This is a genomic window from Mesosutterella faecium, from assembly GCF_022809315.2.
Taxonomy (GTDB): Bacteria; Pseudomonadota; Gammaproteobacteria; order Burkholderiales; family Burkholderiaceae_F; genus Mesosutterella; species Mesosutterella faecium.
The window spans coordinates 1,581,298-1,805,377 of sequence record NZ_JAKZJU020000001.1; the positions used below are offsets into that span (position 1 = coordinate 1,581,298).

Genomic DNA, 224,080 nt, shown 5'->3' on the forward strand with positions numbered 1-224,080 from the left:
CAGACGCTGTCGGCGCACATCGCAGGAGTGGAAAAGGAGCTGGGCTGCGCGCTGCTGATCAGGCACGTGCCGCTGGAGCTGACCTATGCGGGCGAGGTGTTCCTGCGGTACGCCTCCGACTTTGAGAAAAACTACAAGCGGATGATGGTCGAGCTGGGCGACATCAGCGACAATCACAGGGGCGTGCTCAAGATCGGCGTCGCCTTTACCCGCGGGCGGGCCATCATGCCGCTGCTGATCGAGGAATTCCAGAAGGACTGGCCCCGCTACGAGATACAGCTGGTCGAGGACACGAACGACAGGCTCCGCAAGTTTCTGGCTGACGGAGACATTGATCTGGCGATAGCCTCGTTCCCGAACAATGCGCCCGACATTGAGCTCAAGCCCTTTTACCGCGAGAACATTGTGCTGGCTGTCTCGCGCACTCTGCTTAAGCGGCTTTTCCCGGACAGCCTCGAGGCGTCGCTTGAAAAAATCCGCGGCGGCGATCTTTCTCCGCTGGCGCTCTGCCCTTTCGTCATGGGAAAGCCCGAGGACATCTCCGGGCGGGTCGCGCAGGAGTTCATCCGGCGCTTTGACCTGCATCCGTTCGTGAGCGCGCGCTCGGACAACATCGGCACGCTCCTGTCGCTGTGCCTGAGGGGCGTCGGGGCCTGCTTCTGCCAGGAAAACTTCGTGCGCATGACGCTGCCCGACGAGGCCCTGAAGCAGCTGGAGATTTTCCGCCTCCCCAAGGGCTCGAGCTACGAGATCCTTTTCGGCACGCCGCGCCAGGCTTATCAGAGAAAGGCGGTGTCGGCCTTCATGCAGACCGCTCTTCGGGTGATCCCCGCCTCCGAGGAGAAGGCCGAGGAGGAGCTCAAGCGGGTCGTGAAACTTAAATAAAGAGGGGCCGTGCGATGTGGAAGGCGCTGCTTTACCAGACCGTTTGCGTGGTAACCTGCTTCCTGCTGGGATATGTGGCCGTGCGCGTGCTTGACGCCCTTGGCGCGGCGGCCTGGATCGAAAGGCTGCTCCGATAGGCGCGCCCGGGGGCTTGTCCCGTTTTTCCCTAATGAAGACCGCTCCGGGCACCCCGGCGGCCGCAGCAGGAGTCACCAGGCTTTGAACAGTGAGAAAAAATCAGCGGGGCCCCGCGTTGTCGCTCTTGGCCGCGGCAGCACGCGCCTGCCGCTTGCGAGGCGCTACTTCGATTCGATCGAGGTGCTTGACGGCTTTGACAGCGTCCCGCTCTCCGATATTCTTCTGAGGCGCATCCGGCTGGTCGCCGTCCCGTCGCGCCGGGAGACCCGCGGGCGCACCGCCCGGGCGAAGCGCAGCCTCGCGAAGGCCCTGGGGCTCTCGCTCAGCTCCGAGATCGCCCGCAGGAACCTGGCGGAGTGCTTTTTCGACGACCACGGCTCGAAAGTGCTCTTCGCTCCTTCAGAAACCGCGGCAGCCGTCTACCGGACGCATCTGAGTCCGCTCGGTTTCCAGGTGCTCGAGCTCAAGGATGAAACGAGCCCGGTCCGGCTCGGGGCCTTTTTCCGGCGCGCGGCAAAGCGGCTCGCCTCCTGCGGCCCCGATCCCGCCGAAGGGCTCACGGTCTTCACCGACATGCACGAGGCGCCGCTGCTGCGCCTCTACCGGAAGCTGCACCCGGCGCGGCGGATCGTGCTGCGCTTCCACGACCGGATCGAGGGAGGGCTGGGCGGCCGGGCTCCCAGCGCGCAGAGGGTGATCCTCAGCGCGAGGGCGCTGCGCGCCGAGGGGGTGGTCGACGCTCTGGAGTCCTACAGCCGCTCCGATGCCGCCGCGCTGGGCGGACTTTACCGCCCCAACGGCGTGAACCCGGATGTGATGGCCGGCTACGACCGGCCGAGCAGGGACTGCCTGTGGTTTTTCATGGGCAGCCGGGGGCAGGGCCTGGAAAGGACGAAGGTCCTCGGGGCTCTGCGCGGGGCGCTGCTGGCCGCCCGCCCGGGGCTTGGCCGCTGGCTGGTCGAGAAAACACCCGGTGAGTCCTCGCAGTGGCTGGCTTACCCGGACTACCTGCGGCTCTGCGCGGGAGCCGAAGCGGTGGTCGACCTGGTTCGGATCGGTCAGGATGAAGGCTATTCCTTCCGAATGGCGGAGGCGCTTTTCCTGAACCGAAAGATCATCACCAACCGCAGCTCGGCCGCCGGCGAGCCCTTCGACAGGCCCGGCCGGCTCTTTCTGATCGGCCGCGACAGACCCGAAACGCTCTTGTCATTTCTTCAGACAGAGCCGCAGCCCCTTGAGCCTGAGGCCCTCAGGCTCTTCGACGCCCGGCTCTGGTGGACGCCGGAAGACCCGGCAGAGGCAGGCAGGCAATGAAAGGCATTCTTCTCGCCGGCGGCAGCGGCAGCCGGCTCTATCCCATGACCCGGACCACCTCCAAGCAGCTGCTCCCGGTCTATGACAAGCCGCTGATCTACTATCCGCTCTCCACATTAATGGATCTGGGCATCACCGAGATTGTCGTCATTTCAACGCCGCGGGACCTTCCGGGCATCAGGTCGCTGCTGGGCGACGGCGCGGAATTCGGGCTGCGGCTTTCCTACCGGGTGCAGAACAGGCCCGAAGGCATCGCGCAGAGCCTGCTGATCGCCTCGGACTTCATCGACGAGGACATCTGCCTCATCCTGGGGGACAATCTTTTCATGCTGAACGGGGAGCTTGCCCGGCTGCGCTCACTTGCCTCCGGGCCGGCTCTGAAATCGGCCGCGGTGGTGCTCTGCCCCGTGAAGGACCCGGAGCGTTTCGGCGTGGCAGACTGCGATGCCGGGGGGCGGGTGCTCAGGCTGGTTGAAAAGCCGAAGCTGCCGACTTCAAATCTGGCGGTGACGGGGCTGTACTTCTACCCGTCCGACGCGGCGGGCCTTGCGGCAACGCTTCGGCCTTCGGCGCGGGGGGAGCTTGAAATCACGGACCTCAACAACCTTTATCTGGCGCAGGGACGGCTGCGCGCGCTGCGGCTCGAAAGGGAGTCGAGGTGGCTTGACGCCGGCACTCCCGACGCTCTGCTCGAGGCTTCGGAGCTTGCGGCCAGGGCCTGGCGCGACGAAAGGAACCCTGCGGGCTATCCGGAGGAAATGGCGAGGCGCCGCGGGCTGATCAGCCAGGACGACTACGAGGCGCTGCTGCGCTCGATCAAGCCCGGCACGCCGTACCTTGAGCATCTCAGGGCGCTTTCGGCCTGCCTCTGGCGCCGTTAGCCCGCGGTTAGGCAGGAGGAGAGAAGGAAATGGAGAAGCTTGAAACCGCACTGCCGGGGGTGTTTGTTCTGCAGCCCCGGATTTTCGGCGACGGGCGCGGGTATTTCTGCGAGACCTGGAATGAAAGGACCATGGCTGAGGCGGGGCTCGACGTGCGGTTCGTTCAGGACAACGAGTCCCTGTCGCACTACGGCGTCATCCGCGGCCTTCATTACCAGAAGGGCGCGGCGTCGCAGGCCAAGCTGGTGAGGGTGATCGAGGGCGAAGTGCTCGATGTGGCGCTTGATCTGCGCGCGGGCTCGCCCACCTTCGGGCGCTTCGCGGCGGTGAGGCTCTCGGGCGAAAACCACCGCCAGCTGTTCATCCCGAAGGGGTTCGCGCACGGCTTTGCGGTCCTTTCGAAAAGGGCGGTCTTCGCCTACAAGTGCGACGCCTTTTACGAGCCCGCGGCCGAAGGCTCGGTGAGCGCCCTCGACCCGGAGCTCGGGATCGACTGGGGGGTGCCCGCCGCGCAGGCCTCTTTTTCGGAAAAAGACCGGGCCGCGCCGAGCTTCGCGCGCTATCGCTCGAACCCGGATTTCTTTTTCGGGAGGCAGCCGTGATCGCGGTGACGGGGGCCGGGGGCCAGCTCGGCCAGGCGCTGGTCCGGAGGGCCTCGGGGCTTGGGATCGGCGTGCTCGCGCTCGGGCGCGCCCAGCTCGATGTGACGGACCCCGCCCGCATTTCGCAGGTGCTCGGCGCAGGCCGCTTCGAGGCCGTCGTCAACTGCGCGGCCTACAACGCGGTGGACAGGGCCGAGGACTGCCCGGGAGAGGCTTTCGCGGTGAACGCCTATGCGCCCTGGCTGCTCGCGCAGCAGGGCATTCCCCTGGTGCACGTCTCCACCGACTATGTCTTCGACGGCGCCTCGGAAAGGCCCTACGAGGCCACGGACGCGCCGAGGCCGCTTTCGGTCTACGGGCTGAGCAAGCGCTCGGGCGAGGAGGCGCTCCTTGAAAGCGGGGCGCGGGGCGTGATCGTCCGCACGGCCTGGCTCTATTCCAAGCGGGAGGGAACGCGGAATTTTTTTCAAACGATCCGCAGGCTTGCCCGCGAGCGGCCGGAAATTTCCGTCGTGGACGACCAGGTGGGCTCGCCCACGCTGGCCGACGATCTGGCCGAGGCCATTCTCCTACTCCTGCGCGCCGGGGCGCACCGCCGCCCGATGAGCCTTTTCCATTTCGCGGGAAAGGGTAGCTGCTCGCGCTTTGAATTCGCCCGGGCGATCGTGCGCTCCGAGGGGCTCGCCTGCCGCGTCCGCCCGGTGCCCACCGGTGCTTTTCCCGCGCGGGCGCGAAGGCCCGCGCATGCTGTTTTGTCCTGCTCGCGCTTTGAGCGCGCCTGCGGCGCCGCCCCCAGGGGATGGCTTGAGGCGCTCGAGAGCCGCGAGGCCTGGGAGGTGCTGTGACCGCTTTTGAAAAAACAATCCTTGTGACCGGAGGCGCGGGCTTCATCGGCTCGAACTTCATCTTCGGGCTTGCCCGCAGAAGGCCTGAGATCCGGGTGATCGACCTTGATCTTCTCACCTACGCCGCGCACCCGCAGGTCTGGGAGGCGCAGAAGGCGATGCCCGGCGTCGTGCCTGTGCGCGGGGACATCTGCGACACGGCCCTGGTCGCCTCGCTGCTCGAGCGCTTTGACGCGACCGGCATCATCCATTTCGCGGCCGAGAGCCACGTCGACAACTCGATCGCAGACCCCCAGGGCTTCGTCCGCACGAACGTCCTGGGCACGGCCTCGCTGCTCACGGCGGCCGTCCGGGTCTGGAGGAAAAAAGGGGTTCTCGGCTCCGCCCGCTTTCACCATGTTTCGACGGACGAGGTCTACGGCGCGCTCGGGCCCGAGGGCTTCTTCACCGAGTCTTCGCCCTACGCCCCGAGCAGCCCCTATTCAGCGAGCAAGGCCTCGTCGGACCTGCTCGTGCGGGCTTTCGGGCGCACCTACGGCCTCAACTACACCATTTCCAACTGCTCCAACAATTTCGGCCCCTGGCAGCACGCCGAAAAGCTCATTCCCACGGTGATCCGCAAGGCCCTTGCGGGCGAGCCCGTGCCGATCTACGGCAGCGGGGGCAACGTCCGCGACTGGCTGTGGGTCGGTGACCACTGCCGCGCGATCGAGCGGATTTTCTTCGACGCGGCCCCCGGCGAGACCTTCAACGTGGGCGGACACGGCGAGCGCGGGAACCTTGAGATGGCGCGCGGCATCTGCGCGCTGCTCGACCGCCTCAGCCCCCGCCGGGACGGCAGGCCCTACGCCGCACAGATCGCTTTCGTGGCAGACCGCCCCGGGCACGACTTCCGCTACGCCATTGATCCGTCGAAGATCGAGCGCGGGCTCGGCTGGCGGCCCGAGCTCTCCTTCGAGGAGGCGCTGGAGCGCACCGTGCGCTGGTACCTGGGGGAAGGCCGCGCGCTGCTCGCGCCTTAGGGGCTGCGCCCTCCGCAGAGCAGCCTCGCGCCGTCCGCCCGGCGGGCTATGATGTCCGGAGCCTTTTACAAGAGGAAGGATCTCATGGAGTCTTTCAGCTTTCAGAACAAGGGCCGGCTGCTCTTTGGCGAGGACAGGACGGGCGAGTTCGCGCGGCTTGCGGCCGGGCTTTCGAAGCGCGCTCTCGTCGTCTGCGGGGCGCACTTCTCCCGCAGCGGCGAGCTGGCCGGGCTCGAGCAGGCGCTTGAGGCCGCCGGCGTGCGCGTCTGGGTGGAGCCCGACCTCAGCAGCCCCAGCATCGAGCAGGCCCGCGCCATGATGGAGCTCTGCCGCCGGCAGTCCATCGGGCTTGTGATCGGCGTGGGCGGCGCCACCGTCATGGACTTTGCGAAGATCGTGGCCTACGGGGCGGCGCAGCAGCGCGACGTCTGGCCCGAGATCGAGCAGCGCGGCGAGCCCCGGGGCGGCAGCAGGCTCGCCCTGGCCACGGTTTCCACCTATCCCTCCTCGGGCTCTGACATGGACGGGGCGGCCGAGATGGTGGAAAAGGAAACCGGGCGCGCGGGCGGGCTCTACGGCGAGCTTCTGCAGGCCGACCTCTGCTGGCTCAATCCCGGCTACGCGACCGGCATTCCGGGGCCGATCCTCGCCTACGGCGCGATGACCGCCGTGATTCAGGCCGGCGTCGCGTTCCTGAGCGGCGGGCGCTGCAGCTTTGCGGAAAACGCGAGCCTTGCCGTCTCCCGCACGATCCTTTCCAGCCTGCCCGCGGCCCTCAGGGGCGAGCGGGAGGCGATCGGCGAGCTGCAGCTCGCGGCCTGCATGAACGGCTTCGGGCCGACCTCATTCGGGAAGAAAGAGGTCGACTTCAGCCTGTACTTCATCGAGGGCATCGTTGAAAACTACTGGGAAATCCCGTACGTGCCCGCGATCACGATCCTGTTCCCCCACTGGCTGAAGAGCGTCTGGAGCGACGGCGGAGCCTTCCGCGATTACTTCAGGCTCGCCTGGGGCGCGGACACCGCGGGGCTCACGGGGCCCGAGGCCCTTCAAAAGGGGCTCGACGCCATTCACCGGGCCTACGATGACTTCGGCATCGCCTGGACGCTCCAGGCCCTGAAGCCGATGAACCCAGGGCGCGGGAAGCTTCTTCAGTTCGTGCGGGAGCCCGGCCCCTGCGAAAGCTCGTTCAGGACGTTCACGGAAGACGACGTCGCCTCTCTGATCCTTGAAGCCCAGGGCGCGCGGCTCGATTAATCCCGCGGTTCATTGAAAGGCAGAACACCATGGCTGATCTTTTGAAGCTCTCGCGGCGCCGGCTGCTCGCCGGAAGCGCGGCCGCGGCGGCTCTTTCCGCCTCCGGTTGCGCCGCGCCCCGCGGCGGGCAGGAGGCCGATCCCACGCCGCCTCCCGTCTGGCCGCGGCTCACCGTGGGGGCAGACTGCGCCCGCTCGGTCACGGTCCAGTGGAAGCGGCAGGGACCGGGCGAACTCGTCCTGAGGAGAGCGGATCCTCAGGGCCCTGAGCGGCGGTTTTCCGCCCCGCAGCGCGACGCCGAGGCCGAAGGCGTGATCTTTCCCCTCCACACGGTGAGGATTGACGGCCTGGAGCCCGGCCAGGACTACGAGTACCGCGTGGAGCCGGACGGCTCCTGGTTCCGGTTCAGGACCGCGGAAAGCGGCCGCTGCCGGGCGCTCGTCTTCGCCGACAGCCAGTCGAGCGACCGCTTCAAAACCTGGGCGCGGGTCTACCGCGGGGCGCTCAGGCACTTTCCGAGGCCGGATTTCGCCGCAAACCTCGGCGACCTTGTGGACATGGGCAGCCGCCTGTCCTACTGGGCCGACTGGTTCGAGGCCGTGACGCCTGCCATCGCGAGCGTTCCCGAGGCTCCGGTGATGGGAAACCACGAGTGCTACCGAAAGAATCCCGGCGACCGGCAGTTCCGCCCGATCATGCCGAAGGCCTATCTCGAGGCCTTCCCGGTGCCGGAAAACGGCGAGGGCGACCTCGAGCGCTGGTACTACGCCTTTGACTGCGGCCCCGTGCACTTCATCGTGCTCAACACGCAGTGGCTCGAGGCCGCGGCCTTCAGGCCCCGCCTCTACGAGCGCATGAAGCTGTGGTTTCTTGAAAAGGGCTCCAAAACGAACCTGCCCTGGCGGGTCGTGATGATGCACAAGGACATCCTGCACTACCAGAGGCCGGGAAAGCCCTGGAAAACCCGCTTTTCACAGACCGGCAGGCGGCTGATGCCGCTGTTTGAGCAGACCGGCATCGATCTCGTCCTCACCGGGCACCTGCACACGTACCGCAGACGCGGCTTCGTGAGGAACTTCAGGCACGCGAAGGACGGCCCTTATTATTTTGTCTGCGGCGTGTCGGGCAACATCCGGCACAATGTCGAGGCGCTGCATGAGCTAGACCTTTATGCCGCGCCAAGGCCCGAGACCGACAACTTCATGACCCTTGAGGCCGACGCCGGGAAGCTTTCGGTGCGCTGCTTCCTGCCCGACGGCCGGGAGCTGGACCACGCCCTGCTCGAGCGCTCCTCCGGCCGGGCCTCCGGCTGACCGGATCGGGAGCCCCGGCGGGCGCGCAGAAGGTGAAAGGCCGGACAAGGGCCTGAAAAGGACAGAAATGGCGCTGCTCTGCCGCAGCCCTCTGCTTCTCAGCGGGGGGCTGCAGGGGGGCTGCCTTCGGGATCAGGACTGCTTCTGGGGCTCCGGCTTTCCGCCCTGGACCACGAGCAGCGGGATGGAGCTGTGCGCGGCGAGCGTCTGCGCGGTGGACCCCATCACGGCGGATTTGAGCCTCGTGTAGCCGTGCGTGCCGGTGACGAGAAGGTCGACGCCGTTCGCCTCCGCATAGGCGGTGATTTCCGAGGCGGGGTTGCCCACGAGGCAGACCCCGTGCGTTTCAAGCTTCGCCCGCTCGAAAAGCGGCTGCACCTTCGACATGGCGTCCTTGAAGTCGTTTTGCTCGAGTTCGGTGATTTCCTGCTCCGAGAGCGTCGGCATGGCGATGCCGGTGACGTTCGTGAGGGCCGCGCCGCGGTAGTCGTTCACGACGTTGATGAGGTCGAACCGGGCGTTGCGCCCGAACAGCTTCGGGTGCTTCAGGATGTACTGCGCGGCGGCAGCCCCGTAGGAGGATCCGTCGACGCAGACGCCCACGTGCAGGTCGTCGCCAAGCGGCCCCTGCTTTTCCTTCACAAGGAGCACCGGGCAGCAGGCCATCGAGATCACGCCCGTGGACACCGAGGTCATGAAAAGGCCGCGCAGCGCCCCGAGCCCCCGGGTGCCCATCACGATCAGGTCGGCCCCGTAGCGCTTCGCTTCCTCGGCGATTTTCTGGTCGGGCACGCCCACCTGCATCGACTCGCGCACGAAAAGCCCCTCGCTGTTCAGAACCTGGCGGCAGCGGGTGAAGACCCGTTCGGCATGCTCTTCGTAATAGCGGTCGATCGCCCCCTGGCCGAACAGGATCGAGGAGCGGCGCTTGAGGGGCGTCTGGACGTTGAGAAGCTCGATGCTCGCACTCGCCCCGAGCAGGGTTTTCCTCGAGGCGAGGAATTCGACGGCGTGGCGGCTGCCCGAGCTCAGGTCGACGGGAACCAGTATTTTCATTTTTCTCAAGCTCCTCACAGGAAAGTTGGTGCGCGCACCCCCTTGAAGAACCGGGGTTCTGCAGAGGCTGCGCTCTGATTATGCCGAGTATAGGCTGAGCGGGGGCGGGCGGTGGATGGAAATGAGACCTTTTCCGATTTTTTTTTCGAAGCCTGGCCGCCTGGCTCGCGAGGCGCCGGGGCTACCGGAAGGCATCCATGGGCGAGGTGCAGTTTTCCTCGATCCATTCCCAAAGCAGGGCGGGGAGGACTTCGCCCCGGCTTTTTTCGCCGCAGCGCACTTTCACGTGGAGATGGTCCTCCGCGGGCGAAATGGTGAGCCGCTCCCCCGAGGGCAGCGAAAGCTCCGCCCGGCGCCCGGCGGGAAAAAGGCTCACCGAGGAGACCTGCAGCCGGCCGAGGCCCGGCCCGGGGCAGGGCATTCCGCACAGGCTGAGCGTGCAGCGCAGCATTTCCCGCGGTTCGGAGGCGAACCCGGCGGCAGCGGCGGCCCTGGGGAAAAGTGAGGAGGCCGAAGCGGGCTGCGGGGGCTCGCCCTCCCGAAAGAGCTGAAAGCGGCTCGGCCCGCCGTCCTCACTGCCGCGCCCGATGGACAGACCGGGACGTCCGCTGCAGGCCACGGTGAAGGTCCGGCCGTCGTAGGCGATGCGCGCCGAGGCCTCGTCCCTGAATTCGAGGATGAGCGCCGAGGCCGTGGCCGCCGCGATCCCGAAACGGCGGACGGCCTCTGAAAAGCGCGCTTCGAACCCGGTCTGCCCGGGCCTCCAGGGCTCCTTCTCGAAGGCGGGGACCGCCCGGCCGATGAAGCCGAATTCAGGAGGCGGCGCTTTGATCCAGACTTCGATCGGGTCGTCGACCCCGGGATCGCGAAGCAGCCGCAGGAAGCGGCTGCCGGTGACGCGCCCGCCCTTGGGACTGCCGGGCATGGACCAGTCGGCCCAGCCGGAAGCCGTTCCGCCGCCCTCGGGCAGCCGCGAAACGCGGTCCTGCCCGCAGTGAAGCCGCAGCGCCGCGATCAGCAGCCGGAACTCCATCGGATCGAGCGCCTCGCGGGGCGGCATGAAGAGAAAGGCGGGTCCCGGGGCTTCGCGCCAGGGCACGCCCGCGCTCTCAAAAAGCGAGCGGTAGAGCGCGCGCTGCGCAGAGCCGGCGCTACCCGTCAGGTCGAGCTTCCAGATTCCGCCCTGGGGGGCGCGTGCGCAGGCGAGCCTTTCGCGCTGCCAGGCCCGGAGCGCCTCTTCAAGCCTCTCGCCCAGGGCGGCCGGCTCCGGCGCGATCGCCCGGGGCGCGCGAGCGACCTCGAACAGGTAGTCGTCGAGCTCCGCGTAGGCGCCGATGCCGAGCAGCGCCCGGGGAATTCCCCCGCGGTGCGTTCCTTCGGAGAGCACGGAGAGCGCTGCGAGGTGCTCGGCCAGCGTGACGGTCCAGACTTCGTCCGGAAACGGCCTGTGCGCCAGGGTTTCGAGTGCGCGGTGCGCCCGCTCTCGCCAGGGCTCCTTGGGGCTCGCCGGGACGATGAGCGCGTCGGGCACCAGCAGGGCCGTGTCAACGGCCCGGCCGCCCGCTTCCCGCGCAAGCCCCCGGGCGTCGATCCGGCGGCCCGCCTTGATCAGCGGCGAGAGAAGGGCCGCGGTGAAGGCCGAAGGGGGTGAATCGGTGTGCGAGACCAGGGCCGCGCTTCTCATTGCAATGTCGGAGAGCCGCCGCTCCGGGTGCCGGCGGTCAAACGAGAGCAGGCGCTGCAGCGCGAATTCGGCGGGTCCCGGTGCGGTGCTTTTCATGTGGGCGTCCCTGTGGGGCCGCAGGCCGGAGCGGATGTCTGGCGCCGCCTGCGGACGAGCGGAATTTTTCTGTAATATTCAGACATCATATCGTGCATTTCGGGACGAGGCTCCCCTATTTTTCTGTGGCGCGCATCCGCGACAATTTCCTGATCAGGCTTCTGCTGAAGCTGATCGTGCTTCTGCTCACGCTCAAGCCTGACGGCAGCCACTTGTAGGGGGAGAGGGCCGCCCGCACCGCAGCGGAAAACGGGCGGCTCCGGGGCGCGCCCGGGCCCTGCAGCCCCAGGCCTTTCATTCAGAGGTCGTAGTTTTCCATCAGCAGCAGGAGCAGCTTCACGCCCTGCATGAAGTCCTCGATTTTCATGTCTTCGTTCGGATTGTGCGATCCTTTCTGGTTCGCCACAAAGATCATGGCCGAGGGAACGCCCGCGTTGGCCATGACGGCGGCGTCATGGCCGGCCCCGGAAGGCATCACGAGGAAGGGGATGCCGTGGGCGGCCGCCGTGTTGGCGATTTTTGCAACGAGCCGGGGATTGAGCCGCGCGCATTCGGTCCTCAGCATTTTGTCGAACTCGAAGCGCACGCCGCGCTTTTTCGCGATCCGGTCGGTGTCCCGCACGAGCATCTCGTGGAAGCGCTCGAGCGTGCCCATGGACTGGCTTCTCATGTCGACGCAGAACGTGACGAGCCCCGGCACCTTGGTGATCGAGGCCGAGGGGTCGGTCCTGACGACCCCGGAGGTGAAAACCAGGTCCTCCTGCCGGTCGAGCCGGTGGATCCAGTGCTTTTCCATGCTCATCAGCAGTTCGGCCGTGGCAAGGACCGCGTCGTGGCGGAATTCGTAGTCCACGGCGCCCGAGTGAGCGGTCTCTCCGACGCAGCGGATCGACTTGTGCCGGAGGTTGCCCCTGATGCCGGTCACGACGCCGATGCGCTTCCGGGGTTTTGAATCAAGCCTCGGCCCCTGCTCGATGTGCAGCTCGACGAAGGCGGCGATGCGCCCGAGGTCTGCAAGCGGCCGGCCCGTCACCATTTCTTCGGGGCGGAAGCCCGCGCGCGTGATCGCCTCGGCCAGCGTTTCGTTTCTCGTGCGGTGCCGCAGCTGCAGGTCCTCGGGCCTCAGCTTTCCGGTGAGCGCCATCGTGCCGACGTAGGGCTTCCCGAAATAGGAGCTTTCCTCCATGCGCGTGACAAGCACCGTCACGTCGCGCAGGGGGCGGAAGCCCGTTTTTTCCATCCACCACAGGCAGGTGAGCGGCGCCACGACCCCGGCGAGTCCGTCGTAGTTCCCGCCCTGGGGCACCGAGTCGCCGTGAGAGCCGCTCATGAAGGCCGACAGCTCCCGGTGACGGCCCGGCAGCGTGAGGTAGAGGTTTCCGGCAGCGTCCGTCTTTTCTTCGAGCTTCAGGCTCCGGCCGAGCTTTTTGAAGTAGTCGTGGACTTCGTTCTCCTTCGCGCTGTAGCCCTCGCGGGTGTACCCTCCCGCCGGGTCCTTCGTGAGGGAGGCGATGTCCTCGAATATGTGCCGGGCGAAGGAAAGCCCTTCGACCGCGATGTCCTGTTCTGCCATGCCGGTTCTTCCTTGGTCTGCCGCAGGCTCCGGACGAAGCGCCCGGGAAAAAGATGACCTGCCACACAATCATAATCGGTGGCTCCCCCGGCGGTCGAGCGCGCCCGGGCCGCGCTTTGAGAAGGCCCGAGGCGGCCTGCGGGATTTTCATCTAAAAAATATAATGAAGTGCTTTAAGATATCATTAATAATAAATTGAAAATAATAAATATTTATTGTTCAGTAAAACAGAAGCGCGCTTCGGAGCCCCGGCCGGCGGGCCCGGCCTGCCCTCCCGGGCCCTGCGCCTCGCCCGGATACAGCAGGAAACAATTTTCCGGCGCATCCTGTTTTCCGCGGGGCGCGGCAGAGAGGAAAATGGCAGCGGAATCTTTTTGCCGGATCTCCGGCTTCGTCTTGCCATGAACAAATTACGACCGGCCGCCGCCGCGGCGCTGGCCACGGTTCTCCTTGGCGCCTGCTCGTCGCTCAATCCCGACATCCGGGCGGTCAAGGACACCGTGATCGAGGAAAACCACTCCTTTTTCACCGTGGGCCGGGTGCTCGACTTCTACCCGGACTGTCTCGACACCAGCTGGGACGCCTATAAGGATCCCAGGGGGCACCGCTGGGTCTTTTATTCCTGCCGCTCAAAGTCGATCAGGGAGTTCCGCGAGCAGGCCCTCTCGGACCTGAAAAAAGAGGGCGCGAAGAGCGCTCACAGCGACAGGGCCGAGAAGGCGCTCTCGTTTTCAGAAGCCCAGCTCGTGCTCTCCTTCAGGCTTCTGGGCGAAAGCGATAAATGGAAGGTCTCCGCGGCTCATGTGAACCTCGGCTGGCCGGACGGCCGGACGGCCTCGCTGCCCGTGCCCGTCTACGTGGTCATCGCGGCCATGAAAAAAGGCGAGCCGCTCAAGCCCGAGGAGATCAACGAGGAGCCCGGGTTTGCGAGCCGCCTCTTCGGGCGCGTGACGCGCCGCATTGAGCTTTATTTCCTCATGCGGGCCTACGAGAACGCCAGCCTGAAGCCGCAGGGTAAGCCTCTCTAGCGTCCGCGTCCGCTTTGAGCGGAAAATAAAGGCTGTCAGAGTTTTTTTCCCTTTTTTGGGGGGCGGCGCAATTGAAAACGAAGGGGCTCGCTGCGGGCTTGATTTTGGGCTGGGTCTGTGCGGCGGCGATGGCCGTGGAGCCGGTCTCGGGCCGCCAGGCCGTTCGCTTCGGGCTTTTCGACACTTTCAGCCCGCAGTTCTACGCCCAGACCGTGGAGCCGACGCTGAGCTACCTCGCTCAGAAGCTGCCCGGATACCGCTTCGAGATCAAGTACCTGGAGGCGGCTGACGCCGAAAGGTCGCTTTCTGACGGCTCCGTCGATTTCTTCATCGCGCCCTCGGGCATTTACGGAATTCTGATCCATTCGGTCGGCATCAGGCACATCGCGACCCGCCGCCGCTTCCCGGGCCAGGATCCCTCGCGAAGCGTCGCTTCGGCCTTCATCGTCCGCAGCGACCGCACGGACCTGCGCACAATCGCCGACCTCAGGGGGCGCACCGTGGCCGCGAGCCAGCCGCTCGATTTTGAGGGCTGGCAGATCGCGATGGGCGAGCTCGCGCAGTCCGGCTACAACTGGCGCCGCTTCTTCAAGTCCGTGAATTTCGTTCACTATCAGATGCCTGACGTGGTGGCCGAGGTTCTGGCCGGCGGCTCCGACGCCGGCGTCATCCGCGCCTGCGCTCTCGAGCAGCTCGAGCGCGAGGGCTGGGTGGAGAAAGGGGTGCTGCGGGTGGTGGGCGACAAGGCCGGCCCGGGCGCCTCCTGCCGCCGCAGCACCGGCCTGTATCCGGACGCCGTGATCGGCTCGCTCGAGCGCGCGAACCCTGACGTAGTGCGCGACGTGACCGTGGCGCTGCTCACGATGCCCGCAGGCGGCGCCGGCTGGGACTGGAGCGTCTCCTCGGACTTTCTCGCGCTCGACCGCCTCTACCGCAGCCTTGAGATCGGCCCCTACGCGTACCTGCGCGACCGCAGCTGGAAGGCGCTCTGGCAGCGCCACAGGGAGAAGATCCTGCCGCTTGCCGCGCTGCTGCTTCTGCTGCTCGCCTACGAGGCGCGGCTGCACTACCTCGTGCGCGTGCGCACCCGCGACCTCACCGAGGCGCTGCGAGCCAAGGATGCGGCCGAAGCCGACGCGAGGCACAGCCGGGAGCGGCTCACGAACCTGGAAAGGGCGGGCGTGATCTCGCAGCTCTCCTCAATGATTGCCCACGAGCTGAAGCAGCCCCTCGCCTCGATCTCGAACTACGCCTCGGGGCTCGAGGAGCGGTGGCGCAGGGCGGGAGGCCCTCCGGGCCGGCTCGAGCAGATGGCCGTCGATTCGATCCGCGAGGAGGCCGGCCGCGCCGCGCAGATTGTCGACCGGGTCCGCGCTTATGCGAAAAACCAGGTGGGGCCGATGGGACTGGTCGATTTTTCCGAGACCGTGAAGAAGGCGATCCGCACCTACGAGCGCAACGCCGCCGCCCCCGTCGAGCTCGGCTCGGAGATCGAGGCGGGCATCACGGTCCTGGGGCACGGGCTCGAGCTCGAGCTGCTCGCGCTCAACCTGATCCGCAACGCCGGCCAGGCTGCCGCGAAGCAGCCGCATCCGTCCGTCACCGTGATCCTTCGGCGCGACGGGCCGAAGGCAGAGCTTGAGGTGCTTGACAACGGGCCGCGCGTGAGCGACTCGGACTTCAGGCGCCTCACGGAAATTTCAGAAAGCGTGAAGCCGGGGGGACTGGGGCTCGGGCTCGCCATTGTGCGCGACATCGCCGACAGGCACGGCGCCTCGCTGCGGTTCGAGCGGATGGATCCCTGCGGCCTGAGGGTGACGGTGCAGCTGCGGCGCGAGCCCGATGAAGGAGAAAAGCGATGAAAAGAAGGCTGCTTCTGGCCGGGGCCGTGCTTTCTCTGGTGAGCCGGCCTGGCGCGGCGGGCCCGCGCGGCGGGGTCGACGTTCTCGTGATCGGGGCGGGCATCGCCGGGCTTGCGGCCGCGGTCTCTGCCCGGGAAGCCGGGGCGGGCCGGGTGCTCGTGCTCGAAAAAGGCCCCATGATCGGGGGTCACGCGGCCTACGCCGACGGCTCCATCTGCGCGGTCTACCCGAAGCTGCAGAAAAAGGCCGGGATCGAGGATTCGCCCGCTCTCATGGCGCGGCAGCTCTGGGAGTGGGGCGGCCGGCAGGGCGACCTCAGGCTCATTGAGACGCTCGCGCGAGGCTCGGGCTCCGCGATCGACTGGCTGCAGTCGATGGGGGTGCGCTTCATGCCCCGCGTTTATGTGTCCTATCCCGGCTCCTACCCCCGCGCGATCACTTCCCACCCGGACCGCGGGGGGTTCGAATACATCTGGGCGCTCAACCGCAGGGCCCGCGCCCTGGGGGTCGAAGTGCTGCTCAACGCGCGTGCTTCCGCCCTGACCTCCTCGGGCGGCAGGGTGACCGGCGTGCAGGTCGAGCGCTCGGGGCGCACCGAGACGGTCGCGGCCCGCTCCGTTGTGATCGCCACCGGCGGCTTTTCCGCGAACAAGGCCATGGTGAGGCGCTTCGCGCCGCAGGGCTTCGACCCGGACGCGGGCAGCTCGGCCAACCCCGGAGGGCGGCATTTCGACGGCGCCGACGGCGACGGGATCCGGATGGCGCAGGAGGCCGGGGCGGCGCTCTCGGGCATGTCGGAGGTCGAGCTCATCACGCGCCACGGCGGGCGGCTGCTCGACTATGCGGGCGGCGACATCTACGTGAACGCCGAGGGGCGGCGCTTCGTGAACGAGAACGCCCCGCACCGCGAGCAGGCCCGGGCGATCCTCGCGCAGCCCGGCCAGGTGATCTGGGTCATCACCGACTCGAAATCCCTTAAAGGCCCGGTGCTGCAGCACAAGCTGGCGATCGGCGAGGTGCGCCAGGCTGCGTCGGTGGAGGAGATGGCCCGGGCGATGAAAGTGCCGCGCAGGAGCCTTGAGGAGACGCTGAGCCGCTACAACGGCTTTGTCGAGCGGGGCCGGGATCTCGACTTCGGGAAGACGGTCTTCACGCAGAAAATCGACACCCCGCCTTTTTACTTCGGCCGCGAGACGCTTGAGGCCCACTACACGATCGGCGGGATAAGGATCAATCCCCAGGCCGCGGTGCTGCGCGCAAACGGCACGGCGATCCCGGGCCTATGGGCCGCGGGAGAGACCACGGGCGGCGTCCACGGCACGAGCCGCCAGGGCGGGGCGGCCTTCACCGACTGCCTGGTCTTCGGGAGGATCGCGGGGCGGGAGGCCGCACGGGCGGCCCGGCGGACGCCCTGAAACGGAAACTCCCGCGATCCTAGCTCCAGAAGGGGTTGACGCAGGACAAACTCAGGCCAAATTAATTTCAAATATCCCGGAAATTCAATGATTTGAATTTGCCGGGATATTTATTTTATGGTAACATAGTCTATAATTAATAAAAACATGCTATCGCCATGGATTCTTCTGAAAACGCCTCCGGCAAAATGAACTTTTCCACTTACACGGACAAACAGGGAAGGACCTATGTCTACACCTACCGCAACAAGTGGGATCCAAAGAAGCATCAGTCGCGCATTGCGGAGCGGCATCATGTCGGCAGGCTGGATCCGCAGACTCGTCAGGTCCGTGTGGGAAAAGCCTTTCTTGCCCTTCATCCGGAATACGCCGGCAGGGACTGGTACTGGGCTGGAAACTCACTGGTCAGCGCACAGGACGTCGGAGAAGCGGAGCCGCAGGAACCGGCTTCCGATGAAGGCTGGGAGCAGAACGAGACCGTTTCCATGGGCTGCACCTGGGCGGCCCGGGAATACTGCATTCTCCACGGCATCAGGGATGACCTGAAGTCCGTGTTTGGTGCGGATCTTGCTGAAAAGCTCATGGATCTGGCCATCTTCCAGTTTGACGCCGGCCAGGCCATGATGCTCTACAGCGACTGGCTCTCAGGGGTTTATCTGCCGGGGGCCCGGCCTTTGTCCAGCCAGAGAATTTCCGAAGTTCTGGAACAGGTGGACCGCGACAAGCTCAAGGCCTATTTCAAGCTCCGCTTCAAACGCTCTGCCGAGGAAGCCCGGCAGCGCAGCGCCCTGATCAAAGCCTCGCTCAAGCCCGGCAGCTATGTCCCGCCGCAAATGCTGGCGCTGGACAGCACGAGCATCTCCACCTACTCCGAGACGATCAGAGACGCCGCCTACGGTCATGCCAAACAGAACCCGGAACTCAGGCAGGTCAACCTCGCCTTCGTCTGCGACTACGTCACCGGAGAGGCAGTCTTCGCCCACATTTACGAGGGGTCCATCAATGACGCGGCCTCTTTCCGTGAAATCCTTTTCCAGATGCGGGACGAAGGCATTGAACTGGACAAGATGCTCCTTGTCACGGACCGCGGCTACAGCAGCATCATGAACACCCAGAAATCCCTGGAGCTGAACCTGCGGTTCGTCCAGGGCGTGCGGGTCGTCGAGGACTCGGTCAAACGAAAGTTCGACAAACACAGGAAGGATTTTGAAAAACCCGCCTGCCAGTCCGGCCTGCTGGAGGTTGCCGCCGTCACCGCGCCTGACGCCGAATGGCGCTCCAACCGCCAGGACGTCAAGGTTGCCCTCCATCTCTACAGAAACAACATCCGGGCAGCAAAGGAATCTTTTGACCTGCTCAAGGCCATCGAGAAAGCCTTGAAAAAGAAGAATGAAGGGCGTTCTGTCGACAGCCAGGCCTGGCAGGACGTTAAAAATTTTCTGACCTGCACAAAGGATGACTCAGGACGCCCGGTATGGAAGCCTGACTACGAAGCAATCGAAAAGGAAACGCGCTATTACGGCTGCTTTGTCATCCGCACCAATGAGATTGCGGATCCTTTCGCCGCTTTGGAAATCTATCGGGAAAGGAATGTGGTCGAGCAGTCCTTTGACCAGTTTAAAAACGAAATCCACGGCGACAGGATCCGCTCGACGGACAGCACCTACATCGGCCGGCTGTTCATTTACATCCTCGCGCAGACCCTCAGGACCAGGATGTCCTTCAGTGCGAGGGCTCAGACTCAAAGAAATTCTGATCTGAAGCTCCCGGGCAATTCCCTGACCCTCGCACTGGCCAAACTCAGGAACGTCCAGGCCACGAAGCTGAAGACTCACAACAAATGGGTCAGCCAGCAGTTAGCAAAAAAGCATCGTGATTTGTTCACGATGCTTGGTCTTCCCGTTCCTCCCAGGGTTCTTAAAGACTAGAAACCCCGGGAGTTCAGGCTGAAAAAAAATCCGGGCGCGTCCGCGCCCGGATGAAATGAGAAATCAAGACTGACTTCATTTCTCATCGCAACTGCCGGAGAAGATCCTGCGGGAGAACAGGATCTTCAGAGACGCGGCCGCCGGCGTAGCAGCGGAGAAGCAAGAGACAGCTGCGTTATTCCAAGAAGGAATAACGGTATTATGCGCCTTGTTTCTCAAAAAGGGAAGGGCGGGGCGCCGGCACAGTCAGTAAAAAATGCGGCCCCAGTCCACGATCCGCACCCGGCCGCCGGAGACCTCGAGGACGGACAGGGCGCAGTTTTTCATGGAGAGCTCCTGAAAGCGCGAGGCCGGCCGCCCCATGAGCAGGGTGAGCATGATGCGGGTGACGGAGCCGTGCGCGGCGACGAAGACCCGCCCGGCGCTGCCCTCCAGGGGGAGAATGGAGCGCTCGAGGACCCCCCTGATGCGGTCCGCGGCCTGCCCGAGCGACTCGCCCCCGGGCGCGGGGCGGAATGAGGCGGGCTGGTGGAACCAGAGATAGAGCGGGTCGGCGGGGTCGCTGCGCGAGCGGCGCATGTCCCGACCGTCGAATGAGCCGAAGTTCACCTCGCGCAGATCCTCGAGCACCTGCACTTCGGGGCCGCGTCCCTGCAGCACGATGCGGGCGGTTTCGCGGGCGCGGGAGAGCGGCGAGCTGAAGGCCCGGTCAAAGGTCACCCCCGAAAGGGCGGCCGCGGTCTCGCGGGCCTGCCTGCGGCCCTCGTCGTCAAGCGGAATGTCCGTGCAGCCCTGGATCTTTCCGAGTCGGTTCCAGGCCGTCTCCCCGTGCCTGAGCCAGTAAACGAGCATGGGCTCCTCTCTCCGCGCCTTTCAGATCAGCCAGTGGCTTACTTTTTCATCCATTTCGGCGATGGTGAGCTTTCCGCCCTCAAGCTTCAGGCGGGCGATCGAGCAGTTTCCGACCGGCAGCTTCCAGAAATCCTCGTACTGGAATCCTCCCGCGAGCGTGAGGATTTCCCGCACGATGATGCCGTGGGCCACGATGAGGACGGTGTGCACCGAGGGGTCGCTTTCCAGGGGCTCCAGCGTGGATTTTTTAAAGGAGTCGAAGCGCGCGGCCACAAAAGAGAGCTCTTCGCCTCCGAATGCGGGCTTGTAGAGATCCGGACGCACGAACATCCCGTGCAGGGGATTCTCGGGATTGGTCCGGGCGTCGCCGTAGGGTTCGCCTTCAAGCGGCCCGAAGCCCATTTCGCGCAGCCTCGGGTCGGGCTCGACCGCGGGGCCGCGGCCGCCCAGGACGATCTCGGCGGTTTCCGCCGCGCGGTCGAGGTCCGAGCAGAAGGCCCGGTCGAAGCGGACGTCCTTGAGCCTCGCGGCCAGCCTGCGGGCCTGCTCGCGGCCCCGTTCGTTCAGCGAGATGTCGGCCCAGCCCTGCAGCTTCATCTCCCGGTTCCAGTCGGTTTCGCCGTGGCGTGTGAGATAAATGTCCATTAAAAAGCCCTCTGCGGTTTGTGAACGCCCCCTGCGGGCACGGGCGCCTATTTTAAATCCGGGGCCGCGGCGCGGCCTGCGTTCAGCTGTGGACCGCCATGAGCCCGAGGCCGATCGCGATGAAAATGCTGCCGAATATGCGGTTCGCGATGAGGATGTTGCGGCTGCTGCGCAGCTTCTTCGACAGCAGTTCGGCCACCAGCGTCACCCCGGTCATCACGCACAGGTCGGTGAAGCCGCAGGTGAGCCCCATCTGCGCATACTGCAGCAGGATCGGGGCGTCGGTGTTGAGAAAGGGCGTGAGCAGCGACAGAAAGAAGACCAGGCCCTTCGGATTGGTGAGGTTGACGAGAAGCCCCCGGCGCCAGAGCTGGAACGCGGTCACGGCTCCGTCCGCGCCGCCCCTGATCACGACGGTCTGGGGCTTCGCCCTCCAGAGCGAAATGCCCAGCCAGACCAGATAGGCGCATCCGGCGAAGCGGATGATCTGGAAAAGCACGGGAGAGGCGGCGAGCACCGCTCCGATGCCCACCCCGACGATCATGATGAGGAGAAACACCCCGCAGGACAGTCCGAGAGTCTGCGCAATGCAGCGCCGCCAGCCGTAGCTCACCGCGGCTGAAAGGGAGGCGATCTGCGCGGGCCCGGGCGACAGGCTCATGCCCCAGCAGAGCGCGAAAAAAGACAGCCAGGTCTCAAAATGCATCGCAAATGCGGGAGAGAAAAAAAGACGAAGACTCGGAATTGAGCGACACTATAGCACCGGCGCGGATCCGGGCCCTGTCTCCGCGCCGCGGTTTGCGGACAGGGCCGCGTCTCAAGGAAAGAGGACAGGGCATGAAGCCGCAGAGGAAGGGAAAAAGCGCTTTTGAGGCGAAGGTCGACGCGCAGCGCCTCGCCTGCGCACCGTTTGAGTTCCAGGCGGCGGTTTCCATGAGGGATCTCGGGCTGCTCGAGGCGCTTGACGCGTGCGGCGACAAAGGAGCGGCCGAGGAGGACCTGAGGGCGGCCGCGGGGCTGTCGGAGTACGCCGCCCGGGTGCTTCTCGAGGCGGCCCGGGCCGCGGGGCTCATCGAGCAGGAGCAGGGCCGCTGGAGGCTCACCAAGACCGGCTGGTACCTTCAAAACGACGAGCTCACGCGCGCTAATTTTGATTTTGCGGCCGATGTCTGCTACGCGGGGCTTTCGCGCCTGCGCGATTCACTCAGGAGCGGCCGTCCCGAGGGGCTTCCTGCGCTCGGCCTGCACTCGAAGACGATTTACCCGGGGCTTGGCGCGCTGCCCGAGCCGGCCCGCTCGAGCTGGTTCCGCTATGACCATTTCTTCTCCGACGCAGCCTTTCAGGATGCGCTGCCTCACGTTCTGGAGCGGCATCCGCGGCTGCTCTACGACGTGGGCGGAAACACCGGCCGCTGGTCCATTCTCTGCTGCCGCAGCGACCCGCAGCTGCGCTGCGTTGTGATTGACCTGCCGCAGCAGTGCCGGATGGTGCGCGAGAACGCGGCCCGTGCGGGGCTTTCCGGACGCATCGGCACTTTCGAGGCGGATCTTCTGGCCGATCCCGCGCTGCCGGGCGAGGCCGACCTCTGGTGGATGAGCCAGTTTCTCGACTGCTTTTCCGCAGAGGATGCGTGCCGGATTCTGCGCGGCATCGCCCGCTCCATGAAAAAAGAGGCGAGGATTCTCGTGCTGGAGCCTTTGCTGGACCATCAGCCCTTCGAGGCCGGCCGGCGCTGCCTGGCCGCCTATTCGCTTTATTTCACGGCGATCGCAAACGGGACGAGCCGCTTTTACTCCCAGGAAGAGCTCCAGGCGATGGCCTCCGGTGCGGGGCTTGAGCTCGAGTCCGCTCTCCAGGGACTGGGCCTCGGGCACACCCTGCTCACGTTCAGGAAGACGGGAGGACGTTCGTGAAGCCTCTGACTTTTGCACTTCGCGGCTGGAGCGCCGCAGCTCCCGGCGCGTTGACGGCCCCGGGCGGCCCGGGTCCCTTCGCCTCCCGCTTCAGGCCGGCCTGCCGCCTGCGCCCCCTTGCGGCCCGAAGGCTCTCGGCCGGCGCGCGGCTTGCCGTCGAGTGCGCCCTTGCAGCCGCAGGCGGCTCAGCCCCGGGCTTTGCGGTTTTCGCCAGCCGCAGCGCGGAGCTGCCGCGCTGCGAAAAGATTCTCTCCTGCCTCGCGGGGGACGAGGATCCCTCGCCCACCGACTTCATGATGTCGGTGCACAATGCGGCGGCGGGTTTTTTCTCCATCGAGGCGCACTGCCGGGTTCCTCATTCTTCGGTCGCGGCCGGGCAGGAGACTTTCTCCGCGGCGCTCTTTGAGGCTGCCGCGGCGCTTGGCACGGGAGCGGGCAGCGTTCTCGCGGTTTTTTACGAGAACGATCCGCCGCCGGTTCTCGGCCGCTGCTTCTTGCCCCCGCCGCCGCCCGGCCCCTGGGCCGCGGCCCTGATGCTCGCCCCGGGCGGGGAGCTGCGCGCGCAGCCCTCGGCCGCTGCCGGGGCGGCGGCCGCGCAGGAGCCAGTCCTGCAGCTTCTTTCCGGGCTCGCCTCGGGCGCGCGGGACTTCGACGTCCGCGAGCCGCGGCGGCTCTGGCGCTGGAGCTGGTCATGACTTCGGCGCGGCTTCGGCTTCCCCGCAGGCCCCGGGACTCCTTTGCGGCGCTGCAGCTGCGGCGGCTCGCGACCGGCTTCGGGTGGGCGGTCTTCGGCCTGGGCGGGCTGGTGCTGTCTCTCACCTGGTTTCGGTGGCTGTGCTGGTCGGAGCCCGACGGGCAGAAGAGGATGCTGCGGGCGAGGCGCACGATCGGCGCCTCCTTCAGGCTCTACCTGCGGCTGCTGCGGCGGCTTCGCGTGCTCGATCTCGACACCTCGGCGCTTCGCGCCCGGCCGCCGAGCAGGGGCTCGGTGATCGTCTCCAATCACCCGACTCTGCTCGACTACGTCTTCATTACTTCCGAGATGCCCGAGACCGACTGCATCGTGAAGGAAGCGCTCGCGCACAATTTCTTCCTCAAGGGCGTCGTGCGCGCCGCGGGCTATCTCTACAACTCCGAGGACCCGGAGCGGCTGCTGCAGGAATGCGAGGAAAGGCTTCGCGCGGGCGGAACGATTCTTGTTTTCCCGGAGGGGACCCGCACCAGGCCCGGCGCTGTCATGAAGTTCCGGCGCGGAGCCGCTCAGATCGCGCTTCGAAGCGGCGGGCTGATCGAGGCGATTAATATACAATGCTCGGAAAGCTGGCTCGCCAAGGGAGAGCCCTGGTACCGCATTCCCTCCTCGAGGCCGGTGATCAGGCTTGTGCCCGCGGGCACAATCGACCCCCGGCGCTTCTGGGACGGCAGCCCCGGCTCGATCCCGGCTGCGGCCCGGGCGCTCACTCGGGAGATTGCGAGGCGGCTGTCCTGATATAGCTATATATCCCAAGGCAACGGCACATGACGGATAACGTTGAAAATCAGCTGAAATCGCTCATCGTCGAATCGCTTAATCTGGAAGGCGTCAAGCCCGAGGACATCGAAGACGAGGCCCCTCTTTTTTCCGAAGAGGGGCTGGGGCTTGATTCGATCGATGCGCTGGAGCTCGGCATGGCGGTCAAGAAAAAATTCGGGGTCGCCATCGGAGGCGAAACCGAGGAAAACCGGAGCCGCTTTCGTTCGGTCTCGACGCTGGCCGACTACATCCGCTCCCAGCAGAGCTTGAAGAGGTGAAAGACATATCATGGAAAAGTTGAGCCGGGACGAACTCTACCGCGAGCTGCTCGAGGTCCTCGAGAAGTTTTTCGAGGTGGATCCCTCGACGGTCAAGCCCGAAACGAAGCTCTTCGAAGACCTCGACCTCGATTCGATCGACGCAGTGGACATGGTCGTGCAGATGCAGAAGAAAACCGGGCGCCGCTTCCAGCCCGATGACTTCCGCCAGGTGAAGACGGTCTCGGACGTGCTCGACGTGCTGGAGCGGCTGCAGAAGGACGCGCCGGCTGAGGATGCCCGCTGAATCCCACGCCCGGGTTCTGCGGGCCGCCTCGGCGGCTTTGTCTGCGCTGTGGCCGCTTGCGGTGCTCGCGGGGCTCGCCCTCGGGGCACTGTCCTGGGTGCTGGTTCTGGGGCTCGTGCTTTTTGGCGTCCGGGCCGCGATGGAGCTTCGGTCCGGCCGCAGAGGAGTCTCTGCGGCCGCGGTCACGGGCGCGGGCGCCGCGGTCTGCGCGGCCGGACTTCTTTTCGCGAGGGACGCTGCGGCGCTCTGGTACCCGGTCATCGTGAACGCGGTTCTTTTCTTCGTCTTCAGCTCCTCGCTGATCCGAGGCGTGCCGGTGGCGGAGCGCTTTGCACGGCTTGCCTCCGGAAAGCCGCTGCCGGCCGCGGCGGTCCGCTACTGCCGCAGGGTGACGCTCGTCTGGTGCTTCTTTTTCGTCCTGAACGGAGCGGTGGCGCTCCTGACGGTCCTCTCGGGCAGCCTGCGCTGGTGGGGGCTTTGGAACGGCTGCCTCAGCTACCTCTTCATGGGCGCGCTCATGGCCTCGGAGTACCTGGTGCGAAGGAGGCTGCAGCATGCCGCTGCCGTTCAATGAGTGGCTGAGGGCGGGGGATCCAACGCGTCCGCTGTTTCTTGAAAAGGGCGGGGCGGTCCCGGCCCGGCTGGTCGCCGCGGAGGCCTCCCGCAGGCTCGCGCTTGTGGAGAGGACGGGCTGGAAGCGCATCGCCGTTCAAAGCCGGGGGGCTGCGGATTTCCTCGCCTCGTTTGCCGCGGTCCTCTGCGCGGGCCGTACGCCTGTCCTGCCCGGCAGCAGGCGGCCGGACGACGCGGCGCTTGGCGGCTCGGCCGACGGGATTCTGGGCGGCGGCCCCCGCGGGAGCCTTCCCCGGATCGATCCGGCAGACTCTCCCGCCGCGGGCCTGTCCGAGCTTCCGCCCGTGCCGCCGGAGGCCGGTTTCGTCCTCTACACTTCGGGCTCGAGCGGCACCCCCAAGGAGGTCCGGAAAAGCGTTGGGCAGATGGACCGCGAGGCGGAAATCACCACCGCGCTTTTCGCCTCGAGGCTTGAGGGGCTGGTCTTTGCCGGCACCGTGGATCCGCTCCACATGTACGGGCTTTCCTTTCTGATATGGCTGCCGATGGCGCTCGGGCTGCCCGTGCTGTCGCGCCGCCTCGAGGTGCCCGAAGACCTTGCGGGCCTCGACTTTCCGACAGCCCTCGTCACGACGCCTACTTTCCTTCACTATCTGGAGCCCGCCCCCGGGGGCCCCGCCATCCGCTTTCTGCTCACCGCCGGGGGGCCGCTGCCGGCCGAAGACGCGGGCAGGGCCCGCGCGAGCCTCGGCCTCTGGGCTGATGAAATCTACGGCAGCACGGAGCTCGGCGCCATTGCCTCAAGGCGCTCCTGCGATCCCCCGGGACTGGCGCGCCTCCTGCCGGGCATTGCCTTTGCCGACGCTAAGCGGGCGCTCATTTCGACCCCGCTGGCCCCCGGAGGCCTGGCGCAGCTCGACGACCGGATTGAGCCCCTCGGGGGCGCGGCCTTCAGGCTGCTCGGCCGGCGCGACCAGATCGTCAAGGTGGCCGAGCACAGGGTGAGCCTCGAAGAGGTTGAAAGGGCGGCGCAGCTTGAAGGCCGGGAAGTCCGTGCTCTGCTGGTCGTTCGAAACGGCAGAGCCGCCATCGGGCTTGTGGTCTCGGGCTTTCCCGCGGGGCCCCTGCCGCCCGCTTCGGCGGCCGCGCTGCGGCGCAGGCTTCTCGCCCGGCTGCCGCTTCCTGCCGTTCCCAGGTTCTTCCGGGGCTGCCCGAGCCTGCCCCGCAACGCGCAGGGCAAGGTGGAACGGGAGCGTTTACTGGAGCTTTTCAAATGAATGATGCAGAGCGCTGGCCCGAGGAGATCGAGCTGCCCCGCAGCGACGCCTCAGGCGAACTGACCGTTGTGCTGCGGCTGCAGCCCGGGCTTTTATGGTTCCAGGGGCATTTCCCGGTCCAGCCGATCGCGCCCGGCTTTGCCCAGATTGAATGGGCGCTTTTCTACGCCGGCGCCCGGGCCCGGGGGCTGCGGCTGTCCGAAGTGGGCATGATCAAGTTCACCCGCCCCCTTTATCCCGGCGAGCGGGTGCGCCTGAGGCTGCGCCTGGAGCCTTCGGGCGGGGGCGGGGTCGTGAGATTTTCCTTTGCTGCTCTGACGGCCCGGGGCGAAGTGCCCTGCAGCCGCGGCAGGCTCGTGCTGTGCGGGGCTTCATGATGAAGGAGGCTCCGGAGTTCAGGCCTGCCGTGGTGATCCCCTGCTACAACCATGGCGCGACCCTGGGACGGGTGCTCGACGCGGTCTCGCGGCTGGGGCTGCCGTGCCTTGTCGTCGACGACGGCAGCGACGGCGGGAACCGCCGCCTGATCGACGAGGCGGTCTCATCCCGGCCTTTCTGCTCGCTTGAGCGCCGGACGGAGAACGGCGGCAAGGGGGCGGCCGTCATGCAGGGGGTGGAGGCGCTTGCCGCGCGGGGCTTCACCCACGCGCTGCAGGTCGACGCCGACCTGCAGCACAACCTGGCCGACGCTCCGCTGCTGCTCGAGCGCGCGAGGCGCCGCCCCGAGGCGCTCATCTCGGGGCTGCCCGTCTACGACGAGAGCGCTCCGCTCGGGCGGCGCATCGGCCGGACGGTCACGCAGTTCTGGGTGAGGCTCGAGACGCTCTCCGCGGACATCCGCGACAGCATGTGCGGCTTCCGCGTTTACCCGGTCGGCCCCTTCATGCGGGTGATCCGGGCGGGCCGCCCGGGCGGCCGCATGGACTTCGACATTGAAATCCTCGTGCGGCTGCACTGGGCCGGCGTCCCGATGGAGTTCGTGCCGACGCGGGTCGTCTACCCTGAAGGCGGCGTCTCGCACTTCGATTACCTCAGGGACAACCTGCGCATTTCCGCCATGCACACTAAGCTCATGCTGGAGGCTCCGGCCCACTGGCTGTCGTCTCTAAGGAGAGGCCGCAGGGCCTCGGGCGGCTGGGAGGCCGCGCCCGAGCGGCACGGGGCGCCGGGCATCCGGATCCTGCTTTGGATCTACCGGCGCTTCGGCCGGGGCGTTTTCCGCGCCGTGCTGCGCCCCGTCGTTTTCTTTTACTGGGCCACCGGGACGGAGGGGAGGCGGGAAAGCGGCCGCTATCTGCGGCTTGTCCGCGGCTTTGCGGGTGCCCGGGGCGCCGTGCTCTCCACAGGCGAGCCGCTTACGAGCTACAGGCATTTCCTGCATTTCGGCGAGGCGCTTCTCGACCGGATCCTCGCCTGGAACGGCGAGTTCAGCCTGAGCCGCGACATCGTGCTCGATCAGGGCTCGGACCGCGCGCTTACCGTCCGGGCGGGCGCGAGGGGAAAGCTTCTCCTCACCTCCCACTACGGGGTTCCGGAAGTCTGCCGGGCGCTTGCGTGGCGCGACGCGGGCACGCCCGTTACCGTCGTGCTCTTTGAGGGCAACGCGCAGGCGTTTCGAAAGGAGCTTGAAAAGGAGGCCGGGCTCTCGAGGCTCACGGTGATTTCGGCCGCGGACTTCGGCCTCGGGACGGCCGCCGAGCTCGAAGGCCGGATCCGCCGCGGCGAGTGGGTGGCCATGGCGGCCGACCGGCTGCCGGCCGGGGCCGCCCGCGCGCGGAAGGAGCGCTTCATCCGGGTGCCGTTTCTCGGCCGGCCCGCCTGCTTCCCGGCCGGGCCCTACATCCTCGCCTCGCTCCTCGACTGCGAGGTGGACACGCTCTTTGCCTGCCGGGAGGGACATCGGTTCCGGGTTTCCTGTGCTAAATTGGCCGACAGGGTTTCGCTGCCCAGGCTGGAGCGCGAACAGGCCCTTAAGCGGCTTGCCGAAGCCTTTGCCTCGAGGCTTGAGGAGCAGGTGCTCAGGCAGCCGCTCGAGTGGTTCAACTTTTACGATTTCTGGGCGGAGCCTCGCCGGAAGTCCCCGGAGCCGATGGCAGATCTTGGACGACCACTTCAAAAATGATCACAAGAAGGCTGTTTTTATTATCTTTTCTGATGTGCAGCCCGCTCCTCTCGCGCGCAGAGGAGCTCACGCTGGAAAGTCTCTCCAGGCGGCTTTCGGGCGTGCGCACCCTCACGGCTGACTTCACCCAGAACCGGCGCCTGCGGGCGGCGGCGAGGCCCCTTGTTTCGCGCGGCCGGGTGGCCGTGGTTCAGGGCGCGGGCGTGCTCTGGGACCAGGCCTCGCCCTTTGTGACGCGCACCACGGTCACCAGGCAGAAAATCACGATCGAGCTCGAGGGCGGCCGCACCGAAGTGGTCACCTCGAAGTCCAACCCCCGGGCCTTTGCCTTTGCAAGCCTCATGCAGTCCGTCCTTTCCGGGGACGCTTCGGCCTTTAAAAGCCAGTTTGACGTGAAGAGCCTCAAAGAGCGCCCGGGCGGCCGCTGGGAGCTCGCGCTCGCGGCGCGGTCCGAGCCCCTGTCGAGAATGTTCTCCCTGGTGCGGATCTCGGGCCGCGAGGCCGTCGAGTCGCTGGAGCTCAGGTCGGCTGCGAAGGAAGTGACGCGCATTGACTTCAAGTCCCTGGTTCTTAACGAGGCCCCCGATGAAACGGTCCGCCGTCGTCTCGGTCTTTAAGGCGGCCGCGGCCAGGCTGCGGACGGACTCGGGCGCGGCCTGGGGCTGGGCGGGCGTTGTTTTCGTTCTCTTTGCCTTTCTTCTGATCGCGCTGCCCCGCGTCCCGGTCTCCTCCGACGTGATGGAGCTGATCCCGGAGCCCGCCGCGGGACAGGTCTCGCGCGCGGAAATCCGCTCTCTCGCCTCTAAAATGGGCCGGCAGGTCGTTTTCGCCGTGTCCGGTCCGGAGGCCGCGGCCGAGGATTTTTCCAGCCGGCTCTCAAAGCTGCCCGGCTTTTCATCCTTCAGCGGGCGGCTGGACGCGGTCCGCACCCGCGACTCCGCGCGCTTCCTTTTTGAGCACCGGGCCGCGTTCCTGTCGCAGCAGACCCGCTCGAGGCTCGAGGAGGGGGGCGGCGCGCAGGCCGCGTGGGTGCTTTCGCAGCTCTATGCGCCGCTTGCGGGCGTGTCCTCCTCGGAGCTCACCCGCGATCCGCTTCTTCTCATGCGCACTTCGAACCTGATCGACCGGGGCGAGGGCGGGCTGCGCAACAGCGGCGGGTGGCTCACCGGAACAGACTCCGAAGGGCGGACCTGGCGGATCCTGCACGCCGAGGTGGATCCTGCCTTCGCCGGGGCCTCGGAGCTGAGCGGCCTTGTCGGCTCGATCAAGGAGGCCGAGCGGGAGACCCGGGCGCTTTTCCCCGGGGCGCGCTTTGCCGCTTCGGGGGCCGTCTTTTATTCAGATTACGCGGGCAGCAGCGCGCGGCATGATGTTTCCAGGCTCGGGCTCATTTCGCTCGCGCTGCTTCTCGTGCTTCTCGTCGCGGCCTTCCGCTCGGTCCAGCCGCTCGTGCTGTGCCTCGTCTCCATTGCGGTCGGCGCTGCGGCCGGCGCCGCCGCGACCATCCTGGTCTTCGGGAAGATCCATCTTCTCACGCTCGTGATGAGCCTCTCGCTCATCGGCATTTCCGCGGACTACACGACGCACTACTTCACCGCCCGCATGAAGGCCGGGGCCGGCGTTTCGACTTACGAGACGGCCCGCAGCCTGAGGCCCCTGCTGCTGCAGGCCCTGGCGACCACCTGCGCGGCCTATGCGGCGTTTCTGTTCGCGCCTTTCCCCGGCCTGCGCCAGCTCGGCATTTTCAGCGTGGCGGGGCTGTGCGCCTCCTTTGTCACCGTCATGGTCTGGTACCCGGGGCTCACGAGGCGCTTCAGGAGCCGCAGCCTTCCATTTGCAGGGGCGCTCCAGCGCTACGTCGGGCTCTGGCGCGGCGGCCGGGCGTTTCCCTGGGCAGTTCTCGCGCTGCTCGCGATTTTCTCGGTTTCGGGGATTATTCTGGCCGGGACCGATGACGACATCGGCGCCCTGCAGAGCTCGCCTCCCGGCCTTCGGGCCCAGGAGCAGGTGATCGCCTCGATCACGGGCCGGGACACGAGCCAGCGCTGGTTCATCGTCCAGGGCAGCACGCCCGACGAGGCGCTCGACCGAAAGGATCTCCTGCAGGCCGGGCTTGTGCGGCTGCGCGCCGAGGGGCTGATCGAGGGAGCCACGGTGGTGCCGCTGCACTCGCTGCGCGCGCAGCGCGAGGATGCAGCGCTCATCGAACGGGCGATGCCCGAGGTGAAGCGCCGCCTCGCGCAGGCCGGGATTTCGGTTCGGACGGGCGAGCGGCTGCATCCGCTCGAACTCCGAACCTGGCTGCGCGACTACCTGAGCCGCAGCTGGTCGGGCCTCATCGAGGGAGGCGTGGGCCGCACCGCCATTCTGGTGCCTGTGCAGGCGGGCCGAAGCGCGAAAGCCGATGAGGCGCTCGCCGCTCTTGCCGGTTCGGTGCCGGGCTGCGCCTGGGTGGACCGCCGGAGCGATTTTTCTCAGCTTTTCGCCGAGGTCCGCAAGAGCGTGAGCGTGACGCTTGCGGCCGCGGGCGCCGCGATCATCCTCGCCTACGGCCTGGCCAGCGGGCCGCTGCGGGCCCTGGGGCTGCTGATTCCCTGCGCGCTGTCGATCGCATCGGGGATCGCAGCGCTTGGCTGGGCCGGCATGCCGGTGAACATTTTCTCGCTCTTCGCCCTCATCCTGATCCTGGGCATCGGGATCGACTACTCGCTTTTCTTCGGCTCGAAGCAGCGCGATTCGGAGGCGACGCTTTTTGCCGTCGTGACCGCGATGCTCACGACGGTGGCCTCGCTCGGGATTCTCGTCTTCAGCAGGACGGCGGCCGTCGCGAACTTCGGGCTCGCGCTCACGGCCGGGGTTTTTGCGGCGTTTCTCGCCTCGCCTGTGACGCTGGCCCTTGAGGCGGCCTTTGAAAGGCGCAGGCGGCAGGGGAGGCGGCCTTGATCTACGTGAACGCCGTGTCCGCCCTTTGCAGCCTCGGCTGCGGCCCGGACGAGATTCTGGGAAACCTCGCCCTCGGGCGGGCTCCCGGCCTGCGCCCGACGCAGGGGTTCCTCACCCGGGGGCGCACCGCCTGGCTCGGGCACTTCACGAAGCCGCTGCCGCCGATGCCCGCGGGATTTCCCCGCGAGGAGAGCCGCAACAACCGGGCTCTGCGGGCCGCCTGGGAGAGCTGCCCCGCGTTCGCCCGGCTGCTTCACTCAACGCCGCGCGACGGCATTGCGGTGGTGCTTGGCACGAGCACGTCGGGGTCGGACGAGGCCGACCGCTACGTGAGCTCGGTCCTTAAGGCGGGTCCCGGCCGGGAGCCCGGGGAGTTTGCCGCGGAAAGCCAGGAGCTTGGCGACCCCTCGAGGTTCCTCTCGGCGTGGCTCGGCACCGAGGGCCCGGCCTACACGGTTTCGACGGCCTGCACGAGCAGCATCCGCGCCGTGATCAGCGGCGCGAAGCTGATCGAGTCCGGGCTCGCGCAGGCCGCGCTCGTGGGCGGAGCCGACACCCTGGCGAGGCTGCCGGTGAACGGCTTTGCTTCGCTCGGGGCGCTCTCGCCCGGGCTTTGCGCCCCGTTTGCCGCCGGCCGGGACGGCATCACGATCGGCGAGGGCGCGGCGCTGCTGTGGCTCTCGCGCGAGCCTTCCCCGGTGGCGCTTCTGGGGTTCGGAGAGAGTTCCGACGCCCACCACATGACGGCGCCGGACCCGGCCGGCTCGGGCGCCTACGAGGCGATGCGCGGCGCGCTCGAGCGCGCGGGCCTTGCCGCGCAGAACCTCTCCTACGTGAATCTTCACGGCACCGGAACGCCGCTTAACGACGCCATGGAGGCCGCGGCGACCTTCAAGGCGGTGGGAGACGCGCCGCTTTGCAGCTCGACCAAGCCCCTGACGGGCCACACGCTGGGAGCCGCCGGAGCGCTCGAAGCGGTGCTCGCGGTCCTTTTGTCCTCCCGGGGCGGCATGATCCCAGGGCAGTTCGCACCGGGGCGGGTGCGGGATCCGGCGCTCGAGGGGATCAGGCTTCCGCTTCGTCCCCAGCGGGTGGAGCCCGGCCCGGTGCTCACTTCCAATTTCGCCTTCGGAGGCAGCAACGCCTCCCTTCTTTTCGGAGCGGCCGATGGCTGAAACAGAAAAAGGCCTTTCCTACGGCGCGCCGTCCCAGTACCTTCCGCAGCGCCCGCCGATGCTCGTTCTCGACCGTGTTGAAAGCATCACGGAAGACGCAGTCCTCTGCAGCGCGGAGGCCGGCGCCTCGGGCCCGCTTGAAGTTTTCGCAGACGAGGCGGGGCTGCTGCCCCTTACTCTTTTCATCGAGCTCATGGCCCAGACGGCCGGCGTCTGGGCGGGCTACTGGAGGCGGCAGGCAAACGAGCGCCTGCCCGAGCAGAAGCGCGACGCGCCCCTGGGGCTGCTGCTGAGCGTGCGCGGGCTTCAGGTGCTCGCGGCTGAAATCCCTCGATGCGGCCGCCTCGAGGTTAAAATGAGCAAACTTTTCTACGAGGGGCCGCTCGGTTCCTTCGAAGGTTCGGTTCTCTGCGGCGGCAGGCTCCTTGCCACCGGGCGCGTGAGCGTCTGCCAGCCCCGGAACTTCGAGCTTACTAAGCTACTGGACAAAGCAGCATGATGCATTCTTCCCGCACTTTTCTCGTGACCGGCGCAAGCGGCGGCATCGGGCGCGCCTGTGCGCTCGAGCTGGCCGCCCGGGGCTACCCCGTCGTGCTTCACTGCCGCAGCGGCAGGGACCGCGCCGAAGGAGCGGCCGATGAGATCCGCCGCGCCGGCGGCTCGGCCCGGGTTCTCTCGTTTGACGTCGCCGACGGCCCCGCATCCCGCCGCGCCCTCGAGGCCGACATCGCCTCGCACGGCGCCTACTGGGGCATTGCGGCCTGCGCGGGCATCGCCCGCGACGCGGCCTTCCCGGCTCTCACCGCCGAGGACTGGAAAAGCGTCATCGACACCGATCTCAACTCCTTCTACAACGTGATCCAGCCCTGCGTCATGCCGATGCTCGGGCTTCGCGACGGCGGCCGGATCATCGCCGTTTCCTCGGTCTCCGGTCTGATGGGCAACCGCGGCCAGGTGAACTACAGCGCGGCGAAGGCCGGACTCATCGGCGCGGTGAAGGCGCTCGCCGTGGAGCTCGGCAAGCGCCGGGTCACGGTGAACGCCGTTGCGCCCGGGCTCATCGACACCGGGATGGTCCGCATGGAGCCCGCGGCGCTCGAGGCGGCGAAGGCGGCGATTCCGCTTCGCCGCATGGGGCGGCCCGAGGAAGTGGCCTCCCTGGTCGCGTTCCTCGCGGGCGAGGGCGCGGCCTACATCACCCGGCAGGTGATTTCGGTGAACGGAGGCCTGCTGTGACGCCGCGCCGCGTAGTGGTGACGGGGGGCTCGGCGATCACCGCCTTCGGAAGCTCCTGGGAGGAGATCAAGCCGCGGCTTCAGGCCGGCAGGAACGCCGTCCGGGTGATGGAGGACTGGGGACAGTTCAAGGGCCTCAACTGCCGGCTGGGGGCTCCGGTCGAGAATTTCACTCTTCCCGAGCACTACACGAGGAAGAAAACCCGCTCGATGGGCCGGGTGGCGCAGCTGGCGACCCGCTCGGCCGAACTCGCGCTGGACGAGGCCGGGCTTTCCGGCGACCCCGTGCTCGGCAGCGGCCGCACGGGCGTCGCCTACGGCTCTTGCGTGGGATGCACCAAGAGCATCATGGAGTTCGGCACGATGCTCTCCGAGCACAGCACCGGCTCCATCACGGGCACGAGCTACGTGCGGCTCATGCCGCACACCACGGCGGTGAACATCAGCCTCTTTTTCGGACTGCGCGGAAGGGTCATCCCCACCTCGAGCGCGTGCACTTCAGGCAGCCAGGCGATCGGCTACGCCTGGGAGGCGGTCCGCTACGGACTGCAGGACGTCATGGTGGCCGGAGGCTCCGAGGAGCTCACGCCGGCGCACGCGGCGGCCTTCGACACGCTGTTTGCGGCCAGCGTTAAAAATGACACGCCGGAGCTCACCCCGGCGCCTTTTGACAAGCGCCGCGACGGGCTTGTGATCGGGGAGGGCGCGGGGACTCTGATTCTCGAGTCGCTCGAGCACGCGAAGGCGCGCGGCGCCAGGATCTGGGGCGAGATCACGGGTTTTGCGACCAACTGCGACGCGAGCCACGTGACCAACCCCAACTCGGAGACGATGCGGATCTGCATGCAGCAGGCGCTCGAGTCCGCAGAGATCGCTCCTTCAGCGGTGGGCTACATCAACGGCCACGGCACCGGCACGGTGCAGGGCGACCGCTCCGAGAGCATCGCCACGGCCGCCTTGTTCGGAAGCCGCGTGCCGTTTTCAACCCTGAAGGGGTATTTCGGACACACGCTGGGCGCCTGCGGCGGGATCGAGGCCTGGCTCACGCTGCGCATGATGAACGACCGGTGGTTCGCCCCCACCGTCAACCTGCGCGAGCCGGACCCGGAGTGCGGCGAGCTCGACTACATCATCGGGCGGGGGCGGGAGATCGACGCCGAATACGCCGTCTCGAACAACTTCGCCTTCGGCGGGGTGAACACCTCCCTCGTCTTCAGGCGCTGGGCCTGAAGCGGGCCGTCCGCTCAGCCGAAAAGCTTCGCGAAGAACCCTTTTTTCGGCTTTTCCTCTTCCTGGGCGAAAGAGGTCATTTCGTAGCCGGTTCCGGAGAGCGCCTCCCTGAAGTCGCTTTCCGGAAGCGGCTTTTCGGTGAGGACCTCGCAGCACTCTTTCCTGCGGTTCGCCCGAACCTTGCTGCAGTCCCCGCCCAGTTTTTCCCTGATCGCCCCGGCCACGTGCGCCTCGCACATCGGGCAGACCATGCCTTTCACTCCAAGGATTGTTTTGTACATGAGATTATTCTCCAGGAAGCATCGAAAAGATGTGAGGATGATAATCGTTTTTATTAGCAACGGAGTGAAAGGCCGCTCCGGGCGGCCGCTTCAGGAGACGGGGGTGAGGCGAAAGAGCCTGTAGGGCCTGCGGCGGGAGACGGGGATGTCGTTCTGCGATTCGGTGAACCAGATGCGGCCCCGGGCGTCGAGCGCGAAGTCGTCGGCCCAGTGGAAGCGCGTGGGGTACTCGAGCGTGCGGGCCCGGCGGGAAGCGACGCTGTAGGCGAGCAGCTTCGAGTTCTGGAGGTCTCCCATGTAGATCACGCCTTTTCGCACGACCATGCCGGCCGAAGGATGGATGTTGTCCGCGATCGTGCGGATCTCGCGGCGCCGCTGCTCGGAAGTGAGCCGATCGTCTGCGAGGCACTGGGTCGGGATGCTGAAGATCCGCGTTTCAATCAGCGGCGTGAAGTAGAGCGACCGGCCGTCTTCCGACAGAGTAACGCCATCGATGTGGGGCGAGGCCGGCACCACGTTGCCGGCGGGCATGGCCACAAAGCGCGCGTTGGCCCGGGTCTCGGGCGTCCTGCGGTCGAGCGCGAGCCAGCCGCGGTCCGTCTTCAGGTCGATCACGAGGAGCCCCCCGGCGCCAGCGTCGGATATGTAGGCGCAGTGCCGCGCGGTATCAATCCTGAAGTCCGAAAGGTCGCTGGCGTCCACCAGCAGCGAGGGCGGGATCGGATGAACGCTTTTCACCTGATTGCGCCTGAGGTCAATGCAGACAAGCCTCGCTCCGGCTTTTCGCGCGCTCATGCCTTCGAGCCTGCCCGAGTCGAGCGCCCAGAGCCGGTCCTCGGAGTCGACGACAATGCCCGTGACGCTTCTGAAGCTGCTGTTCGCCTCGCGGTCGAGGAAGCGCACCGGCACGCCGCCCTTTAATTCGGCCACGTGGTAGGACGGGAATTCGGAAATCGTCGGAAAGCTCACGAAAACGCGGTCCGCCTTCGAAACAGCCACCCCGGTCCACTGATAGTCGGAGGTCGTGATGAGCTCGAGCCTGGGCAGGGCAGGGGCTCTGGCCGCCCGAACCTCCCGCAGACAGGGGGCGAGGGCTGAAGCAATAAGGAACTGGCGGCGGTTCATGAGAAAGGACTTGGTCTATAAACAGTTTTACCTAATGGGTGTCACTTAGTTTCGTCATTATATAGAGTTCGCGGCGAGAAGCCTCGCCGCGCTCAGCCGTTCCTCTCCTTCAGCCGCTGCAGAGGGGGGAACTTCTGCCAGAGCTTCACAAAAATCCCGGTGGTGATCGCCGACAAGACGGTGCCCTCCCGGATTCCTTCCGGGTGTCCCAGAAAGATGAGGCCGATCGCTGCGGCGGTGAGCACGAGCGTCCAGTCGTAGGTGAACTTCACCCGGGGAAACGGCTTGTGGAAGGCCATGGACGCCGCAATGACGACGCCGTCGCCCGGCAGGCTTGTCGTGAAGGAGGCCACTTCGAGCACGATACCGAGGGCAAGCAGGGCGCTTCCGGCCGTATTCTGCACGAGGCGCGCTCCGTAGGCCTCTGGCGCCACAAAGGAAAGAACCCACATCGCCGCGTCGATGAAAAAGCCGAAGACCAGGACAAGCGGCACCTGCAGGAGATTGAGCCGCAGCCTGAAGCGGCTGCCAAGCAGCGCCCACTGGACGAAGAAAAAGAGGACGTTCATCGCAATCGTGAGCTCGCCGAAGCTGTAGGGCGTGACGAAGGTGAGCGAATAGGGCACGGAGGAAAGCGGCGTGGTCCCGATGCCGGCCCGGGTTGTGAGCGCAATTCCGGAGGCCACGCAGGCCATGCCGCAGAAAAGCGTCACCCATCTCGAAAGAGCTTTATTCCCCATCATATTTTTCAAATTCACCGGGAAGAGAGTTTTAATCCGCAAAGCGTCCATTTTACAAACATTTAGGTATTACTTACGGTCTTTTAGCCCTTTGACTGCAGTCAACAGGCCTATAAGTTACTTACTAATAAGTAGAGACTTTCTCTATAATCATTTCGAAGATTACGAATCTTTACACATCATTGCACCCGTTAACTCCTCTTCGGAGCTTGCTTGAGAATGGAAGAAACAGCGTCTGCACAAGGGGAGCCGCCTTTGCAAATCGACCAGACCGCTCAAATCCTGGGACAGCGGATCCGCAGCAACAGGCAGTCGATGAATCTCACGTTTGCAAGGATGTCCCTGAAAGCCGGAATTTCAAAGGCCGCGCTCGAAAAAGTGGAGCGCGGGGACACGGACGCGCCGCTCAGCTTTTACCTGAAGGTCGTCTGGAGAATCGACGGGTTTGCCACCTGCAGCGGATTTCTGAGCCCCGAGGGGCTCAAGGAACGCGGCCGCTCCCCGGTGGACCAGCTGATGCGGCTGTGCGGCAAAAGAGTCGCACAGAAGCGCGCGAGCCTGGGCCTCACGCTTCAGGAGCTTTCAAAAAAATGCGGCGTGCCGCCGGAGGAGCTCATGAAAATCGAGTGGGGCGGCAGCTGGGGCACTTTTGCCGATTACAGCCGATTGTTTGAGGCCCTGGGCGAGCCCGGGCTGCTGCCGGGGCTGCTGCGCTAGGCCGCGTTCTTTCCGTGATCCCCGCCATTTAAGCGTCTTAGCGCGGCCAGCGCCAGAGGCGAGGCAAAGCAGACCTCGCGCCTGTCATGGCGCCTTCTGTTCACAATCCTTATCGTGAGGGTTCCCGGCCCTTCCGGAATCTTCCGGTCGAGCTGCCCCGCCGCATCGGCCGCGAGTTCCGCGACGTTTCGAAACCGGCCCCAGAGTCCGCGCGGCAGCAGCGCCGACTCATCGATCCGCTCGTCTTCGCCCAGCCCGTACTGTGCGCTGATGAAGCGCGAGAACTCCGGACGGATCCGCTCAATCGAATCGAGTTCGGTCGCGAAAAGGCGATGCTCGCAGCCCTCCCGCTCCGATTTGCCGCAAAACGGGCAGTAGATCCGCAGCAGCTGGTAGGCGTCTTCGCCGAGCGTCACCGTCCCCGCGGGCGCGTCCGCCGGATTTTCTCTGTTGTCCATGAATTGAATTCCTGACTGAGGGGCCCCGGGCATTTTAGCCCCGGGGCCCAGAGTTCGTGAGCGCAGGCGCGGCCCGTGAGATGAAGAAAGAGCCCTGTTTCCCGCGCTCATTTCCGCCCTGGGCGCCCCCGGAGCCGGGCGGGCCGGTCCGGGGCCGCATGATTAGAATCCCAGTATTCTGCAAAAGGAGGAGGCGAAGCATGCCCATACTGGTTAAACCCTCGGAGCTTGAGGAAGACGCCCGCGTCTGCGCGGAAATCCGCCGTCAGATCCACCGCGAGCCGGAAGTAGGCCTGAACCTGCCGCATACGGCGGAGAAAATTGTGGAGGCGCTGAAGGCTTGCGGCGTGGACGAGATTGCCACACATGTCGGCGGCCCGGATGTGACGGGCATCGTGGCGCTTGTGCGCGGCAGCCGCCCGGGCCGCACGATCGGCCTCAGAGCCGACTACGACGGGCTGGGGCTCGAGGAGATGACCGGCAAGCCCTGGGCGAGCGGCCTCAGAAAGCGCATGCACGCCTGCGGTCACGACGGCCATGTGGCAACTCTTCTGGCCGCGGTGCGCTGGCTGTGCCGCCACCGGGATTTCAAGGGAACGCTGGCCGCCATTTTCCAGCCGGGCGAGGAAGGCTTTGCCGGCGGCCGCTTCATGCTCGAGGACGGGCTCGTTGACCGCTTCGGGATTTCCGAGTTCTATGCGCTTCACTCCGAGCCCCGTGTCGCGCTCGGGAAGGTCGCGCTGGTCGAGGGCTACGCCACCGCAAACGCCGATGTCTTTGAAATCACGTTTGAGGGAAAGGGCGGGCACGGCTCGCGTCCGCACCTTGCCCGCGACCCGATTGTCGCCGCCTCGGAGGCCGTCATGGCCTTCCAGACGATCGCCTCCCGGAACGTGAATCCGGACGACACCGCGGTGGTCTCGGTCTGCTGCATCCTTTCGGGCACGCCGGAGGCGACCAGCGTCATCCCGCAGAGCGCGGTGCTGCGCGGCACCTGCCGCTGCTACAAGCCCGACGTCCAGGACGTCATCGAGCACCGCATGAAGACGATCGCCCAGGGCATCGCCTCCGCCTACGAGATGACGGCCGACGTGAAATACACGAGGCTTTACCCGGCGATGTACAACAACCCGGAGCGCGTGAGGGACGCGAGGGCGCTGCTCGAGCAGTCCCTGGGAAAGGAAAACGTCGAGCAGTGGCACCGCAACGCCGGCGGCGAGGACTTCGCCTTCATGCTGGGGGCGAAGCCCGGCTGCCTTTTCCGCCTCGGCATGAAGGACGAGGATGCGGCGCACGCCTCGCCGCTGCACAGCCAGTGCTTCGACTTCAACGACAAGGCGATTCCCACCGGCGCGAGCGCGCTGCTCACGATCGCTCTGAACCGGATGGCGGCGTAAGGATCTGTCGTTTTTTCTTCATGAAGGCGGCTGCCCGCTCGTCCGGGCAGTCCCCTTTGTGTTCTCTTTTCGGGAGGGCGCGTCTATGACCTCCAGGACCGATACGGACCTGTCTGCCTGGGAAGCGTTTGTAGAAGTCGCCCACAGTGGCTCTTTTACCATCGCAGCGGACATTCTGGGCGTTGATGTGGGGTTTCTCTCCCGGAAAATCGACCGGCTGGAGAAACGCATTCACCTCGAACTCCTCAGCCGGGACAAAAGGCCCCTTGTTCCAACCGAGAGCGGGCGGGAGCTGCTGCCAGAGTGCGAAAAGATGCTGCTGGCCTACCGCGCCATCATGGATCGGGCGGCCGCCGAAAACCGGGACCTTTCCGGCCTGGTCCGGGTCATGCTCCCCACGACGCTCGCCGGGCATTTTCTTGCCGCTCTGAAGCCGGAATTCCTCGGCTTGTATCCGGACATCGCCTTTGAACTCGAGTCGCCGGTTGAGCTCGATTGTCTGGTCCAGAACCGGGTGGATGTCGCTGCAGTACAGGAAAGCATGCCTCTTCGGGATCTGATCACGCTTCCGCGCGGACGCATGGTGACCGTGCCCGTCGCCTCTTCGGAATTCCTCAGCCGGCACGGTCCAGTAGACTCTTTGCAGGATCTGGATCAGGTGCCGGTCTTCCTCACAAAGAGGGCGGGCTTTGACGAGGATGGAGCGATTCTCCTGCAGAAAAAGGGCAGGCGGGTTCGGCACACGATTGCAAAGCCCAGCATCTGCAACAACGCCATCATCATCCGTGATGCCGCCCTGCAGGGACTGGGGGTTGCGCTTAACGTCCCGCTTTTTGCGTGCATTGATGACATTGCAGAAAAGCGCCTTGTTCCGGTTTTGAGCGGGTGGCGGCGTCCAGAGTTCGATTTGTTCGTAGCCTGTTCGAGGCGTTCGTGGCTTGTAAGGCGAAACCGCATTTTCGCCCTCTGGCTTGCCAGGCGGCTTGACGACCATGTTTTGGAAGTACGCCGGAGGTTCGAGGCCCTGTATCCAGGGTGGCTCGGCCTCGCGGATGGAAAATAAAGGCCCGGCCTAAAAAATCAAGGCCGGGCCCTGAGCGCGCAAGCTGCTGCTGACTTACTTGTTCTGGGCCGCCATTGTTCCGGCATGGCGTCCGAACACCATGGCGTCGAGAATCCCGTTGCCGCCCACGCGGTTAGCGCCATGAACGCCGCCAGCCACCTCGCCCGCGGCGTAAAGTCCGGGGATCGGTCTGCCTTCGGGAGTGAGCACCTGGGAGTTCACGTTGATCCGCAGACCGCCCATGGTATGGTGGACTGCCGGCACGAGCCTTGTCGCGTACCACGGGCCGTCAAGAAGCGGCTTGTCGCTCGGGCCCTGCCCCTTGAAGCCAAACTGGTCGGCGGCCTTCTTGTGCGTCACGACCGCGTTGTACTCGTCCACCGAGGCCTGGAGCTTTGCGGGATCCGCCCCGATCTTTTTAGCGAGTTCCTCCAGCGTCTTTCCTTCATAGGCCTGGCCCAGTTTGATTTGGTCGCGCAGCGTGGTGTCGCCCGCTCGGGTTTCAAGTGTGGGGAAGCGCAGATGGTTGAGCACCACAAAATACGTGCTTCCAGGCTGCTTGAGAATGGCGCGGCAGAGAACATCGCGGGGAGCGTTTTCTCTCACAAAGCGTGAGCCCTGCTTGTTGACGAAAATGCGGTTGCTCCCTGAGGGCCAGCTCGACATAATCCCCGTGCCGGGGGCTCCGCCCGGGTGAAGCTGAATTTCATTCATGTCGACAAGGCCGGCCCCTGCGCCCGTGCCGAGCGCAAGGCCTTCGCCCAGACTCGCGTTGGAGCGGTTGGTAGTCCCGATGTTTCCATCGAGCTTCACGTCCTTCCAGTCGCCGGTGTTGTACTTCATGCGCATCTGGATATTGGCCGCGAAGCCGCCCGTCGTGATGATGACGCCGCGGTCAGCGCTGAAAGTGACGGGTTTGCCCTTATGGGTGCAGGAGACGCCGGTCACGCGTCCGTTTTTGTCCTTGACGAGGCTCACCGCCTTCGTGTTGGTGAAGACCTGCACGCGGTCCGGATAGGCGGCAATGAAGCGCTCAAAGGCTGAAATGTAGCCCGAGCCGCGGCCGATGACGCTGTGGCCGCGAGGGTAGAGCCCGCCCACGATCATGTGCACCTTAGGCTGGAACATCACGCCCTTGTCCTCAAGCCAGCGCAGTGTCGGCAGGGCGTTTTCAACGAGATAGCGGGCGAGAAGTGGGTTGTTCTTGTTGTGGCCGCCGCGCATTGTATCGTTGTAGTGACGCTCGACGCTGTCAGGAATGCCCTGTAACTTCTGCCGCGCCGGGTCTACGGCGTTCAGGGAGCCGCCGGAGACGGCGGAGCTTCCTCCCAGCATGCCCAGCTTTTCCACGATGATCACCCGCGCGCCAGCTTCGATGGCAGCGGCCGCGGCGGCGAGTCCGGCTCCGCCCCCGCCCACGATGACTACATCAGAGCGGTAACTGTCTTTAAGGGGAGCAGCCTTTTTCGGATGGTGATACTTGGCCGGGTCAACTCCCGCCATTTTGATGGTCTGCCCGACCGCATCCAGATAAGCGGCACAGGTGATGGTCGCGCCCGAGATCGCCTCGACCGGGATGTTTTGCTGGAAAACAATCTCATCATGCAGCTTGCTGATTGCGATCTTTCCGATGCCGGGCGACTCCAGGTCTCGAGTGATGATGTCTGTGATTTTCCCGTTTTCGACGTGAGTGTCCACGGTCATCGGACCGTTGTGCCCAGGTACGGTCACCGAATAGACAGAGTTCGGCGCGGCTGCGCTCGCCGTCCCGGCGGCTAGGACTGCAGCAGCGATAATGAGCAGTTTCTGATTCATAGTCTCTCTCCTAACAAAGCCCTAAAATCTTAGGGGAGAGGCATGAAGATGCTTTGTTGCTCCAGTTGAACCTTTTGACGATTTGATCAAACTAATGGAGCGTCCAAGCTAAAGCAGGGAAACTTCCTTTGAAGTTTACAGACAGAGTCCTTTCTTATGGGCAGCCGGCGCTTTGGGAGGCCAGGCCTGGGAAGTCTCTCCCTTAGGGGCCTGCATCAGGATCCGTGTGGCATTTACCGCCCAGTTGGCGTCTATCACGGCCTGTGCGTTTTCCTTGAATTTCGGGTAATGCGCGTGAAGGTCAGTCTGGCGGGCCCGAACAGCCCTGCAGGATCAGGCAAAAGGCCCAGCCTCTCCGGCAAACTCCGACCGTTCCTTTTTCCTATGATTTCTCCCGATTGCAGAGCACCGCCGCGGCCGGGGATGCTCTGCGGCAAGGAGAAAAAATGGCAAAAAGAACGGCTTTGCTTCGCCTGCTTTCCGCCGCGGCCGCGTCCGTCATGGCCGCCTCGGCCCTGGCCGCCGGGCCTATTGTCCTTCAGGGCCAGGGCAGCTTCACGGTGGGCGGCTCGACGCTGCGCCACGCCGGGACATTTTCCGAGAAAAACTTCCTCTCGCCCGAGGGGCAGACGGCCTACGGCGACCACGGCTATGTGTTCTATCAGATTCCTTCCGGCGCCCGCCGCCTTCCCATCGTGTTCCAGCACGGCGGAGCTCAGACCAAGCGGACCTGGGAGAGCACGCCTGACGGCCGCGAGGGCTTCCAGAACATCTTCCTCCGGAAGCGCTATTCGGTCTACCTCGTGGACCAGCCTCATATGGGCGAGGCCGGGCTCTCGACCCGAAAGGACGAAGGAGGCAACGCCTGGGCGGGAAACCCGCTGTTCGCCGACCAGACCTTTTTCAGGCTGTGCCGCCTAGGAGATGGGAACGGGTTCTTCAAGGGCTCGCAGTTTCCCGGGGGAGCCGCGGCGGTCGATGCGTTCCAGAGGTCCTGGAACCCTTATTCGGGCCCGCTGGACAATGAGCTCAACGCAAAGGTTCTGGGGCAGCTTTTCGAGCGCATCGGGCCCGCGGTCCTGATGGCGCACTCGATGGGCGGCACGATTGCCTGGCGCACGCCTTTTTACACGAATAAGGTGCGCGCCATCGTGGCCCTGGAGCCGGGCGGCACGCCTTTCGTCTTCCCGGACACTGAGATGCCGCGGCCTGTGAAGGCGGTTTTCGAGCCCCTTTCCGCCACGGCGCTCGGCGTTCCGATGGAGAAGTTCCTGAAGCTCACCCGCTTCCCGATCCTTTTGGTTTACGGCGACAACATCGCCGAGAAGCCCGTCGCGGCGGTGGGCCCGGACAAGTGGCGCACGGAGCTCGAAATGGCCAGGCAGTTCGCTGCCGCAGTGAACCGGCACGGCGGAGACGCCCGCGTGATTCACCTGCCTGAGATCGGCATCCGCGGGAACTCCCACTTCCTCATGACCGAGAAAAACAACGTGCAGATAGCGGGGCTGATTGAGGAGTGGCTTCGCAGCAAGGGGCTGGACCGCTGAAAGCCCGGGGCGCGGAGCACCGGAGTCGTGCGGCTGCGGTACTTCCGGCGCCTGCGCCCCCCGGCACTCTTTATTCAATTAATGCCGTAGCGCTTCGCTTCCTGCAGCTGCTGCTCTCGGGTGAACGCCCCCACGAGCTCGTGGGCCAGGTAGGGTTCCTCGAGGAACTTCACGTCTTCTTCCGACAGCGTCAGATCCACCGACTTCACCGCGTCCCTGAAGTGCACGGGGCTGGTCGCGCCGACAATCGGGGCGGCCACGCCCCGCGCGAACTGCCAGGCCAGCGCCGTCTGCGTCATGGAGACGCCGAGCCGGCGGGCGGTTTCCTCCACCCGGGCGATGATCTGCAGGTCGTTTTCCCTTGCGCGGTCGTACTTCGCCCTGAGGGTCCTGTCGGTCTTGCTTCGCTTTGAGCCGCTTTCCCATCCGGGATGCGTGAGGTGTCCGCCTGCGAGCGGCGAGTAGGGGATGCGGCTCACGCCGTACTGCTCTGCCACCGGGATCAGCTCCCTTTCGTCCTCGCGGTAGAGCAGGTTGTAGTGGTTCTGCAGGGTGGAAAACTTCGTCCAGCCGTGCAGCTCGGCGCAGGCCTGCATGTTGTGGAACTGATAGCCGTACATGGCCGAGGCGCCGATCGCCCGCACCTTGCCCTCCCTCACGAGGGAGTCGAGGGCCTCCATCGTCTCCTCAATCGGGTGCAGGTAGTCGAAGCGGTGAATCTGGTAGAGATCGAGATAGTCTGTGCCCAGGCGCCTGAGCGTGAGGTCTATTTCCCGGTGTATCGCCTCTTTCGAGAGGAAGCCGGGATTGAAGTAGACCTTGGAGGCGAGCACGACGTCGTGCCGGTTCACCCCGAGGTGCTTCAGGCTGCGCCCAAGGAATTCCTCGCTTGTGCCGAAGGAGTAGATGTTGGCGGTGTCGAAGAAGTTCACCCCGAGATCAAGCGCGCACTTGACCATGGCCTCGGTCTGGTCCTGATCGAGCGTCCAGAGATGGAATCCGGGGTTCGGAGCGCCGTAGCTCATGCAGCCCGCGCAGATGCGGCTCACGGTGATGCCGGTGGAGCCGAGTTCGGTGTATTTCAAGGGAAAGCCTCCTAAAGGGAGCCCCGGGTTGGAAAAAATCCGAGCGGTTTCCGGGGATGCTGAAAAAAGAGGGAAAAAGTCAGTCCAGGGATGAGTCTAGGCGCAGCCGGAGGCTTTCCGATTGCCTGAAAGGACGTATTTTTTGTTTTTTCCGCTGCCTGAAAGGACGGGCGCACGGCGGGCGGCGTGAAGCGGGAGGGGGCACAAGGCGCCCTCCCGCCGGCTGCGTGCCTCAGGAGTCTTTCGTCAGAACTTCCAGCGCACGCCCGCGTTCACCTGCCAGGCGCTGCCGTAGCCGCCGCCGAAAATCCCCTCCGCGTCAGCCCAGAGGAAGGTGCGCCTGCCGAGGTTCACGTTCGCGCCGAGGCCCGCGTCGTACCAGGTGGCGCTGCCGTCGCTCGAGCGCCGGATCGATTCCAGCCCGTCCGCGCTCGTCGCGCGCACGGCCCGGTCGCCTGCGAACTCATGCAGCGCGTCGGCCTTGAGGTAAAGGGAGCCCGACCGGTTCGCGCCGAGGCTGCGGCCTGCGCGGAAACCCACCCGGCCCGCGGCGCTCACCACGCTGTCCTCGTCGCCCTTCACGCCGCTGCGGGTCGTGTAGGAGGCGCCGTCGATCACGGAGACCTGGAACTGCGCCTGCGGCTCAAGGAAGAAGCCGCCCTGGAGCTCCAGCCTGCGGCCCGCCTCGAGGCTCGCGCTGCCGAAAGAGTTGTGGAAGCGCGTGGCGAGGGACTGGCCGTCTTCGGAGGCGCCCTTCATCTTGTTCGAGATCACGCCGACGCGCAGGACCGCGTCGGTGTACCAGCCGGAGGCCGTGCGCCAGGTGTCGTAGAAGGACACGCCGTAGCGGTAGGCGTGGCCGCTGCCGCGCCTGAAGGCGAGGCTGTCGTCCGTGTAGTCAAAGGCAAAGCCCAGCGTGGCCCGGCCGTTTTGGGTGGCGCGCTCCACGTCGGCTCCGATCTGCAGCAGGCCGTATTTGTTTCTCACCCCCGAGACGGTGGCCCGGCTGTAGCGGGTGCGGACCCAAAGCCCGGACTCTCCTTCGGGGCTTCTCGCCGCCTCGCCCTCGCGCTTGTTGAGGCGGTCCATTTCCGAACCGAGCAGGCAGCCCGCCACGCCGTAGCCCTCGAGGATCCCGGCGCTGCCGTTGTCCCTGCGGCCCGTCATCTGCAGGAACCAGTCGCGGCCCTGCCCGGAGCTCTCGCTGCCCAGGGCATAACTGTAGTCGTAGAGCGCGCCCTCGCGGGTGAGGTTCGTGAGGTTTCGCTCCGAGACGAAGCTCAGGCCGCTGTCGGCGGTCGAGGCGAAGTAAAGCTTGTCGCCCTCCCCGAGCGTCCTGAGGTTCGCCGTGTCGAAGTCGACCCTCTGGACTCCTTCCGTGCTGCCGTTGAAGTAGAGGTAGTCGCTTTGGGCCGAGGGCGCGCGGCGGTTGCGGTTGGAGGGATCGAGGTCCAGGGCGAAGAGCGCGCCCGAACCCCGCTGGGCCTGGTCGACCGTGAGAGTCGTGGCCGCGCCCCTGAGGCTGACCGCGGCGTTGTCGTCAACGGTGAGCGTGGTCACGTTGCTGTCCCCGGTCACGTTCCAGCGGGCCCCCGACGTGAAGGAGAGGTTCGAGGCGGTGCTGCTGTAGGTCGTGGCCGCGCGGCCCGTGAAGACCGCGCCCTCGGCAAAGGAGGCCTGAAGCGTCCCGTTTCGGTGCGCTTCGAGCGAGCCTTCGAGCAGGGCGCTGCTGCCCCTGAAGTCGAGGTTCACAGTGCCGGAGTCCAGGGCCTGGACGCTGCCCTCGAGCTTTCCGCCGTGGAATTCTGCGGTCACCTTGGAGCCTTCGCCCTGCGAGAGGATGGAGCCGGAAAGCAGCGACCCCTCGGTGTTGAAGTGCGCGTTGACCGAGCCGCCCGTTTCGGCCTCGAGGCTGCCTGTGACCTGCGCGCCGGAGGCTTCGCCGCCGATCTCAATGAGGCCTCCGGTCCGGGCGAGGGCCGTCCCTGCAATCGAAACTAGTCCGGCGCTTTCGACGCCTGCTCTCAGGGCGCTGCCGTTTTCAGCCAGCCCCGCGGGCTCGCTGCCCGAGGCGGTGAGCGATACGGCTGCGGCCTCAATCGTGATGTCGGAGCCCAGGGCGTGGGCCTGCCCCGTCACGGCGGCCGAGCCGGTCTTCTCCGAGCCGATTCGAAGGGCGCCGTTTTCAGCGCGGGCCTCGCCTTCGATCGTGATCTGCTTCGCCCCGTCGGTGCCGATGTCGATGGCCGAGCCGTTCGTGTAGGCGGCGTAGTCTTCGCCGCTGGCGGCCAGCGCGATGGTTCCGCCCTGCACCGAGATGGCGCCGCCCCGGGCCTCAAGCTCTCCCGAGACTGTGGTGAGGGCGCGCTGCGCCGAGCCGAGCCTGATGGGGGCGCCCAGGGCGAGCACATGGCCTGTGACGCTGAGGCTGGTGCCCGCGCCCTCGGTGCCCGCGTTGATCGCGCCGCCGCGCGCGAGCAGGGCCTGGTCCGCGCCGTCTGCGCTGAGGGTGATGGCCGCGCCCTGAACCTCAAGGCTGCCGCCGTAGGTCTGAAGGCTTCCCGAAACGGTGGCGCTTTCGGTGCTTTCATCGCCGATGGTGAGCGTGGAGCCGTTGCTCTGGCCGGCGGTGCCGCCCGACGACGCGGCCTTGATCTGGATCGAGCGGCCCAGGGCGCTCACCGTGCTGCCGTCGGCCAGAAGGCCGCTCTTGACCTGCAGCGAGCCGGTGGCATCCGACCCCAGCTGCACGGCCGCGCCGCCCGCGGCGGCCGCCCAGGGCTGCTTTTCGGTGGACAGCGAAATGTCCCCGCCCCTGATTTCGAGGGCTGCGCCCCGGGCGATCACCGCCTGGTCGATGGTGACGCTGCCCGTCTCATCGGTCCCGATCGAGGCGCTGCCCGAGAGGGTTTCAACGGCGTAGTCAGTGTCCGAGCTGATGCTGATCGTGCCCCCGGAGCGAAGCGTCACGGGGCGGCTTGCGGCGACCACTTCGCCTTCGATCTGGATCGAGCGGGTGGAATCCGTGTCGCCGACGGTGATGTCGCCCGAGAAGGAGCCGCTGCCGCCGCCCGCCATCAGGGCGGTTTCGCTCTTGTCGGCGAGAATCCGGATTGAGCCGCCGTAGACCTCGATCCTGCCGGCCGAGCCGATGACCGAGCCGTTGAGCGTGATGGAGGAGGTCCGGCTGTCGCCGGCCGTGATGTGTCCGGAAGGAGCAGCAAGGCTGAGGCGCGAGTACGCGCCCAGCGTCCTGTCGGCCGCGCCGTTCACCGTGATCTCGTCACCGTAGAGCGCGATCGAGCCGCCGTAGGCCTTGACCTCGCCTTCAATGCTGAGCGACTGGGTTTCGGCCTCTGAAGAGAGGTTCCCCAGCCGCACCGTGTCGGAGAGGGTGGAGGCGACGGTGGGATCCTGGAAAGAAGAATTCTCCGGGGTGGTCCGGCTCACGGTGATCCTCTGCCCGCTCACTTCCAGCGCGGAGGCCTTGCCCTCCCAGCTGCTGCCGGAGGTGAGCAGCTGACCCGAGAGACTCACTGTCTCGGTCGTGTCGTGTCCGATCGACACGTGTCCGCCCTGCATCACGCGCACGGCTTCAGGCGCCTGCCAGGTGCCTTCTGCGCCGTGCTCGGCGGTGATGGTCTTCCCGTCGATGAGGATCGTCCCCGAGTCGCCGTAAATGCGGCCGGCGAGGCTCACTTCGGTGTCTTTCCCGCCGATTTCAAGCTTGCTGCCCGACCCCTGGACCGCGATCATGAGCGCCTTGCTGCCGGCCCTGGCGTCGATGCCGATGGACGCGCCCTTAATTTGAGTGGTGGAAGTGACGCCGTCGGCCGAGTGGGTGGCGATGCTGCCGTTGATGATGACCGCAGCCGTGTCGCTGCCGATGCTGAGATCGGAGTCCAGTCCGTAGACCGCCTTGCTGTATCCGGCGGGCTCGTTAAGCGTCACGGAGTCGGAGGCGTCAATGGTGACGGTGGAGCCCACTCCGAAGACGGTCTGCGCGCTGAAGCTGCCGCCCTTGAAGGTGAAGGCCGTTTTTTTGTCGGGTTTGACCGGAGACCAGTAACTGCCCAGGGAGGCGTTCACCGTGACCGAGCCGTTTTCGAGGCTGAGCGAGCGGGCTTCGACCGTGACGGAGGAGCTCTGGACGGGGTTCCCGCCGACAATCGCGATGCTGCCGCTCGAGAGATCCACCTCCCCGCTGCGGGCGAAAAGCGTCACGGAGGCGCTGTTCGCGGCGAGAATGCCGCGGTTCGTGCGGATGCTCCCGTTTTCGGAAGTGGCTTCGATCGAGCCCGACTGGATGGCGGAAAAGCCATCGGATCCGGACGACTGCCCCAGAGTCTGGGTGATGTCGCCGTCGGCGCTGAGCGTGAGCTGCGCAGGGCTCTCCGCGCTGCCGTTCTGGGCGCTGAAGGACATGAAGGAGTCAAGAGCGCCGCCCGAAGTGAGGCTGATCGCGGAGCTGCTGCCGCCCGCGACGAGCTGCTGGCCGCTCGTGGCCGAGCTGCTGCCCAGCGTGATCCCGCTGCCGGCCTTCGCAGTGATCGAGGAGGCCCAGCTGCCCGTGACCTGAGCGATGGAAATGCTCGAGCCCGTGATGTCGGCGCTGCTCTCGGAAAGCCCCAGCTTATTGATGGAGACGGACCGGGTGTCTTCTGTGCCGATGTGGAAGACGCCTTTGTTCCAGGCGCTTGCCTCACCAATCTCGATCGCTTCGCCCGTGACCGTGACTTCGTGGATCTGGGAGGCCCAGTCAGCGGAGTCACCCGTTGAATAGATGTCCTGGCCTAGGGCTGGCGGGACGGCGGACAGGGACAGGGCGGCGCAGAGCACGGCCCGCGGCAGGGTGCGAAGCCGCAGCTTTGACAAGTTCTTTTTCATGATGAGGCGTTAAGCGACAGGCATAGAAGAGCGGGCCGGCGGTTCGGACGGCCTGATGCTGTCGAAGGGTCAGGGGGTCGGGAGGCGGGAAATCGCCGGATCTTTTTATTTACTTAAAAAACACGGTGACGAATTTAACATTTTTTAACCAGCCCGTGCTTTTTTGCTGCGGTCTGTTTCAGGCCGCGGCGTCTCCGGGCCGGGCGCCCCGCGGGTCGTCGAACAGACTCTCGCCTGCCTCTTTCATGATTTTTTTGACAAAGGCGGTCCCCGCCACGACCCGTGACATGGAGTCGAGGCCTTCCTTGGAGGCCCACCAGGTTGCGAAATTCTTAAGTTCCTGGGAGGCCTTTTCACGGTCCGCGCGCGTCACGACGCAAAGCTCCCAGTTCTGCCGGTGCCACTGCTTGAGCACGGGCACAAGCTGTCCGGCTTTGAGCTCCTCGATTACGTGCGAGGCCGCCAGATCAAGCGTGATGCCGCAGCCGGCGATGGCCCAGCTGCGCAGAGTGACCTGGTTGTCGGCGACGAAGGCCCGGTTCCAAGAGAGCATTTTGGAAGGCACCCCGTCCCTGTTGTAAAGGAACTGCGTGGGAGGCTCCCCGTTCCATCGCAGCAGCAGCCCGGTGTGCTGCTTCAGGTCGTCGAGCGTCTGCGGGGTGCCGTTTTTCTTCAGGTAGGCGGGCGAGGCGAGGGGGTAGCAGCTGCAGGTGATGCAGGGCCGCACCACCAGCCCCGCGCTGCTCACGGGGCGCTGCAGCAGGGCTGCGTCGACGCTGCCTTCGAGGACGTCCTCGAGCTTCGGGCTGATGCTCAGCTCCACGCTGAGGTTCTCGTGGCTGAGGCAGTAGCGCATGATCTGCATGGAAAGGAAGTCGACGACCAGGTCGGGCGGCGCGGCGATCCGCAGCATGATCTTGCGAGGGCCCTCCGTGCAGGTCTCAATGGCGCTTTTAAGCGAGGCCACGATGGGGCTCACGCTGGACTCGAGCTCCAGGGCCCGCGGCGTCGGCAGGAAGGGGCGCCTCGACCGGTCGAAGAGCTGGCAGCCCAGGCTTTTTTCCAAAGACTGGACCAGCTTTGACACCGCGGAGCAGGAGATGTTCATTTCGATTGCCGTCGCGGAAATGCTTCCGGTCCGAAGCAGCGAAAAAAACACTTCCCAGGCCTGCAGGTTGAGCAGTCTGTCCATTTCAGTGTGCGCCCTTGCGATGCTCTATGAGATCTATTTGTAGGAATCCATTACTTATTTATTATGTATGAACCTCCCGTTTTTTCAAATTTTGGCGCTCCTCGCTTTAAGTGTAAAAAAATAGCATTTAAAAACAGATCAATTAAACATTTTTCTTAAAGTTTTTCTTTAATCTTCAGAAAGGGGCGGCGCCTGACGCTGCAAAAATTTATTCTACAAATACAATAGATTGAATTTAATTTTCCAAAATCGAAAAGTACTTGTCGAAATCCGGGTGTCGATTCACGGAGTCTGAACCTACATTTAATCAGGAAGGATGACCTGGCTAATTCCTTCGGGCTATGCCCGCCGCGGTTCGTCTTCAGAGGGCCGCGCGCTTGAATAGGCCATTGCAAAACATGATGAGGAGAGTGAAATGCAGACTTCACGTCGTCAGCTTTTGATCGGTTCACTTGCCGGAGCGGCAGCCGTCCCGTTTGCGGCCTCCGCGGCCCCTCAGGCCGCAGGTGCGGTGAAATGGGATGAGACCACCGATGTCGTGATCATTGGCTCGGGCTTTGCGGGACTCGCGGCGGCCATTGAGGCGAAGTCGGCCGGCGCCGAAGCGGTTGTTCTGGAGAAAATGCGCACCCCTGGCGGCAACTCCATCATCAACGGCGGCATTCTTTCCGCCCCGGGCTGCCCGCAGCAGAAAAAGCACGGCATCAAGGACTCTCCGGAGCTGCTGATGCAGGATATGCTTCGGGCCGGCTCTTACCTGAACTACCCGGACAAGGTCCGCTACATCGCAGAGAGGGCCCTGGACAATTACTGGTGGTGCATCAACACCCTGCATGTGGAGTTCAACCCGGACGCGATCGGCCAGGAGGGCGGGCACTCCGTGCCGCGCTATGTCTGCACGAAGAACGGGTCCGGCTCCGGCATCGTGCAGCAGGAACTGAAGAAGTTGAAGGAACTCAACGTGCCGATCAGGCTGCGCAGCTACGTCGAGCACATTTTCAGAAACCCGGAGACGGGGGCCGTGGAAGGCGTGAGGGTGCGCAAAAACTACAGGTTCCCGGACGCGAAGAGCGGCACGGCCTACAACCTCCGCGCGAAGAAGGGGGTCATCCTCTGCTACGGCGGATTCGGCGCTGACGTGGAGTTCCGCTCCATGTACGACCCGAGGCTCACCGGGCAGTTCCAGACGACCAATCAGCCGGGAGCCACAAGCGAAATGTGGCGCGAGACCGCGGCGATCGGCTGCGCCCAGATTCAGCAGGACTGGATTCAGTGCGGCCCCTGGTGCAACCCGAGGGAAAAAGGCATGGGGCTCGGCGTGGTCTTCAACCAGACGGGCGGGGCGGAGTTCGGCCTCTGGGTGAATTCGAAGGGCGACCGGTTCGTGAACGAGCTGGCCAACCGCAAGGTCCGCGCCGACGCCATTTTCGCCCTTCACCAGCAGGGCATGAAGGCCTACGCCATCATTGACGCCAATGGTGCGGCCAAGGTCGACGCCATGCACAAGAACTGCATGCAGCGCCTGCTCGACCGCAAGGTGATCGACAAGTACAACACGCTCGACGAGCTGATCGCCGCCGTGAAGCTCCCGAATCTGAAAAAGAGCATCGCCGAAGTGAATGAATCCGTCAAGACCGGCAAGGACGAGCACTTCGGCCGCTACATGAACAAGGAGTTCAAGCCCCTCGGGACCGCGCCCTGGTACATCTGCGAGTGCATTCCGAAGGTGCACCACTGCATGGGCGGCCTTGTGACGACCCCAGACGGCCGGGTGGTGGACATCAAGACCTCGAAGCCGATCCCCGGGCTCTGGGCCGCGGGCGAATCGACCGGCGGCGTCCACGGCGCCGTGCGTCTTGGCTCCTGCGCCACCCTCGACTGCCTGGTGATGGGGCGCTCCGTCGGAAAATCGGCTGCCAGGGCCTGAGGCCTGCTTGTCGCCCGGGACTGGGACCGAGGTGAGGGAGCCTCTCCCAGTCCGCGAGGTGCAATCCATTCAAATGAGAGATGAATCAAAATGAATACGTGGTCAGCCCAAACTGTTGAGGCGTAGTTTCCCTAACGGGGCATGCGCAAGCATGCCCCAACTTTAAAAATCTCAATTAAAAAGCTCAAATCGAAGAATCAGCATCGAGCCGCCGCACCAGTGCGCGCATGATCAACACTTGCGCGCACCCATTATTGCGGCGGCGAGCGTCGAATTTCATCTGCCGCCACAACCTGATTCCCATAACCATTCCTGCCGATGCACTTGTAGCGCCAGCTCTTCGTGTGATGAGGAGGCTTCACAGCAATACGTCCGCGGTCGTCATGAGGAAGGTTTTCTCTTCCTCGCCGCCTAGTGATATTCGGGTGCGGCGGGAGCGCACTATAAAAAACGCAGTTTCATAGACTTGAACTATTGCATTTTCCTGCGTTTTCCCGCCGCCTTGAGCCGGATCGTCACTACAACATTGGCCTTCGTGGTCCTGAGAAAATATTCTTAGCTGCTCTCCGACTTAAGCCGCAGCCCTCGATCTGCCGGCTTTGATAGGCTGAGGCCTGTATTCCATGCCTTTCTCACAGAGTATTCTCCAGGCGATGCGGGCGAGCTTTGCCGCGATGGCGCAGACCTTGACGCCGTATTTCTTTCCGGACGCCTTGATCTTCCGGACCCATTCGCCAAGAGTTCCCTCGAGCCTGTCAGCCATGATCATCAAAGCCGCGGCCCCCTGAACTAACATGGATCTGGGGTGTTTCGGCCCTCTCTTCGTAATGTGGCCCAGGGTGTCCCTGTCTCCGGTCGAGTTCTGGCGGGGCACAAGGCCGAGAGACGCCGCAAACTGCCGGCTGTCGCGGAAGCGGGAGGCTTCCCCGCAGTGCGTGAGGAGAGCGCCGGCGCATTTGGGGCCAATGCCCGGAATTGTCATCAGACGCTTCGAGTCCTCGTTTGCACGCACGAGTTCGTCATACTTCTGTCCGGCCTTTTTCTCCCATTCAGAGGCCTCGAGCCAGGAGTCCCGCAGCATCAGGAGGGCTTCCTCGGCCAAAGGCGTCAGATCTTTCGTATGCGTCTCTATGAACTCCGGCAGGTGTTCGGCTATGAACCGGCTGGTTTGAGGACTGCTTAAACCATATTCGAGCAGCAGGGCGTGAATTCGGTTTCCGAATTCTATGCGGGTCTTCATGTAGCCCTGATAGATGCGCTGCAGGGACTGGAGATCCTGCTGCGCCAGGGTTTTCGGGGCCACAAAGCTGATGCCCGGAATGTACCAGGCCCAGGCGATGTAGGCGGCATCAAGCATGTTGTTCTTCTGATGCCCGCACCGTATGCGCTTCACATCCCCGGGGTTCAGGAGGCGTCCGTCGTGCCCCAGCGCTTTCACCTTGCGGACGAAGCAGTGGCTTCCGCCGCAGGCCTCCATCAGAACGGAGGCCCGGGGCATGTTCGCAAGCCTTTCCAGCAGCTTTTCCTTCGAAATGCGGGGCAGCTTCAGGGCTATCTTCCGATCTTTGTCAAAACCAACAACATCACCGTGAGTTTTGGCAAGGTCGATGCCGATGACAACAGCGGGATTGTTTGAGAGGGTAGAATTCATGGCGGAGCGCTCCTTGGTTTTGGATACCTCAGTTATAACCCCGGGCGGGGTTGTGTTCTGAGAAGCAAGGGCGCTCTTTTTGTTTTCAGCTACAGTTTTCATGATAGATGGTCACCGCGAGTAAGGCCCCGCTGTAGGGGGCTGACAATCTCATTAAAAACGCTTCTTGCAGCTTCTCTTCTCAGCCTTTTCTCGGCCTCCGTCCTGGCCGTCCCGACCGTGACGCTGTACGGGAAAATCGACACCAGCATCCTCTACACGCACCGGGACATGGACAATGGCACGGACTCCACCGACACCGTGAGCATGGAATCGGGCTATAACCTTGGCTCGCGCTGGGGTCTTCGCGGAACGGAGAAAATCGGCAACGTCAACGTGGGCTTCGTCCTTGAGTCCGGCATCGGCAGCGATGACGGAACGGCCTGGCAGTCCGGAAGGCTCTTCGGACGCGAGGCTCAGATCCATGTCTCCGGCAGCTACGGCACGCTCTACGCGGGGCGCCTCGCCACGATCGCCGGCGACCTAGGCTCCATCCAGATGCTCTATCCGGTGGACTCGGCCTTCGGCAACGGCCTCGTCGAAGGCGTGAGGCAGGGCGGTTCGACCGGCCTGTCCTACGGGCGCTACGACAATACGCTCGCCTATATGTCGCCCACGCTGAACGGCTTCCGCGCGGGCGTCATGTACTCCTTCAAGGCGGACCAGAAGGCGGACGCCACGACGCGCGAGAACAGCGGCAACGCCAAGCGCTACGCGGCCGGCGCGCTGCAGTACACGGGCGCTAATTTCGGCCTCGTGCTGGCCGGCGACTACACGATGTACAGCAACGCGGTGAACCCCGGGGTGGACGACGGCTACAACATTCTGCTGGGCGGCAACTACAACTTCGGGCCGGTTCAGCTTTTCGCCAAGGCCACCTACTTCGACAACGTGCTCGATGAGCTCGATACCTTCAGCGTCATTCCGAGCTCCATGCCGCTTGAGGGCTGGGGCGCGGAGCTGAGCGCGAAGATCCCGGCCTTCGGCGGCAGCTTCAAGGCCGCGGTGGGCTACCGCTCGGCCAAGGACGTCAACGACAGCTCGAATAAATTCAAGCGCTTCAATGTCGGCGGCGCCTATGAGTATCCCTTCTCCAAGCGCACCTTCGTTTACGTGAGCGCGGGCTACGCGCAGGAAAAGGTGAAGTCCTCCTCGGGCGATTACACGCCCAACGAGTTCCAGGCGGTGCTTGGCGTGAACCACAGCTTCTAATAAAACGAAGCGCAGCCTCGCGGACCTGAAGGCGGCTCTATCTCTCCGGCCGCCCAAGGTCCATTCTCCCCCTATCCCTTTTTTGCGGGAAACCGGCGGCAGCGCCTCTTCCCGGCGGAAGAGGGGGGATTTTTTGCCCGCCTGGAGGCGGGAGACCGCAGGCGCGCCCCTAGCGCAGGCCGCGCGGGCCTCAGGCTCCTTCCGGGCGGCTTTCTCCGCGCCCGGCGCGGGCTTCCATCAGGATTTTCATGGCGTTGAATGCCCAGTTTTCGTCAATGACGGCCTGGCTGTTGCCGGCAAAATCGGGATAGTGGGCCTCAAGGTCTTCCAGGACCCTGCGGTAAGTGCCGGCATCGAACGGCGCTTTTCCGACCGTCTCCCGCTCGCCCAGGATTTCGAGGTAATCGTCACCGCTGCGGGGATGGACAAAGCAGATCCGCTTCATCCCGGGGGTCCGCTCGTGCAGGCTGAGAAACGCGACGCACTTCACGATCTCCACCGCGCGGTCGTCGAGCCCCGCCCGCAGGATCAGGACTTTTTCACGGAAGCGCACGGGGTCCGCGGTGCAGCGGAAGTGCCCCGGGCGCAGGGGCAGCTTTGCGGTGAGATGCGCGTACTGCTCGATGCTCGCGTCCACATCGGAGGTGAGCTGCACAAAGGTGCTTGTGGCCGCGTCGGTGTAGACCATGGGATAGAAGAGGGAGAAGGTGTGCCCGCATTTGCTGCAGACGCAACTGAAAAGGGAGCCGTCGGCGATTTTCTCAGCCGCTTCGGGATTGAGCTCTGAATTCACGGAATCCCAGAGGGTGACCTCCATCTTTTCCCCGCATTTCGGGCAGGCGATGGTGTGAACGGATGTTTCCGGCATGGCGAAGTCTCTCTTTTTATATTTGGTCCGTCAGCCCGGCGCGGGATCGCTCCCGCGCCGGGCGAAGAAAAGTCTGGGAAAGCCCGGGTGTGTAGTTTCCGTTCCTTTGGCGCTTTTTGTCAATGCCCGGCCCTCAGCCTGCCGCCGCAGAGAACTCGCTGCTGTGCTCCTTCACGAAGCGCCTTGTGTAGCTGATGAATTTCCGGGTCACCGGGGAGGCGTTGCTCAGTTCCGGGAGGGACAGGCCCAGCTCCACGCACTGCGGGGGATCAAACGGAAGGACCGCGACGCCGCCGCGCCACCTGGCATTGATGAGGCTTTGGTTGAAGCTGATTCCGAGCCCGGCCTCCACCATCCGGTAGGTGGAGTAGGCGTCCGTCGTGGAAAAGCGGATGTCGGGCCTGATGTGATGGCGCTCGAGCAAGCGGTCGATGTCTGTGTCCTCATTGGGCCTCGTGATGATGAAGGGAGCCCGCTCCAGGGCCTGCAGGGGAAAGGTCTTCCTGCCCGCGAGCGGGTGCCCGGCCGGCAGCCAGGCGCACAGCTCGTCCCTGAGAACAGGGATCCAGTCGCAGACGACGGCGCTTCCGGGCCTCGCCGCGAAGCAGCAGTCGACGGAGCGCTCCATCAGCCACTTCCCCAGCTCTTTGTTGGTTCCTTCGCGAAGCCTGATCCGGACGGCCGGGTAAAGGCTGCTGAAGCCCTGCAGCACCTGGGGGAGGACGGCGGCGGAAACGCTGAAATAGCTTCCGATCGTGAGGCTGCCCCGGACAAGGCCGTTGATCTCATCGCAGGCTTCCTCGGCATTTCTCTGCGCCCTGATGATGTTTCTGAAAAGAGGAGTGAGCTCTTTGCCGTTTTCCGTGGGCTGCACGCCGTGGGGCGTCCGGTAGAGGAGGCTGAACCCCAGCTCTTTTTCGAGCGATCGGATAAGTTTGGTCACGCCGGGCTGGGAGCAGCCGAGGCTCGCCGCAGCCGCCGTGATGCTGCCGCGGTCGACCGCGGCGAGAAAAGCTTCGCACTGGCTGGTGGAAGGCATGTCTTATCCCATAACTATACGTTATGGTTTATATGATAGTTTGTTCTTTGATTTATGAGAAGGATGCACCTATAGTTGTCTGCAGCTAAAGAAAAGAATTACGGGAGACTCATCCATGAACAAGCTTTCCTTTGCGTCTGACTATATGGCCGGGGCCCATCCCGCCGTCATGGCGCGCCTCAATGAAACCAACCTTTGGAACACCGCGGGCTACGGCTGCGACGAGTTCAGCGAGTCGGCGAGGAGGAAAATCCGCGAGGCTGCGAAGTGCCCGAAGGCGGCCGTTTACTTCCTTGTCGGCGGAACGCAGACCAACGCGACGGTGATCGACGCGCACCTGCCGTCCTATCAGGGCGTGATATCGGCCGACAGCGGACACGTCAGCGTGCATGAGGCCGGTGCGATCGAATTCACCCGCCATAAGGTGCTGCCGCTGCCGCAGAGGAACGGGAAGATTTCCGCCGCTCAGATCGACGCCTACTGCAGGTGCTTCTATGAGGACGGGAACCATGACCACATGGTCATGCCGGGCCTGGTTTATCTCTCGCAGCCCACAGAGTACGGGACGCTTTATTCGCTCAAGGAGCTCGAAGAGATCCGCGAGGCCTGCAGCCGCTGGCGCCTGAAGCTCTATGTCGACGGAGCGAGACTCGCCTACGGCCTGGCCTCTCCCGAAAACGATGTCGCCATTTCAGACCTCGCAAGGCTGTGCGACGCCTTTTACATCGGCGGGACGAAGTGCGGCGCGCTGCTCGGAGAGGCTGTCGTGTTTCCGGAACCCGACGCCGCGCCCGGATTTTTCACGCTGATGAAGCAGCACGGGGCGCTTCTGGCCAAGGGGCGGCTCATCGGAATCCAGTTCGACGTGCTTTAGACCGACGGGCTTTATGTGAAAATCGCGCAGAACGCGCTGTCGGCGGCCGATGAGCTTCGAAAGATTTTCCGGCAGAAAGGCTGGGAGCCGGAATTCGGGTCTCCGACCAACCAGGTCTTCATTGTGCTGCCTGACGAGACCATCAAACGCCTGTCGGAGCAGGTCGAATTCAGCTTCTGGGAGAAGAGTGGGAAAGACCGCTCGCTCGTCCGCTTTGCAACCAGCTGGTCGACCACGGCCGAAGACATTGAGAGGCTGAAGGCCATTCTCAATGCATTTTGACTGAGGGGCGGCTTAAAAAAAGATTGCTATAAGATTTTGAAATAAAAAAATTTTAAAGAGAGCGGCCTGGGTGGACCCAGGCCGCTCTGCTCTCGGGAGAAAAGCCGGCGGCCGCCCGTTCACTTCGCCCGGCCTCTCTTCATCGCTTTGGGCAAAAGCTCCGGCCCGGTTCGTCAGCGCCGAACGCACGTACAAAAAGAGGGCCCGGGAGGCGCTGCCCAGAGCGCCTTCCATCATTGCGGTCTTCCCCTCGGGCTGCAGAAATGAAGCCGACCTCCCGCCGCTGAAAACTCAGAAACACTCAAACGGATCCTGAAATCGCAGAGCCTTTCCCGATACGGCGCAGGCCCACAGTTGAGGCGCGCTCATCGCCCTGCCGCCGGACCGGGCGGCGGCTCCCGCGGCCTTCGGTTCATGAATCGCCGCGGGCAAAGGCCGGTGAACCCGCGGTTTTGCTGCGGCCGCGAAGCAGGCTGACCGGCGCTCCCTTCCGACTGACCAAACTTTCCTCTCACAGCGAAATCCAAAAGGGCTCGCACCGGGAGCGGCTCGCCATTGCGGTCATATAGAGGAGCTTCAGGCTGCAAAGCGGCTCCCCAGGGGATTTGCTTCTCTGCCGGATGACCCGGTGCTTCGGAAGCTCGCTTACGAGTGCACGGATCCCGCGTTCTACGGCTTGAAAAATTCCGACTGGGCCCAAAGGTGCGGGATGCGCGAAAGGTCGCTTTTGAGGCAGGTTCTCCAAGAGACGGGCTGCAGCTTCAAGGTATGGAGGCAGCATATCCGGTTCCTCCCGACGCTTACTTATCTTTCCGAGGGGCGCAGCGGTGAAGAGGTCGCGTCGCTGGGCGGGTACAAAACGACGCCCGCCTTCATTTCCGTCTTTGACCAGATTTTCGGCGAGACGCCGGGCAGATTCCGCGAGTCGCTTGAGTCCCGAAATGATGAGTAAAGCGGACGTGCATAACTCTGCTTGTATTCCGACGGGAAACTGCTGAAGAAGCCCTGAATCCGGGCATTTTCGTGACATTCGAGCCGGAATATCACCGCTCTTTAGTCAACATAAGATTAGTTATGTTGAATTTCGCGGCGGTGGAGCCCTTCTTTTCAGAGGCGCTTTTAAAGTCTTTGAGTGATGATCCTCTCAAGGCCGGAAGTTTTGAAGCGTTTTATTTTGATGCTAAGCCTCATTCATATTTAAACTTACGTTTTAAATTTGCATTAATTCTATCTTTTTTCATTTTCAGCTGTAATTCTTCCGCCTGAAGCTTTCAGTGAGGAGGATGTTTTTATAGAAATTACTCGTGCAAAGCACGAGTAAACTGTCGGCTTTGTGTCCTTTGATTCTTTGTCTTTAAGCCGGGATTTCACTGCATTCTCAAATTCGGCCCCTGGGCACCTCGGATTTTTTTAGTTTGGTCTTGTGTTTTTCAGGCAAAAGTTCTCTTCAGAATAAAATGTAAAAATAAGATAGAATTTTAAAAATGAATAAATGTGGCTGTTCTGTTTTCCCTCATTCTTGCTAAGACTTGGTTTCGCAATTTAAATCAGTGATTCAAAGGAATGAAATTTCAAATGAAAGAATCAGTTTAAATAAACACCATAACATATTATTTATATTAAATATTTATTTAAATAATTTTTCCATGTTCTTTTTTCCCGGCGCTTTTGCCGCAGGCCCTGGCTGACAATTGGTGACAGTTTCAAGTGCGCCCCGCTCTTCCCTTTTCAAGTTTCAACGGCTTACAATCCACTGAATCTTTTGGTTCTGACCGCCTGCGTGCGGCTCTTTAAGGACGAACAATGAAAGTAAAGACTTTTGCCGCTGCGGCTGCCGCTGTTCTGGCCGCGGCTTCTGCTCAGGCTGCTGTCAAGGATTTTTCGGTCAATGGCGTTGCGGTGACGGCCGCTCAGCAGGAAGCCATTCTCCAGCGGCTCGTGCAGCAGGGGGCAAAACGCGATGCGAGGCTCGAGGAAACCGTGAAGCGCGATCTCGTGACGCAGATCGCTCTGCAGCAGGCTGCGATTAAATCCGGCGTGGACAAGGATCAGCAGGTTCAGGCTGCGATCAACAACGCCCGCACCAACATCATTACAGAGGCTTTCATCAACAAGCATCTGCAGGCCAATCCCCCCACTGAGGCCGATGCTCGGAAGCTCTACGACCACGACAAGGCCGCCTACGGCCCGACGGAATACCACCTTCGTCATTTCACGACGCGTACCCAGGCTGAAGCCCAGAAGGCTCTTGACCGCGTCAAGACCGGCGAGGCTTTTGACAAGGTGGCCTCTGAAGTCACCCTGGATCAGGGCTCCAAGGCCCGCGGCGGCGACATCGGCTGGCATTCTCCCGTCACCGTGTTTCCTTCCGTCGGCAGCCAGATTGCCTCGGTCAAGGCCGGCAAGACTGTGAGCGCGCCAATCGCGATTCCCGGCGGCTTTGATGTCTTCCAGGTCCTTGCGACCCGCCCTGCCCAGTTCCCTGAATTCGACAAGGTGAAGAATCAGTACATGCGCACGGCCGCCCGCATGAAGGCCAATGAGTACATTAAGAGCATCGCGGACAAGGCTGTCGTGAAGTAACCGCCTGCTTTTAATAAAGTCAGCGATACGCCGCTGACCCGTGCCGTCCCCGGACAGTGTCAGAACTTCCGGGGACAGTTTTGTTTTTGGGCACAGCCCCGGCGTTTATTTCAGGCTTCAAAGAGTTAGAATCCTCACTCCTTTGAGCTACTTTGATTTGTAAAGGGTCTGTGATGAATTTCAACCTGCTTGTGCCAGCGATCATCGCTGTTGCGGCTGCCTGCGGAACCGCCAGCGCCGCGGTCAAGGATTTCACTGTGAACGGCGTCCGTGTAACGGCAGCCGAACAGGAACAGCTGATTAAAAACGCGGTTGCCCATGGCCAGAAGCGCAGCCCACAGCTTGAGGATGCGGTCAAGCGCAATCTGATCGCCCGCCGGGTTCTCAGCTCCGAAGCCAAAAAGACCGGTGTCGACAAACAGCCCCAGGTCACAGCAGCGCTTGAAAGCGCCCGGGAACAGATTCTGTCTGACGCCTACATCGCGTCCTACCTGAAGAAAAATCCGGTCACCAACGAAGAAATCAAGGCGGCCTACGATCAGCAGAAGTCTCATTACGGCTCGACCGAGTACCGGCTCAACCACATCGCGGTCAAGACCCAGGACGATGCGAACAAGGCGGCCGGGCGCATCAGCAAGGGCGAGGCCTTCTCCAAGGTGGCCCGCTCGGTTTCCCTTGATCCCACCGTCTCGAGAAACGGCGGCGACATGGGATGGATCAATTCAGGCAGCCTTCCGCCCCAGATGGTTGAAAAGCTGAGCCAGATCAAGGGCAGCCAGACCCTGGTCGTCACGGGGCCTGCGGGCTTCGAGGTGATTCAGAACAAGGGCACCCGAAAGGCCAAGCCCTTCCCCAGCCTGGATAAGGCAAAGCCCGAAATCCGCTCTGCGCTGGAAGGCCAGAAGGCCAGCCGCCACATTGCGGACCTCGTGAAGAAAGCCGAAATCAAATAACTCAGATTCCGCGCTTTATCCGAAACCCCGCGTCTTTCTCAGAGGCGGGGTTTTGTTTTATCTCTTTAAAAAGTCACGCGCATCTGGTGCCATTTGAAGCCGCCGTGGGACGACTCCGACAGCCCTTCGTCCTTGAAGCCGAACTTGGCGTAGTAAGGCACTCGGAAGTCGCGGCAGGTGAGGACAACGCCCTTCCGCCCTTCTTTCTTCGCGTCCTCAATGCAGCGGCGGATCAGTGTGCCCGCATAGCCGTGCCTGCGGTATTCCGGACGGGTCGCGACTCCGAAAATCATCTGCCAGGCGCCTTTGGGATTGTGCAGGCCCGCATCGTGATACATCCGGTCCTCAAGGTCCGGGGTGTCCGTGACCATGCCGTCGACGAAACTCACCAGGACGCCCCCTTCAAACAGCAGCCAGAAGTGGTCAGCGTAGTGCCTGAGCCTTTCTTCAAATTCCTGCCTGCTCGCAGCCTCCGAAGGCAGAAAGCAGGCCGATTCCGTATCGGCGATAATGGCAGCGTCCTCAACCGAAGCCTTGCGAATTAACATCAGAATTTCTATCCGCGAATTTCAGAAACGACTGGGGAGAATATCACAGGTGCGCTGAAATCAGCGCGGAGCTGCAGAACATGGATCAGTCATTGATGGCCCGCTACTGGACGGAAGACTCCGACAACTACGAGAAAGTGGTCCGCGCTGAGCTGGAGGGGTGGCAGAGCCTCGCCTGGAAGAGGCTTTTGTCTGAACTTCTGCCGGCGTCCGCCCGCACAGCCCTGGACTTCGGCTGCGGGCCGGGGTTCTTTTCTCTTCTTCTGAGCGAGCTGGGGCTTGAGGTGACCGGGATCGACTGCTCCGCCGGTATGCTTGAAAAAGCCCGGAGGCTCTTCCGGGGACAAAAGCGCCCTGCTGCGTTCATCCAGACAGACATAGAAGCGGCTTCCTTTCCGGACTCGGCTTTTGATGTCATCGTGAGCCGCAATGTGACCTGGACGCTTTCAAGGCCCGAATTGGTTTACAGGAAATGCCTGGAATTTCTGAAGCCCGGCGGCAGGCTTCTGGTCTTCGACGCCAACTGGAATCTCCCGCTCTTCGATCCGACACTCGCCGCATGGTGCAAGGCGAGGGAAGAAGCCTGCGTGCGGCAGTACGGGAGCACCTTTGACGGAGGGCCGCTCACCCTATCGCTCGACCTCAGATCCCTTCCTCTTTCCTCCAAAGTCCGGCCGGCCTGGGATCTGGACACGCTGCCGCGCCTCGGGTTCGCCCGGGTCCGCGCGCTGCCCGGCCTCATCGACCGGCTGTGGTCGGATAAAGAAAAGCTGCTCTACGGCGAAACGCCGCTCTTCGGAGTCATCGCGGAAAAGCCCGCTGATTGAACGCTCCCCTGCGGCTGGAAAAAAGTGGCCGTTTCCAAGCGGCCGCCAGATCCGGCCGCTTACCGGGTCTGGGAGTATCCAACTTTCTCGATGATCACCCCAATGACCGGGTCAATGCGGCCTTCGGCAATGAGCTCCGAGATGACGGTCTTTAAAACTGCGCCTCCCGTCATGCCTTCGGTCGCAGCCAGCTCCGCAACCTCCCGCCGGAGCGCGTCCAGTTTCAAAAGGAGAACCGGGTCGGTGATTTCCGCCGGAGGGTTCGCGCCGGGCTCCGGAGGCACTTCCTCATATTGTCCGGGCTTGTGTGCAGCCGGGGCTGCCGGTGCCGGCGGCGGGCCTTTGACAAAGTTGTGGAAGTCGACGACGCCGCAGAATTCGGGAATGGGCTGCATGTCCATGTCGATCAATTCAGCCAGAGCCGGATTCGGAGCCTGGGAATCCCAGTAAAAAAGACGCATGTCTTCGTATTTTCCGAGAAGCTCTTCGGCAGCAAGCCAGGCGCTGTCCTTTTCACTGTCGGCGTTGACGAGCAGCGCGCAGTCGCCGAGAGCCATGGCGGTCCGCTCGATGTCCTGCTCCGATATGTCCTCATCCGGCGTTTCCGGCGGATAGGGAGAGACGATGGCGAGCCGCCCGGAATCGAGCAGTTTTTTCCAGGACGGGTTCGAGTCGTAGTTGTCGAGAGCCTTCGCCGGCACCTGGCAGGCGAGCCCCCTGTTCTTCAGGGCGCTTCTCATGGCAGCCGCTTCGGCTCCGACTTTTCCGGCCGAGATCACGGTGATGTCCGAGCAGGCCGCGAGCTCCCCGTGCTTCAGCCCCTGCTTCTCTCCGGAAGGATCTCTGGAGGCCTTTCCCGCCACGGCAAACCCGCCGCCCCGGACGATGTCGATGCTGCCGCCTCCCCAGATCGCGGGCGGCGCGTCTTCCCTCAGGTGAGCCTTCAGAAGCCTCGGATAGGCCTTGTCGGAGCGCGTAAGCACCCAGATGCCCTTGCTGCTCCAGACCCGCAGCGCCGCCTCAACCCCGGACGCACGCTTTGAAAGGGCCTTCAGGCGCTCCTCGGAAAACAGATCCGAACAGTCCCTGAAGAGCTGCGCGGCCCGGCGGCCGAGAAAGTCGGCAGGACTTGCCTCCATGACCTGAAGCCGGCCTGCGAGCAGCCCGTACTCTTCCGCCGAAAGCGGCTCCTCCCCCGAGGGGGAGCCCCGGTCATCGGGAAACGCCGCCGTTAACGCAAGAATGGCCTGGGAGTTCGGGGTAAGGCTTCCGTTCAGGGATGACATGGTTTCGGAACAATTGATAGCGGTGAATTTAGGGTTAGTTTAAGGCAAGGCCGAATGATCAGTTCTGCTTCATCCCGCTAGAATTCACACGACCGCGTTTGTTGTTCACTGGAGATTCTTTATGGCGCTCATTATCCGCAATGCTCATGTTTACGCCCCGGCTGATCTCGGAAAGGCCGATGTGCTGATGGCCGGAGGCCGGATCCTCGCCGTTGGCCGGGACCTGTCCGTGTCTCTGCCGAACCTTGAAGAGATCGATGCTTCCGGAAAGATTCTCACGCCCGGCTTCTTCGACCAGCATATCCACGTGAACGGCGGAGGCGGCGAAGGCGGCTTTGTCTCCCGCTGCCCCGAGCTCAACCTCTCGGAGCTGATCGCCGTGGGCACGACCTCGATTGTCGGCGTGTGCGGCACGGACTTCATCTCCCGCTCCATCGAAAATCTGCTCGCCAAGGTTCGCGCGCTCGCCATCGAGGGAGTGAGCGCCTGGATGTACACGAGCAATTACCGCTTCCCCTGCACCTCCATGTCCCAGAGCGTTGCGAAGGACATGTTCCTCGTGCCGGAATGCCTGGGCGTCAAGATCGCACTGGGCGACCACCGCTCCTCCTTCCCGCGGCCCGATGAGGTGCTGCACCTGCTCGCCGACATCCGGCTCACCGGCATGATCACCGGCAAAGGCGGCGTGCTGCACGTCCACATGGGCGACATTCCCGGCATCTTCGAAATGTTCATCAAGTTCCAGGAAGGCGGCTTCCCGATTCAGCACATCCGCCCGACCCACTGCTCGAGAAAGCGCGACATCTATGAGAGCTCGCTTAAGTTCGCGAAAAAAGGCGGCTATGTTGACTACACAGCCGGCTTCTCCTGCAATGGAAGCACGGCCAATGACATCCTCGAGGCCATTGACTCGGGTGTCGACCCCACGCACATCACCATGTCGACCGACGGCCATGGCTCGATGCCGCGCTTCAATGAAAAGGGAGAAATGGTGGGCCTCACCACGGGCGGCGTCGGCGGGCTGCTGGACACCATCCGCGACCTGATCGCCAACCACAGCGTGCCGGTTGAAAAGGCCTTGATTTTCAATACGACCAACGTTGCGAACGCCCTGGGCCTCAAGGATCAGGGACGGATTGAAGAAGGCGCCTGCGCCAATGCCTGCCTCTTCAATGACTCCTGGGAGCTGCAGGAAGTGGTCTCCAAGGGCCGCGTCATGATGCGCAGTGGCAAAGTCGTTGTAAAAGGCACTTTTGAGGAATAAGACATGGCCGAAAAACTTCCCTTCACCGTCAACATTGACAAAGACCTCAAGGAAAAAGCTGAAGCCTTACTGTCTCAATGCGGCCTGACGCTCGACGCCGCAGTGAACTCTTTTCTGGAAAAAATGGTTTCCAAGGGCTCGCTGCCGCTCGACATCGGAGCCCTAGTCTCGGAAGGGGAAGATAAGGCGAAACTGTCCGACTCAGACCCTGAAAACTCTACAACGCTTACCCGTTCCGCCGCCTCCATCCTGTCCTCGCTCCGGAAAAAGGATTAAGTGTCCGGGCGGCCTGGACGCGAAACCCCGCCGCATTCTCCCGAAAGCGGCGGGGCTGTATGCTTTCTGACAGGCTTCTGAAAGATTCTAGCCGTTAGTCGACGGCGACCATCACGGAGGAGGCCTTGATGACGGCGTAAGCGGTCTTGCCTTCCTCCAGGCCAAGGTTCTTGGCGGAAGTCGTGGTGATGGAGGAAACGATTTTCTCACCGGCCTCGGTCTCGAGGGTGACTTCGGTGGAAACCGGGCCTTCCTTCATGGAAATAATCTTGCCCTTGATGCAGTTGCGAGCGGAAAGTTTCATTTTTTTCTCCAAATCAGACATCCCGGACAGGGACTCTTAAAAAAATTGATTGAACAGGACTACTGCATAATGCCTAGAAATCCCGTTGACAAGGCAGTAGTTTATTCAGGGCCCGCAAATTGGCAAAAAGTCCTTTAACTAAGCTAAATATTTGAAAACGTTGTTCCATTTTTGGAATAACGCTCTGCACTGAGAGAGATTTTGAACCCGGTTTTCCCAGAATCAGGCATGAAGCCGGACCGCTCCCCGGGGCGGGATAATCCCCGGGGAACAGCGGGTTATCAGAACTTGTGAATCAGGCCGCCGCCCACGAGCACCGCGTTCGGGGTTTCGCCTGCGGCCTTGTCCTTTTCCTGAACATAGCCGCCCGCCGCGTAAACGCTCGTGCGCTTGCTGAACGGGTAGTCATAGCGGAGCGAAGCATTCCAGCGCTTGTACTTCTGGTTGGAATCGTCCACATCCTTTGCGTCGCGGTATCCCACTTCCGCTCCAAACGCCCCGCCGAAGGCCGGAACCCTCGCGCCGACCGAGGCGCCCCAGCCCTTTATCGCAACGGGCAGGATGTCGAACGTGTCCAGCGCCTGGGTCTGGTTGTCGAAATAGGTGCCCTTGGCATAGATGCGCGCGGACCCAAAGTCGTAGCTGCCGCCGAAAATGACGGACCATCCGTTATCAACGTCATGCGTGGCGGCGTATGAAGCTGAATTGCCGTACATGGTGTAATCGGCAGCGAGCAAAAGATCGAGGCCGCCGTTTTTGTAGCCCAGCGTGACTGCGGCATAGCGGTCAGATTCGCTGCTGCCCTCGCGGCTCGACTTGTTGGTGACGGAATCAGACTTAAAGGAATACATCGCATCCAGGTTAAAGCCTGCAAAAACCGGGCTCGCGTAAGCAATCGCATTGTCATAGCGCGCCCAGGCCGAACCGGTGGAGCCGTGACCGCCTAGGTCAGAAAAGGCCGTCCCGAAGGGCGTGGTCCGGCCGAGCTGGCCCAGCGTCGGATAATCCGACATCACGCCGCCAAGGCGTCCGAAATACACCGTGCCGTAGTTGCTCTTCAGGCTGATCAGGGCTTCACGGCCAAAGAGCCTGCCGCCCTGGGCCGAAACGCCGGTGTCGCTCGAAAAGCCGGACTCGAGCTTGTAGCCCAGCGTCACGCCGCCAAGCTTTTCCTCGCCCCGTACGCCCCAGCGCGCCGCGGTGTTCCAGCCGGATTCCATAGAAATCGTGTCGACCGAGTCCACTCCCTTGCGGTCATAATCCGTGTGCCTGTAGACGAGGCCGTCGTCGAGGCTGCCGTAAAGAGTGATGGTTGGAGCTGCAAAGGCAGAGAACGTCAGCGTGCCAAGAAACGCGGCTGTGACAAGAGTCTTTTTCATTTTCTAGCTGTTCCTTAGAATGTTCGGGGTGGCCTCCAGGTGGTTCTCCTCCTGACGGCAAAGATCCCGGAGCCCATTATGCTACTAATACTAAGGTCTTAGTTTGTCTAATTTTCCCAAAAAGCGCGGCTCAGGATTAACAAAATTAAATTGATTACTTATAATCAAATGGATAGATAAAACAAACTAAACAAGAACATCAAAAATTAAAATTCAGAAACTGTTGCTTTTATGCAACTTTAGTCCTAGAGCTTTAGGCTCAATCTCCGTCGGCCGCGGCGGCAGGCGGGAAAAGACGAAGCAGTCAGGGAGCGCCGCGTCTGTCCGAAAGCGCTGGCCTGAGTAGAATTTCAGTGCAAAAAACGCATTACTGGAGCCTTTATGTCTGTCAAAACCGCTTTTTTAATCGCCGCTGCAGCGCTTCCCCTGACTCTCTCGGGCTGCGGCAGCATGGAGTCTTTGGGTTCCGAGCAGGACATCATCGCCTCGGCGGCGCAGAGCTGCCAGAAGCTTGACGCCAAAAGTCAGATCACAACGCGCTACGACGCCCGCATGCGGGTGATCCGCCAGGGGCTGCCTGAGGTGGTGAACGGGCAGACCCTCAACTACAAGGTCTACCAGACCAAGGACATGAACGCCTTCGCGATGCCCAACGGCTGCGTGAGGGTCTACTCCGCCCTGCTGGACCGGCTCAACAACGATGAGGTGCGGGCGGTTCTGGGGCACGAGATCGGGCACGTCGCGCTCAGACACAGCGTGCAGCAGTACCGGACCAATAATGGAGTCGCCCTGGGCATGTCGGCCGCCAACGCCATCGGCTCGGCCCTGGGGCTGGGCGGCGGCACGGGCAGCGACCTTCTTGAGCGCGTGACCTACTCCGCGATCAGCGCCCAGTACTCCCAGAGGCTTGAGACTGAAGCGGACAACTACAGCGTCGACCTTCTTCTTCACGAGAAGAACGGCAGGCAGAAGGCCCTTGCCATGGCCTCGGCCCTGAGAAAGATCTCGACCGAGGGTCAGGGCTCGACCATGCTTCAAAAGATGTTCGGCGACCATCCGGACACGGCCGACCGCATCAAAAACGTAGAGGACCGCGTGAAGGCTTCAGGCATCAAGTAAGGTCCTGCTGGAGCCTCGCTTCGGAGAGCACCGGCCCCGGCCGCTCCGGCCCGGGGCCGATCGCGCTTCAAACTGCTCCCGCTAGATTTCGCAGAGAATGGCCGCGAGGAGCCGCGCGCGCTCGAGCAGCGAGCTTTCAAGCGCGTACTCCCTCACCGTGTGATTGAACTCCCCCTTCACTCCCAGGGCGCAGACCACTGGAACGCCGGCCTTCACGAGATAGGCGGAGTCCGATCCCCCGCCCACGGCCTTCGCCCGCAGCGCCGGAAATCCGTGGCGCTGCGCGATGGCGTTGATCTTTTCAAAAAGGGCTTCCGACCCGGCCGTCCGCTCCATTGCGGCGAGCCTGCAGGTTTGGGTGAGCGAAGCACGGGTGTCCGGCACCAGGCTGCCGGAGGCGATGCCGCGCAGGGCCCTCTCCACCCTTTCGAATTCAGCCTCGGTCCGATAGCGCACGTCTATGACGCACCAGGCCTTCTCAGCGATCGCGTTGGCGGCGGTTCCTCCGCTGATCACCCCGGGGTTCAGCGTCGTGCCCTTTTCCCAGTCGGTGAGCGCGCTGATTTTAAGAATCTTCGAGGCGAGCTCGACAATGGCGCTCCGCCCGTCCTGCGGGTTGTTGCCCGCGTGGGCTCCGATGCCTTTCACCTCTAGCCGGAAAAAGGCCGCCCCTTTCCTCTCGACCACCACGGAGTTGTCCGGATAGCTGGTCTCCAGGTTGAAGCCGCAGAGCGCTCCCTTCGCCTCACGCACCAGGTCTTCCGCCGCGCCTGAGCTGCCGTGTCCGACCTCTTCATCGCCCGGCAGCAGGACTTTCACGGGCAGGCGGTTCCAGCCCGCCTCGACAAGCGCCTTGAGGGCGTAGAGCATCACCGTGACGCCGCCTTTCATGTCGAGGGCCCCGGGGCCCGTCACCCGCCCGTCCCGGACCGTGAAGGGCCGGGACGCGGCCTCGCCCTCCGGAAATACGGTGTCGAGGTGCCCCAGCAGCGCGACAAAGGGCTTTGACGTATCCCCGCGCTCGGCGACAAGGAAGTTCCCGGCCTTTTCATATTCATAAAAGCGCACTCGAAAGCCCAGCGCCTCGAGAAAGGCCTGCACGCGCCGACCGCAGGCATCCACGCCGGCTTTGTTTCGGGACCCGCAGTCACGGTTCACCAGATCCTGCCAGGCGTCCATCATCGGCTGCCTTTCAGCGGCAAGCGCCGCGGACACCTGCCGCAGATTCACCGGCGGCGTCATGGCACCTTCCTCTCCCGCTTTCATGAGGCGCTCTCCCTGACGCTTTCCCGGGTAAACTCCCAGGTCCGCACGGTGTGGCGTTCGATGACGTCCCAGGCGGGCTCGAAACCCGTGCCCGGGCGCTGCGGGACCTGAATCTTCGCATTCCGGTCGATGAAGGTGGAAGGCGTGACGATGTCCTCGGCGTAATAGCGGTCGGAAGACGGGATGTCGTTCGGATAGATGTAGTTCGGGAGCGTCGCCGCGGCAATGTTGTGCCCGCGGGCGACACCGGCGTCGACCATGCCTCCGCACCAGCACCCCACCCCGTGCTCCGCCGAGAGCGCCTGCAGGCGGCGGGCCTCGGTGAGCCCCCCGACCCGGGCGACCTTGATGTTGATGATCCGGCAGCTGCCGAGTTCGATCGCCCTTCTTGCCGTCTCCGTCGAATCGACGCTTTCGTCCAGGCAGACCGGAGTCCTGATCGCGGACTGCAGCTTCGCGTGATCCACAATGTCGTCGCTGGCGAGAGGCTGCTCGATCATGAGAAGCCCGAGCTCGTCCATTCTGCGGAAAAGATCCAGATCCTTCAGCGTGTAGGCGGAATTGGCGTCCGCCATAAGGACGATGTCCCCGAACTCGCGCCGCACGGCCTCGAGATAGGCGATGTCAAAGCCGGGCTTGATCTTGCACTTGACGCGCCTGTAGCCCTCGGCCCGGTACTTTTCGATTTTGCGGAGCAGCTGCGCGGGCGTAGGCTCAATGCCCAGCGACACCCCCGACTCGATTTCACTGCGGACGCCTCCGAGCGCTTTCCATTCCGGGATCCCCTTTTCGCGGCTCCAGAGGTCCCAGAGCGCGCAGTCGACCGCGGAGCGCGCCATGCGGTTGCGGCGGATCCAGGACGTCTCGTCGTAAAACGCCTCCGGGCTTTCCACCTCTTCGGCTCGCAGGAGCGCCGTCAGCAGGAACTCGCCGATCACGTACCGGGCCCCCACCGTGGTCTCCTCGTTGTACCAGGGGCGCATGAAAGCCGAGCATTCGCCCCAGCCCGTCCGGCCCTCATTGTCCGTGAGCTCCACGAGCAGGAAGTCCTTCACCACGCTGTTGCCGAAGCTCGTCCGAAAGCCTGTCTTGAATACGAGCTTCATCTGCCGAATGACCGCTTTATCGATTCTCATGCCGCCTCTTGCGAATAATTTTTTTCTGCACACAAATGGACAAGAATGGCGGACCGGGCGGGAGTCTTCGCCCGCCCGGAGCCGCCATCCCGGGATTTCAGTGTAGCCGCAGAACTCCAGTTACCAGGAAGGCACCAGCGCCCCCTTGAAGGTTTCCTCGATGTACTTCTTCACTTCCGGGGACCGGTAGGCCTCGACCGCCTTCTGATAGGCCGGCGTGTTCTCCGTGCCCTTCCTCGCCGCGATCACGTTGACGTACGGGCTGGTCTCCGTGGATTCCGCGAAAATCGAGTCCTTCTTGCTGTTCAGGCCGGCGGAAATGGCGTAGCCCGCGTTGATCACGGCCACATCCGAGTCGTCGAGGGAGCGCGGCAGCTGCGGGGCCTCAAGCTCCACGATCTTGATTTTCTTCGGGTTGGCCACGACGTCCTTCGGCGTGAGCTTAGAGGCCGGGACGCCTTCCTTCACCTTGATCCACCCGAGCCTCGAGAGCTCCACGAGGGCGCGACCGCCGTTCGTGGGATCGTTCGGGATCGTCACGGTGGCGCCGTCGGGCACGTCCTTCACGTTCTTGTACCGCTTCGAATACCCGGCGATCGGCGCGAGATAAGTCTTCGCGATCGGCACGAGGTCCGTCTTGTTCTTCGCATTGAAGTTGTCAAGATACGGCTGGTGCTGGAAGGCGTTGAGGTCAATGTCGCCCTGAGCGAGCGCCGTGTCGACAGCCACGTAGTCGCCGAAAGTCTTCACGGTGATCTTGAGTCCGTTCTTTTCAGCCACCTTGGCCACCTGCTCGGCGATCTGCTCGGAAGAGCCGGCGGTGACGCCCAGGATGATCTCCTTCTTGTCGGCGGCGGCCGCAGCGGAGGATGCTGCGCCCTGCTTTTTGCCGCAGGCGGCGAGAAGGACGGAGGCTGCGGCCGCTGCCGCGGCTCCCGAGTTTATCAGCTTAAAAATGAATAAACCCTTGTATTGCAAGGGCTTATTCATTAATTATTTTTCATCTCTGGTAGTACAACTTTTCGGTCGGGCAATGTCTTTGAGCCGCAGCTTCTTGCATAGTGACTGTGCCGTCTCATAGTGGCAGGGCGGCTCCAGGCTGAATGCCCTGAGGATCGAGTCAAAGCGGCCCTCCTTTGGATAAAGCCTCAGGTACAGGGGCATTTGGGGATTGCCGTCATCGAGGGCAACTTCGGCACCGCGCAGCGCCGCGTTGATTTCGTCACAGGTGATGTCCCTGATCTTCTGTTTGAGGACATGCTGCATGTACTTTTCGATCACGAGGCTGATGAAGCAACTCGCAAAATGTCCTCTGACATGACTGTCTGTCCAGACAAAGCAGGGGCGGGCTTCGAGCGTGGTCTTGCTTACCCAGAAGCAATCCTCGATGCGCCAGAGATTGCGGTAAATCTTCATGATGTCCTGAGAGGACTTCGTCTTCAGATTCGTGCAGACGGCGTAATAGCCGGCCCACCGCCTCGCCTCTTCGATTTTCTTCATATCCAGTGACGGCTCGCCTTCGCCTTTCGGCACCTTGATCAAAGACCTGTATCCGCGGCTGGAGGTCAGCGATCCCCTGCTGCGCAGGGCTTTTTTCGCCTTCTCAACGGCACGGTCGATGTCGCTATTGTCCTTGTTGGCCCGGGACTGCGAATGCGAGACGATCCAGCGGACATCCAGAGAATCCACTTTCTTCGACGACTGATACTTGCGCCCTGTGGTTTTGCTGATTTTGGTTACGAAAACCGTCTTTGACAGATCCATTGTCTTGTAGCGGCAGACAATCTCGTCGCCGTCCATGACGGTCTCATCCCAATTTCCGTCGTCAAGGATCTGTTTGCGCAGCTCCTTCGTGCTGTTCTTAACCTTCTGCGCGAGGACAAAGTCGCAGCCGATGTCCTTGAGCCCGAGCAGGTTCTCGTTTGAATTGAGCCCCCTGTCGGCAACGACAATGAGCGTCTGCAGGTCATAAGCCGTTTTGATCCGCCTGATCATGGGGAGCATCGTGCCGAACTCTGAGGTGCTGCCGGGGAAAAGCTCGTAATCAATGGGGATGCCGAACGCATCCATCACGAGTCCGAGAACTACCTGGACCTCGTTGACCTTGTGGTCCTTGCTCAGCCCGAACTGGCGCAGCTCGCCTTCTTTCCGGCTCTCAAAGGCATATGTCGTCACGTCATAAAAGGCGGCTGAGACCGTGCGGTTCAGCCTGCTGCTGATCTCGCGGTTAAGGTGTTTGACAATCGCTTCCTTGTCCTCCGCAAGCCGGTCGAGCACCCGGTACACGACATTGTTGTCTGCGATGCCGTCGAACGGCACGATGCTTGAGCCGCGCTCCTCGAAGGCTTTTTTCTTGCTGCCCGGACTGACGATCCTTTGCGAGCACAGCAGGAACGCTGCCTTGTCGTACGAATACTCGATTTTGCGCTTGCTCTGCAGATAGCGGAACACCTGCGGCAGATTCAGATCGTCCTTCCATACCTGCCGAATGACGGCAGCGCCGAGCTTCAGCCTTGCGGCGCACGAATAGTCAGCGCCTTTTTGGGACTGCTCGAGCTTGCGGATTCTTGTCTGGGCCGAGTTGTCTAGCTCCTCCAGCCTGGCCTTCCTGACCGCCTCGTTCTCGGCTGCCACGCGGGCACGCAGGTTCTTGAGATAGTCGGGATCTTCTTGCTCAAGGACGTCGAGGTTGCCGTGATTCTCCAAGAGCCGCGACCGGGGCTTGCCGTCCGCATTGCGGTAGCTCTCGACAACGCGGACGTACTTGCGCCCCTGGGTCGTGACGATGGCAACGTGTTTGGACATGGAGAGCTCCCGGTAACTGACTCTGGATACCAGCATTATACCACCAATGGACTACATTGTAACTACGTAGAGTGTAAAATTTTTGCCCCGCCGACCCAATGCCGACGGGGCTTTACTCAATTTTTAGCTGAAAAAGACGGGAAGGACGGAGGCTGCGGCCGCTGCCGCGGCTCCGATGAAGATACGGCGCTGCATGTTTTATTTCTCCCTGAGAATTCAACTGGCTCGGGTAAAGGCCCGAGTCTTTTCCTTTTAAAATAAGAGCAATTTTTCTGCCGGAACCCGCCCTGCCCGCCTTTTCTCCGGACCCTTGAAAAAGATCCGATCAGGCGACCGGGCCCCGCGGCTGGAGAAATTATGCCCCGAAAGGCGGCAGGGCGCCGGAAAAGCCCCCGCCGGTATTACAACATGGGTCAAGGCCAAGGAATTTAAGGATCGAGCGATGAACCGGATTGAAGCATTTACGCTCACGGACTGGATTCCCACGAACTGTTATTTTCTGGGAAACGAAAAGGGCGAGGGACTCCTCATCGATCCGGGCGCCGAACCCGGCCGGCTGCTAGCGGAGCTTGAAAAACAAGGCCTGCGTCCTCTTGCGATTGCCATCACCCACGGGCATTTCGACCATATCGGAGCGGTGCCCGAACTGCTGGAAGCGCTTCAGGTCCCGGTTTTCATCAGAGACGAAGGACGCCGCTACCTTGAAAACCCGCTCTGGAACCTCTCGGCCGCGGCCGGCTCTCCGATGACCCTTAAAAGCCCCCTGATCCGCTATTTTGAGGCCGGGGCCGAAATCGTCCCGCCGGGAGCTCCGGATCTCACCCTCGAGACGATCCCCGCCCCGGGGCACACCGCTGACGGAACGGTCTTCTATTCCAAAAACGACGGCGCGGCCTTCGTCGGAGACACCATTTTCCGCGGGTCGGTCGGACGGACCGACCTGCCTGGAGGAAGCTCTGCGGCCCTTTTGGAAACGCTGCGGCAGCTGCTCCGGAAGCTGCCTCAGGACACCCGTCTTTTCTGCGGTCACGGAGAGCCGACGACGCTTTCGCGCGAACTGCCGGGACTCTCCGCCATGATTGAGTCTTAAAATGCCCTCTTTGCTTAACCCCTGAAGTCCGCCGCTGTCCTATGCTCCTCACCTTCGCCCCCATGGAGGGCCTCACAGGCGTTGTTTTCAGACGATGCCACCACCGCTTTTTCGGAGGGCCGGATCTCTATTACATGCCCTTCGTGACGCCGACGCGCGAGCCAAGGTTTACCGAACGACAGCTGCGCGACATCGCGCCCGAGAGCAACGAGGGCGTCCCAGTGGTGCCGCAGCTGCTCACTCAGAGCCCTGAAAACTTCCGCTGGGCCGCCCTCAGTCTCGCCTCCATGGGCTACCGCGAGGTGAACCTGAACCTCGGCTGCCCCATGGGCACGGTCACCGCCAAGGGCAAGGGCAGCGGGATGCTGCGCGACCCCTTCGCGCTTGAATCCTTCTTTGAAAAGGTCTTCAGCGCCCCCCTGCCGGTCGCGGTGTCGGTGAAGACGCGGCTTGGCTGGAGGAACGAGGACGAATTCGAGGACCTGCTGCGCGTCTACAACCGCTTTCCCATCTCGGAAGTCATCGTGCACGCGAGAGTCCGCGAGGATTTCTACAAGGGAGACGCGAGGCGCGGGGCCTTCGCCCGGTTTCTCCCCGGGTTCGCTCACCGTGCCGGCTACAACGGGGACATCGTGACGACCCGGGAGCTCGGGGAGCTCCGCGACGCCTTTCCGAACCTTCGCAGCGTCATGGTCGGACGCGCCGCGGTGGCCAATCCCGCCTTCTTCCGCATGGCCCGCGGCGGCCCCGCCTGTACGAGAAAAGAGCTTTTCGCCTTCCACCGCGCCTTGTTCGAGGAACTCTCCGAAGCCTTCGGCAGCGTCGGCAACACGGTGGGCCACATGAAGCAGTACTGGTTCTATATGAGAACTCTTTTCGAGGGCGGGGACCGGATCTTTAAAAAGCTGCTCAAGACGCGAAGGGCCGCGGACTACATGGCGGTGGTCTCGGAGATCGAGGAGACGCTCCCCCTGCAGCCCGAGGCGAAGCCCCTGTGGTGGAAGCCCTCGGGCGATCCCCGCTGCGAGCCCTGAAAGGGAAAGCCGCGGGGCGGCTCTTGTCAGGGTAATCCACACGCCTGCGCGGGAAAGGGCCAGCGGCTTAGCGTTTAGACTAAGGGACGCCGGACCCGCTCCCGAAGTCAAACAGCTTCCCGCAGGGAGTCCTGTTTCAAACTCTCTCTTCGGAAAGCGAGGTGAACATGCTGGAATTCATCAGTCTTTTTGTCGTAGGCATCGGCGTAGGCTGCTTTGGCGCGCTGGTCGGGCTGGGCGGCGGCCTCATCATGGTGCCTCTTTTCATGCTCACCATGATGCCTCCTCACGGCTCGACCTTCCAGACCGTGCAGCAGGTGATCGGCACGAGCCTCTTTGGCGTCCTCCTGAATTCCATGTCGGGCGCCTGGGCCTACTGGCGCTCGAAGCTCATCATGTTCCGGGCGGCCATCCCCTTCGCCCTGGCGACCATTCCGGGCGCGTTCCTCGGCGGATTCCTCTCCGAGTACTTCTCCGGCCCCGGCTTTTCAATCACCTTCGGCCTCACGCTGATGGCGCTTGCCTGCTTCATGTACTGGAAGAGCCGCGCCAAGAGGCCGACCACGCCCCTGGAGGAATTCGATCCCGCCACCGCGAAGTTCAACCTCTGGCTGGGCGTCTTCCTCTCCTTCTTCGTGGGCTTCATCTCCTCGATTCTCGGCATCGGGGGCGGCATCATCCATGTGCCGATGATGATGTTCGTGCTGGGGTTCCCCGCCATCGTGGCCACGGCCACCTCGACCTTCGTGCTCATGGTGAGCGCCTTCATCGGCGTGATCAGCCACGCAAGCCTCGGGCACATTCTCTGGGTTCCGGCAATCGCCGTCGGCTTCGGCGCGATCGTGGGAGCCCAGCTCGGCGTGAAGATCGCGAAAAAGAGCAAGCCCAAGTTCATCCTGAAGCTGCTGTGCATCGCGATGATTCTGGTGGGCTGCCAGCTGGTTTACCGCGGCGTGGCCTGAGGCGGGGCTGACAAATTAACCCCGCCGCCAGCGCGCTTCCGACCGCACCGAAAGACCATGTTGAGAAGAGCCCAGGCCCTGCTCTGCTGCCTCGTCCTAGGAAGCCCTGCGGCAGGCGCTGCCCCCGGGCCGGACGAGCCGGTGCGGCTTGCGGTCGTGAACAGCTTCGGCGAGGCGGTTTCGCTGCGCTACTTTTCTGAAACCGTGGACGCCATCGCCCGGGCGGTGGCTCCCCGGCGGCTCGAAGTGCACGAGTACGAGCCCTCCTCCTTTCTCGAGGGCGCCCAGAAAAACAAGTTCGACGTCACCATCGCCTCGGCAGGGCTTACGACGCTGATGCTCGAGCAGACCAACGGCTCGGCGCTGCTGTCGCTTTCCACCCGCCGCGCCCCCAATCCCAACAAGGCCAACGGGACGGCCGTCATCGTCCGGGGCGACTCCCCGGTCCAGACCCTTGCGGACCTGCAGGGCAGACGCCTGGCCATCGTGAGCCGCAAAGCCTTCGCGGGCTGGCAGGTGCCCGCGGGGGAGCTCATGCGCTCGGGACAGAACCCCGAAGCAATTTTCTCTTCCATCCGCGAAGTCGGCATGCCGATGGAGAACGTCCTGCGCGAGGTAAAGACGGGCCGAGCCGACGTGGGCTTTGTGATCACGTGCCTGCTCGAAGAGCTGGAGGAGTCGGGCCGGATCGCCCGGGGCGAGTTTCGCTTAGTCGCGGAGAAGAAAGACCCCGACTTTGCCTGCCGGCACTCGACCGCGCTTTATCCGGGCTGGTTTTTGTCCGTGAAGCCCACCCTGCCCGCGGCCGACGCCCGCCGGATACTGATGGAAGTGCTCGCCCTGCCGCCCTCGCCCCGGCGCGGCGTCTACTGGACCGTCTCAAGCGACAGAAAGCCCATGCGGGATCTGTTCACGCTGATGAACCTCGAGCCCAGAAAGCCCAGCGTTGCGAATTTCATCCAGCGCTACAAGGGCTACTTTTTAGGCGCCCTGCTGGTGCTGCTCGCGCTTTTTCTCTACTCGGCCGCGATCACCCGGATCACCTACCGCCGCACCGCGGCTCTCGCCCGGGCCCGGGAGCGTCAGCTTAAGGCCGAGCTCGAGCTGAAGCGCAGCGCGCAGACCATCGACTCGCTCGAGAAGGTGCAGGCCGTGGGGCTCATCGCGAGCATGCTCGCCCACGAGCTGCGGCAGCCTCTCGTTGTGATCACCAACTACGCCCAGGGGCTTCGCATCAGGCTCTCGCGCGGCCCGGTCGACCGCGGCGTTCTGATGTCGAGCCTCGACGAAATCGAGGCCGCGGGCGAGAGGGCGGACGAAATCGTCGAGCACGTTCGAAATTTCGTGAAGGGCCGGCGCAGCCGCCCGGTCGAGCTCGATCTGGGGCAGGAGGTTGAAAAAATTATCCGGACCTTCAAGCGCCACTGCAGATCCGGCATTTCGGTCGCCTTCGAGCCCTGCCCGGGGCTTTCCGTGCGGGCCGACCCGGTGGAGCTCGGCATCATCTTCATGAATCTTCTGAGAAACTCCGAGGAAGCCTGCCTGAAAAACGAGCGGGACACGCCCGGCCGGATCGCGGTGCGGATCAGCCGGAGCGGCGAGCGGGCCGTCGTGCGCGTCCAGGACAACGGCCCGAGGCTCACCGATGAGGTCCTGGAGCGGATGCGGAAGCTCGGACGTCCCTCTTCGGGCGAAGGCCTCGGGCTGGGGCTCGGCATCACCCGGGAGCTCGCGGAGGGCTGCGGAGGATCGGTGAGCGTCGAGCGCTGCGAGCCCCGGGGCGCGTCGGTGACCGTGTCGCTGCCGCTCAGCTCTTCAAGTGCACAAGGGAGAAGCAATTGACGGTTGACCACAGTCTTGCCGTGATCCGCGTCGTGGATGACGAAACAGCCGTGCGGCATTCCTGGCAGTTCATCATCGAAAGCGCGGGCTGGAGCGTGCGCCCCTATGCGAGCGCCGAGGCATTCCTCCATTTCGACGACGAGCGGGTGCCCGGCTGCGTCATCCTCGACATCCAGATGCCGGGCATGAGCGGGATCGAGCTGCAGAAGGAGCTCGCCGCGCGCTCTTCGCGCATTCCGATCATCTTCGCCACCGCGCACGGGGACATCGACACCGCGGTCCAGGCCCTGAAGGACGGGGCGGCCGACTTCCTGCCCAAGCCCGTGAAGGCCGAGCGGCTGCTCGCTGCGATCGACAAGGCGGTGGAGGAGGACCTCCGGCGTCGCGAGTCCCAGTCGAAGCTAGAATCCGCGCTCGCGCTCTGGGAGGCGCTCACGCCCCGGGAAAAGGAAGTGGCCCGGGGGATCGCCCGCGGCGAGCTCAACAAGCAGGTCGCCGACCGGATGGGCATCACCGAGAAAACCGTCCAGGCGCACAGAAGCTCGCTGCTTCGCAAGCTCCGGATCCGGGGCGCGGCCGAGCTCGCCTCCTTTCTGATCGCGATCGGCGAGAGCACAGACAAGCGCCCGCAGCGCCGGCCGGCCCGAAGCTAAAAAAACAGCGGGAGAAACCCGGCCTGCCCTCCGGATTCCTCCCGCTGCCACTGCAAAAAAGTCTTTTCAGACGGTTCCGGCTACTTCCAGCCGTAGAACTCCTTCGTCACCCGCCAGGCCACCTGCTGGAGGTACTTCGCGTCCTCCGCCTTCAGCGGCTTTTCGCAGCCGCCCAAGAACTTGAACCCCTCGGGCGACTTGTGGAAAAGGGCCGAGTAGATCACCGAGCCGTAGAGATAGGAGCCCGCCGCGGTCGGATGGCGCTTGTCGGGCATGTGAAGGATGAGGTCCGGGCGGCCCTTCAGGCTTTCCGCGAAGGCCGGTCCGACCGGAATCGTGTAGACGCCCAGCTTGTTCGCCTGGGTGATCGTCGCATCGGCGAGCTTCTGGAACTGCTCGGGCTTGTCCTTCAGGGCCCAGGTGATGATGGCAATCGGCTCGCTGCCCGCCTCGCGGATCGTGGCGACGTGTTTTGCGAACCACTCATTGAAGTTCGCCTGCTCCTTCGGGTTGATCGGCTCGGTCGACTGGGCCTGCAGGAACACGACGTCGAACTTCGGCTTGTGCTTGTCATAGCCGTCGAACGGATGCGGCGCCAGGTATTCCTTGACGGAGTGGTAGCTCAGGCGCCCGCCCGAGATCGTGATCATGCGGGCGATCCAGTCGCGCTTCTCCTCCTTGGTGAAGCCGCGGACATAGCCGTTCACGCCGCAGTTGTAGTAGGTGAAGGAGTTGCCGACGTAAAGCCCGGTCTTCGGGGCCCCGTTCTTGAGCTGCGTCACCTTGGGCTGCACCGTGTTCACGAGCGGAGCGGCGCCGGCCGCCGCAACGGCCGCGCCCAGAGCGAGCGCGGCAAGCCAACGTACTGCTGCTTTCATCTTTTTCTCTCCTTTTCTCTTTCAGGCGTCCCTTACTTCCAGCCGTACCAGGCCTTCACGGTGTCCCAGGCAACCCGCGCCATGTTCTGCCGCACCGCGGGCTCAAGCGGCTTTTCGCATCCGCCCGCGAATCCGGTCGCTTCCGTGGGATCGCGGTGGTAGAGCGCCGCATAGATGGTCGAGGCCATCAGGTAGGAGCCCACGGCCGTCGGATGGGTGTTGTCGGGCATGATGAACTTCACGTCCGGATAGGCCTTCTGGGCCGCCTCGAAGGCAAGCCCCACGGGGATCACCATCATGTGGTTGTCGTTGGCGATCTTCGTGACGCAGTCAGCCACGAGCGACTGGGCCGGGGCGCCCTTCTTTCTCTGCACCCAGGTCATCAGCATCACGGGGGTGCCGCCGGCAGCCCGAATGGCCTTCACGTGATTGGGAACGTAGAAAGCGTCGCGCTTCTGATCCTCGGCCCCGCGGTTGCTCGCCTGCATGATCACGAGGTCATAGCTCTCGCGCTTCTTCAGCTCCTTTTGCATGAGCCCCGCGTCGAGCTGCCCGAACTTCTTGTCATGGGAGGCGAGCAGGTTGTTGTCCAGGTATTCGGCGATCGGGTACTGGCTCAGGTTCCCGCGGCCGATCGCAGCGATGCGGGTCTTGATCTTCGGGTTCGCCTTTTCGCGGATCAGCCCGCCCAGGTAGCCGTTGAGCCCGCAGTTGTAGTACATGTAGGAGTTGCCGACGATGAGGATGCTCTTCGGTGTCATCCCGAGATCTTTCACTTCAGGCTGCACGCCGGCGGCCGAAGCAGCGGCGCAGCCGAGGCAGAAAGCCGTCAGAACGGATAACTTAGCCCATCTGCTGTGAAGCATTGCAGTTTCTCCTTTCGCTTGGAAAAAACGTTTCCGGCCACGGGGCCGGCTCACCCTTGAGCGCATGCGGAGCCATGCTCACTCTTTTATTCAAAATCTATATATAGGGCGCATGCTTATTTGTCAACATTGTAATAAATAACAGTTTTCTTATCGAATACCAAAAATGAATGTATTATCCATTTATGACATAGAACGGCATCGTCCGGAGGTTTGGCGTGAGAAAGCCGAAAATTCAGCAGCTGGAGTCGCTCGTCACGGTGGCGAAGTTCGGGTCCATCAACGCAGCGGCCAAGGCGAACAACATTCCGCAGCCCTCGCTGTCGCGAGCCATCAAGGAGCTCGAGGAAACGGTCGAGCTGCCGCTGGTGATCCGTGGCCGCCAGGGCATCACCCTCACCAAGGCCGGCCGGGTCTTCGCCGAGCACGTGAGCTCCGTGCTCTCGGAGATAGACCGGGCGATCGAAGAGGCTCAGGCCATGACCGGGCGCAGCAACACGAAGCTCTCGATCGGCCTCTCCCCGATCACGGGAAACTCGATTTTCCCCAACGCGCTCGAGCGGATGATGAACAGCTTCCCGGACCTCAGCGTCCATGTCGAGGACAACCCCATCGGGCAGAACATCCAGCACCTGAGAAGCGGCTACCTCGACCTTGCAGTGGGCAACGCCGACGCCGACGCGAGCTTCGGCGAATTCACCTCCGAGCACCTCTTTGACTGCCCCTTCCGGTTCGTCTGCCAGAAAGGCCACCCGCTCGAGCACGCGACCCGGCTCGAAGAACTCTCGGAGGCGCGCTGGTGGGTCACCGGAGAGCTGCAGATCTGCATGAGGAAGAATCCGCACTTCGCGCACTTTTCCGTGCGCCAGGGGCTCGACACGAGAAGCCACCTCGTAGGCGTGCCGCTGCTCGAAAAAGGGTTCGTGTCGCTGCTGTCCGCGGTGCAGATCCGCAAGTACCGCGACAGGCTCTCGATCATCCCGATCGACTGCGGGCCGATAGTCGGGCACTACAGCCTCCTCTACCGCAGGGGCGTGCCCCTCACGCGGGCCGCAATGCGCATGGCGGCCACCCTGCACCAGGAGGCCGACGCCTACGACTGGCACAGCTTCTGAAAGCCTGCGCTCTCCGGACGAAAAAAAGCCGTCCCGAAAAAAACGCCGGGACGGCTGATGCACCACGGAGGAAAAAGCAAAACTCTCTGAAACTTTCCCCTTTACCAGCCGTTGAAGTCGCAGACCGCCTCCCAGGCCGCGCGCTGCAGGCCCGCGCCCGTTTCAGGATCGACGGACATGTCGTCGTATTTGCCGAAGAAGCCGGAGCCTTCCGGAGTCTGGCGAAGCAGGCTCGCAAAGAAGACGCAGGCCTCGAGATAGGTGCCGGCGACCGTCGGATGGCGGTTGTCGGTGCGGATGAGCTCGACCTGCGGCATTTCGCGCTGCGCCCTCGCGAAGGCGAGTCCGCAGGGCGCGACCGGCATCCTGTTCTTGTTCGCCTCCTTCGTGATCGCGTCCGCGAGCTGCCGGGTCATCTCCGGGCGTCCCTTGTAGGCCCAGGTCATCATCAGCATGGGCTCCGCGCCGGTCGCCCTCACGTCCGCGCTGTGGCGCGCGACGGACTGCGCGAAAAGCTTGTTGAGCTCGGGGTGGATCGGCCCCTGGGAGGAGTCCTCGAGCACCACGGCGTCGAAGATCTTTCCGTTCGGGTATTGGATGAACTGCAGGGTGTTCTTTCCGTCGGAGGAAAAAGCGTAGCTGCGAAGCCCGTTGGGCCGCAGGTAGCTCTTCACGTCGTGCCAGTACAGGCTCGAGCCGCTGATGCCCACCAGCGTAAGCACGAGCTTGATCCCCTTGGAGGCGGCGATGCCCACGAGCATCGGGTTCACGCCGCAGTTGAAGTACATGAAGGAATTTCCGACGAGAAGAATGTTCTTCACCGGATTCTTCAGCCCGGTCACAAGGGGCCTGATGGTGTAATCGTTTCCGTAAGCCTGATAGTCCATTTCGTTTCCTCTGGAGGGCCGGCCGGGGCGCAGAGGTCCCGGTCGGCTTTCTAACACAAGGAAGATTACATATTGAAGACGAGGTTAACCGCAAAGATCACGACAAAGCCGATGCACAGCGGCAGGGCCGTGCGGCGGCAGATGCCCATCGGGCTCACGCCGGCGGCAGCGGCGGCGGCGATCACGCAGCCGGCCACAGGGCTCATGGAGCGGAAGACCGAGCTCGCGAGGTGCATCGGGACCACCATGGCCGGGAGGTTCCCGCCCAGGCTGTTGTGCACGTCGTTGGCAAGGGAGCCGAAGGAAGCGAAGGCGCCCACGCCGGAGCCGGTCAGGGCGGTCACCACGCCCACGATGCCGGTGAGCACGCCGGTCATGCCGGTCACGCCGAAGCCCGTCTGGTAGGCGAGGTTGATGATCGCCTGGATCGCGCCGGAAACGCGCAGCGAGGTGGCGAACACTTCAGCGCAGATCACGAGCGCCACGATGCCGCCGAACATCTGGCCCATCTTCTTGAACATGACCACGGCGTCCTTGAAGACGGCGTTCACATTGCGCAGGCGGATGAGTTCAATCACCATGACGCAGAGCCAGGTGAGGAACAGCGAGGTGATCACGTTCAGCTTGATCGTGGAGATGCCGAACTTGGAGAACACGAACAGCAGGATGATCGGCACGAACGGGAAGATGGCGTACCAGCTCGGGCAGACGCGCTCGGCCTTGCCGGACTTGGAGTCGTCCATCAGGTTGTCGGTCGAATAGACATCGTCGTTCTTCTTGTCGAAGTACTTCTCAACAAAGTAGAGCGAAATGGCGATCGCAATCACGGCCGGGACCGCGCAGATCAGCTGATATTCGACGTAGAAGGCGGTCGGGTCCATGCCGACCAGCTTCGCGGCGAGCTGCTGGGTGCCAAAGAGCGGACCGGCTGCGATGCCGCACGAACAGACCAGCGCCGAGGCTGCCGCTGCTCGGGATACGCCGATGCGGATCAAAATCGGATAGAAGCTCACGAGCAGCAGCATGGTGAGGCCTGCCGCGGACACGATCACGATGTTGATGATCTGCCCCAGAATGTAGGCCACGGCGAGCAGAATGTAGGGGCTGCTGATTTTCTTCAGCGGCTCGGCCACGAGCTTGACCAGCGCGTTGGAGGCGCCGATCTGCGACATGTAGCCGGCGAAGCCGCCGGAGACCATGATGATGAGGCCCACGCTCGTAAGCTGCTTCTTGGAGATCGCCTCCATCAGGGCGAAGGGGTCAAACCCGATGAAGCCGGTAGGCTTCGTGCCCTTCGGCAGGAACGAATCCACGCCGCAGAATATCGAAACGTAGATGATGACTAGGCCGGCAACGAGCAGCACCATCTGGGTCTGGTAGCGTTTAATCAGCATCCAGCCCGCGATGACTGTTACGATCGCCGCAACAAGTACTGGAATCATGAGGATTCTCCTTTAGACGCTTATAGACAACCGAAAAACCACTGATAAGCTGTATTTATTTTCTCCAATTGGCCCTCCCCGGAATAGATAATCAAACTGCATGTGTTATTCAAAGAACATATAACCTGTCGTTTTTCGAGCGAACAGGCTTCAGGCTTGGAAACGAAATTTTTTAATGCAATTAAACAGGCGATTAAGCAGGAAACACCCCTGCGCGCAGGAAGGGGCCGCTCGAGCCGTTGAACTGATTTTGAGTATCCCCTCAAAGGCTCAGCCCCGACCCGGCCTCCGCCTTCCGGCTTAAGCACAAGGATAAGGACGCACGGGGGCGCAGACTAGGACTGTTTGGTCAAAATAATTTTGCAGATCAAGCAAAGCCCACCCCGGCGCAGCGCCGCGGCAGAGCGCCCTTTCAGCTGAAATCCGCACGACGAAGCAGCCGCCCGGGCAACGGCAGGAGGAGCGGGCCGGAAGCTCAGTCCGGCCGCTTTTTTCTCACGGCTCGCCCTTCGCCGCCCGGCATCCGTCTGTGTTTTTTATCCATTTTCCGATCCTCAAACCCTCAGTGCGCCGTTTTCCAAAGCCCCTGGGCTTACCCCCTGGACCCACCCCCGGCATTTCTCCAGTACAGTGCCCGGATTAATGTCCTATTTAACTGTTTTTAAAGTAAAAATAAAATGTTTTCAGCACCAGGGAGCCTGCAGACCGAGCCTCAGAAGCAGCGAAAAAAACAAAGGGCCGGCCCTGAAGGACCCCAGAGCTTCAACAACGGGAGACCAAAATGGAGACAAATGAAAAAACGGGAACCGCCCCGCGGTTCTCGCGGCGGCGCGTGCTTGCCGGAGGAGCCGCCGCGCTCGGAGCTTCGGCGATTTCCTGGAAAGTGATCGCCGGGCAGATCGAGGAGCTCAAGCAGCAGGGCTGGGAAGCGAGCCCCTGCGCCTGCAAGGTCTGCGGCGGAGGCTGCGGACTGCTGATCCTGAAAAAGAAAGGCGAAAAGCCCTCGCTTGCCACCGTGCGGGTGTTTCCCAATCCCGCGCATCCGCAGCGCGGCATGTGCGGCCGCGCGGCCCAGGCGGTCATGCTCTGGGCGAGCCCCCTCAGGCTCAAAAAGCCGCTCAAGCGCACGGGCGCGCGCGGAGAGGGCAAATTCAAGGAGGTGAGCTGGGAGGAAGCGCTCGACGGGATCGCCGCGGAACTGAAGAAAATCGTCGAGCGCTACGGCGACAACGCCGCAGTCTTCACCAGCCACTCGTTCTCCGGCGTGCAGAAATGGGCCTCCTGGTGCCTCGGAACCCCCAACCAGATCGGGCATCAGTCCACCTGCAACACGGCGAGCAACGCAGGCCGCATCCTCACCTTCGGAGCGAAGTTCGCCAATAAGAACAAGATCGACCCCGACTACGACAACGCCTCGGTCATCGTGCTGGTCGGCCGCTCGATCAACTGCCCGATGGGCGTGGCCGGCCGCCTGGCCGAGGCGAGGGACCGCGGCGCGAAAATCATCTTCGTGAACCCCTGGCAGCCCGACGCCGCGCTGGGACTCGGCGAGTGGGTGCCCGTCACCCCGGGGACCGACGGCGCTTTCCTTCTTTCGCTGATCCAGGTCATGATCCGCGAAAAGCTCTATGACGAGCCTTTCCTCGCCCGCCAGACCAACGCCGCCTATCTCGTTGCCTCCGACGACGGGCGGCCTCTCACGCGCGCAGAGCTCGAGGGCACGGAGTCGGACGCCGACAAGGCGCTTTTCGCCGTGAGGCTTAAAACCGGAGGCATCGCCTTCCAGGGGCTTCGGAAGGAGACCGTCCGGGACGAAAAGACCGGAGGGACGAAAGAAGTCCTCTCCTTTGTGGAAAACCCGGCCCAGGCCCCGGAAATCGACTGGAGCGGTGAAGTGAAGACCCGCTCGGGCGCCCTCCTCTCCTGCAGGACCGCCTTCGCGGCCTTCCGCGAGCTCGCCGCGAAGTTCGAGCCCGCCCAGGCCGCGGGGATCTGCGGCGTGCCCGAAAAGACGATCGTGTCGCTCGCGAGGCTTCTGTGCAGGGCCCGCGGCGTGGTCGAAGACGGCTGGTACTCGTCCCGCAACGGCAACGATGTTGAGCTGAGCCAGCTGCTTTGCGTGATCAACGCCTTCATCGGAAACGTGGACCAGAAAGGGGGGCTGTGCGTGATGGAGGGCGCGGGCCTTTCCTCGGCCTCCGTGAAATTCGACTCCAAAACAAAGACCTGCACTGCCCCGGGCGGCGAGACCTGGCAGATCGCCAACCCGCTGCGGGCCGACCGCGCGCTCTACCCGGACGCGCCGGGCGCCTTCTTCGCGCTCGAAAAAGCGCTCTTCGAGCAGAAGCCCTACCCCGTGAAGGCCCTCTTTGTGACCGGGACGAACCTCCTGCAGCGCGAAGCCGGCACGGAGCGCATGAGGAAAATGCTCGCAGCGTTCGAACTCGTCGTCGTCCAGGACGTCATGCCGCAGGAAACCTGCGACTTCGCCGACTATGTCCTGCCCTCCACCTTCTTCCTTGAGCAGGGCGGCGTCTCCGGGATCGAATTCACGCGGGAAATGGCAGGCGCCATCCAGAAAAGCGCCCCGGGACTGCCCGTGCCCGAGGGGTGCGAGGCCCGCGACGATCTCTTCGCCCTCATGGAGATCGTCCGCCGCGCCTTCCCTGAGCGCGCGGCGCGTCTGGGCTACACCCGGGAGTGCCGCACGAACGCGCAGTTCCGCGAGTGGAAGAAGACGCTTTCAGCCGGCAAGGGCTACGGTGCTTTCATGAAGGAGCTCGAAGCCGCCGATCCGGAAAAGGCGGCGGCCGTGAAGGCGGGCCTCGACAAGGACGGCTGGGCCTTGACGCGCCCGAAGGCCTTCGGCGCCTACCCGTTCAAAAAGCCTTTCGACACCCCGACTGGAAAAATGGAGATCTACAGCTTCTGGACCTTCCTCAAGCCCGCGAGGAAGGCGCTCCCCGCGCTGCCCGTCTGGGAGCCCGTCAAGGCCTACAGGCTCCCCCGTGGGAAAGACGAGTTCTACACGGTCTCAGGCAAGAATCTGCAGGGGAACTCGGGGCTTGCCATGTTCGGCCCCGCCTCGCGCGCCTGGTCCGAGCGCCGGGCTGTGATGAATCCGGAGGACGCGGCGAACCTTGGCATCGGCGAAAACGACCTGCTGGAAATCCAGGCCCTGGATACCGGCTTCAAGGAGAAAAGCCGGGTGCACCTCTCGCGCAGGATCCGCCGCCGCTGCCTGTACATGGCGGGCTTTTCCGGCGGAACCCGCTCGAAGCTGCTCCGGGCCCTTTCGCCCGAAGACGCCGGGTGGATGGAGGAAGGCGTCAACCCCAACTGGTTTGCTTCGGGCTGGGCAAGCCCGGTCTTCGGGGCTCTGGCCAACAACGGCTCGGTTTCAGTCAGGAAAATCTCAGGCTAAGGAGTGCGGGCAATGACTCAGCAGAAACACAAGAAACAGTATGCGCATCTCTTCAACGCGACGCGCTGCATCGGCTGCACAGCCTGCATGAGCGCCTGCGCGAACACGAACTACGCGGACGTGCTCGCGCTCGGGCGGGCGATCCCCGGCAGGATTATGCCGGAAAACATCAACCGCGTCGTCCTGGACGGCAGCCGCCGTCCCTTCCAGGTGATGAGCCAGTGCCAGCAGTGCGCCGACGCCCCCTGCATCAGGGCCTGCCCGTTCGGGGCCAACTACCGCGACCCCGAAACGGGGCTCGTGGAGATTGACCCGAAGCGCTGCATCGGCTGCAACTACTGCATCGCGGCCTGCCCCTACGACGCGCGCTGGAGCAATCCGGTCACGGGACTGCCCAGCAAGTGCATGGGCGAAGGCTGCAGGCGGCTCGTGGCCGAGGGGAAGGACCCGGCCTGCGTCTCGGCCTGCCCGACGCACGCGCGCATTTTCGGGGACATCAGCGACCCGGAGAGCGAAATCAGCGAGGAGCTGCGGACCGGCCGCATCGCAAAGCTTCTTGAGCACAAGGGAACGAAACCCAATTACTTTGTAGAGGTGTCGAAATGACAGACGCGGGCTTTCTTGCACTCACTCCGCAGCTTGCGGCTGCGCACTGGGGATGGACGATCGCCTTCTTCCTGTGGTTCATCGGCCTGTCGGGCATGCTGATGGCGCTTTTTTACTTCGTGCGCGACCGGCGCTTCGTCCTGATCGCCTTCGCCTCTTCGGTCCTCGGCTGCCTTTTTGTGCTCTCGCACCTCGGGCGTCTCACGAACCTGCCCTTTGCGGTGTTCCACGCGCTTGCGGACCTCAGCCTTAACTTCGGCTCCTGGATGCTGATCGGGATCTGCCTGCTCGCGCTGCAGGCCCTGCTCACCTTCCTCGCCTGCCTCGTGCTCTACGGCCGGTTCAAAAAGGAGCTCGCACCCGCGCTGACGAAAGGACGGGCCGCGCCGCTTGCGCTCGCGGCCGTGGGAGTCGCGGTTACCGTGTACTCGGGCTTCCTTCTCACCCAGGCCTCCGGCATTGCCTTCTGGCACACGGCGCTCATCCCCGTGCTCTGGGTGCTCTCGGGGCTCGCCTGCGCGCTCGCGGTGTGGGAATTCCTGGGCAGCCGCGACAAGGCCGCCCTTCCCCGCACCGCCCGGACCGCCGGGATCGTGATCGAAGCGGCGGAGCTCTTCGCCCTTTTCGCTCTGCTGCACGTCGCCCTCCAGTACTCGAGCGAGGGCGCCCGGGCCGGAGCGGAGAACCTGATCCGCGGCGAGTGGTCGCTGATGTTCTGGGCGGGAGCGGTCGCCGCGGGCATCGTGCTGCCGCTGCTGCTCAGGCTCTTCGGGGAGAAAATGAAGGCCGCGGCGCTGCTTTGCGCGGCGCTCGCCCTGGCCGGAGCGCTTTTCGTGCGCGCCTCCATCCTGTTCTCAGGCTATTTTGACCCGCTCGTCTGAGCGATGAGGCCCCCTGAAGCTTTACGCGCCGCAGGTCCTTCCTGCGGCGCTTTTCCTTTCCAGCTCTTCCCCGGGAGCCTGAAAAGAGCTTGCTTAGAAGAGCCGGAAGATCTCGTCGATGCGCTTCAGGTCCGGCCCGAACCTGTTCAGAGCGAGCTGCAGGAGAATGCGGGCCTTCTGGGGCGAAAAATCCCGCGAGGGAATGATCCCGGCCTTCTGCCAGCGCTCCATCCCCTCTATCACGCAGCCCGAGCCCGTGCGGCTCGCGCGCACGACCACCATGCCTTTGGCAATCACCCGCAGCAGCTCCGCCTCCATCGCCTTCGAGATCGTGCCGTGCCCGCAGCCCGCGTGCACAAGGCCCTGATAGCCCGCCTGCAGCGCGGCCTGGGGGATGAAGAGATCGTCCTCGGCATGCGCGTAGATCACGGCCACACGGGGCAGAGCTCGCCCATCGATAAAGTCCCCGCAGGAAAAGAGGCTCCCGGTGGTGTGGGGCCTTGTGCTTTCCATGGCGTAGGAAACCGTTTCACCGAGCACGAACCCGAGCGGCCCCGCGCTGCGGCTCTGGAAGGTCTCAACCGCCGTGGGATGGGCCTTCGTCACATCGCGGGCCCCGTGGATCGAGCCGTTTAAAACCACCAGCACGCCCCGCCCGGCGGAGAGCGGGCAGGAGGCCACGCGGATGGCGTTGAGAAGGTTGAGGGGGCCGTCCGCGGACAAAGCCGTGGCAGGCCGCATGGCGCCGGTGAGCACCACGGGCTTGTCGGTCTTCAGCACGAGATTCAGGAAGAAAGCGGTCTCCTCCATCGTGTCGGTGCCGTGGGTGATGACAACGCCGGTGAGATCCGGCCGGCTGCAGGCCTGCTCGATGCGGCGGGCGAGGTCGATCCACACCCCGGAGGTGATGCTGCTGGAAGAAACCGAGCACAGGGTGAGGAGCTCGATGTCAGCCACCTGGTCTATACCGGGAATGGATCCGAGAACATCCTCCACACCGAGCCCCTGGATGCTGTAGCCGGTGAGCTGCATCGGGCTCGAGCCCGAACTGACGATGGTGCCGCCTGTAGCAATGATGAGAATTTTAGGTTTCATGATTTTTTCATTCTGGTTGATGGGCCGAGGGTGCCCGTTCTCATTTTTGCAGAAATCGGGGACTGCGGCGGCCGCTTTCTGCGCACGGTGCCGTCTCCTCCGGGACCCGCCCGCGGAACGCGGCGGAGCAGCGCTCCAAATGGCCTACAATGGTGCACGGAAAATCCCGGGGAGAAGCCGATGGGCAGAGCTTCCCGGGACAGCCATCCTTCAGAAATTTTTTTCAAGGGGGACTATCAATGTTTGATCTGCTTCTCAAGGGAGCCCGGGTCGTCGACCCGGTCAATCATGTGGACCGCGTGACCGACGTCGCCGTCGAAGGCGGGAAGATCGCCGGCGTAGGCGACAACCTGGGGCCGGCGCGCAGCACCAAAGACCTCACCGGCCTCGTTCTGATGCCCGGCGTGATCGACCCGCACCTTCACCTGGGCCCTGAATTCGGGTCGCACTACGGCCAGAGAATGACGGCGCTTTCCGGCGTCACCACGTGCCTCGACATGGCCGGACCCGTGAAGGAGATCATTGCCGACAGCCATGAGTACGGCTGCGGCATCAACGTGGCCATGCTCGAGGGCTTCTCGCCCAAGGCGCAGTTCGGCACAGAGTCTCCCACGGGCGAGCAGCTCGACCACTGGATCGAGAGCTGCCTCGAGGCCGGGGCGCTCGGCGTGAAGGTGATGGGCGGGCACTGGCCGGTCGCTCTTGAAACCGAGGTCGAAGTCATCCGCCGAGCGCCTAAGCACGGCGCCTACGCCGCCTGGCACGCCGGTTCCTCCACGGCCGGCTCCAACATCAAGGGCATGATGGAGGTGGTCGCCTCCATCGGGGAGCTGCCGCTGCACCTCGCCCACATCAACGCGTACTGCCGCGGCCGGGTGCGCCCGGTGATCGACGAGGTCACCGAAGCGCTCACGCTGCTCAAGGGCGCGCCGAACATCTGGAGCGAGGCCTATGTGAGCCCGATGAACGGCACGGTGCTCGCCTGCGACCCGAAGGACGGCCACTGCACGGACCACGTCACCTGCAACTGCCTGCGCGGCTTCGGCTTTTCCGAGGACGCGGCCGGCATGGAAGCCGCGATCAAGGCGGGCCGCCTCTTCGTCATTTACGACGACGGGCAGACCTCGACCCTGATCGGGGGCGACGAGGCGCTCAAATACTGGAAGGCGAAGAACACGCAGACCGCGGGCTCCTTCCCGGTGAACCCCGCGGTGTCGCGCTTCCTCATCGCGCAGGCCAAGCGCGACGACGGCTCCTTCGTGGTTGATTCGATTTCGACCGACGGAGGCTGCATCCCGCGCAACGTCATCATCGACACGGGGCTCTCGCTCGTGCGCTTCGGCGCGCTCACGCTGCCGGAGTTCGTGGTGAAGGCCTCGGTGAACGCGGCGCGCCACCTGCGCCTCGTGAACAAGGGACACCTCTCCGAGGGGGCCGACGCCGACATCACCGTCTTCAACCTCGAAGAGCAGAAGGCGGTCATGACCTGGGTGGCGGGCCGCCAGGTGCTCGACCACGGCAAACTCCTGCAGAAAGGCACGAACTTCATCTGCCATCCGAAGGGCAAGGCCGCGATCGAGGCCGCGGGCTTCACCTGCACCACGGTGACGCGCGACACTCCGGATCCGAAGCGCTTCGTCATCTGAGAAAAGAGCGCGGCACGCCTTTTGCGGCCGAGCTCTTCTGAAAAAGGGCCAGGCTGAAAAAACGGGGCGGCCGCGCGGGGGCCGGCAGAGGGCAGTTCCGCCTCCGCCGGCCTTTTTGAAGGTTCTTCCATCGCTTTTTAACTTTCCTTAGAGTAGTTTTTTTGCGGCCGGCGCAGCCGGGCAGAGTCAGAAGAAAAGGCAGGGCCGGCGCCGCCCCGGGAGAAAAAAGATGAAAACCACGTTCGTCGCCACAGGCGACAGCTTTATCACCCGTCACATTCCGGAAGAGGGCTACCCGGGCTATGAGGAGCTCTCCGACCTGATCTGGAACCATGACGTCCGCTTCGCCAACCTCGAGATGACCTTCCACAACTCGGAGGGCTCCCCCGCGGCCGAATCAGGCGGCACCTGGGCCATGACCGACCCCAGCATGCTCGACGACATGCTGGGCTTCGGCTTCAACCTCTTCAACACCGCCAACAACCACTCGGGCGACTTCGGCGAAGGGGGCACCATGGCGACGATCCGCCACCTGCGCGAGCGCGGCATGATTTTCGCCGGCACCGGCCCCACGCTGCAGGAAGCCTCGCACGCCGCCTATCTGGAGACCCCGGGGGCGCGCGTCGCCCTCATCGGCCTGAGCAGCACCTGCTCCAAGTCGTCCATCGCCGGCGGCCAGGGCCTCGACATGAGAGGTCGCCCGGGGCTCAACCCGCTGCGCTTCCGCACGGTCCACCACCTGAACGCAAAGCACTTCGCGATGGCGAAGGAACTGGCCGAAGTGACGCTCGTGAATGCGCAGAAGGAGTACTCGATCTCCACGGGCTACACCCCGCCTTTTGCCGAAGGCACCATGCCGCTTGGCAGCATGTCGCTTGTGCTCAACGCCAAGGACTCCGACAAGGAATGGAACGAGACGATTCCGAACGCGGCCGATCTCGAGCGGACGGTTTCCGAAATCCGCGAGGCGAAGCGCCAGGCCGACATCGTGCTCGTTTCCATCCACACGCATGAAATGCGGGCGCGCAAGACGAACGAACCACCGCTTTTCCTCGAGCGGTTCGCCCACGCCTGCATCGATGCGGGCGCGACGGCCGTGATCGGGCACGGACCGCATGAAATGCGCGGCATCGAAGTCTACAAAGGCGGCCTCATCTTCTACAGCGTCGGGAACTTCATTTTTGAAACCGAAACCGTGGCGAGACAGCCCTGGGACGCCTTTGCGAAGCACGGCCTACCGGTCGACACCGGAGTGGGCGCCTACATGGACCACAGAAGCTGCAACGGGACGAGGGGCTACGTCGTCCTCGAGAACATCTGGCGGGCCATCGTTCCCGAATGGACGGTCGAAGACGGGCGGGTGAAGGACGTGATCCTGCACCCGATCGAGCTCGGGCAGTCTGCGCCGAGGTCGCAGCGCGGCGTGCCGGTCCTGTCCACCGGGGACAAGGCGAAGGCCGCCCTTGAGTATCTGCGGGAGCTCTCGAAGCCTTACGGGACCAAAATCACCATCCGCGGAGGCGTGGGCCGGGTGGCGATGGGCTGAGCCTTAAGGCCCGCCGTCTCTCGTGCGGCTTTAAAGGCCGGTCCGGCCGGGGCCCTGAGGCCCCGGAGCCCGCCCGGCCGGGCCCGGGCCGCAGCCCCATCACCGGCAGAGCAGCAAAAACGGGGCCTGATCCGCAGAGAACCGGCCCCGTCGCCTGAAGCGGGGTGAGCGCTTCAGGCTTTGATTGAAATCATTCTCTCAATTCATTGATTTCGAAGCTTATCTTCGAGCGGCACGCCCCTGGTAGCGGCCCGTGCGGTCGTAAAAATTCCCCTTCTCGTCCTGCCGGCCCTGATAGCGGCCGGTGCGGTCGTAGTAATTGCCCTTGTTGTCCTGCCGGCCCTCGTAGCGGCCGGTGCGGTTGTAGTAATTGCCCTTGTTGTCCTGCCGGCCCTCATAGCGGCCCGTGCGGTCGTAGTAATTGCCCCTCTCGTCCCGGCGGCCCTGGTAGCGGCCGGTGCGGTCGTAGAAATTTCCCTTGTCGTCCTGCCGGCCCTGGTAGCGGCCGGTGCGGTCGTAAAAATTCGTCGCCGCCTGCGCTGCCGTCACGGCCGCCGCAAGGAGCGCCCCGATGAATGCCCTTCTCGTGCTGCAAATGCGCATCGTCTGATCTCCTCTTTCTGACCCCCGGCGCTTCGGCCGGGCCTCAGATCCTGCTGGAAATCATAGTGCCGGAAAGCGTCACCGGCGCGGGGTTCCGGTGCTGCCCACATACCGTCCCTCGGGGCTGTAGACCCTGCCGTCCGCAGCCGCGCGGCCCACGTAGCGCCCCCTGCTGTCGTAAGTGCGCCCGTCCCTGTCCGTTCTTCCCACGTACTCGCCCCTCGGGCCGTAGGCGCGGCCTTCGGGCTGAGGCCTGCGCGCGGGCGTGGGCCTGGCGGGGCCGCGCTCCGGGGCGCCGGAGCCCGGGAGGGCGGCCCGGGCCGAAGCCGCTGCGGCAAGCAGCATCAAAAGCGCCGTGCGGCGCGTGAACGATCCGATCCAAAGCATGGCATTGCCCCCGTTTCGCAAATGCGGGCAGGACACGCCCGCAGAGGCGTCGGAAACCGAGCGCCGGCCCGGGCCTCACGCCGCCTTTTCCTTCAGGATATGATGGCCTCACCCAAAGCTTTCAGGCAACTGCCTTAGATATCTTTACATTATGCAGATCATCAGCAACGAAACATTCGGCGGCGAGCGCGCCCTCTACAAGCTGCAGGACGCGACCCTCTCGCACGTCTCCATCGAGCCGGGCGAGTCCCCGCTCAAGCACGGCCGGCATCTTATCCTGAAGGACTGCGAGATCAACGGGAAATATCCCCTCTGGATCACTGACGACGTCCGCGTCCAGAAGTGCCTGTTCAAGGTCGGCGCCCGCTCGGGCCCCTGGTACGTGCACGATTTTCTCCTTGAGGACTCCGTGCTCGAGTCCCCGAAGGCTTTCCGCGACTCCGACGGCGTCAAGATCCGCCGCACGCAGTTCAAGCTCGCCCAGGAGACGCTCTGGAGCTGCCGCAACGTCGACATCGAGGACACGGTGTTCGACCAGGCCGACTACCTGCTCATCCACTCCGAGGACCTGCGGATGAAAAACGTCACGGTGTCAGGCAACTATCTCTTCCAGTGGGGCCGCAACGCCCAGATCTTCGACAGCACGCTGCACTCGAAGGACGCCTTTTGGAATACGGAAAACGTCACCTGCTACAACTGCTTCCTCGACGGCGAGTACCTGGGCTGGCACAGCCGCAACCTCCATCTGGTCAACTGCCGCATCAAGGGCACGCAGCCGCTTTGCTACTGCGACAACCTCGTGCTCGAAAACTGCACCTTCGACCCGGATGCGGACCTCGCCTTCGAATACTGCAGCGTGAAGGCCGACATCAAGGGCGCCGTGACGAGCGTGAAGAACCCCACGACGGGGTCGATCAGCGCCGATTCGATCGGAAAAATCATCATTGACGACAACGTTCTGCCGCCGGCGAACTGCCGGATCACCGTGCGCGGGTAAAGCCCGCCGCCGGCCATCCTCCTGAAAGGAGCCTTGCATGTCACCGGATATTTTTGACGAACCCGTCGAGCGGCGCGGCACCCGCTCGCTCAAATGGGACTCGGATGCCGCCGAAGGCGTGATCGAGCTCTGGGTGGCCGACATGGACTTCCGGACGGCGCCGGTCGTGCGCCGCGCGATCGAGCGCAGGGCGGCCGACGGGGTTTTCGGCTACGGCATCCCGACCGAGGACTTTTACCGGGCTGTCTGCTCGTGGCAGGAGCGGCGCCACGGCCTGCGCTGCAGCCCTGAGAGCATCATTCCGGTCACCGGCGTTGTGCCCGGGATTTCCGCCGTGCTGCAGGCGCTGCTGCAGCCGGGCGAACAGGTCATCATCCAGACCCCGGCCTACAACTGCTTCTTTTCAAGCATCAGGAACTCCGGGCTCGAGCTTTCGGCCAATGCCCTCAGGCTCGAGGGCGGCCGCTGGAAGATCGACTTCGAGGACCTAGAGCGCCGGGCGGAAGAGCCGCGGGCGAAGGCGCTGCTGCTGTGCAGTCCGCACAACCCCACCGGACGGGTCTGGAGCCGCGGCGAGCTCGAGGCGGCCGCGGCCCTGTGCGAACGCCGCGGGCTCTACCTGATCAGCGACGAGATTCACGAGGAATTCGTCCCCAGGGGCCTTCGGTTCACCCCGGCCGCCGCAGTCTCCGACTGGGCCGCGCAGCACTGCATCACGCTGTCGGCCGCCTCGAAGGCCTTCAATACCGCGGGCCTGCAGGCCGGCTACGTGATCGTCCCGGACCCCGAAGACCGCAGGCGGATCGACCGGCGCATCAACATCAACGAGATCTGCGACGCGAACCCCCTGGGTGTCGAGGCCCTGATCGCCGCCTATTCGAGCGAGGGGGCGGAGTGGCTCGACGCGCTCAACGCCTATATCGCCCGAAACCGCGAGGCGCTCCGCAGCTTTGTGGCCGAGAAGCTGCCCGAATGCACGCTGCCTGAAATGGAAGGCACCTACCTCGCCTGGCTCGACATGAGCGCCTTCGGACAGCCCTCGGAGCAGATCGAGCGCGAGCTGCTTGAAAAGCACCGCGTGCGCATCGCGGCCGGCGCCCACTACGGCGAGACCTCCCCGGGCTGGATCCGCATCAACCTCGCCACCCAGACGAAGAGGCTCCTCGAGGGGCTCGGGCGGATCGCCGCCTGGGCCGCAGAGCGCCGCGGCTCGGCTCTTGAAACCCGCCCCATGAGCCCCCATATCTGATAAAAGAGTATATCTATCGTCAGGCAGCAGGCTTTTTCACTATGGACGAACACGACGAAAATCCGATCAAGGGCATCAACTGGCAGCAGGTCGCCGACCGGGCCATGAAGATCGAATACGACCGCAGGCGCATCAACGCCTGCGGGTGGTTTGCCGCGTTCTTCTTCAACCCGATCCAGCGCAGCCGCGTGGTCGCGGACTGGAAGCTGCTGTGCCAGTGCGTTTCTTTTGCCGAGCAGCTCACCCTGGCCCGCCCGCAGCCCGCGCCCGAGGAGACGCTGGGAGAGCTCTCCGAGGTGGAGGCGGGCCTGGACCGCGTGAAGCGCGCCGGGCCCCAGGTCTTTTCCGAAACGGAGCTTCTCAAGCCGGAAAGCCTCACGCTCGACCTCGAGTCCTACAAAAACCGGCTTCTCGACCACTACAGCCAGAGCGGCATCACCGTGGAGCCCGGGCTCGAAAGCCTGGTGGACACGCTGCCGGCCGAATTCGCCTTCCTTCAGGCTCTGATCGCCCAGGGCAGCGATGACAAGGAGCAGGCCCGCTTCTTCTTCGGGCACCTGCGGCCGCTCGGCTTTGCCTCCGTGAAGGCGCTGTGCCGGAACTCGGAGAGCAGGCCCGTGGAGCGCGTGGCCGGCATGATGAAGCGCTATCTCATCACCGAGGAGGCGCTCTTTAAAAACGGCTACAGCGGCGATCCCGCCTCGACGCGCACGCTTAACTGAGGCCGCAGGCCGCAGGCCGCCTTTGGTTGCCTGCGGCTTCCCGATTTGGTTAAACTTGCGGAATTGTTTTTTTTGCGCAGCGGGCTGCCCGCCCGCTTTCTTCAGATTAAAAAAAAGGCACGTGGAAATGGAAAACACGAGCGAAGACAAGAAGACCCCGGAAGCTGCCGCAGCGCAGCAGAGCGCGCCTGAGGCTGAAAAAGCCCCGGCCGCCGCCAAGGCCGAACCCGCCGCCAAGCCCGCTGAGGGAAAGAAAGAGGAGCCGGCAGCGGCTCCCGCCGAAAAGACGGGCGAGAAAAAACACGAAAGGACGGAAGGCCGCCACGGACACGGCAAGCCCTCCCACGGCCGCAGCAAGCCCCTGCCCCAGGGGGCCCTGCAGGCCGCCTTCAAGAAGTCTTCCGATGACTGGAAGGCTTTCCGCGACGCACAGATCGCAGCCGGCCGTTCCCAGAAGGCTTTCTGGCTCACCGATGACGAAGCCGAGCTCGTGCGCGGCTACATCCACCGGATCCGCAGAATGCCCTCCAAGGAAATCGCCCGCCAGGCCGCGGCCCGCAAGGCCAAGGAAGCCGCCCACAGGTCGGAGGCCAAGGCGCGCAAGCAGGCAGGCGCCGCGGCCGCCCCTGCGGCGAAGGCCGCCCCCGCCGCCCAGCCCGCGCCCAGGCCCGCGGAGGCGAAAAGCCCCGCTCAGGGCGCGGAAGCAAAGGCCTGACACTGACCTGAGAGGCCCCGCCGGGCCCCAGGATCTCCATCCGCCGCCGGATGATTTCTAAGAAATCGCCGGCGGCTTTCTTTTGCCCGAAGCGCCGCCGCCCGGAACCGGGGGGCCGGCGCTGCGCTATCCTTACACGGTTGCCGCTGACCCACAAGGCGCCTTCCGCGCTTTCCGAAATGGATGAAACAATTACCCGAATACTGACGCTGCTCGCCGACTCGCTGCTGCCGATCACGCTGGGCTACTTCCTGCACCGCTGGAACCTGGTCTCGCCGCGGTTCACCCAGGCGCTCATCACCTTCAACGTCCGGGTCATGTTCACCATCCTCGCCTTCATTTCCTTTTGGAAGCTGAAGCTCAGCGCCGAGCTGCTCTGGATCCCGGTGATCGGCCTCGTGATCTCTTTCGCGCCCTACTTCGCCGGGCTTGCCATGAGCCGCGGCCTCAAGGACCGCCCGCGCGAGAGGGGCGCGTTCGTCATGTCGGCCATGCTCGGCAACACCGGCACCCTGGGCGGCCTCGTCTCCTACCTCGTGATCGGTCCCGTCGCCTACGCCTACGTCCAGGTGGTGGCCGTCCTCCAGAACGTCCTTCTCATCCTTTTCTGCTTCCCGGTGTGCCAGAAATTCCACGACCTCGCCGACTCCAGGGGCGCGGTCGTCAAAAAGCGCTCTTTCCGCGAGCTTTTCTTCACCTGGAACCAGATTTCGGTCGTGGGAATGCTGCTGGGCGGGGTGTTCTCCGCCCTTTCCATCCCGCAGCCCGCGGCCTTCGACCAGGCTTTCTCGGCCTTCATCCACCTGTCGTGCTGGATCAACTTCCTGCCCGTGGGGCTGCTGCTCAACTTCGGGGCGGCCGCCCGCTTCATGAAGAAAGTGACGCTGATCATCCCGCTCAAGTTCGTGTTCGTGCCGCTGCTCACCTGGGCGGTGAGCAGCCTCCTCGTCTCCGACCCCACCATCATCCGGACGATGGTGATCGTCGCCTCCACCCCGACGGCGATCAACGCCGTGCTCTCCTGCGCCCTCTACGGGCTCGAGAACAACCTCACCCTCGCCTCCTTCATCGGCACGACGCTCATTTTTGCGCTCGTGCTCTGCCCGCTCTTTTTCATGCTCTGGGCCTAGGAGCCGCCGCCCCCTCCTTTCGGTGAAGCCCTCCTCCGACCGGCCATCCCCTGTTTCTGCAATGCAGGCGTCCCCTGTTTCCGCAATGTCTGCGGAAGCCGGGCCGCCCGTGCGGGTTTAAGCTTTCCGTCCTGTTTTTTCCCATCCACGCAAGCTGCTGAAGGCCGGAATAGCCCGACCTGCCTTTGAGAAAATGGACGATTCACAACTTCGGGTGGTGCTCCTGCTGGTCGACCTCATCGGCCCGATCACGCTAGGCTACATCCTTAAAGTCAAAAACCTGGTCCGTCCGGCTTTTACGGACTTCATGATCAAATTCAACGTGCGCGGGCTCTTCACGGTCCTCGCGTTCGTTTCGTTCTGGAAGCTCAAGTTCACCTCCGAGGTGGCGCTCATCCCGCTGCTGGGGCTGCTGATCCTTTTTCTGCCCTACTTCATCGGCATGGCGATCACGCGCCGGGTCGCGGATCCCCTGGAGCGCGGGGCGCTCGTCGTCTCCTCGATGCTCGGCAACACGAGCACGCTGGGCGGCCTCATCTGCTTTCTGATCCTGGGGGCCACCTCCTATGCCTACGTGCAGGTGATCGGCGTGCTGCAGAGCCTCGTGCTGATCCTGTTCTGCTTCCCGATGTGCCAGAAGTTCCGCGACATGGCCCAGACGAACAGGGGCCTCACGCACAAGCGCTCGATCAAGGAGCTGCTGTTCACCTGGAACCAGGTCTCGATCCTCGGCATGCTGGCCGGCGCCGCCCTCTCGCTCAAGGGCGTCCCGCAGCCCGCCTTCTTCGACCCGATCTTCGCCGCCCTCGTGCATGTGTCGGCCTGGATCCAGCTGCTCCCGGTGGGGCTCATGCTCAACATCACCGCGGCCCGCCGCGCGATGAACAAAAACGTGCTCATGATCCTGCCGGTGAAGTTCATCGTGCTGCCGGCCATCATCTGGGGCCTGAGCCGGCTGCTGTTCAGCGACCACACCATCACCTCGACCCTGGTGATCCAGGCCGCCTGCCCGGTGGCGATCAACACGGTGTTCTGCTGCGCGATCTACGGCCTTAAAACCGACATCGCGATGGCGGCCTTCGCCCTCTCGACCCTGGTTTTCATGGTGACGCTCTGCCCGCTTTTCTTCGCGCTTCTCTAAGCCGCCTTCAGGCCGGAGGCCTCCGGAGGATCTCCTCCGCGCTCAGCCTTCCGGCCTCTTTTTAAGGGGCCCTGGAAGGCCGCAGACCGCCCCCGGGCCGCCCCGCCTGCCTTTCCTCGCAAAAAAGAAAACTCGCGTCCGGGCCGCAAGTTCAGCAAAGCCGGCAACTTCAGACAAAAAAACAGCTCCTGCGGGTCCGGCGAAAAAAGCAGCGCGGTCCGGCCGCTGCTTTTGCTCCGGCCTGACCCGGAGGAGCTGCAGTTCAGGCGCTCGGAGAGACCCGCCGGAACAGCCTGCGGGCCGCTCTTTCGGGCTTCAGTTGAACTTCTTCATCTGCCGCAGCGTGTGGAAGGCCGCCTTCATGTCCGTCTTCACGAGCTGCTTCTTCTTTTCAAGCAGATTCCGGTAAAGCTTCGTGTTCTCGGGGTTCGGTGCATACTCGGCGTCCTTCGTGATCGTCTTTTCAAGGGCGGGCCGCACCTCCTTCACGTCCCCGGCGGCAAGGGCCGCGAAAACGCAGTCCGTCACCACGGCGCCGCCCGCGGTGCGGTAGCGCACGACGTCCGAGGAGAGCATGTCGGCCTTGATCTGATTCCAGAGCGAATCGCGCGAGCCGCCCTCGGTCACGGTGAGGCGGCGCAGCGGCACGCCGGCGGCGCGGTAGGTGTCGGTGATCTCCATATAGTCGTAGCCGATCGCTTCGAGCACGGAGCGCCACATCACGCCCTGGTTGTCGTCGAGCGTGAGGTTGAGGAAGCACCCGCTCGCCTCGTCTTCTTCGCCCATGCCCCCGGTGAGGTAGGGCAGGAACAGGACCCCGTTGCAGCCCGCGGGCACCTCGGAGGCCATCTCGGAGAGGCGCGTGTAGTACTTCGGATCGTCGTTTTTCAGGGCGACGCTGTCCTTGAACCAGCGCAGTGCGAGTCCCCCGGTGCGGATGTACCCCCAGTAGAAATAGGTGTCCGGCAGCGACCCCGAATTGAAAATCAGCCCGGAGCCGGGACGGGAGAGCTCGGGCACGATCCCGTCGGTCGCCACGCAGAACATCGCGCAGGTGCCCGCAACGTCGACGCCCTGGCCGGGCTCGAAAACGCCGCAACCGAGCATCGACTGCATCGTGTCGCCGGCGCCGGCGCACACGGGCGTGCCCTCGGCAAAGCCCGTGGCGGCGGCGCACTCGGGCGAGAGGCCGCCCACGATGTCCCAGGGCTTGAGGATGCGCGGCATGTACTTGCGGTCAATGCCGAGGATGCGCAGCTGCTCGTCGCTCCACTGCTTGTCCATCACCCGGTAGCCGAGCCCCCAGCCCGACATCGCGCCCCAGTCGATGAAGGCGTCGCGGCCCTTGAGGCCGGCCAGGTGCATGAGCACGTAGGGCGCGTTGTGCACGAACTTCACGCCGCGGTTGCGGAAGGCCTCGGAATTCTTGAGGAACCAGCGCGCGAAGAGAGCCGGGAACATGCAGTTTGCCTCGGGGTTGCCCGTTTCGCGCCCCCAGATGTCGAGGCCTTTCGCGTTGATCGCCTCCGCGTCCTCGCGGGTGCGCGAGTCGAGGTAGTTCACATAGGGAGTGACCGCATTGCCGTCCTCGTCGACGCCGGTGATCCCGCAGATGACCCCGTCGCCCATGATCGCGGCGACATCGGCCGGATCGTAGCCCTTGCTGCGGATCTCGCGGGCGCACTGCTTCATGCACTCGACCGTGTTGTTGAAATACTCGTTCGGGTCCATCTGCACCCAGCCGGGGTTGGGGTAACCGAGGGTGGTCGGCTTGCTGCAGGAGGCAATGCATTTCCAGGCGGCGTCGTACACGGCGACCTTGACGCTCTGCGTGCCCGCATCAAAACCCAGGTAAAGCTTTCCCATTTCTCCATTCCTTTTCCCCCGCGCTCGTGTGCGGGAGGCTGAAATCAAAGACGATGGGCTATTTTACCTAGGCCGATGAAGATAAGTGAAAAGCGGCCCGCGGCACCCGCCTTTTCCCGGGAGCCCGGACGTGCGATTCCCGGCTGCGGCTGGGCTAGAATCCCTCCTGTTTCTGGCGGTCTTTCTCCCACTGTCGGAGCTTTTTGTCATGACCTTGTCGACGGCTGTCTCGATCTACATCAAGTTTTTCTTCATCTTCACGCCGTTTTTCATTCTGGCCGTTTTCCTCGCCCTCACGGAAAAGGTGGACTCGCGCAAGCAGCGGGCGCTAGCCGCCCGGGTGACGCTGGGCATCGTGCTGATCTCCGTGATCCTTTTCCTCTTCGGCTCGGAAATCTTCGGGCTGTTCGGCATCACGGTCGATTCCTTCCGAATCGGCGCGGGGGCCCTGCTTTTCCTGTCCGCGGTCTCGCTCACGCAGGGCAAATTTTCCCTGCCGGAGACCGACCGCTCGCTCATGGACCTCGCCATCGTGCCGCTGGCCATCCCGATCACGATCGGCCCGGGCAGCGTGGGCGCGCTCATCATTGCCGCGGCCGAGGCCGACTCCTGGCTGCTCAAGATCGAAACGCTGGTGCCGATCATCCTCGCCTGCCTCACGATCGGCGTCATGCTCTATGCGGCCGACCGCGTGAAGCAGGTGATCGGCAGCAACGGCATCGCGATGCTCTCGAAAATCACGGGGCTCGTGCTCGCCGCTCTTTCCTGCCAGCTGATGTTCACCGGCATCGCCGCCTTTCTTAAGTGACCCGCCTGACAATTGAGCGCGCTTGAGTACAATTGAATCAAGTGTTTCCCTTCGACGGGTGCCCCTCCGCCCCAGCTGCCCGGCAGTGGCGCCTTCCTTTTTTAGTGGTGCCCGAATGCCTGATACCGATGCCAAGACGAAGCCCCAGGTCGTGCTCCTGCCCGAACTGCTTGAGGCTTTCTGGAAAGCCCCTTCCGTCATCAGGGACGATCTCTATAAATTCATCACCCGGTTCCGGCTTGATCCCCTCGACAAGGCCCTCAAGCCCCGGCGCGAGCCCGGAGCGCCGGAGAATTTCCGGATCTATGAGGTGAACAGCGCCTGGAGCGCCGTGGCCGCCTTCCCGGAGCCTGAGCTTGCGGTACTGCTCACCGCGAACTGGAGCAAGTCTGCGCTCGAATGGGCGCGCAGCCACAACCTGAAGCGCGAGCCCACGGCCTCAGGCTCTCTGCTGTTCAGGCTGGTGGCCGGGGAAACGGAAAAATCCGTAGAGGCGCCGCCGCCCCCCAGGCCCCTTTTCGAAGACATTCCGGACGAGGAGCTGCTCGCGATCGGGCTCGGAAAGGAGAATCTCCCGCTCGTGCGCTCCTTCACCTCCCGCTCTTCCTTTGAAAACGCCCGCAGCGCCATCCCCCCCGAGGCCTTCGAGTCGCTCGCCTGGTTCATGAACGGGGCGGCCTGGACGGCCGTGAAGCGCGAGCATGCAAAGTTGCACCACACCGCGCAGTCCCAGATGGACAAGATGAGGCTCTACCTCAACCCCGAGCAGGAAAAGATCGTGCGCGGTCCCTGGAAGCACGCGGTCCTGGTGCAGGGCGGGGCCGGCACCGGCAAGTCCGTGGTGGCCATGCACCGCGCCAAGTACCTGGTCGAGCTGCCCGACTGGCAGCCAGGCGACCGGCTCCTCTTTGTCACCGCCACCAAAAACCTCGCGGTCGACATCAAGGAGCAGCTCCAGAGGCTCGTGCGCGCCGACCGGATCGGCCAGATCGAGGTGACCAACCTGGACGGCTGGGTCACTTCCTTCCTGCGCAGAAACGGCTACAAGCCGGCCATCCTCTATCCGCGCAACCCCCTCTACGACGCGATCTGGAAGAACACGACCGCCACGATGCCCGAAGGCTGCACGGCGGCCGAAGCCCGCGAGGAATTCGAAAAGCACGTCCTGCCCAACAACATCCGCCTGCTCAAATCTTATCTCGCCTCCCGCGACAGCCGGCTGCCCGAGGACAAGCGCCGGACGCTCTGGCCCGTCTTCGAGGCTTTCCGCAGGGAGCTCTTCGCCCGCGGCCGCGTGGCGGCCCCCGACGCCTACTACGCCGCGATCGGCCTGCTCGCCACGGGCGCCGAGGAGGGCATGAAGCCTCTGTACCGCGCGGTGGTTGCCGACGAAATCCAGGACTTCGGCCCGGAGGCGCTGAAACTCCTTCGCGCGCTCGCCCCGGATCACGACAGGCACCCGGAGCTGCGGGACCAGGAAGGCGACCTCTTCCTCGTGGGCGACATCCGCGAGCGCATCTACGGCGGAGACGTGTCCTTCAAGAACTGCGGCATCAACATCAAGGGCGCCCGCTCGCTGCGGCTCACCGTCTGCTACAGGACGACGGCGGAAATCTCCGCGGCCGCCAACTTCACCCTGACGGGGAAAAATGAGGAAGAGCCGGCCGGGACGGCCGGAACCCTGCGGCACGGACCTGAACCTGCGCTCTACGTCGGGCGGGAGTTCGACGACGAGGTCTCCTGGATCGTGCGTCAGATCCACGCGCTCCTTGAGGAGGAAAAGGACATGCCGCTCTCCTCCATTGTCATCGCGGCCCGCACGGACAGCCTCCTTGACGACTACCAGAGGGCGCTGTCGCAGCGCGGCATCAGGACGCTTCAGATCTCCCGCAACGTGCCCGACGACCCGAACGCCGCGGGCGTGCGAAGCGCGACCCTGCACAGGCTGAAGGGGCTCGAGTTCCGCGCGGTCTTCATCGCCGGGGCGGACGACGGCAACATTCCCGACGCGCAGACGCTCAACGAAGCCGCCACCCCCGAGGAGCGCAGCGAGGCAGAGCTGGCCGAGCGCACGCTGTTTCATGTGGCGCTCACGCGCGCCGTCGACCGGCTCTACGTCTCCTGCAGCGACACCCCGGGCGAATACCTGAAGCGGCTGCTCGACTATGAAAAGGAAAAATCACGCCGGGCCTCCGGCGGACAGTGAGCCCGGGCGCCCCGGGAGCCCCCGCGGAATCCCGCAAAGGCGGGAGCCGGGGGCCCTGCGGATCCCTCTGGTTGATCTTTGTCAAGCAACGCGCCCCTGTGCGGCAGACAAGAGGCGCGTGAGAATGTAAGTTACAAAAATGCCTTGAGACAGGGGCAGTACCCCGGAAGTCGTCTTGTGGCCGTGTCAGCTTTCCGCGGCCAGTCGAAACAGGCATGTCGTCCCAACTCCTCCGCAGGCCACAATTCCCCTGCGGCGGCTTTAATAAGAAGGCAGGAATGAAGCAAGTATTTATCGACGGCAGCGCCGGCACGACCGGGCTGCGCATACAAGAACGGCTCGCGGGCCGCACCGATCTCGACGTGAGGACGCTTCCGGAAGCGCTCCGAAAAGACCCTGATGCGAGGCGCGAGGCCCTAAACGCGGCCGATGCCGCAATTCTGTGCCTGCCCGATGAAGCGGCACGCGAATCAGTCTCCCTCATCACCAATCCGAACACCGTCGTGCTCGACGCGAGCACAGCCCACAGGACGGCTCCCGGCTGGGCCTACGGCTTTCCGGAGCTTTCCCCGGAATTCGAGCGGCGCGTCCGCACGGGCCGCAGAATCGCGGTTCCGGGCTGCCATGCGAGCGGCTTCATCGCGCTCACCGAGCCCCTGACGGCCGCGGGGCTTCTGCCCCGCAGCGCGCGCCTGTCGTGCTATTCGCTCACGGGCTATTCGGGAGGCGGCCGCAAAATGATCGCCCAGTACGAGTCCAGCCCGCGAAGCCCCCTGCTTGACTCGCCGCGCATCTACGCGCTCGGCCAGCACCACAAGCACCTTCCGGAAATGCAGGCGTACTCCGGCCTGGACAGCGCGCCGGTCTTTCTTCCGGTCGTGGGCGACTTCTACTCGGGCATGCTCGTCACCGTGCCACTCACCGCGGCTGACCTCGCGCCCGGACGCAGCCTCGAGGATGTGCGCCTGGCCTACCGGCAGGCCTACCAGGGCCCCGTGGTCCGATACGTTGAAGCGCCCGACGAGGCCGGGTTCATGGCCGCGTCCGCGCTCTCGGGATTCGACTCCATGCAGGTAAGCGTCTTCGGCTGCGAGGAGCGCTTCGTGCTCGCGGCCCGCTACGACAACCTCGGCAAGGGAGCCTCCGGGGCCGCCATCGAGTGCCTCAACCTCGTGCTGGGCGAAGACCCGGTGCGAGGCCTGAGGCTCGCAGACTAAAAGACCGCGGGGGACAACAGCAGGCGCGCGAGGACCGCGCCTCAGCCCCCGCCCCCATTCCGAACCAACACTGAGTGAAGGCCGCAGAGACTGCTCTCTGCGGCCCGGAGAACAACACCATGAAGATCATCAGCGGCGGCGTATGCGCCCCCAAGGGCTTCCGCGCAAACGGCATCCACTGCGGCATCCGCAGGAACAAGTCGAAGCGCGACCTCTCATTGATCGTGAGCGAGGCGCCCTGCGCGGGCGCCGCGGTCTACACGCGCAACAAGGTGAAGGGCGCGCCCCTTCTCGTCACCCGCAAGCATCTTGAGGACGGCCGGGCGCAGGCCGTCATCGTAAACAGCGGCAACGCCAACACCTGCAACGCCGACGGCGTCGAGGTGGCGGAGAAAATCGCCTCGTTCGCGGGCCGGGCGCTCGGCCTCGCCCCGAACGACGTTCTCGTCGCCTCCACGGGCGTGATCGGCCAGAGGCTCGACCCCGCCCCGATCGAGCAGGGCCTGCCCTCGCTCGTCGCGGGGCTCGGAGCCGACGAGGAAGCCTCGGTGCGCGCGGCCGAAGGCATCATGACGACCGACACGGTCCGAAAGGAAGCGGCGGTCGAGTTCACCGCAGGCGGCCGCACCTGCCGCATGGGCGCGATCGGCAAGGGCTCCGGAATGATCCACCCCGACCTCGCCACGATGCTCGTCTTCATCACGACAGACTGCGCGATTTCCCCCGCGATGCTGCAGAAGGCGCTTTCGCACGACGTGCAGAAAACCTTCAACATGACCTCGGTGGACGGCGACACCTCCACGAACGACAACGTGGTGCTGCTCGCAAACGGCCTGGCCGGCAACCCCGAGATCACGGCCGAAGGCGAGGACTTCACCGCCTTCATGCAGGCGCTCAACACGATCACGGTTTCGATCTGCCGGAAGATCGCGGGCGATGGCGAAGGCGCCACGAAGATGCTCGAATGCCGCGTCTCGCACGCGAAGACCGAACGCGACGCCCGCATCTGCGCGAAGTCCGTCATCACCTCCTCGCTCGTGAAGACCGCGATGTTCGGCTCCGACGCCAACTGGGGCCGCGTGCTCTGCGCGATCGGCTACAGCGGGGCCGACGTCGACGTGAACAAGGTCGAGCTTTCCTTCCGCTCAAAGGCCGGAGAAGTTCTCGTCTGCCGCGACGGCGCCGGGGTCGACTTCTCGGAGGAAACCGCCAAGAAGGTGCTCCTTGAAAAGGAAATCGACATCCTGATCGACCTGCACGACGGCGAGGCCGGCGCGACCGCCTGGGGCTGCGACCTCACCTACGACTATGTGAAGATCAACGGCGATTACCGCACATGAGCCGCACGGACAGAGGACAGACAGCAATGAACGCGATATTTTCGAATACGGACCGGGCCGAGGTCCTCACGCAGGCCCTGCCCTACATCAAGAAGTTCAACGGCAAGACGATCGTCATCAAGTACGGCGGCAACGCGATGCTCACCGAGGAGCTGCAGCACCAGGTGATGCAGGACGTCGTGCTGCTGCACCTGGTCGGCATCAAGGTCGTGCTGGTGCACGGCGGCGGCCCCGAGATCACCGGCATGCTCAAGCGCCTCGGCAAGGAGTCGCAGTTCGTGAACGGGCTGAGGGTTACCGACCGCGAGACGGTCGAAATCGCCCAGATGGTGCTCGCCGGCAAGATCAACAAGAACCTCGTGTCGTTCCTGGAGGCGCTCGGGGGCGACGCGATCGGGCTGTCGGGCATGGACGGCCGGATGCTGATGGCAAAGGTGAAGGACGAGTCGCTCGGGTACGTGGGCGAAATCACCAAGGTGAACCCGGGCCCCATCATCGACATCATGCAGAAGGGCTACATTCCGGTCGTCTCCTCGCTCGGGTGCGACAAGGAGGGCAACGTCTACAACATCAATGCGGACACGGCCGCCTCCAAGATCGCCTCGGCGCTGCACGCCCAACGCCTGATCCTGATGACGAACATCCCGGGGCTGCTGCGCGACAAGGACGACCCCTCCTCGCTCATTCCCCAGCTGGATCTCGAAGAGACCGAATGCCTCATCAAGACAGGGATTATTTCCGGAGGAATGATCCCGAAGATCGAGTGCTGCATCAGCGCGCTCAAGAACAATGTCTCCAAGGCGATCATTATGGACGGGAGGATTCCCCACTCGGTGCTGATCGAGCTCTTTACGGACTCCGGCGCCGGCACCATGATCACAAAGAAGAAAAAGGCCCCCAAGGCCTCCGCCCAGAAAGGAAACGAACACCATGACTAAAAAGAACACGAAAAAGCTTGACCAGCAGTACATCGCGCACACCTACTCGCGCTATCCCGTTGAGATCGTCGACGGGAAGGGCGCCGAACTCGTGGGCGCGGACGGCCGCCGCTACATCGACCTCGGCTCCGGGATCGGCGTGAACATCTACGGCCAGAAGGACAAGAAATGGGTGAAGGCCGTGACCGAGCAGCTGCACAGCTTCCAGCACACCTCGAACCTTTACTACAGCGCCCCTGATGCGCGGCTTGCCGAGCTGATCTGCAAAAAGACGGGCCTGAAGCGCGTCTTCTTCTGCAATTCCGGCGCCGAGGCCAACGAGTGCGCGATCAAGGCCGCCCGCGCCTACGCCGCGAAGCGCCGCGGCCGCGACTGCTACACGATCGTGACGCTGAAGGACTCTTTCCACGGCCGCACGCTCACGACGCTTGCCGCGACCGGCCAGGACATGTTCCACAAGGACTTCACGCCGCTCACCCCGGGGTTTGAATACGCCGAGCCCGACAACCTGAAGGACGTCGAGCGGATCTGCCGCGAAAAGAAGGTCGCGGGCATCCTGATCGAATGCGTCCAGGGCGAGGGCGGCGTGCGCGCGCTCTCCAAGGCCTTCGTTCAGGGCGTGGCGAAGCTCTGCAAGGAAAAGGACATCGTCTTCATGACCGATGAGGTGCAGTGCGGCAACGGCCGCACCGGCCGCCTCTACGCCTATGAGAACTACGGGGTGCTGCCCGATGTGGTCACCACCGCCAAGGGCCTGGGCGGCGGGCTGCCGATCGGGGCGACGTTCCTCGGCGAGCGCGTGAAGGACGTCTTCACGCCCGGCATGAACGGCTCGACCTTCGGCGGGAACCCGGTGGTGTGCGCCGGCGCGATCAGCATCCTCAAGCGGCTTAACGACAAGCTGCTCTCAGAGGTCGCCCGCAAGGGCGAGTACATCCGCAGCAGGCTTGAAGGGCAGCCCGGCATCGAGCGCGTGACGGGCCTCGGGCTCATGCTCGGCGTGAAGACGAGGAAAAACGAAAATGAGGTCGTCGCCGAGATGATGAAGCACGGCGTGCTGGCCCTCACCGCCCACGGCGGAATGGTGCGGCTGCTGCCGCCGCTCACGATCACCGACCGGCAGCTTAAAAAAGCGGTCGACGTGCTGCTGAAGGCCGCGGCCTGAAAGCCCGTCCCCGTGTGAAGAACCGCGCCTGCAGAAGCTTGATTTTCTGCAGGCGCGTTTTTTTGGGCCTGACTGTTCATCTGAGGGGCGGCGCCTAGAAGGCGCTTCCCTTGAGCGCCGGCCTGTGAAGCGGCTCAGGACGACTTTTTCCCAGCCGGGGTTTTGCTTTTCCTTCGCCTTTTGGGAGCATGGGACGCACCGCTCTTTCCTTCATCGCGGTCCTCCCGCACCGCCCGGTCGAAGTCCTGCAGCACGCCTTCAAGCTCGGCAAACCTCCGGCGCGCCTCAGGGGGCATCGAGTCCCTGCGGGCCGCAGCTGCCGGAGCTTCCTCCACGGAAACGGGCTTTGCATCCGGCATCGGCTTTTCGCCGAAGCCCGAAAGGCTGCCGAAACTCTCAGCGGCCCGGTCCAGGAGCGAGGCGAGCGCTTTGGGCCTGGTTCTTCGAGGCATTCTCTGATGTTTCCTTAACGGCGGCCCTTCCCTCGTCCTCTCAAGGGAAAAGCCATCTATATGACCGGGGCCTCCGATTCGATCCGCCCTAGGAGGCCTTCAAACGGCACGCGGGGCAGACGTTCCGGAAAGAGGGCCTGCGCCCCCCGAGGGATCAGAACCCGGGCGCCTTTAAACGGCTGGAAAAGCGGGGCCGGCCCGGGCTGGAGGAGTCAGAAAGCCCGCGGCCTGATCACGCCGGAATCAGGCCGCGGGCGGGGGCCGCCCCGCGCCCGACTGAGATCAGAAGGCCGGAACCACGGCGCCCTTCAGATTGTCCTCGATGTATTTCTTCACCTCGGGAGACTGCAGCGCCCGCACGAGCTTTTGCAGCTCGGGCCGGTTTTCATCGCCCTGGCGGACGACGACGTAGTTCGCATAGGGCGAATCCTTCTCAATGAAGAGCGAGTCCTTGACCGGATTCAGGTTCACCGTGAGTGCGAAGTTCGAATTGATCACGGCAAAATCCACGTCCTTCAGGCTGCGGGGCACCTGCGCGGCCTCAAGCTCCTGCAGCTTGATCGAATGCGGATTCTCAACGATGTCGGCCGGAGTCGAGGCGATCGAGCCCCCGTTCTTCAGCTTCAGCACGCCCGCGGACTGCAGAAGCAGAAGCGCCCTGCCGCCGTTGGTCGGGTCGTTCGGGATCGCGATCTTCGCTCCCTTCGGGATCGACTTCAGATCCTTGGACTTGCCGCCGTAAATGCCCATCGGCTCGATGTGGATGGGGGCAAGCGCCGCGAGGTGCGTCTTGTGATTTTTCTGGAAGTCATCCAGGTAGGGCTTGTGCTGGAAGAAATTCGCGTCCAGGTCCTTGGACTCGAGGGCCATGTTGGGCTGCACGTAGTCGTTGAACTCGACGATCTGAAGCTTGACGCCCTGCTTCTCAAGCAGCGGGGCGGCCACTTTGAGCAGGTCGCCGTGCGGAACCGGCGTCGCGCCCACCTTGATCGTCACCGTGCCGGCGGCTGCGACGGCGCCCGAGGAGGCAGCGGCCGACGCTGCGTCCGAACCGCCCTTTTTGCCGCAGGCGGAAAGCACTGCCGCGAACGCCGCTGCGGCGGCCGCGCTGAATAACTGACGTCTTTGCATCTCTAGATCCCCTGAAACGAAGTGGATTGCTGAAATTTGAAGCGTATCAAAGTTTACCCCGCCAAGAGCGCGCCCTCCTGTCGGAGGGCGCCGAAAAGGCGGAATCCCCGGGGCAGGGCATCGGTCTAATTAGGGTAAAAGATTTATAATTTCAATTTGAAATAACTTTTGTTTTATAAATTTATAAGGTCTCGCTATAATACCAATAAGCGCAGTCGCATAACAGCTGCCTGTCTGCAGTTGCTTTTTAAGGAATCAACTGTGACTATGAATGAAAAGCCTTATCAATATGTTCAGGCGCTGCTGAGTGCCGGCAGCTTCTCGAAGGCTGCCAAGCGGCTCAACATCTCCCAGCCCTCCCTCTCGCAGTTCATCATGAGGCTGGAAAAAGACGCCGGCGCAGTGCTCATAGACCGGCTCGCCAGACCGCTGAAGCTCACGCCCGCAGGCATGTGCTGGTGCGAGGCGGAGAAAAACGTGAGCAAGATCCGCGAGCTCTGCCGAATCCAGATCCGGGACATGGGCGAAGGGATCGTGGGCAAGCTCAGCGTTGGCACGCCCTACTACTTCGAGAGCTACTTCCTGTCAAACGTCCTGCCCTCCTTCCTGGAGTCCTATCCCGAGGTCGAAATCTCCATCGAGGAGAAAGACGACCAGAAGCTCGAGGAGCTTGTGGCGGCCTCGAGGATCGACCTCGCGATCGTTCCCGCGCCCCGCGAGGATCCCGGGATCGCCTCGGAGCTGCTGTTCTGCGAGCCGTGCCTGATCGCCGTGCGCAAGGACGACCCGGTCTGCGCCGGGGCGAATCCTGACGGTTCGATCGACTTCGCGAAATTCGACCGCAGGCCTTTTGTCGTCGTGAAGCCCACGGTAAGGCTCCGCGGCGTGTACAACAGCCTGTGCGCCAGAACCAAAACCCAGCCGCGCATCGCCGTGGAGTGCGGAGACCTCACGACCGCCCTTTCGCATACGATCTCAGGGCTCGGCCCGTCGCTCGTGACGGAAATGATGGCAAGGCAGTTCCGGGAGAAGGCTCCGCTTGAGTTCTTCACCATCCGGCCCGCCGTCGACCCGATCCGGATCTGCGCCATATACAGCGACACCCGGTATCTCTCGAAGGCGGGGCATTCGTTCATCGGAGCCATGAAGCGGGCCGCCGACAGAATGAACGCCCAGGAGGCCGGAGCCTGAGAGCCGCGCCGCGGCCCGCCCCCGCTTTTTTCAGGAGCGGAACTTCAGCTCCGGAGTGCCGGGGTCGCGGACATAGGGGGCGAGCAGCGGCCGAAAGCGCTCCGGTATCGCGACCGGTTCGAAGCTGCCGTCGCCTCTGGGCCTGCAGAACACGAGCGTCTCCGCAATCCAGACCAGGGGGCGGCCTTCCTTGGTGAGCTCAAAGGCAAAGCGAATCGAAGTGCGGCCGAGCCGCTCGATCCAGAGCCTGAAGACGAGCCGGTCGCCCGGGCGCACCGGCGCCGCGAACTCCGCCTTCGCCCCGGCCATGGGCGTGAAAAGCCCGTCGGTCACCCCCGGCCCGAAGACCGGTTCATGAAGCACGCGGCGGAAGAACGCCTCCTCCGTGTCCACCGCCCAGCCGAAAAAATAGGGATGGAAGGCGAGCCCCGTGGAGTCGCTGTGGGAGAAATGCACCTCGAAAGGCACCTCGAAAACACGTCCCATGGCCTAGTGCTCCTTTTCCGCCTCGCTCGCCACCCGGGCCGCCAGCCCGGTGATCACGAGGTTGTCGTCGAAAACCGCCCGCGGGAACCTTTCCTTAATCTCAAACTCGAAAAACCTGGCCGCGCCGCCGGTCACCACGAGCTTCACCGAGGCATCCTCGGACAGCGAGGCGAGGCCCCCGCGCATGAACCCCTCGATGCAGTCGAAGATGCCCGTGGTCACCGCATCGTTCGTGTTGAGCGGAAAACGGCTGAGGCTGCCGGGCGCAATCGACTTAAGGCGCGCCGCCCCGCCCATGAGCATCGTGTACATCATGGTGGGCCCGGGGGCGATGCGCCCTCCGAGATACTCGTAGCGGGACTCCCCCAGGCAGTGGATGGAGTCGGCGGTGAGCGCCGTGCCCATCTGAATCACGAGCAGGCTCGTGCCCGGATGCTTGGCCGCCGCGCCGATCGCCGCGTACCAGCGGTCCGCCCCGAGCTTCGAGTAGTCCTCGTAGCGGTTTTCAAGCGTGAAGCGGCCGCGGAAAATCCTCTGGCTCCCCAGCCACTCGACCCGCGTCCGATGGCACACGGCATTGAGGGTTTCAGCGATCCGTGCGTCTGCGACGGTGCAGGCGTAGATGAGCTCAGGGCGCTGCTTTTTGTAGAAGTCGCGCACCTGCTCGGCGAGCTCGATGGGGTCGCTGTAGACCATGACCCCGGTGTTCTGAGGCGTTGAAATCGCAGCCCACTTGAGAGCCGAGTTGCCGATGTCTATTAAGAATGTTCCGCTCAAAGTTCCAAGCTCCTGCCTGCGTGGCCCCGTCCGAAGCACTCTATCCTAGCACCCGGCGAAAAAAAAGCCGGACTTCTTATTAGTCCGGCTCTGCAAAAGGAGAGTTCTCAGCAACTCAACTCATCTGTTGCGTATATTGCGCCGCGAGCCTTAAAGCGAGCTTAAAACAGTGCCGGTCCGCAGGCCCCTCAGGGCAGCTTTCCCGGAGGCTTAGCTGATAAAATAAAGAAAAGAATCCTATGGACAGGCCATAACTATGGCTGCTGTCCTATTCATAAGGAGCTGAACGTGCGCAACAATACCAGTGTCTTTCTGCTGAAAGCGACCATCGGGATTCTCCTTCTCGTCGTGGTCGGGCTTCTGGCCGGGCCTTTCTTCGTCTCGGACCCCAGCATCCAGAAATCCATCGCCAAGGACCTCACCTTCATAGCCGCAGGCCTCATCGTGCTCGCGGTCATCGCGTTCCTGGTGAACATGATCGATGTCAAAAGAGAAATCAACAAAGCCGCTCATTCCGGGACAACGGACCGCCCGTTCTCTGAAAACAGCCTGTTCGACGCCAAGGTGCACGCCATGCACGACCGGGCGAGAAAAGGCATGCACATGTACCCGGAGGGACACGTCTGCAAGGTGAAGATCCACCCGATGGACATGGTGATGAAGGCGGTGGACCCCGACGACATCATCGTCGACTGCTACGGCTCCGACAAGGAGGGGTTCCGCACCCGCTTCTACGGCTCGCTCGACGGCGGCCTCAACTGGTACGAGCTCACGCAGCCCTCCTCGCCCAGCGACCGGAAAGCCATCCTGAAGGTCGCCCTGGGGCTGAGCTCCATCCACGACTATGCCAACCGCATGCGCTCCAACGGCGTGGCGCAGACGCTGGGCAGCAAGACGGAGGTGAGCGGTCACCCCACCCTCGCCGACGGCGTCCGCAGCAGCAGCCTGGAGCAGAAGAATCTGAAGCTTTAAGGACCGGGCAGGACTCTTCCCCTGGCCTCAGGCGTCCCCGGAAGGCGGAGTGCTTTCCGGGGATTGTCATATCCGGAAGACGCGCCCCGCGCGGCAGGCCTTAGAAATCCGTCACGCGGCGCCGGCTCTGCTTGATCGCGCTGCGCGCGGCCTTGGCGCGGCGGCGGCGCACGCGGCTGCCTTTCGTGGGCCGGGTCGGAATGCGGGGCTCCGGCACGAGAGAGGCTTCCTCGACCAGGGCTCTCAGGCGCTGCAGGGCATCCTCAAGATTCTGCTCCTGGGTCCGGTGGACCTCGCTTTTAATGGCGATCACGCCCTCGGAGCTGATCCGGCGGTCGCGAAGCGCGAGCAGCCTCTGCTTGATCCGCTCGGGCAGAGAGCTCGCCCGGATATCGAACACAAGCCTCACCGCCGTGGCCACCTTGTTCACGTTCTGGCCGCCCGCGCCCTGGCTGCGGACCGCGCTCCAGCTTGCTTCCGATTCCTCGAGCCTGTAGGGTATTCTCCTCATGCCTGCCTTTGCCTTTTCAAACCACCGTCCTGCCCCTCAGGGAGCGCAGTGTGCCACAATGAACGGGTCTTTCGTCCAGTTAAGAATTATGACAGCCACGAAAATTTTTGCCGCAGCCCTCGCCGCTGCGGTTCTTCTCACCGGATGCGACCGCGCCGTCACCCGGATCTTCTCGCCCTATGAAAACGACAGCCGCAACGTGAAGCGCATCGGCACCGCCGTGGGCTCACCCATTTACCGCATCACCGACGGAGACCTCACCTGCATCGCCGTTTTCACTCCTCAGGGAGACAGCACCGCCATCTCCTGCGTCCGCTCGGACGGGACTCCTGCGGCCGCCCCCGACGCCGCAAAGGGCCAGAAAGGATCCTTCTGAAGAAATCGGAGAAAGCCGGTCCCATGAAACTGCCACGGGCCCGCTCCCCGGCGCCCTATTTTCCGCGGACTTGAAAGCGGCGCCTGTCCCAGAGGCGCCGCAGGAAGCCCTCCTGAAGCGTCGAGGCCCAGCAGACAAGGGACCCTGCGACTACGACGAGGACTCCGCCCCAGAATCCCGCCGGCAGCGACGCATCGAGCAGGACCGCGCCGAACAGGCAGGAGAGCACGGGCGTGAAGTAAGAGGCAATCGCCAGTATGGTGATGCTGCCTTTCTGCACGCCCACGGTCCACACCGCGTAGGAGCCGTCCATGACGCAGCCGGCGGCCAGGCAGACGAGCAGTCCCGAAGGCGTGAATGACGCCGGGGCCGGGACCCCGCCAGTGAGGGCGAGCGTGCCGAAAATGGCGGCGTCAATCATGAAGATCAGGGCCGTCGGGTTCTCGCCCCCGCCCCAGGCCCGGGTGGCCGAGCTGTAGAGCGCCCAGGCGAGGGCTCCGCACAGCGCGAGCAGGTAGCTCAGGGGGTTGTCCCTCATGTGCTGGAGCATCTCCGCCGGGTGAAAGCCCGCCGAACCCGAAATGACCTCGCCCAGCCCGAAAAGGGCGAGCAGAAAGCCGATCACGACGTACCAGCGCGCGCGCTGCCCGTTGAACAGGATCGCTGCGATGATCGTAAGGCTCGGCCAGAGGTAGTTCACCATCCCCACCTCGAGCGTCTGGCGGCCTCCGTCAGAGATCTGCAGGGAGAAGGTAAAGCACAGGGAACAGGCGACCGCACAGGGAATGCCGCACAGAAGATACCTGAGCGGCATCCGGTCGATCCGCGGCCTGCCGAAAACGGCAAGCGCGAACACCGCCCCGATCACGTAGCAGAGCGCGAGCCCCCGGGCCATGCCCGCCGTCTCTTCGACGAGCCGGATCATGCCGACGGAGAGCCCCCACAGCACCGGAGCCAGCAGCCCCACAAGCGTCGCTCGTTTTTTTTCTGACAACACAGCCCCTCCCCCGTCAGGCAGCCCCCGCGGATTCCGCCACTCAGCAGCGAAGTCTAAACCTCGCCGAAAAGAGCGGCTCGGGGGATAATGAACTGACTGCGCCCTTAAAGGGTCGGCCGCGGGCTGAAAAGCGAACCAATCCATCCGTTTTCCCTACTGAGGAGCAACATGAATTTATCTGCTGTCATGAAACCTCGGGCCATTGCCCTGATCGGGGCCTCCGCCCGTGAACACACGATCGGCCACGACCTGTTCTGCCGGCTGACCGACTACGGCTACAAGGGCGAACTCTTTCTTGTCAATCCCAAGGGAGGAGAAATCGGCGGGCGCCCCGTCTATAAAAGCGTGCGGGAGCTTCCCCAGGGGATAGACCTCGCGATCATTGCGATCAACGCGAAGTTCGTGCTGGACACGGTGGATCAGTGCCATGAGAAGGGCATTCAGGGACTGGTCGTGATTTCTGCGGGCTTCAAGGAGACGGGGCCCGCCGGCCGCGAGCTCGAGGCGGCCCTCGCCGCAAAGGTGAAGGAATACGGCATGACCCTCGTCGGCCCGAACTGCCTGGGCGTTGTGAACACGCATCCCGCAGTCCGGATGGACGGCTGCTTTGCCGAATCGCTGCCTCGGCGCGGCGACATCGGCTTTGTGTCGCAGTCCGGCGCTCTGGGCGGCGGCATCCTCAACATCCTGAAGGACCTGGGGATCGGCTTCGCCCAGTTCATCTCGATCGGCAACCAGGCCGACGTGAACGCGGCCTCCGCGATCGCCTACTGGGAAAACGAGGACGACGTCCGGCAGATCCTCCTTTATATGGAATCGATACTGCAGCCCCAGGAGTTCAGGAGGCTTGCGACCCGCACGAGCCGCCGCAAGCCCATTCTCGCGCTCAAGGCAGGACGCTCCGCGGCCGGGGCGAGCGCGGCCTCTTCGCACACCGGGTCTCTGGCCGGCGCCGACCGGGCGGCCGACGCCCTCCTGCATCAGTCCGGCGTGATCCGCGAGCGCTCGCTCAAGGACCTCTTCTCCTCCGCGAAGGCGTTCTCCCTGTGCCCGATCCCCAGGGGCGACCGCATCGCCATCGTGACCAACTCCGGCGGCCCGGCCATCATGGCGACCGATGCCGTGGAAGACTACGGGATGCAGATGGCGAAGCTCTCCGAGGAGACCAAGGAGCAGCTACGCTCGTTCCTGCCTCCGGCCGCCTCCGTCAAGAACCCGGTCGACATGATCGCCTCGGCCCCGCTCGAGCACTACAGGCGCACGCTCGAGACGGTGCTTGCCGACCCCGGCGTGGACATGGTGCTCGTGATCTACCTGCCGTTCCTCGGCCTGAAGGACACCGACGTCGCCCAGGCCGTCATGGACATCCGGGCCAAGCACCCCGAAAAACCCATTGCCGGCGTGTTCATGACGACGCAGGAGTTCTTCACAGCGCTGTCCGAGCGCGAGGTCACCGTGCCCTTCTACATGTACTCCGAAGAGGGCATTGCGGCGTTCGACCGCCTCAACCGCCAGAGAAAGTGGCTTGAAAGACCCGAAGGGAAGATTCCTTCCTATGAAGCGGACCGGGCCGCGGTTCGCGCGCTGCTTGATGCCGCGCGCGGCGAATCCCGCGACACCCTCACCACGCGCGAGAGCATCGCGCTGCTCGAGGCCTACGGCATACGCACCTGCCGCTCGAAGCTCGCCCGCAGCGAGGACGAGGCGGCCGCGTTCGCCAACCAGATCGGCTACCCGGTCGTGATGAAGATGACCTCGAAGACCACCTCCCACAAGACCGATGTGGGCGGCGTGAGGGTCGGCATCCGCTCCGAAGAGGAGCTGCGCGCGCAGTACAGGGACCTTCTCGCGAAGCTCGCCGAGCGCGGGCTCGAGCAGGGGCTCGAAGGCGTGCTCATCCAGGAGATGGTGAGCGGCAAGCGCGAGATGGTCTGCGGACTCGCCACCGACCCCCAGTACGGGCCGATGATCATGTTCGGCCTCGGAGGCGTGTTCGTGGAAGTGATGAAGGACGTCTGCTTCAGGCTCGCGCCTCTCACCGACCAGGACGCCGCGGAAATGATCCGCTCGGTGAAGGCCTGGAAGCTGCTCGAGGGCGCCCGCGGCCTCAAGCCCGCCCAGACCGGCCGGATCGAAGAGACGCTGCTGAGGATCTCGCAGCTCGTCGCGGACTTCCCGGAGATCTCCGAGCTTGACATCAATCCGCTCATCGTCTCAGACCGCGACGGCGAGCCCATCGCCGTCGACGCCCGCGTGAAGCTGAAGAAGGCCTGAGACCCGCTGAGGGGGCATAAAAAAGGAGAGCCCCTGGGCGGGGCGCGGCCGATTCGCGCTTCACCCGGGGGCAGAAAAAGCGATGCTTGCCTTCATCATCCGCCATCTGCAGTTCGTCACCTGCTTCTTCCTGCTCGGGGCCGGCATAGCCGGCGGGCTCACGGGCGAAGCCTGGGTGTGCCTCGCGATCGCCATTCCCGTGATCCTGATGTACGCCTGGCTATCCGGCCGCTACAGCTATCTCATCGCGCGGCGCTTCACCGCGGACGCTTCAAGGCCTTTTGTCGAGGCCGAGCCCGCGATCGTGGACGCGCCCTACGCCCTCGCGCACGTGAAACCCGGCGACGAGCTCACGCTGCGGCTCATGGGGCGCGAAAAAAAGAGCCGGGGCTCGGTGATCTCGCTCATGCACGGGCACTACCACGCCGCGGCACTCCTGAACGTCGAAGAGGACGGGCAGCTCGCGGCCGCGGTCCGGAAAGCCCCTCTGCGGGCTGAAGTCCTCGTCTGCGAGCCCAAGGACGACGGCTGCAGGCTCAGGGTCCGCATCCAGGCCGCCTCCCCGTCCGACGACAGGCTCCTTGCCTGATCCGGGGGCTGCCGGCGCGCCGCCGGAGCCCCCTCCCTTTCACCGCTTTTAATTTTTTTTACAAATTCACCGCCTCAAATTCACAATCCGGCGGCGCGGCAGGGTCGTATTTTCCCCTAGAAGCCGTTAGAATAGCCGGGTTATGTCATCCCGAATCCCTTTCGTTCTCCCGGCTTTCCGCCGGGCGCTGATCCGCGCCGCGCTGCTTTTCGCGGCGGGAACCGCCGCCTGCTGCCCTGCGGCTTTTGCCGATCCCGCAGAGCCGGACCCTCTTGCCTCCGTTTTCTCTGACGGAGCGGACAGCCTGGCCGGCCTCCCCCAGGACTCCCCTCTGGAACTCGGCCCCTCCGGAACGGAACGCCATCGCTTCGGGCTGCGGCTCGCCGACTCCGCCCGCTCCCAGATCGGCACGCCCTACCGCGTCGGCCGCAGCAAACCCGGCGAAGGATTCGACTGCTCGGGCCTGGTCTGGTGGGTGTACCGCCAGTACGGCATCGAGCTGCCCCGGGTCTCCACGCTGCAGGCGAAGGTGGGCGACGAAGTGGATCTCTCGCAGGCCCATCCCGGAGACATCGTGGTCTTTAAAACCGGCCGGGGCCCGAACGGATTCCACAGCGGCATCATCACCTCTCCGGGCCACTTCATCCATGCGCCGCGCAGCGGCAAGCTCGTCCAGGAGACCGAAATCAAGGGCTACTGGAGCAACCGCCTCTACACCGTCCGCCATGTGCGCGGCCTGAAGCTGCGCGAAAACCTCCTCAACGCCGACGAGATCAGCCGGACGCTCGAGTCGATGAGCGAAGAGGAGAAGGCGACCTACGGCATAGCCTCTTCGGACGGCTTTGATCAGGCCGACCCGCTTTATTCCGTGGTTCAGGACAGCGAAGCCGCGCCTCTGAGGCTGAACGCCATGGAGCCCGAGCAGACGGGCCGCAGGAGAGTGACGCTCGGCAGCGCCCGGGCGCTGCCTGCCGCCTCCGGCAAAAAGACGAAGAGCCATGAAACGGCTTCCGCCCGCAGGGCTCACGGCAAGGCAAAGGCGAAAGCGGCCGCCGCTGCAAAGGCTTCCCCGCGGGTGAAGACCGCCTCGGCGCGGAGCCGCTCGGCCAAGAGCGCCCGCTCCTCCGCCCGAAAGCCCGCGGCGAAGCAGACTGCGGGACGCTCCGGCAGCAAAAAGCACAGAGCCGCCTGAGCCTCAAGGCGCCAGAGCCAGGCGCCTCATTGTCGATCTTTCCCTAGGAGGAAACGCATGGTCCGCCCCATCCCTTATGAGCTCTACGAGCGCAAAACGCCCCTTCTGGACCGCTTCATCCGCTACGCCCTCATTCCCACCGCCTCCGACCCCGACAGCAGCACCTCGCCCAGCACGGCCAAGCAGCTGCGTCTGGCCCGGCTTCTGCGCAGCGAGCTGCTGGAGCTGGGACTCGCCGACGCAGCACTCTCTCCTTTCGGTGTCGTCTCGGCCACCCTGCCTGCCACGCCGGGCGCGGAGAGGACTCCCGTCCTCGCCCTCATCGCCCACATGGACACCTCGCCCGAGGCCTCGGACGAGGGTCTCCGCCCCCAGGTTGCGGAGCACTGGAGCGGTGAGCCGATAGAGCTTGACCCGCAGGGCCGCGTCATGCTTTCGCCCGCGCTCTTTCCGGAACTTGACGCCCACCGGGGCGAGGACATTCTCTGCACGGACGGGACGACGCTGCTGGGCGCCGACGACAAGGCCGGCATCGCCGCCATCATGGACGCCCTGGACTGGTTCAGGCGCCACCCGCAGCAGCCCCACGCAGCGGTCCGCGTCTTCTTCACCCCCGATGAGGAGATCGGCCGCGGAACCGAACATCTCTCGGTGACTGACATCGGCGCTTCCTACGGATTCACGGTCGACGGCGGCGAAGTGGGAGGGCTCGACAGCGAGACCTTCAATGCGGCCGAGGCCGAAATCACCTTCACGGGCATCTCCGTCCACCCGGGCAGCGCCTGCGGAAAGATGGTGAACGCCGTGAAGCTCGCCTCGCGCTTTGTGCTCGAGCTGCCCCAGGCCGAGTCGCCCGAGCGCACGAAGGGGCGCGAGGGGTTCTTCCACCCCGTTTCAATTTCCGGAACGGTGGAGCGGGCGAAGCTGCGGATCATCATCCGAGACCATGACGACCAGGCCTTTGAAGAGAGGAAGAGCCGCCTGCGGCAGCTCGCCGAGGGCTTTGACTGCGGCCGGGCTCCCCGCCCTGACATCACGATCCGGGACCAGTACTACAACATGAAGCGCTACATCGAGCGCCGCAGCGATGTCCTCGAGCGGGCCCGGGCGGCCATCCGAAGCACCGGGGTGGAGCCCGTCGAGCTGCCCGTGAGGGGCGGCACGGACGGCGCGTTTCTCAGCCGCGCGGGGCTGCCCTGTCCGAATCTCTTCACCGGCGGCCTCAACTACCACGGCATCTACGAGTGCCTGCCGGTCCCGTCGCTCGAGAAAGCCGCGGCCGCGGTGCGCAGCCTCATCGCCCGCAGCGCCTCATGAAAAGAGCCTGCTGCGGGCGCCGCGGCCCGCAGGGCAGCCAAAATAAATTTAAAATATAAAAGAATTAAATATAAATTTAAAAACAAGCTGCCCTGCCTCCCTCAGACGGCACGGCGGCCTTTTCATGGATGTTCGCTATGGATACCGTACTGCAGATTTTCGGGCTGCTGGTCCTTATCCTTCTTTCAGCGTTTTTTTCAATTTCTGAAATTTCACTGGCCGCTTCGAAGAAGATGCGGCTTCAGGCGTTGGCGGAAGAAGGAGATTCCCGGGCCCGCGAGGTCATCGCTCTGAAGGCAAAGCCCGGAGCCATGTTCTCCATTGTCGAGATCGGCGTCAACGCCCTCGCGCTCGCGGGCGGCATTCTGGGCCAGGCGGCCTTCATTCCTCCCTTCACAAGGCTCTACAGCATGGTGGCTTCCCCCGAGGCCACGCACACCCTCGCCTTCTGGAGCGCCTACCTCCTTGCCACGCTGCTTTTCGTGCTCTTTGCTGATCTGATCCCGCGCCGCATGGCCATGGCGATCCCCGAGTCCTGCGCGGTTCTCATCGTGCGGCCGATCTCGTGGCTCAACCAGGTGCTGCGCCCCATCGTCTGGTTTCTGAACACCATCACCACCCAGGTGATGAAGCGCACGGGGCTGCCGATCCACGCGAACGACCACGTCACCACCGCCGACGTGATGGCCACCGTCAACGCCGGCGTGCGCGAAGGACTCATCGATCCCACCGAACGCTCGGTGATTGAAAACATCTTTTCGCTTGAAGACCGGACCGCGGGCACCGTGATGACCGACCGCGAGGACATCGTCTACTTCCTGCGCAGCGACTCCGACGAGAGCATCCGCCGCAAGCTGGCCGAGCATCCCCACCACCAGTTCCTCGTGTGCGACAAGACGCTCGACAACGTCGTGGGCTACATCGACAGCAAGCAGCTGCTGCGCTACCTGGTCGAGGACAAGAAGCTGGACCTTGGAGAAAAAGGCATCCTCTCGCCGGTGAAGCTCATCCCGGAAACCCTTTCCATGTCGGAAGTGATCGAGGTGATCCGCAACACCTCCGCCGACTTCGTCGTGGTCATCAACGAGTACGGCGAAGTGGCGGGCCTCATCACCCTGAACGACGTCATGAACACCGTGATGGGCGAAATGGTCGGCATGGACGAGGACTCCCAGATCATCCAGCGCGACGAGTCCTCCTGGCTCGTGGAAGGCTCGACGCCAATCTACGATCTGCAGAACTACTTCGACCTGGACCAGATCGAGGACAACCCGCCCTATGAGACGGCGGGCGGCCTCATCATGTACCTGCTGCGCCGGATCCCGAAGCGGGCCGATAAAGTGCTCTTCAACGGCTACCGCTTCGAAGTGATGGACATCGACAAGAACAGGGTCGACCAGCTGCTGGTGACAAAGCTGCCGGCGGTCAAGCCCGCGGCCGAAGCCCAGGCCGCCCCGGCCGATCAGCCGAAAACAAACGGCTGAAAGCCGCTGACTGCGTGCTCAAAAGAATAGAAGCGGCTGCACCCGGACCCGGTCCGGGTGCAGCCCTTTTTTTTGCCTCCGTACTTTGCTGCCTCCGCACCTTAAAGCAGCCTCTTGCCATCGGGAAGGGAAACCAGGTGCCCTGCTCCCCCTGCCGCTTTAGGAGTCCTTAATTGAAGCGCGCCGCCTTGGGGTCCAGGAGCGCGGCGATTTTTCCGCCGTGCGGGCGTTGAGCCGGCTTTTAACGCGGATTTTCCCTTGAGGAGCCCCTACGCCGGGGCGCTGCCTCCCCAAAAGCGAGCCCGTCCGGCAGGAGCTGCTGCCAGGGATTGAAGGCGCGGGCCTGCACTATCTTTTACGGCCGGCGGCTTTTAAAGAACAAAAAAAGACGCCCTTTTGCAGAGCGTCTTCCGCGGGGTCCGCTTTCCACAAGGGGGCGGCGCGCGGCCGCCCCCTTGAAAAGGAAACGCGTTCAGGGCATGGCGTCAAAAGGCTTGCCGGCCTTCTTTGCCTTGTCCTTGTCGCCCGCAAGGACGAAAGTCATTTCCGAGGGGACGATCATGCGCCGCACGGCACGGTTAACGTCCTCAGGCGTGAGCTTTGCAATCGCCTCGTCGAGCTTCTTGCTCTTGCTCCAGTCGGCGCCCTCCTCCAGGTAGGAGACCCAGCCGCCGGCGATCATGTCGTCCTGCGAACGGTTGACGGCGCGGGACTGAAGCAGGCCTTTCTTCGCCTCTTCAACCTCCTTGGCCGTCACCCCCTCGCGCACGATCCGGTCCATCTCCTCGCGCATGTCTTTTTCTGCGTGCGAGAGGTTCTGAGGCGCCGTGATCGCAAGGGCGATCCAGGAAGCCCGGTTGCCGAACGGATGCAGCGACACGGAGCTGTACACGCTGTAGGACAGGCCGTCCTTCTGGCGCAGCCTCGTCGCCAGACGGTTGGACAGTCCCGAGCCGCCTCCCATGATCCAGTCGGCCGTGATGAGCGCGGCCGCATCCGGATCGTCCATGTTCGCGGCGAAGTCCCGGCGGGCGATGATGAAGGCGTTCTCCTTCTGCGGCGCATCCATCACGATGCGGGCCGCGGCGACCGGCCGGTACTCGGCGTCGATCCTCTTGTACTGCACCGGAGCCTTACGGGTGAAGGAGCTCTCAATCACGCGCCTGACCTCCTCGGGGTCGAAGTCGCCGACCACGGCGATATCGGCCTGAGCGGTCTGGAAGATCTGCTGATAGAGGGACTCCACTTCAGAGCGCGTGAGCTTCGGGATCGCTTCGAGCGTCTCCTTCTTCGTGAGACGGGTGCGCGGGTCTCCGAGCGGATAAGTCCTGAAGTGCTTCTGCAGCGCATCGACCGCCATGCTGGTGGGATCGTCGAGCTTCGACTGCAGCGACGTGCTGATGACGCGCTTCAGCTTGTCGAACTCGGACTGCGGGATCGCGGCGCCGTTCATCACCCGGGCCACAAACCTGAGCGCCTCGGCGATGTGCTCCCGGTCCGTGGTGAAGGACGTGACGTCGCCGTCGATCTTGAGCCTCGCAAATTCATCCGTGATCTGCTCATAGGTGAGATCGCGGGTGCCGCGGGTGAGCATCGACTCCATGAAAAGCTTGGGCACCTGCCGGCCTTCCAGGGATTTCAGGTCTCCGCAGCGCGGCTTGATTTCAACCGTCACAACGCCGCCGCGGGTTTTCTTCGGCAGAAGCGCCATGCGAAGCGCCCCGGCGCGGACGACCTGGGTTTTCGCATTGATGTTGTCCTGGGAGGAGTCGAAAGCATCGACCGCCTGGCCCTCGGACTTGAAGGTGTGCGAGGCGATCAGCTTCGGGATGGAGACCGGGGCGGGCATCTGGGCGCGCTGCGGCTTGTCTTCAGGCAGGAACATCCCGACCACGCGGTTGTCGCGCACGAAATAGCGCTGAACCGCCTCAGCCACGTTCTTTTCGTTCAACTTCGCGAGCTCGTCGCGGTTCACAAAAAACAGCCGCCAGTCGCCCATGCCGATGTACTCGGACAGCTCGACGCCGAAATTCTCGGGATCGGAGAAGAGCCTGTCGTAGCCCGTACGCTCATCCTGAACGGCGGTCTGAAGCTCCTGCCTGGTGATCGGCTTTTCGGCAAACGAGGACTCGAGCACCTTCAGCATCACCTGCTTCACCTTCTGCTCGTCGCCGTCCTTCTTCAGCTTGGCGCCGATGAAGACGAAGCCGGGGTCCTTGGCAGCAATGGAAAATCCGAAGACCTGCCCCGCGAGCCCCGTGTCGACGAGCGCCTTGTAGAGGCGCCCCTTGGGGCTGTCGGTCAGAATGGACAGCCCCAGGTCGACCTTGACGAAGTCGGGGCTGCTCGCTGCCGGGACCCGGTACCCCACGGCGACCAGCTTAGCCTCGCCCGGGCGGCGGACGGTGAAAAAGCGCTCCCCGTCCGCGGTGGGCTCCACGGTCCACTCGCGAGGCAGCTTCCGCGTGGGCTTCGGGATCGCCCCGAAAATCCGCTCGATCTCGGAGAGAACGGCCTTGGGCTCGAATTTTCCGGACACCGTCAGGAACGCGTTGTCCGGCTGGTAGTAGCGGTGATAGAAGGCCTGGAGATTCTCGATCTCCACGTTCTCGATGTCGCTTCTCGCGCCGATCGTGGGCTTGCCGTAGTTGTGCCAGTCGAAAAGCAGGCACTGCATGCGCTTGAGCACTACGGACACGGGGCTGTTCTCGCCCATCTCATACTCGTTCCTGACCACGGTCATCTCAGAGTCGAGGTCCTTGCGCGAGATGAAGGAGTTCACCATGGCGTCGGCCGTCCAGCGCAGCGCCCAGTCCATGTTGTCGTCGTTTGCCGTGAACGACACGTGGTAGTTGGTGCGGTCGAGCCAGGTCGATCCGTTCATGCGGAAGCCGCGCCGGGAAAACTCCGCCGTGGGCGTGGGGAAATTCTTGGAGCCCTTGAACATCAGGTGCTCGAGCAGATGGGCCATGCCCGTCTCGCCGTAGGACTCGTTGCGCGACCCGACCTTGTAGGTCATATTGACCGTCGCCGTGGGCTTGGACTGATCAGGGAAAAGAAGCACTGAAAGCCCGTTGGGAAGGCGGTATTCCGTAATGCCCTCAACGGTCGCCACCTTGACTGCGGCAGAGGCGGGAGCCGCCTCTGCGGGTGCTGCGGCGAGTCCCGCAGCCACTGTTCCTGTAACCATGATGATTTTTAAAAATGAATTCTTCACTGTTAATCACGCCTCATCGGTGTAAATTCAGCCTGCGGATTCCGTGCAGCCGGGGCCCGGCGGACCGCCTCTGCGGCGCGCAGTTCGGCCGCGGGCACAGAAAACTTCTGGAATTTTAAGTGTGAAGACGTGTATCCGGAAGTTGAAAATGTTACCGCAAGTTTTACCGCGCCATGAGCGGCAGCAGCCCTTGAAAAGCTCCCGGGAGGCCTGAAAACAGGGCCGGGGGCCCCGGCTGCCCGGCGCACGGGAGGCGCAGCTGCGGGGCTCCCCTCGCCCATGCAGCCGCGCACTGATTGTGCTAACTTTCAAAAATCTCAAATCAAGTCCGGGCGTTTTTTTCCGCCTGCCCAAATGAAAGGACTGTCGTGAAGCTTTTATTTGACCTTTTTCCGGTCATCCTTTTTTTCCTCACCTTCAAGGTGGCGCAGATCAAGATCGACACCGCCATGTCGGTCACAAACGCGCTGCTCGGGGGCGGCATTGATCCGGCCCAGGCCCCGGTGCTGTGCGCAACAACGATCGCCATCGCGGCCTCCGTCATTCAGGTCGCCACGGTGCTGCTGCGCGGCCGCAGGGTCGAGATGATGCTGTGGCTCTCCCTGAGCATCGTCACCATTTTCGGCGGCCTCACGCTCTGGCTGCACAATCCCCTTTTCATCAAATGGAAGCCCACCATCCTCTACTGGGTCTTCGCTGCGATCCTCACCTTCGGCAGCCTCACGCGGCGCAACTTCATGGAAAAAATCATGGGCCGGCAGATCGAGCTGCCCGCCAATGTCTGGGAAACGCTCCAGAGGGCCTGGATCGGCTTCTTCGCCGTCGTGGGCGTCATCAACCTTCTCGTCGCCTACAGCTTCTCGACTGAAACCTGGGTCAATTTCAAGCTGTTCGGACTTCTGGGCCTCACCTTCGGGTTTGCGCTCGTCATGGGAATCTATATGGCCAAGCACGCGCCGGAGGAAGCCGCGCAGGGTGCTAAAAAGCCTGTCCAAGACAACAACTGACTGATGGGAAACTCAATCATGAACATGAAACTGGTAGTTCTCGCCGCGGCAGGCGTCCTGGCCGCACACAGCGCCCTGGCCGCCGTGACCGACGTCACGGTCAACGGCACGAAGATCTCTGCCGCGGCCCAGGAAAAAATCATCCAGGCCGCCATGGCCCAGGGGCAGGAGCGCACGCCCCAGCTCGAAAAGGACGTCCGCGAGCGCCTGATCGGCGAACAGCTTCTGGTGGACGCCGCTCTCAGCCAGAAGCTCGACCGTGATCAGAACGTCGTCGAGCTGCTCGCCCAGAGCCGCAGCCGCATCCTGGCCGGCGCCGCGCTCAACCGCTACCTGAAGGATCATCCTGTGGCGGAAGCGGAAATCCGCGCCGACTACGACCAGAAGAAAGCGCAGTACGGCGCCACCGAATACCATGTCCGCCACATCCTCACGCACACTGAGAAAGAGGCCGAAGACGCCCTGAAGCGCATCCGCGCGGGCGAGGACTTCGCCAAGGTGGCCCGCGAGGTGTCGATCGACAACGGCACCAAGGACAACGGCGGAGACCTCGACTGGGCCGCGCCCTCCTCGATGGTGAAGCCCTTCGCCGATGCGATGAAGGCGCAGAAGGTGGGCGAAGTCTCGAGCCATCCCGTAAAGAGCGAGTTCGGGTACCACATCCTGCTGGTTGAGGCGACGCGCCCCGCCGAGCTTTTCCCGGCCTATGAGCACGCCAAGCCGACCCTGCGCCAGGAGCTCGTCCAGAAAAAGGTGTTCGAATACATCGAGTCGCTTCGCAGCAAGGCGAGCATCCATTAACTCCCTTGCGGTAAAGAACCTGCCCTGAGCGCTTCTCGAAGCGCCCGGGGTCAAGCCTCAGCGTTCTCCCCCGGGACCCGGGAGTTCAGGCGGGAGAAGCGGGGCCGAAAGCAGCGGGAAACGCGCCCGCTGCTTTTTCTTAGCCCTCGCGTCCGGCAGCGGGACAGGCCGGCCCGCGGGCCCCGGAGCAGGGAAAGCCCAGGTACGGGGGCCCTGCCGCCTCACGTTGCTTACACGCCCCGTGCCCCCTGAGCAGCCTCCGCCTTCTCCGGCGGCCCTTGAACTGCTGCTTTTTCTTTCCCCCCCTCCTCTTCCCCCGGCGCCTCAGCTGCCTGGCTTTCCCCTCTTTCAGCCTTTCAAGCCCTCCCTCCCTCTTTCGCGGCTCCTCGTCCGCTTTGCCGCATGATCGTTAACCCGGATGGGATATTGACTTATAAGAATTTACGATTGTAAGGACTGGTTTACAAACGGAAGACCTCTGCGCCCCCTTTCCCCATGCCCAGGGGGACAAGGAAACCGCGCCCGGGCCCCTCGCTTTACAGGCTGCCTTCGGAACTGTCCGGCCGGGGCAGTGAGGAGATCCCAGGCTCCAACACCAAGTCGCCTCTAACCAACCTCTTACAAGATAAAAGATTGATTATGAACAAATACAACGTACAAAAGACGACCCTAGGCAAGCCCCTGCTTGCGGCGGCGCTTGCTTCGGCGCTCTGCCTTCTCTCCGCGCCGGCCTCGGCCGATTTCTCCTATTCGAACACCGTCTCCAAGCCCACGGATCTTCCCGGGCATTCCTATTTCGGATACCTGCCCGGCGCGAACTACCAGCTCGCGGCGGAGAACGGCAGCTATCTGGTGGACCTGAAGATCAAGAACGGCTTCGTCGACAAATACGAAGAAACAACCTATTACCTCGCGAACTTCATCAAAGGCAATCTCCAGCCGGGCAGCGACGGGACCTTTCATTTCTCGGAAATGAACCTGAGCCTCACCGGCGACATTGTGAACGACAAGAAGTGGACGAACGGCGTTGAGGACGAAAACGGCCGCGTGACGCCTGTGCGCACCGGAGGCCTGTACATCCGCTACTACTGGCATGAAAGCGACCTGAAGCAGGCGGTCTTCAACATCGACAAATACAGCGCGAACCTGGATGTTTCGCTCAAGGGCTACCACATCAACCCCAATGCGCTCGCCGTCATCAATGACGGAGGCTATGCTCCGGTCACCGTCAATGTGGGCGACCTCAGCATCCGCAGCATCGTCCGCGTCGACAGCGACTGGCAGGACAAGGCCGAGGTGGCCAACAACGGCGTGTACGCCTCCGGCACCGGCGTTTTCGTCAACCTCAACGGGAACACCTACGTCAACACCAATCTGGTCGACGGCCTGACGGAAGCCTACAGCTCCGACTACGGCCCCGGCATGAGCAAGAACGACGCACTGTCGGCCAAATACGGCGGCACCGTCAGCGTGAACCAGGCGGGCGGCCACACCGTGCAGCTGCTCGGCAACCTCGACGTGAAGAAAGGCACGATGAACGTGAACCTCGACACCGCCGAGTCCTACTGGCACGGCCACGGCACAAACCTTTCGGACAAGAGCAGCCTCACGGTTTCGCTTTCCAACGGCGCACAGTGGGTCCCGGATCTGCCGATTGAAGTGATGCAGAACCTCGAGCTCAAGGACGGCGGCATCGTCAACCTGCACGGCTTCAACCGCCACACCGGAAAATCCGGCCTCACCCAGCAGCTCTCCATCGCGAGCCTCTCGGGCGAAGGCGGCGTTTTCCTCATGGACCTCACGGCCTCGAACAAGAGCGGCCCGCTCCAGGAGCCGGGCTACGAGGTCTCAGACAGCGACTGGGAGGGAAAGGATTCAAGCCACACGGCGGCGGAAGGGCACAACGACTTCCTTTACGTGAAGTCCGGCAGCGGCTCATTCAAGGTCCTTCCGGTGGACCGGCTGAAGCTTGACGGGGTGAGCCGCGAGAGCCCGATCTGGTTTGCCAACACGCCCGCAGGCGTCGCCTTCAGCGCCTACACCGAAAAAGCCGAGCTCTCCGACGGCTTCGTCTACGACTACACGCCGGTCGTCAGCCAGGACGTCAACAGCACGGACGAAAACAAATACGGCACCAACTGGTACATCGTGGGGCTGCAGAAGGATCCCACTCCGGCCGCCGATGTTGTGATCGCCGACGCCTCGCTTAACTACGCCGCGGCCACCTCGTTCCTGGAGCTCGACACGCTCAACAAGCGCATGGGCGAGATCCGCCGCTACGGCGCCGGCACCGCGGGCGTCTGGGTGCGGACCAAGGCCGGCCGCATGACCTCGAACGCGAACGGCAGCTTCCGCAACAACTACCAGTTCTACCAGCTGGGCGCGGACTACGCCTTCCGCCCGAAGAACAGCTCCGGAACCTTCATCCTGGGCGGGGCCGTGCACACGACCGACAACGACCCGAAGTTCACGAACGGCTCGGGCGACCTCGACTCGGTGGGCGCCTCGCTCTATCTCTCCTGGAGCAATGACGCGGGCTGCTACGCCGATGTCATCGGAAAATACACGCACCTCAAGGACGACTACACGATCACGAGCGGCGGCCAGAAAGCCGACGCTTCCTACAGCAACAACGCGTGGTCTTTCTCGCTCGAGGGCGGGAAACGCTTTGACCTCCCGCACGGCCTGATGATCGAGCCCCAGGCGCAGCTGGTCTACACCTATCTCGACAGCGCGAGCTACAGGCTGAGCAACGGCATCCGGGTCCATCAGGACTCCACCGACAGCGTGATCGGAAGGCTCGGGGTGCGCTTCGGGCGCGACTTCCGGTTCTCCGAGTCGCTCGCGCCCTCGAAGGTCTACCTCAAGTTCGACCTCTACCACGAATTCTCGGGCGACCGCAGCGTGGTGCTCACGGGCCGCGACGCGGTGTACCGCCGCGAGGCTGACGGCGGCGACACCTGGGTGAGCTACGGCATCGGCGCGGACTTCACGCTGAGCCGGAACGTCTTCCTCTACGCGGATCTCGAAAAGAGCTCGGCGGGCGACATCAAGACCAAGTGGCAGGTGAACGCGGGCCTGCGCTGCGCCTTCTGATCTGGCCAAGGGCAGAGGCTGCAGGGCCTCCCGCCTTAAAAGCTTGAGGGCCGGGGCTTTTTCCTGAAGGGAAAAGAAGTCCCGGCCCTTTTTCTGCCCGCTCCAAACCGGCCGGAAGGAAAGCTCCCTGCTGCGCGCGCCTTATCTCAGGCGACCCGCTGAACCATCTCCCAGAGGGCCGAAGAGGCGAGGAGAACGAAAACCAGCGCAGTGCCGCGGTTCATGAGCTTCTGCCGGCGGGGATTGTTGAGCTTCGCGGTGAGGGACCCGGCGAAAAAGGCGATGATCGAAAACACCGCCAGGGTGCAGGCGATGAAGGTGACGCCCAGGACCGCCATCTGGCCCCAGACGGGCCAGGCCTTCGAGCCCTGAGAGAGGAACTGCGGGAAGAAGGCGAGGAAAAAAATCTGGACCTTCGGATTGGTGATGTTCATGATCGTGCCGCGCCGCCAGGCCCCTGCGGGCGTGAGAGACACCGAGCGGGGCGAAGAGCCGGAGCCCGCGGAGGACACCGGAGCGTGCCAGGCGCCCCAGGCGAGCCAGAGGAGATACAAGGCGCCGGCCGCGCAGATCACGCCGAAAAGCCAGGGGCTCGCGGCCACGACCGCGGCAAGTCCCAGCGAGGCGCACAGGGTCTGGAACACAAGCCCCGTGCAGAGCCCGGTCACCACATAGAAGCCAGCCCGGAAGCCGAAGGCCGCGGACTGCGTCAGCACAAAAATATTGTCCGGGCCAGGGACGAAACTCAGGAAAATGCTTGCGGACAGAAACGCAAGCCACAAAGAGAAATCCATCTGGATCTCCTTAAAAAGGGAGGTCGCTGGATTCACCTCTTAATGACGGCCTTCCCCTCTTCAAGGAGGGGAAGGCTGAACCGTCAGCTTCGGTTCTGAAGGGCGTTTATTCTACCCCACCCAGCGGCGGGCGTTCCAGAACATGCGCATCCAGGGACTCCACTCGCCGTCGAGCTCGGAGGCTCCCCAGGACAGCTGCACGGCCCTGTGCGAGCGCTCCGGGTGCGGCATCATCGCCATGAAGCGGCCGTCGGGGGTCGTAACCGCCGTGACGCCGGCCTGGGACCCGTTCGGGTTGAACGGATAGACTTCGGTGGGCTCGCCCTTGGGATCGACGTAGCGCGCCGCCACCAGGGCCTTCGAGGCGTCTTCTGCGGCGCGCCAGAGCACGCGGCCTTCGCCGTGCGCGTTCACGACCGGCATCGAGGAGCCTTCCATTCCCTCAAAGAAAATGGAGGGGCTCTTCTCGACCTTCACCTGAACGAGCCTCGCCTCGAACTGCTCGGAGAGGTTTCGCACGAACCTCGGCCAGTGCTCGGCCCCCGGGATCAGGGAGCGAAGCTCGGAGAACATCTGGCAGCCGTTGCAGATGCCCAGCCCGAAGGTGTCCCTGCGCTCGAAGAAGCGGGCGAACTGCTCGGCCAGCTTTTCGTTGAAGAGGATCGAGCGGGACCAGCCGCCGCCCGCGCCGAGGACGTCGCCGTAGGAGAAGCCGCCCGCCGCGGCGATGCCCTTGAGCCCGTCGAGCTGGACGCGCCCGGTGAGCAGGTCGGTCATGTGCAGGTCGCAGACCTCGAAGCCCGCGTGCATGAAGGCCGCGGCCATCTCATGCTGAGAGTTGACGCCCTGCTCGCGCAGCACCGCCATCCTGGGCTTCGCGCCGGTATTGATCATCGGAGCGGCGACATTGTTCTGCGGATCGAAGTGCGTCTCGATGTAAAGGCCGCTGTCGGCCGGATTGTCAATGCGCTCGTACTCGGCGTCGGCGCAGGCCGGGTTGTCGCGGTTGCGGGCGATCTGCCAGGACACCTCGCTCCAGGCCTTCTGGAGGTCGGCGCGGGAGTCCGAGTAGAGTTCCTTGCCGTTGGCCAGAATGCTGAGGCGGTCATCGTTCTTCGGCGCCCCGACGAACACGGCCGCGTGGTCGAGGCCGGCCGCGCGGAAGCGCTCCATTGCGATCTCGGCGTCCTCCTCCCTCACCTGCAGCAGAGCGCCCGCCTCTTCGTTGAAGAGCGTGCGCAGCACCGACTCCTCGGAGCGGTCTCCGCCGCGAAGCAGCGGTGCGACGTCAAAGGACAGTCCGCAGTGGCCCGCGAACATCATTTCGGCGGCGGCCGCGGCAAAGCCGCCGTCAGAACGGTCATGGTAGGCGAGGATGCGGCCCTCGGCGGCGAGGGAGCGGATCACGCCGACGAAAGCCCGCAGTTTTTCCGGATCCTCCATGTCGGGGCAGTCGTCGCCGAAGCTCTGGACGACCTGGGCGAGGATGGAGCCGCCCAGCCGGTCGCGCCCTTCGGACAGGTCCACGGCGATCAGCTTTGAGGCCGTCTCGGGATGCAGCTGCGGGGTGAGCGTGAGCCGGATGTCGCCGACGGGACCCGAGACCGAGGCGATCATGGAAACCGGGGAGGTCACGGACTTAGCCTCGCCCTTCTCGTCGGTCCAGCCCGTCTTCATCGAGCAGGAGTCCTTGCCCACAGGGATGGAAACGCCCAGGGTGCGGCAGAATTCGCTCGTCGCCTTCACCGCGTCATAGAGCTTGGCGTCTTCTCCCTCGCTGCCGCAGGAGGCCATCCAGTTGGCGGAGAACTTCAGCGTGGAGATATCGATGTCGGCCGCCGCGGCATTCGTAATGGCCTCGCTGAAGGCCATGCGGCAGGCCGCCGGCGCGCTGATCACGGCCAGCGGCGTGCGCTCGCCGATCGCCATCGCCTCGCCCCTGTTGCTCTGGAAGGAAAGCGCGGTCACAGCGACATCGGACACCGGGACCTGCCAGGGCCCGACCATCTGGTCGCGGCAGGTGAGGCCGCCCACGGCCCTGTCGCCGATCGTGATCAGGAAAGACTTGGAGGCGACGGTCGGATGACGCAGCACGTCCTTCATCACCCCGGCCAGGGTGACTCCCTTGAGGGAAACCGGAGCGAGGGCGCGGTTCACGTGGCGGACATCCCTGTGCATGCGGGGCGGCTTGCCCAGCAGCACATCCATCGGCATGTTGACCGGATCCTGGGTTCCGTCGCCGCGCGAAACGACAAGGCGCTGGTCGGAAGAAATATGGCCGATGACGGCGTAAGGGCAGCGCTCGCGGCGGCAGAACGAATCGAACCGCTCCAGATCCTCCGGCAGGACCGCGATGACATAGCGCTCCTGAGACTCGTTGCACCAGATTTCAAGCGGGCTCATCCCGGACTCTTCGACCGGAATCTTCCTCATGTCGAAGCGCGCGCCGCGGCCCGACATCTCGGCGAGCTCCGGCATCGCGTTCGAGAGCCCGCCCGCGCCGACGTCGTGAATGGCGAGAATCGGGTTGCTCTCCCCGCAGGCCCAGCAGCGGTCGATCACTTCCTGAGCGCGCCGCTCCATTTCGGGGTTGCCGCGCTGCACCGAGTCGAAGTCGAGAGCCGCGGAGTTGGAGCCGGTCGTCATGGAGGACGCGGCCCCGCCTCCCAGGCCGATGCGCATGCCCGGGCCGCCCAGCACGATGAGCAGGGCGCCTTCGGGCACCGGCAGCTTTTTCGTCTCATCGTCGCGGATGTTGCCGATGCCGCCCGCGAGCATGATGGGCTTGTGGTACCCGTAGCGGATGCCGCCCACGTTCGCCTCGAAGACGCGGAAGTAGCCCGCGATGTTCGGGCGTCCGAATTCATTGTTGAAGGCCGCAGCCCCGATCGGCCCCTCGGTCATGATGGAAAGGGGCGAGGCGATGCGCGAGGGCGCTCCGTAGACGCGGCTTGTCTTCTCGCCGCTCACCACATCGGAGTCGTTTTCCCAGCGCTGAGGCGCATCCTTCAGATGAAGCGCCGAAACCGTGAAGCCGCACAGCCCCGCCTTCGGGCGGCCTCCGCGCCCCGTGGCGCCCTCGTCCCTGATCTCTCCGCCGGAGCCGGTGGCCGCGCCCGGGAAGGGGGAGATCGCCGTCGGGTGGTTGTGGGTCTCCACCTTGAAGACCGTGTGCGTAAGCTCGTTTTTTTCGGTGAAGTACTGGCCGAAGGGCGTGGCCTCGCCCGGCCTCGTGTAAAGGCGCGGAACCTGCGAGCCCTCATAAATGGCGGCGTTGTCGGAGTACGCCGTGATGGTGCCCTGCGGATGGGCCTTGTGGGTCTCGCGGATGTAGCCGAAAAGGGTCTGGTCCATCGGCTTGCCGTCGATCGTCCAGGTCGCGTTGAAAATCTTGTGCCGGCAGTGCTCGGAGTTCGCCTGCGCGAACATCATGAGCTCGGTGTCGGTCGGCCCCCTGCCCTCGGCCGCGAAGGCCCGGGCGAGATAGTCGATTTCTCCCTCGGAAAGGGCGAGCCCCATTTCCTTGTTCGCACGCCGCAGCTCCCTGTGCACCTCCTCGGGGGTCGAGGCGTCAATCACGCTCATCGGCTTGCCGGGAAGCTCGGTGAAGAGCTTCTCGGGCGGGAAGTCGGCGGGAACGACGGACTCGGTCATCCGGTCGTGGAGAACGGCCGTGAGCCGCGTGAGCGCGGCCTCGTCCGGGACGGCTCCCGAGAAGCTGATGCTGTAGCGGATGCCGCGCTCGATGCGCAGCACGCGCTCAAAGCCGCAGTTATGGGCGATATCCGTCGCTTTCGAGGCCCACGGGCTGATCGTTCCCAGGCGGGGAATCACGAGAAAGGAGGCGTCCGCCCGCACGTCGGGAGACTCAAAGCCGTAGGTGAGAAGCTGCGAAAGGCGGCCCCTGTCGGCTTCATTCATGGGCTCGGAGGCGTGGATGAAGTGGACGTAGCGGCCGCTCACGGCCGAGGCCTCAGGGCAGACGCCCTGAATCGCCGTCAGAAGCCGCTTGGCGCGGAAGTCAGAAAGAGCGCTCGAGGCTTCGAGCTTAAACATGCAGCCGGATGTAGTCATCGACAAAGCCTTATGCCGGCGCCTGAGCAGAAAATCAGGCGGCCGGCGTGCAAGTGAGGGAAAATCAGAGACGCTCCATTATAGATTGCCGGCCCGCGGATCTCCTAGTGCCTTTGGGCGATGCCGGCCGGGCGGCCCGGGTTCTGCGGGTCAGCTCCGGCCCCCTGCTTTATTCCGGCACCGCCCCGGGTTCATCTCGCGCCGCCCTCTGCCTTTAGAATGTCTTCTGTTTTTGGTTTTTTATCTGCTTTGGACATTCACCATGCATGCTGCAGTCGTGGGAGCAGGCATTTCCGGCATTGCCGCAAGCGCGGTACTCGTCTCCAAAGGCTGGAGCGTCACGCTGCTCGAACAGGAAAAGGGCCCGAACCAGAGGCTCTCCTTCGCGCCGGGGCTCCTCCAGGGCCGGGCGGTCGCGCTGCTGCGGAGTCTGGGACAGACGCCCGGAGTGCCGTTTGAAGACACCTTTTCCTCCAGGCTGCAGAACAGGCGGTTCCTGAAGGCTTTAAAGGCAGTAAAAAATAAAGCGGTTGAAAATAAGAAGGTTACAGAGGACTTCTTCAAGTTTTCCTGCAGCATGCACAAATCCACGCTCGAGCGCTTCGGGATCGATGACGAGCGCATTGACGGACTCTGGGTCCTGCTCGGAGAGCGTGAGGAGCGAAAGCTCTCGGAGCCGCCCGAAGGCGTCGACGTCCTCAGCCGGCTGGAAGCGCTCGAGCGCGAGCCGGCCCTCTCGGAGGAGGCGCCCTTTTCCGCCGCCCTTTTCATGCCGGATGCGGGCTCGAGCAACGGCACCTATCTGTCGCGGAGGCTCCTCGAGCAGCTTCTGACCGCAGAGGACGGGCGCTTTGCCTTCCGCCCCGGCAGCCGCGTAACCGAAATACTGCAAAAGGGCGGAAGAGTCGCCGGCGTGAGGCTCGAAAAAGGCGGGGAGCTCCCCTGCGACGCGCTGGTTCTCGCCAACGCGCTGGGAGCCGCGGAGCTTTTAAAGCCGCTCGGGCTGGAGCTGCCCGCCGCAGGGCTCACGGGCGTCACCTTTACGGCAGAGGTCCAAAACGAGGAGTGCCTGCCCGCCTGCAGCATCGCGCTTCCCTCTTCGCCCTTCGTCCTGTGCCGGACCGACTCCCGCATCCGGGCCTGCGGCCGTTTCTTTCTGGGGACGCAGACCGAAAAGGAGAAAAAGGCCGAATGCAACCGTCTTTACGATTCGGTGCTCGGCAGCCTTGTCAACATCAGGCTCGTTCCCGAATCCGTCCGCTTCTGGAGCGCAGAGGCCGACGCCCTGCCCGACGGACTGCCGGCGGCGGGGACGACCCGGGCCCTTGAAGGCCTCGCCCTTTCCGTCGCGCACGCCGACGGGGGGCTCTCGGGCGCCTGGGGCGCGGCTGCGATCTGCGGGGCGGCCCTCTCGGGAGACTCCGGCGGATCCCCGGCCGCAGAAGCGCTGCGGAAGGCCTGCAGCCCGGACCGCTTTGAAAACTGAACTGAAATGATCACAAGCAGGGGCGCTTCCTGCGAGGAGCATAGAATCAGGGGCGCACTGCAAGAAAGGAGATAAACATGTCAATCACCCTCCTGCCGCTTGAAGACCTGAGCGAAGTCGAACGCCGCCAGGCCTCGGTACTCGAGCCGAACACGCTGATGGAGCGGGCCGGCCGCGATATAGCGGACCGCCTCGCCAGAGAGCTCCCGGAGAAGGGGTCTGTCACGATTCTGTGCGGCACCGGCAACAACGGCGGCGACGGCTTCACCGCGGCGCGCTGCCTCAAGGCGCGCGGCTACCGCGTCACCTGCGTGATGGTGGGCGATGAGGCGCCGCACGCGCAGGAGGCGAAGGCCGCCTTCGAGGCCTGGAAGCGGGCCGGCGGCACGGTCGTGCGCGATCCCGAGACGCTGCCGCGGGCCGACCTGGTGGTCGACGCGCTGCTGGGCGTCGGAGGCACCGGCCCCTTAAGGGGCGAAATGCTCGACGCCACCATCTGGTACAACGTCCAGAACTCGCTCAAGGTCTCCATCGACGTCCCGACGGGACTTAACGCCGAAACCGGCTGCTGGAACGGCCGCATCCCGGGCTGCTCCTCCGACATGACGATCTGCCTGCTCTCGGTTCACGCAGGGCTGCTGATGAACCAGGGGCGGGACGCCGCCGGCCACATCTGCCTCTCCGAGCTCGATGTCTCCATCCCGCTCGCCCTCACGGGCATCATCGACGAGGACGACTTCAGCCACATTCTCGAGCCGCGCCGGCACTTCTGCCACAAAGGCACCTGGGGCAGCCTCGCCGTGGTGGGAGGCAGCGACGGCTACCTCGGCGCCGCCCTGATGGCGGCCAGAGCGGGGCTGAGGCTAGGCGCCGGGCGCGTCACGCTCGAGTTCCTCGCCAAGGACGCCCCGAAGGTGATTCCCATGAGCCCGGAGCTGATGATCGCCGCAGGAAAGCTCGACCTCCCCTGCTTCACGACGATTGTCGCAGGCCCGGGGCTGGGCGAAGACGAAGCGGCGGTCGGCCGGCTCGCGGAGGCGATCGACTGCAGGGAGACGCCGCTTGTCATCGACGCCGGCGGCCTCAGGGCGCTGGCCGAACATCCGGAGCTGCAGGACCGGCTGCTCGCGCGCCGCGCGGGCACGGTGATCACGCCGCACCCGCTTGAGGCCGCGAGAATCCTCAAGGTGAAGGTCGACGAGGTCCAGTCCAACCGCATTTTCTGGGCCCGCGAGCTCGCGCTGCAGACCAACGCCGTCGTTGTGCTCAAGGGCACCGGCACCGTGGTCGCCCTTCGCTCGGGCCGCGCCTGGGTAAATCCGACGGGTTCGGCGGCTCTGGCCACCGCCGGAACAGGCGACGTCCTGGCCGGCATGATCGGCGCCTTCCTCGCGCAGGGGTTCGACCTCACCAGCGCGACGCTGGGCGCGGTCTGGCTGCACGGGGCCGCGGCCGAGGCGGCCACCATGCCGGTTCCGGCCGATGAGCTCTCGGAGCGGGCCGCCCGGGCGCTTTCGATGCTGCGCCGAGCGAAGCTGTCCTGGGCCGAGGCTAAGACCGATCCGCTCGATCCCTTCGGGTCCCTTGCCCTGCAGCCCGGGCAGCTGGTCCCAGCTCCCGTCGAAATGATCGGGAAAGTCCGCCATTAAACGTTTCCGGCCGCACCTCAAGCCTGAGGCCCCGGGAACAAAATCCCGGGGCCTCAAATTTTTCCGCCCCTTCACCCCGGAAAGCCGCTGCAGAGCCAGGGGGCGGCCTCTTCGCCCCGGATCTTCAGGCGAAGAAAAAGGGGAAGGACCTCTGAAGGCCTTTCCCCTCGGACTGGAAGAAACCAACCCGCCGCTTTACTTCGCGGCCTTTGAAGAAGCCGCCGCTTCGGCCTTCTTCGGGGGCAGGTAGTCCTTGTTGTTGATCTTGGTGCCCAGCTTCTGCTCCAGCGCTTCGAGATAAGCCTGGGTTTCGGCCGCACCGTGCAGCTTCGCGAGCTGCGCGGAGGCGCTCTTGCGCTCGTCGTCCGTAAACTCGGGCACCTTGGAGGCGTTGATGCGGGAAACCACGTAGCCGCCCGCCACCTGGGTGCCGATGAAGACCGGCAGCTTGCCGGCCGGGACCCGCAGCTGCGCGTTCACGAGCTCAGGCGGCAGCCCCATGGGCTCCTGGCGCGAGACCCAGACGGCGGGGGTGAAGCCCGCGTCCGACGGAGCCTTCTTCAGCTCGGCCAGCTTCTTCTCGCCGGCGCTCTTCGCGGCGGCCAGCGCCGCCTCGCTCTTCAACTTCGAGACGATCTTGTCCTTCACCTGCTCAAAAGGAATCTGAGCGGAAGGCCGGTGCTCGAGCACGCGCGCCGACACGAGCACGTTGGGCGAGACTTCGATCGCCTGAATGTTCTTCTTCTCGTTCACCGCCTCGCTCGAGAACAGCAGGTCAATCACGTGCGCGTTCAGGTACTTGCCCTGCTCGGACTGCGGATTGAACCCGTTCTTGGTGACGTTGTCCACCTCCACGGGCTTGAGGCCGTAGCGGTCAATCACAGGCTGCAGCGAGTCGGGCTGCTCATAGACCGTATTGGTGAAATTGTCGGCCGCCTCGGCGAATTTCTTCTGCGCCATCTGCTGGCCGTACTCGGCCTCGATTTTCGAGCGCACCTTTTCAAGCGGCGGCACCTCCCCGCCCCGGGTGTCGGTGACGCGGATGATGTGGAAGCCGTACTGAGTCTTCACAGGCCCCACGATATCGCCCTTCTTGGCCGCAAAGACCGCTTTTTCAAACTCGGGCACCATGGCGCCGCGCCCGAACCAGCCGAGGTCGCCGCCGTTTGCCGCGCTGCCCTTGTCGGTTGAAAGCGACTTGGCCTCCTCGGCGAACTTCTCGGGATGGGCCTTCAGTTCGGCCACAAGGTCCTCGGCCTTCTTCTGGGCCGCTTTTTCGTCAGAGCCGAAGCCGATCAGGATATGGCTCGCCCGGCGCTCCTCGGGAGCGGCGAACTTCTTGGCGTTCTGCTCGTAGTAGGTTTTCAGATCCTGCTCCGAGGGCTTTGCGGTCTTGAACTGATCCGGCGTGAGAACGACGTACTGGACTTTCTCCGACTCCGGGCTCACGAATTCCTTCTTGTGGCCGTCGTAGTAGGACTGGGCCTCGGCGTCCGAGACCTTCACCTGCGAGAGGAACTGGGCGGCCGGGAAAGCATAAAGCCTCACCTCGCGCCGTTCGCGGAAGAGGCGGTTGAGCTGCTCGGCCGTGGCGCGGCCGATGGGCGAGGTGGCCTGCAGGTTGTCGACCATGATCTCGTTGGCGAGGCTTCTCTGCAGCTCGGCCACAAAGCCCTCGTCGGTCTTGCCCTGGCTCGCGAGGAAGCGCTTGTAGAGCTCGGGGTCGAACTTCCCGTTGATCTGGAAGGCTCCTGCGCTCTTGATGACGCTGATCGCCGTGTCGCGGGACACCACGATGCCCTCCTTGGCCACCTCGACGCCGAGCGCGCGCTCGGCGATCAGACGGCCGAGGATCGCGGCGCGGGCTTCCTGGTTGTCAAGGATGTCAGACTTGAAGGAGTCGCCCATCTGCTGGCGCAGCCGCTCGAGCTGCTCGCGCTTGGCCTGGTCGAACTGTTCGGGCAGGATCTTTGAGCCGTCCACCACAGCGAGCGCATTGTCCTCCGCGTTGCTGCGGGAGTAGCTGTAGACGCCGGTCGCCACGAAGGCTATGGAAATCGGGCCGATGATGATCGCCATCATCCAGCGCTTATGATTGCGGAAACCCTGAAGCATTCGTCCCTCGATACTTGGCAGGAAAGCCGGATGATCACCCGGCCTCCCGGGAATAAAAAAAGGCGAACATATTATATGTTCGCCTTTTCAGGAATAGTGGCGGAGTTGAAGGGGCTCGAACCCTCGACCTACGGCGTGACAGGCCGTCGCTCTAACCAAACTGAGCTACAACTCCCTGACAGAAATTATATCGTTGAGTTCTTCCCTGTCCAGAAGAACAATGAATGGCGGAGTTGAAGGGGCTCGAACCCTCGACCTACGGCGTGACAGGCCGTCGCTCTAACCAAACTGAGCTACAACTCCTCACTCACAACGAGTTATGAATTATACAAATATTTGGCGCTTTGTCCAGTTTCCGGGGATCTTCGGCCGCCTGACCCCCGCAAACACGGTATTCGGGCCGCTGCGCCCGAAGCGAGGTCCCTCCCCCCTCTCAGTAGCCGAAATACTCGCAGGCGAACTGCGCGAGCCTGTCGTGGTAGAGGTCGGCAAGCTCGCGGTCGTCTGAGAGCAGGTGCCCGGAGTGCGGCATCATGATGAGATCCGCCCGGACGCCGGCCTTCCTGAGCCTGGAGGCGAGGATCCGGCCGTTTTCTGGGTTCTGGATGGAATCCTTCTCTCCGTAGGCGAGCAGCGTGGGAGGCGCGGAGGGCGTCACCGCATAAAGCGGGGAGACCGAGCGGATCGCCGCCTCGGCCGCTCCTGATCTGAATTCCTTTTCGGAAAAGCTGCTTCCAGTGCCCGCGTTCACAATCATCAGGGACACGCGGGGGCTGAAATGCGCCGTCGGAAAGTCCCAGGCGCTCCAGTGGAAATCAATCGGGGCCACGTTGGCGGCTGCGAACTTCACCGGGAGGCTGTGGGGCCGCGCGTAGGCGTAGAGCAGCGCGAGCTGGCCTCCGGCGGAGGTGCCCGCCACCGCCATCTGCGTGACATTCCAGCCCCGCGCATCGGACAGCCGCCGGACCTCCCGCACGGCCTCGTCGACGTCATCGAGCATGCGGCCCATGGTGACCGGAGCCGACGGGATGTGCAGCGTGTAGTCCAGGTCCACTGCGATGTAGCCGCGCTTTGCATAGCGGTAGCAGTTGTGCCGCTCGAAGGCGCGGGAGCCGCGCATCCAGCTGCCGCCGTGCAGGAAGAAAATCACGCCGTTGCCGCGGCCCGGGTCGAGTTTTTCCGGCAGGCAGACGTCCATGCGGCCGCCCGCTCCGGGCTTGAAGGGCAGACCGGCCAGCAGCCTCCCGTCCACGCCCTCGCTCCAGGACTCGTCCATGCCCCGGTTGTGCTTGATCGTCCCGATGGTCGAGCACCCCGAGCTCAGGACTGCGGCACCGGCTGCAAGCGCAAGGACCGCGGCCCGCAGCAGCCTCGGGCCCCGGAAAGGACGGGAAAAACGGAAAAGCATGACGAATGCCCTAAAAAACATTCGCCGCTCCGGCGGGCCGGAGCGGCTGAGATTTTCTTGCCTGAGAAGGACAGAGCCGGTCTTTTTACCAGGCCGGAACGATTGTGCCCTTGTACTTGTCGGCGATGAACTTCTGCACGGCCTCTGAATGATAGGCCTTTACAAATTTCTTGACAGCCTCGCTGTCCTTGTTGTCGGGGCGGGCCGCGATCACCATGACGGCAAGCGGCGCGTCCTTGCCCTCAAGGAAGATGCCCTGCTTCGCGGGATCGAGTCCTGCCGACATCACGTAGTTCATCGTGATCGCGGCCGCGTCGAGGTCATCGAGGGAGCGGGGCAGCTGCGCCGCCTCGAGCTCCTTCAAAACGAGCTTCTTCGGATTATCCACCACGTCTGCGACCGTCGCCTTGAAGCCCGCGCCTTCCCTGAGCTTGATCAGGCCGGCCGCTTCAAGCAGCTGCAGGCCGCGGCCGCCGTTGGTCGGATCGTTCGGAATGCCGACGAGGGCTCCGTTCCTGAGCTCGGCGGGCGACTTCACCTTGTTGGAGTAGATGCCCATCCTCATCAGGATGGCCGGCCCGACCGACACCAGGTCCGTCTTCTGGTTCGCGTTGAAATTCTTGAGGAACGGCTCATGCTGATAGACGTTCAGATCCAGCGACTTTTCGGCCAGCGCCTTGTCCGGTCCGAGATAATCGGAGAACTCGACCACCTGCACCTTGAGGCCGTCCTTGGCGGCTTCCTTGGCCGCGGCTTCGACCACCTCGGCGTGCGGACCGGCTGTGGCCCCGACTTTCACGACCGTTTCCTTCTTGCTGCAGCCTGTAAGCGCAAGAGCCGAAAGAAGCGGGACGGCGGCAAAGGCCTTGAGTAGCTGACGTTTCTGCATGTTCTTTATTCCTTTTTTTGTTCACTGTTCCGGCAGGAGGGCCGAGGACGCCTCCGTCCCTGCCGGGAACTGATGCCCCTACTTTAACGCCTGGGGCGGGAGCCGGTGCAGGTAATACCGCACAGAAATTGAAAATAAGCCGGCCATCGAAAACGGTGGCCGGCGGGGGCTGCGGGGTGAGACGCCCGTCAGAGATAGCGCGACAGGAAAGTGCGGAAGCGCTCGGTCTTCGGGTGAACCATCACGTCGGAGGGCTTTCCCTCCTCCACCACGACTCCGCCTGCCATGAACACGACCCGGTCGGCCACCTCGCGGGTAAACGGAATTTCGTGGGTCACGATGATCATCGTGTAGCCCTGCCCTGCGAGGTCCTTCATCGTGTTGAGCACTTCGCCCACGAGCTCAGGGTCCAGTGCCGAGGTCGGCTCGTCAAAGAGCAGGAGCTCGGGCTCGATCGCAAGCGCCCGGGCGATCGAGACGCGCTGCTGCTGCCCGCCCGAGAGCCTTCTCGGATACTGGTAGGCCTTGTCCGCGAGCCCCACCCGGTCAAGAATCTCGAGTGCTTTTTTCTGTGCCACATCCTTGGGCACCCCGTGAACGTGGACCGGAAACTCCATCACGTTCTGAAGCACCGTGAGGTGGGGAAAGAGGTTGAAGGCCTGGAAGACCATCCCGATCTTGCGGCGCTGCCTGGCCACCTTCGCGTAGGGGGCCTCCCAGAGCTCGCCGTTCCTCCACTCGTAGCCGATCGCCTCGCCGCCGACCGTGATGAGCCCGGAGTCCATGCTCTCGAGATGGTTGATGCAGCGCAGCAGGGTGGATTTCCCGGAGCCCGAGGGGCCCAGGATCACCAGCACCTCGCCCTTCTTCACCTCGAGGTTGATGCCCTTGAGGACCTCGTTCGATCCGAAGCTCTTCCTCACGTTGACGCAACGCACGAAAGCCTCGTCTTTCTTTTCTGCTTCACTCATGACTGGATCCCCTGCTCGGCGAGCGTTTCTTCAACAATATCGGCCTTGCGGCTGCGTCCCTTGGAGAAGTGGCGCTCGATCAGCCACTGGAAGACCGACAGGACGGAGGTGATGATGAGGTACCAGATCACGGCCACGATCAGCAGCGGAATGATCTGGAAGGTGACGTTGTAAATCGTCTGCACCGAGTAGAGCAGGTCGTCCATGGCGATGATGGAGACCATGGCGGTCGCCTTCACCATGGAAATCACCTGATTGCCGGTGGGCGGGATGATGGCCGTCATCGCCTGCGGGATCAGGATCCGGAACATGATCTGCGCCCGGCTCATGCCGAAGGCCTGCGCGGTCTCCTTCTGGTTGGGGTCCACGGAAAGGAGTCCGGCGCGGATGATCTCTCCCATGAAGGCGCCTTCGTTAAGCGACAGGCCCACGATGGCGGCCGTAAGCGGCGTGATCACTTCGTTGGTGTTCACGCTCCCCAGCCCCGGGAAGGACAGGGTCGGGAACAGGGCGGCCAGGTTGTACCAGAACAGCAGCTGCACGAGCAGCGGCGTCGAGCGGAAAAACCAGAGATAGACGTTGGCAAGCGCGTTGTAGTACGGACTGTCCGAAAGCTTGCCGATCGCGCAGACCAGGCCGATCAGAATGCCCAGCGTCATCGAGATCACCGTGAGCCCCAGCGTCATCTTGATGCCGTGGAGAATGGACTCATCGGTGAAATACTTGGCGACGACATCCCACTCGAAATTGGGATTCTGCGAGCAGATCCAGAGGAAGTAGCCGATGACAACCGTGAGGATCGCGTAGATGATCCAGCGGACCAGGGGGACTCTGCGGCGCGCCCTGGAAACATCAGCCGGCTGGTTTTTGTTTTCCGTCATGTTCTTCAACCATTTTGCTAGGCACTGCTGAAAGCGGCCCGGGGGCGAAGCACCTCAGGCCCCGGGCCGCTTCCCAATCCCGGGCGGCTCGCGCGGAGCCGCCCGCTTCGTCACTTCACGTCGACGCCGAGGTTCTTGCCGGGCTTGGCCGTCATGTTGTTCTTCAGGTCGTACTTCATCATGATCGCCTTGTAGGTGCCGTTCTTGAAGAGCTCCTGGAAGGCGGCGAGCACGACCGGCGTCAGAGGCGAGTTCTTGGCGAACACCGCGCCCTGGTAAATGTCGTTGAAGCCGTTTTTCTTGCCCACGGCGGCGAGCTCCAGATACTGGCGGTTCTTGGAGACGAAATACGTGAGCGGGGCCTGCGAGGAGAAGAAGGCGTCGGCGCGCCCGGAGCGCACCGCCAGAGCCGAAGTGGTCTGAGTGTCGAAGGACAGCACCGTGACCGGCGGCTTCTTCGCCTTGACGCAGACTTCCGAGGCCTTGCGGATCACGCGCTCGGCCGAGCCGCCCGCCATCACCGAGATGCGGTGGCCGCAGGTGTCCTCAAGCCCGTTGATCTTGAGCGGATTGCCCTTCTTCACGGCAAAGACCACGTACTCCTGGACATAGTCGACGAAGTCGTTCTTCGCCTGGCGGTTCGGGTAGTCGCCGATCGGCGCGAGCGCCATGTCGTAGCGCCCGGACTGCAGGCCGATCAGGGTGGCCGAAAGCGAGGACACGTTCGTGTGCTCGATCTTCACGCCGAGAATCTCAGAGAGCGCCTTGGAGAAATCCTGAACGGCGCCGGTCACCTTCTTGTCAGGGGAAACGACGCTGTAGGGAGGGAAGGAGCCGTTCACGACGTCGCGGATCACGCCCGATTTCTGGATCGAGGCGGGCAGCTGATCGTGAAGGGCCTTGTTGAACTTCTGGGCGGGGATCCCGGCGGCCAGCGCGCAGGCTGCAAAGCCGGCCAGGGCCAGAGCGGCGGCGATTTTCTGGAATTTCATGTTTTTTCTCCCATTATTTCGGCCCCGGCGGTGCCCGGGGCTTTTGTCAGTCGGTTAAAGCGATGCGATTACTGCGCCTTGAGCTCGGGCCGCCCGAAGCGCATGTTTTCGAGAACCGGAAGGGCCCTGCGGGCGCGCTCGATCGCGCCGCGGCTCATCTCTGCGAAAACCAGGGCCTCTTCGGCTCCTGCCCGGGCCACCGGCACCCCGAGGGGGTCGACCACCATCGAGCAGCCGATGTTCTTCGCGGAAATCTCGGAGAGCGCCGCGACGTAGACCGTGTTCTCGAGCGCGCGGGCGCGGCCCATGATCTCCCAGTGCGACTCCTTCAGGGAGCCGCGGACCCAGGCCGCCGGCAGCAGGAGCGCATCGGCCCCGTCGAGGGCGAGCCGCCGCGCAAGCTCCGGAAAGCGCACGTCGTAGCAGGTCATGAGGCCGAACTTCCAGCCGTCGATCTCGACCAGCGGCGGCACTTCGGAGCCCGGGCAGACGTTGTCGCTCTCAAGCCCGGAAAAGGCGTCGTAGAGGTGCAGCTTTCGGTAGCAGCCGAGAAGCCTGCCCTGGTCGGCCACGATGTGGATGTTCCAGACCCTGCCGTCGGACGAGCCCGAAGGCACGTGCACGGTGCAGGACACGGCGATCGGAAGCCTGCGGGTCGCCTCAAGGATCCCGCTCACGAAGGGCCCGTCCAGGGGCTCGGCATGCTTGCGGCTCCAGGCCGAGTCGGCCGGGTTCCTCGCGATCACGCCTTCGGGGAAGACGATCAGGCGGGCTCCGGAAGCACTGGCGCGCTCCATCCAGGCGGTGCACTTGCTGAGGTTCTCCTGCGAGCTTTTCTCGACGGTGATCTGCCCCAGGGCGATTTTGAAGGTATCGGACATGGCTGCTCCTTCGGCCTGGCGCTCTCAGAGCGTCTTGTAGGGGAAAAGGAAATCGGCGTCGCGCAGCTCTCCGGTGAGCTTCTGCAGGTACTGCTGGCGCGCGAACTCATTGAGCATCTCGCGGTTGGGCTCGAGCCCGACCGGATCCCAGTCCTTCGGTAGCGCACGGGCCATCTCAAGCAGGCTCGCGATCAGCCAGGGCGTCGACTCGAAGTACTTGCGGCGCTTGGCAAGCCACATGTCCTGGGAGCGGCGCAGCAGCTCGGCGAGCTGCCCGGGGGCCTCGGGATGCGCGTCGACGAAATCCTTCTTCATCGCGAGGATGTGGATGCCGGGCACGAAGCCCCAGCGGCCGTACCAGGCTTTTTCCTGCTCCACGAAATCGGGCTGGAGCTGGCGCAGGCCGTAGCCCTTTTCATAGAAGCCGGCGGGCATGAAGGCCTGGAAGATGGCGTCGATTTTCCCCGCCTTGAGCAGCTCCACGAGCGGCGTCTCCTCGGGATCGTGGAACACGACCCGGTTGTCCCAGAACTCGCGGCCGCGGTTCATGTCGATCTTGTCGGCCGAAGTCATGCGTGAGAGCGTCCAGCGGATCGAGTCGACCGGCACGCCCTGCTCGATGAGCAGCGCGCGCGTCCAGGTGTTGCCGCTGTCCTGCCAGCCCGAAAGTCCGATTCGCTTCCCCTCGAGCTGCTTCAGCGTGGTAAGCGGCGAGTCCTCGAGCGTGAGAATGCAGCGGTTGCGGAAGCCGCGCATGATGAAAAAGGGAATGCCGATCAGATTGCGGTCATTGCCGGTGTTCCGTCGCATGGCATAGCGCGACAGGCTCATCTCGGCCGCCTCGCAGTCCGGGTCTTCCGCGACGTTGTCAATCAGAGACATGACGCGCGTGAGCTCCAGGTCGATCTGGTCGGACTTCACGTCCTTCAGAAGAATCGGAGTCCAGAAATCCCAGTCGCGGGTTTTCATGCGAATCTTTAAAGCCATTGCCTATCTCCAGTGATTATTCTGTCCAGACATGCATAAAGCATGCCAGGAGCTTCCCGCTTCTGCCGGCGGTCTTTGCGAGGCCTGCGGCTGCGCCCACAGCGCAGAAGGCGGGCAGAGAGCCAGGGCTTCACAGTATTTTTACGGTAAAAGTTACCGCTTTAAATTGTTCCTTTCAGCCATTATGCACCCTGGGCGGCGCATGGAGCGCCCCAAACCGGCTCTTCTAGGCTGTTTGCCCATTCCCCTCTTCTTGGGATGCTGCGCACCAATACCGGCTGCCGGCCGCCCGCATGCGTCAAACGAGTGCAGAAAAAGCAGCACCTGCCCGTTTATGGTGCACGCATCTTCCTTTTCCCGTTTTTTAAGCCTGCGCCCCGGGAGGCCCCGCGCCGCTCCCTTGAAAAAACGCTCTTCCGCCCCCATGTAAACACTTATCTCATGAAGACGCTCGGGCGTCTTCCGCTTCAAAGAAAGGACATCGATTCATGACTGCACAGGTTCACGGTTTTCAGACTGAAGTCACCAAGCTGCTGAAGCTGCTCGCCAATTCGCTTTACTCCAACAAGGAAGTCTTCCTGCGGGAGCTGATCTCGAACGCCTCGGACGCCGTCGACAAGCTGCGCTTTCTTTCCATCACGCACCCGGAGCTCACAAAGGACGACCCCAGTTTCTGGATCCGGGTCCGGGCCGATGAAAAGGCAGGCACTCTCACGATCTCCGACAACGGCATCGGCATGACGCTTGCCGAAGCGAACGAGCATCTCGGGACGATCGCGAAGTCGGGCACCGAGGAGTTCTTCAAGAATCTTTCGAAGGACCAGGCCAAGGCCTCGCAGCTCATCGGCCAGTTCGGCGTGGGCTTCTACAGCGCCTTCATCGTGGCCGACCGCGTCACGGTGCTCTCGCGTGCGGCTGGCTCAAAGCCCGAAGAGGGCGTGCGCTGGAGCTCGGACGGCAGCGGCACCTATGAGTCCGAGAACATCACCCGCGAGCAGCGCGGCACCGACGTCGTGCTGCACCTGAAGGACTCGGAAAAGGAGTTCCTGAACGAATGGACGCTGCGCGAGACGATCACGCGCTACTCCGACCACATCTCCACGCCGGTGCTGCTCTGGTGCGAAAAGCACGAGCCGGCCTCGGAAAAGGACGGGGAAAAGAAGGAAGACAAGCCCGTCTGGGGCTGGGAGCAGGTGAACGATGCGAAGGCGCTCTGGACCCTCGCCCCCAAGGACGTGAAGGACGAGCAGTACATCGCCTTCTACAAGCATCTCACGCATGACTACGGCGATCCCCTCACCTGGGCGCACAACCGGGTCGAGGGAGACCTCGAATACATTTCTCTGCTCTACATCCCGAAGGAAGCGCCCTGGGACCTGTATTCGCGCGATGAAAAGCACGGCCTCAAGCTCTACGTCCAGCGCGTCTTCATCATGGACAACAGCGAGGAGTTCCTGCCGAACTACCTGCGCTTTGTGAAGGGCCTGGTGGACACCACGGCGCTCGACCTCAACGTCTCGCGCGAGCTGCTGCAAAAGAGCCCCGTCACGAGGAAGCTGAAGCGCGCCCTCACGAAGCGGGCCCTGTCGATGATTGAGAAGCTCGCCGCCGACAAGGACAAGTATCAGATCTTCTGGAGCCAGTACGGCCGCGTCATGAAGGAGGGCCCGATCGAGGATCCCTCGGACCGCGAGCAGGTGATGAAGCTGCTGCGCTTCGCCTCCACGAAGTCCGGGACTGCGGCCCAGACGGTGAGCCTCGAGAACTACATCGCCCGGATGCCTGAAAAGCAGAAGAACATCTATTACCTCACCGCGGGCAGCTACGAGGCGGCGGCCAACTCCCCGTACCTCGAGACGCTCCGGAAGAAGGGGATCGAAGTGCTGCTGCTCACCGACCGCGTCGACGAGTGGCTGATGGGCAACGTGCGCGACTTTGAAGGCCACAGCTTCGTGCCCGCCACGGCCTCTGACCTGCAGCTGGGAGACCTGGCCGACAAGGACGACCAGAAGAAGAAGGACGAGGCCGAAAAGGACAACAAGGGCGTCGTGGAGCGCCTGAAGAAGGCCCTCGAGGGGAAGGTGACCAACGTGCGGATTTCAACCCGGCTCGTGGACTCCCCCTCCTGCATCGTGGGCGAGCAGGATCAGATGCTCACGCCGCAGATGCGCCGCATGCTTGAGGCCGCGGGCCAGAGCGTTCCGGAGGAGAAGTTCACCCTCGAAATCAACCCCGAGCACCCGCTGATCCGCCAGGCCGCGGCCGAAACCGACGAGGCTCGCTTCGGCAAATGGGCTGACTTCATCTACGGGCAGGCGCTGCTCGCCGACCAGGGGTCCCTGAAGGACCCGAGCTCGTTCGTGAAGATCATGAACGAGCTGATTCTGAAGAAGTAACCGCCCGCCCTGAAAGGGGGCGGCCCCCGCCAAAAGCCGGAGCCCGGGGATTCACATCCCCGGGCTCCGTTTTTTCGTCCCTTCTATTCCAGTTCCCCGCTATTCGATCATCGGGGGAATATGAGTTTCGGTGCGGATGAGCAGAATCGGCACGTTGCCCTGGGCGGCCACGTGCGTGGCCACGGAGCCCATGACCGCCGACTTGAAGTTGCCGTAGCCGTGAGAGCCCATGACGATGAGGTCGAGCCGGTTCTCCTCGGCGTAGTCCGCGATCTGGTCGGCGGGATCTCCCGTGAGGCACACTTCCTTCACCTTGAGGCCGGCGGCCTTGAAGATCGGGCGGACCGTCTTCATCGAGTCGACAAAGTCCTCGTACTGGATGAGCTTCATGTCCTTTTTCGTAAGCTTCTCGTTTGAAACCGCGGCGACGACCGAGTAGTACTCCTTGTCGAGCGTGGTGACGACATTGATCGCGTGGAACTTCGCGCCCTGTCCGAAAAGCTCGAGATGACCGACCACGTAGCGGGCCGCGGCCTGGCCGTACTCCGAACCGTCCACGGCGATCGCCACGCGGAGCGCGTCCTTGCGCGGCTCCTCCTTGCCCCTCACGATGAGAACGGGGGTGCGTGTGCGCGCGAGGACTTCCGTGGTCACCGAGCCGAGGATCAGGCCGGCGAAAGCCGAAAGGCCGCGCGAGCCCATCAGGATGAGGTCCGGCTTCTCGCGGGCGACGGCCTCGGCGATCTGCTCGGCGGGGTCCCCCACAGCCTTTTGCTCGGTGAAGTCGACGCCCTCGGCCCGCAGCACCCGGCGCGCCGGGGCAAGCGCGCGCTCGGCCTCGGCGTCGTAGTATGCCTGCTCGTCGCCCCTCACCAGAAGCCTGCGGATGGCCGACAGGGGTTGCTGAACAGTAAGGAGGACAAGCTGCGGGTGGGCCCCGCGCAGAGAGGTGCGCGATACAAAGAACTCAACGGCGTTGGTGCTGCAGGCGCTGCCGTCGGTGGGAAGGAGAATTTTCATATCAGCTTCTTAAGGGAAACTCAAAGCCGCTGGCACTTTCCCGCTTCTGGAAAATAGCCGGCGGGGCGGCTCTATTTTATCTTTTTCCCGAGTTTATCAGCTTAAAAATGAATAAACCCTTGTATTGCAAGGGCTTATTCATTAATTATTTTTCATCTCTGGTAGTACAACTTTTCGGTCGGGCAATGTCTTTGAGCCGCAGCTTCTTGCATAGTGACTGTGCCGTCTCATAGTGGCAGGGCGGCTCCAGGCTGAATGCCCTGAGGATCGAGTCAAAGCGGCCCTCCTTTGGATAAAGCCTCAGGTACAGGGGCATTTGGGGATTGCCGTCATCGAGGGCAACTTCGGCACCGCGCAGCGCCGCGTTGATTTCGTCACAGGTGATGTCCCTGATCTTCTGTTTGAGGACATGCTGCATGTACTTTTCGATCACGAGGCTGATGAAGCAACTCGCAAAATGTCCTCTGACATGACTGTCTGTCCAGACAAAGCAGGGGCGGGCTTCGAGCGTGGTCTTGCTTACCCAGAAGCAATCCTCGATGCGCCAGAGATTGCGGTAAATCTTCATGATGTCCTGAGAGGACTTCGTCTTCAGATTCGTGCAGACGGCGTAATAGCCGGCCCACCGCCTCGCCTCTTCGATTTTCTTCATATCCAGTGACGGCTCGCCTTCGCCTTTCGGCACCTTGATCAAAGACCTGTATCCGCGGCTGGAGGTCAGCGATCCCCTGCTGCGCAGGGCTTTTTTCGCCTTCTCAACGGCACGGTCGATGTCGCTATTGTCCTTGTTGGCCCGGGACTGCGAATGCGAGACGATCCAGCGGACATCCAGAGAATCCACTTTCTTCGACGACTGATACTTGCGCCCTGTGGTTTTGCTGATTTTGGTTACGAAAACCGTCTTTGACAGATCCATTGTCTTGTAGCGGCAGACAATCTCGTCGCCGTCCATGACGGTCTCATCCCAATTTCCGTCGTCAAGGATCTGTTTGCGCAGCTCCTTCGTGCTGTTCTTAACCTTCTGCGCGAGGACAAAGTCGCAGCCGATGTCCTTGAGCCCGAGCAGGTTCTCGTTTGAATTGAGCCCCCTGTCGGCAACGACAATGAGCGTCTGCAGGTCATAAGCCGTTTTGATCCGCCTGATCATGGGGAGCATCGTGCCGAACTCTGAGGTGCTGCCGGGGAAAAGCTCGTAATCAATGGGGATGCCGAACGCATCCATCACGAGTCCGAGAACTACCTGGACCTCGTTGACCTTGTGGTCCTTGCTCAGCCCGAACTGGCGCAGCTCGCCTTCTTTCCGGCTCTCAAAGGCATATGTCGTCACGTCATAAAAGGCGGCTGAGACCGTGCGGTTCAGCCTGCTGCTGATCTCGCGGTTAAGGTGTTTGACAATCGCTTCCTTGTCCTCCGCAAGCCGGTCGAGCACCCGGTACACGACATTGTTGTCTGCGATGCCGTCGAACGGCACGATGCTTGAGCCGCGCTCCTCGAAGGCTTTTTTCTTGCTGCCCGGACTGACGATCCTTTGCGAGCACAGCAGGAACGCTGCCTTGTCGTACGAATACTCGATTTTGCGCTTGCTCTGCAGATAGCGGAACACCTGCGGCAGATTCAGATCGTCCTTCCATACCTGCCGAATGACGGCAGCGCCGAGCTTCAGCCTTGCGGCGCACGAATAGTCAGCGCCTTTTTGGGACTGCTCGAGCTTGCGGATTCTTGTCTGGGCCGAGTTGTCTAGCTCCTCCAGCCTGGCCTTCCTGACCGCCTCGTTCTCGGCTGCCACGCGGGCACGCAGGTTCTTGAGATAGTCGGGATCTTCTTGCTCAAGGACGTCGAGGTTGCCGTGATTCTCCAAGAGCCGCGACCGGGGCTTGCCGTCCGCATTGCGGTAGCTCTCGACAACGCGGACGTACTTGCGCCCCTGGGTCGTGACGATGGCAACGTGTTTGGACATGGAGAGCTCCCGGTAACTGACTCTGGATACCAGCATTATACCACCAATGGACTACATTGTAACTACGTAGAGTGTAAAATTTTTGCCCCGCCGACCCAATGCCGACGGGGCTTTACTCAATTTTTAGCTGAAAAAGACGGGAGAGGTGCGCGATACAAAGAACTCAACGGCGTTGGTGCTGCAGGCGCTGCCGTCGGTGGGAAGGAGAATTTTCATATCAGCTTCTTAAGGGAAACTCAAAGCCGCTGGCACTTTCCCGCTTCTGGAAAATAGCCGGCGGGGCGGCTCTATTTTATCTTTTTCAGAGGGCTGACTCCGGGGCCCCTCGCCGCCTGCGCCGCCCGGCTCCCCAAAGCGCATACAAAAACCGCCGCTGTCCCCTGAAGGACAAACGGCGGTCTGAAGAAACCTCTGACTTAAGCAGAGATTACTTGGCAGCGGCGGCAGAAGCAGCCGGAGCGGCTTCCTCAGCCATCTTGGCAGCCTTCTTGGCAGCCTTCTTCGGGGCCTTCTTGGCAGCCTTGGCCTTCGGGGCGGCCTTCTTGGTGGCCTTCTTCACAGCCTTCTTGGCAGCGGGAGCGGGAGCAGCAGCGGCCGGAGAAGCGGCAGCGTCAGCAGCAGCGGAAGCAGCGGCAGAGGGAGCCGGAGCGGCGAAAGCAGCGCCAGCGGCGAGAATGGAAGCAAGAACGAGAACCTTCTTGAACATTTTGAATCACTCCAAATATTTTGTAATCTGTGTGGTCTCCAGCCTCTTCTTATATTCGGGCTGTCCACGGAGCGAATATTAGGCTTGCGGCCTGACCTCAGCTTGAGAACAAACACTAAGCCCCATACCGCAAACAGGCGAGCTCCGGCAGGCGCTGCGGGCGCCGTAAAGCGCCGCCCCGAAGGGGGAATGGACAGTCCGAAAAGGAAAAAAGTTCTCTGCGAGCTCACCTCCCCCTCGGAGGCGGCAGGCTTTGCCGCCCGGAGATAAGGCCTGCGCCGCAGCCGCCGGTCCGCTGAACGCTTCACGCAGGCCGCGCGCCACACGTAGCGGCGCCTTGCGCGGGAGCAGTCCCCGTGATAGAAAGGCTCTTCAGCACCGGGAGAAACCAGAGTCATGAGTTCCAAAAAAGAAAAGCTCAGCTGGGCAGATTTCAAGAAAGCGTGGTCTGAAAAAGCCATCGTCGTCTCGGTCGACCCCTACCAGGCCATGAAGGCCTGGAAAGACGGCCTCATCCACACCTCCGCCCAGGCCGTCTGGTGCCTGGGGGCGCTGTGCGTCCCCGCGGGCTGCCTTCTCACCTTTTTCTACGGCTGGTGGTGGGTCCTCGCGGGGCTGGCGGCCTTCCTCGCGCTGCACCTGTGGTCCCAGCACCTGCGCTCCAGCGCACTCACCCGCGCGATCCTCGAAGACGAGCGGCTCTACAGAATCGCGGTGGACAGCGGCTGGGTGCAGATCAGCCGCCTTCGCTCCTGAGGCTCGGGGCCATGGGGGCGGGAGCCGTCAGGAAAGCGGCCGCTGCGGCGATCTCGGCGCTCGCGCTCGCCTGCGCCCAGGCTTCGGGCGCGCCGGAGGGCGCCCCCGCAAAGACGATTACGATCGGGCTGGTGGACACCTTTTCGCCCGACTTCTACGTCCACACCTACTCGCCCACGCTCGACTACCTGGCTCAGGCTCTTCCGCGCTACCGGTTCCGCTACACCGAGATCGACTACAGGGATGTCCCCGGGGAGATCGCGCGCAAGAAGCCCGACTTCATCGTCTCGACGGCCTCCACCTACGTCACGCTGCTCGACAGCCCCGGCGCCCACCAGATCGCCACGCGGCGGCCCGCGGGGTCCGTCGACGCGGCCCACACCCTCGCCTCGGCCTTCGTCGTCCCGTCCGCCAGCCCCATCAGGTCCGTGGCCGGCCTGCGCGGCCGCTCGGTCGCGATCGCCGATTCCAGAAGCTTTGACGGGTGGCTCATCGCCCAGGGCGAAATCGCCCGGCTCAATTACGACCCGAACCGCTTTTTCTCCTCGGTGACGGAGACGCACTACGGCATTCCGGGAGTGGCCGAGCTTGTGACGCTCGGCGCGGCCGACGCCGGTGTGCTTTCGACCTGCGAGTACGAAAAGCTGATCGAGAGCGGGCAGCTGCGCGAGGGCGAGCTCAGGATACTCGACGAGCGCGGGAAGCAACAGGGGGAAAGCTGCGTGAGAAGCACAGAACGGTACCCCGACGCCGTGATCTCCTCCCTGCCCTGGTGCCCCGCGGAAACGGTGAGCGACTTCACGATCGCGCTGCTGTCGATGCCGGCCAAAGGCCGGGACTTCCGCTGGGTGGTCGAAAGCAACTTCCAGCCGACCTGGGAGCTCATCAAGGCGCTCGGGCTCGGCCCCTTCAGCCACATGAAGGACATGAGCCCGCAGGCGCTGTGGCGCCGCTACCACACGGAAATGCTCCTGGGAGCCGCGCTGCTGCTGGCCGTGATCTTCCACCTGGTGTCGGTCAACCTGCTCGTGCGCCGCCGCACGAGGCAGCTCTCGCTTGCGGTGAAGGCGACCGAAAAGCTGCACGACGAGGCCCAGAAGACCCACATGAAGCTCGCGAGGCTCGAGCGCGAGAGCATCGTCTCGCAGCTCTCCTCGATGTTCGCCCACGAGATCAAGCAGCCGATCATGAACATCTCGCTTTATGCCGGGGCGCTGCGGCTGTACCTGAAGAAAAAGGGAGAGCTCTCGGAGAAGGCCCTCGACCTGCTCGAATCCCTTGAAAGCGAGGTGGAGCGCTCCTCGGAAATCGTCGAGCACGTCCGCTCCTACGCGAAAAAGCGCGAGGCGAGGCCCCAGGCTTCAGACCTGAGGACGATCACCGAGGCGGCGCTGCGCACGTTTTCCAGTCTTCCGGAGTTTGTGCGCTGCGACGACCTGCCTTCGGCCCCCGTCTGGGTGGATCCCTTCGAGATCCAGTTCATCGTCGCCAATTTCGTCAAAAACGCGCTGAGCGCCGTCCAGACGGTGAAAAAACCCGAGGTCCGGATCAGCATCCGCCCCGAAGGCCGAAGCTGGCGGCTCACCGTGAGCGACAACGGGCCGGCCATTTCCGACGAGGTGTTTGAGAACCTCGGGACGGCCGGCACGAGTTCGAAAAAGGACGGGCTGGGGTTCGGGCTCGCGATCGCCGTGGCGATCGCCGAGCGCAACCGCGGCCACCTGGAGTTTCGGAAGCGCCCGGAAGGCGGGCTGCAGGCCGCCCTGATCCTGAAGCGCTGCGACAAAGAGGAAATACCGTGACCGCAGAAATCCCAAAAATCTCCCCAGAGGCCAAAGGCCGCTGCATCATCCGGCTGGTGGACGACGATCCCTCGGTGCTGCGGGCGCTGCGGGCCTTCCTCACGATGGATGACTGGCAGGTCGAGTGCTACGAGTCGGGAAAGGACTTCCTCGCCTCCAGCCTGGAGGCCCCGGGCTGCCTCGTGCTCGATATGCGCATGCCCGGGATGACGGGCATCGAGGTGCAGGAGGAGATGATCCGCCGGGGCGAGCGGCTCCCGATCATCTTCCTGTCGGCCCACGGCGACATCGAACTCGCCGTGGACGCCGTCAAGCGCGGAGCCCGCACCTTTCTCGTGAAGCCCCCGAAGCCAGGCAAGCTCCTTTCCGAGATCGAGAGCGCGTGCAGCGCCGACATCGAGCGGCGGAAAATCGAGGCCTACGGCGAGAGCCTCGAGCGGCTCTGGAACACGCTCACTGCCGCGGAGCAGGAAGTGGCGCGACTGGTGGCCAAGGGGCTGCCCAACAGCACGATAGGCTCCATCCTCAACATTTCCGAGCGCACCGTGCGCTCCCACAAGGCGGAGATCTACGGCAAGCTGGACGTCGCCAACGCCGTGGAGACCGCGGACTTCATCCGGGACATGGAGGCGAGCGCGGAGAAGCGGCCATGAAGCGGCGCACGATTCTTATCGCGGGGGCGGCCGTTGCAGCGGCGGGCGCGGGCCTTGCGGCCTGGCGCGCCGTCCGGCCCTCCTCCGGCTGGGACGAAGACTTCGACGTGATCGCCGTGGGAGGAGGCGCGGCGGGGCTGTCGGCCGCGGCGACCTCCGCGGCGGCAGGCGCCTCGGTGCTGCTGCTTGAAAAGGAGCCGCAGCTCGGGGGCGACACCCTGATTTCCGGCGGGAACTTCAACGCGGTCGACCCCGCCTCGGCTCAAAACGGCCTGCAGCCCGATTCTGAAGCGCTCTTTCTCTCCCAGATCCTCGACTCCGGGGCGGGCCTCAACTCGCCTGACGTCGCCGCGGCTCTGGCCACCGGCGCCACCGGCGCCCTCGCCTGGCTCAAAAGCCTCGGCATGCGGTTCCTGCCCGGGGTGAGGGAAATCTACGGAGGGCGCTTCCCGAGAACCCACAAGCCGGTGCTGCCGCGCGGGGAAGGCTACATCAGGGCGCTTCTGGCCGAGTGCGAGCGGCGCAAGGTGCAGATCCGCCTCTCCTCGCCCGTGCGCTCGCTCATCCGCGCGCAGGGCGGGCGGGTCCTCGGCGTCGCGGTGACCGACAACGGCGCGCCGAAGCTCATCCGGGCCCGATGCGGCGTCATCATCGCTTCGGGCGGCTACGGGGCGAGCCGGGACATGCTGAAGACCTATGCCCCGGACTTCGCCGACCTGCCTCATGACAACGCCCCGGGGGCAACCGGCGAGATGATTCTCGCGGGCCGCCAGGCCGGGGCCGCGGTGATGAACATGAATCTCGTCGAGTGCATCCCCGGCAGCGGCCAGGGCAGCGACGGGCAGATCCGGCTCGACATCGCCCCCACGCGGATGATCATGGTCGACAGCCGCGGACGGCGCTTTGTGGACGAAACCGACTACCGGACGCGGATCACGCAGGCCATTTTGAAGCTCTCGCCTCGGCGCTGCTGGTCCATCGCTGACTCCGACACCGTCGCCTCCTACGACCTCGCCACCCAGAAGAGCCTGCACAGGGGGCTGCATGCCGGCACGATCTTCAGGGCACGGACGCCCGGAGAGCTGGCCGATCTGATCGGGGTCCCGCCGCGGGCCCTCGGACGGACCATGAGCGAGATGAGGCTCGCGCGCGGCCTGCGCACCCCGCCCTTCTGGGCCGCGCCCGTGAACCTCCGCGTCCACGCGACCCTGGGGGGCCTCAAGATCGACAGCCGCGGCCGGTGCCTCGACGCCTCGGACCTTCCCATCCCGGGGCTGTGGGCCGCGGGCGCGGCCACCGGCAACGTGCACGGCGCCAACCGCCTGGGAGGCAACGGCATCAACACCGCCGTGGTATTCGGCCGCGCCGCCGGAGAGGACGCGGCCCGGGCGTAGCACCCCGGGGCCGCAGCCCCGGCCCTGGCGCCCGGCTGTTCTTTTCCGGATCACAAATTATTTATTTTGTCAACGGCCTAACCGCCGACGTGAAGATCAGGCATCTTACCTAGACTGAAGGCGTATGCAAAAAGAGGGATCGAAGATCCTTCCGCATACCGATTCAAACCGGCGGCAGAGCGGTTCTGATGCCGCCCGGTGACTTGATTAGGAGAGAATTATGCAGGCTTCACGTCGTAGTTTTCTGAAAGGCGCCCTCGGCACTGCTGCTCTTGCTGCAGGCACAATGGCTTCCATTCCGGCCGAAGCGGCCCGCGCCCCCAAGAAGTGGGACATCACCACTGACGTCGTCGTTGTAGGCTTCGGCGGCGCCGGCGCCACGACCGCCATCTCCGCCGCCCAGAACGGCGCCCAGGTGGTCGTCCTCGAAAAGAATCCGGAAAACCACCACATCTCCAACACCCGCATGTCCGGCGGCATCTTCCACTGCCCGTTCAAGGACGGCGACAAGAAGGCGCTGCAGGATTACGCGCAGGCCATGTTCTCCGGCGAGAACATCCCCTGGAAGGAAGAGGGCGAAATCCCGGAAAGCTCGGTTGGACTCGCCAAGCTCTGGGCCGACCTCTCGCCCACGAACCTCGACTTCCTGCAGAGCCTCGACCCGGCCTTCATCGGCGGCTCGCAGCCTGGATTCAACAAGGCCTCCTTCCCCAACTTCCCGGGCGCGAAGGAGTGCAAGTACAACGCCTACCGCGCCACTTACCTGAAGCGCATGAAGTCCTTCAATGACGTCTCCTACGGACGTCCGAAGGAGGAGACGAGCTCGGGCGAAGCCTTCTGGCAGTGCCTCGCGACCGGCGTGAAGAAGCAGGGCAAGAAGATCCGCGTGCTCTGGGAGACCCCGGGCAACCAGCTCGTGAAGAACGACCGCGGCGAGGTGATCGGCGTGATCGGCCTGCACAAGGGCAGGAAGGTCGCCGTGCGCGCCCGCAAGGCCGTGGTGCTCTGCGCCGGCGGCTACGAGTACAACAAGGCGATGCGCCAGGCCTTCCTAGAAGGCCCGGGCGTCACCGGCTGGGCCTTCTACGGCACGACCTCCAATACGGGCGACGGCATCTCGATGGGCATGGCGGCCGGCGCCGGCCTGTGCAAGGTCGGCAAGGCTGCGGCCCGCGTGATTGTCCCGACGCTCGACACCTGCAACGGCATGAGGATCGGCTCGATCACTCCGTCGGTGGGCTCGCCGCACTCCATGGTGGTCGACAACTTCGGCAAGCGCTACGAGGCTGAAACGAAGGTGACCGACAACCCGAGCCGCTACTTCTTCTACAAGGCGGCCGTGCAGTTCGACATCAACACGCTCGCCTATCCGCGCACGCCCTCGTGGATGATTTTCGACGAGACGCTGCGCGCCTCGAAGCCTCTGGTCGCCCTGGGCATCTCGGTCGTGGGCTTCGGCCTCACGAAGTGGAGCAAGGACAACATGTCCGCGATCAACTCCGGGCTGGTCCTCAAGGCTGACACGATCGAAGAGCTCGCCGAGAAGATCAAGAACCATCCGGACAACAAGAAGCGCATGGTCCCGGCGAACCTCGTCGAGGAAGTGAAGAAGTTCAACAAGTTCTGCGACGAGAAGAAGGACGAGGAATTCGGCCGCCGCCCGGTCACTCTGGGCAAGATCGAAAAAGGCCCGTTCTACGCCATGCCGCTCGTGGCCGGCGGCCCGAACACCAAGGGCGGCCTGCTGATCGACGACCGTCACCGCGTCCTCACCTGGGAGCGCAAGCCGATTCCGCGCCTCTACACGGTGGGTGAAATGGCCTCTGTCCTGAAGTTCGTGTACCAGGGCGGCGGCAACCTCACGGAGTGCCTGGTCTATGGGCGCAGCGTCGGCAAGGAAGTGGCCGGACTGCCGAATCTGAAGGCCTGAGGCGTCTCTTGTCTGAGCGGGGGCTGCGGGCTTTTTCCCTGACCGCCCCCGCCCGCCAAACGGCCGGAAACGGGAGATCTCCCGTTTTCGGCTGTCTGCTGTTTCAATAAGGAGAAAGACCCCATGTCACGTTTTCCAACTGTTCAGCGGGTGGCTGCCGCCGCCGCTCTGGCCCTGTTTCTAGCCTCTGCACCCTGCGCCCAGGCCTTTGCCGCTGACGCTCCGGCATCGGGGAAATTTCTGGCTGACCGGCATGTCGCACGGGGGATGAAGTGCGACGCCTGCCACGTGTCGGCACAGGGCGGAAAGCTCAAGGCCGAGAAATCGGACTACGGCGTGTGCGCGACCTGCCACGGCGATTATCAGAAAGTGGCGGCCAGGACCGAAGCCAAGTACAAGGACTCGGGCCAGCCCAACCCCCACAACCAGCACGACGGCGCCCTGCCCTGCACGGAGTGCCACAAGGGGCACAAGGCGGGCGTCAACTACTGCGCCCAGTGCCACAGCTACGTCTACAAGGTGCCGTGAGGAGCCGCCCGGGCGCGTCCCAAAGGGAAAGCCCGGATTCATGGCATGGAAAGGTCCTTTCGGAGCGAAGCTCTGAAAGGGCTTTTTCTTTTCCCTGTAAAAAAGACTGGCGCTGAAGCGGCCGGACGCGCGCGGGGCCTTCAGCGCGGGGGCAGCCTCACGTCGGACACCGGGATGCCGAAATGCCGGTACCAGTGCTGCCACAGGCCCGTCTCGGCCTCGTCGCAGACCTGGCGCAGAAGCCTGGCGAGCTCCCCGAACAGGGGATCGGCGGCGTCCGCGGCCCGGAACGCGATGCAGTTTCTCCAGGGCTCGCGGTGCCAGCCGGGCAGCACCGGCACTACCTCGCCCCGGGAGAGCTCCTCCTCGACCATGCCGAGCGCCACGTCCACGGCGATCCCGCGGCCCGCGAGAAGCGCTTCCCGGCAGAAGACGGCGTCTCCCTGACGGCAGTCCTGGCCGGGGGCAAGGTAGTAAGTCTTCGGCCCTTTTTCGAGACGCGTCGAAAAGGACGGGTTGGAGGAGCTGCGCAGCAGCACGGTTCTGTCCGAAAGCTCCTCGATCCGGGCGGGGGCGCCGTGCCCGGCGACATAGCCGCGGGAGGCGAGCAGCATCGTCACGCTCGGAGCCGCGGGCAGCGCGGCGAGCGCCGCATCCTGCGGCGTATAGCCGAGAAAGGCGAGGTCGGCCCGCCCCTCGAGCAGCCCCTGGCTGCCGACGTCGGCGCAGATCTCAAGCCTCAGCCCCGGGTGCGTGTCCTCAAAGCGCATGAGAAAGCTGTAGAAGACCGTCCTGCCCGCGTTGGTCGGGATGCTGATGCGAAGCCTCCGGGAGCACTCCCCGCCGGAGCGCCCTTCGCTGCGGGCTGCCTGAAGGAGCTGCTCCCCGGCGCGGAGGAACTCGCGGGCGTAGGGAAGAAGAAGCCTCGCGCGGGCGGAGAGCACCGCGGGCTTTCGGCTGCGGTCGAGCAGCTCAAAGCCCAGTTCCTTTTCCATCTGCCGGATCATCCTGGAAAGTGCGCTGGGATCAAGCCCCAGCCGCCCGGCCGCGGCGCCGGCCGAGCCCTGGCGCCCGATTTCGAGGAGCGCCCTCCAGCTGTCAGTGCTTCGCAGAACCTTCATCGGCGTCCAGCCTGCAGAAAGGAAGCGGCCCGTCAGAGCTCGTTCTGGTTGAAATTGAGCGAGAAGCTGTAGCGGTCGCCCGGATGCCAGGAAACGGAAATCTCCAGGGGCCTGCCCATCTCATCGAGATAGAGGCGGCGGATCCTCAGCGCGGGACAGCCCGCGGGACAGCGCAGCCACATCGCCTGCTCGGCCGGCATCTCAACGGCGGAAATGTCCTGCTTCACCTCCTTGCAGACGACGCCGTGCAGGCGGTTGATCAGAGCCGCGACCAGGGTGTTGGGCTCGCGCTGCGCCACGGCGAGAATGTCCTCCCACTTCTCCGGGATGTAGACCTGCGTGCAGACAATGGGCGGTTCGTCGGCCTTCGCGCCGTGGCGGATGTTGGTGAGCCTGATCCAGCGCGAGCCGATCTCCGCCCCCGTATGCGCGGCAAGCTCCCGGTTCACGATGATGCGCCGGGCCTGGCAGATTTCGCGGCTGTGGGTGTTGCTCAGCTTGTCGATGTCCCTGAAGGAGGACAGGTGGTAGGCAAAGCCCCGGCTCGCTCCCTGGGAGATCACCCGGGTGCCCACGTGCGGCGTGCGCTCGATGATGCCGGAGCGCTGAAGCTGGTCGAGGGCGGCGCGCACCGTATGGCGCGAGAGCCCCCGCTCTCTGCAGATGTCAAGCTCTTTCGGAAGGAAGCTGCCCACCGGATAGCGGCCGACGGCAATGCTGTGAGCGATGTCCCGCGCAAGTTGAACCCAAAGCAGTTCCTTTTTCGCCATTTTGAGAACCTGAAACTCAGTCGGAGCGTGCATCCCCGGCGCTGCGCCCCCGCCCTCGCGGTGGCCAGCTTCCGGCGCCAAACCGGACGGGCCGCCCGGCCCGTCCGGTTCAATTCTAAAGCACCGGTGGCTCTCCGCCCACGGCGCTCCGAAGCCCGCCTAGTACAGGCCGATCACCTTCCACCAGCCCAGGCCCGTGACGAAGACGAGCAGGACATTGAGCGTCACGATGAGGAAATTGATCCTGTAGAAGCGGGGGCGCTCGAAATAGCCCTGGCCGAAGTAAATCGGGCCGGGGCCGCCCGCGTACTCCGTGATGCCCCACATGAAGTTCGAGAAGATGCCGAAGCAGACCGCGACCATGAGCGCGGGCGCGCCGCAGCCGATCGCAACGGCGCAGAACGGCACGTACATGGCGGCCACGTGGCCCGAGGCCGTGGCGAAGATATAGTGGAGATAAATGTAGGCAAAGCCCAGAATGACGAAGGCAGCAAGCCAGTCCGCGCCGACCAGCTGCGCGGCCACCGAGGCCGACATCCACTTGATGAACCCGAGCTTCGTGAGGCCGCCGGCAAGCGAGATGATCACGCCGAACCAGATCACGGTGTCCCAGGCCGCCTTCTCGGCGAGGACGTCCTTCCAGGCGATGGCGCCCACGATGAGGAGGTAGGCCACCACGCCCAGGCCGATCGCGTTGGCGTTGTAGCCGGTCACCATCGTGGTCGCCCAGCCGATCAGCGCAATGACAAAGCCGATTCCCACGAGCTTCTCCTGCCTGGTCATCGGCCCGAGCTCGGAGAGCTTGTCGCGGCCGAGCTGCTTCGCCTCAGGGGTCTTGTTGAGCGTGGGGCGCAGCAGCAGCCGCGTGACGTGCGGAAGGATCGCAAAGCAGATGAGCGCGGGCAGCAGCGCGGCCCAGAGCCACATCCCCCAGCTGATGTCGATGCCCAGGGCGTCATGGGCGAGCTTCGCGCAAAGGGGGTTGGCCGCCATGCCGGTGAGAAAGAGCGCGCCGGTGATCGGCGTGAACTGGAAGCAGGTCATGATGAGATAGTCGCCGATCTTTCGTCCCGTGGGCCCGGGCCCCGAGCCCATGACCGAGAGGATCGACTTCGCCACCGGCAGGATGATGCCGCCCGAGCGGGCCGTGACCGAAGGCATCGCCGGGGCCATCAGGAGATCGGCGACCCCCAGCGAGTAGGCGATGCCGGTGGTCGAGCCCCCGAATTTCGAGAGCATCAGGTAGGCGATGCGCCGCCCGAGCCCGGACTGCACGAAGCCCAGCGAGAGCACGTAGGCCGAGAAGATCATCCAGACCGTGCCGGAGGACAGGCCCGAGAGCGCCTGCCCCAGGGTGAGCGTGCCGGAGAAATACGACAGGGCGAGCGCGATCATCATGATCGCGCCCGAGGGCAGCGGTGCGCAGAGGATCCCCACGATCGTGCCCACGAAAAGGCCCAGCATGTGAATCGCCTTCGGGTCAAGCCCGGAGGGCGGAGGCAGGAACCAGATCGCGAGGCCGACCGCGACGGGCACGATCCAGCGCCAGTACTCTGGCTTTCTGGCGGGAGAGGAAGCTGCAGTTGTCATTTTGTCTTCTCTTAAAGGACTTGCGGGAGGCCCCCTGTCCGGTACCGGCGCGCGGGGCTCTGAAGGCAATCTGCCCTGCTTTTAATGTCCGTACAAAAACTCTCTTCTTTTGTCCTGACCCAACCCGTCTGAGGCGGGGAGGCCGTGCGTCCTTACCCCCTGTTTTTGAGAGGGAAAATTTCATCAATCCCTTATGTCCGTCCGTCAAAAGACCGGACATAAGACGGAAAAGGCCGCCGGGCGGGGCTCCGGTCCGCGGCCTCGCCCCGGCCGCAGCCGGACATATTCAAAAAAGAGGGGCGGGGCCGGCCTTTCACCAAAAGGCTTACTCCTCTGGCGCCTCCCGGGGTAATATTCGGGGGTGCTTTAAAAGGAGGCCCGGCCCCCTTCGTAAAACTGCGGCGGGCCGCCCTCCCCTGTTACGAAAAGGAGAAAAGATGCCTATAACCGAGATTGACAAGCTGCCGGCGCTGCCTGAGGAGTTTGTCGCAGCAACCGACAAGCTCAAGTCGGACGCGGGCGTGCAGGCGCTTCTCGAAGCGATACGCGCAGACGACGAGCGCACCATGGAAGAGCAGATCAAGATCTGCGAGATTCCCGCCCCGCCCTTCAAGGAGAAGAAGCGCGGCGAATATCTGCTCGGTCTCTTCCGGCAGTACGGGCTGAAGGACGCCTACATGGACGAAGAGGGCAATGTCGTGGGCCGCAGAAAAGGCAGCGGCCGCGGGCCCGTGGTGCAGATCGCAGCCCATCAGGACACGGTATTCCCGGAAGGCACCGACGTCACCGTCAAGCGCGAGGGCGACATCCTGCGCGCGCCTGGCATTTCGGACGACACCCGGGGGCTTGCCTCGATGCTGAGCCTCCTGCGCTGCCTCGAGGCGAGTGGGATCGAGACCGAGGGCGACCTGCTCTTCACCGCGAGCGTGGGCGAAGAAGGCAACGGGGACCTGCGCGGCCAGAAGTACATGCACTATGTGAAGAAGGTCCACGTCGACGGCTTCATCGGCCTTGACGCCGCGAACGTCGGCCGCATTCTCGCCGGCGCGACCGGATCCCACCGCTGGCTCATCTCCTACGACGGCCCTGGCGGACACTCCTTCCACAAGTTCGGGATCGCCCCCTCGGCGATCCACGCGATGGGCCGCGCGATCGCGAAGTTCGCCGACCTCAACCCGCCCAAGGATCCGAAGACCACCTTCAATCTCGGCGTGATCAAGGGCGGCTCGACCGTGAACGCGATCGCCGCGCACTGCGAGGCGCAGCTCGACCTGCGCTCGGGCGACAACGGCCACCTGCTCGAGCTTGAAAAGACGGTTCTCGCCGCCTTCGACGAAGCGCTCGAAGAAGAAAACCGCCGCGTGAACGCCTCGGGCGACATGGTGCTTAAGCTCTCGAAGAAGCAGATCGGCGACCGTCCGGCCGGCCCGGGCGACGACATGAGTCCGGTGATCCTTGCGGCCCGCGCGGGCCAGCAGGCGCTCGGCATCAAGCTGGAGAAGTACACCTCGGCCTCGACCGACCACAACATCCCGCTCTCGCTGGGCATTCCGGCCACCACGCTTGGCGTGGGCGGCAAGGAAGGCAACAACCATGCGCTCAACGAGTGGTGGCAGCACGACAGGCCGTGGCTGTCGCCGCAGCTCGCGGGCTTCACCGCGCTGCTGCTCGCGGGCGTGAAGGGCCTCACGAAGCCGCTACTGCCGGTGCGCGGCTGATCCCGCCCGCCGTTAGCTGAAGGCGGAAAGACGCGGGCCGCTTCCCTTTTTAAGGGGAAGCGGCCCGTTTTTCGTTCCGGCAGAAGATTCTGCCGGCAGCAGCAGGGCTCAGCCCAGGTGCTTCAGCACGAAGGCGGTGAACACCGCGGCCCCCACGGGCAGCTGCGTGTCGTCAAAGTGCATGTCGCGGTTGTGCAGCCCGGGGGCCGCGCCCACGCCCACTCCGAAGAAGCCCGTGCGCAGCTTCGGCATCGCGGTCTTGTAGAAATTGAAGTCCTCGCCGCCGCCCCCGCAGTTCGGCGCGAGGCGCCCGGGGGCGACCTCGTTGATGCAGTCGGCGAGCTCACGGGTGATCTCGGGGTCGTAATCCGGGGCGGGCCCCACCTTCCCCATCTCGATGTCGGCGGTGCAGCCCACGGCCTCCGCGCCGCCCTTCACGGCCTGCTTGAACTTGTCGAGCAGCCCGGTCATCACCTGGTTGCTCTTCGCGCGGATGTCAAAGCGCATCGTGCACACGGGCGGAATGATGTTCATCGCGCCGTCGGCCTTGATCTGGGTGGGCTTGATCGTCCAGTGCACGTCCGGGGTCATGTGGATCGAGTTCACCGCGGTGATGATGGCGTTCGCCCCGTCGATCGCGTTCACGCCGAGCTGGGGGCGGGAGCCGTGCGCGGGCTTGCCGTGGACGGTGACGATCGGGAAGGCAAAGCCGCTGTACATGACGGCCGCGCAGAGCGTGCCGGGCTTGAGGTCCTGCAGCGGGCGGATATGGGCGCCCACCGCGATGTCGACGTCGTCAAGCACGCCCTTCTCCACCATGAGGAGCGCTCCCTGCATGGTTTCCTCGGCGGGCTGGAAGAGAATCTTCAGCGTGCCGCGGCGGATTTTCCCGACCAGCCTCGAGGCGGCCTCAAGCAGCATCCCCATGTGGCCGTCATGCCCGCAGGCGTGGACGGCGGTCACGCTGCCGTCGGGGTTCTTGAAAGGAAGCGCGTCCATGTCGGAGCGGATCAGCACGACCTCGCCGGGCTCGCTGCCGCGGATCACGCCGAGCACCCCGCAGGTCCCCGGCACGTAATCGGCTTCAATGCCCAGGGCGCGCAGCTTCTGCAGCACGAAAGCCGCGGTGTTCTTCACATCAAGCCCGAGTTCAGCCAGGCCGTGAAGCTCGCGGCGAAGCTGAGTCGAATTGTAAATTTCTGGCATCTTTTTCCTCTGTCTGAATCGCGCCGCGGAGCCGGACCGGCCGGCCCCGGGGCGCAGGAGCGGGGTCAATCCTAAGCGCTTCACGGGGCCCTGTAAAATCGCGCGCCCTCCGCCCGCTCCCCCTCAATGTCCTCCCGGGTCGAAGCAGGCGCATAGGCGCATGCTCTTATCTGCATGCTGATATACACAGACCAGAGCTGCCCTCCGTCCTCATGGCAGCCTCGGGCCGGTTTAAACTCTGCAGCCTGTATCAATGGAAAAGGAACCCCGATGAACAGCCGATCCTGCGTTGTCGTTCTCTCGGGCGGTCAGGACTCCACCACCTGCCTCGCCCTCGCGCTCAAAAGCTACAGCACCGTCTACACCATTGGCTTCCAGTACGGCCAGCGGCACGGGGTGGAGCTGCAGTGCCGCAGCCGCATCCTGCGCTCGATCGAGTCCGTCGTCGGCACCCGCTCGCTCGGCCCCGACCTGCTCGTGGACATGAAGAGCTTCGGGGAGATCGCCGCCTGCTCGCTCACCGACCCGAAGGTGCCGATCGCCTTTGACGAAAGGACGCAGCTGCCCAACACCTTCGTGCCGGGCCGCAACCTCGTCTTCCTCACCTATGCCGCAGCCCTCGCGTGGAAGGCGGGCGCGCGCGACATCATCACCGGAGTGGGCGAGGCCGACTACAGCGGCTACCCGGACTGCAGGGAGGAGACGCTCGAGGCGCTCGAGAAGGCGCTCAACCTCGGCATGCAGGCCGACTTCCGGCTGGTTGCGCCGCTCATGCACCGCACGAAAAAAGAGACCTGGGAGCTGGCCGAGGAAACGGGCGGAAAGGCGCTCGTCGACTTCATCCGGACCGAAACGCACACCTGCTACGAGGGCGACCACGAGCACCTGCACCCCTGGGGCTACGGCTGCGGCCGCTGCCCGGCCTGCAGGCTGAGGGAAAAGGGCTGGGAAGAATACGCGGCCTCGCGCGGCATCTGAGGTCCCATGAACAATTTCTTCGCACGGAGACGGCGCTGGGCGAGCATTGCCGCCTCGGGCCTCGACACGCGGCGCTTTTCAGACATGAGCGGGCTGTTCTGCGACTGCAGGCGGCTCAACTCCGTCGACGTCTCGCGCTGGGACACCTCGAACGCGACCGACATGCTGCTCATGTTCCGGGGCTGCCAGAGCCTGCGCCGGCTCGACGTATCGCGCTGGGACACCTCCCGCGTGAACAACATGGGCGAGATGTTCAAGGGCTGCCGCAGGCTGCGGGCCCTCAATGTCTCAGGCTGGGACACCTCGCGGGTTGAAAACATGATCGGGCTGTTCGAAGGCTGCGCGAGCCTCACGAGCCTCGACTGCTCGGGCTGGGATCTCTCCTCGGTCTCCGAGGGAGGGCTCGGGCGCATGTTCCGAGGGTGCCGGTCGCTGCGGCGGCTCAAGCTCTCAGGCAGCTTCCTGCGGCTCTGCGCGGGGTGCGACCTGGGGCTTGGGACCTGCCCCGTGCTCTACGACATCCAGGTTCCGGAAGGCCTCGTGGCCGCCTTCAGGGCGGCGCTGCCGGAATGCTCGACGCTGCTTCACGCCGCAGGCCGCTGAAAGAATATAAAGAAGCAGCCTCAGAGGACCGCGAACGGGTCGTCCTCCGGATCCGCGTTCCTCACGTACTCGATGCGCCGCGCGATCGAGTCGGCCGCCCCGGCTCCCAGGCGGTCGGAGACAAAGCCCAGGGCCATGTCGATCCCGGCCGCGACCCCCGAGGCCGTGTAGAACTTGCCGTCCACGCACCAGCGCGCCTTCGGCTGCCACAGCGGCCCCTTGAAGCCGAGCACCCAGTCAAACGAATACTTGTTGGAGGTCGCGCGCCGCCCGTCAAGCAGCCCCGTGCGGGCAAGGAGCACCGCCCCGGTGCACACCGAGAGGACCCAGCCGGCCTCTTCGCCCAGAGCCCGAAGCTCGGCGAAGAACGCCTTGTCTTCCGAGAGGGGGCGCGTGCCCATGCCACCCGGAAGGAGCAGAACGCCGCTGCGGTTGATTTCGCGCGTGGAGACCGTCCCGATGCGGCAGCCCTGCGCGCTTGCGACCTCGCCGCCCTTCAGGGAGCAGTACCGGAGGGCCGCGCCGGGAACCCGGGCGAGGACATCGACGGGCCCGAAGGCGTCCAGCGTCTGAAAGCCGTCGAACAGAAGGATATTGAAGTCCATAAGGAAACCCTCCGAAAAAAGTCCCCGAAAAGGCGGGCTGTCCGGGCCGAGTTTAGCATTGCCGTGACGATGCAATGAAAAAAGAAACAACTTAGAAAAGCCGCGCCGGGCGGGTCTTTCCGAAGAGCAGCCGCGGCCTGCGGACGCCGGCGGCCAAAGGGGCGCCGGCCCCTTCTCCTTTTTCTCTTAAGACGGGGAAAATTTTCGAATAATTTTCAAATCCCGTAACCCAGGTTACAGATTTTCGGCTAACCCGCGGGAATAATTTCCCCTTGTGACCGGCGGGCCCCCTGTGAGCGGGCCGCACGCCGCCTCAAAACCCAAAGGAGAAAACAATGAAGAAGTCCCTGCTTGCGAGCGCGCTTGCGCTCATGATGGCCGCTCCCGCCTTCGCGGAATCGACCGACATCGTCGTGATCGGCTCGGGCGGAGCCGGCCTGTCCTCGGCCATCATGGCCACGGAAGCTGGCGCGAAGGTGATCGTGCTTGAGAAGATGGCCTACTTCGGCGGCAATTCCAACCGCTCGGAAGGCGGCATGAACGCCGCGGGCACCAAGCAGCAGATCGCCGACGGCGTGACCGACGACTCGCCCGAGATCTTCTACAAGGACACGATGAAGGGCGGCCACAACCTCAACAACCCGGCGCTGCTGCGCACGCTTACCGAAAACGCTGCCGGAGCCGAGGAGTGGCTGCTGTCGCTCGGCGCGAAGTTCTGCCACAGGATGGGGCGCGGCGGCGGCCAGTCGAAGGCCCGCGGCCACGGACCGTGCGACGGCTCCCCGGTGGGCATTGAGCTCATGCGCGTGCTGGGCGAGCGAGCCGCCAAGGACAAGATCGACATGCGCAACCTCAACCAGGTGACCGACATCGTCATGAAGGACGGGAAGGTGGCCGGCGTCAAGGTGAAGACGCCCGAGGGCATGAAGACGATCGACGCGAAGGCGGTGATCCTCGCCACCGGCGGCTTCGGCGCGAACCAGGCCATGGTGACCAAGTACCGCCCTGAGCTCAAGGGCTTCTCCACGACGAACCATCCGGGCGCGACCGGCGACGGCATTGTGCTCGCCGAGAAGGTGGGGGCCTCGCTCACCGACATTGATCAGATCCAGATCCACCCGACCGTGATCAAGAGAAACGGCGCGCTCATCTCCGAGTCGATGCGCGCCCGCGGCGGGTTCCTGCTCAACAAGAACGGCAAGCGCTTCACCAACGAGCTGCTCACCCGCGACGTCGTGTCCGCCAACGAGCTGAAGCAGCCCGGCGGCGTCGCCTACCTCATCGTCGACAACTCGATCTACAAGAAGAACAAGATGCTGCGCAGCTACGTCTCCGAGAAGCTGATGACCCGCTGCGACACGATCGATGACGTCGCGAAGCTCATCAAGGCCGACCCGGCCGTGGTGAAGGCGAGCTTCGAGCAGTACTGGAAGGCCTACGACCAGAAGAAGGACGACCTCTTCGGGCGTCCCGAGATGGTGATCCGCATGGACCAGGCCCCCTACTATGTGGCCGAAGTGACCCCGGGCATCCACCACACGATGGGCGGCGTCACGATCGACCCGAAGACCGAGGTGATCTCCAAGGCGACCGGCAAGCCGATCCCCGGGCTTTTCGCGGCCGGTGAGGTGACGGGCGGCGTGCACGGCGGCAACCGCATCGGCGGCAACGCCGTGGCCGACATCGTGACCTTCGGGCGCATCGCCGGCGTGAACGCGGCGAAGTACGTCGGGAAATAAGAGCGGCACGCCCGGCCCTTTCAGTCCGGGATGATCTCCGCACCCCAGGGGGGAGGCCTTGTTCCGCCTCCCCCTTTTTTTGCCTTAACATGGACGCAACCTCCCTCAAACCGAGAGCGTCCATGCAGCACGTCTATTCGAGCAGCCCCTGGCTCATCCCGCGCGACCCCGGGCCGGTGGCCGCGCTCTTTACCCGCAGCGGCCGCCCGTGCGCCTTCCGAGCAAGGCACGTCTTCAATTTCGGCGAGCAGCCCCGCGCCTACCTCATCGAGCGAGGGCTGGTGGGCACCTACGCGAGAAGTCCCGAGGGAGCGCCGCTTCTGATCGCGCTTTTCCCGCCGGGCACCATCCTCGGAGCCGAGAAATCCCTGAAGGAGGCCTTCAGGATCAAGCCGCTTGAGGCCCGGGCGCTGCTGCCGGTGCGGGCGCTCGCGCTTGACTCGGCGCAGTTCAACCGGGAGCTCGCCGATAGCCCGGATCTGCTGGAGCTCGCGCTGCGGGCCTTTCTCAGGCACGACGACAGCAAGATCGAGGGGCTGCTCATCAACGGCACGCTCGATCTCCCCTCGCGGCTCGCGCTCATGATCGGAACGATCTTCACCGCCCTGGGGCAGCCCCTTGACCGCGAGCCGCGCCCCCTGCCGCGACAGGTCACGGTGACCGAGCTCGCCCGGCTCGTGCACAGCAGCCGCCCGGTGCTGAGCCGCGTGCTCTCGCAGTGGGCCCGCGGAGGCCTCATCGGGGGCTCGCCCGGAGCCCGCCTCTACGACCGCCGGCTCCTCGGGGCCGCAGCGGCGGGGCCTTCGGGCAATGAGTCCGCCTGAGCCAGACGGCTCCGCCGCGGCAGCGACGCCCTCAGAGATTTTCCGCCCGGCGCCCCCGGCTCTTTGCCGCGGCGGAATGTTCTATACTGCGCAGTCTCGGCCGGGGAGAGCCGCCAGCACACTTTTTTGCCGCCGCCATCCCTGCCTTGGTAGCTTTCCCATGCTGAACCGAAACTTTACCCGCGGACTCGCGCTCGCGGTCTTTGCCGGCATCTGCTGGGGCGCGATGGGCGTGGCCGTCCAGTTCCTGCTTCAGAGAAACGGCATGTCCGCGCTCGATCTCGTCACGCTGCGGCAGCTCGCGGCGGGCATCCTGATGGTGGGGCTCTACATCCTGCTTGACGGCAGGAAGGCCTTCGCGCTCTTTTCCAACCGCAGGGATCTTTTCGACGTCGCCTTAAGCGGCCTGCTCATCTTTCTCTCGCACTACAGCTTCTTTCTCGCGATCAGCTATTCGAACGCCGGCACCGGCGCGATCTTCATCGCGACCGTCCCGCTCATCTGCGCGCTCTGGCTCGCCTTCTCCGAGCGAAGGCCCATTTCCGTGACGGAGGCCGTGTGCTTTCTGCTCGCGGTCTCGGGCGTCGCGCTCATCGTGACCGACGGAGACTTCTCGCGGCTGCAGTTCTCGCCCCTTGCCATCCTCTGGGGCGTGGTCTGTGCGGTTTTCGGGGCGTTTTACTCGATGCAGCCCCGGGATGTGATCCGCCGAATCGGCGTGAAGCCGGTCGTGAGCTGGGGCATCTTCTTCGGGAGCATTGCGGCCAGCCTCGTCGACCACCCCTGGAACGTGCAGCTGCACTGGGGCGCGACCGAAGCGCTCGCCTTCGCCTTCATCGTGGTTTTCGGCACCATCATCGCCTTCTGGAGCTACCTCACGAGCCTCAAGTACATCTCGCCCGTGCTGCTCGGGCTCATCAACTGCCTGGAGCCCCTGTCGGCCTTTGTCTTCTCCATCCTGCTGCTGGGCCAGGTGCTGGGGCGCTGGGAGGCTGCGGGCATCGCGCTCGTGCTCGCGAACGTGTGCCTGCTCGCGCTGAAGAAAAAGTAAGCCCCGCCTCAGGGGCGCACCCCTAAGGCGGACAGCACCCGGACACAGCCCTCAGAACTTCGCGTAGGCGCTGGGGCCCGGCTCATCGTCCGACGCCGCGGACTTCCCGGAGGCCGGGGCAGAGCCCTGGCCTGCCGCTCCGGGCGTCGGCATCTGAACGGCTGGAGCGTCCCCGCGGCCCTTCGATGAACGCGCCGAGCCGTAGAGCTTGAGCAGGACGTCGAGGAATCCCCTGCGGTCCTGCACTACGGCGTTCAGGTAGGGCTCGTTCGCATAGACGACCGAGAGCGTCTTCGGATCGTTTTCGGCCGAGGCGTGATCCTTCCCCCAGTAGAACTCCGTCTTGAAGGAAGAGAGCGTGAAGCGCTTCGGATCCGAGGAGTCGATGCTGAAATCGACCGTGATGTCGTTGCGGGTCACCTGGGCGGCGGCCGCGATGAACCGCATTTCGGCGTCCGCGTCAGCGGCCTCGCCCCCGTCGCCGAAAAGAGGCCCGAAGGCCTCGGAAAGCGACTGCATCAGCGCGAGCCCCGCCTGCGCGAGCGCGAGGTCTCCGCGGTAGGGTGCGTAGAAGTCCTCCGTGCCCTTGAGGGTGCAGGTAAAGCGCACGGTCTTCGCGGCGCCTTCGCCCGCCGTGCTCCACTTCTTCGTCTTGTCCTCGCAGCCGCCGTAGCCGTCGAGCGCCTGCCCTACCTTCACCGTCTTTGAAAACTCCTCCAGGGTCCCGTCCTTCACGGTCTTCACCGGGTCATCCCCGCAGGCTGACAGCATGGCGGCGGAAACTGCCGCCGCAGCGGCGGCAACGGCCAGTCGACTCCATTTCATACGCGGCTCCTCATCTCGCAGTGGCGTAAAGCTTCAGGGGGCGGACAGCCCGCAGCTGCCCCGCCTTCAGGGCTATGAGTTTAATTCGCATTCCGGCCGCAAGGGGAAAGATCATCCGAAAGAAGGAAACCGAGCGCTCTTTTTAATAAGTTTTCACTTATGTAAAGAACAGTAAGTTCAAATCTGATTTAAACTATATAAATCAACTCAGTCAAAAGGATCAATCCATTGGAATAAAATAGCGACAAAGTCCGGCCTTCCAATGATTTTCGCATAAAATAGGTATATTCTTATAAATCTGATTTTCTAACAGCCTCCTGGACCATGAACGCGAGACAGCTTAAATATTTTCTGAGCCTCTGCGACACGCTGAGCTTCGTGAAGACCGCGGAAATGAACTTCATTTCCCAGTCGGCCGTATCCCAGCAGATCAAGAACCTTGAGACCGAGATCCAGGCCGAGCTCTTCAACCGGAGCAAGCGCAAGGTCACGCTCACGCCGGCCGGGCGCGTCTTCTGCCGCGAGGCCCGGGAGCTGCTCGTCAAGCTGAACGGGTCGATCCGCAGGACCCGCACCGCCGCGCTCAAGTCCCAGATGGACGTCTCGATCGCGAGCCCTCAGGGGCTGCTGCTGCCCGGCTGGGACGTGCTGCTCGACATCAAGCGCGAGAACCCGAGGGTGTGCATCAGGCTCGAGCGCAACCAGGCCCAGAGTCTCTGGGAGAACCTCGCCTCCGGGCAGCCCGACCTCGTGTTCGTCTACGCCGATCCCGCGGTGCCGCTGCGGCTCGGCTTCAAGGTGAAGGTCTTCGGCACCTTCGAGCTCAACGTGGCCGTGCCCGCCTCGCACCCGCTCGCGCAGAAGCAGAGCCTCACGCGCGCGGACTTCGCCGAAGGGCCCATCCTCTACGAAGACGCCGAGACGAAGCCTGGCGAATTCGAGGACGACCCCCGGCCCAGCTGGGGCACCGAGGCGGACCTCACCTCGGCCCTGATCAACGTCTCGCTCGGCAACGGCTTTGCCATCGTGCCGCGCTTCAGCTCCGAGGAGAGGCGGCGGCGCGAGGGCTGGTCGCGCGACATCCGCTTCATCCCGCTTAAGGGCGAGCGCCACGAGGTGCGGCTCTGCGCGGTCTGGAGCCAGGAAAAGGAGAGCGAGCTGCTGCTGCAGGTGATCGGCCAGATCTACAGCGCCGCGCTGCGGCTGATGGAAAAAACCAGGGCCTCGGCGCCAGGCCCCCTCTAGGACGCCGCCTTCCGGCCCTCTTCAGGGTTTTTGTCCCCGGGGCGCATGAGGACGCTGAAGCAGGCGCCCCGGCCCGGGGCCCGGCCCGCAGATACTATCCAGCCCTCGCGCTCGCAGATGCGCGAGACGATGGACAGGCCGATGCCCATGCCCGCGCCGCGGCAGCCCCGGCCGCGGTAGTGGGGCTCAAAGATCTTCTTCAGCTCGTCCTCGGCGACCCCGCGGCCGTCGTCGGTCACGCGAAAGCCCCGGTCGCTCAGCTCGACCGTCACGGCCCCCTCGTCGGTGTAGCGCACGGCGTTGCGCACCAGGTTGTCGAGCACGAGCGTGACCATCCCCTCCGGGGCGAGCGGGCCGCCGGAGGTCGTGCCGTCGCGGAGCTCGAGCCTCACGCGGCCGTCGTGAAGGCCGCTGCGCTCCCGCTCGAGCACCTTCCGGGCGGCCCGGGTGAGCGGCACCGCGTCGGCTTCGGCCGACTGGATGTCCTTCGTGCGGACGAGCGACAGCAGGGCGCGGATCACGAGCTGCATGTGGGCGGCCGCGCGGGTGATCTTCTGCATCTGCGCGTTCTGGCGCGGCGCGAGCCCCCCGGTCCCCTCGAGAAGCTCCGCGGTGGTGGAGACCACCGCGAGATCCGTCCTCAGCTCGTGGGAAAGGTCGGAGGCGAAGAGCCTCTCGCGCTCGAGCGTTTCATGCATCCTTTTAAGCGAGCTCTCGCAGACTCGGGCGAGGTACCCCACCTCGTCGTTGTCGGTGCGAACCGACAGCGGCCGAAAGTTGGGCGACTCCGCGCAGCGCCTCACCTCCCGCGCGAGCTCGCGCAGCGGCCGCGTGACGGTCCGCGCAAGCGCCCAGGCAAGCAGCAGGCTCAGCAGCACCGTGATGCCGGAAAAGACATAGATCACGACATTGAGCCGGTGCTCGATCTCCTCGAACTCCGTCTGGTCGGTCTCGAGGATGTAGGTGACGCCGCCGCTGTCCATCCGGTAGAGGAAGGAGGCCTTCTGCGGGGTCTCGTACTCGGAGTATCCCTCGGGCACATTCCGGTAGATCTCGGGGATCGGATCGAGCCGCACGCCGTTCACCTCGGTTCGGCTCGCGTAAAGGCGCTTGATCGGGATGAGCCGCGGGCTGCGGCCCTCCGCAATGTCGTAGTCGATCATGCCCTTGAGGGTGTAGTACTGGTTTTCCGCAACCAGATGCTGCTCGGTGAACGGAACGACATAGGAGATCGGAATCACGCTGGCCGCGATCACCGCGAGGGTGAAGATCCCGAAAGCCGCCATCAGGCGAAACCGCAGGCCGCCAGGCCTCCTCAGCTTCAGCATGGCTCCCCTCCCTTTCCCTTCCTCAGGGCTCGATCGACCAGCCGAACCCCGGGTGGGTCTTGATCATCGCCCGGCCGAAGGGCTTGTCCACGACGCTGCGCAGCAGCCAGAGGTTCGTGCGCAGGCTGTCGGAGTCGGGCCGGTCGTCTCCCCAGAGTTCTTCCTCGAGCTCGTTGCGCGAGACGACAGCCGGGCTCTTGGACATGAGAATGCGCAGGATCTGGAATCCCACGGGCGAGAGGTGCAGGCTGCGGCCCTCGCGCTCGGCGCTGGCCGTGGTGAGGTGCAGCACGAGATCCCCCACCCTGAGGTCCTTCACCACTTTGCCCTCGGTGCGCCTCAGAATGGCGATGATCCTCGCCTCGAGCTCCTTTAAGGAAAAGGGCTTCACCAGGTAGTCGTCCGCGCCGCTCGTGAGGCCGGTGATGCGGTCGTCCAGCTCGTCGCGGGCCGTGAGCATCAGGATCGGGGTCGAAATCCCCTCCTCGCGGGCGCGGCGGCAGACCGCGTAGCCGTCCATGCCCGGCAGACCGATGTCGAGCACCACAAGCGAGAAGGCCCCGGTGCGGATCTGCGCGAGAGCCATGGGTCCGGTTGAGGCCTCTCCGGTCGCCCAGCCCCTCGCCTGGAGATATTCCGTCACGTTGAGCCGAAGATCGTCGTTGTCGTCCACCACCAGGATCTTATTTCCCATGCGAGCCTCTGTACAAAAGCAACGGCCCCCATCATACTGGGTTTGAGGCAGGGGCTGCCGCCTTCTCAGCAGGCGCGGATCCCTTGACAGCGTTTTGACGGTTTCCCCGCCATAATGCAGGGGTTTTACTGAGGCTTTCGCCTTCTCTGAACGAATTTATGCTCAAGAAACTTTCTTTCGCCGCGGCAAAGCCCGCCGTCAGCAAAATCCTGGCCATACCGCTCGTGTGCGCCATCTGGTGGATCTGCGTCGACAGCTACCCCTTCTGGCGGCTCGCCATCAGTTCCATGGGCACGCCGCGGGGAGCGGACGCCGCCTTTTTCTCCGAGGCCCTCGTCGTCTTCATCTGTGCCGTGGCGGCCGTAATCGCGCTGCTGCAGGCGTTGCTGGGCGTGCGGGCCTCAAAAGTGCTTCTTTTCATTCTGTCGGTGATCGGGGCCGGGGGCTTCGCCTTCTCTGTGCTCTACAACGCCGTCATGTCGCCCGACATGCTGCGAAACGCGCTCGCGACCGACACCCACGAGGTGATGGGGCTCATGTCCCTGCCGCTTTTCGGCTACTTCGCGCTGGGCGCGGTTCCCGTCTGCGTCTTTCTCTGGTTCTTCCCGCGCGCGGGGCTCTCGGGCGCGTCCTTCAGGCTTAAAAGCCTCGGGCTCTCGGTCGTGCTCTTTGCCGCGGCCGGGGCCACGCTTTACTTCAGCATGCAGGACTTTTCCTTCTTCATGCGCGGGCACCGGGAAGCGCGCTACCTGATCGCGCCCTTCAACGTCGTCTACTCCGCGGTCCGCACCCAGGCGCACGACAAGAGCCCGGACTCGAACGCGCCGCGCGCCGTGGTGGACGCCTCGCCCGCCCTTGCCGCGGCTCCCGGCTCGAAGCCGCTTGTCGTCGTTGTGGCCGTGGGCGAGACCGCGAGGGCCGCGAACTGGGGGCTTGACGGCTACGCGAGGGACACGACCCCGGAGCTGCGAGCGCTCGGCGTCACCAACTATGCCCAGGCCACCTCCTGCGGCACGAGCACCGATGTGTCGGTGCCCTGCATGTTCAGCCGGATCGGCCGGCGCAACTACGACCGCAGGCAGATCCTCGCCGAGGAGCCCCTCGCGCCGCTGCTCAAGCGCGCCGGAGCCTCCGTGAAATGGATCGAAAACCAGAGCGGCTGCAAGGGCGCCTGCCTGGGCGTCGACATGGACAAGCCGAAGGATCATCTGTCTGACGCGGACCGCGCGAGGCTCTGCCCGGACGGGCTGTGCTTCGACGAGGTCCTCACTCCCTACGTGAAGGACCCGTCGGTGGGCAAGACCCCGGTCACGGTGCTGTTCCTGCACATGGCGGGCAGCCACGGACCGGCCTACGCCCGGCGCTATCCTCAGCAGCGCGAAAAGTGGGGCCCGGTCTGCAGCAAGGTGAACTTGAGCGACTGCGACCCCAAGGAGCTTCGAAACGCCTACGACAACTCGATCCTCTACACCGACCATGTGCTCGCGCAGCTCATCGGCGCCTTAAAGGACAAGAAGGACGCTGACACGGTTCTTATCTACGCCTCCGACCACGGCGAGAGCCTGGGCGAAAAGGGGATGTATCTGCACGGCGCCCCCTGGGCGATCGCTCCTTCCGAGCAGACCCGCATCCCGATGATCCTCTGGATGTCGGACGGGTTTAAGCAGCGCCAGGGCATTGACGCGGAATGCGCCGCCCAGCGCGCCCTGAAGCCTTCCTCGCACGACAACCTCTGGTCCACGATCCTCGGGCTCGCAGGGGTGAAGTCCTCGGCCTACAAGCCGGCCGACGACCTGCTCGGAGCCTGCCGCAGGCGCTGAGAATCCTTCACAAGACGGGAGGGGGCGGCCGCAGGCCGCCCGAACTCTGAGATGAAATTTCGGAAGCTGCCTCCCAAGGGGGTGCGCGAGGCGATCCCGCGCACCGTCTGGGCTCTGGGCGCGGTGTCTCTTTTCATGGACATCTCCTCGGAGATGATCCACGCGGTGCTCCCCCTTTTCATGGCCACGACACTCGGCGCTTCGGCGCTTGCGATCGGTCTCACCGAGGGGGCTGCGGAGGCCGCGGCCCTCATCACCAAAGTCTTTTCCGGGATGCTCTCGGACCGCTTCGGGCACACGAAGCTGCTCGTCTTCGCGGGCTACGCGCTCGCGGTCTTCACGAAGCCCTTCTTCGCCCTCGCGACGACCGTGGAGCAGGTTTTCCTCTGCCGCTTCACAGACCGGGTGGGAAAAGGCCTGCGGGGAGCGCCACGCGACGCGCTCATCGCCTCGGTCACCCCGAGGCCGATCCTCGGGGCGGCCTACGGGCTTCGGCAGTCGCTCGACTCGGCCGGGGCCTTCATCGGGCCCGCGCTCGCGAGCCTGCTGCTCGCCGCTTTTTCCGAAAGCTACCGGTTCATCTTCTGGTGCGCCCTCATCCCCGGGCTCATCTGCCTCGCGCTCATTGTGTTCGAAGTGAAGGCCCCGGAGCCCAGCGCCGGCCGGAAAGTCAACCCGCTCTCGCGGGAGGCCGCGCGGATGCTGCCGCGCTCCTTCTGGATGCTGCTCGCCCTTGCGGCGGTCTTCTCGCTCGCGCGCTTTTCCAACGCCTTCATCGTGCTTCGGGCCGCCTCCTGCGGCATCAGGCCCATGTACGTGCCGCTCGTGATGGTCGCGATGAACGCGGTCTTCGCCTTTTCCTCCTACCCCTTCGGGCGGCTCGCCGACCGGGTGCGCCCGACGCTGCTGCTTGCCTTCGGGGCCGCGCTTCTCGCGGCCTCCGAAGCCGTCTTCGCCGCGGCCTCGGGACCGGCCTGGATCCTCGCGGGCGTCGCGCTCTGGGGGCTGCAACTCGGGGCGACGCAGGGCGTCTTCTCGATGATGGTCGCGGCCCTCGCGCCGGAGGCGCTCCGGGGCACCGCCTTCGGGCTCTACAACCTCGCTTCCGGCGCCGCGGCGCTGGCCGCGGGCCTGCTGGCCGGCTCGCTCTGGGACCGCTTCGGCAGCAGCGCCTCTTTTCTGGCGGGAGCGGTCTTCGCGCTTTTCACGCTCGCGCTGCTTGCCGCGCTGAGGCGCGGAAGCCTCAGGCCGCTCTGAGCTATGATGCGCTGAAGTTTCCTTTCCTCTCTGCTTCAAAAAGGGGCGGCCCTTTGATGCTGACCGCCCCTTCCCCGCCATGAACCGGATCTTTGTCGAGGGCATCGCCCGGGAGCTGCACGAGGCCGCGGCACAGGCCCGCACCATCGTGCTTGTCTCCCCCTACGTGAAGAAAAGCGCGCTTGCCGCGCTGCTGGACCCCGAGGCGCCTTTTTACAGGCTCACCCTCGTCGCCCGCGCCCTGATCGGCGACTTCGCCAACGGCTTTTCAGACCTCGAGGCCCTCTCCTTCGCCTCGCGGCTCGGTGGGCGCGTGATGACGCAACCGAGCCTGCACGCCAAGTACTACCGGTTCGACGACACGGTCTACATCGGCTCGGCCAACCTCACGGCAAACGGCACGGGGCTCGGCCTTCACGGCAATCTGGAAGTCCTCGCGAGGATGGGCCGAAGCGATGAGACGGAGCGCGCCGAGCGGCTGATCCTTCGCGCCTCCGAGCCGCTCTCCGGGGAGGACTGGCGCTTTCTCAGGCGCAAGACGGAGGATGCCTCGCGGGCCGCAGACTACCGGGCCCGCGTCTCGGGATTCCTCGAAGAGGGCGTGACAAGGCTTCCGGGGCGGTGGCTGCCGCTTTGCACGAGGCCCGACCTCCTCTTTGAGATCATCGAGAGGCGGCCCCTGGGACGCTACCTGAGCCCGCAGGAAAACGAGCGGCGGATCGTGCTCGAGGGCGAGGAGGATTTGAGAGCGCTCGCGCCGCCCGAGTCTGCCCTCTCTTCGCGCCTCGGCTTCAACGCCTGGGCGGCGGCTTGCCTCTCGCAAAGCGGGATCGCGCGCACGATCGACCGGCTCTTCGAGCACTCGGGCTCGCCCGAGCCCGTGCTCGCCTTCGGCTTCATCAAAAGCGTGCTTGAACAGGACTTCAGCTGCCGCGACGCCTACTTCCGCGTGCAGTCGCTCACCCGCTGGCTCACGTACTTCCTGCACAGCACCTACTACATCCCCGACACCGGGGCGCTGCTGCTTGCAAGGCGCTGATATGAAGGCCCCGTCCGGGGGGCGGCGGGGAGAAAAACAGCCTCAGGCGGGGGCTGCGCGCCGGGGCAGCAGCAGCTTCACCGAGTACCAGAGCCCGGCCGCGGTCACGGCGGCGTTCACCCACCCGAGCGGAAGCAGCCAGTCGCCCGGCTCGAAAAGCCGCACGCAGTGCAGCGCGAGGACGATGAAGACGAGAGCGAAAACCCTGTGCGCCCGGCCCCACCACGGGGCCTTCAGGACCGGCAGGAGCGCCAGGGCCAGCAGCACGCAGGCCAGAACCGTCGCCGCGACGGAAGAGGTGACAGCGGCAGGCCGCAGCGCCCCCCAGAGCCCCTGAAGGCCGCCCGAGGCTGCGCCGCGGACGATTCTCGACACAGGCTCGCGCGCGAGGGGCTGGACGAGCGGCGAAAAAAGCGGGCGCGTGCAGGCGTGGACGACGGAGAGCGCGACCGCCGCGATGCCGACCCGGCGGTGCCAGAGCATCAGATCGGGCGTGCCGGCCGCAAGCCGCATGAACCAGGCGGGCCGCGCGGCGATCAGAATCGGGAGCGCCATGAGGCCCCAGGCGATGACGCCGTTCAGGTAGTAGAGCTCATGCATGAGCGAGCGCATGTTGCGCGCGGGGGGATCAATCCAGAGTCCGGCGGCCCAGGCAAGCGTCGCCGCAAGGAGAAAGCAGACAAGGATTTTTTTCATTTGGGAGACCTTGGGTCGGGCAGAGAACCGCTCTGCCTGAAGTCAATTTAGGCCCGGGAAGGCCCCCGCGGGGAAAACGGCAACGGATTGGCGATCTTATTTACTTTTCTTTGGCGGCGGTCGCATTTGTAACAGAGACGGGGCGGCCGTCCAGCCTCGCGATGAAGGGAAGGAAAAGCGCGAGGCCGATCGAGCAGGAGATGAGCTCGGAGACGGGCACTGCGGCCGCGATCCCGTAAAAGCCAAAGAGAGAAGAGAAAAGCCACATGAGGGGCGCGTCAATCGAGCCCTTGCGGATGAAGGCGAGGAAAAGCGGCCGCCAGCGCGCCCCGCAGGCCTGGAAGCCCGAGACCATCAGGTGCCCGATGATGGACAGGGGGCAGGCAATGGCGATGATCCGCACGCACTTCGAGGCGTGGGCGGCGGTCACGGGCTCGGCGATGAAGGCGCGCGTGAGGGGCTCGGAGAAGGCGACGAGCAGCAGCGTGGCCGCGGCCGAGCAGGAGACGCCCCCTAAAAGCGCGGTCTTCATGACGCGGCGCAGCCGCCCGTGGTCGCCGGAAGAAAAGTTGTAGGCGATGAGCGGCAGCGTCCCCTGCGCGAGACCGATCGAGCAGGAGAAGATCATCTGGTCGACCTGCTTTGCGATCCCGAGGCCCGCCACAGCGGCCGGCCCGTAGCCCGAGGCGAGGAAGTTGAGGACCGCGTTGGAGAAGCTCGCGAGCCCCGTCATCACGAAGGAGGCAAAGCCCACGGAGAAAATCTCGAAGGCCCAGGCGCTGCCCTCGCGCGCAAGCCGCGGCGAGAGGCTCACCACGGTGCCCCGCCCCTGGCGCATCAGCACGAAGCGCCCGATGTAGAGCGCCGAGACCACGTTCGAGATGAACCCCGCGATCGCCGCCCCGCGCACTTCAAGCCCCAGCGTGAAGATGAAGAAGGGCGCGATGAGGATATTGAGAAACCCTCCGAGCGCGATCCCCCGTCCCGCCACCCGGGCATGTCCCTCGGCCCGCACGAGGTGTGCGAGCACGTTGGAGGCGACAAGCGGCAGGGCCCCGAGCCCGATCATCCAGGACAGGTACGCGACCGTGGGCTCCCAGGTCGGCCCGGCCGCGCCTAGCAGCGGCAGGAGCCTTCCCCTCTCCTCCCAGATGAGAGCCGCGTAGAGCACGGCCACCGCGATCCCGCACCAGAAGGCGAAGGCGGCGCAGCGCCTCGCCTTTTCCGTGTTGCCCGCCCCGAGCGCGCGCCCGATCGCGGACGACGCCCCGATCCCGAAGAGGTTCGCGAGCGCCGTGAGAAACAGAAACGGAGGAAACGCGATCCTCACGGCCGCCACCTGCGCGGGGTCGCCCAGCTGCCCCACGTAGAAAATGTCGACGACCGCGTAGATCACGGTGATCAGCTGCGCCGCGATCGTGGGCAGCGCGAGCTCGAGGATCGCGCGGCCCGCCGGAGCGCTTCGGAAAAGCGCCTCGGTGGCCGGATCGGGTCTGCTGCGTGCCTGCATTTTCTTTTTGGTGTCCCGCGAGGATTGGGTTGAAGGCGGGGCCGCGGCCGAGAAAACTGCCGGCGGCAGCCCGGGAAATTCCACTCTACTCTTTTTGGTGGCTGTATCCCGCCGGCCCCATGCGTTTTTCTGCTTTTACGTTTTCCTTGAACCGCGGGCCTTCTTTAAAGAGAAAGTCCCTTTTCCTTTTTCTTTTCCACATCAAATAGCGCCTTTCATTCCATCCACACACCGGGCCTGCAGGCCCGCCGGGAGTTCCCCATGCCTGGCGAAATCAACTGGCCCGAGGGCTTCGGCCCGCAGTGTCCTGACAACTTCGGCTCGGCCGAGGCCGCCGCAGAGGGCGCCGGCGCAGGTCAGGTCTTCGGGCTGCCCCTTGAAGCGGCGCTCTGGCCTGAGTGATGCAGCGCCGTCTCGGAGGTGCGGCTCGAGGATGCCTCCGGGGCTCAGGGGAGGCTTAAAGAGGCCTTGCGCTTCAGCTTCACAAGCCTCGGGGCCCGGATCGAATTCGAGCCCCGGCAGAGGGCCGCCCGCGCAGGCTCGCCTGGAGCGCCTCGATCGGCGGGGCCGGAGCGAAGCCAAAGCTTCAGGCGGTGTACGCCTGGCTGATCGAAGAGCTTCCGCACGGGCGCGTCCGCATTCTCCCGGTCGGATTCCAGAAGGGGCCGCTGGCGAAGGCCCTTCACGAAGCGGGCCCCGAGGCGCTGGACGAAGGCCCTGGGGAGCGGGTCAGGAAGCTCGCGCAGGCCGCCTCCGAAGAAGGCTTCCGCGGGTAACCCTGGAGGGCGTCCCCAGGGGCGGAAAAGCACCCGTGTTTTCCGCTTGCAGCGCAGTGCGGATCCGCTACAATGCAGAGCCCGCTTAAGAATTGGCGCGGCGCATTTTTTCGTCACCGGGGCCGCCGGCCGGGTTTTCGCCATGACGCGTGAAAAGACTCTTTGGGAACTGTACAAATCGGGCTTGAAGAAGTACTTCAACTTCCGAAGCCGCTCGACTCGCAAGGAGTTCTGGGTTTTCGTGCTCGCCACGCAGCTCTGCGTCGTCCTGCTCACCGCGGCCGACCCGATGCTGGGCACCGCCGCGGCGCTCTTCGCCTTCATTCCCACCCTTTCGGCCACCGTGCGCAGGCTCCATGACCGGGGCTACAGCGGCTGGTGGATCGCCCTGCCCTACGCCCTGATCTTCGTGGGCACGGGGCTGCTCTCCACTGAAGACGAGGAGACCTACAGCGCCGCGAGCAAGATTCTCGACGCGGCGGGGCTGCTCGCGCTCCTTTGGATCTGGCTGCAGACCTTCCTGCGAAGCTTCCCGCGCGAGAATCCCTGGGGGCCGGTGCCCGACAACCTGAAGAAGGACTGCGCGCCCGCTCTGCCCGCACCCCTTAAGGATCTGCGGGGCGCGCCGCTCGAAGGGCCCGAAGACGCGGTGAAGCCCCGTCTCGGAAAGCACTGAGCACAGGGCCCGCGGGCCCCGGGCCTGCTTTTTTCAGCGCCCCTCTTTCGCGGCCTGCTCCTCAAGCTCCTTTCTCGCATCCTCGAGAAGCCTGATGAAAGCGGGATCCGCGGTGAGCTTCGCGAAAGCCGCCGAGGCGAGCAGCCGCCCCGCCCTCGTGTCGCTCCTCCAGTGCGCGCCGCAGATCCAGCGGCTGTCGGTTTCCCGCAGCCCCTCGCGCAGGATCGCCTCGGCCTTCTGCGGGATCAGGGAGGCGAGCACGAGCGCGTAGCCCCAGGAGCGCACGGAGTGCCCCGAGGGGTAGCTCATGCGCGGGTTGAGGTGCGGCTTCTGGTCGGGGCGGCAGGTCTCGTCGCCTTCATGGACGGCGAACGGCCGCGGCCGCATGAACTTCTTTTTCGCGCTTTTCATCGACTCGAGGATCGGCCCCATCGCAGCCTGCATCGCGAGCCGGGTCCGGGGCGCGTCGGCCTTCGAGAGGCGGTAGCCCGTGAGGGCGGAGTATCGCCGCTCGAAGCTCTCGAGCGAGACGAGGTCCGCGTCGGCCGCGGCCTGACGCCCCCGCGGCGTGTTCCGGAGCGTCCTGCCGTACTCGTAGAAAAGCTCGTCGGAGGCGAAGGCGGTGCTTCCGGCGGCGGGCGGCTCCTCAAGCAGCGCACCCCCGTCCACAGGCGCCTGAACGGCCCCCTGCGCCGGGAAGGAAGCAATCAGGCCGCAGAGCCCCGCGGCCGCGGCAAAGCGTTTCAAGTGTCTGAAGGCTGTCATGGACCAGTGTTCCCTTTGGAAAATTTCCACACAATACCCCCGGCGGGCCGCCGGGCCCGCCGTCCGCCGCGGGCGCGACCGCGTCCTCAAAGCCGAAATGCGCGTACCAGCGCTTCCAGCGCTCCGCGGCGGTTTTCTCCGCATGATCGCTCAGAATCCGGGCGAGCCCGGCGAAGGCGGGACGGGAGGCGTCCCTGAGGCGGCAGACCACGGCGCTGCGCCAGGGCTCCCTGTGCCAGCCTTCGAGCACGGGCACCACTCGCCCGCAGGCGAGCTCGTCCTCGAGCGCCCCGAGGCCCACGTCAAGCGCGATGCCTTCGCCCTGCAGCAGCATTGAACGACAAAAGAGCGCGTCGCCCTGCCGGCAGGGCTGGGAGGGCGCGAGGTAGGCCACGCTGCGCCCGCGCTCAAGCCGCGTCGAAAAACCGGGCGAAGTAGCGCTTTGCAGCAGCACCGTGTGGCGGGCGAGCTCCCCGATCGAAGCGGGACGGCCCCGGCGCCGGATATACGCCGGGGCCGCGAGAAGCAGCGTGTACTCGAGCCCGCAGGGAAAAACTGCGAGCTGACCCGGGTCCGGACGGCAGGGCATGAGCGCGAGGTCGGCCTGGCCCGTGAGGAGCCCCTCGGGGCCGCACTCGGGAAGAATTTCCGCGCTGAAGCCCGGGTTTTCAGTCTCCAGACGCCTCAAAAGCGCGAAATAGGTGCTTCTGCCGCAGCCGGCGGGAAGGCTGATCCGAAAGCGCCCGCGAAGGCTCGCCTGTCTCTCTCCTCGGACGCCGGCCGAGTGCAGGGCCTCGGCGGCCCGCACAAAATCCCGGGCTGCGGGCACGAGCTCCTTCGCGCGCGGGGTGAGAGAGGCGGGCCTGCGCGTGCGGTCGAGAATCGGAAAGCCCAGAGCCCGCTCAAGCTGCGCGATCGTCCTCGAGGCGGCCGGCAGCGTGCAGCCTTCGAGCGCGGCCGCCGGGGAGAGCGACCCCGTGCGGGCGAGGGCCAGAAAAAGCCGCCAGCTGCTCACGTTTTCAAGGGCGTCCATGGCAAGCGTTTTTATTTAGTTAACAGTTTAGATAAGTTAATTTTACAAAATCGTCATCTTTTTGGACGCGCCCCTCCCCCTTGGGCTACATTCTTCTCACCAACCCGAAGAGCGGGGCTTCGTGCAGCAGCAGCCCCGCGCTTCACCCAATTTTTTTTGAGTCTGGGGACCCGGGCCTGGAGCAGTGGTATGCCCCGCCCGCCTGGCCCGGTTTTCAGAGGTTGCCATGAAAAGCGCAAAACTCGGGGCGGCTCTCGCCTTTTCCGCGGGGGCCTGCTGGGGCATTATGGGCGTTACGGCCCAGTATCTCTTTGAATTCTTTTCCTTTACTCCCGAAGGCCTGGTCGCCCTGCGGCTTGTCGCCGGAGGACTGCTGATCCTTGCCGCCGAAGCTCTCTTTTTCGGGCGCGACGTGCTCGAGCCGATGCGGGACCGGAGAAACCGCCGCGACCTCCTGCTCTACGGCGCGGGCACCGGCCTCATGCAGTACACGTTCTTTCTCGCCGTTGCGGCCTCGAACGCGGGCACTGCCGCGGTGCTTTCGGGAGCGATTCCCCTCTTCCTGCTGCTCTGGCAGGTGCGGTCCGAACGCCGCCGCCCGAGCCCGCTCGAAGTGTTCTGCGTGCTGCTCGCCGGCTTCGGGATCACGCTGCTTGTTACCAAGGGACGGCTCGACGCCCTCGATTTTTCCGCGGCCGGCGTGGGGATGGGGCTCGCCTCGGCGCTTTGCGGGGCCTTCTGCTCGATTGAGCCACAGGCCGTGCTGCGCCGCGTGAGCCCGGCGCTCGTCACGGGCTGGGGGCTGCTGCTTGGCGGCCTCATGATGCTCGCCGCCGACCCCCGCGGACCCGTTCAGGGCAGTTGGAGCCTGATGTCGCTTCTCTGCGTCTTCGTCGTGGTGGTCGTAGGCACCGTCACCGCCTTCCTCTGCTACCTCACGAGCCTGAGGTTCATCGCCGCGCCCACCGCGGGGCTGCTCTCCTGCAGCGAGCCGCTTACCGCCGTGATCTTCACGGCGCTCGTCCTCGGCACCCGGTTCGAGCCGCTGGAGCTCGTCGGCGCGGCCTGCATCGTGGCCTGCGTCCTTCTGGTGGACAAGGCCGCGGGCCGCCGGAAGTCCGCTTAAAAGCCCCGGGGCCCGGCCGCTCATTTCCCGCGCGGCCCCTCCGGGGGCCTTTTCTCCTTTTTCAAGCGGCGCGCCCCTTAAGCCCCGGCGACCTTTTTCCTCCTTCCGGCGGAACCGGGGCCAGGGGCCCGGTGTAATCTATTTCCCTGTGCGCCCCTGCAGCCTCGCGCGCGCACGTATTTCCCCCTTATCCCTCGGACACGGAGGCCGATGCGCCCATGAACTTCGTCTGCACCCGATGCGGGAAAACCGCGCCGCTTGACACCCTCTCGCCCTGCTGCAGCTGCGGCGGGCTCTTCGAACTCGACTACACGCCGCCCGCCTGGGACCCCCGGCTCATCGACCGCAGCGCCTGGAACATCTTCCGCTACCGCGCCTTCATGGCGCTCGAGGGCGAGGCCTGGCGGGAGGTCACGATGGGCGAGGGCCTCACCGCCGCGATCCGGCTCGACCGGGACGTCCTCGTGAAGATGGACTACATGACACCGACCCTCTCCTTCAAGGACCGGGGGGCGTCGGCCCTCGTCGCCCACATGAAGGCGATCGGGGTCAAAAAGTGCGTCCAGGACTCGAGCGGAAACGCCGGGGTGGCGGTGGCCGCCTACTGCGCCCGGGTCGGGATCGGCTGCGAGATCTACGTGCCCGAGGGCACGAGCCCGAACAAGATCGCGATGATCGGCGCCTACGGCGCGAAGGCGGTCGTCGTCCCCGGCAGCCGCGACCACTGCGCCGAGGTCTGCCGCGCGAAGGTGCGCGAGGAAGGCGCCTACTACGCGAACCACGTCTACAACCCCTTCTTCTACGAGGGCACCAAGACCTACGTCTACGAACTGCTTGAGCAACTCGGGCGCATCCCCGAGCACCTTTTCATCGAGACCGGCAACGGGACGCTTCTCATCGGCGCGGTGAAGGCCCTCGAGCACCTGCTCGCCTGCGGCGCGATCGATCATTTCCCGCAGATCGTGGCGATTCAGAGCGAGAACTGCGCGCCCTTTGCCGAGACGCTGCGCCAAGGCTCGGAGCACCTCGTGCACATCAAGCCCCGCCCCACGCTCGCCGAGGGGATCGCGATCGGGGAGCCCGCCCGCGCGGACGAAATCCTCGGCATGATCCGCCGGCACGCGATCCGGATCGTCACCGCACCCGAGGAGGAGATCCTGCCCGCCCGGGCGGCGCTCGCCCGGCGCGGCATCTACGCCGAGCACACGACCGCGGCGGCTCTTGCGGCCTACCGGCGCTACTGCGACCTCTACGGGCCCGCACCCGACTCGGTGCTGTCGATGTGCAGCGCAGGCATCAAGAGCGATCACTAAAGGAAAGGACAGAAAATGACCACACTGAAAGACCTTCAGACTCCGGCCCTCATTCTGGACGCCGGACGTCTTGACCGGAACCTCGAGCGCATGGCCGCCAAGGCACGCAGCCTCGGCGTCGCGCTGCGGCCCCACCTGAAGACCTCGAAATGCTGGGACGTGGCGCGCCGCCAGCTCACGACCCCGCAGGGGCCGGCCACCGTGTCGACCTTAAAGGAGGCGGAGTACTTCGCCTCCCACGGCGTGAAGGACATGATCTACGCGGTGGGGATCGCCCCCGCGAAGCTCGCGCGCGTGGCCGCGGTGAACGCCCAGGGCGCGGACCTCAAGGTGATCTTCGACAACGAGGCGGCCGGGCGGGCGATCAGCGACTTCTGCGAAAGGCAGGGGGTGAGGATCCGGGCGCTGCTTGAAATCGACTGCGACGGGCACCGCTCGGGGCTCCGCCCGGAAAGCCCCGAGCTGATCGAGGTTGCAAAAAGCCTCCGGCCCGGCTCCGGAGCGGAGCTTGCCGGGGTGCTCACCCACGCGGGCGGCTCCTACAACGCGACCAGTCCCGAGGACATCCGGCGCCGGGCGCACGAGGAGCGCGACGGGGTCGTGCGGGCCGCCGAGAGGCTGCGCGCAGCGGGGCTGCCCTGTCCGATCGTCTCCGTGGGGTCGACTCCGACCGCGACCTTCGGGGACAACCTGGAGGGAGTGACGGAGCTGCGTTGCGGGGTCTACGCCTTCTTCGACCTCTTCATGCTGGGGCTGGGCGTTTGCCGCCAGAGCGACCTCGCGCTTTCGGTGCTCGTCACCGTGATCGGGCACCAGAAGGAAAAGAACTGGGTGATCACCGACGGGGGCTGGATGGCCCTTTCAAGGGACCGCGGCACGGCCTCCCAGAAGCTGGACCAGGGCTACGGGCTCGTGGCGGACATCAGCGGCGAGCCTGTGCCTGAAGACCTGATCGTGGTCTCCGCGAACCAGGAGCACGGCATCATCTCCTCGCGCGACGGCAGCGCCTTCGATCTCGAGCGCTACCCGGTGGGGACGATGCTGCGCATCTTCCCGAACCACGCCTGCCCCACCGCGGCCCAGCATCCGCAGTACTACGTGGTCGACGACGGCACCGAGGTCCGGGCCGTCTGGCCGAGGATCTACGGCTGGTAAAAAAGAAGCTGGGGGAGAAGGAGAGGCCGCCGCCTGAAGGCCGCGCCCTCTTCCCCCTCGGGCTTTTTCAGAGCCTGTAGGGCCTTGCCGCCGTGCAACAGGGCGAGCCCTCCGTGAGCCAGAGCGTGCGCTCCGTGAGATCCATCACAAGCGACCAGAGCGAGCAGTGCCTGTGGTACTCGGGCAGCGTCTCGTCGTCGTGCCGGCAGACGCTGTCGGGGCAGCCCGCATGGTCCGAGAAAATCCGAAAGAGCGCCTTGCGGCGCAGGCTCCCCTCCTCGAGCGCGGCGAGACGGCGGATCCGGTCGAGCCGCGTGAAGGTCGAGGTGTAGCTGTACCAGGCGGCCTCCGGGCCGGCCGCGAGCCGCTCCGAGAGCCAGTGGTTCGTGTGGCAGAGCGGGCGGCCGCCGCCCGTGAGGACGTCTAGCCCCACAGGCGCCGCCTCCACCATCACCGCGAGCCCGTCGCCGGAAGCGAGCCCGATGCAGGCCGCGCCGGCGCGCTTCGCGCGGGCGACCGCCTCGATCGCCTTCGGCACCGTCGTCTGCGAGAGGGCCGCCCGCAGCAGCACCTGCACGGGCACCCCGGCCCTGCCCTTTTTCACCGAAAGAGCGTTCATCGTAAGCCCGAGCCCGAACTCGTTCATCCCCTTGCCGCCCACGAGCCCCGCCTCGGTCACGATGAGGCAGCGCGCGAAGGGCTTCTGCTCGACTTCGAGCAGGACGGTCGTGCCCCGTCCGATCGACCACCAGTCCCAGTTCTGCCCGAGGTAGGTCCGGCCGTTGCCCGAGGCTTCGGGCGGCACCGCGATCGCGCTGCAGGAATCCTCAGGGACGTCCGCCCGCGCGAACATCACCTCCGAGCGGCAGTTGAGCGTGAGGATGGAGGCGAAGTCCACGCCGGCCCCCTCCGCGATGCCCTTCATCTCCTCGATCAGATCCGGCCTGAAGCGCGCGATCGGCTCCTCGTAGGCCGCGGCCGCCTTCTTCGCCTCCTGCCAGGAGCTCGAGGCCTCCTTTTCAAAGAGGATTCCATACTCGCGGATCACGGCGCGGATCCGCTCCGAGGCCGCCCGGCCGTACTGCAGCCCCCGCTCGCGGGGCGCGCCCCGCAGCCTGATGTACTGGTGAACCGACTCGCTCATGGCTTTTCTCTCCTTTTGGCCCCGGGAGGCCCGCAGCCCGGCCGCTTTGCCCGAAGCCAGGCATCCCAAAAACACGTGACAGGATCCTGCCTTCCCTCCTACAATGCAAGCATAACCCCCGCGCGGTGCGCCTTGGCGCCGCGAGGCCGCAGAAAACCGCGCAGGCAAAGCGCGGCGAGACCATGGGGGACATAAAAAAATAAAAAAACAAGGAGACCTGCATGACTGACGAAAAAAAGACGGCCGCAGGCATTTCTCGTCGCAATCTGCTTAAAACCATCCCGGCCCTTGCCGCCGTTCCGGGCGCCGGAACCTTCTTCCTGCCCGGGCGGGCGCTCGCCAGGGAAGAAAGCGCCCAGGGCTGGTCGATCTGCGACAACTGCAACCATATGCCGATGTGCGGCATCCACTTCCAGAGGCTCGGCAACACCATCGTCTCGATCGAGAGCTGGAAGGAACACCCGCATAAGATCCTCTGCAGCAAGGGGCTTGCCACGCTGCAGCGGCTCTACAACCCCGAGCGGCTCCTCCATCCCCTCAAGCGCACGGCTCCCAAGGGCAGCCGCGACCCCGGCTGGGTGCGCATCTCCTGGGAGGAGGCCTACCGGACGATCGCGCAGAACTTCAACCGCGTGAAGAAGGACTACGGGGCCGACAAGGTGATGCTGATGTGCGGCGACCCCAAGGAGCCGCGGCCCGCGGTCATGCGGCTCGCCCGCTACTTCGGCACCTGGCACTACGCCACCGAGTCCTCGGTCGCCTGCCGCAAGGGGACGCTGCTCGCCGAGACGCTGGTTCTCGGACAGGCAAACAGCGGCGGGGGCTGCGGCCCGCAGACAAAGTCCTACCTCGTCATGGCCACGAACGGCGCCTGGTCCAAGCCCCACGGCTGGTGGAAGATGATCACCGCGGCGAAGGCGCGCGGCGTGAACATCATCGTGGTCGACTCCCGGCGCACGAAGACCGCGGAGCTCGCCACGGTGCACCTGCAGCCGCGCCAGGGAACCGACGCGGCGCTCGCGGCGGGCCTGTGCCGCGTGCTCTTCGAGGAAGGGCTCTACAACAAGGCCTTCTGCGACAAGTGGGTCTACGGGGTCGAGGAGTACCGGGCCTACTGCAGGGACTTCACGCCGCAGAGGACCGAGGAGCTCACCGGAGTGCCCGCGGAGCTCGTCGTGCGGGCGGCGCGCCTTTACGCGAAGGGCCCGGGCAGCTACGCGATGACCTCCCAGTCGCTCTCGCACACCCGCAACGGCGTGAACAACGCCCGGGCGCTGCTTTGCGTCCCGGCGATCCTCGGCTACATCGACTGCCCGGGCGGCGCGCTCTTTTCCGTGGGCCCGAAGGGCTACATCGTCCACGACAACGGCCTCACGAAGGACTTCGTCGACTATCACTGGTTCGAGGAGCACAAAAAGGACCGGCTTGACCGCGACTTCGTCCCGGTCTGGAACGCGACCCAGGTGCAGTGGAACCCGAACATGCTCCCCGAGTACGTGAAGGCGAAGAAAATCCGCGCCTTCGGCGGCTTCGGCGTGAACGTGATGATCTGGCCGCAGCCCCAGGAGTACGCCCGGGCCATCCGCGACATGGAGTTTTCGTTCGCAACCGACTACTTCTACCGCGACATCACCCACCGCGACATGGACATCCTGCTGCCCGCCGCGATGAACTTCGAGCGCTACGCGCCCTTTGGCACGCACGGCGGGAAGGTGGCCGTGAGAACGCCCGTGAAGCCCATGGGCGAGGCCCGGGAGGACTGGCGGATCGCGCTCGAGCTGGGCTCGATCCTCGACACCCCGGAGCACTTCTTCAACGGCGACCCGGTGGCGGCCTGCGACTCGATCCTCAGGACCTGGGGAACCGACTACCGCACGGCGCAGAGGAACCTCCCCGCGCTCACCCCCGTGCAGTCCCGCAAGCAGGAGCCCTACAAGTACGAGAAGGGGCTGCTGCGGCCCGACGGACGGCCGGGCTTCAACACGCCCTCGGGCAAAATCGAGCTCTCGTCGCTGCTTACGAAAAAGCTGGGCTTCGGAACGATCCCGCTCTACAAGGAGCCCTGGCAGCCCACGAGGGACTACCCGATCAAGCTCATCAACGGCACCCGCGCGCCCTACATCACGCACTCCAAGACCCGCTCGGACTGCCCCTACCTGCTCGAAATCGAGCCCATGTCCACCGTGGACATCAACCCGAAGGACGCCGCGAGCCGTGGCATCCGGGAGGGCGACCGGATCGTGATCCGCAACCGCTGGGGCGAGGCGCACGCCCGGGCCCGCGTCTCCATCATCGTGCCGCCGGGCACGGCCGGCATGCAGTACGGCTGGCGCGGCAACCAGAACTCCCAGGTTCTGATCCCGAGGCAGTTCGATCCGCTCTCGGGCTACGCCCCGTATTTTGAAACCTGCGTCCAGATCACGAAGGAGGGGTGAGAGATGAGCAGATTCGGACTGATTGTCGACATGGACAAATGCATCAACTGCCACGCCTGCTTCATCGCCTGCAAGGAGGAGAACAAGGTGGCGCCGGACATCCAGTGGAACCAGCTCCACAGGACGGAAAACGAGCGCGAGCGGATCATCAGCTACTTCCGCGTGGGCTGCATGCACTGCGAGGAGCCCGCCTGCCTGCCCGCCTGCCCCGCAAAAGCGATCCGAAAGGGCGAGCACGGCGAAGTGCTCGTGGACGACTCGAAGTGCATCGCCTGCGGGGCCTGCCTCAAGGCCTGCCCCTGGAGCGTGCCGCAGTTCAACCGGACGGGCCGCACGAACTACTTCGCGAAGGCCCCGCTTGAGACCGCGCCGCTGCTGCCGCACCAGAAGAGGACGCCGGGAAAGGCCGAGCGCTGCACGCTCTGCGTCCACCGCACAAGCCGCGGCCTGGTGCCCAAGTGCGTCGAAGTCTGCCCGGCGGGGAGCCTCGTCTTCGTGGACTACGACCGTCTGACGGAGCCGCAGAAGAAGCTTCTCGCCCGGGCCAAGCCGCTCGGAGGGCACGCGGAGCGGCGTCCCAAGGTCCTCTACGCCTCCACGCACGCCGATCCCGCCTCGCTTAAGGACAAGATGCGGTAAGGAGCGCTTTATCCGCGCGGCAAGGGACTCTTCCCGGGGCGGCCTCGAGCGCCGCCCCGGGGGAGCGGGAGAAAACGTCCGGAGCAAGTCCATGCAGGATGGAGAACAAGAGGAAATCCGGGCCGGCCTGACAAACGCGAGGGCGCGGCTCTATGAGTTTTTTTCTGTCTTTTTCAGGGGGCCGCGGAGCGCGGAGCTTCTAGCGCTGCGGCCTGAGGCGGAAGCCTCGGTCGCGGCGCTTAGCGCCGCGCTGGGCCTTAAGCCGCCCAAGCTCGCGGGCAGCCTGCCGCCCGAGGCGGGCGAAGAGCTCGAGCGGGAGTTCGCGCGGCTCTTTTACGGCGTGGGGCGGCGCACCGTGTCCCTCTCGGAGTCGGTCTACACGAGCCGCGAGGCGATCCTCTGCCAGGGCGCCCTGCAGGAGGTGAGCCGGATCTACGACGAGGCGGGGCTGCGGCCCGCGGGCGACCCGCGCGAGGCGGACACCCTGCCCTTCGAGCTCGCCTTCGCGGCAGAGCTCGTCGAAGGAAAGCGCCCGGAGCTCGAGAAGGCCTTCATCACGGAGCACGCCGCGCCCCTGGGGCTTTCCGTCTGCGATGCGATCGATGCCGCGCCCCCGGAGCCTCAGGTGCGGCATGTCTCGGCGCTCCTGCGCGCCTTTCTCCTCTCCGAGCAAAAGCTCCTCGCCTGAAAGGAGGGCCGCACGGCCCTTTCCCCTCTGCTTTTCCCGCCTCTTTCCGCCCTTCCGCGCGGAAGGGGCGGCTCCTGAAAGAGCGCTTCCAATGATTAGGCCGAACTAATTATAGGAGTGAGGCTCCGCTTCCTCCCTTTAGCGCCGGGAAGCCTTCGAAGGTAATCTTTCCACCGTTCCGAGGCGCTGGGGCCTCAAGGAAAAAGATCAGGAAAATGAGGAGGCAGGAATGAACGGCAGCATTTATGAAGACCAGATCGCGAGGCTTGCGGGACTTGAGGCCCAGGCGGCCAAAATGAAGGACGAGCTCGAGGCCTGGAGCGGCCAGGCGGAGTTCTTCCGCGAGCGGCTCGAGGCGGCGGCCGACAAGAAGACGGTGGCCGAAGCGCTGAAGAAGCTGAACGAAGCCGACTTCGCGATGTGATCGCGCAGCATCATTAGGCGGAACTTTTGAAGAACAGAATCCGGGAGACTGAGATGAACGAATATTTCGACTACTGCCTTGAGAGGTTCGACTCGCTGCAGGGACGCGCGAAGCGCGAAGCGCAGGAGCTGCGTGCGGTGCAGGAGCAGATCCGCGCGCTGCGCCGCGAGCTCGCGGCGAAAACGGGAGAGGAAAAGCTTGAAAAAGCGCTTGCCGCCTACCGCCGTCCGGATTTCATCTGACTTCAAGCAAGAGCGGGAACGGGAGAGGGGGCCGCGGAATGAGCGGCCCCCTCTGTCAATATTGAAAACTAAGCACCCCCCAAAAAAGTGAAAACTTGGGGACCACCCCGACGTACGATGATCAGCTGGTTTGAGTGTTTTCTGCCCCCACCTCCTTTGCTTTAGTTTTCTTAAATTTCCGCATCCTGCCTTCGTGGATCCTGTAGCTCTCGCCTTTAATTGCGATGGCGGTGCAGTGATGGAGCAGCCGATCCAGGATTGCGTTTGAGGCCGCTTTGTCCCCCATGAACAGCTCCCACTGGCCGGCTGGCCGGTTGCTGGTCACAATGACGCTCTTCTTTTCGTATCTCAGAGCCACCAGGTGGTACAGCAGCTGCGTCTGCACCGGCGACAGCGGCGTATAGCCGAGTTCATGGATGATCAGCAGCCTGGACTTGTTGATTTCCTTGAGTTTGTTTTCAAAAACGCCTTCGCTGTAGGCCTTTGAAAGAACTTCAATTAAATCCTTGGCACTGAAGAAACGAACCGTCATGCCGGCGCGAACGGCGCTGACTCCCAGACCGATGGCCAGATGCGTCTTCCCCACTCCCGGAGGCCCGACCAGGACGACATTTTCCCCGTTGCCGACCCATTCCAGGCTGCACATTTCACGAAAAAGGCCAGGGTCGATGGACGGCTGAAATGTCAGATCAAAATCCCTCAGTTCCTTAATGACCGGAAAATGAGCGCCGCTCATCCAGAGCGAGCAACGGTTGGCATTGCGCCGCCTGATTTCCTCTCCGAACAGAAACGCAAGGGCCTCCCTGACCGTCATTTTGTTTTCAGTGGCGCTCTTGAGCAGGTCTTCAAGATTGTCCCGAATGAACGTCAGCTTCAAGCGGGCCGCACAGGCCTTAAGCTCTTTGTCTGTTTCCCTCATGGCCGAACTCCTTCGGGTTCAGCCCCAACAAAAAGCAGGTTGTATTGCGCAGAGTTTCCCGGCATGCCCGCACCAGCTGCCTGATACGCCTGATAAACGGGATCTTTCTGAAGGATTTTTTTTTCTTCCTCAAAGGCTTTTGCAGCGTTCCTCGGGGTTGACAACGGCTGCTGGCGAGGCGAATATGCATCTGCGGTTTTATCCAGGCAGATGATCCGTTTCTGTCCACAGTACACCTCGAGGTTTTGTGAGCTTACATGGAGTCGGACCTCTTGCAGCCGACAGGCATCGGGGAGTCGATAGCAGCGGTTTTCCAAATGGATGAAACCGCATTTGTCTGCCTTTCTCGTCACCCAGATCGCTGAATACTGAGGACCGCACGGCAGCGGCCTCAGCGCTTTCTTTTCTTCGGGCCAGCGCTCCAGGGGCGTGTGCTGGAAACTGGCCAGCACACGCCGGTCGGCCGTCTGGCCGCACCAGGCCCGCAGGTTCATGTTCAGCTGTTCAAAAGATTTATAGCGCACCCCCACCAGTGCATTGTGCTTGACGTATCCGACGCTGCGCTCAACCTTGCCTTTGGACCGGGGCTTGCGGACGGCAGTGGCGACAGGGGTGAAATCGTACTGGTCTGCCAGAAACTGGTACCGGTCAGTGAAGCGAACCTCACCCCGGCGTTGGTGGAAAGCCACCAGCGAGGCTGCGTTGTCGCTGATCACCTGCCTAGGAACTCCTTGAAAATAAATAAACGCCTGCTCTATGCCCTGCAGCCAGGCCTCCTGGGTCTCTCTTTCAAACGCCATGGCGAAAATGCGCCTCGAATAGCCCAAAATGGCGACAAAAACATGCACATGCGTCATCTGGCCTGCAATTTCAACGTCTTTTTCGCCAAAATCAATCTGCATCTGGTCGCCTGGCTGGGGCTCAAACCTGTCGGGCGAAGGCATGTTCTGAAGCTTGACCTGATGCCGGAAGCCTCTGATGAAGCGGTTGAAGACGTCCTGCCGCACTTCCACTCCATATTTTTCCTGGATCAGCCGGATGGTCACCGGGCCGCTGCATTCTGCCCTGAGAAAAAGTGCCTGGGCATCTTCAGTATGGGCCTGGAGGAAGGCAAGGCTGGGGCCGGGACGCCGGCCGACTTTCAGTGGAACAACGCCCTTGATGTACCGCCTGATGGCCTTGCGGGACACGCGCAGCGTGCGATGGATGTACCTGATGCTCTGCCCTTGCTCATGCAGAGCCAGAATGCTTTGCTGAATTGATTTTGAGAGCATGAAGTCGGACCTTTCATAATGTGACTTTCTGCTCTGATGTTTTAACGAATTGCGATCCACAACGGAACCCTCTCATAAAAAAAATTGGGAGGGGTGGTCTCTTGGTTCTGAATAATTTGGTGGGTACTTTATTTCAATTCACGACACCCCTCTCTTTTTTTCGGCGCCCGGGCCTTTCGAAGGCCCGGCTTCAGGCAAGCAGCGAAGCGCGGATTTTGACCACGGCCTTCTTGTGCCAGGCGGGGCGGCCGGCGGCGAGGTTCGGGGCGTGGGGCTCGCCCGGCAGGAACACGGCGAACCCGCCCGCTGCAAGAACGAGGCTCTGCGGGCGCCCGGGCTCGGGGTAAAAGGCGATGTCGCGCGACTCGTAGGCGTCCTCGAGCGGGGCGGCCGCGGGAAGCTCCGCGGCGCAGTCCATCCGCTCCTCGCCCTCGAGCACGATCTGCACGTCGACGTAGGCGCGGTGCGCCTCGAAGCGGCGCTCGGAGGCGGGCTTCGTTTCCCCCTCCTCCACGTTCACGTAGATGTCCTCGCCCTGAAGTTCATAGTGCCCGGGAGGCAGCGAGCCGCCTCCCTTTTTCAAAAAGAGCTCCAGCGCGCGGGCAAAGGCCGGATGCAGGCTCCGGCTCTCCTCTTTCCAGGCTTTGAGGCTTCCGACGAACATCGATTTTTTCTCCCTGTTTCGGTCTGGCTCACGGCCCCGATCCTAGCAAATCCGGGGCGCCCCGGCGGCCGCGCACCGCTTAGAATAAGCCTGTTTTCTTCCTTTTCAAGCTTTCAGGGCACCCCATGGAAAAAATCGCCGTCATCGGGGCGGGCGCGCTCGCCCGCGTCTTCTGCCGCCGCTTCGCCGCCGCGCTCGCCGGCCGCTGCGAAATCACCGGGATCATGAGCCGCACCTTCGAGAAAACCGAGGCGCTCGCCGCTGAAACCGGGGCTGCCGCCTGCAGGACGTTGGACGACCTTCTCGCCCTCAACCCCGGCTACGTGGTGGAATTTGCCGGAGTGCAGGCCCTGAAGGACTACGCGAGCGCGGTGCTCGCGCGCACGAACCTCATCGCGGTCTCCGCGGGCGCGCTCGCCGACCCCGCCTTCCGTGCCAAAGCCGAAGAGGCCGCCCGGGGCTCGGGGCACCGCCTCATCATCGCCAACGGCGCGATCGGGGGGCTTGACCTGCTGCGCACCTACGCGCTCATGGGCGGCGCAAAACTCGAGTTTGAAAGCCTGAAGGCCCCGAAGAGCCTTGCCGGGGCGCCGGGCCTCAAGGGCCGGACGCTTTCCGAAGAGCGCGAGGAAGTCGCCTTCTCGGGCTCCATCGACGAGGCGATCCGAGAGTTCCCGAAGAACGTGAACGTCGCCGTGGCGGCTCGCGCGGCAAGCGCCGCAGAACAGTCCCGGATGACCCTTCGCAGCGTCCCGGGCCTTAAGGAGACCACGCACAGCCTGAGGATTGAAAACCAGCTGCTGCACGCCGAGCTTTCCTTTTCCTCGCGTCCCGACCCTGAGAACCCCCGCTCGTCGGTGTCCGCGGCCTGGAGCGTCCTCGCGTGCCTTGACGCGCTCACCGCGCCGATCGCGTTCTTCTAAGAAAAGGGGGGAAGGCCTCGATGAAAGCAAAGCTTATGCCCTCGCTCGTGGGCCTGATGGTGGGGCTCATCGCCGCCTGGTTCACGATGTTTTTCACCGACAGAGTCCTCACGATGGCCTGCGTCGGGATCCTCGCCTTCATGCTCGCCTACGGGAAGTGCGTCATGGACGACCGCGAAAAGGCGCGGCAGGAGCAGGAGGCAAAGCGCAGAGCCGACCTCGAGCGGCTCCCGAGAAAGGCAAGGCGCAGAATCGAGCGCTCGCTCGAGCAAAGCGAGGGCGGCGCCCCCGCCCCGAAGGAAGGCAGCGGGCGCTGAAGCGGTCTCCGCCGCCCCCGCCCTGCCGGCAGAAGGGCAAAAAAGCTTCTTTTCTTTGAAAATAATACGACATCGTAATATCATTGTGCGGTCTTTTACTTCGATGTCGTAGTATTTGCCACTTAAGAGAAGCGCGATGAGAAATGCAAAACTGACGGCCCTGGCCCTGGCCGGATGCCTGTGCGTGGCGGGCAGTGCCCTGGCCGCGGAAGTGAACGTGGACTCGGCCACGAAGAACATGCCCGGGAAAGTGGAGAGCACGCTGCTCACCGTTGCCGTGAAGACTCCGCTCATCAACCAGATTTCGAACGTCGTCTACGAGCAGGTGCCCATGCGGGGCTACCCGAACGTGGCCATGAAAATGGACATCCTGCAGCCGAAGTCGGACAAGAAGCTGCCGGCCATCGTCTATGTCACGGGCGGCGGCTTCATCAACGCGAACAAGGACAACGGGATCCAGCTTCGCATGCACCTCGCGGAAGCCGGCTACGTGGTGGCCTCCATCCAGTACCGGGTCGCTCCCACCGCCCGCTTCCCCCAGCCGCTTGAGGACGTGAAGGCCGCGATCCGCTACCTGAAGGCCCATGCGAAGCAGTTCGGTATCGATCCTGAGCGCGTGGGTATCGTGGGCGGCAGCGCCGGCGGGTATCTCTCCGCGATGGCCGGCACCACGAGCGGCACCACCGCTTTTGACAAGGGCGACAACCTGAATTTTTCGAGTGAAGTGAAGGCTGCCGTGGATCTCTACGGCCTTTCGGACCTCACCCGCATCGGCGACGACCACAGCGAGAGGGTCAAGCAGGCCCACAAGTCCGCCGGCTCCACCGAAGCCCTCTGGGTGAACGGCTCCCCGGTCTTTGGCGGGCGGGACGGCGGCATTCTCGCTGACAAAGAGGCGGCAGAGAAAGCGAACCCCATCGCCTACATTTCGAAAAAGAGCGCCCCGATGCTCCTCATGCACGGCACGAAGGACACCGTGGTCTCGCCGAGCCAGACCGACCTCCTCTTCCAGGCCCTCCAGAAGAAAAACATACCTTCCAGGCGCTACCTCGTTGAGGGCGCAGCGCACGGCGGCATCTACTGGAACCAGAAGGAAGTGCTCGACGTCATCACCCGGTTCTTTGACTCCTATCTGAAATAACCGGCAGCGGATGGGAGCGGACGGAGAGGCCTCCGCCCGCTTTTTCCCGCGCACCTTCCGTCCAAGAGGAGAAAGCATGGAGCTCGACAGCACGCTGGGGTACATCCTGGGCCGTGTTTCCCGAAAGGTCCATTACCGGCTCGATGGCATTTTCAAATCCCGCGACATCACCATTGAACAGTGGGTGGGGCTTCGCATCATCCATGAGGACGGCCCGCTCTGCCAAAAGAAGCTCTCGGACCTGATGGAGAAAAACCAGAATACGGTGAAGGCGCTCGTTGACCGGCTGGAGGGGAAAGGCCTCATCCGCCGCTCCGTGGATCCCGGCGACAAGCGAAACCTCATCCTCGAGCTCACCGGTCAGGGGCTGGCTCTATTGCGCTCCCTCTCTCCCCTGGAGGCCGAGGTGAACGCGCTCATTGAAGGCTCGCTTACACCCAGGCAGACGGACACATTAAAAAATCTTCTGCTGAAGCTCGAAAAGAAGCTGTAGAGCAGGGGAAATATCGCTTCAAGATGGCTCCCGGCCCGGGCAGTGCCACTGCGCCACAACGAGGCCGCCCTTTAAAAGAATGTCATACATTTCCGCGCCTTCCTCACTGCGGGGACTCGAAGGAATCCTTTCCAGCGCCCTGGACGTGCCAATTTTATTTTTCCGGGCACTAAAAAAGCAGCGGGAATTTCTCTCGCTGCTTTCTGCCCTGACGCTCCGCCAGGGACGGACCCGGCGGACCCTCAGGGCGGGCTCACAGTCCTGAGAGCCCGCGGCTGCGGGCCTTCAGGACGCATCCCATTACTTGCCGAAGTAGCGGTCAAGCAGGCCCTTGAAGGCCCTGCCGTGGCGGGCTTCGTCGCGGGCCATCTCGTGGACCGTGTCGTGGATCGCGTCGAGATTGAGAGCCTTCGCGCGCTTGGCGAGGTCGGTCTTGCCGGCGGTCGCGCCGTTTTCGGCCTCGACGCGCATCTCGAGGTTCTTCTTGGTGGAATCCGTGATCACTTCGCCCAGCAGCTCGGCGAACTTCGCGGCGTGCTCGGCTTCCTCGTGGGCGGCCTTCTCATAGTAAAGGCCGATCTCGGGGTAGCCCTCGCGGAAAGCGACGCGGGACATGGCCAGATACATGCCGACCTCGGAGCACTCGCCCTGGAAGTTGGCGCGGAGGTCGTTCTTGATGTCCTCGGGGACGTCCTTGGCAACACCCACCACATGCTCGGCGGCCCAGGTGAGCTCGCCCTCGACCGGGACGAACTTGGACTTCGGCTGATGGCAGGTCGGGCAGGTCCAGGTATCCGGCAGGTCGGCGAACTTCACGCCTTCCTTTTCTTCGTCGTAGATATGGCCGCAAACAGTGCAACGGTATTTCATAGGTTCTCCTTTATGAGTTATTTTCCGGCCTCGCCGGCTGCTCCTCCGGGCGCTTCCGGGCTCTGCCCGGTACCGGGGCCGCAGCGCTCTCTTTCCGGCGCGGCTGCAGGGCAGTTTATCAGTCCCCCCGGGGTTCAAAGAGACTTTTGTGTAACTTTTCGTACTGAAGGCCGCAGGCCCGGCTCTGCCGCCCGTACCGATGGCCGCCCCATAGGCCGGAAGGACGAGGCGCGGCCTCATTCTTTCGGCCCCCGATCAAAGCCCTCCCCTTTTTCCTCTTCTCCGCCGCGAAGGCCGGCGAAAAGGCGCTTTCCGGCCCGTTGGGAAAAGGCTCCGCCGGAACCTCAAGATGAGATTCATTTTCAATTAATTAGTGAAGCCCCGCTTCGCCGCGCGCCGGCGCCGGATCCTCGGAAACCCTGTCCTGCTGAGGATCTAGGCCGTCTGCATCTGCGGCTGCGGCCCGGAATTCCAAATGTCAAAAAATAAAAACAGCCTTCGGCTGAATGTCAAATTTGACATCGGAGACAGGGAATGTCTTCTTTTGCAAAAGTCCCGGGCCCGCAAGAATATCCCCGCCGGCGCGATCCCGCGGCCCGAAAGAGGCCCCCCTGGAGACGGATCGCCCGAGACTTCCCGCTTCCAGCTGCGGCGCCCAGCGCCCGCGCGGAAGCCGCAATTAAGGAGACACACAACATGGGCGTTGATTTTTTCCACCCCAGAGCCAGCCGGAGGACATTCCTTAAGGCCGCCGCGGCGGCCGGAGCCGCACTGGGGCTTCCGATGCTTCCGGTCACCCGCGCGGTCGCTGCCGCCGTGGACGAAATGGGCAGCTACAAATGGTGCGCCTGCGTGATCAACTGCGGGCAGCGCTGCCCGGTGCGCTGCTTCACCCGGGGCGGCCAGGTGATCCGCATTGAAACCGACAATTCCCAGCCCGACGGCAATGTGCCGCGCCAGATCCGCGCCTGCCAGCGCGGCCGCTCGATGCGCCAGCGCATTTATTCGCCGGACCGCCTGCGCTACCCGATGAAGCGCGTGGGCGAGAGGGGCGAAGGGAAGTTCCAGCGCATCTCCTGGGACGAGGCCGTGAAGACGATCGCCTCGGAGTGGAAGCGCATCAGGGCGAAGTACGGCAATGAAGCGATCTACTGGCAGTACTGCTCGGGCCAGCAGTCGCTCGTGAGCTCGCGCAGGGCCTGGCAGCGCCTCATGAACCTGATGGGCGGTTTCCTGAAGTACTACGGCTCGTACTCGAACGCGCAGCTTTCGGCCGCCTTCCCGCTCACCTACGGCGGACGCCCGGCCTCGCTCCCCTCGGAAATCGCGCACGCCGAGCTCTATGTGCTCTTTGGCAACAATCCCCTCGTGAACCGCCCCTCGGGCGGCGGCAAGGGCTACCAGATCGACCTCGCGCGCGAGCGGCACCGCCCGCGCATGATCCTGATCGACCCGGCCTTCACCGACACCGCGACCTCGCGGGCTGACCAGTGGATCCCGATCCGTCCGGGCACGGACGCCGCGCTCGTCTCCGCCCTCGCCTACGAGTTCATCACCCACGGGTGGATCGACCAGGCGTTCCTTGACAAGTACTGCGTGGGCTTTGACGCGAAGACCCTTCCGAAGTCCGCCCCCGCGCACTCCGACTACCGCTCCTACATCATGGGCGAGGGGCCCGACAAGACCCCGAAGACGCCGGAATGGGCGGCCCCGATCACGGGCATCCCGGTCGACGTCATCAAAAACCTCGCCCGCGAGATGGGCACGACCAAGCCCCTCTTCGTCTCCCAGGGCTGGGGCCCGCAGCGGCAGGCGAACGGCGAGGAGACCGCCCGCGCGATCGCCATGGTGCCGATCCTGCTGGGCCAGGTGGGGCTGCCCGGCACGAACTCCGGCGAGCACGAGGGCAACACGCCCTTCCCGGCCGTCTATCTGCCGGTGGGAACCAATCCCGTCAAGGCGACGATTCCCGTCTACCTGTGGACCGACGCGATCCTGCGCGGCCACGAGATGACCCGCCGCACCGACGCCCTGCACGGGGCCGAGCGGCTGAAGTCCGACGTGAAGATGATCATCAACTCGGGCGGCAATACGATGATCAATCAGCACGGCGACGCGAACTGGACCGACCGGGTGCTGCGCGACACGAGCAAGCTCGAGTTCCTCGTCGTGTGCGACAACATGATGACGCCCTCGGCCCGCTACGCCGACATTCTGCTCCCGGACACGCTCGGGCCCGAAACGAACGACCTCGCCTCCAACGGCGGCAGCCACGGCGACGTGGCCGGGCTGCTGGCGATCCAGAAGGCCGTGGAGCCGCAGTTCGAGCAGCTCCCCTCCTGGGAGATCTGCCGGCGCATCGCCCGCGAGCTGGGGCTCGAGGAGAAGTACACCGAGGGCCTCACCCAGATGGACTGGGTGAGGTGGTGCTACGAGGAGACGAGAAAGAAGGTGAAGCAGCTGCCCGACTTCGAGACCTTCTGGAAGAACGGCCGCGCCCTGGTCTGGGGCTACAGGAAGGACCCGATCGCGCTCGAGAAGTTCCGCCAGGATCCGGTCAAAAACAAGCTGAAGACCCCCTCGGGCAAGATCGAGATCTACTCCGAGCGGCTCGCCAAGGAGGTGAAGGACTGGGTGCTGCCCAAGGGCGACGCCATCTCCCCGATCCCGGTCTTCATGCAGACCTGGGACATGCCCGGCGACCCGAAGGCGAAGAAGTATCCGCTGCAGTGCTTCGGCTTCCACGGCCACGGCCGCATCCACTCGACCTTCCACAACCTGCCGTGGCTGCGCGAGCTGCACCCCGACGCGGTCTTCATGAACACGCTCGACGCGCAAAAGCGCGGCATCAAGGACGGCGACAAGGTCCGCATCTTCAACGACCGCGGCATCGTGGAGCTGCCCGCGCGCGTGACGCCGAGGCTCATGCCGGGGGTGTGCACGATCCCGCAGGGCGCCTGGTACAAGCCCGTGATGAAGGACGGACGCAGGGTGGACGTGGGCGGCTGCATCAACACACTCACCGGCCACCGCCCGAGCCCCTACGCGAAGGGCAACGCCCAGCACAACATCCTGGTTGAAATCCGCAGAATCTGACGCAACGGGAGACTGTCAAAATGACACAGAAAGGCTTTTACATTGATACGACCCGCTGCGCGGGCTGCAGGACCTGCTCGGTGGCCTGCAAGGACCTGAAGAACACCCCGGCGGGGATGAACTTCAGGCGCGTCACCGAGTTCGAGGGCGGCGGCTGGCAGAAGAACTGGGACGGAACCTGGCGGCAGGACGTCTTCGCCTACTACGTCTCGATCAGCTGCAACGAGTGCTCGGACCCGGCCTGCGTCAAGGTCTGCCCGACGCACGCCCACCACAAGCGCGCCGAGGACGGGCTGGTCGTGATCGACCAGGAGAAGTGCATCGGCTGCGGGGCCTGCGCGAAGGCCTGCCCCTACGGCGCGCCGCAGCTCGACCGCGCGATCGGCAAGATGAGGAAGTGCGACGGCTGCGTGGACCGCACGAGCCGCGGGCTGCAGCCCGTGTGCGTCGAGAGCTGCCCGGAGCGCGCGATCGAGTTCGGCGACATCGAGGCCCTGAGGAAGAAGCACGGCGAGTGCGCGGAAATCGCGCCGCTGCCCTCGGCCTCGCTCACGAAGCCCAACCTCGTGATCAAGCCCTGCCGCACGGCCAAGCCCGCGGGCTTCAAGGGCGGCACGGCCCATAAGTTCTAAGCGGCCGCGCCGGGGAACCCCCGGATGAACAAAAATCCCGAAGGACAAGTCCTTCGGGATTTTTTGTGTTAACCGCGAAGCCCGGACCGCCCCCGGCCGCTCTCTCCTATACGGCGGAGACGCCTCAACGGGCCCGTCGCAGTGTAACAAAATGTATTATGGCCTAAAAGCGCGCCCGGGAACAGTTCGGGAAATCCGCTAGGACCCAGGTGCAGGGCAAGAGGCTCAGGCCGCCTTGCCCTGGCTCTTTCCGGCGGGACGCCCGCGGCGGCGCGGAGCGGCAGGAGCGGCCTTCTCGGCGGCAGCCCCGGCCGCGGGCTTCGCGGCGGACTTTGCGGCGGGCCTGCCCGGCCTGCGGGGGGCGGTCTTCGCCGCAGCCTTCGCTCCGGTCTTCGCGGCGGCCCGGGCGGCGGAAGCCTTCACGGCCTTCGCCGGCTTGTCCTTCGGGGCCTGAGCCTTCGCCCTGGCCTTCTTTTCAGGCTTTGCGCCCTCTTCGGCCAGGTTTTCCGCGAACTCCATCTTCACCTTGAGCACGGGGGTCTTTTCCATCAGCTTGCGAAGCTGCTTCGCGCTCACTTCCTTCAAGCCGTCGAACTTCACGCTCGCCTCGGGCTGGCCGGGATTGGCTCCCGTGATCGCCTCAATCCTGCGGTTCGCGCTCTCGAGAACCTTGAGGACCTGACGCGACTTCTCGGGATCCATCCCCTGCTTCAAAAGCCTGAAGAGGCGTGTCACCGCCATGCCGGTTTCAACCCAAAGCTGCAGCGTCTCGGGAATCTTGCTTGATCTGCTCTTTGCCATGACTGAGCCTTAAAGAAGAAAAATTGAAGGGAATAAAACGGGAAAAAAACTTTGCGCCGGGCTAGTACCGGTCGACCACCTCGAGCGAGCTCTCGACCTGCACGCCGCGGAATTTGTCTGGGTTGCCGCGGTTGATCGCCACCAGGTCGTGCACCACGTTCATCGCGGAGCGCGTCGCCTCCTCGAGCCCGCGGCCCTCCATCATCCGGCCCATGAGGACCGAGGAGAACATGTCGCCCGTACCGGGAAAGAACACGGGGATCTCTTCGTAGGGGATGAGGAAGCTGCCGCCGCTGGCGGCGTCATAGCCCGCGACCTGGGGCTGGCCGTCGACCAGCGCGCTCGTGACGACGACGGACTTCGCGCCCAGGTCCCGGACGCGCCCGACGAGATCGAGGGCCTCGCCCCGGGTGAGGCTCTCGCGCCGGTACGGGGTGTCGGTGAGAAGGCACGCCTCGGTGTAGTTGGGAACCGTGACGTCGGCCCCCGCGACAAGCTCCCGCAGGTAGCCTACGGTCTGACCGGTAAGCCCGAGGTAGAGCTCTCCCTGGTCGGCCATGATGGGGTCGGTGAAGATCTTCGCGCCCCGGGCCGACTGCTCGGCGCAGAAGCCCCGCACGAGGTCGGCCTGCGCGCGCGAGGCCGTGAAGCCCGTGAACACCGCGTCGAACCGAAAGCCGAGCTCGTGCCAGATGCGCAGCGTGTTCTCCATGTACCCGGTGGTGTCGAGCACCTCGAACTTCCCGTAGTTGAACGTGTTCGAGACGAGGGCCGTGGGCAGGTTGTAAATCGAGTGCCCCATGTGCGAGAGGATCGGGAGCATCGCCGAGAGGGCGACCTTGCCGTAGCCGGCCATGTCGGTGATCAAAAGGATCTGAGAACTCATTGCGTTATACGTAAAAGCGGCGGAAGCCTGAGCGCCTACAAAGCGACATTATCGCAGAAGCGCGAAGCGCCGGGCCTGGGGCCGCAGCCGGAAAAAGGGGACGGCCCCGCCAGCCCTCCTCCGCCCCGGTCTTTGGCGGGAGCTGCGGCTTTGTGCTTAAATAACGCTATTCATTTTTATCCTAACGTTATTTGAATAACGCAACCTACAAAGGACAACTCCAGATGCTGAGGAAAATCATCGCCGCGGCGGCTCTCGCCGCGCTCCTTGCCAGCGGCGCGGCCCGGGCCGAAACCGTTTCCGTCACCACCGGCGCGGGCTACATCCCGATGTCGAAGGCGCTCGTCGCGGCCTGGAAGCAGAAGTCCGGCGCGGCCGTCACCGAGAGCTACGGCGGCAACATCGGGCAGATGCTCGCGCAGATCGCCTCGGGCAGCGGCGTGAACGTCGTGATCACCGACAAGGGGACGCTCGAGCGGCTGAAGACCCCGGTCAAATTCTCCGCGGAGCAGAACCTCGGGAGCACGCCGCTCGTGCTCGTCTGGAGAAAGGGGCTCACGCTCAAGAGCCCGGACGACCTGCAGGAAGCGGCCGTGAAGTCGATCGCCCTGCCCGACCCGAAGGCCGCGGTCTACGGACGCGCGGGCGCGGCCTACCTGAAGAGCCGCGGCTGGGATCAGTCACTCAAGGCGAAGACCATGCAGGTCGCCAACGTTCCCCAGGTCTTCTCCTACGTTTCGCGCGGCGAGGTTGATGCGGGGTTCGTGAACCGGCAGGTCGTCTCCCGCGGCGCCGGCAAGGTCGGCGGCTCGCTTGAGATCAAGGACGGCTATCCGCCTATCGACATGGTGGCCCTTGTGGTCGCGGGCCACGAGAAGGACGCCGACGTGAAGGCCTTCATGGGCTTTTTGAAGACCCCCGAGGCGAAGCGCATCCTCAAGAACTTCGGCATCGACTGATCCGAAAGGAGCGCGGGCCATGTTTTTCATTCCTGACAGTTTCCTCGACGAAGTCCTCTCCGAGGACATCCCCTACGGCGACCTTACGGTGAAGCTGCTTGGGATCGAGAGCCGGCGCGGACAGGTGCGCTGCTACCCCAAGGCCGACGGCGTGGTCTCGGGGATCGATCCCGCCGCGCGGATCTTCCGCCGCGCGGGGCTTGAGGCGCAGGTTCTGCACGCCGACGGCGACCGGGTGGCAAAGGGCGAACCCGTCATCGTCGCCCGCGGCAGCGCGGGCGCGATCCACGCCGTCTACAAGACGGCCCAGAACATCCTCGAGTACTGCTCGGGGATCTCGGGGCGGACCCGGGCGATGGTCGATGCGGCCCAGGCCGAAAATCCCCGCTGCCAGGTCGCCCTCACGCGGAAGCACTTCCCCGGCACGAAGCTGCTCTCGCTCTACGCGGGGCTCGCGGGCGGCGCGGTCGTGCACCGGATGGGGCTTTCGGAGTCCGTGCTCGTCTTCGACCAGCACCGCGTCTTCCGGCCCGACTTCCTCGACTGGCTGCAGGCGGTGAAGGCGCGGGACCCGGAGCGAAAGATCGCGGTCGAGGCCTCAAGCCCCGAAGAAGCGCTCTCCTTCGCCCTGAACGGCGCGGACATCGTGCAGTGCGAGCGCTTCACGCCTGAAGCGCTCCAGGCCTTCATCGGAGAAGCCCGCGCGAAGCGCCCGGGCCTTCTCGTTTCAGCCGCGGGCGGCGTGAAGGCGGAAAACGCCGCCCTGTACGCAAAGGCCGGGGCGGACTTCCTCGTCACCACCTGGCCTTACTTCGGGCGGCCCTTCGACATCAAGATGGAAATCACCGCGGTCTGAAAGGCTTAGGCGCGTTTGCTCACCATGGGCGATTCCCTTCAGATGCTCGAGCTCCTGCGCGAGAGCGACCTCGCCTTTCCGATGGCGCTCACCCTCAGGGCCTGCGCCGCGAGCCTCGTTCTTTTCCTCGCCGCGGGGGTGCCGCTCGCCTGGTACTGCGCGAGGCGAAACGGTCCGGCGGCCCGCGTCCTGATGTTCGTCTCGACGCTGCCGCTCGTCTTCCCGCCGGTGGCGCTCGGGTACCTGCTGCTTCTGCTGCTGGGCCGCAGCGGGCCGCTGGGCGAGCCTCTCTACAGCCTTTTCGGCCTGAGGCTCGTCTTTACGCCGCTCGGGGTCTACCTCGCCGCCTTCATCGCGGGGCTGCCGCTCGTGCTGCGGCCCCTGAAGGTCGCGCTCGAGAGCCCCGCGCTTAGGAACCTCGAGGCCTGCGCGCTCACCTGCGGGGTGAGGCCGGTCAAGGTCTTTTTTCTCGTCACCCTGCCCCTCATCCGCAGCAGCCTCGCCGCCTCGCTCCTGCTCGGGACGGCGCGCGCCTCGGGCGAGGTGGGAATCACGATGATGCTGGGCGGCAACATCGAGCAGAAGACGAGCACGCTCTCGCTTGAGATCTTCAACGCGGTCGGGCGCGGCGACTTCGACGCGGCCACCGCGCTCTGCCTCGTGCTCGGGGCGATGGCGCTTGCGATCTACGCTCTGCTCGAGCTCGTCCGCGGCCGGCAGGCGCTTTAAAAAGGAGAAGTCCGGAGCGGCCCTCCGGAAGATTTTCGAAAGGCCGGCTCTTCGCTTTTTTAGAACTGCCCGCGGGGCTCCTCGCCCCGGGCGAGCGTCTCGAGCCTGTCCTTCGCAAGCGCCGCGAACACGGTCGAAGCCGCGGGCAGCACCTCGTCGTTGAAGTCGAAGGTCTGGTTGTGCAGGGGCACCGTGTGGTCCTTGTCGCGGATGCCGAAGCGCATGATGCAGCCCGGCACCACCCGCTGGTATTCGGCGAAGTCCTCCGACCCCATCATGGGGTCGATCGAGGGCCGCACGTGCTGCGAGCCGAAGAGCCCGGTCACGACCCGGATCGCCGCCTCGGTGAGCGGCCTCGAGTTGTTCACCGCGCAGATGAGATGCGTGTAGGTGATCTCCGCGGTGCAGTCGTTCGCCTCCGCGACCCCGGTCACGATCTTCTTGAACTTCTCCTCGACCAGCCGCCGGATCTCGGGGTCGAACGTGCGCACGATGCCGCTGAAGGTGAGCATGTGGGGAATCACGTTGAGCGTCTCAAGCCGCCCCGCGTTGAAGGAGCAGACCGAGACCACCGCCGTCTCGATCGGATTCACGCGCCGCGAGACGATTGTCTGCAGCTCGCTCACGATCGCGCAGCCCACGGGGATCGGATCCACGCCCTGGTGCGGGCGGCCGCCGTGGGTTCCGACGCCGCGAAGCGTCACCTGGAACGTGTCGGAGGCGGCCTGCAGCGGCCCCGCCCGGAAGCCGAAGACCCCCTTGTCGAGGAAGGGATCGTCGTGCGCCCCGAAGATCTCCTTCACGTTGTACTTCTGGAAGAAGCCCGACTGGATCACCGCGATCGCCCCCTTGCCCGGCTCCTCTGCGGGCTGGAAGAGCCCCACCACGCGGCCGGGGAATCCGCGCTTCAGGCGCAGGTAGCGCAGCGCCCCGAGGAGCCACGTCTGGTGCCCGTCGTGCCCGCAGGTGTGGGCGTGGCCTTCGATCCGGCTCTTCCAGGGCTTGCCCGAGCAGTCCTCCATCGGGAGCGCGTCGATGTCGGCGCGCAGCGCGATCGTGGGGCCGGGGCGGCTGCCGTCGACCACGGCGACGACGCCTCCGGGCACCGTCTCGGTGTCCACTCCCGTGATGCCCCAGGACTGCAGGTATTTCACGATCCTCGCCACCGTAAAGGGCGTGTCAAAGCCAAGCTCCGGCGTCTCGTGTATTTCGCGCCGGATGGCGGCAAGCTCATCGGCCCACGCGGCGATTTCGGGATAGACCCGGTCCTTCAAAACGATTTCCATCCTGCGCTCCTCGGCAAGGGAGAAAAAATTTCCCCTGCATTGTAGGACAGACGGGGTCGCCCGAGGGGCGCGCCGGAGGCCCCCGCTATAATCGCGCAAGTCAGAGCCAGAACCGGAGGCAATCCATGGTTCAGAACGAACGCGCCGCGCTGCCGAGCTCCGAAGAGCTCGAGCTTCTCGCCGGCCTCTTCAGGACCGAGTCGCTTCGCGACGCCGCGGCGTCGCTGCGCATCTCGAACTCGACCGCGAGCCGCAGGCTCTCCGAAATGCGCGCCCGGTTCTCCGACCCGCTCTTTACCCGAAGCGGCAGCCGGCTGCTGCCCACGCCGCGGATGAAGGAGATTGCGGCGAAGCTCTTTCCCCTCCTCGACTCCCTCGAGCACTTCTACGACGCAAAGGCCTTCGAGCCCTCGCAGCTCAAGGGCCAGTTCCGCATCCTCACGACCGACAACAACTTCCTCAACATCCTCTCGCCGGTGCTTCCCCGGATCAGCCGCGAGGCCCCGGAGCTCGAGCTCGAGGTGATGCCCCTGAGGCGAAACGGCATGTGGCAGCTCATCTCGGGGAAGGCCGACCTCGCGATCTACGCCTTTCCGGAGTACAGGAGGGAAATCCGGGCCGCGCCCCTCGAAAAGGACCGCTACTGCCTGCTGCTGCGGCGCGGGCACCCGGCCGCAAGGCTCTGGCTGCGGGAGGGGGAGCTCACCCTGGCGGCCCTCTCGCCCTACACCCAGATCATGAACCCGCGGTTTTCGCGGACGCTTCGCGACCCCTGCGGCTACGAGCGGGGCCCGGCCAGAAAAGGCTCTACTCGCCCTTTTTCAACACCAATCCGGCGCTTCTCCTTGAGTCGGACTTCGTGCAGTGGACGCTCGAGTCGGCCGCACGCCGCGCGATCGACGCGACCGAGGACGAGCTGCTCATGATCCCGGCCCGCGCCTTCACCGACTACGGTCCGACCGACACGGTCACGTCGCTGCTGCTCTGGGCGGCGCGGTCCGAAAACGACCCGCTCAGCCAGTGGGTGCGCTCCATCATCATCGGAGCTGCAAGGGAAAAGAATCCGGGCGGCGCGGGGCTCCCGCTTCCAGGCAAAAGCGGGGAGGCCTGAAAAAGGAGAGCCCAGGCCGGCTGATTCCCGGCCCTTAGAACACCTCGCGAAGCCGCCTGAGCAGTCCCCGGGCGGGGAAGCCAGGACGGTGGGCGGGAAAGTCCCGCTCCTTGTCCGGGCCGCAGCCCGCGGCTGCGGCCGCGGCCATCGCCGCGCGCCTCGTGGCAAGGAAAAGCCGCAGGACGGCCCGGTCGTAGGGCTCAAGCGCTCCGGCCTCCGTGGCACACCTGCGGCCGAGGGCTCCCCAGCCTCCCCTGTGCTCGAAGACGTCGCTTGCGAAGGCGGCGTCAAAGAGCCGTCCGGCCGCGCCCCCGAGAGCGGGCCAGAAGGGCCGGGACGGCAGGCCCGCCTCGCCGCGCAGAATCGAAAGAGCGCGCCCGAAGCAGGCGCTGTAGGCCTGGAGCCCGAGCCGGGAGGCAAGCGACGCCGACTCTTCCAGGGCCGACCTCAGCTCAAGCGCAGCCCGGGGGGCGTCGAGCGGGGGCTTTCCGCCTTCTTCGAGCCGCTCCTGGAAGGCGACGGTGTAGCGGCCCTTTGAGGCCTGGAACCAGCGGGCCGCGAAGGCCGAGCGGCGGCCGTCTGAAAAATCGACGAGGACGCGGGCGGGCGCAAGGCTCCCGGGCTCGAGCGGAAGCTCGCAGCCGAAGCGCTGCGCGCCCATCGCGAGGCAGCGCCCGAACCACTCCGTGGGGCTTCGGGCCGCAAACTGGCCGCCCGAGACCGGCAGGAAGCGAAACAGGATCGACTCGGCTTCAGGTGGAGCGGTGAAGGCAAAGTCCGAAGAGGAGGCGATCGCGGCCTGGGCCTGGGCCGCAAGGGACGCGGCGAGGAAGTTTTCTCCGTTCATGGCGGGACTTCAGCCGAGGATCGCCTTCATGACCAGCTCCATCGTGGCGTCGTCGAGCCCGTGGCGCTTTTCAATCTGCTGGAGATCGGTGTAAAGGGCGGCGAGATCCGCGGGCTTCAGGGCGCAGAAGTCCTCCGAAGTCCTCACTCCATAGCCTTCCAGAAGCTTCTCAGTTTCCTGCTTCACCTTCTCGTCCATCGGGGTGCATCCTCCTGAAATTCGCGGGCTTTCCTTGAGCCGATCAAAAAAACAAGCGCAAACTCTAACTCAAATTTCAGGTAAGCGAAATAGCCTAGATCAGGAAAGGCACTCGCAGGGGCGGGTGGAAGCGGCCCCGGCGCTGCGGCTCGCAGCGCTGCGAAGGCCCCTCCCCCGCTTTTTTTTCAAAGAAAGAGCGGGGGGCGGGAAAGCGCCGGCCTCAGCCGAGCTTCGCGTAGTCTTCGTCGGCGACCGGCTCGCACCACTCCGTGCGGGCGCCCTCGCCCGGGACTTCGATCGCGAGATGCTGGAACCAGCTGTCCTTCGCGGCCCCGTGCCAGTGCTTGACGCCTGCCGGAATGTGGACGACGTCGCCCGGCTTCAGGACCTGCGCCTCCTTTCCCCACTCCTGGTACCAGCCGCGGCCCGCGGTGACAAGCAGCATCTGCCCGCCGCCTTTCTCTGCGTGGTGGATGTGCCAGTTGTTGCGGCACCCGGGCTCGAAAGTGACGTTGCCCACCGTCACCTGCTCGGTGGAGAGCATGTTGAGGTAGCTCGTCCCGATGAAAAACTTTCCGTAGGGGTTCACGTCTCCCGTCGGGAATACGCTCATTTCCTTCTTTTCTGCCATTCCAATTGTTCCTTTAACAAGCTGAATCAAAGCCTGTGGGCATTGTAGGCATGAGCTCAAATGATGTTAAATGCCGATTTATTATCCGATTGGATTCCTGTTTTGCATGAATGGGGCACCGTTTTGCCAGGGAGCACCTCCTTTCGGAATCAGGCCTCCGTCAGCTGAAAATCCGCTGACAGTCTCCGGGGAGCACGATTTCCACTGCGCTGTCCGGATAAAGCTCCTGAAATTTGGCGACGCCCCGAGAATGCTGGGTTTTATCGGAAAGCTTGCATTCAAAGGCATGGATTTTCTGGTCCCGCACTTCCACCAGATCCACTTCGGCCGGATTGTGCCCCGTGTTTCTCCAAAAATAGATTTGAGTGAAGTCGCGCTGGATGTCGTGCATTTTCACCCTTTCCATGAAGAAGAAATTCTCCCAGAGCGCCCCGGCGTCCTCTCTTTCGGCAAGCGGCGCGAAATTGTGAATCAGCGCATTGCGGATCCCGTTGTCGAAGAAATAAATCTTTTTGCCTTTTTTGAGTTCCGAGGCGAGGTTTTTGGAAAAGGACGGACAGACCCTGACGATCGAGGACTGCTCGAGCTTGCCGATGTAAGCCTCCACGGTGGGGCGGGTGAGCCCGCACTCGCGCGCCAGGCCGTCGTAGGAAACTTCGGATCCCACCGAATAAGCGAGCAACTGCACGAGCATCCGGAATTTATCAAGCCGGCGCACCGGCGTTTGTTCCAGAAGATCCCGCAGAAGCAGTCCGTCGCAGTAATCCTCCAGGAAGGCGCGGCCCCCTTCAGGATCCGTGAAGACGTTGGGCATCATCCCGGACACTAAAAACTGATCGAGGCGGCCGTTGACATACCCCCAGCTCGCATGTTCGGCTATTTCCTTCAAAGACAATGGCCACATCCGCCGGGATACAACCCTGCCCAGCGCGGACTCCTTGATGGAGGCGAGGTAAAGGGGGGAAGAGCTCGTGAGGAAGATGCGGTCAGGCTTTTCCAGCCGCTCATTGGCATCCACAAGCATTTTCACGATATTGCCGATGTCCGGGATTTTGTGAGCCTCGTCGATCACCAGGGTCGGGGCCTGCAGCAGCGCATTGCGGACATCTCCGGCAGTCTGGAAGCGCAGGCTTCTCGCCGCCTCGGGCGTATCGCCGATGTACCACCTGGCATTGGCCGTGCCTACAAGCTCTTCGAGCAGGGTGGTCTTCCCCACCCGGCGGGGTCCGAAAACGGCAACAGCCTTGGACGGCGTGCCACGGGCGACTTCAGGCATGAGGAGGCGGTGGATTAAGGACATAGTTAAAAAATATATTTTCGAATTTTGATACAAAAATCGTAAATACAGTATACAAATTTTGTAAGCGGCCGACTTACTGCCTCAGATTCGGAAATGCGCCTGAGGCTTCGCCATTCGAACAAAACGGGCCTGAGCTCCTCTCGTTTCTCCGCCGGGCGCAAAGACCTAAGATTTTGTCATTTTGCACAATTATTTCTTGCACTTTGCGCCCTTTTGTACAAAACACCCCGTCCGTAGAATCGGAAAGCGTCCTGAAGGCGGGAAAGCGTCAAAGTTCCAGCCCCTCGAAAAGCACAGCAGCAAAACCCCAAGGAGAGAACAACAGCATGAAACTCGCGAAACTATTCCTCGCCGCCGCAGCCGCGGCCGCAGCGAGCGCTCCGGCCGCAGCCGCGAGCGTCACGGTCTACGGCGTCATCGATCTCGGCGTGGGCGTCGCCCACACCTCTGGCTCCAATGCGGACGGCAGCCGCGTCGACTCGAGCACGGCCACGACGCTCAACAGCGGCATGCGCAACAGCTCCCGCATCGGCTTCAAGGGCACCGAGGAGATCGGCGACTACAAGGTGGGCTTCATCCTCGAAAACCAGTTCAAGGCGGATGACGGAACGCTGCAGACTTCCGGCACGCTCTGGGAGCGCGAGGCGTCGCTTTCGGTGGCCGGCCCCTTCGGCAAGGTGAGTGCCGGACACCTGGGACTGCTCAAAGGCGTGGTGGGCTCCACCTCGCTCATGAACTCCTACCGCGTGAACCCCTTCGGCTCCAACCTGAGCAAGTTTGCGGGCGGCTACAAGGCCTACACGACCGGCACGGCCTGGTACGCGGACAACGCGATCGTCTACTCGACGCCGAAGATGGGCGGCCTGGACCTGCACTTCCAGTACTCGAACGCCTATTCGGGCCAGGAAGGCGCGACCTACAACAAGAAGGCGCGCTACTTCGCGGCTGCCGCCCGCTACATGTCCGGCCCCCTCTTCCTGCAGGCGATCGCCGACACCACGAACCTGGGAAGCGAGGCGGGCGGAGCCTCGCGCGCCCAGACCGACCGGGTGAGCCGCGACCCGATGTCGCTCAACGTCTCGGCCGCCTATGACTTCGGCGTCGTCAAGCCCTATCTCATCGCCGAAGTCTTCAAGGACAGCACGCTCAACACCGTGGGCAGCTGGATCGCCGCGAAAAGCGGCAAGGGCTACGACGGCGCGGGCGGCACCTTCGTGCTGCAGTTCCCTGCCTTCGGCGGAAAGGCGAAAATCGGCGGCGGGTTCATGAAGGCGGAGCTCTCCGAGTCGACGCCGGATCTTAAAAAGAGCGACATCCGGCGCTGGGGCGTGAGCGCGGGCTTCGACTATGTCCTCACGAAGAGGACCCACCTCTACACGAACGCGGGCTACGTGGACCAGAAGGAAGAGGTCACAAACGGCACGAACCGCAGGCACGGCGCGGAGTTCGTGCTGGGCACGGTGCATTACTTCTAAAGACCGGCCGGATCGTCCCGGAGAGGCGGGAGAGCCTGCAGGTTTTCCCCGCCCCCTTCCGCCCGGCTCCTTCCTCGCCCGGCCGCTCCTTTTCTCTTCCGGAGGGACAGGGACGGACCGGGTGAAAAGGCTCGCATCCCTCCCGCCGATGCGCTATGTTTGAGTGAGCGGCGCAGACAGCGCGCCCCCGCACTGCCTGCGCGTGCTTCGGGGAGGGAACTCTCATGAAATGCTTCAACCTATGCTTTGACGCAGCCGCCGTCGTGTTCCTCACGCTCTTCAACCGCTTCGTGCTGCATGACATCATCGCCCGCGACGGGCTGCTGCGCTATGTTCCGCCCGACTTGGTCTCGGGCTCCAGGGGCTTTGTGATCGCAGTGCTGGGCGGCATCGCGTTCATCGTCGCAAACGGCGCGGCCTTCTGCTGGGCCAGGCGCGAGCTGCGGGCCCGAGGCGGCCGCTTCTCGCGGCTTCTCGGCTGAGGGCTCGAAAGCCGCAGGCCCTGTGGAATGGATGAAATGAAATACTTTCTTATTCTCTTCAACGCCCTCGCGATCGTGTTCCTCGTCCTTTTCGACCGCTTCGTGCTGCACTACATCATCGCGCGCGACGGGCTGCTGCGCTACGTGCCGCCCGAGTGGGTCTCGGGCTCCAGGGGCTTTGTCCTCGCGGTGCTCGGAGCCATCGTGTTTCTCGCCGTGAACGGTTCGGCCTTCTGCTGGGCCAGGCACGAACTGCGGGTCCACGGCGGGCGCTTCTCGCGGCTTCTCGGCTGAAAAAGAAGCTGGGCGCCCTCCCCCTCAGGCCCCCTTGAGGGCCTCGAGCACCTGCGCGGCGTGCCCCGCGGCCTTCACCTTCCGCCATTCAAAGGCAATCTTCCCGTCCTTCCCGATCACGAAGGTGCTCCGCACGACCCCCTGCACCTTCCGGCCGTACATATTCTTTTCATGGATCACGTCGAACTGCCTGCAGACCTTTTCCTCCGGGTCCGAAAGCAGCGTGATCCCGAGCCCGTAGCGGCAGATGAAATTCCGGTGGCTCTTCTGGGAGTCCCGCGAGACGCCCGCCACCGTGTAGCCCAGCTTTCGGAACTCGCCTGCAAGCTCCGTGAACTCGCGCGCCTCCGTCGTGCAGCCGCTCGTGCTGTCCTTCGGATAGAAATACAGCACCAGGGGCAGGTGCTCTGAAGCCTTGAACTCGGCTCCGTCCGAGTCCGGCAGCGTGAAATCGGTGTTCTCCGTCATGGCTCCCTCCAGCCGTTGATGAGTGTCAATGCCTCCAGTTTAGCCTCAGGCGACCCAGCGGTACTCCTTCGCGGTGTGCTCCATCATGCGGTTCACCCGGGCCTCGAGCCAGTCAAGGAAGTAGCGCACGCGCCGCTTCCTGTAGGCGTTTCCCGGCGCGAAGAGGCAGAGCATGCGCGGGGGGCGGCTCCAGCCGCGCATCACGGGCTGGATCTGCCCGTCATGCAGCCCCTCGATCGCGAAATAAAAGGCGAGGTCGGGGATGATCCCGCCGCCCAGCACCATGGCGTCCCTCGCGTTGATCTGGCTGTTGAAAGTCATCGAGCGCTTCCACTCGAGCTTTTCGGCCACGGAGCCGTGCGTGAGGTAAGTGACGGAGCGGCGGTTGGGCATGTTGAGGAGTACCCCGAGGTGCTGCGCGCAGGCCGAAGGACTCTCGGGCTCGCCGAAGCGCTGCAAATAAAGGGGAGAGGCGCAGGCGATGAAGGGCATCTCGCCGCACTCGCGCACGACCATGCCGGGAGGCAGCTCTTCGGTGGGCATGTAGGTCATCACGACGTCGTTGCCTGAGGCGGCCGAGAGCACGTCCATCACGCCGGTCGTCATCTCGTGCAGCTCGAGCACGATGTCCGGGTTCGACATCTGGAATTCGACGAGCGCGGGGGTGAGGAAGACCTGGCGGAAGCCTGCGGTGGAGGAGACGCGGATGCGGCCCGCGAGCTTGTCCACGTCGTCCTCGAGCTCGGCAAGCATGTCCTGGTTGAGCTTTGTGATCCCGGAGGCGTAGCGGTAGAAGATCTCACCTTCCTTCGTAAGCCTCATCGGGCGCGTCTGCCGGTTGAAAAGCGGCACCCCGACGTCGTGCTCGAGCTGCCGGATCGTACGGAACGCGTTGCTCGGCTCCACCCCGAGCTCGAGGCTCGCCCGCTTCACGCTCATGAAGTTCACCGTCTCGCAGAAAACCTTCAGGTTTTCGATGTTTTCATATTTTTTCATTTAGTGATCAATTTTGATTCATTAATGGCTTAATTTACCCTTTACTAAACCATGTTTGATATACAGAATATGTCCTAGGCGATAAGGATTAGGCCAGTTCTGATAATCCCGCCTGAAGATCTATATCACGGACGGCTCTCCGCGCAGCGGCGCGCAGGCCTTCAGTTTTAAGGAGATGAAGAATGTCTCGTATCGAACACGATTTCCTTGGCGACCTTGAGATCCCGGACAATGTCTACTACGGCGTGCAGTCCATGCGCGGCAAGGAGAACTTCCACATCACCGAGCACTCCATGCGCGAGGACAAGTACTTCATCGAGGCCTTCGCCCAGGTGAAGAAGGCCGCCGCCCGCACGAACAAGGAGCTGGGCACGATTCCGGCCAACGTCGCCGACGCCCTCATCTCCGCCTGCGACGATCTGCTCGCGGGAAAGTACCACGACCAGTTCGTGACCGACTGGCTGCAGGGCGGCGCGGGCACCTCGACCAACATGAACACGAACGAGGTGATCTGCAACATCGCCTGCGAGAAGCTCGGGCTGCCCAAGGGCTCCCAGAAGCAGGTCTCGCCCAACGACCACGCGAACTTCGGCCAGTCCACGAACGACACCTATCCGACCGCGCTGCACCTCGCGATGTACCTGCGCTCTGAGGATCTGCTCAAGGCCCTCGAGCAGCTGCGCGACTCCTTCTACAAGAAGGCCGATGAATTCAAGAACGTGCTCAAGATGGGCCGCACCCACCTGCAGGACGCCGTCCCGATGTCGATGGGCCAGGAGTTCCACGGCTGGGGCCGCACGATCGAGGACGAGATTGAGACGATCAAGGACGCCCAGAAGCATCTGCGCGTGATCAACCTGGGCGGCACCGCGATCGGCACCACCGTCACCTGCCATCCGGACTATCCGGCGAAGGCCGTGAAGTACCTCTCCGAGCAGACCGGGATCGATTTCCACAACAGCACGGACCTCATCGCCGCCACCTCCGACTGCGGCGCCTATGTCGCGATCTCCTCGGCCTTAAAGAGCCTCGCCGTGAAGCTCACGAAGGTCTGCAACGACATCAGGCTCCTTGCCTCGGGCCCCCGCACGGGTCTGTCCGAAATCAACCTGCCGATGCGCCAGCCTGGCTCCTCGATCATGCCGGGGAAGGTGAACCCGGTGATCCCGGAAGTGACCAACCAGGCCTGCTTCCTCGCTATCGGCCTTGACACCACCGTGATGCTCGCCGCCTCCGCCGGCCAGCTCGAGCTCAACGTGATGGAGCCTGTGATCTCGTTTGCGGTCTTCACCTCGATGAAGGTCCTCACGAACGCCATGATCACGCTGCGCGAGAAGTGCGTCGACGGCATCACCGCGAACGCCGAGCACACGAAGGACCTCGTCATGAACTCCCTCGGGATCGTGACGCTGCTCAAGCCCCACTTCGGCTACATGCTGTGCGCCGAGATGGCGAAGGAAGGCTACCTGCAGCACAAGTCCCTGCACCAGATCGTGGTCGAAGAGCGTAAGCTGATGAGCGAGGAAAAGTGGAACGAAGTGTTCTCCTTCCAGAACCTCATCGCCCCGAAGTTCGAGATGTAACTTCGGCGACGGGGAACCCGCAAGAGGCCTGAAAAAGGCCCTCGGGCTCCGGCCGGAGGGCGGAAGAGTCCGCCCCTCCGGCCTCGCTTTTTGGCTGGATCAGGCGCAGTCCGCTTTTTCGAAGGGGACTGCGCTTTTTTATAAGGAATCAGCTCATGATGAACACACTGAAGATTGGCGTTGTGGCGGGAATCCTGCCCGCCAGGGCTTATGAATTCACTTCCGCGGTCGAGGAAGTCTCACGCGAGACGGGCCGCGAGGCCGAAATCCTGCACGACTGGGAGGCCCTGCGGACGGACGGAGAGGACGAGCTCACGAGGCTGCGCGACGAGAAGAT

201 protein-coding genes and 2 tRNA genes (2 of these 203 running past the window's edge) are annotated in these 224,080 nt (G+C 64.1%); 122 read left to right on the top strand and 81 right to left on the bottom strand.

What is annotated here, in order from left to right; all coding sequences use genetic code 11:
• From MUN46_RS07300 to MUN46_RS07335, 8 genes are all read left to right on the top strand, one after another.
• On the top strand, positions 1-885 hold the 3' portion of the coding sequence (locus MUN46_RS07300; protein WP_243377283.1) for a LysR family transcriptional regulator. 87 nt of this gene lie to the left of the window's left edge; the window shows 885 of its 972 coding nt (coding positions 88-972); its start codon lies off the left edge, out of view; its stop codon occupies positions 883-885.
• 219 nt (positions 886-1,104) lie between these two features.
• Entirely contained in the window at positions 1,105-2,337 is a 1,233-nt protein-coding gene (locus MUN46_RS07305; RefSeq protein WP_243377284.1) for a hypothetical protein, read from the top strand.
• Positions 2,334-3,218, top strand: coding sequence for a sugar nucleotidyltransferase (locus tag MUN46_RS07310; RefSeq protein WP_243377285.1), 885 nt, complete (start codon positions 2,334-2,336; stop codon positions 3,216-3,218). The genes MUN46_RS07305 and MUN46_RS07310 overlap by 4 nt, the downstream gene beginning before the upstream one ends.
• A 29-nt stretch (positions 3,219-3,247) precedes the next feature.
• Positions 3,248-3,820: a dTDP-4-dehydrorhamnose 3,5-epimerase gene (gene rfbC / locus MUN46_RS07315; protein WP_243377286.1), complete on the top strand. Its 573-nt coding sequence runs from the start codon at positions 3,248-3,250 to the stop codon at positions 3,818-3,820.
• On the top strand, positions 3,817-4,665 hold the full coding sequence (rfbD, locus tag MUN46_RS07320; RefSeq protein WP_243377287.1) for a dTDP-4-dehydrorhamnose reductase: 849 nt from the start codon (positions 3,817-3,819) through the stop codon (positions 4,663-4,665). Before rfbC ends, rfbD begins: the two co-directional genes overlap by 4 nt.
• Entirely contained in the window at positions 4,662-5,687 is a 1,026-nt protein-coding gene (rfbB, locus tag MUN46_RS07325; protein WP_243377288.1) for a dTDP-glucose 4,6-dehydratase, read from the top strand. Before rfbD ends, rfbB begins: the two co-directional genes overlap by 4 nt.
• 84 nt (positions 5,688-5,771) lie before the next feature.
• On the top strand, positions 5,772-6,944 hold the full coding sequence (locus tag MUN46_RS07330) for an iron-containing alcohol dehydrogenase (protein ID WP_243377289.1): 1,173 nt from the start codon (positions 5,772-5,774) through the stop codon (positions 6,942-6,944).
• 29 nt (positions 6,945-6,973) lie between these two features.
• Positions 6,974-8,257, top strand: a complete 1,284-nt coding sequence (locus MUN46_RS07335; RefSeq protein WP_243377290.1) for a purple acid phosphatase family protein — start codon at positions 6,974-6,976, stop codon at positions 8,255-8,257.
• Between the two features lie 132 nt (positions 8,258-8,389).
• Here MUN46_RS07335 and MUN46_RS07340 read toward each other — a convergent pair whose 3' ends face one another.
• The 3 genes from MUN46_RS07340 to MUN46_RS07350 all read right to left on the bottom strand — a co-directional run bounded on the left by MUN46_RS07340 (position 8,390) and on the right by MUN46_RS07350 (position 12,666).
• On the bottom strand, positions 8,390-9,313 hold the full coding sequence (locus MUN46_RS07340; protein ID WP_243377291.1) for a universal stress protein: 924 nt from the start codon (positions 9,311-9,313) through the stop codon (positions 8,390-8,392).
• A gap of 181 nt (positions 9,314-9,494) precedes the next feature.
• On the bottom strand, positions 9,495-11,093 hold the full coding sequence (locus tag MUN46_RS07345; protein ID WP_243377292.1) for a hypothetical protein: 1,599 nt from the start codon (positions 11,091-11,093) through the stop codon (positions 9,495-9,497).
• Positions 11,094-11,391: 298 nt separating this feature from the next.
• Positions 11,392-12,666: a Zn-dependent hydrolase gene (locus tag MUN46_RS07350; RefSeq protein ID WP_243377293.1), complete on the bottom strand. Its 1,275-nt coding sequence runs from the start codon at positions 12,664-12,666 to the stop codon at positions 11,392-11,394.
• 401 nt (positions 12,667-13,067) lie between these two features.
• Here MUN46_RS07350 and MUN46_RS07355 point away from each other — a divergent pair, with 401 nt between their 5' ends.
• The 4 genes from MUN46_RS07355 to MUN46_RS07370 all read left to right on the top strand — a co-directional run bounded on the left by MUN46_RS07355 (position 13,068) and on the right by MUN46_RS07370 (position 18,899).
• Positions 13,068-13,694, top strand: coding sequence for a hypothetical protein (locus MUN46_RS07355; RefSeq protein ID WP_243377294.1), 627 nt, complete (start codon positions 13,068-13,070; stop codon positions 13,692-13,694).
• A 71-nt stretch (positions 13,695-13,765) separates the two neighbouring features.
• Positions 13,766-15,556, top strand: a complete 1,791-nt coding sequence (locus MUN46_RS07360) for a sensor histidine kinase (RefSeq protein WP_243377295.1) — start codon at positions 13,766-13,768, stop codon at positions 15,554-15,556.
• Positions 15,553-16,971: an FAD-dependent oxidoreductase gene (locus MUN46_RS07365; RefSeq protein WP_243377296.1), complete on the top strand. Its 1,419-nt coding sequence runs from the start codon at positions 15,553-15,555 to the stop codon at positions 16,969-16,971. Before MUN46_RS07360 ends, MUN46_RS07365 begins: the two co-directional genes overlap by 4 nt.
• 158 nt (positions 16,972-17,129) lie before the next feature.
• Positions 17,130-18,899 carry an IS1634 family transposase gene (locus MUN46_RS07370; RefSeq protein ID WP_285230516.1) on the top strand — a complete coding sequence of 590 codons (1,770 nt, stop codon included), beginning with the start codon at positions 17,130-17,132 and terminating at the stop codon, positions 18,897-18,899.
• Positions 18,900-19,145: 246 nt separating this feature from the next.
• Here the strand turns inward: MUN46_RS07370 and MUN46_RS07375 are convergent, their stop codons facing one another.
• The 3 genes from MUN46_RS07375 to MUN46_RS07385 form a co-directional block, all read right to left on the bottom strand.
• Positions 19,146-19,751, bottom strand: a complete 606-nt coding sequence (locus MUN46_RS07375) for a histidine phosphatase family protein (protein WP_243377215.1) — start codon at positions 19,749-19,751, stop codon at positions 19,146-19,148.
• 21 nt (positions 19,752-19,772) lie between these two features.
• Complete coding sequence (locus MUN46_RS07380) at positions 19,773-20,396, bottom strand: histidine phosphatase family protein (RefSeq protein WP_243377214.1); 624 nt, start codon at positions 20,394-20,396, stop codon at positions 19,773-19,775.
• 82 nt (positions 20,397-20,478) lie between these two features.
• On the bottom strand, positions 20,479-21,102 hold the full coding sequence (locus MUN46_RS07385) for a LysE family translocator (RefSeq protein ID WP_243377213.1): 624 nt from the start codon (positions 21,100-21,102) through the stop codon (positions 20,479-20,481).
• 131 nt (positions 21,103-21,233) lie between these two features.
• On the opposite strand from MUN46_RS07385, the gene MUN46_RS07390 reads away from it, so the two are divergent.
• The 15 genes from MUN46_RS07390 to MUN46_RS07460 are packed head-to-tail and all read left to right on the top strand — an operon-like array spanning position 21,234 to position 34,942.
• Positions 21,234-22,310 carry a methyltransferase gene (locus MUN46_RS07390; RefSeq protein WP_243377212.1) on the top strand — a complete coding sequence of 359 codons (1,077 nt, stop codon included), beginning with the start codon at positions 21,234-21,236 and terminating at the stop codon, positions 22,308-22,310.
• On the top strand, positions 22,307-23,005 hold the full coding sequence (locus MUN46_RS07395; RefSeq protein WP_243377211.1) for a beta-ketoacyl synthase chain length factor: 699 nt from the start codon (positions 22,307-22,309) through the stop codon (positions 23,003-23,005). The genes MUN46_RS07390 and MUN46_RS07395 overlap by 4 nt, the downstream gene beginning before the upstream one ends.
• Positions 23,002-23,799, top strand: coding sequence for a lysophospholipid acyltransferase family protein (locus MUN46_RS07400; protein ID WP_243377210.1), 798 nt, complete (start codon positions 23,002-23,004; stop codon positions 23,797-23,799). The genes MUN46_RS07395 and MUN46_RS07400 overlap by 4 nt, the downstream gene beginning before the upstream one ends.
• Positions 23,800-23,828: 29 nt before the next feature.
• Positions 23,829-24,101 (top strand): phosphopantetheine-binding protein, encoded by a 273-nt coding sequence (locus MUN46_RS07405; protein ID WP_243377209.1) that lies wholly within the window; start codon positions 23,829-23,831, stop codon positions 24,099-24,101.
• Between the two features lie 10 nt (positions 24,102-24,111).
• The gene (locus MUN46_RS07410; RefSeq protein ID WP_237978675.1) at positions 24,112-24,387 is read left to right on the top strand and encodes an acyl carrier protein; all 276 of its coding nucleotides are present in this window, start codon (positions 24,112-24,114) and stop codon (positions 24,385-24,387) included.
• Positions 24,377-24,961 (top strand): COG4648 family protein, encoded by a 585-nt coding sequence (locus tag MUN46_RS07415; protein WP_243377208.1) that lies wholly within the window; start codon positions 24,377-24,379, stop codon positions 24,959-24,961. Before MUN46_RS07410 ends, MUN46_RS07415 begins: the two co-directional genes overlap by 11 nt.
• A complete protein-coding gene (locus MUN46_RS07420) occupies positions 24,942-26,237 on the top strand; it encodes an AMP-binding protein (RefSeq protein WP_243377207.1) in 1,296 nt (431 codons plus the stop codon). The genes MUN46_RS07415 and MUN46_RS07420 overlap by 20 nt, the downstream gene beginning before the upstream one ends.
• The gene (locus MUN46_RS07425; protein WP_243377206.1) at positions 26,234-26,614 is read left to right on the top strand and encodes an ApeI family dehydratase; all 381 of its coding nucleotides are present in this window, start codon (positions 26,234-26,236) and stop codon (positions 26,612-26,614) included. Before MUN46_RS07420 ends, MUN46_RS07425 begins: the two co-directional genes overlap by 4 nt.
• Positions 26,611-28,359: a glycosyltransferase family 2 protein gene (locus tag MUN46_RS07430; protein WP_243377205.1), complete on the top strand. Its 1,749-nt coding sequence runs from the start codon at positions 26,611-26,613 to the stop codon at positions 28,357-28,359. Before MUN46_RS07425 ends, MUN46_RS07430 begins: the two co-directional genes overlap by 4 nt.
• 32 nt (positions 28,360-28,391) lie before the next feature.
• A complete protein-coding gene (locus tag MUN46_RS07435; RefSeq protein ID WP_243377204.1) occupies positions 28,392-28,976 on the top strand; it encodes an outer membrane lipoprotein carrier protein LolA in 585 nt (194 codons plus the stop codon).
• A complete protein-coding gene (locus MUN46_RS07440; protein ID WP_243377203.1) occupies positions 28,945-31,302 on the top strand; it encodes an MMPL family transporter in 2,358 nt (785 codons plus the stop codon). The genes MUN46_RS07435 and MUN46_RS07440 overlap by 32 nt, the downstream gene beginning before the upstream one ends.
• Before the next feature lie 5 nt (positions 31,303-31,307).
• A complete protein-coding gene (locus tag MUN46_RS07445) occupies positions 31,308-32,477 on the top strand; it encodes a beta-ketoacyl synthase N-terminal-like domain-containing protein (RefSeq protein WP_243377217.1) in 1,170 nt (389 codons plus the stop codon).
• Positions 32,470-32,976 carry a hotdog family protein gene (locus MUN46_RS07450; RefSeq protein ID WP_243377202.1) on the top strand — a complete coding sequence of 169 codons (507 nt, stop codon included), beginning with the start codon at positions 32,470-32,472 and terminating at the stop codon, positions 32,974-32,976. Before MUN46_RS07445 ends, MUN46_RS07450 begins: the two co-directional genes overlap by 8 nt.
• Positions 32,976-33,713, top strand: a complete 738-nt coding sequence (locus tag MUN46_RS07455; protein WP_243377216.1) for a 3-ketoacyl-ACP reductase FabG2 — start codon at positions 32,976-32,978, stop codon at positions 33,711-33,713. Before MUN46_RS07450 ends, MUN46_RS07455 begins: the two co-directional genes overlap by 1 nt.
• A complete protein-coding gene (locus MUN46_RS07460; RefSeq protein ID WP_243377201.1) occupies positions 33,710-34,942 on the top strand; it encodes a beta-ketoacyl-ACP synthase in 1,233 nt (410 codons plus the stop codon). The genes MUN46_RS07455 and MUN46_RS07460 overlap by 4 nt, the downstream gene beginning before the upstream one ends.
• 14 nt (positions 34,943-34,956) lie before the next feature.
• Here MUN46_RS07460 and MUN46_RS07465 read toward each other — a convergent pair whose 3' ends face one another.
• The 3 genes from MUN46_RS07465 to MUN46_RS07475 all read right to left on the bottom strand — a co-directional run bounded on the left by MUN46_RS07465 (position 34,957) and on the right by MUN46_RS07475 (position 37,106).
• Complete coding sequence (locus tag MUN46_RS07465; RefSeq protein WP_243377200.1) at positions 34,957-35,223, bottom strand: hypothetical protein; 267 nt, start codon at positions 35,221-35,223, stop codon at positions 34,957-34,959.
• A 90-nt stretch (positions 35,224-35,313) separates the two neighbouring features.
• Entirely contained in the window at positions 35,314-36,348 is a 1,035-nt protein-coding gene (locus tag MUN46_RS07470; protein WP_243377199.1) for a major royal jelly family protein, read from the bottom strand.
• Positions 36,349-36,440: 92 nt separating this feature from the next.
• Positions 36,441-37,106: a YczE/YyaS/YitT family protein gene (locus tag MUN46_RS07475; protein ID WP_285230586.1), complete on the bottom strand. Its 666-nt coding sequence runs from the start codon at positions 37,104-37,106 to the stop codon at positions 36,441-36,443.
• Between the two features lie 237 nt (positions 37,107-37,343).
• Between MUN46_RS07475 and MUN46_RS07480 the strand changes: the two genes are divergently transcribed.
• Positions 37,344-37,805, top strand: coding sequence for a helix-turn-helix transcriptional regulator (locus tag MUN46_RS07480; protein WP_285230587.1), 462 nt, complete (start codon positions 37,344-37,346; stop codon positions 37,803-37,805).
• Here MUN46_RS07480 and MUN46_RS07485 read toward each other — a convergent pair.
• A complete protein-coding gene (locus tag MUN46_RS07485) occupies positions 37,802-38,263 on the bottom strand; it encodes a hypothetical protein (protein WP_243377196.1) in 462 nt (153 codons plus the stop codon). The two genes, MUN46_RS07480 and MUN46_RS07485, sit on opposite strands and share 4 nt — an antisense overlap.
• A gap of 200 nt (positions 38,264-38,463) precedes the next feature.
• Here MUN46_RS07485 and MUN46_RS07490 point away from each other — a divergent pair, with 200 nt between their 5' ends.
• Together MUN46_RS07490 and MUN46_RS07495 are read left to right on the top strand one after the other, a co-directional pair.
• Positions 38,464-39,660: a M20 metallopeptidase family protein gene (locus MUN46_RS07490; protein WP_243377195.1), complete on the top strand. Its 1,197-nt coding sequence runs from the start codon at positions 38,464-38,466 to the stop codon at positions 39,658-39,660.
• Between the two features lie 85 nt (positions 39,661-39,745).
• Complete coding sequence (locus MUN46_RS07495; RefSeq protein ID WP_243377194.1) at positions 39,746-40,723, top strand: LysR family transcriptional regulator; 978 nt, start codon at positions 39,746-39,748, stop codon at positions 40,721-40,723.
• A gap of 54 nt (positions 40,724-40,777) precedes the next feature.
• Here the strand turns inward: MUN46_RS07495 and MUN46_RS07500 are convergent, their stop codons facing one another.
• Complete coding sequence (locus MUN46_RS07500) at positions 40,778-42,538, bottom strand: flavocytochrome c (protein ID WP_243377193.1); 1,761 nt, start codon at positions 42,536-42,538, stop codon at positions 40,778-40,780.
• A 446-nt stretch (positions 42,539-42,984) separates the two neighbouring features.
• Here MUN46_RS07500 and MUN46_RS07505 point away from each other — a divergent pair, with 446 nt between their 5' ends.
• Positions 42,985-44,085, top strand: a complete 1,101-nt coding sequence (locus MUN46_RS07505) for an alpha/beta hydrolase (RefSeq protein ID WP_243377192.1) — start codon at positions 42,985-42,987, stop codon at positions 44,083-44,085.
• Between the two features lie 74 nt (positions 44,086-44,159).
• Here the strand turns inward: MUN46_RS07505 and MUN46_RS07510 are convergent, their stop codons facing one another.
• The 3 genes from MUN46_RS07510 to MUN46_RS07520 form a co-directional block, all read right to left on the bottom strand.
• Positions 44,160-45,170, bottom strand: coding sequence for an aldo/keto reductase (locus MUN46_RS07510; RefSeq protein WP_243377191.1), 1,011 nt, complete (start codon positions 45,168-45,170; stop codon positions 44,160-44,162).
• A 246-nt stretch (positions 45,171-45,416) separates the two neighbouring features.
• Positions 45,417-50,057, bottom strand: coding sequence for an autotransporter outer membrane beta-barrel domain-containing protein (locus MUN46_RS07515; protein ID WP_243377190.1), 4,641 nt, complete (start codon positions 50,055-50,057; stop codon positions 45,417-45,419).
• Positions 50,058-50,235: 178 nt separating this feature from the next.
• Positions 50,236-51,249 (bottom strand): LysR family transcriptional regulator, encoded by a 1,014-nt coding sequence (locus tag MUN46_RS07520; protein ID WP_243377189.1) that lies wholly within the window; start codon positions 51,247-51,249, stop codon positions 50,236-50,238.
• A gap of 415 nt (positions 51,250-51,664) precedes the next feature.
• Here MUN46_RS07520 and MUN46_RS07525 point away from each other — a divergent pair, with 415 nt between their 5' ends.
• Positions 51,665-53,176 (top strand): flavocytochrome c, encoded by a 1,512-nt coding sequence (locus tag MUN46_RS07525; protein WP_243377188.1) that lies wholly within the window; start codon positions 51,665-51,667, stop codon positions 53,174-53,176.
• 571 nt (positions 53,177-53,747) lie between these two features.
• Here MUN46_RS07525 and MUN46_RS07530 read toward each other — a convergent pair.
• Positions 53,748-54,827 (bottom strand): IS110 family RNA-guided transposase, encoded by a 1,080-nt coding sequence (locus MUN46_RS07530; RefSeq protein ID WP_285230588.1) that lies wholly within the window; start codon positions 54,825-54,827, stop codon positions 53,748-53,750.
• A 147-nt stretch (positions 54,828-54,974) separates the two neighbouring features.
• On the opposite strand from MUN46_RS07530, the gene MUN46_RS07535 reads away from it, so the two are divergent.
• Entirely contained in the window at positions 54,975-56,078 is a 1,104-nt protein-coding gene (locus MUN46_RS07535; protein WP_285230629.1) for a porin, read from the top strand.
• 190 nt (positions 56,079-56,268) lie between these two features.
• On the opposite strand, the gene MUN46_RS07540 is transcribed toward MUN46_RS07535, so the two are convergent.
• Together MUN46_RS07540 and MUN46_RS07545 are read right to left on the bottom strand one after the other, a co-directional pair.
• Positions 56,269-56,946, bottom strand: a complete 678-nt coding sequence (locus MUN46_RS07540; RefSeq protein WP_243377603.1) for a CpXC domain-containing protein — start codon at positions 56,944-56,946, stop codon at positions 56,269-56,271.
• A 133-nt stretch (positions 56,947-57,079) separates the two neighbouring features.
• Positions 57,080-57,985 (bottom strand): LysR family transcriptional regulator, encoded by a 906-nt coding sequence (locus tag MUN46_RS07545; RefSeq protein ID WP_243377605.1) that lies wholly within the window; start codon positions 57,983-57,985, stop codon positions 57,080-57,082.
• 115 nt (positions 57,986-58,100) lie between these two features.
• Between MUN46_RS07545 and MUN46_RS07550 the strand changes: the two genes are divergently transcribed.
• From MUN46_RS07550 to MUN46_RS07570, 5 genes are all read left to right on the top strand, one after another.
• Positions 58,101-58,859, top strand: coding sequence for a threonine aldolase family protein (locus MUN46_RS07550; protein WP_243377607.1), 759 nt, complete (start codon positions 58,101-58,103; stop codon positions 58,857-58,859).
• Between the two features lie 15 nt (positions 58,860-58,874).
• Positions 58,875-59,141, top strand: coding sequence for a hypothetical protein (locus MUN46_RS07555; protein ID WP_243377608.1), 267 nt, complete (start codon positions 58,875-58,877; stop codon positions 59,139-59,141).
• A gap of 628 nt (positions 59,142-59,769) precedes the next feature.
• Positions 59,770-60,093 (top strand): helix-turn-helix domain-containing protein, encoded by a 324-nt coding sequence (locus MUN46_RS07560; RefSeq protein WP_243377610.1) that lies wholly within the window; start codon positions 59,770-59,772, stop codon positions 60,091-60,093.
• Between the two features lie 851 nt (positions 60,094-60,944).
• Entirely contained in the window at positions 60,945-61,724 is a 780-nt protein-coding gene (locus MUN46_RS07565) for a peptidyl-prolyl cis-trans isomerase (RefSeq protein WP_243377612.1), read from the top strand.
• Between the two features lie 173 nt (positions 61,725-61,897).
• Positions 61,898-62,677, top strand: a complete 780-nt coding sequence (locus tag MUN46_RS07570; RefSeq protein ID WP_243377613.1) for a peptidylprolyl isomerase — start codon at positions 61,898-61,900, stop codon at positions 62,675-62,677.
• Positions 62,678-62,742: 65 nt separating this feature from the next.
• On the opposite strand, the gene MUN46_RS07575 is transcribed toward MUN46_RS07570, so the two are convergent.
• The gene (locus MUN46_RS07575) at positions 62,743-63,225 is read right to left on the bottom strand and encodes a GNAT family N-acetyltransferase (RefSeq protein WP_243377615.1); all 483 of its coding nucleotides are present in this window, start codon (positions 63,223-63,225) and stop codon (positions 62,743-62,745) included.
• 80 nt (positions 63,226-63,305) lie between these two features.
• Between MUN46_RS07575 and MUN46_RS07580 the strand changes: the two genes are divergently transcribed.
• Entirely contained in the window at positions 63,306-64,052 is a 747-nt protein-coding gene (locus MUN46_RS07580) for a class I SAM-dependent methyltransferase (protein WP_243377616.1), read from the top strand.
• A gap of 59 nt (positions 64,053-64,111) precedes the next feature.
• Here the strand turns inward: MUN46_RS07580 and MUN46_RS07585 are convergent, their stop codons facing one another.
• On the bottom strand, positions 64,112-65,338 hold the full coding sequence (locus MUN46_RS07585) for a DNA-processing protein DprA (RefSeq protein ID WP_243377617.1): 1,227 nt from the start codon (positions 65,336-65,338) through the stop codon (positions 64,112-64,114).
• A gap of 121 nt (positions 65,339-65,459) precedes the next feature.
• Here MUN46_RS07585 and iadA point away from each other — a divergent pair, with 121 nt between their 5' ends.
• Both iadA and MUN46_RS07595 read left to right on the top strand, forming a co-directional pair.
• Positions 65,460-66,602, top strand: a complete 1,143-nt coding sequence (gene iadA / locus MUN46_RS07590) for a beta-aspartyl-peptidase (protein ID WP_243377619.1) — start codon at positions 65,460-65,462, stop codon at positions 66,600-66,602.
• 3 nt (positions 66,603-66,605) lie between these two features.
• Positions 66,606-66,878, top strand: coding sequence for a type II toxin-antitoxin system RelB/DinJ family antitoxin (locus tag MUN46_RS07595; protein ID WP_243377621.1), 273 nt, complete (start codon positions 66,606-66,608; stop codon positions 66,876-66,878).
• A 94-nt stretch (positions 66,879-66,972) separates the two neighbouring features.
• On the opposite strand, the gene MUN46_RS07600 is transcribed toward MUN46_RS07595, so the two are convergent.
• The gene (locus MUN46_RS07600; protein WP_243377623.1) at positions 66,973-67,182 is read right to left on the bottom strand and encodes a TOBE domain-containing protein; all 210 of its coding nucleotides are present in this window, start codon (positions 67,180-67,182) and stop codon (positions 66,973-66,975) included.
• A 281-nt stretch (positions 67,183-67,463) separates the two neighbouring features.
• Positions 67,464-68,561, bottom strand: a complete 1,098-nt coding sequence (locus tag MUN46_RS07605; RefSeq protein ID WP_243377625.1) for a porin — start codon at positions 68,559-68,561, stop codon at positions 67,464-67,466.
• A 381-nt stretch (positions 68,562-68,942) separates the two neighbouring features.
• Here MUN46_RS07605 and MUN46_RS07610 point away from each other — a divergent pair, with 381 nt between their 5' ends.
• Positions 68,943-69,680 carry a M48 family metalloprotease gene (locus MUN46_RS07610; RefSeq protein ID WP_243377627.1) on the top strand — a complete coding sequence of 246 codons (738 nt, stop codon included), beginning with the start codon at positions 68,943-68,945 and terminating at the stop codon, positions 69,678-69,680.
• Positions 69,681-69,761: 81 nt separating this feature from the next.
• On the opposite strand, the gene MUN46_RS07615 is transcribed toward MUN46_RS07610, so the two are convergent.
• The 4 genes from MUN46_RS07615 to MUN46_RS07630 all read right to left on the bottom strand — a co-directional run bounded on the left by MUN46_RS07615 (position 69,762) and on the right by MUN46_RS07630 (position 74,887).
• Positions 69,762-70,946 carry a M20 family metallopeptidase gene (locus MUN46_RS07615; RefSeq protein ID WP_243377629.1) on the bottom strand — a complete coding sequence of 395 codons (1,185 nt, stop codon included), beginning with the start codon at positions 70,944-70,946 and terminating at the stop codon, positions 69,762-69,764.
• Positions 70,943-72,082 (bottom strand): o-succinylbenzoate synthase, encoded by a 1,140-nt coding sequence (gene menC / locus MUN46_RS07620; protein WP_243377631.1) that lies wholly within the window; start codon positions 72,080-72,082, stop codon positions 70,943-70,945. The genes MUN46_RS07615 and menC overlap by 4 nt, the downstream gene beginning before the upstream one ends.
• 120 nt (positions 72,083-72,202) lie before the next feature.
• The gene (locus MUN46_RS07625; RefSeq protein ID WP_243377633.1) at positions 72,203-73,072 is read right to left on the bottom strand and encodes a MetQ/NlpA family ABC transporter substrate-binding protein; all 870 of its coding nucleotides are present in this window, start codon (positions 73,070-73,072) and stop codon (positions 72,203-72,205) included.
• A 3-nt stretch (positions 73,073-73,075) separates the two neighbouring features.
• Positions 73,076-74,887, bottom strand: a complete 1,812-nt coding sequence (locus tag MUN46_RS07630) for an IS1634 family transposase (protein WP_285230527.1) — start codon at positions 74,885-74,887, stop codon at positions 73,076-73,078.
• 442 nt (positions 74,888-75,329) lie between these two features.
• Here MUN46_RS07630 and MUN46_RS07635 point away from each other — a divergent pair, with 442 nt between their 5' ends.
• From MUN46_RS07635 to MUN46_RS07655, 5 genes are all read left to right on the top strand, one after another.
• Positions 75,330-75,977, top strand: a complete 648-nt coding sequence (locus MUN46_RS07635; RefSeq protein ID WP_243376638.1) for an MBL fold metallo-hydrolase — start codon at positions 75,330-75,332, stop codon at positions 75,975-75,977.
• A gap of 41 nt (positions 75,978-76,018) precedes the next feature.
• A complete protein-coding gene (locus MUN46_RS07640) occupies positions 76,019-77,011 on the top strand; it encodes a tRNA dihydrouridine synthase (protein WP_243376637.1) in 993 nt (330 codons plus the stop codon).
• A 167-nt stretch (positions 77,012-77,178) separates the two neighbouring features.
• The gene (locus MUN46_RS07645) at positions 77,179-77,973 is read left to right on the top strand and encodes a sulfite exporter TauE/SafE family protein (RefSeq protein WP_243376636.1); all 795 of its coding nucleotides are present in this window, start codon (positions 77,179-77,181) and stop codon (positions 77,971-77,973) included.
• Positions 77,974-78,030: 57 nt separating this feature from the next.
• Positions 78,031-79,815, top strand: a complete 1,785-nt coding sequence (locus MUN46_RS07650) for a sensor histidine kinase (RefSeq protein ID WP_243376635.1) — start codon at positions 78,031-78,033, stop codon at positions 79,813-79,815.
• Positions 79,812-80,468 carry a response regulator transcription factor gene (locus tag MUN46_RS07655; RefSeq protein ID WP_243376634.1) on the top strand — a complete coding sequence of 219 codons (657 nt, stop codon included), beginning with the start codon at positions 79,812-79,814 and terminating at the stop codon, positions 80,466-80,468. The genes MUN46_RS07650 and MUN46_RS07655 overlap by 4 nt, the downstream gene beginning before the upstream one ends.
• An 80-nt stretch (positions 80,469-80,548) precedes the next feature.
• Here MUN46_RS07655 and MUN46_RS07660 read toward each other — a convergent pair whose 3' ends face one another.
• A complete protein-coding gene (locus tag MUN46_RS07660) occupies positions 80,549-81,346 on the bottom strand; it encodes an SGNH/GDSL hydrolase family protein (RefSeq protein ID WP_243376633.1) in 798 nt (265 codons plus the stop codon).
• 32 nt (positions 81,347-81,378) lie between these two features.
• Positions 81,379-82,212: an SGNH/GDSL hydrolase family protein gene (locus MUN46_RS07665; protein ID WP_243376632.1), complete on the bottom strand. Its 834-nt coding sequence runs from the start codon at positions 82,210-82,212 to the stop codon at positions 81,379-81,381.
• Between the two features lie 218 nt (positions 82,213-82,430).
• Here MUN46_RS07665 and MUN46_RS07670 point away from each other — a divergent pair, with 218 nt between their 5' ends.
• Entirely contained in the window at positions 82,431-83,327 is an 897-nt protein-coding gene (locus MUN46_RS07670) for a LysR family transcriptional regulator (protein ID WP_243376631.1), read from the top strand.
• A gap of 101 nt (positions 83,328-83,428) precedes the next feature.
• On the opposite strand, the gene MUN46_RS07675 is transcribed toward MUN46_RS07670, so the two are convergent.
• Positions 83,429-84,214 carry a DUF4886 domain-containing protein gene (locus tag MUN46_RS07675; RefSeq protein WP_243376630.1) on the bottom strand — a complete coding sequence of 262 codons (786 nt, stop codon included), beginning with the start codon at positions 84,212-84,214 and terminating at the stop codon, positions 83,429-83,431.
• A 65-nt stretch (positions 84,215-84,279) separates the two neighbouring features.
• Positions 84,280-85,656 (bottom strand): C4-dicarboxylate transporter DcuC, encoded by a 1,377-nt coding sequence (gene dcuC / locus MUN46_RS07680; RefSeq protein WP_243376629.1) that lies wholly within the window; start codon positions 85,654-85,656, stop codon positions 84,280-84,282.
• Positions 85,657-86,437: 781 nt separating this feature from the next.
• On the opposite strand from dcuC, the gene MUN46_RS07685 reads away from it, so the two are divergent.
• From MUN46_RS07685 to nrfD, 3 genes are read left to right on the top strand one after another with little or no spacing between them, the layout of a single operon-like run.
• Positions 86,438-89,080 carry a molybdopterin-containing oxidoreductase family protein gene (locus MUN46_RS07685; protein WP_243376628.1) on the top strand — a complete coding sequence of 881 codons (2,643 nt, stop codon included), beginning with the start codon at positions 86,438-86,440 and terminating at the stop codon, positions 89,078-89,080.
• A gap of 12 nt (positions 89,081-89,092) precedes the next feature.
• Positions 89,093-89,686, top strand: coding sequence for a 4Fe-4S dicluster domain-containing protein (locus tag MUN46_RS07690; protein ID WP_243376627.1), 594 nt, complete (start codon positions 89,093-89,095; stop codon positions 89,684-89,686).
• Positions 89,683-90,567, top strand: a complete 885-nt coding sequence (gene nrfD, locus MUN46_RS07695) for an NrfD/PsrC family molybdoenzyme membrane anchor subunit (protein WP_243376626.1) — start codon at positions 89,683-89,685, stop codon at positions 90,565-90,567. The genes MUN46_RS07690 and nrfD overlap by 4 nt, the downstream gene beginning before the upstream one ends.
• Before the next feature lie 93 nt (positions 90,568-90,660).
• Here the strand turns inward: nrfD and MUN46_RS07700 are convergent, their stop codons facing one another.
• On the bottom strand, positions 90,661-91,662 hold the full coding sequence (locus MUN46_RS07700; RefSeq protein ID WP_243376625.1) for an asparaginase: 1,002 nt from the start codon (positions 91,660-91,662) through the stop codon (positions 90,661-90,663).
• A gap of 239 nt (positions 91,663-91,901) precedes the next feature.
• Here MUN46_RS07700 and MUN46_RS07705 point away from each other — a divergent pair, with 239 nt between their 5' ends.
• Both MUN46_RS07705 and MUN46_RS07710 read left to right on the top strand, forming a co-directional pair.
• Entirely contained in the window at positions 91,902-93,308 is a 1,407-nt protein-coding gene (locus tag MUN46_RS07705; RefSeq protein WP_243376624.1) for an amidohydrolase family protein, read from the top strand.
• A 229-nt stretch (positions 93,309-93,537) separates the two neighbouring features.
• Positions 93,538-94,854 carry a CapA family protein gene (locus MUN46_RS07710; RefSeq protein ID WP_243376623.1) on the top strand — a complete coding sequence of 439 codons (1,317 nt, stop codon included), beginning with the start codon at positions 93,538-93,540 and terminating at the stop codon, positions 94,852-94,854.
• A gap of 219 nt (positions 94,855-95,073) precedes the next feature.
• Here the strand turns inward: MUN46_RS07710 and MUN46_RS07715 are convergent, their stop codons facing one another.
• Both MUN46_RS07715 and MUN46_RS07720 read right to left on the bottom strand, forming a co-directional pair.
• Positions 95,074-95,457 (bottom strand): transcriptional initiation protein Tat, encoded by a 384-nt coding sequence (locus MUN46_RS07715; protein WP_243376622.1) that lies wholly within the window; start codon positions 95,455-95,457, stop codon positions 95,074-95,076.
• A 78-nt stretch (positions 95,458-95,535) separates the two neighbouring features.
• The gene (locus MUN46_RS07720) at positions 95,536-95,844 is read right to left on the bottom strand and encodes a hypothetical protein (RefSeq protein ID WP_243376621.1); all 309 of its coding nucleotides are present in this window, start codon (positions 95,842-95,844) and stop codon (positions 95,536-95,538) included.
• Positions 95,845-95,995: 151 nt separating this feature from the next.
• On the opposite strand from MUN46_RS07720, the gene MUN46_RS07725 reads away from it, so the two are divergent.
• The 6 genes from MUN46_RS07725 to MUN46_RS07750 all read left to right on the top strand — a co-directional run bounded on the left by MUN46_RS07725 (position 95,996) and on the right by MUN46_RS07750 (position 101,798).
• Positions 95,996-96,841, top strand: coding sequence for a DUF3737 family protein (locus MUN46_RS07725; RefSeq protein WP_243376620.1), 846 nt, complete (start codon positions 95,996-95,998; stop codon positions 96,839-96,841).
• 37 nt (positions 96,842-96,878) lie between these two features.
• Complete coding sequence (locus tag MUN46_RS07730) at positions 96,879-98,090, top strand: MalY/PatB family protein (RefSeq protein ID WP_243376619.1); 1,212 nt, start codon at positions 96,879-96,881, stop codon at positions 98,088-98,090.
• A gap of 41 nt (positions 98,091-98,131) precedes the next feature.
• Positions 98,132-98,812, top strand: a complete 681-nt coding sequence (locus tag MUN46_RS07735) for a hypothetical protein (protein WP_243376618.1) — start codon at positions 98,132-98,134, stop codon at positions 98,810-98,812.
• A 127-nt stretch (positions 98,813-98,939) separates the two neighbouring features.
• On the top strand, positions 98,940-99,527 hold the full coding sequence (locus MUN46_RS07740) for a hypothetical protein (RefSeq protein ID WP_243376617.1): 588 nt from the start codon (positions 98,940-98,942) through the stop codon (positions 99,525-99,527).
• Positions 99,528-99,706: 179 nt separating this feature from the next.
• Entirely contained in the window at positions 99,707-100,657 is a 951-nt protein-coding gene (locus tag MUN46_RS07745) for an AEC family transporter (RefSeq protein WP_243376616.1), read from the top strand.
• Between the two features lie 193 nt (positions 100,658-100,850).
• Positions 100,851-101,798 carry an AEC family transporter gene (locus MUN46_RS07750; protein WP_243376615.1) on the top strand — a complete coding sequence of 316 codons (948 nt, stop codon included), beginning with the start codon at positions 100,851-100,853 and terminating at the stop codon, positions 101,796-101,798.
• Between the two features lie 315 nt (positions 101,799-102,113).
• On the opposite strand, the gene MUN46_RS07755 is transcribed toward MUN46_RS07750, so the two are convergent.
• Positions 102,114-103,664 carry an FGGY-family carbohydrate kinase gene (locus MUN46_RS07755; RefSeq protein WP_243376614.1) on the bottom strand — a complete coding sequence of 517 codons (1,551 nt, stop codon included), beginning with the start codon at positions 103,662-103,664 and terminating at the stop codon, positions 102,114-102,116.
• A 208-nt stretch (positions 103,665-103,872) separates the two neighbouring features.
• Here MUN46_RS07755 and MUN46_RS07760 point away from each other — a divergent pair, with 208 nt between their 5' ends.
• The 6 genes from MUN46_RS07760 to MUN46_RS07785 all read left to right on the top strand — a co-directional run bounded on the left by MUN46_RS07760 (position 103,873) and on the right by MUN46_RS07785 (position 111,338).
• Positions 103,873-104,472 carry a MarC family protein gene (locus tag MUN46_RS07760; RefSeq protein WP_243376613.1) on the top strand — a complete coding sequence of 200 codons (600 nt, stop codon included), beginning with the start codon at positions 103,873-103,875 and terminating at the stop codon, positions 104,470-104,472.
• A gap of 115 nt (positions 104,473-104,587) precedes the next feature.
• On the top strand, positions 104,588-106,678 hold the full coding sequence (locus MUN46_RS07765) for a 3'-5' exonuclease (RefSeq protein ID WP_243376612.1): 2,091 nt from the start codon (positions 104,588-104,590) through the stop codon (positions 106,676-106,678).
• A gap of 278 nt (positions 106,679-106,956) precedes the next feature.
• Positions 106,957-107,895, top strand: a complete 939-nt coding sequence (argC, locus tag MUN46_RS07770; protein ID WP_243376611.1) for an N-acetyl-gamma-glutamyl-phosphate reductase — start codon at positions 106,957-106,959, stop codon at positions 107,893-107,895.
• Between the two features lie 119 nt (positions 107,896-108,014).
• Positions 108,015-109,235: a bifunctional glutamate N-acetyltransferase/amino-acid acetyltransferase ArgJ gene (argJ, locus tag MUN46_RS07775; RefSeq protein WP_243376610.1), complete on the top strand. Its 1,221-nt coding sequence runs from the start codon at positions 108,015-108,017 to the stop codon at positions 109,233-109,235.
• A gap of 26 nt (positions 109,236-109,261) precedes the next feature.
• Positions 109,262-110,173, top strand: a complete 912-nt coding sequence (gene argB, locus MUN46_RS07780; protein ID WP_243376609.1) for an acetylglutamate kinase — start codon at positions 109,262-109,264, stop codon at positions 110,171-110,173.
• A complete protein-coding gene (locus tag MUN46_RS07785) occupies positions 110,166-111,338 on the top strand; it encodes an acetylornithine/succinylornithine family transaminase (protein ID WP_243376608.1) in 1,173 nt (390 codons plus the stop codon). The genes argB and MUN46_RS07785 overlap by 8 nt, the downstream gene beginning before the upstream one ends.
• A gap of 134 nt (positions 111,339-111,472) precedes the next feature.
• Here MUN46_RS07785 and MUN46_RS07790 read toward each other — a convergent pair whose 3' ends face one another.
• Positions 111,473-111,790, bottom strand: coding sequence for a hypothetical protein (locus MUN46_RS07790; protein WP_243376607.1), 318 nt, complete (start codon positions 111,788-111,790; stop codon positions 111,473-111,475).
• Positions 111,791-112,072: 282 nt separating this feature from the next.
• Positions 112,073-112,921 (bottom strand): MetQ/NlpA family ABC transporter substrate-binding protein, encoded by an 849-nt coding sequence (locus tag MUN46_RS07795; protein WP_243376606.1) that lies wholly within the window; start codon positions 112,919-112,921, stop codon positions 112,073-112,075.
• A gap of 267 nt (positions 112,922-113,188) precedes the next feature.
• Here MUN46_RS07795 and MUN46_RS07800 point away from each other — a divergent pair, with 267 nt between their 5' ends.
• On the top strand, positions 113,189-114,112 hold the full coding sequence (locus MUN46_RS07800; protein WP_243376605.1) for a LysR family transcriptional regulator: 924 nt from the start codon (positions 113,189-113,191) through the stop codon (positions 114,110-114,112).
• Positions 114,113-114,142: 30 nt separating this feature from the next.
• On the opposite strand, the gene MUN46_RS07805 is transcribed toward MUN46_RS07800, so the two are convergent.
• Both MUN46_RS07805 and MUN46_RS07810 read right to left on the bottom strand, forming a co-directional pair.
• Complete coding sequence (locus MUN46_RS07805; protein WP_243376604.1) at positions 114,143-114,598, bottom strand: acyl-CoA thioesterase; 456 nt, start codon at positions 114,596-114,598, stop codon at positions 114,143-114,145.
• Positions 114,599-114,601: 3 nt separating this feature from the next.
• The gene (locus tag MUN46_RS07810; protein WP_243376603.1) at positions 114,602-115,375 is read right to left on the bottom strand and encodes a type III pantothenate kinase; all 774 of its coding nucleotides are present in this window, start codon (positions 115,373-115,375) and stop codon (positions 114,602-114,604) included.
• A 288-nt stretch (positions 115,376-115,663) separates the two neighbouring features.
• On the opposite strand from MUN46_RS07810, the gene MUN46_RS07815 reads away from it, so the two are divergent.
• Positions 115,664-116,347 (top strand): hypothetical protein, encoded by a 684-nt coding sequence (locus MUN46_RS07815; protein ID WP_243376602.1) that lies wholly within the window; start codon positions 115,664-115,666, stop codon positions 116,345-116,347.
• Between the two features lie 100 nt (positions 116,348-116,447).
• On the opposite strand, the gene arfB is transcribed toward MUN46_RS07815, so the two are convergent.
• Positions 116,448-116,858 (bottom strand): alternative ribosome rescue aminoacyl-tRNA hydrolase ArfB, encoded by a 411-nt coding sequence (gene arfB, locus MUN46_RS07820; protein ID WP_243376601.1) that lies wholly within the window; start codon positions 116,856-116,858, stop codon positions 116,448-116,450.
• An 88-nt stretch (positions 116,859-116,946) separates the two neighbouring features.
• On the opposite strand from arfB, the gene MUN46_RS07825 reads away from it, so the two are divergent.
• A complete protein-coding gene (locus MUN46_RS07825; RefSeq protein ID WP_243376600.1) occupies positions 116,947-117,234 on the top strand; it encodes a hypothetical protein in 288 nt (95 codons plus the stop codon).
• 55 nt (positions 117,235-117,289) lie between these two features.
• On the opposite strand, the gene yddG is transcribed toward MUN46_RS07825, so the two are convergent.
• Positions 117,290-118,228 carry an aromatic amino acid DMT transporter YddG gene (gene yddG / locus MUN46_RS07830; protein WP_243376599.1) on the bottom strand — a complete coding sequence of 313 codons (939 nt, stop codon included), beginning with the start codon at positions 118,226-118,228 and terminating at the stop codon, positions 117,290-117,292.
• 171 nt (positions 118,229-118,399) lie between these two features.
• On the opposite strand from yddG, the gene MUN46_RS07835 reads away from it, so the two are divergent.
• The 5 genes from MUN46_RS07835 to paeA all read left to right on the top strand — a co-directional run bounded on the left by MUN46_RS07835 (position 118,400) and on the right by paeA (position 125,087).
• On the top strand, positions 118,400-120,505 hold the full coding sequence (locus MUN46_RS07835) for an acetate--CoA ligase family protein (protein ID WP_243376598.1): 2,106 nt from the start codon (positions 118,400-118,402) through the stop codon (positions 120,503-120,505).
• A gap of 82 nt (positions 120,506-120,587) precedes the next feature.
• Positions 120,588-121,094, top strand: a complete 507-nt coding sequence (locus MUN46_RS07840) for a hypothetical protein (protein ID WP_243376597.1) — start codon at positions 120,588-120,590, stop codon at positions 121,092-121,094.
• Positions 121,095-121,236: 142 nt separating this feature from the next.
• Positions 121,237-122,286: a C40 family peptidase gene (locus MUN46_RS07845; RefSeq protein ID WP_243376596.1), complete on the top strand. Its 1,050-nt coding sequence runs from the start codon at positions 121,237-121,239 to the stop codon at positions 122,284-122,286.
• A 57-nt stretch (positions 122,287-122,343) separates the two neighbouring features.
• Complete coding sequence (gene pepT / locus MUN46_RS07850) at positions 122,344-123,603, top strand: peptidase T (RefSeq protein WP_243376595.1); 1,260 nt, start codon at positions 122,344-122,346, stop codon at positions 123,601-123,603.
• Between the two features lie 137 nt (positions 123,604-123,740).
• A complete protein-coding gene (gene paeA / locus MUN46_RS07855; protein ID WP_243376594.1) occupies positions 123,741-125,087 on the top strand; it encodes a polyamine export protein PaeA in 1,347 nt (448 codons plus the stop codon).
• Positions 125,088-125,559: 472 nt separating this feature from the next.
• Here the strand turns inward: paeA and MUN46_RS07860 are convergent, their stop codons facing one another.
• Entirely contained in the window at positions 125,560-128,277 is a 2,718-nt protein-coding gene (locus MUN46_RS07860; protein WP_243376593.1) for a M16 family metallopeptidase, read from the bottom strand.
• A gap of 395 nt (positions 128,278-128,672) precedes the next feature.
• Between MUN46_RS07860 and MUN46_RS07865 the strand changes: the two genes are divergently transcribed.
• The 3 genes from MUN46_RS07865 (at position 128,673) to MUN46_RS07875 (ending at position 133,208) form a co-directional block, all read left to right on the top strand.
• The gene (locus tag MUN46_RS07865; protein ID WP_243376592.1) at positions 128,673-129,311 is read left to right on the top strand and encodes a septation protein A; all 639 of its coding nucleotides are present in this window, start codon (positions 128,673-128,675) and stop codon (positions 129,309-129,311) included.
• Positions 129,312-129,329: 18 nt separating this feature from the next.
• Complete coding sequence (locus MUN46_RS07870; RefSeq protein WP_243376591.1) at positions 129,330-130,112, top strand: peptidylprolyl isomerase; 783 nt, start codon at positions 129,330-129,332, stop codon at positions 130,110-130,112.
• Positions 130,113-130,751: 639 nt separating this feature from the next.
• Positions 130,752-133,208, top strand: coding sequence for an autotransporter outer membrane beta-barrel domain-containing protein (locus tag MUN46_RS07875; protein ID WP_243376590.1), 2,457 nt, complete (start codon positions 130,752-130,754; stop codon positions 133,206-133,208).
• 146 nt (positions 133,209-133,354) lie between these two features.
• Here the strand turns inward: MUN46_RS07875 and MUN46_RS07880 are convergent, their stop codons facing one another.
• Positions 133,355-134,002 (bottom strand): LysE family translocator, encoded by a 648-nt coding sequence (locus MUN46_RS07880; RefSeq protein ID WP_243376589.1) that lies wholly within the window; start codon positions 134,000-134,002, stop codon positions 133,355-133,357.
• Positions 134,003-134,113: 111 nt separating this feature from the next.
• The gene (gene purL / locus MUN46_RS07885; protein WP_243376588.1) at positions 134,114-138,076 is read right to left on the bottom strand and encodes a phosphoribosylformylglycinamidine synthase; all 3,963 of its coding nucleotides are present in this window, start codon (positions 138,074-138,076) and stop codon (positions 134,114-134,116) included.
• A gap of 262 nt (positions 138,077-138,338) precedes the next feature.
• Here purL and MUN46_RS07890 point away from each other — a divergent pair, with 262 nt between their 5' ends.
• Together MUN46_RS07890 and MUN46_RS07895 are read left to right on the top strand one after the other, a co-directional pair.
• Positions 138,339-139,562, top strand: a complete 1,224-nt coding sequence (locus tag MUN46_RS07890) for an NAD(P)/FAD-dependent oxidoreductase (RefSeq protein ID WP_243376587.1) — start codon at positions 138,339-138,341, stop codon at positions 139,560-139,562.
• 77 nt (positions 139,563-139,639) lie between these two features.
• Positions 139,640-141,211 (top strand): NAD(P)H-hydrate dehydratase, encoded by a 1,572-nt coding sequence (locus MUN46_RS07895; protein WP_243376586.1) that lies wholly within the window; start codon positions 139,640-139,642, stop codon positions 141,209-141,211.
• 195 nt (positions 141,212-141,406) lie between these two features.
• On the opposite strand, the gene MUN46_RS07900 is transcribed toward MUN46_RS07895, so the two are convergent.
• The 10 genes from MUN46_RS07900 to MUN46_RS07945 all read right to left on the bottom strand — a co-directional run bounded on the left by MUN46_RS07900 (position 141,407) and on the right by MUN46_RS07945 (position 150,335).
• The gene (locus MUN46_RS07900; RefSeq protein WP_243376585.1) at positions 141,407-143,326 is read right to left on the bottom strand and encodes a SurA N-terminal domain-containing protein; all 1,920 of its coding nucleotides are present in this window, start codon (positions 143,324-143,326) and stop codon (positions 141,407-141,409) included.
• A gap of 97 nt (positions 143,327-143,423) precedes the next feature.
• Positions 143,424-143,501 (bottom strand) — tRNA-Asp (locus MUN46_RS07905).
• A gap of 50 nt (positions 143,502-143,551) precedes the next feature.
• Positions 143,552-143,629: transfer RNA gene (locus MUN46_RS07910), tRNA-Asp, on the bottom strand.
• Positions 143,630-143,759: 130 nt separating this feature from the next.
• On the bottom strand, positions 143,760-144,734 hold the full coding sequence (locus MUN46_RS07915) for an alpha/beta hydrolase (RefSeq protein ID WP_243376584.1): 975 nt from the start codon (positions 144,732-144,734) through the stop codon (positions 143,760-143,762).
• Positions 144,735-144,819: 85 nt separating this feature from the next.
• A complete protein-coding gene (locus MUN46_RS07920) occupies positions 144,820-145,623 on the bottom strand; it encodes a MetQ/NlpA family ABC transporter substrate-binding protein (RefSeq protein WP_243376583.1) in 804 nt (267 codons plus the stop codon).
• Between the two features lie 188 nt (positions 145,624-145,811).
• A complete protein-coding gene (locus MUN46_RS07925; RefSeq protein WP_243376582.1) occupies positions 145,812-146,594 on the bottom strand; it encodes an amino acid ABC transporter ATP-binding protein in 783 nt (260 codons plus the stop codon).
• A complete protein-coding gene (locus MUN46_RS07930; protein WP_243376581.1) occupies positions 146,591-147,475 on the bottom strand; it encodes an amino acid ABC transporter permease in 885 nt (294 codons plus the stop codon). Before MUN46_RS07930 ends, MUN46_RS07925 begins: the two co-directional genes overlap by 4 nt.
• A gap of 110 nt (positions 147,476-147,585) precedes the next feature.
• A complete protein-coding gene (locus MUN46_RS07935; RefSeq protein ID WP_243376580.1) occupies positions 147,586-148,467 on the bottom strand; it encodes an ABC transporter substrate-binding protein in 882 nt (293 codons plus the stop codon).
• A gap of 68 nt (positions 148,468-148,535) precedes the next feature.
• The gene (locus tag MUN46_RS07940; RefSeq protein WP_243376579.1) at positions 148,536-149,348 is read right to left on the bottom strand and encodes a nitrilase-related carbon-nitrogen hydrolase; all 813 of its coding nucleotides are present in this window, start codon (positions 149,346-149,348) and stop codon (positions 148,536-148,538) included.
• A gap of 24 nt (positions 149,349-149,372) precedes the next feature.
• Complete coding sequence (locus tag MUN46_RS07945) at positions 149,373-150,335, bottom strand: substrate-binding domain-containing protein (protein ID WP_243376578.1); 963 nt, start codon at positions 150,333-150,335, stop codon at positions 149,373-149,375.
• 488 nt (positions 150,336-150,823) lie between these two features.
• On the opposite strand from MUN46_RS07945, the gene htpG reads away from it, so the two are divergent.
• Positions 150,824-152,731: a molecular chaperone HtpG gene (htpG, locus tag MUN46_RS07950; RefSeq protein ID WP_243376577.1), complete on the top strand. Its 1,908-nt coding sequence runs from the start codon at positions 150,824-150,826 to the stop codon at positions 152,729-152,731.
• A gap of 99 nt (positions 152,732-152,830) precedes the next feature.
• On the opposite strand, the gene MUN46_RS07955 is transcribed toward htpG, so the two are convergent.
• The 3 genes from MUN46_RS07955 to MUN46_RS07965 form a co-directional block, all read right to left on the bottom strand.
• Positions 152,831-153,751 (bottom strand): universal stress protein, encoded by a 921-nt coding sequence (locus tag MUN46_RS07955; RefSeq protein WP_243376576.1) that lies wholly within the window; start codon positions 153,749-153,751, stop codon positions 152,831-152,833.
• Positions 153,752-153,896: 145 nt separating this feature from the next.
• On the bottom strand, positions 153,897-155,708 hold the full coding sequence (locus MUN46_RS07960; RefSeq protein WP_285230527.1) for an IS1634 family transposase: 1,812 nt from the start codon (positions 155,706-155,708) through the stop codon (positions 153,897-153,899).
• A 427-nt stretch (positions 155,709-156,135) separates the two neighbouring features.
• Positions 156,136-156,414 (bottom strand): hypothetical protein, encoded by a 279-nt coding sequence (locus MUN46_RS07965; RefSeq protein ID WP_243377156.1) that lies wholly within the window; start codon positions 156,412-156,414, stop codon positions 156,136-156,138.
• A gap of 396 nt (positions 156,415-156,810) precedes the next feature.
• Here MUN46_RS07965 and MUN46_RS07970 point away from each other — a divergent pair, with 396 nt between their 5' ends.
• The 6 genes from MUN46_RS07970 to MUN46_RS07995 all read left to right on the top strand — a co-directional run bounded on the left by MUN46_RS07970 (position 156,811) and on the right by MUN46_RS07995 (position 163,477).
• Positions 156,811-157,170, top strand: coding sequence for a hypothetical protein (locus MUN46_RS07970; RefSeq protein ID WP_243377155.1), 360 nt, complete (start codon positions 156,811-156,813; stop codon positions 157,168-157,170).
• An 11-nt stretch (positions 157,171-157,181) separates the two neighbouring features.
• A complete protein-coding gene (locus tag MUN46_RS07975; RefSeq protein ID WP_243377154.1) occupies positions 157,182-158,972 on the top strand; it encodes a sensor histidine kinase in 1,791 nt (596 codons plus the stop codon).
• On the top strand, positions 158,969-159,625 hold the full coding sequence (locus MUN46_RS07980; protein WP_243377153.1) for a response regulator transcription factor: 657 nt from the start codon (positions 158,969-158,971) through the stop codon (positions 159,623-159,625). Before MUN46_RS07975 ends, MUN46_RS07980 begins: the two co-directional genes overlap by 4 nt.
• The gene (locus MUN46_RS07985) at positions 159,622-161,019 is read left to right on the top strand and encodes an FAD-dependent oxidoreductase (protein WP_243377152.1); all 1,398 of its coding nucleotides are present in this window, start codon (positions 159,622-159,624) and stop codon (positions 161,017-161,019) included. Before MUN46_RS07980 ends, MUN46_RS07985 begins: the two co-directional genes overlap by 4 nt.
• 286 nt (positions 161,020-161,305) lie before the next feature.
• Positions 161,306-162,949 (top strand): FAD-dependent oxidoreductase, encoded by a 1,644-nt coding sequence (locus tag MUN46_RS07990; RefSeq protein WP_285230589.1) that lies wholly within the window; start codon positions 161,306-161,308, stop codon positions 162,947-162,949.
• Positions 162,950-163,072: 123 nt separating this feature from the next.
• Complete coding sequence (locus tag MUN46_RS07995) at positions 163,073-163,477, top strand: cytochrome c3 family protein (RefSeq protein ID WP_243377150.1); 405 nt, start codon at positions 163,073-163,075, stop codon at positions 163,475-163,477.
• Between the two features lie 140 nt (positions 163,478-163,617).
• Here MUN46_RS07995 and MUN46_RS08000 read toward each other — a convergent pair whose 3' ends face one another.
• From MUN46_RS08000 to MUN46_RS08010, 3 genes are all read right to left on the bottom strand, one after another.
• The gene (locus MUN46_RS08000) at positions 163,618-164,598 is read right to left on the bottom strand and encodes a LysR family transcriptional regulator (protein ID WP_243377149.1); all 981 of its coding nucleotides are present in this window, start codon (positions 164,596-164,598) and stop codon (positions 163,618-163,620) included.
• A 32-nt stretch (positions 164,599-164,630) separates the two neighbouring features.
• Positions 164,631-165,368: a GntR family transcriptional regulator gene (locus tag MUN46_RS08005; protein ID WP_243377148.1), complete on the bottom strand. Its 738-nt coding sequence runs from the start codon at positions 165,366-165,368 to the stop codon at positions 164,631-164,633.
• 159 nt (positions 165,369-165,527) lie between these two features.
• The gene (locus tag MUN46_RS08010; protein WP_243377147.1) at positions 165,528-166,958 is read right to left on the bottom strand and encodes a DASS family sodium-coupled anion symporter; all 1,431 of its coding nucleotides are present in this window, start codon (positions 166,956-166,958) and stop codon (positions 165,528-165,530) included.
• A 437-nt stretch (positions 166,959-167,395) separates the two neighbouring features.
• On the opposite strand from MUN46_RS08010, the gene MUN46_RS08015 reads away from it, so the two are divergent.
• Entirely contained in the window at positions 167,396-168,676 is a 1,281-nt protein-coding gene (locus MUN46_RS08015) for a M20/M25/M40 family metallo-hydrolase (RefSeq protein ID WP_243377146.1), read from the top strand.
• Between the two features lie 108 nt (positions 168,677-168,784).
• On the opposite strand, the gene MUN46_RS08020 is transcribed toward MUN46_RS08015, so the two are convergent.
• Positions 168,785-169,882 (bottom strand): amidohydrolase, encoded by a 1,098-nt coding sequence (locus tag MUN46_RS08020; protein ID WP_243377145.1) that lies wholly within the window; start codon positions 169,880-169,882, stop codon positions 168,785-168,787.
• A gap of 270 nt (positions 169,883-170,152) precedes the next feature.
• Between MUN46_RS08020 and queC the strand changes: the two genes are divergently transcribed.
• The gene (gene queC, locus MUN46_RS08025; protein ID WP_243377144.1) at positions 170,153-170,860 is read left to right on the top strand and encodes a 7-cyano-7-deazaguanine synthase QueC; all 708 of its coding nucleotides are present in this window, start codon (positions 170,153-170,155) and stop codon (positions 170,858-170,860) included.
• A 6-nt stretch (positions 170,861-170,866) separates the two neighbouring features.
• Positions 170,867-171,463, top strand: coding sequence for a BspA family leucine-rich repeat surface protein (locus tag MUN46_RS08030; protein WP_243377143.1), 597 nt, complete (start codon positions 170,867-170,869; stop codon positions 171,461-171,463).
• 20 nt (positions 171,464-171,483) lie between these two features.
• Here the strand turns inward: MUN46_RS08030 and MUN46_RS08035 are convergent, their stop codons facing one another.
• A complete protein-coding gene (locus MUN46_RS08035) occupies positions 171,484-172,068 on the bottom strand; it encodes a DJ-1/PfpI family protein (protein ID WP_243377142.1) in 585 nt (194 codons plus the stop codon).
• 335 nt (positions 172,069-172,403) lie between these two features.
• Here MUN46_RS08035 and MUN46_RS08040 point away from each other — a divergent pair, with 335 nt between their 5' ends.
• From MUN46_RS08040 to MUN46_RS08050, 3 genes are all read left to right on the top strand, one after another.
• A complete protein-coding gene (locus MUN46_RS08040; RefSeq protein ID WP_243377141.1) occupies positions 172,404-173,807 on the top strand; it encodes a flavocytochrome c in 1,404 nt (467 codons plus the stop codon).
• 89 nt (positions 173,808-173,896) lie between these two features.
• A complete protein-coding gene (locus MUN46_RS08045) occupies positions 173,897-174,631 on the top strand; it encodes a Crp/Fnr family transcriptional regulator (protein ID WP_285230590.1) in 735 nt (244 codons plus the stop codon).
• A 160-nt stretch (positions 174,632-174,791) separates the two neighbouring features.
• Positions 174,792-175,682, top strand: coding sequence for a DMT family transporter (locus MUN46_RS08050; protein WP_243377139.1), 891 nt, complete (start codon positions 174,792-174,794; stop codon positions 175,680-175,682).
• A 51-nt stretch (positions 175,683-175,733) separates the two neighbouring features.
• Here MUN46_RS08050 and MUN46_RS08055 read toward each other — a convergent pair whose 3' ends face one another.
• Positions 175,734-176,507: a hypothetical protein gene (locus MUN46_RS08055; RefSeq protein WP_243377138.1), complete on the bottom strand. Its 774-nt coding sequence runs from the start codon at positions 176,505-176,507 to the stop codon at positions 175,734-175,736.
• Positions 176,508-176,831: 324 nt separating this feature from the next.
• On the opposite strand from MUN46_RS08055, the gene MUN46_RS08060 reads away from it, so the two are divergent.
• Entirely contained in the window at positions 176,832-177,752 is a 921-nt protein-coding gene (locus MUN46_RS08060) for a LysR family transcriptional regulator (RefSeq protein WP_243377137.1), read from the top strand.
• Here MUN46_RS08060 and MUN46_RS08065 read toward each other — a convergent pair.
• On the bottom strand, positions 177,749-179,080 hold the full coding sequence (locus MUN46_RS08065) for a sensor histidine kinase (protein WP_243377136.1): 1,332 nt from the start codon (positions 179,078-179,080) through the stop codon (positions 177,749-177,751). The genes MUN46_RS08060 and MUN46_RS08065 overlap by 4 nt on opposite strands.
• 22 nt (positions 179,081-179,102) lie before the next feature.
• Positions 179,103-179,774, bottom strand: a complete 672-nt coding sequence (locus tag MUN46_RS08070; RefSeq protein WP_243377135.1) for a response regulator transcription factor — start codon at positions 179,772-179,774, stop codon at positions 179,103-179,105.
• Positions 179,775-179,932: 158 nt separating this feature from the next.
• Here MUN46_RS08070 and MUN46_RS08075 point away from each other — a divergent pair, with 158 nt between their 5' ends.
• The 3 genes from MUN46_RS08075 (at position 179,933) to MUN46_RS08085 (ending at position 183,890) form a co-directional block, all read left to right on the top strand.
• Positions 179,933-181,594 (top strand): phosphoethanolamine transferase, encoded by a 1,662-nt coding sequence (locus tag MUN46_RS08075; RefSeq protein WP_243377134.1) that lies wholly within the window; start codon positions 179,933-179,935, stop codon positions 181,592-181,594.
• Positions 181,595-181,645: 51 nt separating this feature from the next.
• Positions 181,646-182,851, top strand: a complete 1,206-nt coding sequence (locus tag MUN46_RS08080; protein ID WP_243377133.1) for an MFS transporter — start codon at positions 181,646-181,648, stop codon at positions 182,849-182,851.
• 79 nt (positions 182,852-182,930) lie between these two features.
• A complete protein-coding gene (locus MUN46_RS08085) occupies positions 182,931-183,890 on the top strand; it encodes a phospholipase D-like domain-containing protein (RefSeq protein ID WP_243377132.1) in 960 nt (319 codons plus the stop codon).
• Positions 183,891-183,932: 42 nt separating this feature from the next.
• Here the strand turns inward: MUN46_RS08085 and MUN46_RS08090 are convergent, their stop codons facing one another.
• Together MUN46_RS08090 and MUN46_RS08095 are read right to left on the bottom strand one after the other, a co-directional pair.
• Positions 183,933-184,586 (bottom strand): ferric reductase-like transmembrane domain-containing protein, encoded by a 654-nt coding sequence (locus MUN46_RS08090; protein ID WP_243377131.1) that lies wholly within the window; start codon positions 184,584-184,586, stop codon positions 183,933-183,935.
• A 100-nt stretch (positions 184,587-184,686) separates the two neighbouring features.
• Positions 184,687-186,096, bottom strand: coding sequence for an MATE family efflux transporter (locus tag MUN46_RS08095; protein ID WP_243377130.1), 1,410 nt, complete (start codon positions 186,094-186,096; stop codon positions 184,687-184,689).
• A 261-nt stretch (positions 186,097-186,357) separates the two neighbouring features.
• Between MUN46_RS08095 and MUN46_RS08100 the strand changes: the two genes are divergently transcribed.
• From MUN46_RS08100 to MUN46_RS08110, 3 genes are all read left to right on the top strand, one after another.
• Positions 186,358-186,498, top strand: a complete 141-nt coding sequence (locus tag MUN46_RS08100; protein ID WP_243377129.1) for a hypothetical protein — start codon at positions 186,358-186,360, stop codon at positions 186,496-186,498.
• 191 nt (positions 186,499-186,689) lie between these two features.
• Positions 186,690-186,872 carry a hypothetical protein gene (locus MUN46_RS08105; RefSeq protein ID WP_243377128.1) on the top strand — a complete coding sequence of 61 codons (183 nt, stop codon included), beginning with the start codon at positions 186,690-186,692 and terminating at the stop codon, positions 186,870-186,872.
• A 142-nt stretch (positions 186,873-187,014) separates the two neighbouring features.
• Positions 187,015-187,548, top strand: a complete 534-nt coding sequence (locus MUN46_RS08110) for a DUF805 domain-containing protein (RefSeq protein WP_243377127.1) — start codon at positions 187,015-187,017, stop codon at positions 187,546-187,548.
• A gap of 33 nt (positions 187,549-187,581) precedes the next feature.
• On the opposite strand, the gene MUN46_RS08115 is transcribed toward MUN46_RS08110, so the two are convergent.
• Both MUN46_RS08115 and MUN46_RS08120 read right to left on the bottom strand, forming a co-directional pair.
• On the bottom strand, positions 187,582-188,217 hold the full coding sequence (locus tag MUN46_RS08115; protein WP_243377126.1) for an acid phosphatase: 636 nt from the start codon (positions 188,215-188,217) through the stop codon (positions 187,582-187,584).
• Positions 188,195-189,346, bottom strand: coding sequence for a LysR family transcriptional regulator (locus tag MUN46_RS08120; RefSeq protein ID WP_243377125.1), 1,152 nt, complete (start codon positions 189,344-189,346; stop codon positions 188,195-188,197). The genes MUN46_RS08115 and MUN46_RS08120 overlap by 23 nt, the downstream gene beginning before the upstream one ends.
• Before the next feature lie 226 nt (positions 189,347-189,572).
• Between MUN46_RS08120 and MUN46_RS08125 the strand changes: the two genes are divergently transcribed.
• The 3 genes from MUN46_RS08125 (at position 189,573) to MUN46_RS08135 (ending at position 192,940) form a co-directional block, all read left to right on the top strand.
• Positions 189,573-190,472, top strand: a complete 900-nt coding sequence (locus MUN46_RS08125) for a DMT family transporter (protein WP_243377124.1) — start codon at positions 189,573-189,575, stop codon at positions 190,470-190,472.
• Between the two features lie 218 nt (positions 190,473-190,690).
• On the top strand, positions 190,691-191,785 hold the full coding sequence (locus MUN46_RS08130) for a threonine synthase (protein WP_243377123.1): 1,095 nt from the start codon (positions 190,691-190,693) through the stop codon (positions 191,783-191,785).
• Between the two features lie 15 nt (positions 191,786-191,800).
• Positions 191,801-192,940: a DSD1 family PLP-dependent enzyme gene (locus MUN46_RS08135; protein ID WP_243377122.1), complete on the top strand. Its 1,140-nt coding sequence runs from the start codon at positions 191,801-191,803 to the stop codon at positions 192,938-192,940.
• 67 nt (positions 192,941-193,007) lie between these two features.
• On the opposite strand, the gene MUN46_RS08140 is transcribed toward MUN46_RS08135, so the two are convergent.
• Entirely contained in the window at positions 193,008-194,084 is a 1,077-nt protein-coding gene (locus MUN46_RS08140; RefSeq protein ID WP_243377121.1) for a C45 family autoproteolytic acyltransferase/hydrolase, read from the bottom strand.
• A 221-nt stretch (positions 194,085-194,305) separates the two neighbouring features.
• Between MUN46_RS08140 and MUN46_RS08145 the strand changes: the two genes are divergently transcribed.
• The 5 genes from MUN46_RS08145 to MUN46_RS08165 all read left to right on the top strand — a co-directional run bounded on the left by MUN46_RS08145 (position 194,306) and on the right by MUN46_RS08165 (position 198,512).
• A complete protein-coding gene (locus MUN46_RS08145; protein ID WP_243377120.1) occupies positions 194,306-196,519 on the top strand; it encodes a molybdopterin-containing oxidoreductase family protein in 2,214 nt (737 codons plus the stop codon).
• A 3-nt stretch (positions 196,520-196,522) separates the two neighbouring features.
• The gene (locus MUN46_RS08150; protein WP_243377119.1) at positions 196,523-197,158 is read left to right on the top strand and encodes a 4Fe-4S dicluster domain-containing protein; all 636 of its coding nucleotides are present in this window, start codon (positions 196,523-196,525) and stop codon (positions 197,156-197,158) included.
• 91 nt (positions 197,159-197,249) lie between these two features.
• On the top strand, positions 197,250-197,846 hold the full coding sequence (locus MUN46_RS08155; RefSeq protein ID WP_243377118.1) for a TorD/DmsD family molecular chaperone: 597 nt from the start codon (positions 197,250-197,252) through the stop codon (positions 197,844-197,846).
• 229 nt (positions 197,847-198,075) lie between these two features.
• On the top strand, positions 198,076-198,270 hold the full coding sequence (locus MUN46_RS08160) for a hypothetical protein (protein WP_243377117.1): 195 nt from the start codon (positions 198,076-198,078) through the stop codon (positions 198,268-198,270).
• Positions 198,271-198,323: 53 nt separating this feature from the next.
• Positions 198,324-198,512: a hypothetical protein gene (locus tag MUN46_RS08165; RefSeq protein WP_243377116.1), complete on the top strand. Its 189-nt coding sequence runs from the start codon at positions 198,324-198,326 to the stop codon at positions 198,510-198,512.
• A 121-nt stretch (positions 198,513-198,633) separates the two neighbouring features.
• Here the strand turns inward: MUN46_RS08165 and istB are convergent, their stop codons facing one another.
• From istB to MUN46_RS08180, 3 genes are all read right to left on the bottom strand, one after another.
• Positions 198,634-199,431 carry an IS21-like element helper ATPase IstB gene (gene istB / locus MUN46_RS08170; RefSeq protein WP_285230591.1) on the bottom strand — a complete coding sequence of 266 codons (798 nt, stop codon included), beginning with the start codon at positions 199,429-199,431 and terminating at the stop codon, positions 198,634-198,636.
• Entirely contained in the window at positions 199,428-200,705 is a 1,278-nt protein-coding gene (istA, locus tag MUN46_RS08175) for an IS21 family transposase (protein ID WP_285230550.1), read from the bottom strand. Before istA ends, istB begins: the two co-directional genes overlap by 4 nt.
• 190 nt (positions 200,706-200,895) lie before the next feature.
• Positions 200,896-201,369, bottom strand: coding sequence for a NanQ anomerase/TabA/YiaL family protein (locus tag MUN46_RS08180; protein WP_243376359.1), 474 nt, complete (start codon positions 201,367-201,369; stop codon positions 200,896-200,898).
• Between the two features lie 125 nt (positions 201,370-201,494).
• Between MUN46_RS08180 and MUN46_RS08185 the strand changes: the two genes are divergently transcribed.
• The 4 genes from MUN46_RS08185 to MUN46_RS08200 all read left to right on the top strand — a co-directional run bounded on the left by MUN46_RS08185 (position 201,495) and on the right by MUN46_RS08200 (position 204,243).
• Complete coding sequence (locus MUN46_RS08185) at positions 201,495-202,292, top strand: aspartate dehydrogenase domain-containing protein (protein ID WP_243376360.1); 798 nt, start codon at positions 201,495-201,497, stop codon at positions 202,290-202,292.
• Between the two features lie 20 nt (positions 202,293-202,312).
• On the top strand, positions 202,313-202,609 hold the full coding sequence (locus MUN46_RS08190; protein ID WP_243376361.1) for a hypothetical protein: 297 nt from the start codon (positions 202,313-202,315) through the stop codon (positions 202,607-202,609).
• A 136-nt stretch (positions 202,610-202,745) separates the two neighbouring features.
• Positions 202,746-203,750, top strand: coding sequence for an alpha/beta hydrolase (locus MUN46_RS08195; RefSeq protein WP_243376362.1), 1,005 nt, complete (start codon positions 202,746-202,748; stop codon positions 203,748-203,750).
• A gap of 76 nt (positions 203,751-203,826) precedes the next feature.
• Positions 203,827-204,243 (top strand): MarR family winged helix-turn-helix transcriptional regulator, encoded by a 417-nt coding sequence (locus MUN46_RS08200; RefSeq protein ID WP_243376363.1) that lies wholly within the window; start codon positions 203,827-203,829, stop codon positions 204,241-204,243.
• A 300-nt stretch (positions 204,244-204,543) separates the two neighbouring features.
• Here the strand turns inward: MUN46_RS08200 and MUN46_RS08205 are convergent, their stop codons facing one another.
• Positions 204,544-205,113, bottom strand: a complete 570-nt coding sequence (locus MUN46_RS08205) for a ferritin family protein (RefSeq protein ID WP_281069855.1) — start codon at positions 205,111-205,113, stop codon at positions 204,544-204,546.
• A 696-nt stretch (positions 205,114-205,809) separates the two neighbouring features.
• On the opposite strand from MUN46_RS08205, the gene MUN46_RS08210 reads away from it, so the two are divergent.
• Both MUN46_RS08210 and MUN46_RS08215 read left to right on the top strand, forming a co-directional pair.
• Complete coding sequence (locus tag MUN46_RS08210) at positions 205,810-208,209, top strand: DMSO/selenate family reductase complex A subunit (RefSeq protein WP_243376364.1); 2,400 nt, start codon at positions 205,810-205,812, stop codon at positions 208,207-208,209.
• A gap of 20 nt (positions 208,210-208,229) precedes the next feature.
• Positions 208,230-208,841, top strand: a complete 612-nt coding sequence (locus tag MUN46_RS08215; protein ID WP_243376365.1) for a DMSO/selenate family reductase complex B subunit — start codon at positions 208,230-208,232, stop codon at positions 208,839-208,841.
• A gap of 225 nt (positions 208,842-209,066) precedes the next feature.
• Here the strand turns inward: MUN46_RS08215 and MUN46_RS08220 are convergent, their stop codons facing one another.
• Both MUN46_RS08220 and MUN46_RS08225 read right to left on the bottom strand, forming a co-directional pair.
• A complete protein-coding gene (locus tag MUN46_RS08220) occupies positions 209,067-209,642 on the bottom strand; it encodes a hypothetical protein (RefSeq protein WP_243376366.1) in 576 nt (191 codons plus the stop codon).
• A 61-nt stretch (positions 209,643-209,703) separates the two neighbouring features.
• Positions 209,704-210,528 (bottom strand): bifunctional hydroxymethylpyrimidine kinase/phosphomethylpyrimidine kinase, encoded by an 825-nt coding sequence (locus MUN46_RS08225; RefSeq protein WP_243376367.1) that lies wholly within the window; start codon positions 210,526-210,528, stop codon positions 209,704-209,706.
• Between the two features lie 224 nt (positions 210,529-210,752).
• Between MUN46_RS08225 and modA the strand changes: the two genes are divergently transcribed.
• From modA to MUN46_RS08240, 3 genes are read left to right on the top strand one after another with little or no spacing between them, the layout of a single operon-like run.
• The gene (gene modA / locus MUN46_RS08230) at positions 210,753-211,487 is read left to right on the top strand and encodes a molybdate ABC transporter substrate-binding protein (protein WP_243376368.1); all 735 of its coding nucleotides are present in this window, start codon (positions 210,753-210,755) and stop codon (positions 211,485-211,487) included.
• A gap of 19 nt (positions 211,488-211,506) precedes the next feature.
• Positions 211,507-212,343: a ModD protein gene (modD, locus tag MUN46_RS08235; protein ID WP_243376369.1), complete on the top strand. Its 837-nt coding sequence runs from the start codon at positions 211,507-211,509 to the stop codon at positions 212,341-212,343.
• A 24-nt stretch (positions 212,344-212,367) separates the two neighbouring features.
• On the top strand, positions 212,368-213,072 hold the full coding sequence (locus MUN46_RS08240; protein WP_243376370.1) for a molybdate ABC transporter permease subunit: 705 nt from the start codon (positions 212,368-212,370) through the stop codon (positions 213,070-213,072).
• Between the two features lie 59 nt (positions 213,073-213,131).
• Here the strand turns inward: MUN46_RS08240 and MUN46_RS08245 are convergent, their stop codons facing one another.
• Positions 213,132-214,358: a M20 metallopeptidase family protein gene (locus MUN46_RS08245; RefSeq protein WP_243376371.1), complete on the bottom strand. Its 1,227-nt coding sequence runs from the start codon at positions 214,356-214,358 to the stop codon at positions 213,132-213,134.
• Between the two features lie 125 nt (positions 214,359-214,483).
• Here MUN46_RS08245 and MUN46_RS08250 point away from each other — a divergent pair, with 125 nt between their 5' ends.
• Together MUN46_RS08250 and MUN46_RS08255 are read left to right on the top strand one after the other, a co-directional pair.
• Entirely contained in the window at positions 214,484-215,284 is an 801-nt protein-coding gene (locus tag MUN46_RS08250) for a LysR family transcriptional regulator (protein ID WP_243376372.1), read from the top strand.
• Positions 215,218-215,469: a hypothetical protein gene (locus MUN46_RS08255; RefSeq protein WP_243376373.1), complete on the top strand. Its 252-nt coding sequence runs from the start codon at positions 215,218-215,220 to the stop codon at positions 215,467-215,469. Before MUN46_RS08250 ends, MUN46_RS08255 begins: the two co-directional genes overlap by 67 nt.
• 34 nt (positions 215,470-215,503) lie before the next feature.
• On the opposite strand, the gene MUN46_RS08260 is transcribed toward MUN46_RS08255, so the two are convergent.
• The 4 genes from MUN46_RS08260 to MUN46_RS08275 all read right to left on the bottom strand — a co-directional run bounded on the left by MUN46_RS08260 (position 215,504) and on the right by MUN46_RS08275 (position 218,421).
• The gene (locus MUN46_RS08260; RefSeq protein ID WP_243376374.1) at positions 215,504-216,316 is read right to left on the bottom strand and encodes a hypothetical protein; all 813 of its coding nucleotides are present in this window, start codon (positions 216,314-216,316) and stop codon (positions 215,504-215,506) included.
• Positions 216,317-216,325: 9 nt separating this feature from the next.
• Complete coding sequence (locus MUN46_RS08265) at positions 216,326-216,514, bottom strand: hypothetical protein (RefSeq protein ID WP_243376375.1); 189 nt, start codon at positions 216,512-216,514, stop codon at positions 216,326-216,328.
• Between the two features lie 220 nt (positions 216,515-216,734).
• Positions 216,735-217,145 (bottom strand): cupin domain-containing protein, encoded by a 411-nt coding sequence (locus MUN46_RS08270; protein ID WP_243376376.1) that lies wholly within the window; start codon positions 217,143-217,145, stop codon positions 216,735-216,737.
• A 160-nt stretch (positions 217,146-217,305) separates the two neighbouring features.
• Entirely contained in the window at positions 217,306-218,421 is a 1,116-nt protein-coding gene (locus MUN46_RS08275; RefSeq protein ID WP_243376377.1) for an ATP-binding protein, read from the bottom strand.
• A 350-nt stretch (positions 218,422-218,771) separates the two neighbouring features.
• Here MUN46_RS08275 and MUN46_RS08280 point away from each other — a divergent pair, with 350 nt between their 5' ends.
• The 3 genes from MUN46_RS08280 to MUN46_RS08290 all read left to right on the top strand — a co-directional run bounded on the left by MUN46_RS08280 (position 218,772) and on the right by MUN46_RS08290 (position 220,696).
• On the top strand, positions 218,772-219,920 hold the full coding sequence (locus MUN46_RS08280) for a porin (protein ID WP_243376378.1): 1,149 nt from the start codon (positions 218,772-218,774) through the stop codon (positions 219,918-219,920).
• Positions 219,921-220,144: 224 nt separating this feature from the next.
• On the top strand, positions 220,145-220,402 hold the full coding sequence (locus MUN46_RS08285; RefSeq protein WP_243376379.1) for a hypothetical protein: 258 nt from the start codon (positions 220,145-220,147) through the stop codon (positions 220,400-220,402).
• A gap of 36 nt (positions 220,403-220,438) precedes the next feature.
• On the top strand, positions 220,439-220,696 hold the full coding sequence (locus MUN46_RS08290; protein ID WP_243376380.1) for a hypothetical protein: 258 nt from the start codon (positions 220,439-220,441) through the stop codon (positions 220,694-220,696).
• Positions 220,697-220,720: 24 nt separating this feature from the next.
• On the opposite strand, the gene MUN46_RS08295 is transcribed toward MUN46_RS08290, so the two are convergent.
• Together MUN46_RS08295 and MUN46_RS08300 are read right to left on the bottom strand one after the other, a co-directional pair.
• Positions 220,721-221,164 carry a peroxiredoxin gene (locus tag MUN46_RS08295; RefSeq protein WP_243376381.1) on the bottom strand — a complete coding sequence of 148 codons (444 nt, stop codon included), beginning with the start codon at positions 221,162-221,164 and terminating at the stop codon, positions 220,721-220,723.
• A 45-nt stretch (positions 221,165-221,209) separates the two neighbouring features.
• Complete coding sequence (locus tag MUN46_RS08300) at positions 221,210-222,160, bottom strand: LysR family transcriptional regulator (RefSeq protein ID WP_243376382.1); 951 nt, start codon at positions 222,158-222,160, stop codon at positions 221,210-221,212.
• 182 nt (positions 222,161-222,342) lie between these two features.
• Between MUN46_RS08300 and MUN46_RS08305 the strand changes: the two genes are divergently transcribed.
• Entirely contained in the window at positions 222,343-223,743 is a 1,401-nt protein-coding gene (locus MUN46_RS08305) for an aspartate ammonia-lyase (RefSeq protein WP_243376383.1), read from the top strand.
• Between the two features lie 155 nt (positions 223,744-223,898).
• On the top strand, positions 223,899-224,080 hold the start of the coding sequence (gene cuyB, locus MUN46_RS08310; RefSeq protein ID WP_243376384.1) for a cysteate racemase. 937 nt of this gene lie beyond the right edge of the window; 182 of the gene's 1,119 nt are visible here — the first part of the coding sequence; it begins with the start codon at positions 223,899-223,901; its stop codon lies beyond the right edge, outside the window.

Bases quoted from the DNA above. Each gene is read 5' to 3' on its own strand.
- MUN46_RS08265 (WP_243376375.1), bottom strand. From the start codon at position 216,514: ATGGACGAGAAGGTGAAGCAGGAAACTGAGAAGCTTCTGGAAGGCTAT.
- MUN46_RS07355 (WP_243377294.1), top strand. From the start codon at position 13,068: ATGAACAAATTACGACCGGCCGCCGCCGCGGCGCTGGCCACGGTTCTC.
- MUN46_RS07840 (WP_243376597.1), top strand. From the start codon at position 120,588: ATGCTTGCCTTCATCATCCGCCATCTGCAGTTCGTCACCTGCTTCTTC.
- MUN46_RS07715 (WP_243376622.1), bottom strand. From the start codon at position 95,457: ATGCGCATTTGCAGCACGAGAAGGGCATTCATCGGGGCGCTCCTTGCG.
- paeA (WP_243376594.1), top strand. From the start codon at position 123,741: ATGGATACCGTACTGCAGATTTTCGGGCTGCTGGTCCTTATCCTTCTT.
- MUN46_RS07450 (WP_243377202.1), top strand. From the start codon at position 32,470: ATGGCTGAAACAGAAAAAGGCCTTTCCTACGGCGCGCCGTCCCAGTAC.
- MUN46_RS08295 (WP_243376381.1), bottom strand. From the start codon at position 221,164: ATGACGGAGAACACCGATTTCACGCTGCCGGACTCGGACGGAGCCGAG.
- MUN46_RS08065 (WP_243377136.1), bottom strand. From the start codon at position 179,080: ATGCTGAAGCTGAGGAGGCCTGGCGGCCTGCGGTTTCGCCTGATGGCG.
- pepT (WP_243376595.1), top strand. From the start codon at position 122,344: ATGGTCCGCCCCATCCCTTATGAGCTCTACGAGCGCAAAACGCCCCTT.
- MUN46_RS08225 (WP_243376367.1), bottom strand. From the start codon at position 210,528: ATGAGTTCTCAGATCCTTTTGATCACCGACATGGCCGGCTACGGCAAG.
- MUN46_RS08185 (WP_243376360.1), top strand. From the start codon at position 201,495: ATGGAAAAAATCGCCGTCATCGGGGCGGGCGCGCTCGCCCGCGTCTTC.
- MUN46_RS08010 (WP_243377147.1), bottom strand. From the start codon at position 166,958: ATGACAACTGCAGCTTCCTCTCCCGCCAGAAAGCCAGAGTACTGGCGC.
- MUN46_RS07960 (WP_285230527.1), bottom strand. From the start codon at position 155,708: ATGTCCAAACACGTTGCCATCGTCACGACCCAGGGGCGCAAGTACGTC.
- MUN46_RS07890 (WP_243376587.1), top strand. From the start codon at position 138,339: ATGCATGCTGCAGTCGTGGGAGCAGGCATTTCCGGCATTGCCGCAAGC.
- MUN46_RS07385 (WP_243377213.1), bottom strand. From the start codon at position 21,102: ATGCATTTTGAGACCTGGCTGTCTTTTTTCGCGCTCTGCTGGGGCATG.
- MUN46_RS08165 (WP_243377116.1), top strand. From the start codon at position 198,324: ATGAACGAATATTTCGACTACTGCCTTGAGAGGTTCGACTCGCTGCAG.
- MUN46_RS07490 (WP_243377195.1), top strand. From the start codon at position 38,464: ATGCCCATACTGGTTAAACCCTCGGAGCTTGAGGAAGACGCCCGCGTC.
- MUN46_RS08045 (WP_285230590.1), top strand. From the start codon at position 173,897: ATGGACGCAACCTCCCTCAAACCGAGAGCGTCCATGCAGCACGTCTAT.
- MUN46_RS07615 (WP_243377629.1), bottom strand. From the start codon at position 70,946: ATGAAAGCGGGAGAGGAAGGTGCCATGACGCCGCCGGTGAATCTGCGG.
- MUN46_RS07990 (WP_285230589.1), top strand. From the start codon at position 161,306: ATGGCTTCCATTCCGGCCGAAGCGGCCCGCGCCCCCAAGAAGTGGGAC.
- MUN46_RS07430 (WP_243377205.1), top strand. From the start codon at position 26,611: ATGATGAAGGAGGCTCCGGAGTTCAGGCCTGCCGTGGTGATCCCCTGC.
- MUN46_RS08110 (WP_243377127.1), top strand. From the start codon at position 187,015: ATGACGCGTGAAAAGACTCTTTGGGAACTGTACAAATCGGGCTTGAAG.
- MUN46_RS07600 (WP_243377623.1), bottom strand. From the start codon at position 67,182: ATGAAACTTTCCGCTCGCAACTGCATCAAGGGCAAGATTATTTCCATG.
- MUN46_RS08260 (WP_243376374.1), bottom strand. From the start codon at position 216,316: ATGAACGGAGAAAACTTCCTCGCCGCGTCCCTTGCGGCCCAGGCCCAG.
- MUN46_RS08245 (WP_243376371.1), bottom strand. From the start codon at position 214,358: ATGGAAATCGTTTTGAAGGACCGGGTCTATCCCGAAATCGCCGCGTGG.
- MUN46_RS07915 (WP_243376584.1), bottom strand. From the start codon at position 144,734: ATGCTTTTCCGTTTTTCCCGTCCTTTCCGGGGCCCGAGGCTGCTGCGG.
- MUN46_RS07795 (WP_243376606.1), bottom strand. From the start codon at position 112,921: ATGCAAAGACGTCAGTTATTCAGCGCGGCCGCCGCAGCGGCGTTCGCG.
- MUN46_RS07570 (WP_243377613.1), top strand. From the start codon at position 61,898: ATGAATTTCAACCTGCTTGTGCCAGCGATCATCGCTGTTGCGGCTGCC.
- purL (WP_243376588.1), bottom strand. From the start codon at position 138,076: ATGACTACATCCGGCTGCATGTTTAAGCTCGAAGCCTCGAGCGCTCTT.
- MUN46_RS08290 (WP_243376380.1), top strand. From the start codon at position 220,439: ATGAAATACTTTCTTATTCTCTTCAACGCCCTCGCGATCGTGTTCCTC.
- MUN46_RS08030 (WP_243377143.1), top strand. From the start codon at position 170,867: ATGAACAATTTCTTCGCACGGAGACGGCGCTGGGCGAGCATTGCCGCC.
- rfbC (WP_243377286.1), top strand. From the start codon at position 3,248: ATGGAGAAGCTTGAAACCGCACTGCCGGGGGTGTTTGTTCTGCAGCCC.
- MUN46_RS07740 (WP_243376617.1), top strand. From the start codon at position 98,940: ATGGAAAACACGAGCGAAGACAAGAAGACCCCGGAAGCTGCCGCAGCG.
- MUN46_RS08220 (WP_243376366.1), bottom strand. From the start codon at position 209,642: ATGGCAAAGAGCAGATCAAGCAAGATTCCCGAGACGCTGCAGCTTTGG.
- MUN46_RS07745 (WP_243376616.1), top strand. From the start codon at position 99,707: ATGGATGAAACAATTACCCGAATACTGACGCTGCTCGCCGACTCGCTG.
- MUN46_RS07690 (WP_243376627.1), top strand. From the start codon at position 89,093: ATGACTCAGCAGAAACACAAGAAACAGTATGCGCATCTCTTCAACGCG.
- MUN46_RS07550 (WP_243377607.1), top strand. From the start codon at position 58,101: ATGAACAAGCTTTCCTTTGCGTCTGACTATATGGCCGGGGCCCATCCC.
- MUN46_RS07605 (WP_243377625.1), bottom strand. From the start codon at position 68,561: ATGAAAAAGACTCTTGTCACAGCCGCGTTTCTTGGCACGCTGACGTTC.
- MUN46_RS08250 (WP_243376372.1), top strand. From the start codon at position 214,484: ATGGTTCAGAACGAACGCGCCGCGCTGCCGAGCTCCGAAGAGCTCGAG.
- MUN46_RS07495 (WP_243377194.1), top strand. From the start codon at position 39,746: ATGACCTCCAGGACCGATACGGACCTGTCTGCCTGGGAAGCGTTTGTA.
- MUN46_RS08020 (WP_243377145.1), bottom strand. From the start codon at position 169,882: ATGCCAGAAATTTACAATTCGACTCAGCTTCGCCGCGAGCTTCACGGC.
- MUN46_RS07545 (WP_243377605.1), bottom strand. From the start codon at position 57,985: ATGCCTTCCACCAGCCAGTGCGAAGCTTTTCTCGCCGCGGTCGACCGC.
- queC (WP_243377144.1), top strand. From the start codon at position 170,153: ATGAACAGCCGATCCTGCGTTGTCGTTCTCTCGGGCGGTCAGGACTCC.
- MUN46_RS07525 (WP_243377188.1), top strand. From the start codon at position 51,665: ATGCAGACTTCACGTCGTCAGCTTTTGATCGGTTCACTTGCCGGAGCG.
- MUN46_RS08155 (WP_243377118.1), top strand. From the start codon at position 197,250: ATGCAGGATGGAGAACAAGAGGAAATCCGGGCCGGCCTGACAAACGCG.
- MUN46_RS08285 (WP_243376379.1), top strand. From the start codon at position 220,145: ATGAAATGCTTCAACCTATGCTTTGACGCAGCCGCCGTCGTGTTCCTC.
- MUN46_RS07455 (WP_243377216.1), top strand. From the start codon at position 32,976: ATGCATTCTTCCCGCACTTTTCTCGTGACCGGCGCAAGCGGCGGCATC.
- MUN46_RS07400 (WP_243377210.1), top strand. From the start codon at position 23,002: ATGACTTCGGCGCGGCTTCGGCTTCCCCGCAGGCCCCGGGACTCCTTT.
- MUN46_RS07930 (WP_243376581.1), bottom strand. From the start codon at position 147,475: ATGACGGAAAACAAAAACCAGCCGGCTGATGTTTCCAGGGCGCGCCGC.
- iadA (WP_243377619.1), top strand. From the start codon at position 65,460: ATGGCGCTCATTATCCGCAATGCTCATGTTTACGCCCCGGCTGATCTC.
- MUN46_RS07880 (WP_243376589.1), bottom strand. From the start codon at position 134,002: ATGGATTTCTCTTTGTGGCTTGCGTTTCTGTCCGCAAGCATTTTCCTG.
- MUN46_RS08040 (WP_243377141.1), top strand. From the start codon at position 172,404: ATGAAGAAGTCCCTGCTTGCGAGCGCGCTTGCGCTCATGATGGCCGCT.
- MUN46_RS07665 (WP_243376632.1), bottom strand. From the start codon at position 82,212: ATGCTTCACAGCAGATGGGCTAAGTTATCCGTTCTGACGGCTTTCTGC.
- MUN46_RS08195 (WP_243376362.1), top strand. From the start codon at position 202,746: ATGAGAAATGCAAAACTGACGGCCCTGGCCCTGGCCGGATGCCTGTGC.
- MUN46_RS07945 (WP_243376578.1), bottom strand. From the start codon at position 150,335: ATGGCTTTAAAGATTCGCATGAAAACCCGCGACTGGGATTTCTGGACT.
- argB (WP_243376609.1), top strand. From the start codon at position 109,262: ATGAACGCGATATTTTCGAATACGGACCGGGCCGAGGTCCTCACGCAG.
- MUN46_RS07585 (WP_243377617.1), bottom strand. From the start codon at position 65,338: ATGTCATCCCTGAACGGAAGCCTTACCCCGAACTCCCAGGCCATTCTT.
- MUN46_RS07710 (WP_243376623.1), top strand. From the start codon at position 93,538: ATGAAAACCACGTTCGTCGCCACAGGCGACAGCTTTATCACCCGTCAC.
- MUN46_RS07380 (WP_243377214.1), bottom strand. From the start codon at position 20,396: ATGGACATTTATCTCACACGCCACGGCGAAACCGACTGGAACCGGGAG.
- MUN46_RS08050 (WP_243377139.1), top strand. From the start codon at position 174,792: ATGCTGAACCGAAACTTTACCCGCGGACTCGCGCTCGCGGTCTTTGCC.
- MUN46_RS08120 (WP_243377125.1), bottom strand. From the start codon at position 189,346: ATGGACGCCCTTGAAAACGTGAGCAGCTGGCGGCTTTTTCTGGCCCTC.
- MUN46_RS07370 (WP_285230516.1), top strand. From the start codon at position 17,130: ATGGATTCTTCTGAAAACGCCTCCGGCAAAATGAACTTTTCCACTTAC.
- MUN46_RS07995 (WP_243377150.1), top strand. From the start codon at position 163,073: ATGTCACGTTTTCCAACTGTTCAGCGGGTGGCTGCCGCCGCCGCTCTG.
- MUN46_RS07650 (WP_243376635.1), top strand. From the start codon at position 78,031: ATGTTGAGAAGAGCCCAGGCCCTGCTCTGCTGCCTCGTCCTAGGAAGC.
- MUN46_RS07920 (WP_243376583.1), bottom strand. From the start codon at position 145,623: ATGCAGAAACGTCAGCTACTCAAGGCCTTTGCCGCCGTCCCGCTTCTT.
- MUN46_RS08215 (WP_243376365.1), top strand. From the start codon at position 208,230: ATGACACAGAAAGGCTTTTACATTGATACGACCCGCTGCGCGGGCTGC.
- MUN46_RS07595 (WP_243377621.1), top strand. From the start codon at position 66,606: ATGGCCGAAAAACTTCCCTTCACCGTCAACATTGACAAAGACCTCAAG.
- MUN46_RS07965 (WP_243377156.1), bottom strand. From the start codon at position 156,414: ATGTTCAAGAAGGTTCTCGTTCTTGCTTCCATTCTCGCCGCTGGCGCT.
- MUN46_RS07630 (WP_285230527.1), bottom strand. From the start codon at position 74,887: ATGTCCAAACACGTTGCCATCGTCACGACCCAGGGGCGCAAGTACGTC.
- MUN46_RS08085 (WP_243377132.1), top strand. From the start codon at position 182,931: ATGAACCGGATCTTTGTCGAGGGCATCGCCCGGGAGCTGCACGAGGCC.
- MUN46_RS08000 (WP_243377149.1), bottom strand. From the start codon at position 164,598: ATGAAGGTTCTGCGAAGCACTGACAGCTGGAGGGCGCTCCTCGAAATC.
- MUN46_RS07685 (WP_243376628.1), top strand. From the start codon at position 86,438: ATGGAGACAAATGAAAAAACGGGAACCGCCCCGCGGTTCTCGCGGCGG.
- MUN46_RS07520 (WP_243377189.1), bottom strand. From the start codon at position 51,249: ATGGACAGACTGCTCAACCTGCAGGCCTGGGAAGTGTTTTTTTCGCTG.
- MUN46_RS07440 (WP_243377203.1), top strand. From the start codon at position 28,945: ATGAAACGGTCCGCCGTCGTCTCGGTCTTTAAGGCGGCCGCGGCCAGG.
- MUN46_RS08160 (WP_243377117.1), top strand. From the start codon at position 198,076: ATGAACGGCAGCATTTATGAAGACCAGATCGCGAGGCTTGCGGGACTT.
- MUN46_RS07860 (WP_243376593.1), bottom strand. From the start codon at position 128,277: ATGGTTACAGGAACAGTGGCTGCGGGACTCGCCGCAGCACCCGCAGAG.
- MUN46_RS08055 (WP_243377138.1), bottom strand. From the start codon at position 176,507: ATGAAATGGAGTCGACTGGCCGTTGCCGCCGCTGCGGCGGCAGTTTCC.
- MUN46_RS08100 (WP_243377129.1), top strand. From the start codon at position 186,358: ATGCCTGGCGAAATCAACTGGCCCGAGGGCTTCGGCCCGCAGTGTCCT.
- istB (WP_285230591.1), bottom strand. From the start codon at position 199,431: ATGAGGGAAACAGACAAAGAGCTTAAGGCCTGTGCGGCCCGCTTGAAG.
- MUN46_RS07350 (WP_243377293.1), bottom strand. From the start codon at position 12,666: ATGGCAGAACAGGACATCGCGGTCGAAGGGCTTTCCTTCGCCCGGCAC.
- MUN46_RS07625 (WP_243377633.1), bottom strand. From the start codon at position 73,072: ATGAATAAGCCCTTGCAATACAAGGGTTTATTCATTTTTAAGCTGATA.
- MUN46_RS08090 (WP_243377131.1), bottom strand. From the start codon at position 184,586: ATGAAAAAAATCCTTGTCTGCTTTCTCCTTGCGGCGACGCTTGCCTGG.
- MUN46_RS07345 (WP_243377292.1), bottom strand. From the start codon at position 11,093: ATGAAAAGCACCGCACCGGGACCCGCCGAATTCGCGCTGCAGCGCCTG.
- MUN46_RS07420 (WP_243377207.1), top strand. From the start codon at position 24,942: ATGCCGCTGCCGTTCAATGAGTGGCTGAGGGCGGGGGATCCAACGCGT.
- MUN46_RS07800 (WP_243376605.1), top strand. From the start codon at position 113,189: ATGAATGAAAAGCCTTATCAATATGTTCAGGCGCTGCTGAGTGCCGGC.
- MUN46_RS07365 (WP_243377296.1), top strand. From the start codon at position 15,553: ATGAAAAGAAGGCTGCTTCTGGCCGGGGCCGTGCTTTCTCTGGTGAGC.
- modD (WP_243376369.1), top strand. From the start codon at position 211,507: ATGTTTTTCATTCCTGACAGTTTCCTCGACGAAGTCCTCTCCGAGGAC.
- MUN46_RS08070 (WP_243377135.1), bottom strand. From the start codon at position 179,774: ATGGGAAATAAGATCCTGGTGGTGGACGACAACGACGATCTTCGGCTC.
- MUN46_RS07785 (WP_243376608.1), top strand. From the start codon at position 110,166: ATGACTAAAAAGAACACGAAAAAGCTTGACCAGCAGTACATCGCGCAC.
- MUN46_RS07970 (WP_243377155.1), top strand. From the start codon at position 156,811: ATGAGTTCCAAAAAAGAAAAGCTCAGCTGGGCAGATTTCAAGAAAGCG.
- MUN46_RS08125 (WP_243377124.1), top strand. From the start codon at position 189,573: ATGAAAAGCGCAAAACTCGGGGCGGCTCTCGCCTTTTCCGCGGGGGCC.
- MUN46_RS08270 (WP_243376376.1), bottom strand. From the start codon at position 217,145: ATGGCAGAAAAGAAGGAAATGAGCGTATTCCCGACGGGAGACGTGAAC.
- arfB (WP_243376601.1), bottom strand. From the start codon at position 116,858: ATGAGGAGAATACCCTACAGGCTCGAGGAATCGGAAGCAAGCTGGAGC.
- MUN46_RS07675 (WP_243376630.1), bottom strand. From the start codon at position 84,214: ATGGACTATCAGGCTTACGGAAACGATTACACCATCAGGCCCCTTGTG.
- MUN46_RS07410 (WP_237978675.1), top strand. From the start codon at position 24,112: ATGGAAAAGTTGAGCCGGGACGAACTCTACCGCGAGCTGCTCGAGGTC.
- MUN46_RS08210 (WP_243376364.1), top strand. From the start codon at position 205,810: ATGGGCGTTGATTTTTTCCACCCCAGAGCCAGCCGGAGGACATTCCTT.
- modA (WP_243376368.1), top strand. From the start codon at position 210,753: ATGCTGAGGAAAATCATCGCCGCGGCGGCTCTCGCCGCGCTCCTTGCC.
- MUN46_RS08300 (WP_243376382.1), bottom strand. From the start codon at position 222,160: ATGAAAAAATATGAAAACATCGAAAACCTGAAGGTTTTCTGCGAGACG.
- MUN46_RS07575 (WP_243377615.1), bottom strand. From the start codon at position 63,225: ATGTTAATTCGCAAGGCTTCGGTTGAGGACGCTGCCATTATCGCCGAT.
- MUN46_RS08200 (WP_243376363.1), top strand. From the start codon at position 203,827: ATGGAGCTCGACAGCACGCTGGGGTACATCCTGGGCCGTGTTTCCCGA.
- MUN46_RS07540 (WP_243377603.1), bottom strand. From the start codon at position 56,946: ATGCCGGAAACATCCGTTCACACCATCGCCTGCCCGAAATGCGGGGAA.
- MUN46_RS07875 (WP_243376590.1), top strand. From the start codon at position 130,752: ATGAACAAATACAACGTACAAAAGACGACCCTAGGCAAGCCCCTGCTT.
- MUN46_RS07805 (WP_243376604.1), bottom strand. From the start codon at position 114,598: ATGGGACGTGTTTTCGAGGTGCCTTTCGAGGTGCATTTCTCCCACAGC.
- MUN46_RS07935 (WP_243376580.1), bottom strand. From the start codon at position 148,467: ATGAAATTCCAGAAAATCGCCGCCGCTCTGGCCCTGGCCGGCTTTGCA.
- MUN46_RS07825 (WP_243376600.1), top strand. From the start codon at position 116,947: ATGACAGCCACGAAAATTTTTGCCGCAGCCCTCGCCGCTGCGGTTCTT.
- MUN46_RS07435 (WP_243377204.1), top strand. From the start codon at position 28,392: ATGTGCAGCCCGCTCCTCTCGCGCGCAGAGGAGCTCACGCTGGAAAGT.
- MUN46_RS07640 (WP_243376637.1), top strand. From the start codon at position 76,019: ATGCTCCTCACCTTCGCCCCCATGGAGGGCCTCACAGGCGTTGTTTTC.
- MUN46_RS08150 (WP_243377119.1), top strand. From the start codon at position 196,523: ATGAGCAGATTCGGACTGATTGTCGACATGGACAAATGCATCAACTGC.
- MUN46_RS07415 (WP_243377208.1), top strand. From the start codon at position 24,377: ATGCCCGCTGAATCCCACGCCCGGGTTCTGCGGGCCGCCTCGGCGGCT.
- MUN46_RS07735 (WP_243376618.1), top strand. From the start codon at position 98,132: ATGGACGAACACGACGAAAATCCGATCAAGGGCATCAACTGGCAGCAG.
- MUN46_RS07845 (WP_243376596.1), top strand. From the start codon at position 121,237: ATGTCATCCCGAATCCCTTTCGTTCTCCCGGCTTTCCGCCGGGCGCTG.
- MUN46_RS08145 (WP_243377120.1), top strand. From the start codon at position 194,306: ATGACTGACGAAAAAAAGACGGCCGCAGGCATTTCTCGTCGCAATCTG.
- MUN46_RS07610 (WP_243377627.1), top strand. From the start codon at position 68,943: ATGTCTGTCAAAACCGCTTTTTTAATCGCCGCTGCAGCGCTTCCCCTG.
- MUN46_RS08180 (WP_243376359.1), bottom strand. From the start codon at position 201,369: ATGTTCGTCGGAAGCCTCAAAGCCTGGAAAGAGGAGAGCCGGAGCCTG.
- argJ (WP_243376610.1), top strand. From the start codon at position 108,015: ATGAAGATCATCAGCGGCGGCGTATGCGCCCCCAAGGGCTTCCGCGCA.
- MUN46_RS08205 (WP_281069855.1), bottom strand. From the start codon at position 205,113: ATGAAATACCGTTGCACTGTTTGCGGCCATATCTACGACGAAGAAAAG.
- MUN46_RS07530 (WP_285230588.1), bottom strand. From the start codon at position 54,827: ATGAATTCTACCCTCTCAAACAATCCCGCTGTTGTCATCGGCATCGAC.
- MUN46_RS08280 (WP_243376378.1), top strand. From the start codon at position 218,772: ATGAAACTCGCGAAACTATTCCTCGCCGCCGCAGCCGCGGCCGCAGCG.
- MUN46_RS07425 (WP_243377206.1), top strand. From the start codon at position 26,234: ATGAATGATGCAGAGCGCTGGCCCGAGGAGATCGAGCTGCCCCGCAGC.
- MUN46_RS07485 (WP_243377196.1), bottom strand. From the start codon at position 38,263: ATGGACAACAGAGAAAATCCGGCGGACGCGCCCGCGGGGACGGTGACG.
- MUN46_RS07940 (WP_243376579.1), bottom strand. From the start codon at position 149,348: ATGTCCGATACCTTCAAAATCGCCCTGGGGCAGATCACCGTCGAGAAA.
- MUN46_RS07330 (WP_243377289.1), top strand. From the start codon at position 5,772: ATGGAGTCTTTCAGCTTTCAGAACAAGGGCCGGCTGCTCTTTGGCGAG.
- MUN46_RS08275 (WP_243376377.1), bottom strand. From the start codon at position 218,421: ATGCCTGAAGTCGCCCGTGGCACGCCGTCCAAGGCTGTTGCCGTTTTC.
- MUN46_RS07505 (WP_243377192.1), top strand. From the start codon at position 42,985: ATGGCAAAAAGAACGGCTTTGCTTCGCCTGCTTTCCGCCGCGGCCGCG.
- MUN46_RS07515 (WP_243377190.1), bottom strand. From the start codon at position 50,057: ATGAAAAAGAACTTGTCAAAGCTGCGGCTTCGCACCCTGCCGCGGGCC.
- argC (WP_243376611.1), top strand. From the start codon at position 106,957: ATGAAGCAAGTATTTATCGACGGCAGCGCCGGCACGACCGGGCTGCGC.
- MUN46_RS07925 (WP_243376582.1), bottom strand. From the start codon at position 146,594: ATGAGTGAAGCAGAAAAGAAAGACGAGGCTTTCGTGCGTTGCGTCAAC.
- MUN46_RS08140 (WP_243377121.1), bottom strand. From the start codon at position 194,084: ATGAGCGAGTCGGTTCACCAGTACATCAGGCTGCGGGGCGCGCCCCGC.
- MUN46_RS07895 (WP_243376586.1), top strand. From the start codon at position 139,640: ATGTCAATCACCCTCCTGCCGCTTGAAGACCTGAGCGAAGTCGAACGC.
- MUN46_RS07755 (WP_243376614.1), bottom strand. From the start codon at position 103,664: ATGGGAAAGCTTTACCTGGGTTTTGATGCGGGCACGCAGAGCGTCAAG.
- MUN46_RS08240 (WP_243376370.1), top strand. From the start codon at position 212,368: ATGGGCGATTCCCTTCAGATGCTCGAGCTCCTGCGCGAGAGCGACCTC.
- MUN46_RS08005 (WP_243377148.1), bottom strand. From the start codon at position 165,368: ATGGCGAAAAAGGAACTGCTTTGGGTTCAACTTGCGCGGGACATCGCT.
- MUN46_RS07660 (WP_243376633.1), bottom strand. From the start codon at position 81,346: ATGAAAGCAGCAGTACGTTGGCTTGCCGCGCTCGCTCTGGGCGCGGCC.
- MUN46_RS08305 (WP_243376383.1), top strand. From the start codon at position 222,343: ATGTCTCGTATCGAACACGATTTCCTTGGCGACCTTGAGATCCCGGAC.
- MUN46_RS08135 (WP_243377122.1), top strand. From the start codon at position 191,801: ATGACCACACTGAAAGACCTTCAGACTCCGGCCCTCATTCTGGACGCC.
- MUN46_RS07760 (WP_243376613.1), top strand. From the start codon at position 103,873: ATGACCTTGTCGACGGCTGTCTCGATCTACATCAAGTTTTTCTTCATC.
- istA (WP_285230550.1), bottom strand. From the start codon at position 200,705: ATGCTCTCAAAATCAATTCAGCAAAGCATTCTGGCTCTGCATGAGCAA.
- MUN46_RS08095 (WP_243377130.1), bottom strand. From the start codon at position 186,096: ATGCAGGCACGCAGCAGACCCGATCCGGCCACCGAGGCGCTTTTCCGA.
- nrfD (WP_243376626.1), top strand. From the start codon at position 89,683: ATGACAGACGCGGGCTTTCTTGCACTCACTCCGCAGCTTGCGGCTGCG.
- MUN46_RS07390 (WP_243377212.1), top strand. From the start codon at position 21,234: ATGAAGCCGCAGAGGAAGGGAAAAAGCGCTTTTGAGGCGAAGGTCGAC.
- MUN46_RS07335 (WP_243377290.1), top strand. From the start codon at position 6,974: ATGGCTGATCTTTTGAAGCTCTCGCGGCGCCGGCTGCTCGCCGGAAGC.
- MUN46_RS07375 (WP_243377215.1), bottom strand. From the start codon at position 19,751: ATGCTCGTTTACTGGCTCAGGCACGGGGAGACGGCCTGGAACCGACTC.
- MUN46_RS08080 (WP_243377133.1), top strand. From the start codon at position 181,646: ATGAAATTTCGGAAGCTGCCTCCCAAGGGGGTGCGCGAGGCGATCCCG.
- MUN46_RS07465 (WP_243377200.1), bottom strand. From the start codon at position 35,223: ATGTACAAAACAATCCTTGGAGTGAAAGGCATGGTCTGCCCGATGTGC.
- MUN46_RS07900 (WP_243376585.1), bottom strand. From the start codon at position 143,326: ATGCTTCAGGGTTTCCGCAATCATAAGCGCTGGATGATGGCGATCATC.
- MUN46_RS08015 (WP_243377146.1), top strand. From the start codon at position 167,396: ATGCCTATAACCGAGATTGACAAGCTGCCGGCGCTGCCTGAGGAGTTT.
- MUN46_RS07730 (WP_243376619.1), top strand. From the start codon at position 96,879: ATGTCACCGGATATTTTTGACGAACCCGTCGAGCGGCGCGGCACCCGC.
- MUN46_RS07725 (WP_243376620.1), top strand. From the start codon at position 95,996: ATGCAGATCATCAGCAACGAAACATTCGGCGGCGAGCGCGCCCTCTAC.
- MUN46_RS07405 (WP_243377209.1), top strand. From the start codon at position 23,829: ATGACGGATAACGTTGAAAATCAGCTGAAATCGCTCATCGTCGAATCG.
- MUN46_RS07310 (WP_243377285.1), top strand. From the start codon at position 2,334: ATGAAAGGCATTCTTCTCGCCGGCGGCAGCGGCAGCCGGCTCTATCCC.
- MUN46_RS07750 (WP_243376615.1), top strand. From the start codon at position 100,851: ATGGACGATTCACAACTTCGGGTGGTGCTCCTGCTGGTCGACCTCATC.
- MUN46_RS07580 (WP_243377616.1), top strand. From the start codon at position 63,306: ATGGATCAGTCATTGATGGCCCGCTACTGGACGGAAGACTCCGACAAC.
- htpG (WP_243376577.1), top strand. From the start codon at position 150,824: ATGACTGCACAGGTTCACGGTTTTCAGACTGAAGTCACCAAGCTGCTG.
- MUN46_RS07975 (WP_243377154.1), top strand. From the start codon at position 157,182: ATGGGGGCGGGAGCCGTCAGGAAAGCGGCCGCTGCGGCGATCTCGGCG.
- MUN46_RS07705 (WP_243376624.1), top strand. From the start codon at position 91,902: ATGTTTGATCTGCTTCTCAAGGGAGCCCGGGTCGTCGACCCGGTCAAT.
- MUN46_RS08190 (WP_243376361.1), top strand. From the start codon at position 202,313: ATGAAAGCAAAGCTTATGCCCTCGCTCGTGGGCCTGATGGTGGGGCTC.
- MUN46_RS07955 (WP_243376576.1), bottom strand. From the start codon at position 153,751: ATGAAAATTCTCCTTCCCACCGACGGCAGCGCCTGCAGCACCAACGCC.
- MUN46_RS07870 (WP_243376591.1), top strand. From the start codon at position 129,330: ATGAACATGAAACTGGTAGTTCTCGCCGCGGCAGGCGTCCTGGCCGCA.
- MUN46_RS07340 (WP_243377291.1), bottom strand. From the start codon at position 9,313: ATGAAAATACTGGTTCCCGTCGACCTGAGCTCGGGCAGCCGCCACGCC.
- MUN46_RS07645 (WP_243376636.1), top strand. From the start codon at position 77,179: ATGCTGGAATTCATCAGTCTTTTTGTCGTAGGCATCGGCGTAGGCTGC.
- MUN46_RS07765 (WP_243376612.1), top strand. From the start codon at position 104,588: ATGCCTGATACCGATGCCAAGACGAAGCCCCAGGTCGTGCTCCTGCCC.
- MUN46_RS07635 (WP_243376638.1), top strand. From the start codon at position 75,330: ATGAACCGGATTGAAGCATTTACGCTCACGGACTGGATTCCCACGAAC.
- MUN46_RS07720 (WP_243376621.1), bottom strand. From the start codon at position 95,844: ATGCTTTGGATCGGATCGTTCACGCGCCGCACGGCGCTTTTGATGCTG.
- MUN46_RS08060 (WP_243377137.1), top strand. From the start codon at position 176,832: ATGAACGCGAGACAGCTTAAATATTTTCTGAGCCTCTGCGACACGCTG.
- MUN46_RS07565 (WP_243377612.1), top strand. From the start codon at position 60,945: ATGAAAGTAAAGACTTTTGCCGCTGCGGCTGCCGCTGTTCTGGCCGCG.
- MUN46_RS07700 (WP_243376625.1), bottom strand. From the start codon at position 91,662: ATGAAACCTAAAATTCTCATCATTGCTACAGGCGGCACCATCGTCAGT.
- MUN46_RS07835 (WP_243376598.1), top strand. From the start codon at position 118,400: ATGAATTTATCTGCTGTCATGAAACCTCGGGCCATTGCCCTGATCGGG.
- MUN46_RS07790 (WP_243376607.1), bottom strand. From the start codon at position 111,790: ATGCCTCGAAGAACCAGGCCCAAAGCGCTCGCCTCGCTCCTGGACCGG.
- dcuC (WP_243376629.1), bottom strand. From the start codon at position 85,656: ATGATTCCAGTACTTGTTGCGGCGATCGTAACAGTCATCGCGGGCTGG.
- menC (WP_243377631.1), bottom strand. From the start codon at position 72,082: ATGAGAATCGATAAAGCGGTCATTCGGCAGATGAAGCTCGTATTCAAG.
- MUN46_RS08130 (WP_243377123.1), top strand. From the start codon at position 190,691: ATGAACTTCGTCTGCACCCGATGCGGGAAAACCGCGCCGCTTGACACC.
- MUN46_RS08035 (WP_243377142.1), bottom strand. From the start codon at position 172,068: ATGGACTTCAATATCCTTCTGTTCGACGGCTTTCAGACGCTGGACGCC.
- MUN46_RS07470 (WP_243377199.1), bottom strand. From the start codon at position 36,348: ATGAACCGCCGCCAGTTCCTTATTGCTTCAGCCCTCGCCCCCTGTCTG.
- MUN46_RS08075 (WP_243377134.1), top strand. From the start codon at position 179,933: ATGCTCAAGAAACTTTCTTTCGCCGCGGCAAAGCCCGCCGTCAGCAAA.
- MUN46_RS07985 (WP_243377152.1), top strand. From the start codon at position 159,622: ATGAAGCGGCGCACGATTCTTATCGCGGGGGCGGCCGTTGCAGCGGCG.
- MUN46_RS07500 (WP_243377193.1), bottom strand. From the start codon at position 42,538: ATGAATCAGAAACTGCTCATTATCGCTGCTGCAGTCCTAGCCGCCGGG.